Annotated in this window: 175 protein-coding genes and 1 tRNA gene (2 of these 176 running past the window's edge); 77 read left to right on the top strand and 99 right to left on the bottom strand. The window is 62.7% G+C overall.

Annotated elements, in window-relative coordinates; all coding sequences use genetic code 11:
- Positions 1-594: the 5' portion of a discoidin domain-containing protein gene (locus OJ996_RS13350; RefSeq protein WP_264514103.1), read on the bottom strand. 1,845 nt of this gene lie to the left of the window's left edge; only the first 594 of its 2,439 coding nucleotides appear in the window; its start codon is at positions 592-594; its stop codon lies beyond the left edge, outside the window.
- A 405-nt stretch (positions 595-999) separates the two neighbouring features.
- Between OJ996_RS13350 and OJ996_RS13345 the strand changes: the two genes are divergently transcribed.
- Genes OJ996_RS13345 through OJ996_RS13320 form a run of 6 tightly spaced genes read left to right on the top strand, consistent with a single transcriptional unit; the run spans position 1,000 to position 4,867 of the window.
- Positions 1,000-1,566 (top strand): DUF1579 domain-containing protein, encoded by a 567-nt coding sequence (locus tag OJ996_RS13345; RefSeq protein WP_264514102.1) that lies wholly within the window; start codon positions 1,000-1,002, stop codon positions 1,564-1,566.
- Between the two features lie 54 nt (positions 1,567-1,620).
- The gene (locus OJ996_RS13340; RefSeq protein WP_264514101.1) at positions 1,621-2,397 is read left to right on the top strand and encodes a DUF899 domain-containing protein; all 777 of its coding nucleotides are present in this window, start codon (positions 1,621-1,623) and stop codon (positions 2,395-2,397) included.
- Entirely contained in the window at positions 2,394-2,669 is a 276-nt protein-coding gene (locus OJ996_RS13335; protein ID WP_264514100.1) for a hypothetical protein, read from the top strand. The genes OJ996_RS13340 and OJ996_RS13335 overlap by 4 nt, the downstream gene beginning before the upstream one ends.
- Positions 2,666-3,109, top strand: coding sequence for a YybH family protein (locus tag OJ996_RS13330; protein ID WP_264514099.1), 444 nt, complete (start codon positions 2,666-2,668; stop codon positions 3,107-3,109). The genes OJ996_RS13335 and OJ996_RS13330 overlap by 4 nt, the downstream gene beginning before the upstream one ends.
- Before the next feature lie 35 nt (positions 3,110-3,144).
- Positions 3,145-3,549 (top strand): YciI family protein, encoded by a 405-nt coding sequence (locus tag OJ996_RS13325; RefSeq protein WP_264514098.1) that lies wholly within the window; start codon positions 3,145-3,147, stop codon positions 3,547-3,549.
- 4 nt (positions 3,550-3,553) lie between these two features.
- Positions 3,554-4,867 (top strand): RNA polymerase sigma factor, encoded by a 1,314-nt coding sequence (locus OJ996_RS13320; protein WP_264514097.1) that lies wholly within the window; start codon positions 3,554-3,556, stop codon positions 4,865-4,867.
- Here the strand turns inward: OJ996_RS13320 and OJ996_RS13315 are convergent, their stop codons facing one another.
- The 4 genes from OJ996_RS13315 to OJ996_RS13300 all read right to left on the bottom strand — a co-directional run bounded on the left by OJ996_RS13315 (position 4,868) and on the right by OJ996_RS13300 (position 15,880).
- Entirely contained in the window at positions 4,868-6,094 is a 1,227-nt protein-coding gene (locus OJ996_RS13315) for a peptidylprolyl isomerase (protein WP_264514096.1), read from the bottom strand.
- 27 nt (positions 6,095-6,121) lie between these two features.
- Positions 6,122-9,379, bottom strand: a complete 3,258-nt coding sequence (locus tag OJ996_RS13310; protein WP_264514095.1) for a hypothetical protein — start codon at positions 9,377-9,379, stop codon at positions 6,122-6,124.
- A 90-nt stretch (positions 9,380-9,469) separates the two neighbouring features.
- Positions 9,470-10,174 carry a hypothetical protein gene (locus OJ996_RS13305; RefSeq protein ID WP_264514094.1) on the bottom strand — a complete coding sequence of 235 codons (705 nt, stop codon included), beginning with the start codon at positions 10,172-10,174 and terminating at the stop codon, positions 9,470-9,472.
- 135 nt (positions 10,175-10,309) lie between these two features.
- Complete coding sequence (locus tag OJ996_RS13300; protein WP_264514093.1) at positions 10,310-15,880, bottom strand: beta strand repeat-containing protein; 5,571 nt, start codon at positions 15,878-15,880, stop codon at positions 10,310-10,312.
- A gap of 358 nt (positions 15,881-16,238) precedes the next feature.
- Between OJ996_RS13300 and OJ996_RS13295 the strand changes: the two genes are divergently transcribed.
- A complete protein-coding gene (locus OJ996_RS13295) occupies positions 16,239-18,074 on the top strand; it encodes a histidine kinase (RefSeq protein ID WP_264514092.1) in 1,836 nt (611 codons plus the stop codon).
- Positions 18,055-18,747 (top strand): LytR/AlgR family response regulator transcription factor, encoded by a 693-nt coding sequence (locus OJ996_RS13290; RefSeq protein WP_264514091.1) that lies wholly within the window; start codon positions 18,055-18,057, stop codon positions 18,745-18,747. The genes OJ996_RS13295 and OJ996_RS13290 overlap by 20 nt, the downstream gene beginning before the upstream one ends.
- A 63-nt stretch (positions 18,748-18,810) precedes the next feature.
- On the opposite strand, the gene OJ996_RS13285 is transcribed toward OJ996_RS13290, so the two are convergent.
- Positions 18,811-19,833, bottom strand: coding sequence for a glutamine synthetase beta-grasp domain-containing protein (locus OJ996_RS13285; RefSeq protein WP_264514090.1), 1,023 nt, complete (start codon positions 19,831-19,833; stop codon positions 18,811-18,813).
- A 244-nt stretch (positions 19,834-20,077) separates the two neighbouring features.
- On the opposite strand from OJ996_RS13285, the gene OJ996_RS13280 reads away from it, so the two are divergent.
- A complete protein-coding gene (locus tag OJ996_RS13280; protein ID WP_264514089.1) occupies positions 20,078-20,845 on the top strand; it encodes a PP2C family protein-serine/threonine phosphatase in 768 nt (255 codons plus the stop codon).
- 31 nt (positions 20,846-20,876) lie between these two features.
- Positions 20,877-21,542 (top strand): 4'-phosphopantetheinyl transferase family protein, encoded by a 666-nt coding sequence (locus OJ996_RS13275; RefSeq protein ID WP_264514088.1) that lies wholly within the window; start codon positions 20,877-20,879, stop codon positions 21,540-21,542.
- Between the two features lie 254 nt (positions 21,543-21,796).
- Here the strand turns inward: OJ996_RS13275 and OJ996_RS13270 are convergent, their stop codons facing one another.
- Positions 21,797-22,303, bottom strand: coding sequence for a hypothetical protein (locus tag OJ996_RS13270; RefSeq protein WP_264514087.1), 507 nt, complete (start codon positions 22,301-22,303; stop codon positions 21,797-21,799).
- 13 nt (positions 22,304-22,316) lie between these two features.
- Here OJ996_RS13270 and OJ996_RS13265 point away from each other — a divergent pair, with 13 nt between their 5' ends.
- Positions 22,317-23,162, top strand: coding sequence for a hypothetical protein (locus OJ996_RS13265; RefSeq protein WP_264514086.1), 846 nt, complete (start codon positions 22,317-22,319; stop codon positions 23,160-23,162).
- On the opposite strand, the gene OJ996_RS13260 is transcribed toward OJ996_RS13265, so the two are convergent.
- The 5 genes from OJ996_RS13260 to OJ996_RS13240 form a co-directional block, all read right to left on the bottom strand.
- Positions 23,119-23,724 carry a nucleotidyltransferase family protein gene (locus tag OJ996_RS13260; RefSeq protein WP_264514085.1) on the bottom strand — a complete coding sequence of 202 codons (606 nt, stop codon included), beginning with the start codon at positions 23,722-23,724 and terminating at the stop codon, positions 23,119-23,121. The genes OJ996_RS13265 and OJ996_RS13260 overlap by 44 nt on opposite strands.
- Complete coding sequence (locus OJ996_RS13255) at positions 23,721-24,668, bottom strand: XdhC family protein (protein ID WP_264514084.1); 948 nt, start codon at positions 24,666-24,668, stop codon at positions 23,721-23,723. The genes OJ996_RS13260 and OJ996_RS13255 overlap by 4 nt, the downstream gene beginning before the upstream one ends.
- 9 nt (positions 24,669-24,677) lie before the next feature.
- Positions 24,678-26,864: a xanthine dehydrogenase family protein molybdopterin-binding subunit gene (locus OJ996_RS13250; RefSeq protein ID WP_264514083.1), complete on the bottom strand. Its 2,187-nt coding sequence runs from the start codon at positions 26,862-26,864 to the stop codon at positions 24,678-24,680.
- Positions 26,861-27,319 carry a (2Fe-2S)-binding protein gene (locus OJ996_RS13245; RefSeq protein ID WP_264514082.1) on the bottom strand — a complete coding sequence of 153 codons (459 nt, stop codon included), beginning with the start codon at positions 27,317-27,319 and terminating at the stop codon, positions 26,861-26,863. The genes OJ996_RS13250 and OJ996_RS13245 overlap by 4 nt, the downstream gene beginning before the upstream one ends.
- A gap of 191 nt (positions 27,320-27,510) precedes the next feature.
- Complete coding sequence (locus tag OJ996_RS13240) at positions 27,511-27,849, bottom strand: ArsR/SmtB family transcription factor (RefSeq protein ID WP_264514081.1); 339 nt, start codon at positions 27,847-27,849, stop codon at positions 27,511-27,513.
- Between the two features lie 115 nt (positions 27,850-27,964).
- Here OJ996_RS13240 and OJ996_RS13235 point away from each other — a divergent pair, with 115 nt between their 5' ends.
- The 5 genes from OJ996_RS13235 to OJ996_RS13215 are packed head-to-tail and all read left to right on the top strand — an operon-like array spanning position 27,965 to position 33,058.
- The gene (locus tag OJ996_RS13235) at positions 27,965-28,996 is read left to right on the top strand and encodes an aldo/keto reductase (protein ID WP_264514080.1); all 1,032 of its coding nucleotides are present in this window, start codon (positions 27,965-27,967) and stop codon (positions 28,994-28,996) included.
- A gap of 21 nt (positions 28,997-29,017) precedes the next feature.
- Complete coding sequence (locus OJ996_RS13230) at positions 29,018-29,812, top strand: SDR family NAD(P)-dependent oxidoreductase (RefSeq protein ID WP_264514079.1); 795 nt, start codon at positions 29,018-29,020, stop codon at positions 29,810-29,812.
- Positions 29,813-29,851: 39 nt separating this feature from the next.
- On the top strand, positions 29,852-30,898 hold the full coding sequence (locus OJ996_RS13225) for an NAD(P)-dependent alcohol dehydrogenase (protein ID WP_264514078.1): 1,047 nt from the start codon (positions 29,852-29,854) through the stop codon (positions 30,896-30,898).
- Positions 30,899-30,917: 19 nt separating this feature from the next.
- Entirely contained in the window at positions 30,918-31,988 is a 1,071-nt protein-coding gene (locus tag OJ996_RS13220) for an alkene reductase (protein ID WP_264514077.1), read from the top strand.
- 47 nt (positions 31,989-32,035) lie between these two features.
- A complete protein-coding gene (locus tag OJ996_RS13215; protein WP_264514076.1) occupies positions 32,036-33,058 on the top strand; it encodes an LLM class flavin-dependent oxidoreductase in 1,023 nt (340 codons plus the stop codon).
- Here OJ996_RS13215 and OJ996_RS13210 read toward each other — a convergent pair.
- The 13 genes from OJ996_RS13210 to OJ996_RS13150 all read right to left on the bottom strand — a co-directional run bounded on the left by OJ996_RS13210 (position 33,039) and on the right by OJ996_RS13150 (position 60,321).
- On the bottom strand, positions 33,039-33,974 hold the full coding sequence (locus OJ996_RS13210) for a TraB/GumN family protein (RefSeq protein WP_264514074.1): 936 nt from the start codon (positions 33,972-33,974) through the stop codon (positions 33,039-33,041). The genes OJ996_RS13215 and OJ996_RS13210 overlap by 20 nt on opposite strands.
- Positions 33,975-34,037: 63 nt before the next feature.
- On the bottom strand, positions 34,038-34,565 hold the full coding sequence (locus tag OJ996_RS13205) for a phospholipase D-like domain-containing protein (protein WP_264514073.1): 528 nt from the start codon (positions 34,563-34,565) through the stop codon (positions 34,038-34,040).
- A 33-nt stretch (positions 34,566-34,598) separates the two neighbouring features.
- Positions 34,599-40,301, bottom strand: coding sequence for a lamin tail domain-containing protein (locus tag OJ996_RS13200; RefSeq protein WP_264514072.1), 5,703 nt, complete (start codon positions 40,299-40,301; stop codon positions 34,599-34,601).
- An 81-nt stretch (positions 40,302-40,382) separates the two neighbouring features.
- Positions 40,383-43,748 (bottom strand): cadherin-like domain-containing protein, encoded by a 3,366-nt coding sequence (locus tag OJ996_RS13195; protein ID WP_264514071.1) that lies wholly within the window; start codon positions 43,746-43,748, stop codon positions 40,383-40,385.
- A 274-nt stretch (positions 43,749-44,022) separates the two neighbouring features.
- Positions 44,023-46,401 carry a hypothetical protein gene (locus tag OJ996_RS13190; RefSeq protein WP_264514070.1) on the bottom strand — a complete coding sequence of 793 codons (2,379 nt, stop codon included), beginning with the start codon at positions 46,399-46,401 and terminating at the stop codon, positions 44,023-44,025.
- Between the two features lie 172 nt (positions 46,402-46,573).
- Complete coding sequence (locus OJ996_RS13185) at positions 46,574-47,962, bottom strand: DUF1501 domain-containing protein (RefSeq protein WP_264514069.1); 1,389 nt, start codon at positions 47,960-47,962, stop codon at positions 46,574-46,576.
- 61 nt (positions 47,963-48,023) lie between these two features.
- Positions 48,024-50,384, bottom strand: coding sequence for a DUF1549 domain-containing protein (locus OJ996_RS13180; protein ID WP_264514068.1), 2,361 nt, complete (start codon positions 50,382-50,384; stop codon positions 48,024-48,026).
- A gap of 98 nt (positions 50,385-50,482) precedes the next feature.
- Positions 50,483-54,082 (bottom strand): 3-keto-alpha-glucoside-1,2-lyase-like domain-containing protein, encoded by a 3,600-nt coding sequence (locus tag OJ996_RS13175; RefSeq protein ID WP_264514067.1) that lies wholly within the window; start codon positions 54,080-54,082, stop codon positions 50,483-50,485.
- A gap of 27 nt (positions 54,083-54,109) precedes the next feature.
- A complete protein-coding gene (locus OJ996_RS13170; protein WP_264514066.1) occupies positions 54,110-54,814 on the bottom strand; it encodes a hypothetical protein in 705 nt (234 codons plus the stop codon).
- A 12-nt stretch (positions 54,815-54,826) separates the two neighbouring features.
- Positions 54,827-58,216 carry a hypothetical protein gene (locus OJ996_RS13165; protein ID WP_264514065.1) on the bottom strand — a complete coding sequence of 1,130 codons (3,390 nt, stop codon included), beginning with the start codon at positions 58,214-58,216 and terminating at the stop codon, positions 54,827-54,829.
- A gap of 166 nt (positions 58,217-58,382) precedes the next feature.
- On the bottom strand, positions 58,383-58,835 hold the full coding sequence (locus tag OJ996_RS13160) for a helix-turn-helix domain-containing protein (protein WP_264514064.1): 453 nt from the start codon (positions 58,833-58,835) through the stop codon (positions 58,383-58,385).
- A gap of 248 nt (positions 58,836-59,083) precedes the next feature.
- Positions 59,084-59,497: a hypothetical protein gene (locus OJ996_RS13155; RefSeq protein ID WP_264514063.1), complete on the bottom strand. Its 414-nt coding sequence runs from the start codon at positions 59,495-59,497 to the stop codon at positions 59,084-59,086.
- Positions 59,498-59,499: 2 nt separating this feature from the next.
- Positions 59,500-60,321 carry a polyphosphate kinase 2 family protein gene (locus tag OJ996_RS13150; protein ID WP_264514062.1) on the bottom strand — a complete coding sequence of 274 codons (822 nt, stop codon included), beginning with the start codon at positions 60,319-60,321 and terminating at the stop codon, positions 59,500-59,502.
- Between the two features lie 113 nt (positions 60,322-60,434).
- On the opposite strand from OJ996_RS13150, the gene OJ996_RS13145 reads away from it, so the two are divergent.
- Positions 60,435-61,982, top strand: a complete 1,548-nt coding sequence (locus OJ996_RS13145; protein WP_264514061.1) for a Ppx/GppA phosphatase family protein — start codon at positions 60,435-60,437, stop codon at positions 61,980-61,982.
- 60 nt (positions 61,983-62,042) lie between these two features.
- Positions 62,043-64,136, top strand: coding sequence for a polyphosphate kinase 1 (gene ppk1, locus OJ996_RS13140; RefSeq protein ID WP_264514060.1), 2,094 nt, complete (start codon positions 62,043-62,045; stop codon positions 64,134-64,136).
- A 779-nt stretch (positions 64,137-64,915) separates the two neighbouring features.
- On the opposite strand, the gene OJ996_RS13135 is transcribed toward ppk1, so the two are convergent.
- From OJ996_RS13135 to OJ996_RS13125, 3 genes are all read right to left on the bottom strand, one after another.
- Complete coding sequence (locus tag OJ996_RS13135; protein WP_264514059.1) at positions 64,916-65,497, bottom strand: hypothetical protein; 582 nt, start codon at positions 65,495-65,497, stop codon at positions 64,916-64,918.
- Between the two features lie 609 nt (positions 65,498-66,106).
- The gene (locus tag OJ996_RS13130; RefSeq protein ID WP_264514058.1) at positions 66,107-67,621 is read right to left on the bottom strand and encodes a bifunctional metallophosphatase/5'-nucleotidase; all 1,515 of its coding nucleotides are present in this window, start codon (positions 67,619-67,621) and stop codon (positions 66,107-66,109) included.
- A 53-nt stretch (positions 67,622-67,674) separates the two neighbouring features.
- Entirely contained in the window at positions 67,675-68,793 is a 1,119-nt protein-coding gene (locus OJ996_RS13125) for a metal-dependent hydrolase (protein ID WP_264514057.1), read from the bottom strand.
- Between the two features lie 151 nt (positions 68,794-68,944).
- Here OJ996_RS13125 and rpmI point away from each other — a divergent pair, with 151 nt between their 5' ends.
- Together rpmI and rplT are read left to right on the top strand one after the other, a co-directional pair.
- Complete coding sequence (rpmI, locus tag OJ996_RS13120; protein WP_264514056.1) at positions 68,945-69,154, top strand: 50S ribosomal protein L35; 210 nt, start codon at positions 68,945-68,947, stop codon at positions 69,152-69,154.
- A 135-nt stretch (positions 69,155-69,289) separates the two neighbouring features.
- Positions 69,290-69,667 (top strand): 50S ribosomal protein L20, encoded by a 378-nt coding sequence (gene rplT / locus OJ996_RS13115; protein ID WP_264514055.1) that lies wholly within the window; start codon positions 69,290-69,292, stop codon positions 69,665-69,667.
- Between the two features lie 111 nt (positions 69,668-69,778).
- Here the strand turns inward: rplT and OJ996_RS13110 are convergent, their stop codons facing one another.
- The 11 genes from OJ996_RS13110 to OJ996_RS13060 form a co-directional block, all read right to left on the bottom strand.
- On the bottom strand, positions 69,779-70,921 hold the full coding sequence (locus OJ996_RS13110) for an FtsW/RodA/SpoVE family cell cycle protein (protein ID WP_264514054.1): 1,143 nt from the start codon (positions 70,919-70,921) through the stop codon (positions 69,779-69,781).
- Between the two features lie 8 nt (positions 70,922-70,929).
- A complete protein-coding gene (locus tag OJ996_RS13105; RefSeq protein ID WP_264514053.1) occupies positions 70,930-71,793 on the bottom strand; it encodes a LysM peptidoglycan-binding domain-containing protein in 864 nt (287 codons plus the stop codon).
- A 9-nt stretch (positions 71,794-71,802) separates the two neighbouring features.
- On the bottom strand, positions 71,803-73,104 hold the full coding sequence (gene murD / locus OJ996_RS13100) for a UDP-N-acetylmuramoyl-L-alanine--D-glutamate ligase (RefSeq protein WP_264514052.1): 1,302 nt from the start codon (positions 73,102-73,104) through the stop codon (positions 71,803-71,805).
- The gene (gene mraY / locus OJ996_RS13095; protein ID WP_264514051.1) at positions 73,104-74,333 is read right to left on the bottom strand and encodes a phospho-N-acetylmuramoyl-pentapeptide-transferase; all 1,230 of its coding nucleotides are present in this window, start codon (positions 74,331-74,333) and stop codon (positions 73,104-73,106) included. The genes murD and mraY overlap by 1 nt, the downstream gene beginning before the upstream one ends.
- A 4-nt stretch (positions 74,334-74,337) precedes the next feature.
- Positions 74,338-75,705: a UDP-N-acetylmuramoyl-tripeptide--D-alanyl-D-alanine ligase gene (locus OJ996_RS13090; protein ID WP_264514050.1), complete on the bottom strand. Its 1,368-nt coding sequence runs from the start codon at positions 75,703-75,705 to the stop codon at positions 74,338-74,340.
- Positions 75,702-77,198: a UDP-N-acetylmuramoyl-L-alanyl-D-glutamate--2,6-diaminopimelate ligase gene (locus tag OJ996_RS13085; protein ID WP_264514049.1), complete on the bottom strand. Its 1,497-nt coding sequence runs from the start codon at positions 77,196-77,198 to the stop codon at positions 75,702-75,704. The genes OJ996_RS13090 and OJ996_RS13085 overlap by 4 nt, the downstream gene beginning before the upstream one ends.
- Positions 77,195-79,171, bottom strand: coding sequence for a peptidoglycan D,D-transpeptidase FtsI family protein (locus OJ996_RS13080; protein WP_264514048.1), 1,977 nt, complete (start codon positions 79,169-79,171; stop codon positions 77,195-77,197). Before OJ996_RS13080 ends, OJ996_RS13085 begins: the two co-directional genes overlap by 4 nt.
- A 2-nt stretch (positions 79,172-79,173) precedes the next feature.
- Positions 79,174-79,512 carry a hypothetical protein gene (locus OJ996_RS13075; protein WP_264514047.1) on the bottom strand — a complete coding sequence of 113 codons (339 nt, stop codon included), beginning with the start codon at positions 79,510-79,512 and terminating at the stop codon, positions 79,174-79,176.
- Complete coding sequence (gene rsmH, locus OJ996_RS13070) at positions 79,509-80,426, bottom strand: 16S rRNA (cytosine(1402)-N(4))-methyltransferase RsmH (protein WP_264514046.1); 918 nt, start codon at positions 80,424-80,426, stop codon at positions 79,509-79,511. Before rsmH ends, OJ996_RS13075 begins: the two co-directional genes overlap by 4 nt.
- A gap of 746 nt (positions 80,427-81,172) precedes the next feature.
- Entirely contained in the window at positions 81,173-81,619 is a 447-nt protein-coding gene (locus OJ996_RS13065; RefSeq protein WP_264514045.1) for an MraZ N-terminal domain-containing protein, read from the bottom strand.
- Positions 81,620-81,904: 285 nt separating this feature from the next.
- Complete coding sequence (locus OJ996_RS13060; RefSeq protein WP_264514044.1) at positions 81,905-82,705, bottom strand: hypothetical protein; 801 nt, start codon at positions 82,703-82,705, stop codon at positions 81,905-81,907.
- Positions 82,706-82,758: 53 nt separating this feature from the next.
- On the opposite strand from OJ996_RS13060, the gene OJ996_RS13055 reads away from it, so the two are divergent.
- The 5 genes from OJ996_RS13055 (at position 82,759) to OJ996_RS13035 (ending at position 98,944) form a co-directional block, all read left to right on the top strand.
- Complete coding sequence (locus OJ996_RS13055; protein WP_264514043.1) at positions 82,759-83,055, top strand: hypothetical protein; 297 nt, start codon at positions 82,759-82,761, stop codon at positions 83,053-83,055.
- Positions 83,056-83,058: 3 nt separating this feature from the next.
- Positions 83,059-84,168: a vitamin K epoxide reductase family protein gene (locus OJ996_RS13050; RefSeq protein WP_264514042.1), complete on the top strand. Its 1,110-nt coding sequence runs from the start codon at positions 83,059-83,061 to the stop codon at positions 84,166-84,168.
- Positions 84,169-84,452: 284 nt separating this feature from the next.
- Entirely contained in the window at positions 84,453-89,621 is a 5,169-nt protein-coding gene (locus OJ996_RS13045) for a beta strand repeat-containing protein (RefSeq protein WP_264514041.1), read from the top strand.
- Between the two features lie 314 nt (positions 89,622-89,935).
- Positions 89,936-95,149: a beta strand repeat-containing protein gene (locus tag OJ996_RS13040; RefSeq protein WP_264514039.1), complete on the top strand. Its 5,214-nt coding sequence runs from the start codon at positions 89,936-89,938 to the stop codon at positions 95,147-95,149.
- Positions 95,150-95,821: 672 nt separating this feature from the next.
- Positions 95,822-98,944 (top strand): beta strand repeat-containing protein, encoded by a 3,123-nt coding sequence (locus OJ996_RS13035; RefSeq protein WP_264514038.1) that lies wholly within the window; start codon positions 95,822-95,824, stop codon positions 98,942-98,944.
- 62 nt (positions 98,945-99,006) lie between these two features.
- Here OJ996_RS13035 and OJ996_RS13030 read toward each other — a convergent pair whose 3' ends face one another.
- On the bottom strand, positions 99,007-99,396 hold the full coding sequence (locus OJ996_RS13030) for an RNA-binding S4 domain-containing protein (RefSeq protein WP_264514037.1): 390 nt from the start codon (positions 99,394-99,396) through the stop codon (positions 99,007-99,009).
- 100 nt (positions 99,397-99,496) lie between these two features.
- Here OJ996_RS13030 and OJ996_RS13025 point away from each other — a divergent pair, with 100 nt between their 5' ends.
- Positions 99,497-101,959: a U32 family peptidase gene (locus tag OJ996_RS13025; protein WP_264514036.1), complete on the top strand. Its 2,463-nt coding sequence runs from the start codon at positions 99,497-99,499 to the stop codon at positions 101,957-101,959.
- 1 nt (position 101,960) lies between these two features.
- Positions 101,961-102,320, top strand: coding sequence for an MmcQ/YjbR family DNA-binding protein (locus OJ996_RS13020; protein ID WP_264514035.1), 360 nt, complete (start codon positions 101,961-101,963; stop codon positions 102,318-102,320).
- Positions 102,321-102,553: 233 nt separating this feature from the next.
- Here OJ996_RS13020 and OJ996_RS13015 read toward each other — a convergent pair whose 3' ends face one another.
- From OJ996_RS13015 to OJ996_RS13005, 3 genes are all read right to left on the bottom strand, one after another.
- Positions 102,554-103,969 carry a retropepsin-like aspartic protease gene (locus OJ996_RS13015; protein WP_264514034.1) on the bottom strand — a complete coding sequence of 472 codons (1,416 nt, stop codon included), beginning with the start codon at positions 103,967-103,969 and terminating at the stop codon, positions 102,554-102,556.
- A gap of 8 nt (positions 103,970-103,977) precedes the next feature.
- Positions 103,978-105,228: a hypothetical protein gene (locus tag OJ996_RS13010; RefSeq protein ID WP_264514033.1), complete on the bottom strand. Its 1,251-nt coding sequence runs from the start codon at positions 105,226-105,228 to the stop codon at positions 103,978-103,980.
- 181 nt (positions 105,229-105,409) lie between these two features.
- Positions 105,410-106,195 (bottom strand): ABC transporter ATP-binding protein, encoded by a 786-nt coding sequence (locus tag OJ996_RS13005; protein ID WP_264514032.1) that lies wholly within the window; start codon positions 106,193-106,195, stop codon positions 105,410-105,412.
- 149 nt (positions 106,196-106,344) lie between these two features.
- On the opposite strand from OJ996_RS13005, the gene OJ996_RS13000 reads away from it, so the two are divergent.
- The 3 genes from OJ996_RS13000 to OJ996_RS12990 all read left to right on the top strand — a co-directional run bounded on the left by OJ996_RS13000 (position 106,345) and on the right by OJ996_RS12990 (position 111,698).
- Positions 106,345-108,894, top strand: coding sequence for a fibronectin type III domain-containing protein (locus OJ996_RS13000; RefSeq protein ID WP_264514031.1), 2,550 nt, complete (start codon positions 106,345-106,347; stop codon positions 108,892-108,894).
- A gap of 43 nt (positions 108,895-108,937) precedes the next feature.
- Positions 108,938-110,194: a hypothetical protein gene (locus OJ996_RS12995; protein ID WP_264514030.1), complete on the top strand. Its 1,257-nt coding sequence runs from the start codon at positions 108,938-108,940 to the stop codon at positions 110,192-110,194.
- Between the two features lie 127 nt (positions 110,195-110,321).
- Complete coding sequence (locus OJ996_RS12990) at positions 110,322-111,698, top strand: Gfo/Idh/MocA family protein (protein ID WP_264514029.1); 1,377 nt, start codon at positions 110,322-110,324, stop codon at positions 111,696-111,698.
- Positions 111,699-111,774: 76 nt separating this feature from the next.
- Here OJ996_RS12990 and OJ996_RS12985 read toward each other — a convergent pair whose 3' ends face one another.
- The 6 genes from OJ996_RS12985 to OJ996_RS12960 form a co-directional block, all read right to left on the bottom strand.
- A complete protein-coding gene (locus OJ996_RS12985; RefSeq protein WP_264514028.1) occupies positions 111,775-112,236 on the bottom strand; it encodes an anthrone oxygenase family protein in 462 nt (153 codons plus the stop codon).
- Positions 112,237-112,309: 73 nt separating this feature from the next.
- Complete coding sequence (locus OJ996_RS12980) at positions 112,310-112,750, bottom strand: VOC family protein (RefSeq protein ID WP_264514027.1); 441 nt, start codon at positions 112,748-112,750, stop codon at positions 112,310-112,312.
- A gap of 254 nt (positions 112,751-113,004) precedes the next feature.
- Positions 113,005-113,817, bottom strand: coding sequence for an AraC family transcriptional regulator (locus OJ996_RS12975; RefSeq protein ID WP_264514026.1), 813 nt, complete (start codon positions 113,815-113,817; stop codon positions 113,005-113,007).
- A gap of 60 nt (positions 113,818-113,877) precedes the next feature.
- Positions 113,878-114,267 carry a Rieske (2Fe-2S) protein gene (locus OJ996_RS12970; protein ID WP_264514025.1) on the bottom strand — a complete coding sequence of 130 codons (390 nt, stop codon included), beginning with the start codon at positions 114,265-114,267 and terminating at the stop codon, positions 113,878-113,880.
- 18 nt (positions 114,268-114,285) lie between these two features.
- On the bottom strand, positions 114,286-115,344 hold the full coding sequence (locus OJ996_RS12965) for an amidohydrolase family protein (protein ID WP_264514024.1): 1,059 nt from the start codon (positions 115,342-115,344) through the stop codon (positions 114,286-114,288).
- Positions 115,345-115,432: 88 nt separating this feature from the next.
- The gene (locus OJ996_RS12960) at positions 115,433-116,347 is read right to left on the bottom strand and encodes an outer membrane protein assembly factor BamB family protein (protein ID WP_264514023.1); all 915 of its coding nucleotides are present in this window, start codon (positions 116,345-116,347) and stop codon (positions 115,433-115,435) included.
- A gap of 214 nt (positions 116,348-116,561) precedes the next feature.
- Here OJ996_RS12960 and OJ996_RS12955 point away from each other — a divergent pair, with 214 nt between their 5' ends.
- The gene (locus OJ996_RS12955; RefSeq protein WP_264514022.1) at positions 116,562-117,038 is read left to right on the top strand and encodes an EF-hand domain-containing protein; all 477 of its coding nucleotides are present in this window, start codon (positions 116,562-116,564) and stop codon (positions 117,036-117,038) included.
- Between the two features lie 64 nt (positions 117,039-117,102).
- Complete coding sequence (locus OJ996_RS12950; RefSeq protein ID WP_264514021.1) at positions 117,103-117,798, top strand: EF-hand domain-containing protein; 696 nt, start codon at positions 117,103-117,105, stop codon at positions 117,796-117,798.
- A 13-nt stretch (positions 117,799-117,811) separates the two neighbouring features.
- Here OJ996_RS12950 and OJ996_RS12945 read toward each other — a convergent pair whose 3' ends face one another.
- On the bottom strand, positions 117,812-118,273 hold the full coding sequence (locus OJ996_RS12945; RefSeq protein ID WP_264514020.1) for an SRPBCC family protein: 462 nt from the start codon (positions 118,271-118,273) through the stop codon (positions 117,812-117,814).
- A gap of 121 nt (positions 118,274-118,394) precedes the next feature.
- Between OJ996_RS12945 and OJ996_RS12940 the strand changes: the two genes are divergently transcribed.
- Both OJ996_RS12940 and OJ996_RS12935 read left to right on the top strand, forming a co-directional pair.
- Positions 118,395-119,465 (top strand): pyridoxal-phosphate-dependent aminotransferase family protein, encoded by a 1,071-nt coding sequence (locus OJ996_RS12940; RefSeq protein ID WP_264514019.1) that lies wholly within the window; start codon positions 118,395-118,397, stop codon positions 119,463-119,465.
- 43 nt (positions 119,466-119,508) lie between these two features.
- A complete protein-coding gene (locus tag OJ996_RS12935) occupies positions 119,509-120,201 on the top strand; it encodes a 3-keto-disaccharide hydrolase (RefSeq protein ID WP_264514018.1) in 693 nt (230 codons plus the stop codon).
- Positions 120,202-120,282: 81 nt separating this feature from the next.
- On the opposite strand, the gene OJ996_RS12930 is transcribed toward OJ996_RS12935, so the two are convergent.
- The 3 genes from OJ996_RS12930 to OJ996_RS12920 all read right to left on the bottom strand — a co-directional run bounded on the left by OJ996_RS12930 (position 120,283) and on the right by OJ996_RS12920 (position 122,828).
- Complete coding sequence (locus OJ996_RS12930) at positions 120,283-120,939, bottom strand: hypothetical protein (RefSeq protein WP_264514017.1); 657 nt, start codon at positions 120,937-120,939, stop codon at positions 120,283-120,285.
- Positions 120,940-121,241: 302 nt separating this feature from the next.
- On the bottom strand, positions 121,242-122,027 hold the full coding sequence (locus tag OJ996_RS12925; RefSeq protein ID WP_264514016.1) for a hypothetical protein: 786 nt from the start codon (positions 122,025-122,027) through the stop codon (positions 121,242-121,244).
- Positions 122,028-122,054: 27 nt separating this feature from the next.
- Positions 122,055-122,828, bottom strand: coding sequence for a DUF1194 domain-containing protein (locus OJ996_RS12920; protein ID WP_264514015.1), 774 nt, complete (start codon positions 122,826-122,828; stop codon positions 122,055-122,057).
- A 326-nt stretch (positions 122,829-123,154) separates the two neighbouring features.
- Here OJ996_RS12920 and OJ996_RS12915 point away from each other — a divergent pair, with 326 nt between their 5' ends.
- Entirely contained in the window at positions 123,155-123,631 is a 477-nt protein-coding gene (locus OJ996_RS12915; RefSeq protein WP_264514014.1) for a hypothetical protein, read from the top strand.
- Here OJ996_RS12915 and OJ996_RS12910 read toward each other — a convergent pair.
- The 4 genes from OJ996_RS12910 to OJ996_RS12895 all read right to left on the bottom strand — a co-directional run bounded on the left by OJ996_RS12910 (position 123,594) and on the right by OJ996_RS12895 (position 127,540).
- Entirely contained in the window at positions 123,594-124,250 is a 657-nt protein-coding gene (locus OJ996_RS12910; RefSeq protein WP_264514013.1) for a DUF6962 family protein, read from the bottom strand. The genes OJ996_RS12915 and OJ996_RS12910 overlap by 38 nt on opposite strands.
- Positions 124,247-125,641, bottom strand: coding sequence for an FAD-binding oxidoreductase (locus OJ996_RS12905; RefSeq protein ID WP_264514012.1), 1,395 nt, complete (start codon positions 125,639-125,641; stop codon positions 124,247-124,249). The genes OJ996_RS12910 and OJ996_RS12905 overlap by 4 nt, the downstream gene beginning before the upstream one ends.
- Complete coding sequence (locus OJ996_RS12900; protein ID WP_264514011.1) at positions 125,641-126,534, bottom strand: class I SAM-dependent methyltransferase; 894 nt, start codon at positions 126,532-126,534, stop codon at positions 125,641-125,643. Before OJ996_RS12900 ends, OJ996_RS12905 begins: the two co-directional genes overlap by 1 nt.
- 214 nt (positions 126,535-126,748) lie before the next feature.
- A complete protein-coding gene (locus tag OJ996_RS12895) occupies positions 126,749-127,540 on the bottom strand; it encodes a hypothetical protein (protein ID WP_264514010.1) in 792 nt (263 codons plus the stop codon).
- A gap of 66 nt (positions 127,541-127,606) precedes the next feature.
- Here OJ996_RS12895 and OJ996_RS12890 point away from each other — a divergent pair, with 66 nt between their 5' ends.
- The 4 genes from OJ996_RS12890 (at position 127,607) to OJ996_RS12880 (ending at position 132,861) form a co-directional block, all read left to right on the top strand.
- Entirely contained in the window at positions 127,607-130,846 is a 3,240-nt protein-coding gene (locus tag OJ996_RS12890) for a S41 family peptidase (RefSeq protein WP_264514009.1), read from the top strand.
- 12 nt (positions 130,847-130,858) lie between these two features.
- Entirely contained in the window at positions 130,859-131,248 is a 390-nt protein-coding gene (locus tag OJ996_RS26570) for a DUF4279 domain-containing protein (RefSeq protein WP_425605562.1), read from the top strand.
- Positions 131,235-132,518, top strand: coding sequence for a hypothetical protein (locus OJ996_RS12885; protein WP_264514008.1), 1,284 nt, complete (start codon positions 131,235-131,237; stop codon positions 132,516-132,518). The genes OJ996_RS26570 and OJ996_RS12885 overlap by 14 nt, the downstream gene beginning before the upstream one ends.
- A gap of 61 nt (positions 132,519-132,579) precedes the next feature.
- On the top strand, positions 132,580-132,861 hold the full coding sequence (locus OJ996_RS12880) for a hypothetical protein (protein ID WP_264514007.1): 282 nt from the start codon (positions 132,580-132,582) through the stop codon (positions 132,859-132,861).
- A 455-nt stretch (positions 132,862-133,316) separates the two neighbouring features.
- On the opposite strand, the gene OJ996_RS12875 is transcribed toward OJ996_RS12880, so the two are convergent.
- From OJ996_RS12875 to OJ996_RS12865, 3 genes are all read right to left on the bottom strand, one after another.
- Complete coding sequence (locus OJ996_RS12875) at positions 133,317-134,606, bottom strand: aminopeptidase P N-terminal domain-containing protein (RefSeq protein ID WP_264514006.1); 1,290 nt, start codon at positions 134,604-134,606, stop codon at positions 133,317-133,319.
- A 185-nt stretch (positions 134,607-134,791) separates the two neighbouring features.
- Positions 134,792-135,646 (bottom strand): NAD(+)/NADH kinase, encoded by an 855-nt coding sequence (locus OJ996_RS12870; protein ID WP_264514005.1) that lies wholly within the window; start codon positions 135,644-135,646, stop codon positions 134,792-134,794.
- A 172-nt stretch (positions 135,647-135,818) separates the two neighbouring features.
- Complete coding sequence (locus OJ996_RS12865; RefSeq protein ID WP_264514004.1) at positions 135,819-136,547, bottom strand: TlyA family RNA methyltransferase; 729 nt, start codon at positions 136,545-136,547, stop codon at positions 135,819-135,821.
- 110 nt (positions 136,548-136,657) lie between these two features.
- Between OJ996_RS12865 and OJ996_RS12860 the strand changes: the two genes are divergently transcribed.
- Entirely contained in the window at positions 136,658-137,725 is a 1,068-nt protein-coding gene (locus OJ996_RS12860) for a 3-deoxy-7-phosphoheptulonate synthase (RefSeq protein ID WP_264514003.1), read from the top strand.
- Between the two features lie 87 nt (positions 137,726-137,812).
- Here OJ996_RS12860 and OJ996_RS12855 read toward each other — a convergent pair whose 3' ends face one another.
- On the bottom strand, positions 137,813-138,430 hold the full coding sequence (locus OJ996_RS12855; protein ID WP_264514001.1) for an OmpH/Skp family outer membrane protein: 618 nt from the start codon (positions 138,428-138,430) through the stop codon (positions 137,813-137,815).
- Positions 138,431-138,576: 146 nt separating this feature from the next.
- On the opposite strand from OJ996_RS12855, the gene OJ996_RS12850 reads away from it, so the two are divergent.
- A complete protein-coding gene (locus OJ996_RS12850; protein WP_264514000.1) occupies positions 138,577-139,842 on the top strand; it encodes a hypothetical protein in 1,266 nt (421 codons plus the stop codon).
- A gap of 3 nt (positions 139,843-139,845) precedes the next feature.
- On the opposite strand, the gene OJ996_RS12845 is transcribed toward OJ996_RS12850, so the two are convergent.
- On the bottom strand, positions 139,846-140,673 hold the full coding sequence (locus OJ996_RS12845) for a CHAD domain-containing protein (protein WP_264513999.1): 828 nt from the start codon (positions 140,671-140,673) through the stop codon (positions 139,846-139,848).
- Between the two features lie 67 nt (positions 140,674-140,740).
- Positions 140,741-141,322, bottom strand: coding sequence for a hypothetical protein (locus tag OJ996_RS12840; protein ID WP_264513998.1), 582 nt, complete (start codon positions 141,320-141,322; stop codon positions 140,741-140,743).
- A 166-nt stretch (positions 141,323-141,488) separates the two neighbouring features.
- Between OJ996_RS12840 and nagA the strand changes: the two genes are divergently transcribed.
- Positions 141,489-142,625: an N-acetylglucosamine-6-phosphate deacetylase gene (nagA, locus tag OJ996_RS12835; RefSeq protein ID WP_264513997.1), complete on the top strand. Its 1,137-nt coding sequence runs from the start codon at positions 141,489-141,491 to the stop codon at positions 142,623-142,625.
- An 11-nt stretch (positions 142,626-142,636) separates the two neighbouring features.
- On the opposite strand, the gene OJ996_RS12830 is transcribed toward nagA, so the two are convergent.
- From OJ996_RS12830 to OJ996_RS12820, 3 genes are read right to left on the bottom strand one after another with little or no spacing between them, the layout of a single operon-like run.
- Positions 142,637-144,100: a hypothetical protein gene (locus OJ996_RS12830; RefSeq protein ID WP_264513996.1), complete on the bottom strand. Its 1,464-nt coding sequence runs from the start codon at positions 144,098-144,100 to the stop codon at positions 142,637-142,639.
- On the bottom strand, positions 144,100-144,396 hold the full coding sequence (locus tag OJ996_RS12825) for a hypothetical protein (RefSeq protein ID WP_264513995.1): 297 nt from the start codon (positions 144,394-144,396) through the stop codon (positions 144,100-144,102). Before OJ996_RS12825 ends, OJ996_RS12830 begins: the two co-directional genes overlap by 1 nt.
- Positions 144,383-144,904 carry an RNA polymerase sigma factor gene (locus OJ996_RS12820; protein ID WP_264513994.1) on the bottom strand — a complete coding sequence of 174 codons (522 nt, stop codon included), beginning with the start codon at positions 144,902-144,904 and terminating at the stop codon, positions 144,383-144,385. The genes OJ996_RS12825 and OJ996_RS12820 overlap by 14 nt, the downstream gene beginning before the upstream one ends.
- A 160-nt stretch (positions 144,905-145,064) precedes the next feature.
- Between OJ996_RS12820 and OJ996_RS12815 the strand changes: the two genes are divergently transcribed.
- The 7 genes from OJ996_RS12815 to OJ996_RS12785 all read left to right on the top strand — a co-directional run bounded on the left by OJ996_RS12815 (position 145,065) and on the right by OJ996_RS12785 (position 154,264).
- Positions 145,065-146,042, top strand: coding sequence for an AAA family ATPase (locus OJ996_RS12815; protein ID WP_345783787.1), 978 nt, complete (start codon positions 145,065-145,067; stop codon positions 146,040-146,042).
- Positions 146,043-146,083: 41 nt separating this feature from the next.
- Positions 146,084-146,947, top strand: a complete 864-nt coding sequence (locus OJ996_RS12810) for a DUF58 domain-containing protein (RefSeq protein ID WP_264513991.1) — start codon at positions 146,084-146,086, stop codon at positions 146,945-146,947.
- A complete protein-coding gene (locus tag OJ996_RS12805) occupies positions 146,944-147,714 on the top strand; it encodes a hypothetical protein (RefSeq protein ID WP_264513990.1) in 771 nt (256 codons plus the stop codon). The genes OJ996_RS12810 and OJ996_RS12805 overlap by 4 nt, the downstream gene beginning before the upstream one ends.
- A 6-nt stretch (positions 147,715-147,720) precedes the next feature.
- Positions 147,721-148,635: a vWA domain-containing protein gene (locus OJ996_RS12800; RefSeq protein WP_264513989.1), complete on the top strand. Its 915-nt coding sequence runs from the start codon at positions 147,721-147,723 to the stop codon at positions 148,633-148,635.
- On the top strand, positions 148,629-149,651 hold the full coding sequence (locus OJ996_RS12795; RefSeq protein WP_264513988.1) for a vWA domain-containing protein: 1,023 nt from the start codon (positions 148,629-148,631) through the stop codon (positions 149,649-149,651). The genes OJ996_RS12800 and OJ996_RS12795 overlap by 7 nt, the downstream gene beginning before the upstream one ends.
- Before the next feature lie 34 nt (positions 149,652-149,685).
- Positions 149,686-150,393, top strand: a complete 708-nt coding sequence (locus tag OJ996_RS12790; RefSeq protein WP_264513987.1) for a tetratricopeptide repeat protein — start codon at positions 149,686-149,688, stop codon at positions 150,391-150,393.
- Positions 150,394-150,493: 100 nt separating this feature from the next.
- A complete protein-coding gene (locus OJ996_RS12785) occupies positions 150,494-154,264 on the top strand; it encodes a hypothetical protein (protein ID WP_264513985.1) in 3,771 nt (1,256 codons plus the stop codon).
- Positions 154,265-154,268: 4 nt separating this feature from the next.
- On the opposite strand, the gene OJ996_RS12780 is transcribed toward OJ996_RS12785, so the two are convergent.
- Positions 154,269-155,600, bottom strand: coding sequence for a dicarboxylate/amino acid:cation symporter (locus OJ996_RS12780; protein WP_264513984.1), 1,332 nt, complete (start codon positions 155,598-155,600; stop codon positions 154,269-154,271).
- A gap of 159 nt (positions 155,601-155,759) precedes the next feature.
- Between OJ996_RS12780 and dusB the strand changes: the two genes are divergently transcribed.
- Positions 155,760-156,755, top strand: coding sequence for a tRNA dihydrouridine synthase DusB (gene dusB, locus OJ996_RS12775; RefSeq protein WP_264513983.1), 996 nt, complete (start codon positions 155,760-155,762; stop codon positions 156,753-156,755).
- A gap of 52 nt (positions 156,756-156,807) precedes the next feature.
- The gene (locus tag OJ996_RS12770; protein WP_264513982.1) at positions 156,808-157,311 is read left to right on the top strand and encodes a phage regulatory CII family protein; all 504 of its coding nucleotides are present in this window, start codon (positions 156,808-156,810) and stop codon (positions 157,309-157,311) included.
- Between the two features lie 6 nt (positions 157,312-157,317).
- Here OJ996_RS12770 and queC read toward each other — a convergent pair whose 3' ends face one another.
- Both queC and queF read right to left on the bottom strand, forming a co-directional pair.
- Positions 157,318-158,001: a 7-cyano-7-deazaguanine synthase QueC gene (queC, locus tag OJ996_RS12765; protein WP_264513981.1), complete on the bottom strand. Its 684-nt coding sequence runs from the start codon at positions 157,999-158,001 to the stop codon at positions 157,318-157,320.
- Positions 158,001-158,405, bottom strand: coding sequence for a preQ(1) synthase (gene queF / locus OJ996_RS12760; RefSeq protein ID WP_264513980.1), 405 nt, complete (start codon positions 158,403-158,405; stop codon positions 158,001-158,003). Before queF ends, queC begins: the two co-directional genes overlap by 1 nt.
- 153 nt (positions 158,406-158,558) lie before the next feature.
- On the opposite strand from queF, the gene OJ996_RS12755 reads away from it, so the two are divergent.
- Together OJ996_RS12755 and OJ996_RS12750 are read left to right on the top strand one after the other, a co-directional pair.
- Positions 158,559-159,689, top strand: a complete 1,131-nt coding sequence (locus OJ996_RS12755; RefSeq protein WP_264513979.1) for a DUF6607 family protein — start codon at positions 158,559-158,561, stop codon at positions 159,687-159,689.
- 118 nt (positions 159,690-159,807) lie between these two features.
- Positions 159,808-160,947 carry an SGNH/GDSL hydrolase family protein gene (locus tag OJ996_RS12750; protein ID WP_264513978.1) on the top strand — a complete coding sequence of 380 codons (1,140 nt, stop codon included), beginning with the start codon at positions 159,808-159,810 and terminating at the stop codon, positions 160,945-160,947.
- Between the two features lie 253 nt (positions 160,948-161,200).
- On the opposite strand, the gene OJ996_RS12745 is transcribed toward OJ996_RS12750, so the two are convergent.
- Positions 161,201-161,292: transfer RNA gene (locus OJ996_RS12745), tRNA-Ser, on the bottom strand.
- Between the two features lie 69 nt (positions 161,293-161,361).
- Entirely contained in the window at positions 161,362-161,955 is a 594-nt protein-coding gene (locus OJ996_RS12740; protein ID WP_264513977.1) for a hypothetical protein, read from the bottom strand.
- Between the two features lie 136 nt (positions 161,956-162,091).
- On the opposite strand from OJ996_RS12740, the gene OJ996_RS12735 reads away from it, so the two are divergent.
- Positions 162,092-162,601, top strand: a complete 510-nt coding sequence (locus tag OJ996_RS12735; RefSeq protein WP_264513976.1) for a glycine cleavage system transcriptional repressor — start codon at positions 162,092-162,094, stop codon at positions 162,599-162,601.
- A gap of 5 nt (positions 162,602-162,606) precedes the next feature.
- On the opposite strand, the gene OJ996_RS12730 is transcribed toward OJ996_RS12735, so the two are convergent.
- The gene (locus tag OJ996_RS12730; protein ID WP_264513975.1) at positions 162,607-162,987 is read right to left on the bottom strand and encodes a response regulator; all 381 of its coding nucleotides are present in this window, start codon (positions 162,985-162,987) and stop codon (positions 162,607-162,609) included.
- Between the two features lie 110 nt (positions 162,988-163,097).
- Between OJ996_RS12730 and OJ996_RS12725 the strand changes: the two genes are divergently transcribed.
- From OJ996_RS12725 to OJ996_RS12710, 4 genes are all read left to right on the top strand, one after another.
- Complete coding sequence (locus OJ996_RS12725; protein WP_264513974.1) at positions 163,098-163,349, top strand: acyl carrier protein; 252 nt, start codon at positions 163,098-163,100, stop codon at positions 163,347-163,349.
- Positions 163,350-163,359: 10 nt separating this feature from the next.
- Positions 163,360-164,706, top strand: a complete 1,347-nt coding sequence (locus OJ996_RS12720) for a condensation domain-containing protein (RefSeq protein ID WP_264513973.1) — start codon at positions 163,360-163,362, stop codon at positions 164,704-164,706.
- Complete coding sequence (locus OJ996_RS12715; protein ID WP_264513972.1) at positions 164,703-166,139, top strand: class I adenylate-forming enzyme family protein; 1,437 nt, start codon at positions 164,703-164,705, stop codon at positions 166,137-166,139. The genes OJ996_RS12720 and OJ996_RS12715 overlap by 4 nt, the downstream gene beginning before the upstream one ends.
- A gap of 74 nt (positions 166,140-166,213) precedes the next feature.
- A complete protein-coding gene (locus OJ996_RS12710; RefSeq protein WP_264513971.1) occupies positions 166,214-167,512 on the top strand; it encodes an NAD(P)/FAD-dependent oxidoreductase in 1,299 nt (432 codons plus the stop codon).
- 14 nt (positions 167,513-167,526) lie between these two features.
- On the opposite strand, the gene OJ996_RS12705 is transcribed toward OJ996_RS12710, so the two are convergent.
- The 3 genes from OJ996_RS12705 to secG all read right to left on the bottom strand — a co-directional run bounded on the left by OJ996_RS12705 (position 167,527) and on the right by secG (position 170,294).
- On the bottom strand, positions 167,527-168,324 hold the full coding sequence (locus OJ996_RS12705; protein ID WP_264513970.1) for a glycerophosphodiester phosphodiesterase: 798 nt from the start codon (positions 168,322-168,324) through the stop codon (positions 167,527-167,529).
- 60 nt (positions 168,325-168,384) lie between these two features.
- The gene (locus OJ996_RS12700; protein WP_264513969.1) at positions 168,385-169,563 is read right to left on the bottom strand and encodes a rhomboid family intramembrane serine protease; all 1,179 of its coding nucleotides are present in this window, start codon (positions 169,561-169,563) and stop codon (positions 168,385-168,387) included.
- A 140-nt stretch (positions 169,564-169,703) separates the two neighbouring features.
- The gene (gene secG, locus OJ996_RS12695) at positions 169,704-170,294 is read right to left on the bottom strand and encodes a preprotein translocase subunit SecG (RefSeq protein WP_264513968.1); all 591 of its coding nucleotides are present in this window, start codon (positions 170,292-170,294) and stop codon (positions 169,704-169,706) included.
- Positions 170,295-170,366: 72 nt separating this feature from the next.
- Here secG and ruvA point away from each other — a divergent pair, with 72 nt between their 5' ends.
- The 11 genes from ruvA to OJ996_RS12640 all read left to right on the top strand — a co-directional run bounded on the left by ruvA (position 170,367) and on the right by OJ996_RS12640 (position 180,375).
- Positions 170,367-171,014 carry a Holliday junction branch migration protein RuvA gene (ruvA, locus tag OJ996_RS12690; protein WP_264513967.1) on the top strand — a complete coding sequence of 216 codons (648 nt, stop codon included), beginning with the start codon at positions 170,367-170,369 and terminating at the stop codon, positions 171,012-171,014.
- The gene (locus tag OJ996_RS12685; RefSeq protein ID WP_264513966.1) at positions 171,011-172,285 is read left to right on the top strand and encodes a hypothetical protein; all 1,275 of its coding nucleotides are present in this window, start codon (positions 171,011-171,013) and stop codon (positions 172,283-172,285) included. The genes ruvA and OJ996_RS12685 overlap by 4 nt, the downstream gene beginning before the upstream one ends.
- 47 nt (positions 172,286-172,332) lie before the next feature.
- The gene (locus tag OJ996_RS12680; protein ID WP_264513965.1) at positions 172,333-172,524 is read left to right on the top strand and encodes a DUF2283 domain-containing protein; all 192 of its coding nucleotides are present in this window, start codon (positions 172,333-172,335) and stop codon (positions 172,522-172,524) included.
- Between the two features lie 60 nt (positions 172,525-172,584).
- A complete protein-coding gene (locus tag OJ996_RS12675) occupies positions 172,585-175,341 on the top strand; it encodes a phosphoenolpyruvate carboxylase (RefSeq protein ID WP_264513964.1) in 2,757 nt (918 codons plus the stop codon).
- Between the two features lie 41 nt (positions 175,342-175,382).
- Complete coding sequence (locus tag OJ996_RS12670; RefSeq protein ID WP_264513963.1) at positions 175,383-175,814, top strand: hypothetical protein; 432 nt, start codon at positions 175,383-175,385, stop codon at positions 175,812-175,814.
- A 66-nt stretch (positions 175,815-175,880) separates the two neighbouring features.
- Entirely contained in the window at positions 175,881-177,440 is a 1,560-nt protein-coding gene (locus OJ996_RS12665; RefSeq protein WP_264513962.1) for a tetratricopeptide repeat protein, read from the top strand.
- A gap of 4 nt (positions 177,441-177,444) precedes the next feature.
- Positions 177,445-178,092: a phosphopantothenoylcysteine decarboxylase domain-containing protein gene (locus tag OJ996_RS12660; protein WP_264513961.1), complete on the top strand. Its 648-nt coding sequence runs from the start codon at positions 177,445-177,447 to the stop codon at positions 178,090-178,092.
- A gap of 67 nt (positions 178,093-178,159) precedes the next feature.
- Positions 178,160-178,906, top strand: coding sequence for an inositol monophosphatase family protein (locus OJ996_RS12655; RefSeq protein WP_264513960.1), 747 nt, complete (start codon positions 178,160-178,162; stop codon positions 178,904-178,906).
- 14 nt (positions 178,907-178,920) lie between these two features.
- Positions 178,921-179,391 (top strand): 2-C-methyl-D-erythritol 2,4-cyclodiphosphate synthase, encoded by a 471-nt coding sequence (gene ispF / locus OJ996_RS12650; protein ID WP_264513959.1) that lies wholly within the window; start codon positions 178,921-178,923, stop codon positions 179,389-179,391.
- Between the two features lie 45 nt (positions 179,392-179,436).
- Positions 179,437-179,703: a hypothetical protein gene (locus OJ996_RS12645; RefSeq protein ID WP_264513958.1), complete on the top strand. Its 267-nt coding sequence runs from the start codon at positions 179,437-179,439 to the stop codon at positions 179,701-179,703.
- Positions 179,704-179,796: 93 nt separating this feature from the next.
- The gene (locus tag OJ996_RS12640) at positions 179,797-180,375 is read left to right on the top strand and encodes an outer membrane protein (protein WP_264513957.1); all 579 of its coding nucleotides are present in this window, start codon (positions 179,797-179,799) and stop codon (positions 180,373-180,375) included.
- Between the two features lie 61 nt (positions 180,376-180,436).
- Here OJ996_RS12640 and OJ996_RS12635 read toward each other — a convergent pair whose 3' ends face one another.
- The 4 genes from OJ996_RS12635 to OJ996_RS12620 all read right to left on the bottom strand — a co-directional run bounded on the left by OJ996_RS12635 (position 180,437) and on the right by OJ996_RS12620 (position 185,195).
- Positions 180,437-181,174 (bottom strand): HAD-IB family hydrolase, encoded by a 738-nt coding sequence (locus OJ996_RS12635; RefSeq protein ID WP_264513956.1) that lies wholly within the window; start codon positions 181,172-181,174, stop codon positions 180,437-180,439.
- Positions 181,175-181,213: 39 nt separating this feature from the next.
- Positions 181,214-182,155: a DUF6807 domain-containing protein gene (locus tag OJ996_RS12630; RefSeq protein ID WP_264513955.1), complete on the bottom strand. Its 942-nt coding sequence runs from the start codon at positions 182,153-182,155 to the stop codon at positions 181,214-181,216.
- A 164-nt stretch (positions 182,156-182,319) separates the two neighbouring features.
- Complete coding sequence (locus tag OJ996_RS12625; RefSeq protein WP_264513954.1) at positions 182,320-183,624, bottom strand: DUF1501 domain-containing protein; 1,305 nt, start codon at positions 183,622-183,624, stop codon at positions 182,320-182,322.
- Between the two features lie 20 nt (positions 183,625-183,644).
- On the bottom strand, positions 183,645-185,195 hold the full coding sequence (locus OJ996_RS12620; protein WP_264513953.1) for a DUF1800 domain-containing protein: 1,551 nt from the start codon (positions 185,193-185,195) through the stop codon (positions 183,645-183,647).
- 120 nt (positions 185,196-185,315) lie between these two features.
- Between OJ996_RS12620 and OJ996_RS12615 the strand changes: the two genes are divergently transcribed.
- Positions 185,316-186,791 (top strand): sulfatase, encoded by a 1,476-nt coding sequence (locus OJ996_RS12615; RefSeq protein WP_264513952.1) that lies wholly within the window; start codon positions 185,316-185,318, stop codon positions 186,789-186,791.
- 9 nt (positions 186,792-186,800) lie between these two features.
- Here OJ996_RS12615 and OJ996_RS12610 read toward each other — a convergent pair whose 3' ends face one another.
- The 9 genes from OJ996_RS12610 to OJ996_RS12570 all read right to left on the bottom strand — a co-directional run bounded on the left by OJ996_RS12610 (position 186,801) and on the right by OJ996_RS12570 (position 208,917).
- Positions 186,801-187,964 (bottom strand): CPBP family intramembrane glutamic endopeptidase, encoded by a 1,164-nt coding sequence (locus OJ996_RS12610; protein WP_264513951.1) that lies wholly within the window; start codon positions 187,962-187,964, stop codon positions 186,801-186,803.
- A 245-nt stretch (positions 187,965-188,209) separates the two neighbouring features.
- Positions 188,210-188,662, bottom strand: a complete 453-nt coding sequence (locus OJ996_RS12605; RefSeq protein WP_264513950.1) for a SprT family zinc-dependent metalloprotease — start codon at positions 188,660-188,662, stop codon at positions 188,210-188,212.
- 213 nt (positions 188,663-188,875) lie between these two features.
- Positions 188,876-189,133 (bottom strand): DUF167 domain-containing protein, encoded by a 258-nt coding sequence (locus tag OJ996_RS12600; RefSeq protein WP_264513949.1) that lies wholly within the window; start codon positions 189,131-189,133, stop codon positions 188,876-188,878.
- A gap of 42 nt (positions 189,134-189,175) precedes the next feature.
- Positions 189,176-194,584 carry a LamG-like jellyroll fold domain-containing protein gene (locus OJ996_RS12595; RefSeq protein ID WP_264513948.1) on the bottom strand — a complete coding sequence of 1,803 codons (5,409 nt, stop codon included), beginning with the start codon at positions 194,582-194,584 and terminating at the stop codon, positions 189,176-189,178.
- Between the two features lie 42 nt (positions 194,585-194,626).
- Positions 194,627-195,325, bottom strand: a complete 699-nt coding sequence (locus OJ996_RS12590) for a hypothetical protein (RefSeq protein WP_264513947.1) — start codon at positions 195,323-195,325, stop codon at positions 194,627-194,629.
- A 62-nt stretch (positions 195,326-195,387) separates the two neighbouring features.
- The gene (locus OJ996_RS12585) at positions 195,388-196,125 is read right to left on the bottom strand and encodes a hypothetical protein (RefSeq protein ID WP_264513946.1); all 738 of its coding nucleotides are present in this window, start codon (positions 196,123-196,125) and stop codon (positions 195,388-195,390) included.
- Between the two features lie 16 nt (positions 196,126-196,141).
- Positions 196,142-199,711, bottom strand: coding sequence for a pilus assembly PilX family protein (locus OJ996_RS12580; protein ID WP_264513945.1), 3,570 nt, complete (start codon positions 199,709-199,711; stop codon positions 196,142-196,144).
- A 643-nt stretch (positions 199,712-200,354) separates the two neighbouring features.
- Positions 200,355-205,655, bottom strand: coding sequence for a beta strand repeat-containing protein (locus OJ996_RS12575; protein ID WP_264513944.1), 5,301 nt, complete (start codon positions 205,653-205,655; stop codon positions 200,355-200,357).
- Positions 205,656-206,145: 490 nt separating this feature from the next.
- Entirely contained in the window at positions 206,146-208,917 is a 2,772-nt protein-coding gene (locus OJ996_RS12570; RefSeq protein ID WP_264513943.1) for a LamG-like jellyroll fold domain-containing protein, read from the bottom strand.
- A 399-nt stretch (positions 208,918-209,316) separates the two neighbouring features.
- Here OJ996_RS12570 and OJ996_RS12565 point away from each other — a divergent pair, with 399 nt between their 5' ends.
- The 3 genes from OJ996_RS12565 (at position 209,317) to OJ996_RS12555 (ending at position 212,923) form a co-directional block, all read left to right on the top strand.
- Positions 209,317-211,749, top strand: a complete 2,433-nt coding sequence (locus tag OJ996_RS12565) for an MFS transporter (RefSeq protein WP_264513942.1) — start codon at positions 209,317-209,319, stop codon at positions 211,747-211,749.
- A gap of 158 nt (positions 211,750-211,907) precedes the next feature.
- Complete coding sequence (locus OJ996_RS12560; RefSeq protein WP_264513941.1) at positions 211,908-212,129, top strand: hypothetical protein; 222 nt, start codon at positions 211,908-211,910, stop codon at positions 212,127-212,129.
- 89 nt (positions 212,130-212,218) lie between these two features.
- Complete coding sequence (locus tag OJ996_RS12555; protein WP_264513940.1) at positions 212,219-212,923, top strand: hypothetical protein; 705 nt, start codon at positions 212,219-212,221, stop codon at positions 212,921-212,923.
- A gap of 80 nt (positions 212,924-213,003) precedes the next feature.
- Here the strand turns inward: OJ996_RS12555 and OJ996_RS12550 are convergent, their stop codons facing one another.
- Positions 213,004-214,137 carry a fibronectin type III domain-containing protein gene (locus tag OJ996_RS12550; RefSeq protein ID WP_264513939.1) on the bottom strand — a complete coding sequence of 378 codons (1,134 nt, stop codon included), beginning with the start codon at positions 214,135-214,137 and terminating at the stop codon, positions 213,004-213,006.
- Positions 214,138-214,344: 207 nt separating this feature from the next.
- Between OJ996_RS12550 and OJ996_RS12545 the strand changes: the two genes are divergently transcribed.
- Positions 214,345-215,721 carry a class II fumarate hydratase gene (locus tag OJ996_RS12545; protein ID WP_264513938.1) on the top strand — a complete coding sequence of 459 codons (1,377 nt, stop codon included), beginning with the start codon at positions 214,345-214,347 and terminating at the stop codon, positions 215,719-215,721.
- Here the strand turns inward: OJ996_RS12545 and OJ996_RS12540 are convergent.
- The 8 genes from OJ996_RS12540 to OJ996_RS12505 all read right to left on the bottom strand — a co-directional run bounded on the left by OJ996_RS12540 (position 215,718) and on the right by OJ996_RS12505 (position 224,833).
- The gene (locus OJ996_RS12540; protein ID WP_264513937.1) at positions 215,718-216,536 is read right to left on the bottom strand and encodes an SDR family NAD(P)-dependent oxidoreductase; all 819 of its coding nucleotides are present in this window, start codon (positions 216,534-216,536) and stop codon (positions 215,718-215,720) included. The genes OJ996_RS12545 and OJ996_RS12540 overlap by 4 nt on opposite strands.
- Positions 216,533-217,354 (bottom strand): SDR family NAD(P)-dependent oxidoreductase, encoded by an 822-nt coding sequence (locus OJ996_RS12535; RefSeq protein WP_264513936.1) that lies wholly within the window; start codon positions 217,352-217,354, stop codon positions 216,533-216,535. The genes OJ996_RS12540 and OJ996_RS12535 overlap by 4 nt, the downstream gene beginning before the upstream one ends.
- Complete coding sequence (locus OJ996_RS12530; protein ID WP_264513935.1) at positions 217,354-218,538, bottom strand: OmpP1/FadL family transporter; 1,185 nt, start codon at positions 218,536-218,538, stop codon at positions 217,354-217,356. Before OJ996_RS12530 ends, OJ996_RS12535 begins: the two co-directional genes overlap by 1 nt.
- A 95-nt stretch (positions 218,539-218,633) precedes the next feature.
- Positions 218,634-219,026 carry a helix-turn-helix domain-containing protein gene (locus OJ996_RS12525; RefSeq protein WP_264513934.1) on the bottom strand — a complete coding sequence of 131 codons (393 nt, stop codon included), beginning with the start codon at positions 219,024-219,026 and terminating at the stop codon, positions 218,634-218,636.
- A gap of 81 nt (positions 219,027-219,107) precedes the next feature.
- The gene (locus OJ996_RS12520) at positions 219,108-220,154 is read right to left on the bottom strand and encodes a response regulator (RefSeq protein ID WP_264513933.1); all 1,047 of its coding nucleotides are present in this window, start codon (positions 220,152-220,154) and stop codon (positions 219,108-219,110) included.
- The gene (locus tag OJ996_RS12515; RefSeq protein WP_264513932.1) at positions 220,151-222,889 is read right to left on the bottom strand and encodes an ATP-binding response regulator; all 2,739 of its coding nucleotides are present in this window, start codon (positions 222,887-222,889) and stop codon (positions 220,151-220,153) included. The genes OJ996_RS12520 and OJ996_RS12515 overlap by 4 nt, the downstream gene beginning before the upstream one ends.
- Positions 222,864-224,282: a class I SAM-dependent methyltransferase gene (locus tag OJ996_RS12510; RefSeq protein WP_264513931.1), complete on the bottom strand. Its 1,419-nt coding sequence runs from the start codon at positions 224,280-224,282 to the stop codon at positions 222,864-222,866. Before OJ996_RS12510 ends, OJ996_RS12515 begins: the two co-directional genes overlap by 26 nt.
- 86 nt (positions 224,283-224,368) lie before the next feature.
- Positions 224,369-224,833, bottom strand: a complete 465-nt coding sequence (locus tag OJ996_RS12505) for an NUDIX domain-containing protein (protein ID WP_264513930.1) — start codon at positions 224,831-224,833, stop codon at positions 224,369-224,371.
- Positions 224,834-224,938: 105 nt separating this feature from the next.
- On the opposite strand from OJ996_RS12505, the gene OJ996_RS12500 reads away from it, so the two are divergent.
- Positions 224,939-225,514: a hypothetical protein gene (locus OJ996_RS12500; RefSeq protein ID WP_264513929.1), complete on the top strand. Its 576-nt coding sequence runs from the start codon at positions 224,939-224,941 to the stop codon at positions 225,512-225,514.
- Positions 225,515-225,535: 21 nt separating this feature from the next.
- On the opposite strand, the gene OJ996_RS12495 is transcribed toward OJ996_RS12500, so the two are convergent.
- Entirely contained in the window at positions 225,536-227,080 is a 1,545-nt protein-coding gene (locus OJ996_RS12495) for a hypothetical protein (protein WP_264513928.1), read from the bottom strand.
- A 74-nt stretch (positions 227,081-227,154) separates the two neighbouring features.
- On the opposite strand from OJ996_RS12495, the gene sufT reads away from it, so the two are divergent.
- Positions 227,155-227,700 (top strand): putative Fe-S cluster assembly protein SufT, encoded by a 546-nt coding sequence (gene sufT / locus OJ996_RS12490; protein ID WP_264513927.1) that lies wholly within the window; start codon positions 227,155-227,157, stop codon positions 227,698-227,700.
- A gap of 62 nt (positions 227,701-227,762) precedes the next feature.
- Here the strand turns inward: sufT and OJ996_RS12485 are convergent, their stop codons facing one another.
- On the bottom strand, positions 227,763-228,911 hold the full coding sequence (locus OJ996_RS12485) for a M42 family metallopeptidase (RefSeq protein WP_264513926.1): 1,149 nt from the start codon (positions 228,909-228,911) through the stop codon (positions 227,763-227,765).
- A 58-nt stretch (positions 228,912-228,969) separates the two neighbouring features.
- Here OJ996_RS12485 and OJ996_RS12480 point away from each other — a divergent pair, with 58 nt between their 5' ends.
- On the top strand, positions 228,970-230,686 hold the 5' portion of the coding sequence (locus OJ996_RS12480; protein ID WP_264513925.1) for an ankyrin repeat domain-containing protein. The gene runs 1,367 nt beyond the window's last position; 1,717 of the gene's 3,084 nt are visible here — the first part of the coding sequence; it begins with the start codon at positions 228,970-228,972; the stop codon falls past the right edge of the window.

Below are 230,686 nucleotides of genomic sequence, written 5' to 3'. Positions count from 1 at the left end.
TTGTCCGCCATTCAGAACGATAGCCGCGGTTCCACCGGTATTGTCATTGGGCACCGTAAACCTGTTCACCAAGGGCGATACCGCCTGAGGAAGCCCGAAGCCCACCTGATAGGTATCGTTCTGGTTGATGATGGCAAAGTCGTTCCGCACATCGATGATCTCCCAGTTCGTCCCGTCGGCGCTGCCTTGGAAAGTCCACGACACGGGGCTGCGATTCCAGAACACGCTATCATTTGCGGACGCCCAGTTATAAGAATCGATTGTTACCGGTGAGCCGAAGTCGAAGGTAAGTTCTTCACCAGCATCAAAGGGGTTACCCTTGAACCATTTGGTTCCGAGTGCGCCGTCACCAACCTTGGCAGGGCCTTCGCCATCGGTTGGATTCTGCGCGCCCGAAGTGATTGTGACCGGAATCACCGCGGTTCCACTACCATTCCTATTGTTGGTATTCAGCATGTTACCGCCCAACGAGAAGGTGAATTCCGCGAGCTGCATGTTACCGCCATTGTTGACGATCTTGACGGGATCGAAACGGTAATACCGATAGGTTTTCTCCGCTGCCGAAGCGAAAGATAGCGTGGCAAGCGAGATCATGGCCGTCGCCACGATACGGGGGTTCCTGGCACCAGTACGTAGTACGGATGTTCTTGGGTTCATGGGTTCGTCTTGGTTTTTCCCTCCAAAGAGGGACGGGTTCATGGTCGGAGGACGGAGATAGTCCCGCCTCCGACAGAAGGTACGACTACAGGCGGGAGACCGTTTAGTCGTCGCGTGATTTCATGGAAAAATGACGCAGGATTCCGCTTCAAACCATTTCCGCATGCGACGCATGCACTCCGACAAATCGCTCCTGCAACACGGTCGAAACGAGCTGGAACAAGGAGTTAGGTGAAAATCGCGCGGGCTTCGAAAAAAATCGACGGACAATGTCCCGGGATGGCGGGACCGTTCGTCTTCATTGTGGACCCTCGCGAAACGAACACCAATCCAAGCACAACAATGAAAACTACCTCACTCCTCCGTCCGCTGTTTGCCGCCTTTGCCGTGGCGCTATTTGCACCCTCCCTCCAAGCCCAAGACATGCCGGAAATGCCGAAGCCCCAGAGCGAGCATGCCTGGCTGGAAAAATTCGCCGGCACTTGGCAAACCGAGATGCAGTGCTCCATGGGCCCCGACAAGGAGCCGATGACGAGCAAGGGCACCGAGACCGCCACCATGCTCGGCGGCTTCTGGCTGATCGTCGAAAACAAGGCCGAGATGATGGGCCAGCCCTTCAAGGGGGTGCTCACCCTTGGCTACGACCCGGCCAAGAAGAACTACATCGGCACTTGGACCGACTCCATGACCAGCACCCTGTGGAACTACACCGGGACGCTCAATGAGGCGGGCGACACGCTGACGCTGGAATCCGAAGGCCCTTGCCCGATGCAAGGTGGGAAAATCTGCAAGTTCAAGGAAGTCATGAAGTTGACCGGCAAGGACGAGAAGACTTTCACCAGCTCGATGCTCGGCGAAGATGGCAAGTGGACCCAGATGATGAGCGCGAAATCGAAGCGGGTGAAATAATCGTGTCCTGACCGCTCCTCCCCGTTCGTCGAAGTATTGAAACCTCAAAGAATCATGAGCACGCAATCTGCAACGATGGAAGGCCAAGTGGATCTCTCGGATCACCGGGTGGTAACGAGGGAGGAGTGGCTAGCCGCCCGCAAGGCACTGCTGAAGAAGGAGAAGGAACACTACCGGGAGCGTGACCGCTTAGCCGCCCAGCGCCGCGAACTCCCATGGGTGAAGGTCGAAAAGGAGTACGTCTTCGAAGCACCGGAAGGCAAAGTGACCCTCTCCGACCTCTTCCGCGGAAGAAGCCAATTGATCGTATATCACTTCATGTTTGGTCCCGGCTGGACGGAGGGCTGCGGCGGTTGCTCCTTCCTGAGCGACCACTTCGACTCCGCACGCCAGCACTTCGAGAACCGTGACCTGGTCCTGACAGTGGTATCCCGCGGCAAGCTGGAGGAGTTCATCCCCTTCAAGCAGCGCATGGGCTGGGAATTCCCTTGGGTTTCCTCGAACGGCAGCGACTTCAACTACGACTTCGGGGTGTCCTTCACCGAAGACCAGGTGCAAAAGGGCCAGGCCTTCTACAACTTCGCTCCCGAAACCGACACGGGGGAATCCCACGGGTTCAGCGTCTTTTACAAAAACGAGAAGGGTGAGATCTTCCACACCTATTCGTGCTACGCCCGCGGCGGGGAGGAGGCGCTCGGCACCTTCATGATGATGGACCTCACGCCCAAGGGCCGGAACGAGGAGAGCACCATGAACTGGGTGCAACTCCACGACGAGTATGAGAAGACGGAATCCGCAAGCTGCGGATGCTGCAAGGAGGGCGAGGCATGAAGGCGTGCTGCACGAAGCGCCGGGAGACCCCCGGTAAAAGCCGGAGCGTGGCGGCATGGGTGGTGCCGAGCGGCCTGCTGGTGCTGATGCCGAAGTGTCCGGTCTGCGTGGCTGGCTATGTGGCTGCCTTCACCGGGCTGGGACTATCCGTGCCTGTCGCCTCCGGCCTGCGCACGACTTTGATTGCCCTTTGCTGTCTCTCGCTCGCCTTTCTCGCGACGCGACTGCTGATCTCCAAACGCAAACCCACAACCCGACAGATCACCCCATGAACACTCTAGACAAAACCAACGAAGAACAGATCCGGGAGTTCACGCAGAAGTGGCTCCAAGCCGTGCACGTGAAAGATCTGGATGCCGTGATGGCCTGCTATGCGGAAGACGTGGTGGCCTACGATCTTTTCTGCACCGCGAAGGTCACCGGCCGGGAGCCCTACCGGAAGAACTTCGAGATGTGGTTCCAGTGCTGCGAGACCGGCCCCGCGAATTACGAAATCGTCGAACTCGATATCGTCGCCAGCGATGCGGTCGCCTTTGCCCGCGCGCTCAACCGCATGACCGGGCCGAACCCTGAAAGAAAAGTGGAGGAGTCCTGGATCCGCGTGACGGTGGGTTTCCAGAAGACCGGCGGCGAGTGGAAGGTGGTGCATGAGCACGTCTCCGTGCCGCTGGACATGGAAACCCAGAAAGGCCTCTTCCAATCCATGCCCTGATCGATCTAGATACCCTCCAACCTGAAGAACGCTCTATGAACAGCTACACGAATTCGAATGGCTACTTGCTGCTTTTCCGCGGCACCGACTGGCACCTGCAGATGTCTCCCGAAGAGATCCAGCAGGTGATGGGCGATTGGGGCTCTTGGTTCGACCGGCTTGGCAAGGAAGGCAAGCTGGCCGCGGCAAATCCGCTCGAGAACGAGGGTGTGGTGATCTCCGGCAAGGCCCGCACGGTTTCCGACGGTCCCTTCGCCGAGGCGAAGGAGTCGGTAGGCGGCTTCTTCTTGCTTAAGGTCGAGACCATGGAGGAAGCGCTGGCGATCGCGAAGGAATGCCCCGCACTTCCTTACGGCCTCACCGTGGAGGTACGCCCGGTGGCACCCGCCTGCCCGGCAGCCCGTATGGCCGACGAAGCAGGCCAACACGCCATGGCCTGATCCGGTGAGCGCGCCGCCTGTCCACAACCCGGAGGTCCCGAAGCTGACCGAGCACCTCTTCCGCCATGAGGCGGCCAAGCTGGTGTCCACGCTCACCGGGATCTTCGGCATTCATCGCCTCCAACTCGCCGAGGATGTGGTGCAGGAGGCGATGATCCGTGCGCTCCAGACCTGGCCCTACTACGGCGTGCCCGCGAATCCCGCGGCCTGGCTGATGCAAACGGCGAAGAACCGCGCGCTCGACCTGATCCGGCGTGAGAAGCTCTTCAACGAGAAGCAGCTGGAGATCGCGGCTTCGCTCGAAGCCTTGCCTGATGAGGGGGATACTCCCCGATTCGATGATGAGATCCGCGATGATCGTCTGCGGCTGATCTTTGCCTGCTGTCACCCGGCGATCTCGCTGGAAGACCAGACCGTGCTCGCGCTGAAGACGCTCTGCGCCTTCAGCGTCACGGAAATCGCCACGGCCTTCTTGAGCAGCGAGGGGGCGATCGCCAAGCGTCTCACCCGCGCCAAACAGCGCATCCAGGATCAGCGGATTCCCTTCGAGATCCCATCGGGCGCGGAACTGGAATCGCGGCTCGATGGCGTGCTGCAGGTGCTCTACCTGCTTTTCAACGAAGGATACAAAGCTTCGAGCGGGGAGCTGATCGTGAAGGAGGACTTGTGCCGTGAGGCGATCCGCCTCGGCGGTCTGCTGGCCGCGCATCCGGCGGCGGATCATCCCCGCACACATGCCTTGCTCGCGCTGATGTTGCTGGATGCCGCACGCATCCCCGCACGGCAGGATCGCGATGGCAACATCCTGCGCCTGATGGATCAGGATCGCGAATCCTGGGACCGCACCTTGATCGCCGCGGGCCTCTGGCATCTGTCGCAGTCATCGCGCGGCGAGGAGCTGAGCGAGTATCATCTGCAAGCGGGCATCGCGGCCTGTCACTGCACCGCGGCGGATTATCGAGCTACCGATTGGGCCCGCATCCTCAAGCACTACGACCGCTGGCAGGAAGTCAGCGATTCGCCCGTCGTCGCGCTCAATCGCGCGGTGGCGGTCGCGAACGTTCACGGCGCGGAAGCGGGGATGAAGGCCCTGCGCGAGATCGCCAAGCCTGAGCAGCTTGAGACCTACTATCTTTTCCATGCGGTGGTCGGGGATTTCGAGGAGCGCATGGAGCGACGCCAGGAAGCGGCGGCCAGCTTCAGCAAGGCCATCGAGCTCACCGGAGTGGCGGCGGAGAAGACCTTCCTCGATGAGCGGCGAAGGGCTTGTGAATCGAACGTGCCCTACCGCCCCGGCAAACACCGGCCGAAAGGCTGATCAGGGCCGCGTCAGCTCCAAGCTGCCTTGATCTTCGAAGATCAGGCTCTTTGTGGCAGTGAGCACCCGACTGAAGGAGCGGCCCGTCACTGCCGACGTGCCGATACTGTCGTAGCCTCCGCTCAAGTCGACATAAGAGGCTCCTCCCAAGCCCGGCGTCGCCACCAGCATCTTGAAGAAGTAGCCATCGAAACGCGGAGCGGGATTCATCTCCACCGAGAAGGTCCCCGTGAAATTAAAGAAGGGGAACTCGGGGTCGGGAGTATTCGAGTAGCTACCTCCGGTTCCCGAGGCGTTGAACTGATAGACAAGTTCTCCCAAGCCGGGAGAATTCGTAGTGATCGTCCGATTGGCGAAGTGAGAGGATCCCAAGGCGTCCGTGTATGTCGTCTGGGACAGGTGATAAAAACGACGGGGGTCAGCTGCATTGTCCAGCTTGTGCGTCGCCGCGGGGAGCGGCTCGTCCATCCCGGCGAAGCTCCGGTAGTGAGGGGCCCAGGAAATGAGATCGGTGCCGCTGTAGGCGCGGAGCACGGTCATCGGCGCGCGAGGGAAGAACAGGTTTGCCGCAAGGCCCGGCTGGATCGCGAGGGAGCCGGATACGGGTCCGACGACAGGAAGCGGGATGGCCGAAGCATCAAACGAAGCTGCAAGAGGGTCCGTGCCGCGAATCGTCACGGAAAGCAGGGATGTCTGTCCCGAGCCTGCGCTGAGGATCTGATCCACCACCGAGCGGCTCTGGACGGACGGAATACGGCCGAAGACGACATTCCGTTGATCAAGGACAGGCATCGCCAGATTGCCGGCGAGATGGAAACGGCTTCCGCCGCTGTTGGGACCTTCGCTGGCCATGGCCACCACGTACGCTTGGTGGGTCAGGCTCGGGTCGAATTCGTCCTTAATCGTGTAGCCCGGATCATCGCTCCCGCTGCCGTCCTTCGACCCGCATTCCACCAGCTTTTCTTCAGCGGTATTGGAGACGTAATGGAAAGGGAGCCCATTGAAGAATGGCCCCGTGTTCACCGCACCGCTCCGCGAATCCATCCAGGCCCGTGATCCCCGCGCCAGACTGATGAAGTTCGCCACCGCCTTCGGAGTCTTCGCATACTCCAACTCGATGGTGACGGTGCCGCGGGTGGTGACCAAGTCCGCCTCAAGCGCGGCATGGGCGGGAGAAAATGCGGCGACGGCAAGAGCCGCCAGGATCGGCAAACGGTGGGGGGCCATGGAGAAAGCGAGGAGGACGGCGTGATCTCAGAGCGGATCGCCCAAGGTCAGCCAGTTCGCGCTGAGGATATTGAAATCACCCGAGTTTACCACCCCGTTTCCGGTAATGTCTCCCAAGGGATTCGAAGTGCCGAAGGTGCCGGAAAGCACGTTGAAGTCGCCCGAGTTGATAACGTTGTTCCCGTTCAGATCTCCACCGATCAGGGCTTCCGAGCCTGTGAACGCGAGAGTGGCCATGCCTTCCGAGTTGAAGGTGACCGGAATTCTGCGCCGGAGATTCCAAGCCATCTTGGCGCTGAGATTGACGGTTCCCGCCGGAATCCCCTCGATCCATGCGGAGCCAAGGCCCGATGTGAAATTCAGCGGCAAGGTCCAAGTTGCAAGCGTCGTTCCCGAGGAGTTCGTCGCCACGAAGACCACGTCGCGGGTTACGGCAGTAGTCACCAAACCTTGGGGTGCCACGGTTACATTGACGCGGAACTTGGAGATCTCGATGGAGCCGATCGGCAACGTGGCCAGATTGCCCGAGCGGTCCATGACCAGCGCGTTCACATTGTAGACCCCGTCGCTTGTGGAGCTGTCCACCGTGAACTCAAAAACATAGCGGGTATAATCAACCCCGCCCAGGTTCACCGGAGAAGCGGAGGACAGACTACCTTGGTAGCTGGTGCTCAGTCCCACGAACTCAACGGCGACGTCCGAATCTTCAATGCCTGCAAGCTCATCGCGGGAATCGAAGGTCACGGTCACGAGGCCGGAGCGGGTGAACCACCCATCTTGCAGGAGGTCCACGGGAACAGAGGACTGAATCTGGGTGACGGTAGCTCCGCTCGCGAACTCGGGATCGGTTCCATCCACAACCAGCTCCGCGGAATTCGCGGTGAAAGGAGCATTGCGATAGTAGGCATTGCCACCGGAACTCGCGGTGATGCGGGTATCGACAAGCGGGGAATCTTCCGCGCTCTTCGCCCGGAAGAAGACCTTGCTCAGGCCTTCGAGCGTATTCGCCGTCATCTGGAGATCCGCGATCTTGCCATCGAGGAGAGTGCCATCGGGATCAGGATGGGAGAAGGAAAGCCCCACCGCGGTGTCGAGCTTGCCGACCACACCCAGATCATCATCGGAAGCAGCAAGAGCGTTCGGCCAGTCTGCGGAGGGAAGCAGTGCACCGAAGGAGAGGTAGTCCGTGCTGTATCCCAGGAGTGCTTCCACCGCCTGCGCCTTATCCACGAGATTCCCGACCGCCAGTGCCACATCCACGAGGTCACCCGGTTGAACGTAGAGATTGCCCGCGGCATCCAAGGTGCGGGTCGGATCCGCAGGAGGACCGAAGCCAAGTTCCAAGCCGTTCTGAATCGCAGCTTCGCTCGCCACATTCCCCCACCCCTCGACCATGGTCGTGACCACGGCACCGGGCAGGATATTGAGTGCCCCGGTGCCGCCATTGAAAACATTATGGTAGATGCTCCCGCCGTTCACGGTGCTGAAGGCCGTAAGCGAGGAACCGGTAAAGACGCAGTCGTGGATATCGAGGTCGCTACCCACCAAGGTCATGAAGGCATTGGTGACATCGCAGCGGACCATCTCAAAGGTGGCGCCGAGGTTTACCAAGATATTGAAAACGCCCGGGCTATCGAGGACGCAGCCATCCAGTTGGAGGCTGCCCGTCACGATCAGGGTAACGCCTGCCGCCAGATGGATATCGGTAACCAGCGCCAGCGTGCTACCGCTGAAGGTGGTGTTCGCATTGATGTCGAGCGAGCCGAGGCAATTGTAGAAGGTAAAAGAGCCCGAGATCGTGTGATACTCGCCGACCCCGAGAGGATCCAGGGACAGGTCGCCATTCACCACATTGATGCTGGCACCCGGAGCCATCGCGAGTTGCCCCACGTTCACGGCTCCGCCATTCACTTGGATGGATGCATCTCCCTGGAGATCCAAATCACCGACATCGACCTTGGCTCCAGAGCCGACGGTTAAGACGGCACCCGGAGCCAAGGTCAGCTCTACCCCGGAAATCGATTGCCCTTCGGAGAGATTCACACTCCCGGAGAGGGGTGCATCTCCATAGTCCAAGATCGTGAGATCCTCGTCCACGAACCATGGCTTGTAGGCCACGGTGCCGGGGCCGGCGAGTTCCCCGCCGCTTCCAGAAGCGGTCCCGCCCGGACCGTCCGCGGCATTCCAGTAGTTCATTGCTGCGGTGACGTCCTCTCCGGACTCCTTGCTGAAGATTCCGACGCTGCTGAGAAACTTGTTCCGGCGAATGACATCCCCGCCCTGTGTGCCCGGGGCCTGATCGTCCAGCACCAGATCACCGTGGCCGCTTGGTGCAAGCGAAGCGCCGTTCCCTTCGAAGACGTTTCCCTCCACGACGCAGGCACGCGCGCCTCGATCCGGATCGCTTGCGCCGCCGAAGCCGGTGAGGCGCAGCCCATAGCTCGAGTTGTTCTTCCAAAGATTGCCAGTGATCGAGCTATCGAGGGGACCTGCGGCCATGCCGGCATTGTTGGCCTCGAAAGTATTCCCCGATATCTCGACATTCTCCAGAGACATCGAGCCGGCACTCACACCGAGATCGAAGTTCGTGAAACGATTGCCGGAGATGCGTGCAGCACGCGCGAGACTCGGGCCGAGATTGCCGATGCCATCCACGAAAAGTCCGGTCCCGCTCACTGTGCCGCCACCGGCGAGATCATTCTCGATGAGGTGAAGGCCATCGAAGGAATCCGCGCCATCCAGAAAGATCACTTGAGAGGAGGCAGCAGATCCAAGCATGCGGTTGCGCGAGAGCGTCGCATTCAGCGAACTGCTGTTCAGCCAGATCGCGGTGCCAAGGGCTGAGCCTGCAACCCGGATATCGTTGTTAGAAACCGTGAGTGATTCCGGAGCGCCCCCTTCCAAGGAAATGACACCACTGGCCGCAGCGGGCGACGCCGAAAGAGAAAGCCCGTCCAAGGTGATGCCCGACGCACCCGGCGCAATCTGAATAGCAGGACCGGAAGCCGGAGCGATGATCGATTCGATAGCCGGGGATGGAGCGCCGCTCACCCGTCCCCTGGCGTCAACTCCCGAATGTGCGCCCCTCAGCACCAAAGGCCCCTTGTTCAGCACCACATTCTCGGTGTAGGTGCCCGGCTGGATCTGGATGACATCCCCGGGGGCTGCGGAGTCGACCGCCGACTGAATGCTGGCGTGGTCGCCTGAGGGACCCACCAGCAAGGTCTCCGCCGTTGCCAGCAGAGGGGCGAAGAGGAGGAGCTTCGAAAGGAAAAGGGGCTTCACGAGCGCAAGAGGGGGTGCCGGTGGGTGGGACCGGTGCGGGTTCGATTGCGATAAGGGGGGACTAGGACCAGAGCGCGGCCCGAAGACGGTTCAGCGTCTCCGACGACGCAAGCACCAAGCTGCGAGCGGGATCAAAGTCAGAATCGGGGCCGTCGGTTCCGGCACCAGCGTGTATTGGGTGTAGATCTCCACGCGATCGATCGCGGAGACCGCACCGTTCGGAGGAGTGAGCGCCACCGTGATCGCGCCGCTTTCATAGTCCTCCAAGGTTCCCGTCCAAGTGCGGTACTGCCAGGTGGCCCCGGTCATACCATAGGTGGAAAGGACACCTTGATTCTCCAGCACGAGGTCTCCCGGAGCCAAGCCATCGACCGAGGGGACCGGCGGCTGGGCAAGGGACACGAACACATGCGCGAAGATCATGATATCGATACGGTAAGACTGGCCCGGGGCCAGTGTTCCCGGGGCAACAGGTACGTTGAAACGCAGCGAGCCATCCGATCCCAGACCGACATCCCAAGATCCGTCACCATCGTGACCGGGATTGCTGAACTGGGCATTCGGATCCTCCCAGCCATTGCCAACCGCCCCTTGGTCCACCACGCCGGTCGCCGTCCCGTAAGGATTCGACGAGCTGTTGGGCCCGGGCGTCGTGCTTCCCGTGGTGAACTGGAAGACCTGCGACGTGGTATTCGGCTGGCCATGCCAGCTCGGAAGCGTGACCGCTCCAAACAGAGAGCCGACGGAGAGACCGAGCGTCGTGATCAGCAAAACGGGGAGGCATTTGCGATGCATCATATAACTTAACCTTTCGGCGCGATAAGATTATAAATTCTAACAATATCCATCAAGCCGGAAATCAACAGAACATGTTAAGGCGAACTTAAAGAGCCCCCGGCCCATCACTGGACCGGGGGCCGAGCAAGGAACTTACTGCGGGTCTCCCACGGTGTAGAAGTTGGTCTGCAGGATGTTGAAGTCACCGCTGTTGATCACTCCGTTGCCGTCGATATCCGCCGCACCCGATGCAGGCACCACGGACACCGTCTTGCCGAAGTGGAAGCGCAGCAGCGAGAAGTCCAGCGTGTTGATCACGTTGTCCCCGGTGATATCACCGGCCTTCAGGAGGTTCGCTCCGGAGAACGAGGTCGTGGAGACACCCGTCAGCGAGAAGCTGACCGGCAGCTTGCGACGCAAGTTCCATGCGGCCTTCGCGCTGATAGCGGTGGTGCCGGCGGGAACCGCCTCGAGGGCGACAGTGCCGATACCCGAGGTGTTGAAGCTTACGGCCTTGGTCCAGGTAGCGGTGCTACCGCCGGTGGCAACGAAGGTCACGTCACGCGTGGTCGGCCCCGGAAGAACTCCGGTGAAGCCTTCCAGTTGGACGGTGGCCAAGGTTTCGTTCGCCACTTGGAAGCTGCCGAGAGCTGCCGAGGGGGAAACATTACCGGAGCGATCGCGGACGGTGGCGGCGATGCCATAGACACCGGTCGTGGCGCTGGCCGGGACGGTCAGATTGACGGTGTAGGTGACGACACCGCTCAACTCGGAGGCGCTCACGGTGTAGTTCGAGGAATTCAGCACCGTCGTTCCATCGGTAGCCGTCAGCATCAGGTCGCTGGCTGCATCTGCTGCCTCCAAGCCGGACAGGCCGGAATCGGTGGCAGTGAAGGTCAGGATGACCGGAGTGCCATTGCGCAGCACGTAGTTCGTGGAGGGCAGGAGCACGTTGACCGAACCGGCGGAGGGCTGGATCTGGGTGCCGCTCACAGCCGGAACGGCGATGGCCGGATCCAGATCGTCGATCACCAGTTCGCCGGTGTTCGAAGTGAAGGGCGAGAGCAGCGAGAAGGTGCTCGGCGCCGTGAACTTGGTCAGGCGGGTATCCTTCAGGAGCTGACCATTGCCATCGAAGACACCGTTGGTCTGGACCCGGAAGAATCCGACCGTGGCACCGGGAGCCAAGGCGTTGAAGGTGACACTGGCGATCTTGGAATCGGCGGTCACGCTGGCATCGCCGAAGGTGAGCTCGAGGCCGAGCGCGCTATCAACAAGACCAAGACCCGGAGTTCCGGTGGGCTCGGTCTCCACGACCACATCCCAGTTTGCCTCGGGTGCGACCACGGTGGGCGATCCGGTCGGATCGAGCAGGCCGGAGTTGTAGCCGAGGAGAGCTTCCGCGGAAGTGATGCCGTCCGGATCGAGATCCGCAACGCTCATATCGATCACGACCTGGTCACCCGACTGGACGAAGAGGTTGCCTTGGGCATCGATCGTACGGCCGACCAGCGAGGGAACCGGAGTTGCGAACTCGAGGCTGAAGCGGTTCTTCGCATCGTCGATCGAAGTCACGTTGCCCCATCCATCGACATCCGCGAAGGGACCCGGAGAGTCCGTTGCTGTCGCGGCATCGAAGAGGTTGTGGTAGACGCTGGCGTCCGCACTGGCCTCGATGGCCGAGTTGGCGAAGCTGTTGTCATAGACCTTCGATTTCTTGTTTGCGGTGACGGAGGCGTTGACCGTGTTGATATCGATCACGGCATCGGTGACGATGCTGCGGGCGATCGTGAGCAGGCCGTTTGCAGCGGCTACGATGTTGTAGGAGCTGCCCGGGGTCTGGCTGTCGATGACGCAGCCATCGAGGACAAGCTCGCCACCACCGTTTACGGTGAGGGTCACGCCCGGAGCCACGTGGATGTCGGAGATGAGGGCCAGGGTCTGACCGATCTCGAAGGTGGTGTTCCCGTTGATGTCCCAAGAGCCGAAGCTGTTGAAGATGGTGAAGTTACCGGAGATCTTGGTATCCGTGCCGATCACCAGTTCGCCGCCATTCACAACCAAGGTCGCGCCGGGAGCGAGTTCCAGCTCACCCACGGTCAGACTGCCCGTCGAAGTGACGGTGATGGTCGTGCCGGTGGGTATGAAATAGCTCGGATAGCTGACCGGGCCCGTGATCGTCTCCGAGGAGGTGGTGCCATCCCAGAGCGAGGACTGGTTGCCTTGGAAGCCATAGGTGCCGCGACCGGTGATGGTTTCAACATCGGTATCGGTCCCGAGGCTGAGGTAGGGCTTGTAGTCGATATTCGCCGAACCGGGGCCTGCGATGTCGGGCTGACCGCCCGGTGCCGTGGCCGTGCCACCGAAGGCGACGGGAATCAACGAAGCGTAGCCGGGCTCCGCGCTGTTCGCGGTGGAGACCACCGGATTCGCACTACCGAACCAGTTCTTCTCGAAGTTCTTGGGGTTCGAACCGGCGGGCGGAAGCGTGCCTCCAGCCTGACGGTCGACGACTTGGCCATACCAGTTGCCGCTGATGTCGTTGTTCCTGAAGTTACAGGCGGCAGCGGTCTGAATCGGGTCATTGTCACCGCCGCTCGCATCGAGGAAGAGGATACCCACCGTCCGGTTCCCCGTGATGGCATTCTCTTCCACCGTCAGATTGTCCGTCTGGTTGCGGAAGATCAGGCCGGTGTGATTGTTCTGGATGACATTGTTACGGACGGTGTGGCCGTTGCTGTTGTTGATGTCGATGGCGCTCCGCATCCCGGTGATCTCGTTGTTGGAGATCGTATTGCCGGTGAAGCCTTGGCCTTGGATGGTCACACCGCCGGAGTTCAGGTTGGCGTTGTTCCAATCGGTGACATTGTTGCCCGCCCGGGTGATGGTAAAGCCATCAAGGGTAGCGTTCGAAGCAGCGATCGAAACGGTCGAAGAGCCCGTGCCACCGATCGGTCCTACCAGCGTGGTAGATCCGGCACCGGTGCCCTTCAGGGTCACTTCCTTGTTGAGCACCACATCCTCCGTGAAGCTACCGGGGCCGACCCGAACGGTATTGCCATTCGATGCCGCGCCGATGGCGCTGGCGATGGTCGTTCCGGAGACCACGATCTGCTCGCCGGCCACGAAGTCGACCACGCCATTACGGCTGCTGCGACCGCGGTGGAACATGCGGGCTTCCAGAGCGAACTTCTGGGCATCGGTCAGGGCCGTGGTGGCAACGCCACCGAAGGTATTCCCGGTAACGTCGACCCGGAAGGAAGCGGCCACATTGCTGTTGTTGATCAGCGAGGGGTTTGCTGCCGGGGAGAGGCTGTAGTTGTAGCCGAAGGAGTTTCCAGCGATGACGTGCGAGCCCAAGGTCGGGACGGTGCCACCGAAGCTCAGGTAGGTGCCGTCGTTCCGGAAGGTATTGCCCGTGACCGAAACCGCGGAATTGAAGTCATCCAGATTGATGGCAGAGCGGCAGTTCTCGATCGTGTTGTTGGTGATCGTGCCGCTGCCGTTCGAGTAGATGCCGCTGTTCCAGGTCTTATGGGTGCCGAAAAGACCGTTCGAAGCATCACCCGTGATGAGGTTTCCGCTAATCGTGATTGCCGTTCCGCTCGTGGTAACGATTGCTCGCGAACCGGCTCCGGTCGTTACCCCTTCCCGCTTGATGATGGAGTTCTGCAGGGTCGAGCCCGGGTAGAGCAGGACCGCATTGCTGGCGTCGTTGGTTTGGAAAACCTCAATGCCGTCCAAGGTGGCGGCAGCCGTCACCGTCAGCGTCGTATTGCTGAGACGTGACTCCGCGGAACGGGTGCCGGTGCCGATGACTCCTGCGTTGGGCCCCTTGATGGTGACCGCCTTGGAGATGGTCAGCGCGGATTCCGAATAGGTGCCCGCATCGACTTCGATCACATCGCCTGCATCCGTGGATGTCGCAGCGAGAGCCGCGCTGATGGTGGCGAAGTAGGTGTTGTCGGTGACGTTGTGGACCGGACCGTCGAGGGTGGTGAGCTCCTCGTCCGTGTAGTACGGGACAGTCGCGATATTGCCGGTGAAGTCGGAGGGGGAAGACGGCATCGACGCATCACCCCAGAAGTTGTGGGTGGCGCTCAGCGCGGAGGCGGAGACGTTCCAGACCTTGGTGCCAGCGAAGGCTCCGCTGAAAACATTGCCTGTCACCGTGCTGGTGGCGGCGGTATCCACGGAAGCGGTGCCGACGATCAGCGCGACATCCGCGGTGCCGCCGAAGGTATTGCCTTCCACGGTGGTGTTCGTGCCACGGACGCGCAGGAGCGATTGTCCCGGCTTGGTACCCGTGTTGCTGAGGAACTCGTTGTCCTCAACCGTCACGCCGTTGCCGTCGAGGTTCACCGCGAGGTTTCCGTTCACGGAATCCCCGGTGGTAGTGGTGACGATGTTACCGCTGAAGACGATGCCGGTGTGAGTAAAGGGCGAGGACCCGCTGCTCATGTAGATCGCGGGGCGTGGCCAGTTCGGCTCCGTAAACTGTCCGCCGGGGCCCGAGCCGGTGCCCGGAGGGTTGAAGGTGGCACCGTTAATGAGGTTGCCGGTGATGACGATGCCGGAGTTAACCGCGCCATACTCGGTGAGAATCGCACCGTCGCCGTTCGCGGTGATGGTGTTTCCCGTGATGGTTGCACCCGCATGCGTGCCTTGGAAGTAGAGGGCCGCCTTTTCGAGAGCGGGCGTACCATCGATGCCGATGATCTCCAGTCCTTGGATCACGGTGCCATCCGCTCCGGAGGCAATCAGAACCGTGCCGAGGGCTCCGCCGGGGGCAGAGGCTTCGATCCGGGGCCGGGTCGGCTGACCGGCCTTGGCTTTGATCGTGAGATTGTCCTTATTGACCAGCACGGTACCGTCGTAGGTGCCGGACTTGATCTCGATGACATTGCCGGCCACCGCGCCGTCGATCGCGGCTTGGACCGCAGCGTAGCCGTTGCCCGTGGTGCTGTTCACCACATTCGCGGTGGCGTAGGCGAGGTTGTCCCAGTAAGCGGCGTAGTCTTCGCTGCTGATCTGAGTGGGAGCCAAGGAAGGATCGTTGAAATTGTAGCCTTGGATCATCGCATCCTTGAAGCGGTTTGCGCCGGAAGGAGCGGCCACCGTGGCTACCACGGATCCATTGATCGTGTAGATGACAGAGCCGCCTTCCAAGGAGATGCCGAAGGTGTACCAAGTATCGCCGGTGACGGGGGCCGCAGTCGTGACCCAGCCGGTGGTGAGATCCCAGTAGCGGATGACCGGGGTGCCATCAACGTTCGCGACGCCGATGATCGGGTAGAAGGTGCCACCACCCGCGGCATCCACGCCAGTCACCCAGAGATCCGAGCGACGGCGTGCCGACGGCGCGACCCAATCGTTGGGCACATACACATCGGCCTTCACGGCATACGCGCCACCGGGGAGGTCGAGCTTGCGGCCGTGCGTATTGTAGAAAGTGGAATTATAGGGAGCACCGCGGCCGACGACGCCGTTGTCACCGTCGATGCTCAGGCGCAAGCGATCATTACCACCGAGAGAGAAGCGATCGAAACCAGCCGGGGCGTAGCGATCGGGATACCAAGCACCAGGTGTCTGGGACGCAGCCAACACGGGATCCGTGTCGAAGGTGATGGTGTCATCGTAGTCGATGGCGTGGCTTGCCGAGGTGATCCCGGCAACAAGTGCGGTCGCGAGAAGCGTCGACCTTGTAAATACAACTCGATTCATGGGTCTCTTGGGGAGGTTAGGGGGTGAAGGGCCCGAGATAGGCCGCTTGAGAGGGTGTTCACCTACCCAGTGCTCATGTATTCCCGAAGTTGAATCGCTGATATGGTCGGATTCCTTTGTGAGCGGTCTGGAAGGGGAATTGAGCGGTAATGATAGAACCCCCTAAAAATAGGGGGGGCAATCTGACTGAAAACTAAGATAGAGCGGCCGGATAAGAGTCGTAACGCGCGACCCTTTAAGATACCCTGGGGTAAGAAACGGGTAGCCTCTCCCATTCCGCGATTGTGCCATACGGAGCGAATTGACGACCGATGAAAAATCTTCATTGTTTGCGTGCTCCTACGGGTCTCCCCCCTTAATGCCCCCCTCGAAATCCATCGGCTGGAAAGCCGCGGCCCTAGCCGTGCTCTCGGTTGCACTCGCGTGCGAACTGGGCCTTTGGTTTCTGCAGTTATCCGGACAGCGGGTATCGCTGATCTGGCCCTCCGCAGGCATTTGCGTGGCGCTTATCTATTTCCATGGACCAAGGATCTGTCCTTGGCTGGCAGTGGGACATCTCTGGATCGGGGTGAGATTCGGATTCAACCCTGCCGTGGCCCTGACTCCGCTACTCTATGTCGGAGAAGCATGGCTGGCATGGCTTCTCTCCTTCAAAAGCCGTATCCTCCAGTCCGCCGACCGCGTATCCATCATTCGGACGCTATGGCAGATCCTGCCGGCACCGTGGCTGGCAGCGATCCCCGCCGCGATTCTGATGACCTTGGCCGCCACCTTCTCGGGACGTTTCGGCGAGGACGAGTTTGTCATGACGACAGCACGGGTCTCGGCGGCGCATGTCCACGGGATGGTCGCGCTGGCACCTCTCTTCATCCACCTGTTTGCGCGGGACTTCCAGTTGCTCTCGCCGGATGACCATTGGATCGGCTTCGCCGCGCTTACGACCGCCTTCGTGCTGATGGCGATGGCCTTCACGAATGTCTTCCGGGACGTGATGGGAATGACCTCCGCGGCCTACCTCCCCTTCCCCATGTTGATGGTCGCGGCGGTATCGCTGCGGCCGCCGGTGATCTCGCTCGCGCTGGCCCTCTGGTGTCTGGCCAGCACTACCATGACAAGCATGGGCATGGGGCCTTTCGGAGCCCTGCGGCAGGTGCAACCGCTCGAACTGGCCCTCTACAATCTGTTAGTCTGCTACACGACCTACCTGATCTCCGTGGGCACGACCCGCCTGATCCACCAGTTGGAACGCAGCCAACTCACCCTCGAAGTCGCGGGAGTGGAGACTTGGGAATGGAGCCACAAGAGCGGGTTCCGCTCGATGCGCGGGGAGAAGCTCAAGAGCGAGATCTTCCATGGAATGAGCAAGCCGCCGAGGACCGAGAATCTCACCCGGCTGGCAGGATCGGATGCGGCCACCAAGGGGCAGGTGCCGGACGAATGGAAGGAGCGGCTGGAAACCAGTGACGCGAAGGAACTGCTGCTTTCCACCGGCAAGGTCACCTCACGCGGACGAGACGGCAACGCCTTGGGCGCGATCGGATTGCTTCAGGACCTCTCCGCGGTCCGCAAGGCGGAGGATGCATTGATCGCGCTGGGACATCAGCGGGCGATCCTGAAGAGCCTGCAAACGCGGCTCAACCCGCACTTCCTTTTCAACGCGCTCAACGCGATCCGCGCGCTGGTTTATATCGATCCGAACCAAGCCTCGGATGCGATCAACACCCTCTCCCGGCTGCTGCGCAGCAACCTCCGCAATGTGGAGCGCCCGCTGATCCGGCTGGACGAGGAAATCCGGCTGGTGAGCGACCTTCTGTCGATCTCCAGCATTCGCTTCGGCGACCGGATGAGCACCCGGATCGAGATCCCGAAGTCCGCCTCCTCCGCCTTGGTCCCGCCGATGGCGATCTACAATCTGGCGGAGAATGCGATCGTCCACGGCATCGAGAAGAACGCCGGTAATGGGACCATCTCGATTAGCGCGCGGATCGAGGGCGAGCGACTACACGTGTGCATCACGAGTCCCGGACAACTCGGAACGAAGCCTTCTCCCGGAGTGGGCACCAAGGATGTCCTCCAACGCTTCGAGCTTCTCTACGCTGGCATGGCGGAATTCGAACTCAGCCAGGCTTCCGAGAACGAGGTACAGGCCCGCATCTCCCTTCCCTTCCAAGATCATGAATCTGCTGATTGTTGATGACGAGCCGCTGGCGCGGGCGGAACTGCTGAGACTTTGCGGAGAACTCCTGCCAGGTTTTCGCAGCACGGAGGCATCCAATCTGGCAGAGGCGAGATCCGCCCTGCTAAGGGAGAGCTTCGATGGAGTGCTGCTGGATATGGAGCTGGGAGGCTATAGCGGGCTCGATCTCATCCCGGACGCGAAGGCCAGCGGAACCCCCGTGGTGATCAGTACCGCACACGAACGGTTCGCGGTGGACGCCTACGATGCGGACGTGGTCGACTACCTGCTGAAGCCGGTCGAGGTGCCGCGTCTGTTCCGGGCGATCACCAAGCTCTCCAAAATGCAGAAGCAACAAGGCGACGAGCTGGTGCTGCTGAGCGACCAGTGCAACTGCTGGCCGGTGAAGCCTTCCTCCATCCTGCTGGTGGAGGCGGAGGGAAGCTACTGCAAGGTCCTCTTCACCGACCGCAAAGAGCTCACGGTAAGCCGGAGCCTGAAGGAGATGGAGCAGATGCTGGCGACCCATTCCTTTATCCGGGCGAACCGTGGCCAAATGGTGAACCTGAACCTGATCAAGGTGATCCACCGCCAGAGCAGCGGTCGGCTGGTCGCGGAGCTGGAGGGACACGAGGATATCGAATTCTCCCGTCGGCAGGCCCAGGCATTCCGCTCGAAGTTCTCGCTGTAGAAAGAAAAACAGCCGCCCGGTTTCCCGGACGGCTGCTTGAAGATTCGGCTATGGCTCCGGATCTCAGGGAAGCGGAACTTCCGAGATCGTCTTGAGCACGCGGCTCGCGATCTGGTACGGGTCGCCCTGCGAGTTCGGACGGCGGTCTTCAAGGTAGCCCTTGTAGCCGGCGTTGATGAAGCTGTGCGGGACACGCACCGAGGAACCGCGATCGGCGATGCCATAGGTGAACTTGTCGATCGACTGGGTCTCGTGGAGACCGGTGAGGCGCATGTGGTTGTCCGGACCGTAGACAGCGATGTGCTCGTCGAGGTTCTTGCCGAACTGGGCCATGAGCGCTTCGAAGTACTCCTTGCCGCCGGTTTCGCGCATGTACTTCGTGGAGAAGTTGCAGTGCATGCCGGAGCCGTTCCAATCGAGCTCGGAGCCGAGCGGCTTGCAGTGATAGTTCACGTCCACGCCGTAGCTTTCGCAGAGGCGGTTGAGGATGTAGCGGGCGACCCAGATCTGGTCGGCGCAGGTCTTCGAGCCCTTGCCGAAGATCTGGAATTCCCACTGGCCCTTGGCCACTTCGGCGTTGATGCCTTCGTGGTTGATGCCGGCCTCAAGGCAGAGCTCGAGGTGCTCCTCGACGATCTGGCGGGCAACGTCGCCGACGTTGCTGAAGCCGACGCCGCAGTAGTACGGGCCTTGCGGACCGGGGTAACCGTTCTTCGGGAAACCGAGGGGAGCGCCGTCTTCCCAGAGGAAGTACTCCTGCTCGAAGCCGAACCAGGTGTCCTCGTCGTCGAGGATGGTGGCGCGGTTGTTCGACGGGTGCGGGGTGACGCCGTCGGGCATCATGACTTCGCACATCACCAGGATGCCGTTGTTGCGGCTGCCATCGGGGTAGAGGGCGACCGGCTTCAGCACGCAATCCGAGCTACGGCCCTCGGCCTGCTGGGTGGAAGAACCGTCGAAGCCCCAGTTCGGAAGCTGCTCGAGGGTCGGGAAGGAGTCGAAATCCTTCAGTTGAGTCTTGCTACGGAGGTTCGGGACGGGGGTGTAGCCGTCGAGCCAGATGTACTCCAATTTGAACTTGGGCATCGTATTCTTAGGTTGTTGTTCGGATCGCGAGGATTCGTGCGGATGATCGAGGGGCGTGCAAGCCCCCAGTGCGTGCATATGCCAGCACCGCCCCCGTGAAAGCAGTAGACAGGCCAAGCTACAAGGACTGTCACGATTTTTTGTTTTTGCCGCCACCCCGGCGAACACTCAGATTCGCGCACGAAACGTGACCCAAGACGCGCCCGAAAATCCAGATTACCCGCTCCAAATCAATTGGTCCGGCATGACCCACGTGGGTCGTTTCCGGACCAACAACGAGGATGCTTTCCTTGCCTTGACCTTCGATGCGAGGGAGATCCGCTACCTCGGTAAAACCGGCGGCGGGAGTATGGGGGAATCCGACTTCGTCTTCGCGGTGAGCGACGGCATGGGCGGCGCAAAATCCGGGGAATTCGCGAGTAAGATCGCGGTGGAAAAGATCACGCGCCTCCTGCCGCCCAGCTTCGGAATGGCAGCCCAGCATTTGGAGGCGGGCTTCAGCGATGTATTGCGGGAACTCTTCGAGCGCATTCACCTTTCCATCAGTGACTTGGGACGCTACTATCCGGAGTGCCATGGCATGGGGGCCACGCTCAGCCTGTGCTGGTTCATGCCGGGCTGGATGTGCTTTTCCCACATCGGTGACAGCCGGATCTATTACCTGCCGAAGGAGGGGGAAATGCTCCAACTCACCCACGATCACTCGCACGTGGGCTGGCTGCGGAGATCCGGCAAGATCAACGAGCGCGAAGCGCGGGCCCATCCCGGCAAAAGTTCCCTCTCGCAGGCCTTGGGCGGAGGCAACCAGAAAATCGATCCCCACATCGGGCGTGTCAGTTGCCAGCCCGGCGACCGCTTCCTGATCTGCTCGGACGGTCTGGTGGACGGCCTTTGGGACAAGCGGCTCAACGAGCTGGCGCGAAAGGATTTGTGCGCGGAGAGCCTGGTGCTCGCCGCTGTGGCGGATTCCGGGCGCGACAATACCACTGCGGTCGTGATCGAAGTCGGTTGACCCGACCCCGGCCCCGGATCCTGATGGCAGCGTGAGCAACAAGTATCCCGCGCCGGGCTCGGTGATCGTGCATGTCGTGGACCCTGCCAAGGTTCGGGGCGCTCGCTTGAATCGCGCCGAGGAAGAACTGGCCGGGCGCTTCTGCTTCGAGAAAGACGCGGCGCGTTGGCGGGCGTGCCGGTCGGCACTCAGGATGATTTTGGGCGAGATCTTGGAAGGCCCTCCCGAGGAACTGGTTCTCGAAACCGGAGAATACGGAAAGCCCGCCCTGGCGAAGCCGCACCAAGGCCTGCATTTCAATCTCTCGCACTGCGATGATCTCGCTTTGATCGCACTCTCCATGGAGGGCGAAATCGGCGTGGATATCGAGCCCGCAGACCGGGGCACCAGCTTGCTGGGCTGCGAAGCGAGTTTTTGTCACCCCGAGGAGATTGCCGGGCTGCCGCTTGAGAAAGACCGGAGGGCGCTAGCCCTGATCGATCTATGGACGAGGAAGGAAGCGCTGCTGAAAGCGCTGGGAACCGGCATGTCACTCGCCCCGGAGACGGTTTCGCTCGCGGACCCTACGGCGCCTCATCCACGCCTGTTAGGCTTCGGGGTGAGGCGGCTACATCACCCCGCACTGGAACGTCACATCGCACACTTGGCGGCACCGCACGCCTGCACGGAGGCAGAGATCCGCATTTTCCAAGGCTGAGCATATTCGACAGAACGCCGGATCCATGGCAGAGAGGGGTTGCGCGATTCCTTGATGGCCGACGTGATCCAATTCCACTGCCCGATTTGCGGGATCGCCTTGAGCGTGCCGCTGTCGGCAGAGGCTTTCAGCGGGCCTTGCCCGAGATGCGCCTGTGAGATCGTCGGTCCCGATCTCATCCGGGGCTTGGCGGCGCGGCCCTTGAAGGACCTCACCACGGCGGAGCCGGCGGCCATTGCCCGGGCGGAGGCACACTACGCTGCCACGCGCGCGAGCGATCCCTTCAATCCTTTTGTCAGACCGGTCCCTGCCCCCGAGCCGGTCCTTGCCCCCGAGCCGGTCCCTGCCCCCGAGCCGGTCCTGCCACCCGAACCGGTCTTGCCTCCCGAACCGGTCCTGCCACCCGAACCGGTCCTGCCACCCGAACCGGTCCTGCCACCCGAACCGGTCCTGCCACCCGAACCGGTCTTGCCTCCCGAGCCGGTCTTGCCACCCGAACCGGTCCTGCCACCCGAACCGGTCCTGCCACCCGAGCCGGTCTTGCCACCCGAGCCTTTATTTCCCGTCAGGCCGCCTACCCCTTTCCCCGCGGAGGAGCCGGAACCGGCGTTCGTCGTTTCACCGCTCACGCCGCCGGCAGCGCGGGAACGACCAGCTCCCTTCTCGGAGCCTTTCCGTGCCCTGCCGCGGACACCGATCGAAGCCCCGCCGCTGGCGCCCCCGCCGGCGAGGAGGTCATCCGCCGTGTGGCTGCTTTCCATTTTGCTCGCGGCCTTGAGCGGATTGATCGGCGGCTACTTGCTCGGATGGTTTGTCGGACGCCAGGAGGCCGGAGAGCCGACGCCGGCCCCGGGCACTCTAACACTTCCGGAAGCGAAGAAATCTCCCGATGTCCCGCCGGCCTCACCGGAAGCGGAGAACTCATCCGAAGCGGTCCGCAAGCCAGAGCCACAGCCGCCCTCCGGGAACAATGCGGAAGCGCCCATCAAAATCATCGCCGCGCCTGAGGCTGCCCTGAAGGCCTTCCTCTCCGCGCCAACCTGGCAGGAGCGGGCGAAGCATTCCCTGCTCTCGGAAAACACGGCGAACCAGATGAAGTCCTACTATTCACAGATGCCGGACGGCGCGGTGAAGGTGATGCGGATAAAGCTGAATGACTCCCATGGAGAAGAAGGCGAGGAGCCGACATTCTATAGCTACTTGGTCTCCACTGAGACGCATGCGGAAGGTTTTCCGGTGGCAGTGGTCCGAACACAGGAAGGATGGCGTGTGGATTGGGGAAGCTTCGTGGAGTTTGAAGATGATCACTTCAGCCGCTTCGCAGGCGGGCGGGGTGGTGATACGGGCAAGTTCCACCTGCTCGTCCGTATGACGAACTTTGCGGCCCCCGCGATCAAAGGCTATTCCGGCTTCCGGATTGATCCGCCAATGCCTGGCAGGGACCGATATGCTTTCGCGCCCACGGATTCGGATCTGGAACGGATCCTACGCGCGGCCGCTACGCCAGGCCATCCGGCATCCGCGGTATTGGAGCTGAAGAGGCACTCCGTGGAAGGCGGCAAGAACTGGCTGGAGATCACATCGATCGTGGCTCCGAACTGGTGGCCCGAGAGCGAGTGAAACACTCCCATACCTCGGGGGTATCGACATCCCAAGCGGCGTCGGGAAAGGAAATCATGGCCGTGGCCTCGGGGTGGCGGGCCGCGATCGCCTTCGCCCCTTGATCCCCCTCCAACTTCATCAAGGCCGGGAAGTGCTCGCGGCGAAAAAATGCCGGGGGCCCGCTGGCGGCTCCGTGATCGCAGAGGATGATGGATGCATCGCTCCCCAGATAGCGGAGGAGAAGCGCGGCGGTGACAAGCGGCTGATCCGGCAGAAGGATGAAGATACCGGCGAGCTCCGGATCAAGTTCGAGAAGGCGGGTGACGCCTGCAGCAATGGAACTGCCCATGCCATCCTGCCAAGCGGAGTGGGTCAGGGTTTGGACACCGGCAGGGTACGGTGCCTCTAGTATTTGATCGGCATGCGCCCCCAGGATACGAAGCACCGGACGACACCCGGCCTCCAAGGCGGTGCCACAGGCACGGTCGATCAAGCTGCGCCCTTCCCACTGCAGGAGCTGCTTGGGGGAACCGAAGCGGCTGGCCCGACCAGCAGCGAGCACGAGGGCGGCGATCTTCACGCCGGGAGAGGCTCGGAATGAATCGTACCGCTACGATCCCGGAGAAAGCCACCGGAGGCCCCGGCAAGCACCGCCTGGATCTCCGCGACGATGGCGAGAGCGATGGTCGCCGGGTGGTGGCCGCCGAGATCGAGACCTACGGGGGCGTGGAAGCGATCCGTGATCGATGGATCCTCCAGAAGCCCAAGCGAGCCAAGCTCGGCGAGAAGGGTTTCGCGGCGACGGCGCGAGCCGAGAAGGCCAAGATAACCGTAGCCCGCCGGCAGGATCTCGCGCAGGAAGGCCAGATCGGTGGCGAGATGATGGGTCATCACCAGCACCGCGGTGAGCGGGTCGGGACGAAAACTGCGCGCGAAGTCCTCCGAAGCGAGCGAGACCACCGACTCGCCCGCAATGCTGGGCGTCTCCGGAAGCATGCGATCATCGCGGAGAACACGATGCCGTTCCCAGCCGAGGGAAGACGCGAAGGCGAGGACGGGATCGATGTCAGGAGTCCAGCCCACCACCACCAGGCGAGGCGGCGGCGCAACCTTCTCCAGCAGTTCGCCGGAGTCCGCCCTGCCATCGAAGCGAGTCCCGCAGGGCCCGGTCACCAAAGTCAGGGATCTGCGCTCGCGCAACGTGGACGCGATGCGGGCGGGAAGAGTTGGATCGATGGCCTCAATAAGGATGTGGAGCTTGCCCGGGCAGCCGAAATGCGGGCGCGTGTCGATCACGATGCGCTCCGGTGTCCCGTTCTCCAACACCCGGCGGGCCGTGCGGGCGATGCCCTCCTCGATACAACCGCCGCTGAGGGAGCCAGTGAAGGAGCCGTCCGCGGCGATGAGCATGCGGGCGCCGGGCTGACGATAGCTAGACCCTTCCCGCGCCACAAGAGTCGCCAAGGCCAGGCGGTCATTTTGATGACGTCGGGCGAAGTCGAAGAGGAAGGGCCAGTCGGACATGAGGCGAGATCAGCTCCAGCTTAGATCCTGTTTGGCCAAGGGCAAGGTACGGACGCGCTTGCCGGTCGCGGCGAAGATGGCGTTGGTGATCGCGGGCGCGGTGGGAGGGAGAGCCGGTTCACCGAGGCCTGTGGGCGGGAAGTCGGATTTGGCGAAATGAACTTCGACTCGTGGCGCATCCTTCATGGTAAGGAGGGGATACTCGTGGAAGTTGGTCTGCTGAACGGCTCCGTTCTCCACGAGGATCTCTTGGAACCATGCAGCGCTGAGGCCATCGATCATCGAGCCTTGGACCTGGTTCTCCGCACCGCTGAGGTTCATGATGGGACCGACATCGCAAGCTGCGGTGAGCTTGTTGACCTTGAGCACGCCCTCCTTGCTGACGGTGACATCGGCGACCACGGCGACATAGCCAAGATGGCTGAAGTGGAATGCGATTCCCCTGCCCCGCCCGGGTTCAAGCTTCTCGCCCCAGCCCGATTTCTCCGCGGCAAGCCGGAGGACGCCTTTCATGCGGGTGGCATTGTAGGGGACACCGCGGCCACCGCTGGCGGGCACTTCGCGATCCTCGCCCAAAAGCTCCAGGCGGAAGTCGAGCGGATCCTTCTTCGCGGCATGCGCCATCTCATCGATGAAGCCTTGGATCGCCCACGCGAGCGCGCAGGAACCGGGAGCGCGCCACCAACCGAGGGGCGTATTGCTGGAAAGAATGGTCCGCTCCAGAAGCAGGTTCGGAACGAAGCGACTGGGGAACTCGTCGCCACCCAGGTCGGCACCGTTGCCGGTGCGTTCGTCGCTATTGAGGCCGAAGGTCACGAAGTGATCGGCCCAAGTGGCGAGCTTTCCGGAATCATCGAGACGACCGCGGAAGTGATGCCAACCACCGGCACGATAGTAATCGTGCGCGAGATCCTGATCGCGGGTCCAAGTGACCTTTACCGGCGTGCCTTCTAGCTTCTGCGCGATGGCGGCGCACTCAATCATGAAGTCACCCATCAAGCGGCGGCCGAAGCCACCGCCGATGCGCGTCATGTGGATCGTCACCTTCTCCTTGGGGATGCCGAGCGCCTTCGCGATGCCATCGAAGCCGGGACCGGGATTCTGGGTCGGAGCCCAGACCTCCACGGCCCCGTCCTTGAAGACCGCGGTGCAGTTCTGAGGTTCCAGATTCGCGTGCGAGAGGTGCGGGTAATGGTAGCTGCCCGAGATGGTCTTTCCATCATCGGGGAACTCCGGACTGCCGCTGCGGCGAATTTCGTTCGCGGCCTTGCCTTCCTTCATCAGTTCCGCAGCTTTGGCAGCATGGGCCGCGAAGCTCTCCTTCGTATCTGAGTCCCAAGTCACTTTGAGCGCCTTCCGCGCCTGGAAGGTGGACCAGGTATCGATCCCAATGATGGCGATGCCGGGCAGCAGGCCGTAGTGGTCGGCAGTGCCCTCGATGACGAATGCATCCGTGATCCCCGGCAGCTTCTTGATCTCGTCGAGGTTCGCCTCCTTTACCTTGCCGGTGAAAACGGGGCAGCGGACATAGCAGGCGTACTTGAGACCGGGCTGCTTCTGATCGATGCCGAACAAGGGCTGGCCGGTGACGATCTTCGGATTGTCCACCCCGCCGATCCGCTTCCCCAGAAGTTTGAAATCCGCGACTTTCTTCAGCGGCACGGAGTTTTGATCAGGGATGGGAAGCTTCGAAGCCGCGGTGGCAAGCGCGCCATAGCCGAGCTTCTTGCCGCTGGACTTGTGCACCACTTCCCCGGCGATCGCCTCGCACTCGGAGGCTGGCACGCCCCACTCCTTGGCCGCGGCCTCGACCAGCATCACCCGGGCGATGGCACCCATTTTACGATGGGTATCGTAATTCGTGGGCGTGGACATGCTTCCTCCGGCAACCTGGCGTCCGTAGGACTTCTCGTTTACCGGCGCCTGCTCGACCGTTACCTTTTCCCAAGGGATTTCGAGTTCTTCCGCGATGATCATGGGCAGGGAGGTCTTGATCCCCTGCCCCACCTCCGGGTTCTTGGAGAAAATGGTCACCGCACCCTCCGGCGTGATGCGGACGTAAGCATTCGGCGAGAACGCTTCGGGCGAGGAATCGGCAGCCTGAGCTGAGAAGGAGCCGAGGAAGAATCCTCCGCCAGCCAGCGCGCTGATGCGGAAGAACCCGCGACGGTCGAGAGCGGGAAGGGCGGAGTTCATTGGGCGGCGGCGGTGTGAATGGCTTGGCGGATGCGGGTGTAGGTGGCGCAGCGGCAGAGGTTCCCGGACATCGCCGCATCGATCTCGGCATCAGTGGGCTTCGGTTTCTCGGCGAGCAGGGCGGTGGCACACATGATCTGCCCGGCCTGGCAATAGCCGCACTGCGCGACATCGTGATCGCACCAGGCCTTCTGAAGCGCGGTGAGCTTGCCGTCTTGGGCAAGGCCTTCGATCGTCGTGACCTTCTTGTCACCGACCTGCGAGACCGGCAGCACACAGGCACGGACCGCCTGTCCATCGACATGCACGGTACAGGCCCCGCAAAGCGCCATGCCGCAACCGAACTTGGTGCCGACCAGATCAAGATGGTCCCGGAGAACCCAGAGAAGCGGTGTGTCGTCGGCCGCCTCCGCCTGGCGGGTCTGACCGTTGACGTTGAGGGTGAAAGTTTTCATGGCGTACGAAATGAGAGAGTAACCATTTCCCGTGATGAGGCAGGAAAAAAATAACGGCGACGAAGAAGCCAAGGATTAGGAGCAGAAGACGCCTGCCTTCTTCCAGATTTCTTCCGTCTCTCGCGAGGCCATCTCACGAGCGCCATACGCTGGCCATCATTGAAGCGCCCGCCACGTCGCGGGAGTTGGCCTCAAGCGCCTTGGACGCTAGGCCTTTTCGCCGGCTTCTTGGACTTCTCGCGGAGAACGAGGCCGAGCAGCCCAGGGAAGCGCTTCTCAAGTTCTTCCTCCCGCACGGTATTGAGGCAGCGCGTGCCCTCGGTACGGGTGAGAACCAGCCCCGCCTCGCGGAGGACGGCGAAGTGGTGGGAAACGGTTGCCTTCGAGATATCGAGCGGGATGTCACCACAGGCGAGCTCGCCCGCATCCATGAGGGAGCGCAGGATCTCGATCCGGCACGGATCGGAAAGGGCCTGCATGACCGCCGGCAGGGAGACATCGCCGAGCGCGGGGTGGGTGTAGGGTTTCATTGCGCGGGAAGGTAGCACGGGTGTATTGTTCGACAATGATCGAATTATCGTTTGACGCCGCAGAAAGCGGCATTATCGATTGTTCGACGCTCATCGAACGAACCACTACCCCACCATGGAATACCGATATTTAGGAGGCTCCGGGCTGAAGGTCCCGGTTTTAACGCTCGGCACTGGCACCTTCGGCGGCAAGGGCCCGCTCTTCGAGGCCTGGGGCAACAGCGGCGTGGAAGAAGCCAAGCGCTTGGTCGACGTGAGCTTGGAAGCCGGGCTCACGATGTTCGATAGCGCGGACGTTTACTCTGCCGGACATGCCGAGGAAATCCTTGGGAAAGCCATCCAGGGCCGCCGTGACCAAGTGCTGATCTCGACCAAGGCCACCTTCCGCACCGGCGAGGGCCCGAACGACATCGGATCCTCCCGGCACCACCTGACCGAAGCCATCAACGCGAGCCTGAAGCGACTCGGAACGGATTACATCGATCTCTTCCAACTCCACGGCTTCGACGCCCAGACCCCGATCGAGGAGACGCTCTCCACATTGGATGACCTCATCCGCGCCGGAAAGATCCGCTACATCGGCGTGTCGAACTTCTCCGGCTGGCATCTGATGAAGTCCTTGGCCATCGCAGAGAAGTATGGCTGGGCGCGCTACGTGGCACACCAAGCTTACTACTCCTTGATCGGCCGCAGCTACGAATGGGAGCTGATGCCGCTGGGAATCGATCAGAAGATCGGCGCCGTCGTCTGGAGCCCGCTCGGCTGGGCGCGCCTGACCGGCAAGATCCGCCGCGGCACCCCGCTGCCGAAGGACAGCCGCCTGCAATCCCAGCTCAACGTGGACGTGGGCCCCCCAGTGGATGAAGAGTATCTCTACAGGGTCGTCGACGCGCTTGACGAAATCGCCGCCGAAACCGGCAAGACCATCCCGCAAATCGCGCTCAACTGGCTGCTGCAGCGCCCGACCGTCTCCACCATTGTCATCGGCGCACGCAACGAGGAGCAACTGAAGCAGAACCTCGGCGCGGTGGGCTGGAACCTTACAAAAGAGCAGGTGGCCAAACTCGACGCGGCGAGCGATACACCAAAGGCGTATCCCTATTTCCACCAAGCCAACTTCGAGCGGAATCCCTCCCCCGTCGCCTGAACCCCTCAACCTCCCACCACCATGGACCTTCAACTCACCGGCAAACTCGCCCTCGTCACCGGCTCGACCGCCGGCATCGGCCTCGCCATCGCCAAGACCCTCGCAGCGGAGGGTGCCCGCGTCATCATCAACGGCCGCACGCAGGCCCGTGTCGATGAAGCCATCGCCGCTATCCGGCAGGATGTGCCCGATGCATCCCTCGAAAGCTTCGCCGGCGATCTCGGCAAGGTGGAAGAGAGCGATCGGATCGCCACCGAATTCCCCGATGTGGAAGTCCTCGTCAACAATCTCGGCATCTTCGAGCCGAAGCCCTTTGAGGAAATCCCCGATGCCGATTGGTATCGCTTCTTCGAGACCAACTTCATGAGCGGCATGCGCCTGAGCCGCACCTACCTGGCGAAGATGAAGTCGCGCAACTGGGGCCGCATCATCTTCATCTCCAGCGAGTCCTCCTCCGACGTGCCGGCGGAAATGATCCACTACGGCGTGACGAAGACCATGCAGGTCTCGCTCGCCCGTGGCCTCGCCGGGCTCACCACCGGCACTGGCGTCACGGTGAATACCATCATGCCTGGTCCGACATGGTCGGAAGGTGTGGAGCAATTCGTGAAGGATCTCGCCCGCGACCAGAACAAGCCCTCAGAGCAAGTGGAGAAGGAGTTCTTCACCACCATGCGCCCCAATTCGCTGCTGCGTCGCTTCATCCAGACGGATGAGATCGCCTCCTTTGTCGCCTACGTCGCCAGCCCGCGCTCCGCGGCCACCAATGGTGCGGCCCTCCGCGCCGAGGGCGGTCTGCTTCACAGTCTCTTCTAGTCCAAAAACCACGCACCCGCCCCGTCTCCCCTACCCATCATGAGCACCAAAGCCTACGCGGCCCAGTCCGCCACCGCCGCCCTCGCCCCGTTCAGCATCGATCGCCGTGAGCCGGGCCCGACCGACATCCACATCGAGATCCTCTACTGCGGCGTCTGCCACTCCGACCTCCACCAGGCCCGCAACGAGTGGCACAACACGGTCTACCCCTGCGTTCCAGGCCACGAAATCGTCGGCCGCGTCACCAAGACCGGTGACAAGGTGAGCAAGTTCAAGATCGGTGATCTCGCCGCCGTCGGCTGCATGGTTGACTCCTGCCGCGAATGCGACAATTGCAAGGCAGGCTTGGAGCAATATTGCCTCAGCTTCCCCACCTTCACTTACAACGGCGAGGACAAGATCTCGGGCGGCATCACTTTCGGCGGTTACTCGGACGCCATCGTGGTCGATGAGGCCTTCAGTCTCCGAATCCCGGACGGACTTGATCCCGCTGCCGCCGCGCCACTGCTCTGCGCGGGGATCACCACCTACTCGCCCCTGCGCCACTGGAAGGTCGGCCCGGGCAAGAAGGTGGGCATCGTCGGGCTCGGCGGCCTCGGTCACATGGGGGTGAAGTTCGCCCACGCGATGGGCGCGCACACCGTGCTCTTCACGACCTCTCCCTCCAAGGTGGAGGACGGCCTGAAGCTGGGTGCGGACGAAGTCGTGATCTCGAAGGACGCGAACGCGATGCAAAAGCACGCCGCGAGTTTCGACTTTATCCTCGATGCCGTCTCCGCGGATCACGACATCAATGCCTATCTCTCGCTGCTCAAGCTGGACGGCAATTTGACGCTGGTCGGCGCGCCGGAGAATCCGCTGCCGGTGGCCGCCTTCAATCTCCTGCTGCCCCGCCGCAGCTTCTCCGGCTCCGCCATCGGCGGCATCGCGGAAACGCAGGAGATGCTCGACTTCTGTGCCAAGCAGGGGATCGCGAGCGAGATCGAAATGATCGACATCCAACAGGTCAACGAAGCCTACGACCGTCTGCTTAAGGGCGATGTGAAGTACCGCTTCGTCATCGACATGGCCTCTCTCAAGAACTGAACCGCAAAATACGAATCGCATGTCTCTGCTGCATCAACCCGTGAAGATCGGCGCCTGGGAGCTGCCGAACCGCATCGTCATGGCACCGCTCACGCGCTGCCGCTCCAGCGAAGGCCGCGTGCCGAACGCCCTGATGGCGGAGTACTATCGCCAGCGTGCTAGCGCCGGCCTGATCCTGTCCGAGGCCACCTCCATCTCGCCGATGGGCGTGGGCTATCCCGATACTCCCGGCCTCTGGTCGCAGGAGCAGGTGGAAGGGTGGAAGCTGGTGACGAAGGCCGTGCATGAAGCCGGTGGCCGGATCATCGCGCAGCTCTGGCACGTGGGCCGCATTTCCGACCCACACTATCTGGGTGGCGCACAGCCGGTTTCCTCCAGCGCCCTCGCACAACCGGGCCATGTGAGCCTGCTGCGCCCGCAGAAGCCCTACGAGGTGCCGCGCGCCTTGGAGCTCCAGGAGATCCCCGGGATCATCGAGGAATATCGCAAGGCGGCGCAGAACGCGCTGGAAGCGGGATTCGACGGCGTGGAGATCCATGGTGCGAACGGCTACCTGCCGCACCAGTTCCTCAACGACGAAACCAACAAGCGCACCGACTCTTACGGTGGCAGCATCGAGAACCGCGCGCGCTTCATGCTGGAAGCAGTGGATGCCGCAATCTCCGTGTGGGGGGCGGACCGTGTGGGTCTCCACCTCTCCCCCTCTCTGCCGGAGAATGGCAATGGCGATTCCGATCCCGCCGCCACCTACGGCCACGTGGCCCGCGAGTGCAGTGCCCGCGGCATCGCCTTCATCTTCGTCCGGGAGGCTCTGGATTCCCCGCGCTTCAGCAAGGGCATCCGCAAGGCCTTCACCGGCGCCTTCATCGCCAATCAGGAATTGAGCGGCGAGCAGGGCGAGGATCTCCTGAAGAAGGACGAAGCCGATGCGATCTCCTATGGCCGCCTCTACATCGCCAATCCGGATCTGCCGGAACGCCTTGAGGCAGGTGCGCCGCTGAACAAGCCGAACGCTGCCACCTTCTACGCACAAGGGGCGGAAGGATACACCGACTACCCGACCTTGGACGAGATCGCGCAGTTGGCTTGATCCCACCCGTTTGCGTTCCCGCCAACCTGCATTTCCTTACCACGACCATGAAGACTCTCCGCGACATCCGGCTCTCGGTTCTCGATCTATCACCGATCACCGAGGGTGGGACCGTGGCGGAGAGCTTCCGCAACAGCGTGGATCTGGCGCAGCACGTGGAGGCGCTGGGCTACACCCGCTTCTGGCTGGCGGAGCACCACAATATCCCGGGCATCGCCAGCGCGGCGACCTCTGTTCTCATCGGCCATGTCGCCGCGGCTACCAAGACGATCCGCGTGGGATCAGGCGGGATCATGCTGCCGAACCACGCGCCGCTGGTGATCGCCGAACAGTTCGGCACCTTGGAGGCGCTCTACCCCGGACGCATCGATCTCGGCTTGGGCCGCGCACCCGGAACCGATCAAACCACCTCGCGCGCCCTACGCCGCGATCCGAGCGCTGCGGATGATTTCCCGGCTCAAGTGCAGGAGCTCATCGCCCTGCTCGGCAGGCCCAATCCCGCACAGCGGGTGAAGGCAATTCCCGGAGCGAACTCGAACGTGCCGGTATGGCTGCTGGGCTCCAGCACCTTCAGCGCGCGGCTGGCTGGTTTTCTCGGCCTGCCCTTTGCCTTCGCCGCCCACTTCGCGCCGCGGCTTCTCTTCGAAGCGTTGGAGATCTACCGCGACAGCTTCCAGCCTACAGAGCGCTGGCCGGAACCCTACGCGATGGTCGGCGTGCCCGTGATCGCCGCGGAGACCGATGAGGAAGCGCGCTATCTCTCCACCTCAGCACAGCAGCAGATCCTCAATCTGATCCGGCATGCCCCCACGCCTGTGCCGCCACCCATCCCCACCATGGACGGACGCTGGAGTCCGGCGGAAAAGGCGGCCGTCCACGACTTCCTCGGCGCGGCCGTCATCGGCGGCCCGGATACAATCCGTGAGAAGCTGGAGAAACTGGTGGAAGCCACCCAAGCCGACGAACTGATTGTCCACTCGGGCTTCTACCGCCATGAGGACCGCAAGAAGAGCTACCAGATCGTCTCGGAGGTCTGGCGCTCGGAGGCGACTACTCTTCAATCCGCGTGACCTTGTAGCCCCTCCGTTCCAGCCGCGCCCGCACGCTTTCCTTCCCCGTATAGTGCGCGGCTCCGGCGGCAAAGAAGTGAACTTGGGCAGGAGACTTCTTCAGCGTGGCATCGATGTAGTCCGTCATGATCGCATCGCGATCGGTCAGGATGCTCTTGAGAAGCCGCTCGCCGAGCGCCTTGTCCTCACCGTGGAAGGTCTCTTCGATCGACTTCGTCGCCTGCGCATCAATCCGCTCGATATCCCCACTGATGTAGGCAGTCACCAGTTCGGCCATCGGATCCTTCCGCTCCACGCGATACTTCTTCATCATCGCCAGCGTATTCTTCAGGAGGGTCGTCTGCTCCTCCTCGGTCAACTCCTCGAAGCCGATCGCCTGCTCCTCGGGAGTCTGCATGCCCGAGGTCTTCTTTTTAGCCTTCTCCGCCCGATCCCATAGCGCCATGTCGAGCGGCTTCGCGCCATCGAGCATGTAGGGAAGCATGGGCAACATGTAGGCTACATACCAAGTCTTCACGGTCTGGAAGGGCGTGGAGTCCAGCTCATCGTTGATGTGCTTCAGTTCCTCCGCCACCCGCTTGGAGAGATCCGGCCCGATCGATTCCGCCAGTTCCTTGCCATCCGTGCGCGTGAGCATCCCGATCGACGCGGTCTGCGTGGCCGGGTCGAAGGGTGCCTCCGTGTGGAGCACCGTCGCTTGCTTGAAGGCCTTGTCCGCCGCCGGGTGGAGCTTGGCCGCGGCCGTTTTGCCAATGTGAATGGTACCGAACAGATAGGCGGGCTTCTCGACTCCGGGGCCCTCCACCTTCCATAGCAGCGGCTTCACCGGATGCTCCGGCTCCGCGTGCAGAGTAGCGGGAAGAAGGCAAGCCGCCACGACAAGGAAGACACGAAGGAGGGATGCGGCGCAGGCCATGGCACCAAGATGGCCCGGTTCCGGGGAAGGAGCGAGCCTTAGTTCCGGGCGGAAGTCCGGGTCTCAATCGCCGTCGAGCGGATCCGGACAGCGGTCGCGGAGACGGCAGCGCCCGCAGAACTCCCCGATGAAAAGCTCGTCAACCCAAGCCATCAGCTTGCCGAGGTCCGCCGGCTCGTCGGTGAGGAATCCAGCTTCGAAGTTCCGCTTGTCGCGGTGCTTCGCCCCCATCCCCGCACCGGTCAGATTCGGCGAGCCGACAAAGGCGCTCTTGCCATCCGCGATCACCGCCTTGGTGTGGACCCGGGGACAAAGGACACGCTCGAAAAGGTCGCTTTCGACAAGCACGGGATAGCGATCGAAATCCGCCCGAAAGCGAGGCCCCGGCTCCTTGGCATGAATCAGCCGCACGCCCACTCCCTGCTCCACCAGATCCGCCAGCACCTTGAGAAAAGGAACCGCCCGCTTCCCCGTGGGCACGTGGAGATCCTTGATATCCGCCGTGACGATCCAGAGGAAGCGGCGCGCCTGTGGCACCAGGTCCACAATCACCCGGTCGTAGATCTCCTCGTTCAGGATCAGCTCGCGCACGCGGACGAGTGAAACCTAGGAACCGGCAGGAGTCTATGGCGGGAAAGAGAAGCGGACGAAGAAACGCGTGGCGCTCACCGGAGGAACGATCCGGAAGGTCAGCATGTCCCGGGCCGGACTGCCCGGCAGGCGCTCGTTCGAGAGGAACTCATACCCGGCGGCAGTGGCCCAGGTGGAGAGATTCCCCGACGACTGGGGAACCACCGAGGCATTCTCCGCCGAGACCCTCCGCGTCACCGACATCTGGAAGGATCCGTCGGGATCGATCGCCACCAGAGGCGCCAGATCCGGCTCGGCGATTCCAGGATTGCCGCCGAGGAAGTACTCCAGCCGGTTGCTGATCCCGTCGCCATCGGTGTCTTCATTGTCCGGCAGATTGCCGTTCGCGGCTTTCCAAGAGACGTAGCTCTCGGTATCGGCGGCGCCAGGGGAGCCGCCCGCCACGGCACTGGCACGCCAGCTCATCGGGTCGCTGTGATTCGGGGCGGCCGAGGGATTGACCAAGACCAGCGAGTAGCCGTCCCCATCCGCCTCGACCGGCCACGGCGGAGCGGTGAGATAGGTGAAGCTGTGGAGGATGTTGCCGTTCGCGCGGCGCAGGATCAGTTGCTCCCCGGAGTTGTCCAAGCTGTTCGAGAAGGTGCCGCCGATCGGCTTACCGGCACCGAAGGCGGCATTGAAGGCCGCGATGTTCTTCACGAAGAGAATACGCCCGCCGGGAGGGAGCGTGGTACCACCGGGGAAAGAGCAGGTGATCCCCGTGTTGAAATTCACGTTGCTCAGGTCGAGCGTGAAGGTCGGCGAGACGTTCATGAGCTCCACATACTCGGTATCCTCCACGCTACCCGGCGGGTTGTAGTAGATCTCGGAAACCACGAGGGTGGTGGGCGATGGCACCTGGATGCCGCCGGTATTGTTCACCGTGATGCTGTCCGTGCCGACGACGTTGCCCGCAAAGTCGAGAGCCTCCAACGAGATGACGTTCGAGCCGAAGCTCAAGGGAACGGCGACCTGCCATGCCGAGGCCGATGTCCAGGTTACTTGAAGCGGCACCGTGGCTCCGGCGAGACGGATGTTCCGGACGTCAACCCAACCGGTCCCGGCCAAGTTCACCGGGCTGGTGGCGGTGGAGAAGTTTGCCCCGCCATTGGTCGTGATGGCGAAGCTGATGGGAGCGATCTCCTCATTGACCCGCGAGAGGATATAGTTCGAGCGGGTATTGATGTAGCTGAGGTGCGCGCCGAAGTTCTCACCCGGCAACAGGCTGCCGTAGTGATTCGTCCACGCCTGCATGTAGCTCTGATTGAAAACGCGGGTGCAGATGTCGTAGAGGTGGCCCAGGTAGAGGCGCTTGCGAAGCGGATCCGCCATGAGCTTCTGGAGCTCATTGTTCTGGAAAATATCCCGCGTCGAGCTGAAGGAGAAATCCATGTCGTGCGGGAAGTAGAGCACCCTGCCGTCCGGACGAGCGTAGAAGATTCCGTTGTGGTTCGAGTTATCGAAGAATGAATCTCCCGCGCCGGTGGCACAGGCGCAGGCCAGGGCGCGCAGCCATTGATCGACATCGATGATGTCGCCCAAGCCAGCCTCGAAAGCGGTGCCGGATTTTCCGAACTGCTGACACATCGCGATGATGCGCGAGTAGTCGTCCACGTCCTCGTTGTTCTCGAGCAGGAAGTTCCAGCGGTAGTTCTCCTTGCTGGCTCCGAGATTCACCAAATCCGTACCCACCACGCTATCCGGCTGAGGAAGCTTGAACCCATTGGCATCGGTAGTGAGCGGATAGTAGATCAGCTCATACTCGTAGCTTGTTCCGTCACTTCCGGAATCAAACTGCGAGTCGAGAAAGACGTCGCCATAGCGGGCCAACTGCATGATGGCGGAACTGGTGTGGGCGGGATTCGGCGCGATCACCTTGCAGAGATCGTTGTATTCCGCGGGTACACTACCGCTGGCATACATCATGTGGTCGAAAAGGATCTCCTGACACCCCGGCACCTGTCCTTCCGAGCGATCGATCGACACGGTGCGATGAACGCCCCGGAAAAGCTGGTCGCGGTTGAAGCCGAGATTGAATCCCACGCGCGATGCCTCCGGCCGCCCGCGCTGGCTGCTCTTCAGACGCACGCCGACATCATAGTACACCTCGTGCTCGTTGTAGATGACCGTGCATCCGAGGCGCTCGTTGCTCATCAGATTGTTGGTCTGATAGAGCAAGGCCTCGTCGTCCGGAGCCATGATGATGCGCAGGTTGTGCCTGCCATTGGTGGCGGCCAAACCGTCATCCACCTGATAGAGAGCGTGGGAATCTGCGCCATCGGCAGGGAAATAGGAAACCGCCGGAGTCAGGGCTCCATCGGTGGCTGCCACGTGGAAACGCACCACCGAAGCCGCCGCTTGCCCGGGGATGGAGGCCGTATAGGTCACCCCGTCGCTACCAAGGCTCATGGGAACCGGGACGCTCGTCCCGCCCTCCACGGAGTAGTGGAGCGTGAAGATGCCGAGCCCGTCGGGATCTTTCGCTCGTGCGCTCACGATGACGGCTTCACCGGGATCCGGTACCACCGGCGTGTGGGAGAAGCTGGTGAAGGTCGGACCCGCATTGGCAAGCGCCGTGGAGTTGATACTGCCGGGAGTTCCCGGGTTATCCGTTCGGTCCAGCACGGTGGTATTCGCCACGCGGTTGAAGTAGAGACGCGTGTTGAGGCGATTCGACCCGCCGAGCCAGCGGGCTCGGAACGAGACCTCGTAGACGCGTCCGTTCACGACCGAGCGCCCCGCGGCCAGGGTGGTTTCCACATGGTTGTGCATGTGCTCGGTCGCACCTTTGGCGCTGAGACGGAGCACCGTATTCCCGGTGCTGGAAGGGTCCGACACGAGCTGTGCGTGCCGGTGGTTGCCTAGGAAGCGCCAGCCACTCAGACCCGATTCGAAGTCGCCTCCGGAGATCATCGCGACCGGTGCCGTGTCCGGAGCTTCGGTGACCGTGATGTCATCGAGAAGGACATCGCCGCTATCCAGAAGGCCGAAGACGAACTCGCGCCACTGCCCGTCCGGACCCACGCTGCTGGCAGCGGCAGTCATCCGGTAGGTGTAGGTCTTCCAAGCCCGGCGAGCACTCTCATTGCTGGCCGCCCAAGCCTCGGGCAGCGAGTTGTCGGAGCGGGGATCCCTGAGCTCCAGGGTCGAACCTTCCGCATCCGCGGCACCCGGCCACCGACCGCCATCGATGTAGCCGACCTCATCGACCGGGTTGCCCAGGGCATCGACCAGCAGGACCCGCTCGCCGCTTCCCGCAAGACTGGAATCGTAGGGACCGACGACATTGATTCCCGGGAAGGCGCTCAACAGCGTGGCCGGTTCCTTGGCCACGACCAGATAGCCGCCCGCCGGGATGCTCGTGTTCCCGAAGACGTAGCTGATGCCCGACCCGAAGCTCCAGCCGTTCAGATTCACCGGCGTGACACCGCGGTTGTAGAGCTCCAGCCATTGCTTGTTCTCGCTCGCGGCCGTGAGGTCCGGTGGATTGTAGCAGATCTCGTTGATCACGATGTTCTGCTGCAGATTGAAGGCATTCGCCGATCCGGCAGTGGCGGACGAAGGGAAAAGCCAGCGTCCCGGCCAAAGCTCCGACAGACCGCGCAAGGAGGACTCCGCCCCCCGGACATCCGCGAGGGCTCCTCCCGGCGCGCGGAGGATCACCTTGTCCCCCGCTGCAGGACGGAAGCCGAGCTGGGTGTGCGTGTAGGATATCAAACCTCCGGCCGGAACCGTGGCGACCGGCAGGGGAAAGCTTCCGGAAACCGATCCGACGACCTCCAGGGAAAAGCCCGCCGTGGAGCTCGGGCCGGTCCCAGGATTCTTGATCTCCACGAAGAAAGGGGACGCCGTGGCTGCGGACATCTCGTTCAGCAACAAGGCCGGAGGTTGGTCCGGATCCAGCGGCGTCTCGCTTCCCTGCAGTGAAGCACTGAAGTAAGCGGTATCATCACCCGCGCCGGTATGAAGCGAGACGGCGAGAACGTTCGTGCCCGCGACCAAAGCGCTGGAAGGCACGGTTTGCAGACCGCTAGCCGAAGGAGCGCTCACATCCGACAAGGCCGGGGTGGCATGCCCCACGGCACCCGCGGGCATGTTTGCCCGGGAGATCTCCTGCCCATTCAGATAGAAGACCGCCCCGTCTGCCACCGCATGATCGAGCTTCAGCACGGTTCGCGAGGGGTCGCCATTGAAATTGAAACTACGCCGATAGTAGGACGTGGATGCCGTTTCCGAGATCGGAGTCGTTACGCTCGAATCCGGGAAGGCCGTGCTGAGGCCGTACTTCCTCTCCAGATAGGTGCCGACCCGCTGGAAATCCAATGCGGATAGTTCGTCGCGATAGATCAGCAGCTCGGCGATCTCCCCGTTGAATCCCGAGGTCGAGGAATTGCTGTGGCGGCCGATCACGATCGGCTGGGGGCTAAGTGCGCCACCGCTATCGCCCGTGCTCGCTTCCATGACCCCGTCCACCCAGACCTCGAACTGGCCCATGGAAAGATTCCGGCGCACCGCCACGATCTGGAACTGGGTCGAGGAGATCGGCGTGGTGGAGACGGTGCCTCCGAGGCCGCTCCCGTCATTGTAGCGCTTCTGGAAACCATAGCACCCGTTGACCGCTTTGAGAGAGTTCAGCGGCTCATCGAAATTGTTGCTATCCCGATCGAAGAGGTAGGCACCGGAGCCATCGTTCAGTCCCCCGCTCTGCGGAACTCCGGACGCCTTGCAGACAATGAAGTACACGAATCCCGAGGTGGAGGGGATCCCGGGATCCAAGGCAGCCCGGAATTCATCGTTGCCGTCGAAGCTGACCGCAGGCTCTCCGCTGGGAGTGGCGTTCGTTTCGAAGCGGGGATCGCTTCCCTCGGTGGTATCTTGAGCCGTGCCATCGCCGAGGGCGGTGTCGGGCCAGGTGGTGAACTCGGCGCCATCGGCCAGTCCTGTGAGGGCTCCGGCCCGGTAGCGGCTGGTAAGATCAGCCAAAACCGAGAGATCGGCCCCGACCGTTGGCGACCCGAAGGCAGGAGTTCCTTCCTGCCAGCCGCTGTCATTGTAGGCCGCCGTATTCCACGCGGCCGCAGGAGCACTACTAGCATCGTAGTAGCGCCAAGTGGAGCTAGCGCCAGCCAGTGAGTGGAGAATCGGCTGGTCGGGATTGGAGAAATTAAGGCCCGCAGGAGTTCCACCGACATTCAAGCTGGCCCGCCAGTTCGCGGGATTCTCCGCCGCGAGGCCCGGTGCCCGCTTCGCCAAGGTGGCACCGGCACCGTCGGCAGCCGCCGGCCAATCGCCGGTATCGCCAAACTCAAGGCGATCCATCAGGCGCCCGCTGGGGCTGAGGAGATCGATCGTCTCACCGGAGTTCGAGAGATTCCCGGTGAAGGGCCCCAGCACGCCGGGTATCCCCGTGAGCGATGCATGGCCCGGCAGCTTCGCAACCACCCGATACCCGCCGCCCGGGATGACCGTCCCCGCCGGGAAGACATAAGACACCCCGGCACCTAGGGACCACCCCGAGATGTCGACATTCACCGCCATCTGGTTGTGAAGCTCGATCCACTCGGCATCCTGCGTCAAAGGCGGATTGTAGTGGATCTCGTTGAATGTCACCACCGCGTCCGGCGTGTCGCCGAAGCAGGGCGAAACGAGGAGCGAAGCGAGGGCGCAAAGCCGGAGCGACAAGGGGCGGGTGCTCATGGGCGGATTCAAAATCGGCTCCGCAAGAGCCATCACAGGCGCTCGCGGAGCCGGGAACAATTCAGAACGTGAAGCTGCTCCTCACGGAGTCGATAGATAGGAGATGCGGTAGAAGGCCCTGCCTGCCGGAGGATCGGGATCGGTGATCTCCACAAGCCCGGCAGGGGAAGCGTTCACCGTGTCGACATCGATCCATCCGCCAAGGGTGGTGGACCGCTGCAGGGTATATTCGCCACCCGGAGTTCCGGTGAAGGAGGCGACGATATCGCCACCAACAAGGTTCAAGGCGAGGGCCACCGGAGGATCCACCGAGGGATTCCCCACCGTGATCGAGACGGTGCCCGGCGCAGAGACACCGCCCCACACCCCGTCGTTCACCGTGTAGGTGAAAGTGTCGATCCCGACGAAGCCCGCGGGAGGCGTGTAGGTCAGCAGGTCATCGTTCAGAACCACCGAGCCCCCCGCAGTCGTGGTCGCGGAGAAGCCTTGCAGGGCGAGGATATCGCCATCGGCATCGGTATCGTTCGGAAGCAGGTCGAACCCGGGAACGATCTCCAGCGGCGTGTCAGGATCCGCGGCGAGGGCATCGCTTACCACCACGGGCACCGCGTTGTTTACGGTCACGGTAGCGAAGTTGCTCTCCGCAAAGCCCGCACTGTTAGTAACGCGAACCTTGTAGTTACCGGCGGCTGAGAAGTCATCGACCGGGAGCGAGAGCACAGCGGTGGTTTCTCCCGCGATAAGCGTGGTGCCCTTATACCATTGATAAGTGAAGGGTGCGGAGCCACTGGCACCCACCGCGAGGACTGCGGAAGCACCGTGAACGCCGGTCACCGATGCCGGCTGGATCGCGATGTAGGGAGCAGTGCCCGGCGCGACATAGCCAATCGCGGCGAAGTCCTCGACGAACAGGCCGGTGTAACCCACCGAGAGATTCTCCACCACGAAGTCGATCGTGTTGTTACCGGTGGTGAGCAAGCCGGGGAAGGCGCTGTTGTTGATCGAGAAGGGAACAAGGGTCGCGAAGGTGTTGCCCGTGGTATTCGGGAAGCCCACCGAGGTGCCGTTCACACGGATCTCGACACCGTTGTTATCCGAGGACCATTTGCCCGTGATCTCCACGGTATCCGGATCGAAGGTGGTGAGATCCAGGGTGGTGCGATAGACATAGATCCCCGGAGCTTCCCCACCATCGGCGGTCGGAGCACCGGCAGCCCCCGTCGTGTTCTCGCGCGGCCCGATCCACTTCGCGGTTGCCGAATTGGCAATCCACGCGCCGGGATTGCCGGACTGGACGATCGCATCCTGAACGCCGGGAGCATCCGGATTCACGATGATCTTGAAAGTCGGATCAATCTGTCCGGCCAGGAGCGGCAGGCCATCGACGCCCATACCGGTGTTGACATACCCGGGCACCACGCCCTGCACCGTGAGCTCGGCGGTGTCGCTCGTGACGCTGCCGTCGCTATTGGTCACCACGACCGAGTAGAGACCGGAATCCGCGGAGGTGACATCGAACAACTCCAGCACGGGACTGGTCGCCCCCGGGATGTTCGCCGCGCCCTTCTTCCATTGATAGCTGAGGGTGGCGCTTCCGATCGCACCCACCCGGACCACAAAGTCGTCTCCGATACCGACGATACCACCCTCCGGCTGGAAGGTGATCTCCGGCTCCTTGTCGACGAAGGCATCGGCTTCACGATTACTGATCCCGTACTGGTGGATCGACTTCGTCGCGCCTGAAAGAACAGTTTGACCGTAAACCGAGATCGACGCGTTCCCGTTCGCGTCCGCCACATACTGCGTCTCGAAGCGCAGTCCTTGGTTATCTCCGAACTGATCCTGGTTCAGGACCGTCAGCGCACCGCCATTCGGCGCACTGAAGACCCCTTCGCGCAGGCCGTCATTCCAACCCACCGAGTAAATGGTGAACACGTAGCTCTTCCCGGGGGTAAGCCCCGTTAGATTGTGGACAGCCGGGAAGCCATTATAGATGAAATCCTTGGCCAAGGGAGAACCGAAGCCGGTGACCGCGTTCACGTCATTGGTATAAAGCGAGCTCAGGCCGGAGGAGCTGTAATCGAATCCCACCGGATTGATTCCCGCGATGCCGATGAAGTTGATGCCGTTGACATTGAAGTTACCGGCGGCACCGAAGCTGAAGGCATGGGTGTAGAAATGGTTCGGGCTGAGGCCCGAGGTTTCGTCATCGGTCCAAGGGCTCACCGTCCATTGCGTCGGAGCACTGGCGATGGCTTCGCGATTGCTGAAGCCGCTGGTGTGGAAGCTACCGGCAACCGTCGAGAGACGCGGGTAGGAGATCGTGACCGGCGTGCCCAGGGCATCCGTCGTATACTTGTAATTCACGATCATCCCCTTGCCCCGGCCTGCGGGAGCTACCGCGGCGCGCTGATTCAGGTTCACCGTGTATCTCTCACCACCGAGGCTGCTGCCGAAGGTGGTGGTGCGGTAGGTCGTGCCGCTGCCCGGCGTATCCCAACCGACACCATAGATGCTGAAGACATACTGGGTGTTCGGCTTCAGGTTCTGAAGCGTGATCGAAGGATCTCCGTCGAAACGGAAGCTCCCCGCCATGATCCCGCTGTTTCCCGTCACCTTGAGGTCGGCGGCAGGCATGGTCAGCGCCCCGGTCAAGCCGGTCATGGTAAAACGCCCCGGCACCGCGGCATTGGTTCCCAGGAAGGGCACGCCGTTGATGGTGACGCTCGCACCGTTGAAGTTATACGCGTGAGTGTAGGCATAGGACGAGTCGATCCCGGAAGTGGCATCATCATCCCAGTTCGAGATCGTGGACCACGCATTGGTAGAAGCCGCCACGGTCACATCATCGATGACAACCGTATGATCGCCGGCCGACTTGTTGTTCGTGAAGGTAAGGACCTGACTCGTCCCGGTAGCGACGAAATCATAGCCAACGTAGCGATACGGCTGAAGCGGTGTCTGCGAAGTGGGTTGGACGCGTTGGATCTCCGCGCCTACCGACGGTTCGGAGGTGTTGGTCGAGAAGACGAGATTCGGATAGTTACCCGCGGTCAGGGTGGTAGAGGTGGTGTTGCTGCGCGCATTCGCCCGTGCGGAGACATGATACTTGGTACCGGGCGTCAGCCCCGTCACGGTGGTTTCGAGGAAAGCCGTCCCCGAGGCCCCTGCCTGAATGAACGCCACCTTGGTTCCATTGGGAATCTGCCCGTTATCCGCGAAGGGCGACGCCGTGGGAGCGGGATTCAAACCCACGCGGTTGGTCGGGCTGCCCGTCCATCCGGTAATCGCCGTGTTCCCCGACACATAGCCCGGGGCAGCGGTGAAGGAGTTCGCTTCGAAGCTGCCGTTCGTCAGCGTTTGCCCGGAGACGGACAGGGAGGGCAGGAGCAATGCAGCCAGGATGGATCCCGGCACGGCACCCGCGAATATCGGGGATGATTTCATGTTGCTTGGGTTTGTGATGAAGCCGCGATCCCTCGGGGGAGACCGCGACTGGCGGGATTCCATTCGGCACAACGCGGGATAGGGTTAAGCGTCCTGCAGAACGACCGGGCCACGACCGGTATCAGCTTGCTTTTCTATTCCACCGCGAGCCCGTGGCGACGGAATTGGATTCCAACTGGATGCCAAAATCAGAGATGTCTCCGCCTTTTGCGCAAAAGGCTCCGCGACCTTGGTCGCGGAGCCCCGTGAATGCCGATGCGGCTCAACCGAAGAATCAGTCTTCGACCCGATAGAACTCCCGTGCCTCGCTCGCTTCAGCTGCCGGCACCGTGACTTGGCCCAAGCCCGAGCCATCCGTGGTCACCGTGAGCGGCGGGACAAGCGGAACGAACGTATCCGACAAGTTGGCCGACTTGGTCACCTGATATTCGGTGTTGGCAGCCCCGAGGAAGTTGATCTCCACCGCACCCGAACCTTGGCGTACCACCGATGTCACGGCGAGGACCGCCGGAGCTCCGGACAAGCCTTCATTCGTCAGCCCGTAGAGGTGGAAGGAGCCGCTCGCAACGATCGAACTGGCGTGAGGGCTGGCCTCGATTACCAGTTGGTTCGTCTCCGCTACGTAGTTGTAGACGAGGCAATAGGCGTGATCATCGTTGCCGGTGCTCAAGACGGTTCCGGGACGGTCCTCAAGCAGACCTTGGAAGGGCGTCACTTCGGTCGAGCCGTTGATAAACGTCAGGTCGTTCGGGCGACCGGTAGCTTCGGTATCCCACTTCCGGATGAAGAGCCGCAGTTGATAGCTCTCGCCCGGGATCAAGCCGCTCAGCGTGTAGGTTTGCACCACACCCGGGTCTCCGTTGTTCGCGTAAGTGAAGCCACCGAGCATGGTCAGCAGGCCTCCGCCGGTCACTTCACCCGCCACCGGGTTCCAGTCACCGTTGTTCACCGGAGCAATCGCGCCCGCGCCCCCGCTCGAAATGCTCCAGCTGAAGTTGGGCGGGAAATTGCCCATCGTCATCCCTTGCAATTCCACATCGTTGATCGTGGCCGCTCCACCACCGCTAATCTTGTGCGTGTAGTACTTCGAGACATCGATCCCCGTGCTCAGATCATCCGTCACCCGCACCACCGCAAATCCGGCAGGCAGGGCCGGACGCGAGCTGGCCATGCAAGGATCAGTACCTTGGTCCACTTCGAATCCATCGCGCGCGCCATCCAGATCGGTATCGGGGTCGATCGGATTGGAACCCGTATCCGTCGGGCTGGTGTAGGCCGTGAGGCTGGTTTCAACGAGATCGCTGAGGCCGTCCTTGTCCGTATCGGCCAAGGTCGGATTCGTGGGAGGACGCAGTCCGGCCCCGGCGATCTCTTCATTGTCCTTCAAGGTATCGCCATCGGTATCGGCAAGGACCGGATTGATATCCGGAAACGCGCCGTTGCTATACTCGAACTCCTCAAGGTCCGAAATGCCGTCGTTGTCGAAGTCGCCGCTACCCGCTCCGGGGCCAGGGCCCGTAGCCAGTCCGTTCAGATCGGTGAGATTGCCGGCAAACTCCAGCTCCCAGTCATCCACGAGCCCGTCGGCGTCGTCGTCATTGATCAAGGTCAGCACCAGTGCCACCTGCGCGGTTCCACCCGTGACGGTGCCCGTTCCTTGCACCCGGATGTTGTAGGTGGCGCCATTCGAATCGCCGGTGAAGTCGTATGCGCCCCGCTCGATACTCTGGCCATCGATCACGAACTTGCCGTTGTCGGCGTCTCCTTCTCCCGCCACGAAAGTGAAAGTCGAAGGCTCGTCACCTTTCGCAAAGGTCGTGCCGATCAAGTTGGACACCAATTCTCCCGGATCGAGGCCCGAGATGAACGATCCGCTCGCAAGCTGTACCGAATACTCCACCGGCACCGTCGACACCGTGTAATTGTCGATTAGTTGCCCGGCCTCGTTCGTGCCCAGTTCCATGAACAGGCCGCCGGCATTGTTCGCCCAGGTGAAGAGCTCGTACGGGCGCAACACTCCTTCGATCGTGCTGGTCGTGACCACGGTGCCGTTCACCGAGGCCCGCACCTTCACAGTGGAGGAATCATTGAAATCCGGAAACACATAATCGATCACCACGTGGCGGTTGGTCAGCACATTGGTGAAGCTCCCACCCGGCCCCTTGTTCGTGCCGTTGTCGAAGCGCTCGGTGGCGCCGTTATGGCGGAACAGGATACCGTAATCCGTTTCGGGATGGTTAACCCGCGGGTTGGGCTCTCCCGATCCAGAAGAAAAGCCGACATCGAATGAGATCCAGTTCGTGCTGGTGTTGTTGACCGGGATCCAGTCGAAGCTGACCCGGACTCCACCCGCAGTGGTGATCGGGGCCAAGGAAGCTCCGGTTGCCCAGTTGTACCAGCCACTGGAATTTTGGAAGCGCACGCGGCCGCCACCGGCGAAGCGGAGCTGGTTGTCTTGGATGTGCTGCTGCACTAAGGCCGAACGGACAAAGACCTCCTCCGAGAGCAGGCCTGTGCGACGGCCGGTCAATGCCGCAGCATCGAAGTTAGTCGTGTTCGCGACAGTGAAATTATCACTGAACAGGGTGGTTTGTGCAGACGCCACGGGCGTTGCCAGACTTGCCAATAGGATGGCCTGGAGACGGGATTTCATTGGGTTTGGGGTATCTTGGGCTCAGGATAACGGATGTTCTGGGTTCATCCGCACCGGGGGAGGATTCCTAGGAATCGATCAGCATCATCTGTGACACATTCGTCACGGCGACACCGCGAAATAAGGTTCCAAGATCGTGCCAATTTTCGGCCCTGCCGAAAGGAACCGAACCCTAGGCAAACATGGAATCGACGGAGCGCCCCTTGCCATCTTCCGTGGCATAGAAGGGACGCTTCTCGACATCGTAAACTGTCTTCGGGCTGATGCCCATGGCGGTAAAGATCGTAGCGTGAAGATCGGTGATGCTGACGGGATCCTTCACCGCGATCAGCGGGCGCTCGTCGGCGGTGGCACCGTGCACGTAACCCTTCTTCGTTCCGCCGCCGAACATGACTACCGAAGAGCCGCCGGTGAAATGGCGGTGCAGGCCGTAGTGGGTCATGTTCTCCAGCGTCTCGGACTTCACGCGCGCCTGGTCCTTCGCTTCGGATCCCGGTACGCCCTCGATCATCATGTCGCGGCTGAACTCGCTCGCGATAATGACAAGGGTGCGGTCGAGCATCCGCCGTTCTTCGAGATCGCGGATCAGTCGCGCGATCGGACGGTCGATCTCCTGCTTGAGCTTGGCGACCGTCTCATGACCGTTCTCATGCGTGTCCCAGTGAATGAACGGAATGTACTCCGTGGTCACCTCGATGAAGCGCGCACCGGACTCGGCGAGACGGCGGGCAAGCAGGCAGCCGCGGCCGAACCGGCCTTGGCCATATGCTTCCAGCACTTCCTTCGGCTCGCGGGTCAGGTCGAAGGCTTCCTTCTCCTTCGAGCCTAGCAGGCGATGCGCATTCTCCAGCGATCGGAGCATGGACTCCTGCTGGTAGTCGCTCATGAAGTCGCGGTCCGGATGGGCATCCACCAGCTTGCGGTAGAGCTTGTAGCGATTGCCGAATCGCCCCGGATCCATCCCCTCCGGCGGCCGCACGGAGCGCGCCGCTTCATCGGGATAAGGCAAATTGAAGGGCCCGAACTCCGCTCCGAAGAAACCGGCAGTGGTGAATGCCTTGAGCTCCTCGCTCTCGCCGATGCCCTCCAGGCGCTGGCCGATATTGATGAAAGCCGGCATCACCGGATTTCGCGGACCCAAGGTGCGCGCCATCCATGCCCCGATATGCGGCGCGGCCACGGTCTGGGGCGGGACATAGCCGGTATGCCAATGGTATTGGTGCCGCGAGTGCAGGATACTTCCCAGATCCGGTTGGACATGCGAACGGATCAGGGTGGCCCGGTCCATCAGCTTGGCGATCTCCTCCAGTCCTTCGCTGATCTTCACTCCATCCAGCGTGGTATCGATCGCGGGGAAGGTACTGAGGATCTTATCCACCGGCGCGCCCTTCCGGAAAGGGAGGTAGGCCTTGGGATCGAAGGTCTCCGGTGCCGCCATTCCTCCCGCCATCCATAGCAGGATGCAGCAGTCGGCCTTGGCTGCGGGGTGAACGATCTTCTCTTCCGACGCCAAGGCGCGCGCACCGCCCGACATCAGGGCCGCCAGGCTGGAAGCGGACATCGCTTTCAGGAACGCGCGGCGCCTGGCGCCTTCGGAGAGGAAAGGATCATTCATGACCGAATCAGCGGACAAATTGGAACTCGGGAAGCAGCAGCACCATCCAGAGCAGGTCTTCGATCGCTTGGCGGGACGGGCGGACACCCATGTCCTTCACCAGCACCTGCTTCTCCGGAGCCGTGGGCCGGCGACCCAAGGCACGCATGTAAACGGAATCGACCAGCTTCTCGGGCGGCATCGCCTTGCGATCCAGACCGTCCGCCCCCTGTTTGAGCAGGGCGGCAAGCACCTCACCATTGGCGAGGTCGATCGCTTCGAGCGTGGTGATATTGTCCGGGCGCATGCTCACGATCTGCTCGCGGTTGGGCCGTCCCAGCGCACGCATCAGGAGATCGGAGTTTACCAGCGAAGCACGGACCATCGGACTTCCGCTTTCGCCATCCAGACCGGCGGCAAGACCGGTGACGAAGCGATCCCACACTCCTGCCGAGGCAGCCTCGGCAGCCGGTTGCCAATCGCGCGGCGCCTTGCTGAAGCGGCCCTGCGAATCAGGCAGGCTGGAAGTCCACTTCCATGAGTCGCCCGTGGCGATCACGGTCTTGCTGCCATTCGCCAGCAACGCGTGGGCTTCGAAGATGAAGCCAGCGGGATTCGGACCTTCACCGCCGTTGCGAACGACGACGATCAGGGAGTTCCTGCCGCTGCGGAAATTAGTCAAATCCACACTCCGGGCCCGTGGTCCCTCCGGCGGATTCTTCTCGGAGGCCACCAGCTTCCCGTTCACGAAGATGTCCGCTTCGTTGTCGGCGATGAAGACGGCGCGCACGGAAATCGGATCCGCCGCCAGTAGAACTTCGGTGCCGAGCGAAATCATGTCGCCCGCAGGCATCGCGGAGGAAGCTGACGGCGTGGACCAGACCCACTTGGCATTCAGTTCCCCTCCCCCGCCCGGAACTTCACGCGGGATTCCCGGGACCGTCTTGTCAGGTGCGGTCCCCGTCAGCATCCAGACCGCATCCACGAATTGCTCGGCACTCATCCGCTTGGGCAGCGGGCCGCGGAAGACCGCCGGGTCGTCGCCTTGTGCTATGGTGATGCTCTGCGCCTGATAAGCTTGGGAGGAAACGATGACCGCGAGGGCCTTCTTGAGATCGTAGCCATCTTCGGCGAAACGCACGGCCAGATAGTCGAGCAGATCCTCGCTCCACGGCGGCGTGTCCATGGCATCCACCGGGTGCACGATGCCGCGCCCCATGAGCCGGTGCCACAGACGGTTCACGATCGTGCGCGTGAAGCGACCGTTGTCCGGATGCGTCATCAGGTTGGCGAGCTGCTTCAGCCGCTCGGGCTGCGGAGCATTCGCATCCACCTCGCCGAGTTCCGGGAAGATCCAGCCGGGCTTGGCCATGCGTCCGGTCGGCTTGTCGCAACGGGCAATCTCGATCGGTGCCTGGGAATAGATCGCGGCGAGACCGTAGGCCTCGTCCAGCTTCCAGCGGTCCACGAAGCTATCGTGGCAGGAAGCGCACTTCATGTTCAGACCTAGGAAAGTCTGGGAGATGGATTGCGAGAACTGGACCTCACGGGTTTGGCTCGCATTCACACTGCCACGCCATTGGATCCCGTCGATGAATCCGCGCGACTCGTCATTCGGCGGCGCCAGCAGCTCCCTCGCGAAGACGTCGTAGGGTTTGTTGGTGACGAGCGATTGGTAGAGCCACTTGGTGATCTGCTTGCGACCGCCATCGATGTAGCCGGTTCCCTGATAGTCGTTCCGCAGAAGATCGTTCCAAAAGCTGAGCCAATGTTCCGCGTAGTCCGTGTCGCGTGAAAGGATCTCGGTGATCGCGCGGTCGCGTTTGCCCGGCGACTTGTCCGCCACGAAGGCATCCACCTGCTCCGGCGCGGGCAGTAGCCCGGTGAGGTCCAGGGTCAACCGGCGGATGAATGCGGCATCGTCCAGAGCTCCGGGGCGGGTGATCTTGTTCTGCTGGAAATAGGCGTCGATGATCCGGTCGACGGGATGATTCCGTCCGCCGACGACCGGGGGCAGTTCCGGGCGGCGGGGCTTGAGCGGTGGCTCGTAGGCGTCTTTCCCGAAGGTGAAGCCCGGCTCCCATGCCAAGCCGCCGTCGATCCACTCGCGCAGGACATCGATCTGATCCTCCGGCACGCGCGCCCCCTTCGGCGGCATGCGGTCGCTCTTGTCGTCCGACTCGAGGACTTCAATGAAGAGGCTGTCCCCGGCCTTGCCCGGCTCGAGGACGGCTCCGTTCTCCGATCCCGCGAGCAAAGCCTCGCGGGTGTTCATCGAGAAGCCGCCCTTCTTCGCATCGCCCATGTGGCATTTGCCACAGTGCTCGCGCAGGACCGGGACCACTTGGTGGGCGAAGTCCACGGCCCCGGCGAGCGGGGCCGTAGCCATGAGGATGGAAAGGAGAGGCGTCCGGGCCCGGAGAACCCGGGGACGCGCTTCCGCCGCTCCTGTCACAACCGCTTTCATCGCATCAATCTGGCGCAGTCTTACTTACCCAGCAGGTAAGCCAGCAGGTCTTTCAATTCATCCGGGTTCAGCCGGTTCACCAACGCCGCCGGCATCGGCGAGATCGGGGAGGGCTTGATGTCCTTGATCTGGTTGCGCTCGATTTCCATCGTGGCGCTGAAGTCGAAGGGACTGGTGGCAACGATCCAGTGTTCATCCTTTTCCTCGATCAACTTGCCGACCACCTGTGAGCCGTCGTGCTTGATGATCGTGTCAAAGGCGTATTGGTCGGACACCACCTTGCTCGGTTCCAAGATCGCTTCCGCGAGATCGCGCACACTGAAGCGACCGCCCACCGCGGTGAGGTCCGGACCGGCGGAGCCACCCTCGCCACCAAAACGGTGACAGGCGGCGCAGAGCGAAGCCTGATACATCTTGCGGCCGTTCTCCTTGTCACGACCGGCCAAGCCTTCGTTCGCCAGCTTCTCGATCTCGTTGATCGTCCACTCGCGGCCCGGGCCCTTTACGGGTGGCAGATTGGCCAGCGGATGCGGGATCACCGCCGGAGACAGCTTCTCGATCCATGCACGCTCTTCCGAGGTGCTGGTGGCGAGCGCCTGGTTGCGGAGATCCTTGATGAATCCGGCATAGCTTTCACCACCGCTCTTCTCGAGCAGACGGTCGAACCATGCGAAGTAGCGCTTCCGCTCGTCCTCGGGCCAAGGGCCCTTCACCACACGCAGGCAGTTGATGTAATGGATGATCTGGGCGGGCGGCAAGTTGGAGACCATGCGCTCCACGGTGGCACCGTAGTTGGTGTTCCGCTTCGCGACAGCCAGCCAATCCGGAGCCGGGGCGGGACCGGTGGTATCCATCAGCGCCAGCGTGCGGCCGACGATGCCCGGTGCTTGGAGATAGCCGAGCATCCGGCACAGCTCGCGGTTCAACTCGGCATCATTCGCCGGGAAGGACGAATCGATCTTGCCCAGCACGGCGGAACGCTCCGGATCGGAGGGCTGACCGTGACGGGCAAAAACAAGGCCAACGGCGCGCAGCCAGTTGAGTTGCTGCTGCTTGTCGAGCTTGGCCCAGTCGAGCCCGCCCAAGGTATCCAGGATCAGCTTGCGCTGTGAGGAGGTTCCGGTGCGGGCGAGAGCCAGAGATCCTTGGATCACGCGCCACGGATCGCTCTCGCGGGCGAGTTCCTTGGCGATGACCGAGGCTCCCGCGGCTTCCACCGCGAGGCGGGATTCATAGCGGGTCAAGCGGTCCGGCGCGCCCATGCCTTCCCAAGCCCCGGCCTTGTCAGCCAGTTCAAGCGGCTTGGCTTCGAAGGTCACGGGAGCGGTGGACTCGCTGCCATCGTAGGTCACGCGCCAGAGCGAGGATGCCGTGCGGCGGCCGCCGGTCAGGAAATACATCGCGCCATCCTTGCCGATCACGCCATCCGTGACGGGCAAACCGCTGCCGGCCACGAAGTCTTCGCGCTCCGCCTTGTAGCCAGCACCGTCCGGCGTGAGGTGGATCGCGTGGATGGTGGCGTAAGTCCAGTCGAAGGCGTAGATGGCCTTCTGATACTTCTCAGGGAATTTCGCGCCCTTTCCGGAAAGAACTCCGGTCGGAGATCCCGGACCCATGTCGATCTGGGAGCTCATACTATCTTCATAGTAGTCGGGCCAGACACCGCTGCCGTTGCGCCAGCCGAACTCGGCACCCGGAACCACATGGCAGATCCGGGTCGGGCGATACCACGGCATGCCCAAGTCCCACTCCATGTCCGAATCGTAGGCGAAGAGATCGCCCTTCCAGTTGAAGCCGATGTCGTAGGCGTTCCGGAAGCCCATGGCGAAGAGCTGCCACTTCGAAGTTTCCAGGTTCATCCGGGCAACCCAGCCGCCGGGGGCCATGCGGTCATGCGCGTGGCCCTTCGCATCCGGACGGCGCGGCAGGAGTTGGTCTTCCTGCCAGACCTTCGCCGGCAGGGAGGAATCCATCTCGGGAAGATCGGTGAAGTTACCGGCGACGAAGTAGAGCCACTTGCCATCGGGCGAGGGCACCAGACCGTGCGGTCCGTGCTCGCCGCGACCGTTTACGGCCAGAAGCTGCTCGGCCTTGTCCGGCTCGCCGTCGCGGTCGGTATCGGTGACGCGATAGACACCGGCACTGTCGCCGCCTTCGTTCACCGTGACGTAGAGCACTCCGTTGTGCCAGAGCAGGCCATGCGCGCCGCTCAAGGGAATTGCGGTCGGGGTGACAACCGTGGACTCGTCCGGCCCGGACGGCGGCACCACGCGGTAGATCTTTCCATACTGGTCGGAGCATAGCAGGCGGCCTTTGTCATCCATGGTCATGGCGACCCATGAACCTTGCACGCCGGGAACCTTGTAGAGGCGCTCGACACGGAAACCATCGGCCAAGGTGAACTCCGAGCTCATGTCGGTTGCTCCACCGTTGTCGCTGCCTTCCGGCTCCATCACCGCACCCCAGGGCGGACCACCCATGGTGCCCACGCTGACGGCAGGTGTCCAATTGCGCGCCGTGAAGCGCTCCTCCTGCCAGCCGCGCGCACCTTCCAAGCTCGTCAGCCACTTGTCGTCGGACACCAGGAAGATCTTCCGGCCGTCCTTCAGCGTGGCGCTGAAACGCAGGGCCATGCCGGCACTGCCATCCTGATTGCGGCCTTCCACCGCGATCACATTCCTCGCGCCCGGGCGGATCAGCTTGGCCACATCGTGGCTCGCTGGCACGCCCCATTCGCTGGTCCAGCCCAGATCCTTGCCATTCACCCAGGTCCGCTGCCAGTTGTCGCAGCTCACCGTGACAGTGGCGGACACGATGTCGCGCGGTAGTTCAAACTCACGGCGGAAAAAGGCCTTCTGGTCGTTGCCCGGCTTGTCGCTTTGCCAGATCCACTTGACCGTCGGCTCCGGCGTCTTCGCGGCGGCAGCGGCCGTCTTCTTGCCGGGAGCGGCGGCACGGATGCGGATGTCCTTGAACTCCGCCTTCATCGCCGGTCCGGCGTGAAGCTGCAGCGCGATCACACCCTTCTTCGCGGCGCGGGCGGCATCGGTATCGTGAATCTCGGCGATCTGCTTGCCATTGACGAAGTGCTGCAGCGTATCACCCACCGCGATCACCTTGTAGGTGTTCCAATCGGAAAGCGTGGTCGCCGGACGTTGGAACTGGCCCACGACTTGCGGCGTCGCGGCGAGCTCGACCTTCTGCCCGCTCTCGCACGCGATCCCGCGACCTTGCTCTTCATAGAGCATGCCGAGGTACTTCGCATCGGGATGGAGATCCATCTGGTAGCCGCCGACCTTCCATTGCCCGGCATCCATCACCTTGCTGCGGTACTGGAGCCCGGAGTTGTTCTGTCCGGTCACGCGGGCCTTGTACTCGATCTCGAAGTCCGCGGGCTCGCCGCCCTTCCAGATCAGGAAAGTATTGGCACCCACCTTGCGGGCGCCGTCATCGGTTTCACCCACCAGCGTGTCGCCTTCGACGCGCCACAGCCGGGTATCACCTGACCAACCGGAGAGATCCTTGCCATTGAAAAGAGGTTTCCACTCCTGCGCACCGGCTACGGCCGCGCCGGAAACGAGGAGGAGAGAAGAGACGATAGGTGGAACGAGGGCGTGCATTTGATAGTGGCAACAGAACGAACAGCATTACGGATTCTTTCCCTCGGCTTGCTTCCCGTCGGAAGGATTGTCCGGAAAGGCGAAGATACGGGGAATGGGAACGCCGGGTTCGTTCACGACGAACAGAACGGTGCGGGCCCGCGGATCATGCTGCCAGCGGGTCTCGCAGATCGGTTGGGCGGTGTTGTTCGCACCGCGGTAGGAGAGCTTCACGTTGTAGTCCTCCGCAGCAGTCGCAGGCGGATCGATGGTCACTTTCGAGCGTGCCTTCACCGCCAGCTTCTGTGTTCCCACGTCACCACCGACATCGGTTGCGGTGAGGTTGTACCAAAGCATCTGCCCTGCTTTGAAACGATCGGCGCTGGCATCGATCACCTGCATGCGCACCGGCGTCACCTTGTTCGAGGGATCGGCAGTGACCAAGAGGTAGAAGGAACCGATGCCCTCTGCCACTGCGGCCGAGGGAGCTGCCGGATTGACCGGCTGGCCCTCCGCCGGAGGTGCCGTGAGCATGCGCAGTGTCAGCGCCCCCGCAGGCATCTCGTAGGGCGTCGAGAGATTCATGCGCGGCGTCTCCACCTGACGGGCGGTCTTGCCATCGTGGAGGTAGAGCGGTTCGGGAACGGTTCCCCGCTCGCCTAGCATTAGCAGGCGGCAAGTCCGCCGCGCGGTATCCTGGGCGTTGGATGCAAGAGGAAGGAGGCCGATCAAAAACAGAAGAATCACTCGCATGAAGGTAACATGTCAGATCTCCGACGGACTAAGCCAGCGGAAGCTTGTAATTTCGAACCGGCGGCCGAAGACCTTGTTCACCGGGGATGTCGGCAGCGTGGTGATGTCCGGATTGTCCAAGGGATCGACGAAATCCCGGGTCCGGCTCACCACCGCCTCGCACACGGCACGCGCCAGAACCCTGCCGTCTTCATCCCGCGCATCGCCGTGCGCACGGATCACGAAGGTATCGTCCCGCGCCGAGAGGATCGGCGCGATGGGACGGAGCAGGTCCGCCTGACGGATCCAACCGGGCAGGCCGAATGCACTCTCCCCTGCTGCCGCAGCCGGGAAACGGTATTCCGCTTCGGAAGCATTCGCGGGCAAGCTCGGTGCATCCTTCGACAAGCTCTGGATCGCCGAGTAAGGATTGCCCGCCCCGCTCTCCGCCATCCGGTTCAATGCGGTTTGCACCGCACCGGCCAACGCAAGATCGCCGGAGGAAAGCTGCCGGTTGATGAACTCGGAAAGCGAGAGGAAGGGGCCGCGGACGCGGACCTGATTCACAATCTCCTTCGCCAGATTCTCGATCTGGGCATCGCTCAGCACCCGGTAGCCGGTGAACTCGGAAGCACCTGCAAACGCTCCGGATGAACCCGGCTTGCCCGCCTCCACATCGCCCGCGATGCTGAAGCGGCTGACATTGTGATCGGTGTCTCCCGAGGTATCCACGCTCCATGCCGTGCCCGACTCCTGGATGTGCGCGACCTTCTGCTTCCGGGCATGGCCGAGAAGGGCCTGCCAAGCGACCACTGAAGTCGAGTTGACGTTGAACATCCCCTCCACCTCCAGGCGCGAAGCAATCGTCTTCCATGCATTCGAGCTTCTCACATGATCGTTGAAGAGCTCCGTGGCATTCGCGGTCTTGCCGGCGGCATAGAAGGCATCCTCCGCGATCGGCCGGTAAGCACGGTTGCCCAAGGGCAGCCCCTCGCTCACGAAGTCGGTATAGTTCTGCTGCATGCTCTTCCCGGAGGTCCCGTAAGCCGTGGGATTCGGGGCGATCGACGAAACAAACCAATCATCGAACAGGATGTGGTTCGCGCAGTAGGAATCATCGTGCTGCAAGTTGTCACCCAGGCTCGCGTTGGAAGGATCGACCACCGCACTGGCGGGTACCAGCGGCGAGGCATCGCTGTTCCCGATCAGGTTGAAGGCGAACGGCGGCACCGGATTCTCGTAGCGCATGTCCCAACCCTGCAACTCGCACAAGGACTGCACCGGACGCACCGGGATGTCTGCGATCACGCAGCGCGAAAGCCCGTCGCCTGCCAGGAAGCCGGTCACGATGTAGCCGCGCTGCGAGGTATTGCTCGCATTCGGCAAGTAGCTGTCACCACCCGCGGAGTGCTCCACGAAGCTATAGTCGAACGGCGAATTCACCGGATGGCGCGTGCCGAGATAGTGGCGACGGATCGTGTCTTCCACGATGTCCTTCGTACCCATCGCCGTGTAGTTCACCAGCGGACTCGACTGCACAAAACCCTTCGCCGGAATGTGCGTGCGGCTCGCCATGCGCGCACCGAAGATCGCGGACATGAAAGGCACCGGGTTGCTCGCCGCGGTGCTAAGGGAGCCCGAAGCCAGGTTCGGCAGCGCGGGATACACCACCGATGCCATCTGCGGCGTGTAGGTCATCCGGTAGGCCAAGTGCGGCGAGGTCGAACCGTTCACGAACATGTCCATGAAGATCCCCACCCCGAGCGAGATCCGCCCGTCCACGCTATCATCATAAGTCGTGTCGAACTTCGCGTCCGCCTTGATCGTCGATCCCGGCGAAACCGCGATCGGCTTCCCTGCACCGTCCACGAGAGGCACATAGTGCCCGCCCTTGTTGCCGCGATAGCCGGCCTGCAGCGGCAGCACCGCGTCCGCCGCCTGATACGAGTTGCTGCCCGGGCTGAAGATCCGGGTTTCCCCCGGCTTGAAGGAACCGGGCGATGCGATCTGGTAGCGCATCTGCGTCGCCGTGCTCATCGGCGGCTGATTGTTCGTGCTGCCCGCGAAAAGGCTGTTGTAAGTCGCGCCCGTCGTCCCGTTGACCGTGTAGCGCAGCGCCGCAGGGATCGGCTTGTTCAGGGTGAAGGTCACCGCCGGCCCTTGGACCTCGACGCTATACGGGTTCCACAGGGTGATTACCGGAGTCAGCAGCAGACGAGGCTGCACATAGCCGGCCGGAGGCGCCGGCGTCATCCCGGTCGGCGGGCCTGCGTAGTGGGAGAAGACCCACTGCACCCGTGCCACCACTGGCAGAACCCGTACCTTGTGGATGAAGTTGTAAGCATCCCCGTCGATCGCGAAGGAGCTCGCGGCGATACGGTTCCGCCCGCTCGATGTGGCAGTGATCCGCTTGTAAGCCGTGGCCCAATCCTTGAGATTCTCCCACGAGCTCACCGCCCCGTGGCGATAGATCGGGATCTGATTGCTACCCCGATAGCTGGACCAAGGATACAGCATCGACTTCGCCGGGTAGGCATTGCTGCCCGTCGGCTTCGTGAACATGATGTCCCGATCCGGCTTCTGACGGAAGAAGGGCAGGTTCGAGTTCGCCACCGAGCTCCAGTTCTCCGTCAGCAACGAGAAGTCCTTGCGCCAGCCGCCGGTCGCCGTGTTGGTCAGCAGGCCCACCGAGGAAGTGGACAGATCGTGGAAGAACTCCTTCGAGACCGCGAGGTCCTGCTTCTCCCCCACGAAGTCGCCCAGCTGATGCGTCACTACCTTGTTCGCGAGGGTCGGCTCGCTGATCAGGCTCTCCATCCGGAACATCTTGGGATCCGCAATCGAGTGCGACTTGGCCAGCGCCGACCAACCCGCCGCGCTGTCGTTCTCCGGCCGGAATGGCTTGGGCAGACGCGCCTTCTGGTTCTCGCCGCCAATCCACCATGCGATGGCACCGTCGTTCATGCCTTCGTCGATCTCCACCGGCTCCAGGTGAATCTCATAGTCCGAGCGCCCCGATCCGCTGCCCACGGTTTCCGGGCCGACCAGTGCCACACTACCCTTGCGCGCGGAGGTATCCGGCAGCGTCTCCTGGTTTCCGGAGATCATCCATGCTTGGAAACGGCCTTCCTTCGCCGACTCATAATTGCCCGGCGAGATCGGGCGTCCCTGGTTGTCATGGTCCGCACCCTCCCAGCTCTTCCAGACGCCGAGCACCGGCGGATTGCCATCGTCGAGGATGTCGGCACGTGCGGTCACGCGGGTGTCCAGCCCGGCCTGCCGCTGCAGATTCCCCAGCGCCAAGGCCAGCGACATCCGCGCATTCGCCCTCGCGCGGGCCGCTGCGTCATCGCGCGATCCGGTCCGCAGCGAGACCGACGAGAGCCCGAGCAGGCCCACGGAGAGCAACGTGATCAACACCATCAAGGACAGTGTGATGATCAAAGCGAAGCCACGTTGAAAGAGCCGGGCACCGCGCGGAAAACCCGACCGCGCGGCGCCCGCTCCTGCCCTGATGGCGGGGCGCGGAGAATGATTGGCTCGGCTAACTTGAGGATTCTTCATTGTTTGGGTTTGGGTGAAGAACCGCTCAGGCGCTACGAGCGCAGTTGCGTTGGAAGGAGTCCTTCCATTGCCCGGGCGTCAGCCCGAAGTGTTCTTTGAAAAGTCGGCAGAGATTCTTCGCATTGCGCAGTCCCGTCTCCATGGCCACGGGCTCCAGCTTGATGTCGTCCTCGCGCAGCATGTCCGCAGCCGCCTCGATCCGGCGGTTCAGCAGGTCACGCCCCACCGTGTTCCCCGTCACCGCGCGGTAGGCCCGGTGCAGCGAGCGCACGGACATCCCGCACTCGCGCGCCAGCGTTGTCACCGAGAGCGGACGGGAATACTCCTCGCGGATGGTCCGGATCACCTTGGCGATTCCCGGGAAATCTTCTTCATCCGCCAGCGGGCACATGGCGTCCGGCTCGATCGGCAGCACGGCATCCGGGCAGTCCGGGACCGATGCTTCGTGGTAGCACGTGTCGTATGTCTGGAGTTTCATGGGCTTTCTCCCCCGGTACTTTCCGGCGGATGCTGAACCCTTATCGAATCACGTGGGGAATGGATACCTATGTGTACCTATAGGAACCGATGAAAGCACTCAAAATGAGCGACTTACAGATCACCCCAATTTGGAAGATTTCGCGAAATATCGCGTCTCTTTGGGATTAAGAAAAAGCGGGTTTGGGTTAGATCCGCGATTTCCGGGTAACTTATACCGCCCGGAGCGCCCCTCCGACCTCCCTTATCTTACTCGTCCCCAGGCCCCAGGAAGATCTCCGGCTGCATCTCACCCTCGATCAATTTCCGGTTCCGGTAGAAGCGGACCATTTCCCCCTCTTCATCCACCACCGGGGAAAGCCCGCAGGTCAGGGAGGTGTATCGTACCGGCCCGATCGGGTGTTCCTCCGTCGTGAACCAGTCGTCGATTTTGCTCTCTTCCTTGAACTCTTCGAAGTCCTTGCCGGGAGCGATCCCGAGCAGCCCCAGCTCCTCCATCACCTTCGCCGGCCGCTTGCCCGAGTAGATCACCGCGTTGACCCGCTCGGACATCAGCGAGCGATACGGATCGAGCTGCTCGGGCTCCTTCTTCTCCTTCTCGCCCGTTCCGCAAGCGGAGAGAACCGCCACGCAGATCACCGGAGCTAACAGGTGTAGCCTCATTCTCAAACGATCTTCACGGAGGCGGGATCCCAGTCCGGCTTCGGGTAATCCATCCGCAGCCCCCGCAGCGTATCCACCATGATCCGCGCCACCACCAGGTTGCGGTACCACTTCCGGTCGCCCGGGATGATGTACCACGGCGCTTGGTCCGTGCTCGTCTTCTCGATCAGATCCTCATACGCCTTCTGGAATTCACTCCAGCGCGCGCGGTCGGACATGTCGTCCGGGTTGAGCTTCCAGTGCTTCGCCGGATTCGCCAGCCGGGATTCCAGCCGGCGCTTCTGCTCGTCCTTCGAGATCTGCAGGAACATCTTGATGATCGTCGTCCCCTCCTCCGCCAGCATCCGCTCGAAGTCCGTCACGTGCCGGTAACGCCGCTTCCACACCTCGTCGCCGAAGAGCTTCTTCACCCGCACCGCCAGGATGTCCTCGTAGTGGCTGCGGTTGAAGATCACGATCTGGCCGTTCCCCGGCACATGCGGATGCACCCGCCACAGGAAATCGTGGGCCAGCTCCTCCTCGCTCGGCTTCTTGAAGGCCTTCACGTTCACCCCCTGCGGATCCACCCGGGAGAAGACATGCTTCACGCACCCGTCCTTGCCGCCGGTGTCCATCGCCTGCAGCACGATCAGCACGCGGTGCTTGTTCTGCGCATAGAGCACCTTCTGCAGCGCCTGCAACTCGTCCCGCAGCTCGTCGAAAACCGTCTGGGACTCGATCTTGCCACCGCTGAAAAGCGAGCAATCGCCGGCATCCCACGCGGCGAGGTCCACCTTGTCTCCGGGTTTCACCCGGTACCGCTTGATGGATTCGCCGATTTTCATCGCGGCCCATGGTCATCCGCAGGCCCTCGTCATGGCAAGCATGGACTCCCGTGTTCTTTCACCGTCACACATTCGTCATTGAAAGGCCGCTGCTCCCGCGCTGTCTTTGGCCGATGTCTTCCGCCTCGACTGCCGACGCCACCGGATCGCTCGTCACCGCGATTCACGTCGGGGCCAGTTCCGTCTCTCTGCTCGTCGCGGAGGTCCTGCCGAATGGCTCCCACCGCGCCGTGGATTTCCTCGAGCAGCCCGCCCCCTTGGCCCGCGATGTCTTCCGCCACGGCAAGGTCAGCGCGGAGACCACCGAGCGCATCGTCTCCATCCTCGAGGACTATCAGGACGCCCTCGCCGAATACGGCGCGGATGGACATAACATTACCCGCGCCGTCGCCACCAATATCCTGATCGAGGCGACCAACTACGACGTCTTCCTCAACCGCATCCGCATCGCCTGCGGCCTCTCGATCAACCCGATCGATGACGGCGAGATGACCCGCCTGATCTATCTGAAGACCCGCCGCCGCCTGAAAGACACCCCGGCCATGAAGCGCCGCTGCACCTTGGTTGTCCACGTCGGCCCCGGGAATACCCGCGCCCTGCTCTTCCAGGAGGGTGCCATCACCCGCTACACCAGCTACCGTCTCGGCACCCACCGCACCCGCGAGGCCACCGATGGCACGCACGCGGAGGGCGCCGCCATGCTCCGCGTCATCCGCGAGCACACCAGCGGTAATCTCGCCCAGATGAAGTTCGACTATCATGACGTCGAACTCGATGCCCTGGTCGTGATCGGCTACGAGATCCAACAGATCGCCCGCTATCTCTCGAAGGGCGCCGGCGCCCACTCGCTCAAGTCGCTCAAGAAGACCACGCTGGAAGCCGCCCAGATGAGCGATCTCGATCTGGTCACCCGCTATCAGATCGATTACCAGACCGCGGAGGCCCTCCTCCCCGCGCTGGAGACGAATCTCGCCATCGCCGAGAACTTCGGCCTGAAGGAAGTCCACATCCCCTCCAGCGATTACGAGCAGGGCATCCTGCAGGACCTGCTCGTATCCGGCAGCCTCGTCGGCACCCTCGATCAGGAGGTGCTCCGCTCCGCCCGCATCCTCGCGCTCCGCTACCAATCGGATCCGCGCCACGGTGAGCACGTCGCGAAGATCTGCCAGCACCTCTTTTCCGAGCTGCAGCAGCTCCACGGCATGACCAAGCACGATGCCATGCTGCTGCAGGTCGCCGCCATCCTGCATGAGGTCGGCACCTTCGTCAGCCCGCGCGCCCACCACAAGCACTCGGAGTACATCATCCTGAATAGCGAGATCTTCGGGCTTGATCGCCAGGACATCACCATGGTCGCCATGATCTCGCGCTACCACCGCCACTCCGGCCCGCGCATCGATCACCCGAACTACCGCGATCTCGATACCGTGGACCGCATCCGCGTCTCGAAGCTCTCCGCCCTGCTCCGCGTGGCGGATGCCCTCGAGCGCACCCACGACCAGCGCGTCCACGAAATCGTCATCCGCCGTGACGATCGCCGCTTGCGCCTCGTCCTCCCCGGCGTGACGGATGCCGCCGTCGAACGCCTCGCCATGGCCTCGAAGGGCGACCTCTTCGAGCAAGTCTTCGGCCTCGAGGTCGTCATCGACGACGCCGGCTAAGTCCGTCTCCTCAAGCCCCTCGCTACTCGCTACTCGCTACCTGCTACTCCATCTTCTTCCATGCCTCTTCCCTTCATCAACCGCGAGCTGTCCTGGCTGGAGTTCAACCAGCGCGTGCTGAATGAAGCCCTGCGCGCGGATCTCCCCCTCCTGGAGCGGGTGAAGTTCCTCGCCATCACGGCATCGAATCTCGACGAGTTCTTCCAAGTCCGGGTCGGCAGCCTCATGCTGCTTTCCCGCAGCGGCCGCAAGGCAGCAGATCCCTCCGGCATGACGCCGAACCAGCAGCTCACCGCCATCCGCAAGCGCGTGCAGCAGATGGTGGAGAGCCAGTATGAACTCTTCCGGGACACCCTTGTCCCCGCCCTCAACTCCGCCGGCATCCGCTTCCTGAATACGAAGGGCCTGACCGCCACCCAGTCGGACCAAGTGGCCGCCGCCTTCCACGATGCCATCTCGCCGCTGCTCACCCCGCTCGGCGTGGTCCCGGGCGAGGACCCGCCCGCAGTTCCGGCCCTGCAACTGATCGTGGCCTGCCGCGTCTCCGATCCCGAGACCTCCACCGTCCGCCACGCCATGGTGCCGATCCCCGAGGGCATCCCGCGCCGCTTCCCGGTGAGCGATGTCGGCGATAGCTCGGCTTTCCTCCTCGTGGAGGACATCGTCGCCCTGCATGCCCACGAACTCTTCCCCGGTGAGGAAGTCGAGGCCACCGCCTGCTTCCGCGTCACCCGGAATGGCGATATCGCCGTGCAGGAAGAAGACGCCTCGGACCTTGCCGGCGAGATGGAAGAAGTCCTCGCCGCCCGCAAGCTCTCGGACACCGTCCGCTTGGAACTCCCCGTCAGTCTGCCCCGCGATCTCGCGAAGGTGATCCAGGAAGTTTGCCGCGCTTCCAGCAATGAGATCATGCGGATCAATGGCCCGCTCGCTCTCTCCCAGTTCATGGACCTCGCCTTCCTGCCCGGCATGGAGGCGTTGCGGGATGAGGACTGGCCCTCACAGCCCTCCCCGGACCTCGCTCCGGGCGAATCGATCTTCGAGGCCATCGGCCGCCGCGATCTGCTACTACATCACCCGTACGAAAGCTTCGAGCCGGTCATGCGCCTCGTGGAAGAAGCCGCGGATGACCCGCAGGTCGTGTCCATCAAGCAGGTCCTCTACCGCACCGCCCGCCAGTCCCGCATCATCGATGCCCTCATCCGCGCCGCGGAGAATGGCAAGACCGTCACCGTGCTCGTCGAGCTCAAGGCCCGCTTCGATGAAGCGCGCAATCTGCTCCGCGCGGAAGAACTCCAGCGCGCCGGTGCCCAGATCGTCTACGGCGTGAAGGGGCTCAAGACCCACGCCAAGATCTGCCTCGTTGTCCGCCGCGAGGATGGCCGCCTGCGCCGCTACGTCCACCTCGGCACCGGCAATTACAACGAGAGCACCGCCAAGCTCTACACCGATATCTCGCTGCTGAGCTGCCGCCCCGAGTACGGAGCCGATGCCTCGCTCTTCTTCAATGCCGTCACCGGTCGCTCGAAGCTCCTCCGCTTCCAGCGCCTCGTCCCCGCGCCCACCGCGATGAAGCCGCGCCTGCTCGACCTCATCGCCTCCGAGGCCGAGCGCGCCCGCCAGGGCGAGCCCGCCCGCATCCTCGCGAAGGTCAACTCGCTCCAGGACCCGGACATCATCGCCGCCCTCTATCAGGCCTCCAAGGCCGGCGTGGAGATCAACCTCAACGTCCGCGGCATCTGCTGCCTCAAGACCGGCGATGCCAAGCACTCGAAGCACATCCGCGTCGTCTCCATCATCGACCGCTTCCTCGAGCACGCCCGCATCTTCTACTTCCACCAGGGCGGCGACCCCGGCATCTTCATCGCCTCCGCCGACTGGATGGGCCGCAACCTCGACCGCCGCGTCGAGCTCATGATTCCCGTCGAGGACAGCCGCGCCCGCCGCCGCCTCCTCCGCATCCTCGAAGCCTTCTTCCAGGACAATGCCCAAGCCTCCAAGATCCTCCCCGACGGCTCCTCCGAACGCCTCAGGCCCGCCCAAGGCGAAAAGAAATTCCGCGCCCAGGAATTCTTCTTCAAGGAAGCCCGCAAAGCCGCCAAAGCCCGCGAGCACGAACGCGCCATGACCTTCGAGCCCCACGTCCCGAAGTAGCCTCCGGGAGCGCGGACTTTAGTCCGCTCGAACCGATCTCGCTGCCCCGCTCACCTCAGGCCTCTAGAGCCCCAAAGGGGCGGCAATGAGAAAGCCCAGGGTAAGGAGCAACGCGACGCAACCCTGGGTATACCGCCAAAAGTGATTGGTGCCCTGAAGGGGCACAAGGGGGCCGCCAAGTGATTCCGGTATCCCTACCGAAGGGCATCGACATTCTTTCCTCGCGTTTGGTCTCATACCAAATCTCCCGATAAAGGAGACCTCTTCAAAGAGGGCGGCAGGGACCACGGATTTACGGATTCAAAGGCCTCCTGGAGTCCTTGCGGAACAAGCACTTCCCCATCCCTGAATCCGTAGAAATCAGTCGTTGCTGCCGCTCCCTTCAAAGAGTCACCTTATCTCTTTGATTTGGTCTCAGAGCCCAATGCGTACCCGAACCTCCCTCCCCCGCTTCGCTCCGTGTCTCGCTCCGTGTCTCGCTTCGAAGTGAGCCCCCGGACACCCCCGGACCCTGCCTGAAGAATCAGGGCCTTAGACTTGCGGGCAAACGGCAAGCGCCTCGACTCCCCCGTGAACGGCAACGTCGTTCCCTCCTATAGCCCAAGGGTGACGCGACGCAGGAGCGGCTCCCTTGGGTTGGCATCGGAAACAAAACGAACATCAAAGAGCTTCCTTCGTGCTGGATCGCAAAGCCGCCAAAGCCCGCGAGCACCAATGAGCCATGGCTTCGATTCCCACGTGCCAAAGTGAATCCTAAAAAACTTTGCATTCGCTCGGCCTCAATTCGCTTTCTCGGAAGCTTCTTTATGCGTGATGTCCATAGTAGTCCTGAGCCAATAAGCGATCTCCATGATGCCTTCCTCGGGCAACACTTCGGTGCAAGGCCAATGTATATTCTCCTGTTCGATAGGATGAATTCTGATGAAGTGCGGACCCACGAATCTTTCCTTGATCTCGCTGATCAACTCAGCTTCTGAGGAGCTGAAAGCAAAAACCACAAGGTCCTCATGCGTGAAGGTTGTTTGCTGATAGAACGTGTGAGCCCCGGCTTGATTGATCCCTTGATTATGGTCGAGTGTAGCGGATGGGATCAGACATCCTCCCGTGTGAATGTGCCGAAGGGGCCGGAAATGGGGACTGGAATTTCTGCCGATGTAGATCGCCCAATTCGGCAGAGGCGCTTTTGATCTAAAGACTGCCTCGCGATCTTTTGGAGGAACTGCGGCAGTGAACGGGTCCAATTGCTCCGCCATTATGGTGGAATTCGTGAATTTCAAAGCAAGCCAGTGCTGAGATTCGCGGTCGAGAGTGATGGGCTCACTCCTCATTAATGACTCGATAAGCGGCTTGGTCTTTTCCACGATCCTGTTCATCCAGCCTCCATTGCATGTGCGGCACACGATGTGGAGACGCTGCTGAAGCATGTTGCCCTTCCTTACAATGTTCCGGCCCCGATCCGTGACCACGATGTGCTTTGCTTTGAAATCATGGGTCCATGATACAATCCCGTTGCCGTGAGATTGCGTGGGAGGGAGAGCCTTCTTCATCCAATTTGCCCAAACGTGCTCGTGATTCAGTCCGAGCTCGTTGCAAAAGATGCATCGTCCCTGGCGTTGGCGGGGCTTTCTCTTCACGTCGATACTATGTTCTTTTGGTGAAGAAATAGAAAGCCACGGCCACCAGGCGCGGACGGGGCGTGATGACGAGAGCAGATCAGACTCTAGGCGGCGATGTTCATGCTGGGCCTCTCCTTTGTTGTCCCTTATAGACGGAGAGACAAGGTGACCATGACGCTACGCAGTCTCTCATATCTCTCCCCGAGAACACACTAATTACGAAAGCGGTATCCCTTGCCAGAGGGTTCCGGAACTTCCTGCTCGCGACGATGCCGACCGGCGACCTCGTCAGGGATCTCATCGAGATCATGAACCACGACCCCTTCGAGGAATCACTCGACTGCTGACGATCCCTCAAATCTCCTTCTTCTCCAAAAGATAATCGATCAAGGCCTGCCTTGTCGCCACAGGCACCTCGCGGCGGCGGCTCTCCGGCTTCATCAGGATCTCGTTCAGGCGCAGCAGCCGCTGCCCGCCCGATTGCCCGTCGTAGCTGTTGAAGCCGATGCGGTATCTCCGCGCCGGATCGACCGGCTGGCCTTGGAAGAGGAACTTCTTCGTCTCGCCGGAAGGGCTGAGCTCGATCTCGAAGGGCCAGAGCAAACGCTGGCCGCGGTCTTCCGAAACGATCGTGACCAGTTCGGCAGGCGTGAGCTCCGCCACCACCATGCCGTTCTCGTAGGGCAGCAGCTCCCAGCAATCGGCCACCGTCTTCTCCCCCGGCAGGATCGGATCCTTGCCGAAGGTGCCGTGGAAGACCCCCTCCACCGGCGATCCGGCCTTCTCCAGCGCGGTCGCGAAGGCCTGGCAGAAGAGCGGTGCCACACCGGCCGCCGGGATCTCCGCCTTCACCGTGCAGACCTTCCGCTTCATGTCCTGGTCCGCCTTCGCCAGCTCCGGCTTGGCGATCTCCATCACCTCCTTGTCGAGCTCGAAGCGGGAATCCATCAGCACCGTGAAGGCACGCCGCTCGATCAGCTTGCGGCTCTCCTTGTCGAAGGTGAGATCCACCCGCCCGCAATGGATGCCGAAATAATTCGCCTGCGTGCAGAGCACCCGCCCGGACATCCACGAAGGCTGGTCCTGGTGCGTGTGCCCGGCGAGGAGCACATCGACTCCCTCCACTTCCGTGAGCATCTGCCTCACGGGATTCGCGAAGTCGTCCTGGAAGCGGAAGCCGAGATGCCCGAGCACCACGATCGCATCCGGCTTCTCGGCCTTGATCTCCTCGAGGCTCTGCCGCAGCGACTCGACCGGATTGAGCACCTCCACCCCGCCCAAGGTATCGGGTGTGAGCCAGTACGGCAGCCCCGGCGTGACGATGCCGACGAGACCGATCCGGAAACCGCCGACTTCCTTCACGATCCACGGCTTCACCTTTTCCCACGGCCCGGGCGCGCTGCCGGACAGATTGCCATCGATGCTGATATTACCCGTCAGCACCGGGCTCTTCGAAGCCACCAGCACCTCTTCCAGGTTCGGACGGCCCCAGTCGAAGTCGTGGTTGCCTAGCGCCCAGGCATCGTACTCAAGCTTGTTAAAGAGCTCGATCATGATCTTGCCGCCGGTATTCAGTCCGACCGGCGTGCCCTGATAGACATCCCCGATGTCCACCAGCAGCGAGTCCGGGAACTCCTTCCGCCAGCGCTTGATCTGGGTGGCGCAGCGCGCGAAGCCGCCGACATCGCCCAGCCCTTCGTAGGTATGCGTCGGCAGGATGTGCCCGTGCAGGTCGGTGGTGTGGAAGATCGAAACGGTCTTGCCCCGGCGCTCGGCGGCCGCGCGACCGGCCAAGGTCGCCCCGAAAAAGGCTCCCCCGGCGGCAAGGAATCGGCGGCGGGAAACGGGGGCGAAACAACTGTCCTTCATTTGCCCACAAGGGGCCATGAATCGCCGGGCGCATCAATCCCCAATCCCCGGCTTCAGCGCTCCCCGGAGAGATATTCCTGGATCACCCCCGGGTTCCCGATCAACCGCGGCATCGAGTTCCCGCCGGACGAATCCATCGCATCCGTCTCCCCGAAAATCCGCCGGAACATCCGCCGCAGCATCTCCGTCCCGCCGCGGGATTCCGGAGACTTCTGGTGCAGCCGGTCCTTCTCCGCCCCCGCTTCGAAGGTCCAGGCAAAGGTCGGCCGCAGTGCCACCCCCCGTTCGTCCCACACCCGTCCCTCGCCGAATCTCAAATCCGCCAGCCAGATCCCCCCCGGCGCCTCCCGCGCGATCCACCAGCCCTTCGAGAACTCCCGGATCGTCTTCACCTCCCGCTCCTCCGCATATTTCGCCATCGCGGCTTCCCCCTTCGGCACGATCACCCAGCGCACCGGCAGCTTCGGATCGTCGAACACCGAGCGATACCCGATCCAGATCTCCCCCTGCCGCTCCACCGCCACCCGCCACAGCAGGATATTGAACGCACTCGGCCCTTCCATCCGCCGCTGCCAGCTCACCCCCCGCCGCGCCAGATCCCCCTCCACCTGCTTGCTCACCACATGCTTCGCCCAGAAGCTCAGGCCCACATAAAAACAACTGATCCCCAAACACCACCACGCCGAGCGGATCCCCTTCCCCTTCTTCCAGTCCTTCGGCTGCACGAAAAGCCCGATCACGATCGCCACCAGCAGCGGCAGCGTGAAGATCGGATCGATGATGAACAGATTGTCCGTCGAAACCGGATAGCCCGAAAAGGGATCGAAGATCCGCGTCCCGTACACCGTGAAAACGTCGATCAGCACGTGAGTGCTCCACGCCAGGAAAACAAACAGCCCCGCCCGCTGCGGCGTCACCTTGTCCTTCTTCCAGCGCTTCGCCAGCGGCTTGGCCAGCCACCACGACACCAACACCATCAAGATCAACGAGTGGGAGATCCCCCGGTGCCAGCGCAACGTCCGCGCCGTATCCAGCAGCGGCGTGAAAATCACATCCAGATCCGGGATCGTCCCGAACAGCGCCCCCCAGCCCAGCGCCCGACGGCCGATCTGCCGCCCCAGCACCAGCTCCCCCACTACCGCCCCCAGTGCCGCCTGCGTGATCGAATCCACCCGCGCAGCAAACCGGGGACCCGCTCCGCCGGTCAAGCCCCGCCCTACTTTTACAGAATCCCCCGCCCCAACCCCCGAATTTTCAAATTTTGCCCGCAACAGGACGCTTTTGCCTTGCCAACCCGGGCCCTCCCCCTAGTTTCGCCGCCCCATGCCACGCGTCTCAGGAAAAGCAAAGACTCGAAAGGCTGTTGCCAAGCGTTTCAAGGTGACAGGAACCGGTAAGGTTCTGCGCCGGAAGCAAGGCGCCCGGCACTTGCTCCAGTGCAAGAACCGCAAGCGCAAACGGAATCTCACCCATTCCGCCCTTGTCTCCGACGCCGACATCAAGAACGTGAAGGAAAACCTTCCGTTCCATTAAGCGAAGCAACAATCCGCGCCCCCGTCCGCGCCTCGGACGGCCTCCATCTCAGCCTGACCCGTAAGGGTACTGCCGGACAAGCGAGACTGAGGGAGGTAACTAGAACCAACGGCCTGTCCGACCCAAAAAGAAAACATGCCACGCGCCACCAACAGCCCGGCTTCACGTGCCCGCCGCAAGCGGGTGCTGCTCCGCGCCAAAGGCTTCCGCGGTTTCCGCTCGAAGCTCTTCCGTTACGCCAAGGACGCCGTCCGCAAGGCGATGACCTATGAGTATCGTGACCGTAAGAAGCGCAAGGGCCAGTTCCGCCGCCTGTGGATCCAGCGTATCAGCGCTGCGACCCGCAACGAGGGCCTGACCTACTCCCGCTTCATCGAAGGTCTCAATGCTGCCGGCATCGAAGCCGACCGCAAGATCCTCGCCGATCTGGCAGTGAAGGACGCCGCCGCGTTCTCCGCCATCATCGCCCAGGCCAAGGCCGCTCTCGACAAGAAGTCGAAGGCTGCCGCCTGAGGATAGGCAAACGATCCTGAAAAGCCGTCCGGCCTCGTGCCGGGCGGCTTTTTTCGTTCCAAGAGGATCGCAAGAAAAACCGGAGCCGACCTTCTCAGCTCCGCACCCGGCTCACAGCTTCACCGCATACGACCTCATCCCTGCCACCGGCAGCTGTCGATACTCCGCCGGTCGCGAACGCCGGTGAATCCCGCACAACAGCCCGATCGCCCCCAGCGAGATCAGCAAGCTCGTGCCGCCGAAGCTCACAAACGGCAGCGGCAAGCCGTCATTCGGAAATGCCGCCGTCGTCACCGCGATGTTCACCATCGCCGGCACCACCACGATGCAAGTCAGCCCGATCGCCATGCAGCGGTCGAAAATGGTGGCGGCCTGCATCGCGATCGAACACCCGCACACCGCGATCACCACGTAGCAGAGCACCGTCCCCAGCGTGAAGGGCAGGCCTAGTTCCTCACCCACCACCGGGAAAATGAAGTCGCTGTAGGCGAAGGTCAGCGTGCCGAATTTCTCGCTGCCATTCCCCAGCCCCACGCCATCCGGGCCACCGTTGCCGAAGGCCAGCAGCGCACGCCATTGCTGCATGCCCTTGCCCAGCTGGTGCTGCTCCAGATCCAGCCAGGCCACGATCCGCGACCAACGGTTGTCGTTCGAGTGCACGAACCACACCGCCCCGCCGATCCCCGCCAGCGCCGTCGGCACCAGGTAGAAGAGCCGCGTCCCCACGCAAAAGAAAATCGCCCCCGCCGTCACCGACAGTGAAAGCGCCGAACCCACGTCCGTCTCGATCGCGATCAACCCGATCGGGATCGCGATGATCACACCCGGGATCACGAAGCCACGCCAGAAAGTCCCCGTCTCCGTCTGCCAGCGCGCAAACCATGCCGCCATCGCGATCACGATCACGATCTTCGCCAGCTCCGAGGGCTGGAACTGCCCCAGCAGCGGAATCTGGATCCAGCGGTTCGCACCGAACTCCGGCTTCGCGAAACCCGGGACGAAACAAAGGGCCAGCAGCACGCAAGTCGCCGCCAGGGCCACCGGCCACGCTTTCCTCATCCACATCGGGTTCACCCGCGATGCCACGCAGGCCCCGATCAAACCGACACCCACCATCACACCCTGCCGCACCAGCAGCTTGTATTCATACTCCACGTTCTTCACCCACGCACTCGTACTGGTCAGCATGACCAGACCGAGAACGACCAGTGCCGCGACGGCGGTGCAGAGAATGATAGAGGCGCTACGGTGCATGGGGGGTATCAGGGGAGGGTGAGCTGCATGCCCACCTTGAGCTTCTTCGGGTCGGAAATACGGTTGGCTTTCATGATCGCCGCCGGGGTCGTCTTGTTGGCGTTCGCGATCTTCCAGAAGGTATCGCCGGATTTCACGGTGTACTTCGTGGCGCTGCGTGCCGGAGGCGCTTCCTGCACCTCCGTATTCATCGTCGAGCGGGGCTCGAAGTTCGCGGCTTCGCTATTGCCCGTCGGGCGCGTCAGCGCAGGCTTCACCAGCACCGCTTGGCTCGCGGCGGCGGTCTCCACCATCGGCGGAGCCGTGCGCAGCGGATCGGCGTTCACCACTTCCGGCTCGTGCACCGCACTGCCATCTCCCAGGCGGCGCAGCTCGTCCGGCTCCACCGCCACGATGGTGCGTGCCGGCAGGCGCAGGATGCGGCTCGCGCGCAGCTCGATGTTGTCGTTCGCCTTGCGCAGATCTTCTTCCTTCACCCCGGCTGCAGCCGCGATGCTCGCGTAGGTATCACCCGCACGCACGATGTGGATGCCGTCATCCTCACCCACTTGCGGCAGCGGCGTGGACGAATCCGGCAGCGCCTTCGCCGGCTGGATCTCCGCCTTCGCCGCGGTCACGGCGGCTTCCTGCTCCGGCTCTTCGAACCAATGGCTGTGCGCGAAGATACCGGCGATCGCCACCACGTGGATCACGAGGATCACCACCAGTGCGCGGGCAATGCCCAGGTTCGGCACATCGCCATCCACTTCCGGCACCGGTGCGGCTGCGGTGGAGGCGCGGTGCTTCTTGCTGCGGACAATGTTCGCGAAGTAGGTGCGGAAGGCACCCTTCTTCACCGGGCGGCGCTTGACGGTCAGACTGGACAATTTCATGGGTGCGAATCAGCGAAGGTTGAGAACTAGTTCACGAAAGACATCTCCCCGTTGCTCATAGCCGGAGAATTGATCGAATGAGGAGGTACCCGGTGAAAGCAGGACGGTGCTACCCCGCGGAGCGAGCCGACGGGCGGCGGCCACCGCTTCCGCAAGAGTGACAGCACGCTCGACCGGCACCGCGGCGGAGAAGATCCCGGCCAGCGGCTCGCCGATCTGGCCGTAGGTCACCGCGGCCACCGCCTTCTTCTCCAGCAGCGGCACCACCGGTGCATAGTCCAGACCCTTCTCCTTGCCGCCCGCGATCAGGACCACAGGGCGGGTCTGCGAGCGCAGCGCGCTTTCCAGCGCATGCAGGTTGGTAGCCTTGGAATCGTTGAGATACTCCACCCCATCCAGCGTGCGCACCAGCTCGCAGCGGTGCAGTGGCGGAGCATAGCCGTTGAGCGCCTGGCGCGCCGCATCGAGCGAGATCCCGATGGCCTCGCAGGCGGCGATGGCCGCCATCGCGTTCTCCGCATTGTGCAGGCCCCGCATGCGCGTGGTCGATTCGAGATCGAAGACCGGCTCGCCCTTGCGGTAAAGCTGGCGGCCGTCGGAGAACCAATCTGCGGACGAATCCTCGGTCGAGAAGCTCACCCGCTTGGGCTTGATCGGCGGCAGTTTCTCACCTGTCCGCACCACCGCTGTCTCGGCTTCGCTCTGGTTCTCGAAAATCCGGAACTTCGCATCGAAGTAGGACTGCACCGTCGGGTAGCGGTCCATGTGATCGGGCGCGAAGTTCAGCCAGATCGAGACATCCGGGCGCAGCGTGCGGATCGTCTCGAGTTGGAAGGAGCTCAGCTCCAGCGCTACCGCCGTCGGCACCGGCTCGCGCAGCACCACCTCGCTAAAGGGCGTACCGTAGTTCCCGCAGGGCATCGAGTCGTAGCCGCCCGCCCGCAGGATGCGGTCGACCAGTTCCGTCGTCGTCGTCTTGCCGTTCGTACCGGTGATCCCGATGATACGACCCGTATAGTAGCGGGCCGCAAACTCGGTTTCCCCGATCACCTCGCTCGCCGATTCCGAATACGCCGCGACCAAGGGACCGAAAGTATCGATGCCCGGGCTCACCACCAGCAGATCGCAGGATGTCGCCCGGCCGGTTTCCTCCGTCGCATTCGGAGTCAGGCTCACGCCTTCCGGCATTCCATCAATCGACTTCGCATCGTGGACACGCACCTCCGCTCCCTCGCGCAGGGCCAGCGCCGCGGCAGCGCGACCGCTACGGCCGGCTCCGAGAATGACTACGGCTTTTCCTTTGAGGGACATCAGACGATCTTGAGAAGGGCCAGGCCGAAGAGGGCCAGCATGATGGACATGATCCAGAAGCGGATGATCACTTGGCTTTCGTGCCAGCCGCGCAGCTCGAAGTGATGGTGGATCGGCGCCATCGCGAAGATGCGCTTCTTCCGCAGCTTGAAGCTGCCCACCTGCAACATCACCGACATCGCCTCCATCACGAAGACACCGCCGATGATGACCAGCAGCAGTTCCTGCTTCACGCAGATCGCCGCCGTCCCCAGCGCGCCGCCGATGGCCAGCGAGCCGGTATCACCCATGAAGACTTTTGCCGGGTGGCAGTTGAACCACAGGAAGCCGAATCCCGCCCCGGCCAATGAGAGTAGCAGCACCGCGAGCTCACCCACATAGCGGTTGTAGGGGATCACCAGGTAATCGGTGGCCATGTAGAAATGGCCCGCCAGATAGGCCAGGATGCCGTAGGCCAGCGCCACCGTGATCGTGCAGCCCGTGGCCAGTCCATCCAGACCATCGGTCAGGTTCACCGCATTCGAGCACCCGATGATGACCGCGGCGAAGAAGGGGATGATCAGGATCCCCAGATCGATGATGCTGCTCTTGCCCCCCTCGGTCTTGTAGAGCGGGAAGCAGACCTCTCCGATCCCGAGGAAATCCTTGCCCAGGCTGAAGCCGGCCAGGTTCTTCTGGATTTCCTCCGGACTCGCGCCGAAGCCCGAGATCTCCTTCTTGAAATAGATGAAGCTCGCCGCAACCACCGCCACCACCAGCTGCCAGAAAAGCTTGGTCCGCGCGCTCACGCCGTCGGACTTCTTCTGCTTCACCTTCTTGTAGTCGTCGCAGAAGCCCAGCAAACCCAGCGCGGCCATCGTGCAGGAGCAGACGGCCACGAAGGGATTCAAGGGACGCGCACAGACGAAGACCGAGATCAGGACCGAACCGAGGATTAGCACGCCGCCCATCGTCGGCGTGCCCACCTTGCCGCCATGCAGTTCGGCCAGCTTGTGCACCTCGTCCGCCGTGCGGATCGGCTGGCCCACCTTCAGCGAGATCAGCCGGCGGATCACCCGCGGGCCCACGATGATGCTCAGCACGAAGGCCAGCAAGCAACCCAGCGCCGCACGGAAGGTGATGTAGCTGAGCAGGTTCAGGAAAGAGAAGGTATGAGCCCACTCTTGCACACCGGCCAGCTTCTCGGCCTCGAAGGCCGCTTTCCACCATTCGTAAATCGCGTACAGCATGAAATTAGTCTCGGGAAGGGAATGCCTGGTTCATCACGCGCTCGATGGCAGCACTCCGGCTCGCCTTGAAGAGAACGACATCACCCGGCTTGGCATGGCCGGCCAGCCAAGCAGCTGCCGCTTCACCATCGGCGAAGTGTTCGGCAGCACCCGCGCCTTCCGCGATGCCCTGCGAACCTTCACCCACCGTCACCACTTGCAGGCCTCGCTCGGCCGCCAGACGCCCCACCCGCAGATGGGCTTCCGGCGCATGCGGACCGAGCTCGCCCATCCGGCCGAGCACCGCGATGCGGCGGCCGCTTGCCTCGCTTAGAGGAGTCTCCGCCAGCGTGTCGATCGCCGCGGCCATGGACTCCGGGTTCGCATTGTAGGTGTCGTCGAAGATCGTGATCCCGCCCGAAACGAAGCGCCGCAGACGCCCGCTCGTCAGCACGGTGGAGGATAGCCCCGCGGCGATCTGCTCGCTGGACATGCCCAGGAACCAGCCCGCGCCCGCAGCCAGCAGGGCGTTCGTGATCATGTGCTTCCCGGTAACCGGCAGCTCCACCCGTGCCGGGGATTGGCCATCGATCACCAGCGTGAAGTGGCTGCGACCCTCGGCTTGGGAGACTTCTTCGGCACGGATCACACCGCGACCGTTCCCCACCGCGATCACCTTCGCCTTGGTACGACGCTTGAAGTAGTCGTGAAAATCACAGCCCGCGGGAATGAACAGCGCTCCATCCTCCGGCAGGGAGCGGGCCAGCGCCCCCTTCTCCTCCGCGATCGATTCGCGGCTTCCCATGTGTTCGATATGGGCGGTGCCGATGTTGGTGATGATCCCCAGCCTCGGCCGCGCGATCTCGCACAGCGGGGCGATCTCGCCCGGATGGTTCATGCCCATCTCGAAGACCGCCGCGGTATGCGTCGCCTCGAGCGAAAGCACGCTCAGAGGCACGCCGATGTGATTGTTCAGGTTGCCGCGGGTCGCACAGACCTCGAAGGCCTGTGCCAGCGCAGCGGCCGTGAAGTCCTTCGTGCTCGTCTTGCCATTGGAACCGGTGATCCCGATCACCGGGATCGCCAGTTGGCGGCGATACCAGGCTGCGAAGCGCTGTAGCGCCGCCAGGCTATCGCCCACGCGGACCACCGCGGCATTCGCGGGTGCTTCACCTTCCCAGCGCTCGACCACCACGATCGAAGCGCCGGCGGCGATTGCTTGCGCGGCGAAGTCGTTCGCATCGAAGCGTTCGCCACGCAGGGCGAAAAATACTGAGCCAGCCGGAATCGTGCGGGTGTCGGTCGAAACCGAATTCGCAAGCACGTCACCCCGTCCGGCGGCGAGCTCGCCTCCGGCATGTCGGGCTAGGGTGCTGGCGTCGATCGGGATCATCGCTTGCGGGGTTCTTCAGGACGTTCGGCAAGCGCGCGGCGCGCCTCGCGGCGGTCGTCGAAGTCGATCGTGCGGTCGGCGAATTGCTGGTAGGGCTCGTGACCCTTGCCCGCGATCAGGACGATGTCGCCCTTCCCCGCAGCGTGGATCGCGATGCGGATCGCCTCAGCGCGGTCCACCACCGAACGGTAGCGGGCGCTGCCCATCCCTGCCTCGATCTCCTTGAGGATCGCCTCGGGATCTTCGCTGCGCGGGTTGTCGGAAGTCAGGATGCAAGCATCGCTGTAGGTCGCGGCGGCGTGGCCCATCAGCGGGCGCTTGCCGCGGTCGCGGTCGCCACCGCAGCCGAAGACCGTGATCAGGCGGGAAGGATTCAATTCCTTCAGCGTGCGGCAGGCATTCTCCAGCGCGTCCGGGGTGTGGGCGTAGTCCACGAAGACGCTCACGCCATCGCGGGTCCCGCAGTGTTCCATCCGGCCCGGCACTTGCGGAGCCTCGGCCATCGCCGCCACCGCTTCGCGCAGCGGCACCTTCACCGCACTCGCCCCGGCCAATGCGGCCAGCGTGTTGTAAACGTTGAAGCGTCCGATCAACGGCGAGCGCACCAGATAGGATTTGCCCTTCGCCGTCAGTTCGAACTCCATCCCGCGGGCGCTCTGCTTGAAGTTGTTCGCGCGGAAGTCGCAGTGAACGTTGAAGCCGTAGCGGATCATCGGCAGCTTGTCGCCCAGCAGGGCCACCAGTTTCTCGCCGTAGCCGTCGTCCGTGTTGATCACCGCCACCGGCTTCTTGCCGAGCGGATCCGCGGCGAGCGATTCGAACCAGGAAAACTTCGTGGCCGCATAGGCATCCAGCGTGCCGTGGTAGTCCAGATGGTCCTGCGTGAGATTGCTGAAGATCGCGGCATCGAAGGCGATCCCGTGGACGCGCAGTTGATCGATGCCGTGCGAGGACACTTCCATGGCGGCACCGCGGCAACCGTGGTCCGCCATGCGGGCGAGGAAACCATTCAGCTCCACCGGGCCCGGCGTCGTGAAGTTCGCGGGCGTCGCTTCTTCACCGTCGTCCACCAGCACGGTGCCCAGCAGTCCGGCACGGTGCCAGCTGCGCTTCATCAGGTGATGGATCAGGAATGCGGTGGTGGTCTTGCCGTTGGTGCCGGTCACGCCGACCAGCTTGAGCTTCTTCGATGGCTCGCCGGCCACGGCCGCGGCGGCGACTGCCAGCGCGCGACGGGTATCGTTGACATGGACATACGCCACCTCCTCCGGATGCCCGGTCTCGGAAGCGGAATCGGCGACGATCGCCACCGCCCCGTTCTCCAAGGCTGTCGGGATGAACATGCGCCCGTCCCGGCTCTCGCCGCGCACGGCTACGAATACGGTCCCCGGTCCTACCAGGCGTGAGTCCGAGGTGACGGCGGAAACTTCGACGTCGAGATTGCCCGTGGCGAGCGGGCGGTCAAACAGGGCGATGAGGTCGCGTAGGATCACTGGTCTTTGGTTCCGGCAAGCTTGTCTTTTCCCTCACCCACCGGCTCGGTGGGCGTGAGGTTCATGTGCGCCGCCACACGGCGGCCGATATTGGCAAAAATCGGAGCGGCCACGAGACCGCCATAGGGGTTCCCCCCGGTGGTGAGCTTCGGATCATCGATCACCACCACGCACACGAAGGCAGGATCATTCGCGGGCATCATGCCAGCGAAGGAGGCCACGTAGTTGTGCATCTGGTATTTCCCGTCCTTGATCCGTCGCGCGGTGCCGGTCTTGCCGCACACCAGGTATCCTGGCACCCGGGCCAGCTTGGCGGTGCCGCCTTCGCCGGTCACTTTCTCCAGCGCCTTGCGCATCGCCTTCGCGGTTTCGGGACGCAGCACGGTTGCCGTGGTTTCCGGTTCGAACTTCTGCACCACGGTACCGTCGTTCGCAATGATCGAGCGGACGATCTGCGGCTTGCGCAGCTTGCCATCGCCCGCCACCACGCAGTAGGCGGATGCCACTTGCAGCGGCGTTACCGCCAGCGCATAGCCATAGGCGGCGCGGGAGAAGTCGGTCGGGTTGCCGGTATTCCGGATCACGCCGCGGCTCTCGCCGCTCAGCAGGATGCCGGTCTTCTTCCCGTATCCCCACTTGCCCATGTAGTCGTAGAAGCGGCCCATGCCGAGCTGCTGCGCCAGCTTGTAGGAGCCGATGTTGCTCGACTTCTGGAGGATGCCTTCGACCGTCAGATAGCCGTAAGGGTGGTCGCGGTCCTCCACCAGCACGGAGCCCTGCTTGTAGTAACCGTTGTGGCAGAAGATCGAAGTCTGCGGGGCCACCAGTTTTTCGTTCAGCGCCGCACCGGCAGCCACGATCTTGATGGTACTACCCGGCTCGTAGATCGCCTGCAGCGCGAAGTTCGAGCCCGCCACATCGAGGTTGTCGAGGCGGTTGAGATTGAAGTGGGGACGGCTCGCCATGCCGAGGATCTCGCCGGTGTCCGGGTCCATCACGATCGCGCAGCCGCGCTCGCTCTTGAACTGGGTCAAGCCCGCATCAAGCTCCTCCTCCACGATCGCCTGGATTCCCATGTCCAGCGTGAGCTGGATATTGAGCCCCGGACGCGGCGGCGTTACCGACTGGGATTCACCCGGGATCCGCATGCCGCTCGGATCGCGGCGCTCGATGCGCACGCCATCCCGCCCGGCCATGTATTCCTCCATGGACGATTCGATCCCGAATTTGCCGATCTGGCGGTACGAAGGCCGGCCCGTCGGGCCTTTCTCCTCCACCTCGCCGGTGTAACCCACGATGTGGGTCGCCATGTTCTCCGAAGTATACCAGCGGCGGTGCCCGTATCGCAGGAACACTCCTTCAAGCCAATGCTGGTCGATCGTCTCCTGGACCAACCGCGCCACGTCGTCCGGAAGATTCTTTGCAATGGCGAACTCGCCCTTGGTCTTCTTTCCGATACCCTCGATCAGCGCCTTGCGCAGATCCTCGCGACGCATCCCTAGCGGTCGCGCCAGCAGGCTTACGATTCGCGCCAGCGCTGCTTCCCGGATGGAATCCTTGATCGCTTGCGACTCTTCGTCATCGGCGGCAGCCAGGGTCCCGAGAATCTCGCTACGCTCGGCACTCACCCGTCGGCGGCGTTTCTCGCCATCCAGTTGGTCCCAGCCCGGCAGCTGGCTCACCCGCTCGAACGCAATCACGGTGGCCATCTCCTTGGGGCCGGTGAGATGCATGATGTCCGCATACACCGAGCCCACCGGCATGCTCTTCGCCAGCACCTCCTCGTTGCGGTCCACGATCTTCCCCCGCAAGCCGGGCAGCACCTCGGCCTGGTCGAATGGATTGCTCTTTCCGACCACCTGTTTGCGATCCCAGACCTGGATCTGGAACAGCCGCACCGAAAGCAAACTGAGCCCGGCCACAATGACCGAGCACAGCGCGAGGCAGCGGGATTGGAAAGCGCGTGTCTTCATGCCTAATCGCGGATCGCCGCGACCTCTTGTTCGCTCGCGGCTTTTTCAACCACTTCGATGTCGGAAGGCGTGGCATCCACCAAAGCGGAGCCGGAGAATTTCAGCCGCTCCCGCATCTCGTAGCGGTCCAGCAGCTTGTCCATCCGCACGTCCACCATGCGGATCTTCACCTGGGTTTGCTCCATCCGTTTCTCGGCCTCGTCGATCAGGCGCACCGTGCGCACCTGCTTGTTCTTGTAGACCGCGTGGAGAATGCCGCCGCCCACCATCACCAGTGCGGCGAGGAAGAGCGTGATGAAAACGGAGATGTGGGTCTTCGGTTCGGAGCGGAGTCGGTTCATCGGGGTGAGGAGCTGGGATCCAGAAGCTCGGCGACCCGCAGTTTGGCACTGCGGGCCCGGGTGTTGATTCGGAGTTCTTTCTCGCCGGCGGCGATGGCTTTTCTAACAGGCAGCCGGAAGCACCAGTCGGGATTCGGCCGCGGTTCCGGCCAGTCGGGCCGGTCGATGAAGGGCTTCGCGCGGTGCTGCATGAACTGCTTCACCATGCGGTCCTCCAGGCTATGGAAAGTGATGACCAGAAGCCGGCCGCCCGGCTTCAGGAGATGGATCGAATTCTCAAGCGCACGCTGCAGTGAACCGAGCTCGTCGTTCACCACCATGCGGATTGCTTGGAAGGTTTTGGTAGCAGGGTGGATCCGGCCGTGGCGCCCGATTTCCTTCTCGATGCACTCGGCCAGGTCCGTGGTGGTTTCGAAGTTGCGGTTGGCGCGGCGCTTCACGATCGCGGCGGCGATCCGGCGCGCCTGGGGTTCTTCGCCCAGCTCGCGGAAGATCTTCACCAGCTCCGCTTCCGCCCAAGTGTTCACCACGTGTGCGGCATCGAAGGGACAGGAAGGCCCCATCCTCATGTCCAGCGGTCCGGCGCCGCGGAACGAGAAACCCCGTTCCGCGGCGTCGAGTTGCCGGGAGGATACCCCGAGGTCCAAAAGCAGGCCATTGGCTCTGCTATCCCCCCGGACCTCGGGGATGTCCCGGAGATCTGCGAAGTTGCCCTGCCAGGTGCGGAAACGATCGCCATACTTCGCCAGCCGCTTGCTCGCGAAGGCCAGCGCCTCCGGATCGCGGTCGACGCCGAGCACCTGAGCGCCAGCCTTCAGGAAGGCCTCGCTATGCCCGCCGCCGCCGAGCGTGCCGTCGATGATGTGCATCCCCTCCCCGGCCTGCATCCACTCGTTCACTTCCTCGGGAAGCACGGAGAGATGGTAGGCGGAGGGTTCCGCCGCTTCGTTCTGGTCTTGGAAATCTACCAACGGCCGCCGCTCCGCCAACCAGCCAAGGAACGCGGAACGGACAGCCGTTTGGGAAATGGACGAAAAGGCGCGCTGTCCCGAGTACGCCGGTTCGTCCGCATGGAAAGTGTCGGGGGTTCGCGCAGACAACCAGCCAGAAGCTGCGCGAACCGCCGAGTTGAAAAGCGAAAGGGGTACTGTCCCGAGAAACCCCTTCCGCCCAGCCAGGAAAGTCTCCGGCCGCCGCTCCGCCAACCAGCCATGGAATGCGGAACGGACAGCCGTATGGAAGTGGACGGAAGAGCGCGCTGTCCCGAGTGCGCTGGTCCGTCCGCATGGAAATTGTTGCTGAAAGTCACCGGCGACCCGCGCGGACAACCAGCCAGAAGCCGCGCGGATCACCGGTTCAAGAAGCGAAAAGGGTCCTGTCCCGAGAAACCCTTTCCGCCCAGCCAGGAAAGTCTCCGGCCGCCGCCCTGCCAACCAGCCATGGAATGCAGGTCGGACGGCCGTATGGATAGGAACGAAGAGGCGCGCTGTCCCGAGTGCGCCGGTCCGTCCCGATGGGAAAATGAAGCCCAACCCCGGCACCCGGCTGCATCCCGCGATGGGTGTCGCGGGCCCGCCTTGTGCGGATGCCGGGGTTGGATGGGCGAACAGCATGTTGTCGCTTTGTCTTTGGGGTGGGTGAAAGTCGTGGGGAAACTGTCTTAGAGGACTCCGAGGTCGCCGTCGTCCATACCGAGCTCGATGTCCGTGATCCGGTCGAAGGTCTCCTGCGTGCAAAGCATGTAGAAGGGGCCGCGGCCGGCGAGGATCACCGGACCGTCCGCCTTCAGCCCGATCTTCTCGCTCCAGTCCTTCGGGACGGTGAGTTTGCCTTGGCTGCTGACGGTGGCCTTCTTCGACATCATCCGCAGATGACCGACGATCTGTTGCTTCTTGGCAGGGGTCAGATCGCTCTTCTCCACCGCCTCGAACTTCTTATCGAACTCCACTTCGCTGAAGACCTTGATCACCGGCAGCTCGTGTTCTTTCGAGAGCTGCAAGCGGATCGCCGTCTCCTCCGTCTCCGGGCGCCAATCGACTGGGATGGAAACCCGGAACTTGGGGTCCATCTTGTAGTCGAAGTGACTCTCGTGGAGGGCGGAGGACATTCAGGAAGCGAAAGTGTCGCTGAAGTGCCGCCAACTACACCAAAGTACACTCTGACCGTCAATTTAAAATCCAACAGCTCCGAATAAAATTTTAAAGTGCTTATTTTCAAAGATTTGGGCCATTTTAAAACGCACTTCAAAACACCCATTGCGGCGAAATTCTCAAAATTCCGACCACGAAGGTAGCCGAAATGCCCCTTGAAAATCAAGCAAAAGGGACCCGCCACGCAAAAAGTGGGTACGTGGTGTACTGGGAGCCAGCTTTGTGTGCTCCGGTGTACTGAGCTACTTCAACTGCACGCTCAGCCGCCCCTTCCCCTCCGGATCCTTCGCCGGATCATGCCTCCACCCCAGGGTAAAACCCTCGTATAAAGCACCCTCACCACGGTTCCAAAACTCGAATACCCCGCTCGTACCCGCCACCAGTTCGATCTTGTGACCCCCATATCCCGCCATTTCCACCCGCGCCTCCACGATCCCCGTCCCGTTCGTCTCCTTGCCTTCCGCATCCAGCGGCGTGTTCACATCCAGCTTCAGCTTCTTGCCATCCGCCCGCACCAGATCGATCCGATCCTTCTTGCTCTTCTCCAACCGCTTCTTCTCGTCCCGGTCGTACTGATAAACATTCGGAACTTGGGCCCGGATCACGAACCGCGGATTTTTCAGCGATCCCTTCTCCAAAAGCCGTCCCCCCGCCGCGATCTTCCCCCCGTCGATCTCGATATTCACCTCGAAGGTCGCTCCACCGGAACTCGTGCCGCGGTAGGTCACCTTCTTCGGATTCTCCGCCGCGGGCGTCACCGCCTCCCAGCCGGTCTCCGGAACAAACTTCCCCACCACCTTGCCATCGGGCAGCACCTCCTCAATCAGCGGCACCAGCTTGATCGAATAGCGGTCGTTGATGAAATCCCCGCCCTTCTTCGAAGGAGTGATCAGCGCCTCGCCGCCCCTCTTGACCACGAAGCGGAAGTCCCGGGTATCCAGACCGACATACTGCCCCAGATACGGCTTCGCGGTCAGTTGCGGTAGCTCTCCGGCCGAGAGGGACGAGGCGGTGAGAAGAAAAAGGAAGGTCCGGGCTTTCATGACAGGCTTGAAAAAAGGGGTTAAAGAGGCGATTTGCGAGGCGTTTCATTCCCATGGAAGCTGAAAATCTTGCCAAATCCGCCACCGAAGACAGCAACCCGCCTGCCGGGTTGCCGGAAGAATTGAGAGTCCTCTGGCTCGCACGGGCTGGCCGTTGGGATCAGGCGCACGATGCCTGCCAAGATCTCCCGGATCCCGCCGGAGCTTGGATCCACGCTTGGCTGCATCGCGAGGAAGGTGACCTCGGCAATGCCGCTTACTGGTATGCCCGCGCCCGCAAACCGGTGCCTCCGAAGGGACTTTCGCTGGCCGACGAGTGGATGGAGATCGCCAAGGCTCTTGCCCGATAGCCCATGATCCTGCTGCGGTTGCTCTTCTTGGCCGGGATCGCGCTGAGCGCCTGGCTCCTGACGCAAAAGGTCACGGGTGAGATCAGCTACCTCGCAGGCTGTGGTGCCGGATCCGCTTGTGCAAACGTTCTCGGCTCGAAGTGGTCGCAGTGGTTTCTGATCCCGGTCAGCGCCCTCTCTCTGCTACTCTACGCTGCCCTCCTTTTCTTCACCTTCAAGCCATCGAGAAGCGCGCTTCTGGGTTTGGGAACTGCTCTAGCAGCAGCCGCGCTCTGGTTCGGCATCGTGCAGGCGTTCATCCTACGCAGCTTCTGTCCTTGGTGCCTGTCGGCCCATGCGATCGGGCTCGGGTGTGCTCTTCTGATTTTCCGACTTCACCGCCGTGAGATTTCAGCAGGTCCGCTTGTAGCTGGCATCCTGGGCACCGTTATCCTTGCGGCAGGACAGGTGTTGGGACCTGCACCCAAAACCCATCAGGAATCCCAAGCCATCGTCGAATCTTCGGGGCCGGTTCATTCCCGGGGAGGAGGTCGCAAGGAAACCTTTTTGGGGAACAAGGAGTACAACGTTACGGGGCTGCCGCATGTGGGAAATCCCAACTCGCGGCGGGTGGTGGTGGATTACTTCGATTACACCTGCGATGCGTGCAGGAATCTCCATGTGTATCTAAACGAGTTCATGGTGAAGCATCCGGGGGAGCTGTGCGTGGTGGTGCTGCCCTGCCCGCTGGAGCGCCATTGCAATCCGGCCCTGCCGGAGAATGTCAGCGACCATCCGCGTGCCTGCGAGCTGGCGAGGCTGGCATTGGCGTGCTGGAGGGTGGCTCCGGAGAAGTTTTCCGCGGTGCATCAGTTGCTCTTCGAGAGACCGGCGATCGATCGGGGGGCGATCGAGAAGCTAGTGGGAACGCCATTGAAAGAGGATGCCTGGATCGACGAGATCCTAGCGGCAAACGTGGAAGATTACCGCAAGATCTGCGCGGCGAACCGGCATCTGGAAGCACCGCACGTATTGCCGAAGCTCTTGGTAAGAGGAACGAAGATGATGCACGGCAGCACGGGCAGCCGCGAGCAGTTCTTCCGCGCCTTGGAGCAGGAGTTCATGCTGAAGTGAGGCGGCTTGTTTCGACATTTTCGCCCCCCTACCCGTCCCGGTAGGCGGTTTTCGCCACTCCATGCAGATCAAGGGCGAACGACGACGACCAAGTAGCGCGAGCAAGACAGCCTCGTCTCCGAAGATCATTTATTGTCGCTATATTTCATTTTTCTTGCGGTATTTTGAGATCTAAGGGCCAATGTTAGCGCCTTAAACCTCCCGTTCCGGCGTTCCCAAGACGCCCGCGGACCCTCCCCGTAAACCCGATTCCGGAGGGTTGTGGTTTAAAACCCGAAAAACCCATGAAACCCAATTATCGGAACCGCTTTCTGGCGGCGCTGCATCGAACCTCCGTGTCGTCGAGCCTTGCGGCCGGCTTCATGAGCATCACGGTCCTTCCCTCCCAATCCGCCACCCTGACCTGGGACATTTCTCCGGGCGCGGTGGGCGTCGGCAACGGCAGCATCACGGGGGGCACGGGAACCTGGGACACGACTCCTTCGCTCGGTAACTGGACCGCCGACGGCGGCGCCAACAACGTGGCGTGGGTAAACAACGCCACGCCGGACGGAGCCATCTTCGGAGGAACCGGTGGCACGGTTACCCAGGCCGGGGTGTCGGTGAACAACATCACCTTCAACAGCACCGGCTACACCGTGACGGGAGGCACGCTGTCGATGGCAGGCACCGGTCCCAAGATCACCACCAATTCCGACGCCACGGTGTCCTCCGTACTCGCGGGAAGCACCGGCCTAACAAAGGACGGCAGCGGCGTTCTGAGCATTCCGACGAAGGCGACCTACACCGGCAGCACGATCGTGAACGCGGGCGTGCTGAATCTTTCCGGCGGGGGTGGGGCCAGCGGCACGATCCGCGAAACGGCGACGGTGAACAACGGTGCGATCCTGCGGATCAGCACCGGCGATGCCACGGGCTACGGCACCGCCACGGATCGCCTGGCCACTATCAATATCAACCAAGGGAGCACGCTCAACATCAACACCACCGCCAACCAGACCTTGGGCAATGCGGTGGTGAACCTGAGCGGCGGCGCAATCACCGGTGTGAGCGGGAGCAACCTGGACTTCTTCCAAACCACTTCCGGGCTCAACTCGCTGGCTTCACCGGTGACTTCCACCTCCAGCGGCACGCGTCTTTCGATCCGCCAGGCGGCAGGTCTCACGATCAACACGGCGGTCGGCAGCACGCCCTCGGGAATCGATCTGGACGTCAACTCCGTGATCGCAAGCAACGGCAGCTTCACCACCGCGCCGCTGGTGAAGGCCGGCAACGGGACGCTGCGCTTGAATGCAGCCAACACCCATACCGGCCCGACCAACATCAACGCCGGCACACTGATCCTGGGAGCAGCGGGCACGGCCGCGACTTCCGACTTCACGGTCAACAACGCCGGTTCGGTCCTGCGCCTCAACACCACGGGCAAGACTTTGAAATCGCTGACCCTGAACACGGGCAGCATCCTGGAAGCGGCGGCTAACAAGACGGCGACCACCACGATCACCAACGCGCTGACCAGCGCCGGAAGCGTGACGATCAAGCCGCTCTTCACCGACGTGCCCGGGACCGGCGAGGTCTACAACTTCGCCACCGCGACCACGGCGGCAAGCGGTGCGACCTACACCGTCAACACCACCGGCTTCGGCTCCACCCGCGTGAGTGCCACGGCGGCGATGAGCGGGAACATCCTGCAGCTCACGGTGGGCACGGGTGCCGCAAACCTGATCTGGAACAACGCCGCAGCCAGCGGTTTGTGGAACCTGAACGCTGCTGCCAACTTCAACAACGGCGGCAGCGCGGATGTCTTCAAGAGCTACGACGGCGTCACCTTCGACGGCACGGCACCCGGCACGGTTTCGCTGGTCGGCGCGCTGGCACCGGGCTTGGTCACCGTCAATAGCAACGCGGGAAGCGACTACACCTTCTCCGGCACCGGTTCGCTGGTGAGCGGTGCGCTGGTGAAGTCCGGAACCTCCACGCTAACGGTGGCCACCTCCAACAGCCACGGAGGAACGACGGTGAACGGCGGGGTGCTGAATGCGACCGCAGCGAACGCCACCGGCAACGGCGTAACAACCGTGGCGGGAGGCACCCTGAATGCCAATGCCGCGGAATCCGCCGCGGGCGGTGCGCTGACCTTGGCGGGCGGCACGCTTAACATCGGCCACGCCACGGCCTTGGGATCGGCACCGCTGACCTTCAACAGCGGTAGCTTCGATAACACCAGCGGTGCGGCGATCAGCCTCGGCAACCCGCAAACCTGGAACGGCAGCTTCGCCTTCGCAGGCACCCAAAACCTGACCACCACGAACGGGGTCACGATGACGGGTAACTCTCAGGTGGGGGTGAATGCCAACACCTGGACTTCGAACGGAATCATCGGCGGAGCCTTCAACCTCACCAAGAGCGGTGCAGGCACCCTGCAGCTGAATGCGGCGAACAGCTACAGCGGCACCACCATCGTCAACGGCGGACGCTTGTGGATCTCCAACACCCTGCGCAACAGCTCCGCGCTGACGGTCAACACCGGGGCCACGCTGGAACTGGGCGCCACGAACATCTTCGTGGGCGGTCACGGCAACGCCCTGCCGAACGCGAAGGTGATCACGGCCAACGGCGGAACGCTGCTGATGAATAACCTTACCGACTTCCGTTTCGGCAACGTAACGCTGACGAACGGTGCCACTTGGACCTCGAACCGCGCGCTGGCGAACTACGACGCCCTGCTCGCGAACACCGATACCGGAGCGGCCACCGTCACCGTGGGCGGAACGGGTGCATCGACGATGAACGGAAGCGGCGGCATCCACCTGCAAGGAGTCCAGAACTTCGCGGTGGCGGACACGACCAGCAACGCCGACACCGACCTGAACGTCAGCATGATCCTCGCCGGCCCCGGAACCACGGGCGGTGCGGACGGCGGCGTGAACAAGACCGGCGCGGGAACGATGGCGCTCAACGGCATCAATACCTATGTGGGTGCCACCACCGTGAACGGCGGCACGCTGCGGATCGGAGCGACCGGCTCCGCCACGCTGTCGGACTTCACGGTCAACGCTTCCACGCTGCAGATCGATCAAACCGAGAAGACCCTCAAGTCGCTGACGGTGACCGGCGGTTCCACGCTGACCTTCGCCGCGCGCAAGCAGGAGTCCACGCGGGTGACGAACGCACTGACCACGTCCGGCGCGATCACGCTGAAGCCGCTTTTCACCGATTCCCCGGTGACCGGAGATGTCTATGACCTGATCGCCGCGAACTCCTTCACCGACGGGGCGACCTACACGGTGGACATGAGCTCGCGTGGAGCCACCCGTGTGACTGCAACGGCGGCGGCGGATCTGGGCCAGTACCTGACGCTGACGATCGGCACGGGTGCGGCGGATCTCGTGTGGACGAACGCGGCGGCAAACGGGCTGTGGAACCACAACACGAGCGTGAACTTCGACAACGAAGGGACGCCGGATGTCTTCAAGACCTATGACGCGGTGACCTTCGGCAACACTGCGGCGGGCACAGTAAACCTGGTGGGCACGCTCTATCCGGGAACGGTGACGGTGGATAGTTCCGCCGGCAGCAACTACACCTTCTCCGGCAGCGGTTCGCTGGGCGGGGGCACGCTGGTGAAGGCGGGCGATTCGACCCTGACGCTCAACACGGTGAACTCGCACGGGGCAACCGCCCTGAACGCGGGCACCCTGAGCGTGGCCAATGCCGGGGCGATGGGGAGCGGGACGCTCACGATCACCGGTGGCATCTTCCAAAATGGCACCGGAGCCGCGCTGGCGCTGACGAACCCGCAGGCGTGGGACGGCATCGTGACCTACACGGGTCCGGCGCTGAGCTTCAGCGGCGCGGTGAGCATCGCGAACACCACCGAAGTGAACGTGGGTCCGAACGACCTCACGATCGGCGGGCCGGTGAGCGCGGCGAACGGCGCGGGCTTCGTGAAGAAAGGCAGCGGCACGATGACGCTGACGGGAGCCACGGCAGGCAACATCACCGGCGGCATGCAGGTGGACCAAGGCACGCTGCTGGTAAACGCCGGAACCGGAGCCACGACCGCGACGGTGGGCACCGCAGGCAGCCCGGCAACCATGATCCTGGACGGCAACCAAGTGGTGAACCGGCTGGGCAACCTGGCGACGGTGCTGGTGGGATCCAACGGCACGGTGACGGTCAATGGCGTAAACACGCTGCCCAATCATGCCAACTCCGTGAGCTTCACGGTGGAAGCGGGTGGTCTGCTCAACTTCACCAGCGGTGAAAGCGCGGCGACCGGTGTGGGTGTGGGAAGCCACCACCACATGGGCAATTTGAACCTGAACGGCGGCACGATGTCCCTGCCCTACTCCGGAGCGGGCGGTTCGTATAACAACGAGAGCGTGCAACTGAACGGCAATGTGACCGTGGGCGGCACGGTGCCCTCGACGATCGCCTTCGGGGCCGGTGCCACCGCCGCCACCAGCGGTGTGGCGCTGAGCGGCGGGCTGGCCACGCACACCTTCACGGTGGCAGACGTGACCGGAACCGCGGCGGCCGACCTGACGGTGAGCGCCGAGCTGGAAGACTCCGACACGGCCGGTGGTTCACTAATCAAGGACGGTCCGGGCACACTGGCCTTCACGGGCGGCTTCGCCCATAGCTACACGGGCAGCACGACGGTCACCGCAGGCACCCTGCTGGCCGACGGCTCGGTGGCCGGACCGCTGACCGTGGATGCCGGTGGAACCCTCGCGCCAGGACCAAGTACGGCCACCTTCGGGGCCGGGCCGACGACGATCAATGGCACCTATGCCTGCGAGGTAAGCGGCTCCAACAGCGACAAGCTGGCGGTGAACGGCGACCTGAACGTGAGCGCCGGAACCCTGGCGATCTCCGGAACGCTGACGCAGCCAGTGTATGTGATCGCGAGCTACACGGGGGCGACGCCCGCACCCTTCGCCAGCGTCACCGGGCTGCCTTCCGGGTATGCGCTGAACTACGCCTATAACAACGGCACGACGAGCACGAACGTGGCGATCGTCTCGAGCACGGGCACGCCCTACGGCAACTGGGAGACGGCGAACGGTATTTCGGGAGCCGGAGCGGAGGCTGACTCCGATGGCGACGGCATCCCGAACGGGATCGAGTTCGTGATCGGCGGCGATCCTTCCGGGCCGAACTCCAACTCGAACGCGCTGCTGCCGACGATCACGACGGACGCGACCTACCTGAACTTCTCCTTCCGCCGGACGGACGAGTCGCTGGGATCGAACCCGACAGTGCAATATGGCAACGACCTGACGGGCTGGACGAACGCGGTGAACGGTCAGCCGGGAGCAAACCCGGTGGTCATCACCGTGACGAACGACCAGCACGGAGCCGGAATCGACGGGGTAGTGGTGAGAATCCCGCGGGCTCTGGCGCTGCCGGAGACGAGCTTCTTCGCCCGTCTGAAGGTGACCCCCTGAGAAGCAACCAAATGATCCAAGCCGCCCGGGGAAACCCGGGTGGCTTTTTCGTTTACGGGCATCGAAGGAGACGAAAAATGACCACTACTTTAGAAAAAGAGATCAATCCATCATACAAGACCACGGCGCAATTCCTCTGTATTCAGTATTTACACGGTTAATTGACCGTATATCGCCGTCACCCAAGAACAGCTTTACATCAAACTGCACATTTTAATTTAAAAAGTGTCCTATATGAGCATTTTAGGAGTCGACTTCGATCTCACTCCAAAAAAATGTTCCAAACTCGATCTTCGATCCTTCGAGCCGCGCTGATGACAGCGACGGCCTCCATCCTCCCCTCGCCTGCGGCGAACCTCTATTGGGACACCAACGGCGCCACCGCGGCATCGGGCAATGCCGCAGCGGGCACCTGGGATAGCGGAACCAACTGGTCAACGGACGCGGGCGGCGCGATCGCCACGGTAGGCTGGACCGACGGCAGCTCGGCGGTGTTCTCCGCCGGCACGGACGGCACCACGACCAAGGCCGTGACGATCGGCGGCACGGTAGCCACGCCCTCGATCCTGCTGGAAGAGGTCGGACTGGTGAACCTGACCGGCGGCTCGATCAACATCAGCGGAGGATCGGTGTTCAACACCTCGGCCCTGGGTGCGGCGACGAACCGCTCGCTGACCTGGACTTCCACCGTGACCGGGACCGGCAACCTGACGCTGGCGGTAAACGGCGATACCAGCGCGGGCGGCGGCGGATCGAACACCGTGTTCGCTCTGACCGGAACGAACGATTTCACTGGCGACGTGACCATCACCTCCGGTGTGGTGACCGCGGGCTCCTCGCTGGGCAATGCCGCGAACAAGGTGATCCTGAACGGCGGCGGTCTGGTCGATAACAACACGAACATCGCCTTCGCACGGAACCTCGAGATCGGAACCAACGGCGGCACGATCCGGAACTACGGCGCTACCGCGAACTTCCGCCTGCAGGGTACGCTGAGCGGCAGCGGCACGCTGAGCCGCACGGACGGCGGGACCACGATCCTGACCGGCAGCGGCACGGGATTCACCGGTGCGCTAAACCTGCTGCGCGGCACGACGCAGATCGGCGACGGCACGCAGACTTCCAACCTGGTCGCGAACACCAGCGGAGTCACCCTGGGCGATGCATCCGGTGCAGGAACCATCCGCTACAATCTCGACAGCTCCTTCACGCTGGCAACACCGGTGACCTTCGCGAACTCCGGCTCGACCTTCGTGTGGCAGGGCAAGGACGCTGGCGACGTGCTGACGGTAAATTCCGCACTGGGGCCGAACGCGACGACCGGCTCGATCCGCGTGAACTCCGGGACGCTTTCGGCCGCAGCCGGCGCGAACATCAAGGCGCTGAACCTGCAGCTGGCCTGCACTCCGAGCAACAGCGCGACGGCAGAGCAAGGGGTGCTGGCAATCGGCAGCGGTGCCAGCCTGACGACACGCTTCTTCGACATCGGCCAAGGCACGAACAACTCGGGCAAGGTGGAACAAAGCGGCGGCACGGTGACGATCGAAGCCGGAGGCACCGGTTTCCGCCTGGGCCACTGGACGAACGGCGCTTCTCCGGGGAACGTGTATAACCTGACCGGCGGCACGCTGGACGCCTCCGTGACCACGGTGAACGTGGGCTGGGACGGCGCGGCGGTGATGACGGTGGGCGGCGGTGCCGGCACGGCGACGCTGAAGGCGGGTGCAGTCCAGCTCGATGCGAGCGGCAGCAGCCCGACCCTGAACAACACCCTGACGCTGGCGAACAACGGCTTGATCGAAGTCTCCGGGAACGTGGCGGGCGCGAGCGTGGACGACAAACTGATCCTGAGCGGCGGCACGATGCGTGCGACCGGCAACGGGACCTGGTCCGCGGCAGCGGAGACGCTGGCCGCGACGAGCTCGATCTACGATATTCCTAGTGGACGCACGGTGACCGCGAGCGGCGCGATCAGCGGAGCGGGCACGCTGAACGTGAACGTGGCCGCGAATTCCGCGCTGACCCTGAGCAGTGCGATCTCCGGCTCGACGGCGCTCAACCTGAGCATCCCGGCCGATGCCAGCGTCACCGCGAGCGGCGCCATCACCACCAGCGGCGACATCGCCGTGACCGGTGCGGGTACCCTGTCCGTGACCGGACAAGCCAACACCTTCACCGGCAGCTTCACGCAGACAGGCGGAAGGCTGATCGGCAACGGCAAGGTCACCGGCACACCGACGATCAACGCAACGATCTCTCCCGGCACGACGGCGACCCCGACCGGGATCCTAGACTTCGGCAACGCGGGAACGACCAGCACGCTGAACGGCACGATGATGCTCGACCTGAAGGCCGAAGGCGACCCGCTGACCTCCGACCTGATCTCGGTCTACGAGAACGTGGCCTTCGGTGCGAACGCGCTGATCCAACCGGTCTTCACGGCGACTCCGCTGGAAGCGTCCCACCTGCTGGTATCCTACTTCGGAACGCGGACGGGCACGCCGGTGCTGGATCCGAACCTGAAGGTCCGCGGGATGAGCTTCGCGCTGGACACCACGGTGGACAACGAAGTGCGCCTGAACGTGACGGGCACCGCGACCCCGGGCAACCTGACCTGGGCCGGCGATGGCACGGGCAACAACTGGAACGTGGACTCCGCCGCCACCTGGGGTGGAGCGCAGAAGTTCTTCCAGTATGATAGCGTGACCTTCGATGACTCCGGCAACAACGCCGCGAACATCAACATCAGCGGCACCTTCGCCACGGGTGCGATCACGGTGAGCGGCACGAAGGCTTACACCTTCGCGGGCAGCGGTTCGATCATCGGCTCGCCGACGCTGACGAAGGACAGCACCGGCGACCTGACGATCCTGAACGACAACAAGTTCGGCACGGTGAACCTGAACGCGGGCAAGCTGATCGTGGGGAACGGCGGCACGACCGGCTCGATCGGCGAGACCGGCCCGATCACGGTGGCAGCGGATACGACGCTGGAGTTCAACCGCTCCAACAACTTCACCTACAGCCGCCCGGCAAGTGCCGGCAGCACCGGCACGCTGGTGAAGAAGGGCACGGGGGTGATGACGCTCGGCTCCGGATCGAGCCTGCTGCCGACCAACCTGGTGATCGACGGCGGCACGGTGATCGCACAGGGCGGCGGCTTCAATGCCAACCGCATGGAGGGCGCGGGCCAAGTGACCGTGAACGCGGGAGCCACGCTGCTGATTCCGGGAGGATCGGCGCACGCCTTCGGAGGTAACAATGCCACCTTCACCGAGGCCTTCACGATCAACGGGGGTACGATGACGCTCAACCAAGAGCAGTACTTCAACAATCTGACCCTGAACGGCGCCACGGTGAACGGCACGTCGGACATCCGCTCCAGCGCCGCGAGCAACTGGCTGGTGACGGGCACCGCGCCGAGCACGATGACGGTGACGGTGACCAACCAGAACGCCACCAACTGGAACATCGAAGACGTAACGACGAGCGCCGCGGTGGACATGCTGGTGAGCAGCAACGTGACCGGCGGCGGTGCGACCAACAAGGCCGGCATCGGCACGCTGCGCTTCACCGGCGCGAACAGCTACACCGGCGCGACGAACATCAATGCAGGCACGCTGCAAGCCGGTTCCGACCGCGCGCTGGGCTTCGGCAACGCCCTGGGTGCCGCCAGCGTGGCAGGCACGACGGTGGCAGCCGGCGCAACGCTGGACATCGCGGGTGTGACGGTGAACGAGGTGGTGACACTGAACAACGGCGGCACGCTGACGAACAGCAACCTGACGACGACGGGCACGCTCTCCAACGGCTTGGCCGGGGTGCGTGTGGTGGACGCCGGCACCGGCTACACCGCCAACCCGACGATCGCCTTCGCAGGCGGCGGCGGCACGGGTGCGACCGCCACGGCGGTGCAGACCGGCGGTGCGCTGAGCTCGATCACGACCACGGCGGCGGGCACCGGCTACACCACGGCACCGACGGTGACCGTGACCGGCGCGGGCACGGGTGCGACGGCCTCGGCGACAATCTCGCAACTGGTGGTGACCGGTGCGGGCAACCAGATCGGCGGCGCAGGGAACCTTTCGATTCCGGCGATCATGGCCGGAGCGGGCAGCTACACCAAGGTGGGCGCCGGTTCGCTGACGATCCCGACCGGCGGCAGTACGCTGGCGGGTAACATCGCGATCGACGGCGGCACGGTGACCATGACGGCCTCCGGCAACGGCACGACCCTGACCTCCGGTCTGGGTGCGCTGAACGGAACGCGGATGATCACGCTGAATACCGGCGGCACGCTGGCCTTCGGCATCAACAACATCCTTGGCAACGGAGCGGTGGCCTTGGCCAACCTGCCTTCGATCACGGTGAACGCGGGTGCGACGCTGACCACGAACAACTACAACGTGACCGGTCCGCTGTTCCTGAACGGGGGCACGGTGACCGACTCGCGCACGACGGCGCCGGGCGGTTATCAAGGCTTGGAGATCAAGGGCACGGTGACGGCAGGGGGCACGACCCCATCGCTGATCACCGCAGCCGGAAACTTCGGCCATCACCTGGTGGGCACGATCGCCTTCGACGTGGCGGATGTGACGGGCACTGCGGCCGCCGACCTGACGGTGGCGACCCGCTTGCTGAACTCCTCCGCGGATAACGCGAGCGCCGTGGCGAACCTGACGAAGACCGGCAGCGGCACGCTGGTGCTGAATGCGGCGAACGGCTACACCGGCACCACCACGGTGACGGGCGGGACGCTCTCCGGCACGGGATCGGTGGCGGGTCCGCTGACGGTGGATGCCACTGGCACGATCGCCCCGGGTGCTTCCGCAGGCAACTTCGGCGCGGGCAGCACGACACTGGCAGGAACCTACGCCTGCGAGATCGACGGAGCCAACGAGGACACGCTGGTGGTGACCGGTGATCTGAACCTGACGGGTGGAACACTGAACGTGAGCGTGCTGAACGCTCCGGCGCTACCAAACCACGTGATCGCCAGCTACACGGGCACCCGCACCGGCAACTTCGCCACGGTGACAGGTCTGCCCTCCGGCTACTCGGTGGTCTATAACGACGCGGCGAAGCAGGTGCTGCTGAGCAACGGTGCCGGCGATGCCTTCGGCAGCTGGACCTCCGCGAACGGGATCTCCGGTGCGGGAGGCAACGTGGACTCCGACGGCGACGGCATCGTGAACGGCATCGAATTCGTGCTGGGTGGCGATCCCTCCGGCCCGAACTCGAACTCGGCCGCGCTGCTGCCGACAATCACGATGGATGCGACCTACATGAACTTCACCTTCCGCCGGACGGATGAGTCCCTGGCCTACAACCCGCGCGTGCAGTATGGCACGGGTCTGTCGGCATGGACCAATGCGGTGGCCGGGCAGCCGGTGGCGACGCCGGTGCTGATCGTGACGGACAATGACTTCTATGCTGCGGGGATCGACCGGGTGACGGTCCGGATCCCGAGGGCGCTGGCCGCGCCCGGCACCAAGCTCTTCGGTCGTTTGACCGTGGATATTCCCTGATACGATAACGTTTCAGGTTTGGGTTGATGGCCGCCCGGGTGGGGACCCGGGCGGCTCTTTTTTTTGGGGGGCGGATCGTGGGAGAAAGGTGGTTTGGGAACAGGAGGAAAGAGAGAGAAGGGAGGTAGGAGAGAGGCGTTTTACCGGGGAGGCGCAGAGGTCGCGGAGGGACGCAGAGGTTTAGGGGATGCGATTGCGGCGAGCGCGCCGACCTGAGGTCAATGCCGTTAAGGACTGGGGAGATCCCGTTTACTGCGGATTATACGGATTCAAGGGATTGGACGGATTCAAAGACAGGATCAGAGGGATTTCAAACGGGCATCTCTTCTCGTGAACCCAACACAGTTTCATCCGTGTAATCCGTACAATCCGTGGTCGATGTGCAGGAGCCTCGATGCAGGCTCCGATTCAAGAACGAGTCCTTAACGGCATTGGACCTGAGGTGGAGACGGGCATTCCATGATAGGCCGCAGCGCTCCGGTGCTTCTTGCGGCGGGCCGTGGCAGCAACCGAGGAGAGGGCGCGGCAGCCACGGGTCTACCCTGTTGGGGATTTGACGGTGGAGGGAAGATTCACGCAGTCTCGACAGACCGGACTTGGTAAGGACCAAGTATATCAAGGCCGGTTTTATGAACCCTCGCGCCCCCGACCTAGGCGCTACCCAAGCAACCCATGAACATCATGAACCCCTTCGTCAGGGCATCCCTGACGCGTGCCGCCGTGTTAACTGTGATCGCCACGGCACATGCCGCGGAACAGATCGTGGATACGGCGACGAGCAATATCAATGTCGCGACCGGCGATAGTGTTTGGTTCGACTCGACCAATACGAACGCAGCGATCGGCGTGACGACGATCAACAGTGCAACTCCGGCGACGGGACCGCTGCCGGGCTGGGCGCACACGCGCTGGAGCTTTCTGAAGTACGACGGCGCGAACGTGGTGGAGATCCCCAATGGGGAGAAGGTAGTGGGGACGGCAAACCTGGCGACCGTGACGCCGACATCCGTTTACTACGACAACAATGCGGCATCGGCCACCGCCGGGAATCTGACTCTCGGTCTTCTGGAGACGACGAGAGACTTCCAGATCCTGCCCGGATCGACGACGGATGTGACCCTCGGCGGCCTGCTGTATCACGGCAACAGCCACTGGGTGAAGCCGGGGACCGGGACGGGGACGGCAGCACTCACATCGTCCTCCGGACAACTGACGGTGGTGACCAACGGCGGTCAACCGGACTACCAGATCAACGGGGTGGTCATCAAAGACTTCGACGGGACGACTCCGCTGACACTGGTCAAGACCGGACCGGAGCCACTGGGACTGGCGGGGGTGGCGAACACTTACACGGGTGGCACTTGGATCAACAACGGCCGCCTGCGCGCGACGAATGCCGGTTCCTACGGTGCGGCGAGCGGATTAGTGCGCGTGAACGGCGCGAACTCGCAGGCTTGCTTGGCCGTGGCGGGGACTTTCGGGCAGTCCTTCCAGATCGAGGGTCTGGGTTGGAGCGAAGGCACGGAGAAGCGCGGCGCAATCCGTTTCGAAGGAGCGGCGACGGTGAGCGGCTCGGTGAGCCTGACGGGCGCCTCACGGATGGTGGTGAACAGCAACATCACGGGGACGATCAATGGAGCTCTGAACGGTAGCGCGCCGCTGGAGATCGGCTATGCGGATGGCACGGCCTTCACCGGCACGTTGAACCTGAACGGCTCCGGGACAGGGATGACGGGACCGGTGACAGTGACGCTGGGCCGCCTGAACGTAAACAACGGCCTGAACGCCCCGGTGACGGTGGCGGCAGGCGCAACGCTGGGCGGTGAGAGCACGATCGCGGGCAACGTGACGCTGGCGGACACCTCCAACATCGCGGTGAACGGCGCGACTGCGGGCGTGCTGGACGTGGCGGGCACGGTGGACATCTCCGCAGGTACGGTGAATCTCGTAGCAAGCGCCGCACCGGCCAGCCCGGCGACGAGCTTCACGGCCTTCACCTACGACACGCTGACGGGTCCGGCGACGAACCTGACGGTGAGCGGTCTGCGCGGCGGCACGGCGACTGACGACAGCGCGAACTCGCAGGTGCTGGTGAACTTCACGCCCAGTACCTTGACCTGGACCGGCGCGGCGAACGCGAACTGGACCCAGAATGCGGACCTGAACTTCGACAACGGCGCGGCAACGAGTTTCTTCAACGGCGACAAGGTGAGCTTCACCGAAGCCGCAGCGGTGAAGACGGTGACGCTGGTGGGAACACTCTACCCGGGCAGCATCACCTTCGATCACACCAGTGAATATACGGTGACCGGCGCGAACGCGGGGATCGCGGGTCCGACCGGGGTGACGAAGAACGGCAGCGGCACGCTGAACCTGGGCGGCCAGACGAACAGCTTCACCGGTCCGGTGCTGGTGAACGCGGGCCGGATCAAGTACACGAACTACTGGGAAGGTCTGGGCAATAGCTCGGGCGTGACGGTGGCAGCGGGTGCTCAGGTGGATCTGAACGGTGCCTTCCCGAACAACGTGGGGCGGACCTACGAGTGGACGATCGCGGGCAGCGGTCCGGATGGTGCCGGTGCGATCACGAACACGGGTGCGGGAGCACCGGGGGAGAACGCGGGCATCCGCGTGCTGACCCTGAGCGGCGATGCTGCGATCGGCGGCACGGGTGGACGTATTGACGTGGGCAACAGCGCCGGCACGGGCGTGCTGAACGGCAACGGCCACACGCTGACGAAGGTGGGCACGAACGGCATGGGCTTCCGGGCGAATGCGAGCGGCACGCCGGTGAACTTCGTGATCGCGAACGGTTTCGCCTGGGCGGAGAACACGGACAATGCCTGGGGTGCTGCGACCGGCTCGCTGCGGATCAAGAACGGTGCGCGCGCCGGAACTTACGGCACGCGTCAGATCGCCACGCCGGTCTTCTTGGAAGCAGGCTCCAAGCTTTACAATGAAGGCGGCGGCAAGGGCACCTGGATCGGCAACGTGACGCTGGAAGGCGATGCGACCGTGGAGTCCGGCAACGGCCTGATGGACCTGATGGGCACCGTGACGGGCACCGCTTCCCTGACCAAGACCGGTGCGCAGGCACTGTATCTGGCGGACGCGCAGTATACCGGCAACACCACGGTGAGCGCGGGCACGCTCTCGCTGGGAACTCCCACGCTCGCAGACGGCTCGACGGTTTCGATCGCGGGCACGGGTGCCGCGCTGCTGGACCTGCCGCACAATGAAGAGGACACGGTCTCGGTGCTGCTGATCAACGGCGTGCCGCAGGCGGCGGGGATCTACGGTTCCTCGGCCTCCGCGGCTCCGGTGCCGGATGACGTGCACTTCAGCGGCTCCGGCACGCTGAAGGTGACTTCGAGCGGAAACCCTTACCAGACTTGGGCCGCCTTGAACGGCATCCCGGGGGCTTCGGGTGCCGCGGACGCCGATGGCGACGGGATCTCGAACGCGATCGAATTCCTGATCGGCGGCGACCCGAGCGGTCCGGACTCCAACTCGGCGGCGCTGCTGCCGACGGTCGACAACAGCAATGCGAGCTACGTGGACTTCGTCTTCCGCCGGACAGACGAGGCAGCGGAGAGCGAGCACTTCGTGGAGTATGGCTCCGAACTGACGGGCTGGACGACGGCGGAGCCGGGTGAGCCGGTGACCACCCCGGTGATCATCACCGAGACGGACGACGGCTTTGGCGAAGGAATCGACCAAGTGACCGTGCGGATCCCACGGGCTCTGGCGGAGGATGCGCGTTTGTTCGTGCGCCTGCGCGTGAACATTCCCTGAGGACGGATTGATTCCCGTATTTGAGAGGCCGCCCGGAGCGATCCGGGCGGTCTTTTTCTTGCTTACTCGAAGAAGCCGCGGTGCTCGTCGATCTGGCGGCGGTTCTTCTTCGTCGGGCGGCCCTGATCGCCGATGAGGCGGTGGGCGCGGCCTTCGAGCCATTGCTTGCGGATCTCGAGGACTTCCGGCGCGGTGATTTCCTCGCAGGCGGCGCGGGCCTCGGGGGCACCGACGCGCTTGTCGATCAGGCCTAGGACGCGGACGGTTCGGGTGCCGGGGCCTTCGGGGAAAGGGAGCTCGAGGAGTTCGCCGCCGCGGAGTTCGGAGGATGACTTGAGGATGCGCTCGCCGGCCTTCACGCGGCCGGTTTCGCAGGCCTTCGCCGCGAGGCCGCGGGTCTTGAAGAGGCGCACGGCCCACATCCATTTGTCCACGCGCACGGGGTCACTCATGCGAGGGCGGCGGAGGGATTCATCGGGGAAATGGTGCGCCGGGGCCGGTCGGTGTCGAGCGGTTTTCGGGGCTAGCAGGGCTTTCCAAAGGGTGAAATCCATGGCATCGGTCCCCTCGCCCATGGATTCCTCCTACACGCCCGAACTGCTCAGCCCTGCCGGTAACTGGGACTGCGCACGCGCCGCCGTGGCCGCGGGAGCGGATGCGATCTTCTTCGGGATGCCGCGCTTCAACGCCCGGCTGCGGGCGGATAATTTCACGGAAGCGGACCTGCCGGAGCTGATGAGCTTCCTGCACAAGCACGGGGTGAAGGGCTTCGTGGCGATGAACACGCTGATCTTCACCGGCGAGCTAGAGGATGCGGAACGGCAACTGCGCATGATTGCGGAAGCCGGGGTGGACGCGCTGATCATCCAGGATCTGGGTCTGGCGAAGATGGCGCGGGAGATCGCGCCGGGCGTGGAGCTCCATGGCTCGACGCAGATGACGATCACCTCGCCGGAGGGGCTAAGTTTCCTCGAGTCGATCTTCCCGATGGAGCGGGCGGTGCTGGCCCGCGAGCTGGCGGTGAAGGAGATCGAGCGCTTCGGTAGCGTGCCCTCGACACCGCTGGAAGTCTTCGTGCACGGGGCACTGTGCGTGGCCTATTCCGGACAATGCCTGACCAGCGAATCGCTCGGTCAGAGATCGGCGAATCGCGGTGAGTGCGCGCAGGCCTGCCGGATGCCGTATGAGCTGGTGGTGGACGGGGTGACGCGCCGCGACATGGGCGAAGTGCGTTACCTGCTGAGCCCGCAGGATCTGGCGGCAGTGGAGATGATCCCCGATCTGGTGAAGGCGGGGGTGAAGTCCTTCAAGATCGAGGGTCGTCTGAAGACGCCGGAGTATGTGGCGGCGGTGACGCGGGTGTATCGCAAGGCGCTGGACGCGGCGATCGAGGAGCGGCGGGCGGAGATCACGACGCAGGACCGCTACGAGCTAGAGATGATGTTCTCCCGCGGGATGTCGACCGGCTGGCTGGCCGGAACGAATCACCCGTATCTGACCCACGGGCGCTACGGGAAGAAGCGCGGACCGCTGTTAGGAAAGATCAAGGCCTGCGGCGGGACATGGATCGAGCTGGAAGAGCGCACCGAGGTGCCGCTGAAGGCAGGCGATGGCGTGGTCTTCGATGCGGGTGAGAACCGTGATCTGGAGCAAGGTGCGCGGATCTGGAAGGTGGAGGGCGAGCGGATCGTCTTCCACCGCACTTACAGCGGGATCAATTTCTCGCGGATCAAGCCGGGCAACACGCTTTACAAGACTTCCGACGAGAAGCTGGAATCGGAGATCCGGCGCTTCTGGCAGAATGCGAAGCTGAACGAGGTCAAGGCGGGAGTGCGCTTCGCGGCGAGCGGCAAGCCGGGCGAGGTCCTGAGGATCACGGCGGAGTGCGGCGGGAGGAAGGCGGCGGCGGAATCCGCGATGCCGCTACAGGCGGCGGCGAAGCACGCGCTCTCCGAAGCGACCTTGGCGGAGCAGATGGGACGACTGGGTGATACCGGGTATGAGCTCGAGGGCGTGGAGTTCTCAGTGGAGGGCGAGTGCCACATCGGCCTTTCCGAACTGAACCGGATGCGGCGGGTGCTGGTGGAGGAACTGGGAGCGGCGGGCGGGACGACATCGCACGCGACGACCCGAGTGAGCTATCGCGATCTGATGCCGGAACGGGTGCGGGAAGAGCGGACGGCGGAGTTATCGGTGCTGTGCCGGACCCTCGAGCAAGTTCAGGCGGCGGTGGATCGCGAGGTGACGATGATCTACTGCGATTTCGAAGATCCGCGGCGCTACAAGGATGCGGTGGCGATGCGCGAGGGCAAGTCGAAAATCCTGCTAGCGACGCCGCGGATCGTGAAGCCGGGCGAGACCGGGTACCTGAAGATGATCGAGCGGATGGAGCCGGACGGGCTGCTGCTGCGGAACCTGGCCTCGCTGGAATACTACAAGCATCGTAGCGACCTGAAGCGGGTCGGCGACTTCTCGTTGAACGTGGCGAATCCGATCACGGCGCGGCTGCTGAAGGAGCATGCGACGCTGGATACCCTGACGATTTCCTACGACCTGAACATCGGGCAGGCGCTGGACCTGCTGGGCGGAGCACCGCCGGAGTGGTTCGAGCTGACGCTGCATCAGCACATGCCGATGTTTCATATGGAGCACTGCGTGTTCTGTACCTTCCTGAGCAAGGGGACAACCTACAAGGATTGCGGGAGGCCGTGTGAAACACATGTGGTGCACCTACGCGACCGGGTGGGCCAGATGCACCGGCTGATGGCGGACGTGGGCTGCCGGAACACGCTCTTCAACGGGCGCGCACAAACAGGCGCAAGATTCTTCGGGGACCTGCGGGCGACGGGACTGTCGAAGTTCCGGGTGGAGCTGTTAGACGAAGACGACCTGGGAGCGCTGCGGGCGATCGGGGCGTATCAGGATTTCCTCTCCGGCAGGACGGATGCGGAAACACTGCTGGCGAACGTGACAGCCTTCGAGAAGCTGGGAGTAACCGAGGGAACGCTGGTGTAGCATGGACCTGCCGGATGTCATCGAGCGCTTTCTCTCGAAGCCGGGAGCCGAGGAGACGACGCCCTTCGGCCCGGACGTTCTGGTCTACAAGGTGGGCGGGAAGGTGTTCGGGTTGACCGCGCCGGATGAGTTCCCGGCGAGTATCAATCTGAAGTGCGATCCGGAGCGGGCGGTTAGCTTGCGGGAGGAGCATGAGGCGATCAAGCCGGGCTATCACATGAACAAGAAGCACTGGAACACGGTGGTGCTGGATCGATCGGTGCCATCGAGACTGGTGGCGGAGATGATCGACCACTCCTACGAACTGGTGGTGGCGTCCTTGCCGAAGGCGGAGCGGGCGAAGTTGGGGGATGCAGGGTGAGTTGGAGACTCCTCGTGCTCCTTCAGAGCACCGATCCTTTCCATGGGTAACCCAGGGTTGCGGAGCTTCGCTTCTTACCCTGGGCTGTCTCCTTGCCGCCCCTTTGGGGCTTTTTGAGTCTTTGGATATGCCGGGCCGTGGGGTTGGCTCGGGCGGACTGAAGTTGTCCGACTAAAATTGGAGTAGTCAGTCGGACCTCTTCGCGACGCGAAGTTCGCGCTCCCGGGAGGCTTTCACTTCGCCGGCGCGACGGGGGCATTCGCCGGGCCCTTGCGCTGGATGAGGAAGACGCGGTTCTCACGGTAGGTGATGACGGCATCGAGCTCGCGCATGAAGTCGGCGCCGAAGAGGCCCACATAATCCATTTCGCCCTCGCGATCGCGGTTCAGGTCGCAGGAGAGGATCTTGCGGTTGGTCATCACGGCCTCGCCCATGGTGAGCTTGGGGATGAGGGTCTCGGCAGCGGGAGCCTTGCCGCCAATGCCGTAGACCCACTTGTCCATCTCACCGACCTGGCAACCATACTTGCGGGCGGCATCGACATGGAGGCAGGTGCCGTCCGCGCCGGTATCGATCATGTAGGTCACGTCGTTGTCGTTGAGGGTGCCATCGACAAAGATGTGGTTCCCGCGGCGCTCGTATTGGAAGGACTGGTACTGGCGGAGCTGGAGGAGCTCGTGGATGGTGAGACTGCCACAGTACTTCAGGAAGAGGGCACCGGCCTCGCTCCAGTTCGCGACGTACTCGGCATCGCCAGGAACGAGCTTGGATACTGGAATCTGCAGGGTTTTGCCACCGACGAGGGTGAGTGTGACGACCGTGGGAGTTTTGCTGGCGATGTTACCGCGATGGGTCTGATTGTCCTTGGTCTTGAAGATGCGGAAAGACATGGCCTCGTCCCCCTCGGTCGCATCGCTGGCACCGGCAACGGCCTCCTCGTCCGACTTGTCGGGGCGGAGGAAGATCCGGCGCTCGGGGTAGGAGATCACGGCATCGAGCTGGGACATGATGTCGGCACCGAGGATGGCGTCCTGACGGGCTTTCTGCCCCTGCGGCAGGCCGTTCGAAAGGTCGGTGGCGAGGATCTTGCGGCCTTTGAAAACGGCTTCGCCGAAGGAGATGTTCGGCACATCGCACCATGCGGCGGGGGCTTGGCCCGCGACACCGTAGATGACCTGGTCCATCGGGCCGACCTCACACTTCGCCAGCTTGGCGAAGTCGGTGTTGATCAGGCTGGTGCCGGCACCGGTATCGATGAGGAACTTGCCGGCGGTGCCATTGAGCTTCCCATTCATGAAGATGGAGTTGCTCTCGAAGGTGAAGGGGAAGGACTCGTAGCCGCGGAGTTCAAGGAGCTGGCGGATGGAGAGGCCGCGGCACTTCTGGAGGAAGATGGCCTTCTCCTTGTTCCAAGAGCTCACATACTCCCGGTCCATCGGGATGAGCTTGTCGAGCGGGACGGTGGTCCGCTTGCCGTTCTTCAGGAGCAGGATGACTTCGGTATCGCTCTTATCGACGACGACCGCCTGGATCGGCTTGCCATTGGGACCGGCGAAGTCGCGGTACTCGGCTTCGGAAGCATCCTGTGCCGGTGCGAGGGACGAGAAGAGGAGCAGCAGGGCTGCGGAAAGGGCGCGTGACGGTTTCATGTCTGGGATCACTTGAATTTTCCTTCGGTGACGAAGAGCTTCCAGTCGGCCTCGAGGGCCGCGACGGTTTCAAAGCCGAAGATCTTCGCGATCTCTTCCGGCACAGGGATCTGTTTTGAGGACTCGATGCGGCGCACCATGGAAGCGTAGCAGGCGAGACGGGCGGGAGTGCTCTCCATGTAAGCGGAGAAGGAATACATGAGCGCAAGCTGCTCCGGGGTGACGTCCTCGTTCTTGACCTTGAACATCGGCGCGACCTCGCACTTGATCTCGCCCTTCTTGACCAGACCGCGGAGGGTCTTCGCCCAATCCGAGGCATCGCCGAAACCCTTTTTCTCCTTCACCTCCGCTTCGCCCGTGCCGGCGGCGGAGAGGAGGCTGGTTTCGCTCTTACCCGTGAGGGAAATCTCCTTGTAGTACGAGTGGCCGGTGTTGACGGCGAAAAGACCTTCCACCCCGTAGGAGCTGATATTGCCCAGCTGGCGATCCAGCAAAACACCGGCCATGCTGAACACCAGGAAGGAGCCCATCGGTTTCTTGAAGAGCGTGTCTTCCTTCACATTGAAAACGCGCACGGCGGGAAAGACCTTGTGCTTGTCCGCCATTTCATCGGGCAAGGTGACCATGGTGCTGCCCACACGATCCCAAGCGGCCGAGACATTCGCGGCGCCCTCGGTATTGCCCTTCTCCTTGAGCAGGCCGGTCCACCATTTGCCGAGCGCCGTGTAGGCCTCGCGGTCTTCAACCAAGAGAATGAGCATCCGCTTGTCGCCCCAGTCGCGGCGGAAATTCATGTGCTGGAAGGCCATGCCGTGCCACATGCGCTCGGCGGTTTCCGCGATGGCCTGCGGACGGACCCCACCTGCGGTGGCGATGAGGAAGTGCTCGCTCTCCATCAGCTCGTAGGCGCTCTCGCTATCCGTGCCGAAGATGAGGTTGCTCTCCTTGAGCTTCTTGAAGGTGGAGGAGTCGATCTTCACCTGCTTCTCCGGCTCACCGATCTCGCCGGAGACGAGGATCTTGGCATCAGCGCCGACGTTCTCGACCATGAACTGGCGATCCGCGATGCTGAGGTCCGCCATGGGCAGGACAATCTGCTTGTTCCCCGCAGCGAGGAGGGTGGCATTGGTTTCGTCGAAGCGCAGAAGCTCCGCCTCAATGGTGCTGCCCTTGCGGGAAGTCCAGATGCGGGTTTCCGCGGCATCGAGCGCGGGCAGAAGGAGGAAAGCAAGAAGGCCCGAGGTAATTGTCCTTTTCACAACTATCCTTGCTAAGGCACTGGGCGAAGGGCTCCAGCTTAAAAAGGGAGAAAAGATGCACCAAGCGGCTAAACCGCGGAGGCAGGCAGGGGCATTTGATTGCTTGGCTTTTGAGCGGAACGGCGGAGGCCCCGATTCTCCGACCGTCCAAGCGGGCTGAAGATCCGCGGTCCCGGGAGAACTAAGCCGGTTTCACCGTACACCAACCGCCGCTCCAAGAGACGGCGAGAGGAAGACCGAAGAGTCCGCCGAGGGTGCGGGGGGAGAGCACCTTGCGCTTGGGGCCATCGGCGAGGACGGTGCCTCGCTCCAGCAGGATCGCGCGGTCAATCTCCGGCGGGATCTCGCCGGGATGGTGCGTGACGAGGACGAGCGTGTGGCCGGCGACCGCGAGCTCGCGCAGAGCCGAAACGAGGCTGAGGGATGCGGCGAAATCGAGAGCGGTAGAGGGCTCGTCCAGCACCAGCACCGAGGGGTCATGCACGAGCGCGCGGGCGATGAGGAAGCGGCGGCGCTCCCCCGACGACAGGGTGCCGAAGTCGCGCTGCGCGAGCGCAGTGATGCCAAGGCGGGCGATGGCTTGATCCGCGGCAGCCTTCTCCGCACGACTAAAGCGCATGTCCCGGGTGCGGCCGAAGGCGCCACGCAAGGATGAGAGGACGACATCGTAAGCGAGCTCCTCCGGATGAAAGCGGGCCACATCCTCCGGCATGACCACGCCGATGCGGTGGCGGAGTTCCTCCAAGGACCAGAGGTCTTCACCAAAGAGCCGGCAGATGGTGTCCGGATTTGCCTCCGGTCGAACCTCGCCGGTCAGGACCTTCAGAAGGGTGCTCTTGCCTGCACCATTCGGCCCGAGGATGGCGACGCTCTCGCCATGGCGGAGCGTGAGGGAGAAATTCTTCAGCGCCGGGGTATCGCCGCGCCAGACCGTGGCATTGCGGATCTCGAGGAAGGGCTCGTGCACGGGGGAGAAGTAGCAAGTGGCGAGTAGCAGGTAGCGAGGGAAAAGGCAGGAGGTGACGGGGATTTGTGAAGATCTCTTGAAGGGCCGCTTTGTCCTCGCGGGAATTGTCCGGCCGCTGCTAAGGGGAGATCTCCTCCGGCCTGCGTATCATGTTCCGTATCCCCCTTGTCCTTGTCTTCACGGCTGTTTTCACCCCCATCGCGGCAAACGCCGCAGCATGGCAATTCGCGAAGCCGAAGGTGCCTTTTAGCCAGACGCCGGGGGTGGTTTATGGGGCAGGACGCTGGGTGGGAGTGGGCCCTGCGGGAAAGATCATCACCTCCACCAACGGGATCGACTGGAGCACGGGGCCGATCCTCACCCGCGAGGACCTGCTGGACGTAAGTTATGCTGCCGGGCGCTTCGTGGCCTGCGGGGGAAACGGCACGCTGCTGACCTCGGTGGACGGGCTGAGTTGGGAACACCGCACGACCGGTAACGAGGCGGAGCTGCGCGACGTGATCCACGCCGGAGGGTTGTGGGTCTTCACCGGCAAGATTCTGAACGCCCAGGCCCCGCTGATTTTCAGCAGCAGCGACCTAAGCACCTGGAATATCTTCGATACCGAGGGCAAATACCAAACCGGCGGCTCCTCTGCGGAGGCATTCACGGTGATGCACGGCGGCGGAAAATTCCTGGTGCCGATGCCTAACAAGCAGTCTTTCGTTTCCACCAACGGGATCGATTGGACGCGCGAGCCGAACAACCTGAACTTCAGCTTCCCGAAGGCGAGCACCTACGACAGCGGGAAGTTCTACTGCATCGATTACTACGGACAGCTCGCCTCGTCCCCGGATGGTGCGAACTGGACCAACCTGCCCTTCCCGAACAACCCCTACAACGATGCCTCCGACCTCTTCGTGGAGGGGAACCGGATGATCATCACCACCGAACGGAGCTTCCACACCAGCACGAACGGCGGAGCGACCTGGACCCAGCGCTGGATCTTCTCCGATGCCAACGGCAGTCCGGAGTGCAGTGGCATCGCGAAGGGCAACGGTGCCTATCTGGTGATGGCCTACGACGGCTCCGCGATCCGCTCCACCGACTTCAACTGGCAAACCGAATATGCCGGAGCGAATGCGGACAACTTCGCCGATGTGGCGCACGGCGGTGGCAATTTCCTGGCGGTGGGAAGCTACGATGACAACAGCCCCTACGGGGTGATCTGGAGCTCCCCGGACGGAATCGCCTGGACCAAGCGGCGCCAAGAGGGCCCGGAACTTTTCGGCGCCTGCTACGGCAACGGCACCTGGGTCTGCGTGGGCGAGACGATCCTGAGCTCCACCAATCTGAGTGCCTGGACGACACGCACGAATCCCTCCACGCTCGAGCTGCGCGACGTGACCTTCGCCAACGGGCTCTTCGTCGCCGTGGGCGGTTACTACGATCAGTCGCTGGTGCTGACCTCCCCCGACGGCATCACATGGACACAGCGCAGCAACACCGCGCGCGGCCCGCTGACGAAAGTCATCCACGCGAACGGCCTCTTCGTAGCGGTGGCTTCGTGGAATTCGATCTACAAGGGCGACATCATCAGCTCACCCGACGGCATCAACTGGACCCGCTGCCCGCTGGACATCGATAGCAATCTGACCTGCATCGCCTACGGCAACTCGATGTTCGTGGCGGGAGGCGACTACGAGTATGCCTTGAAATCTACCAACGGTGTGGATTGGACGATTGTCGATGAGGGCCACCCGACCTCCTACTACGGTTGGTCCGACTTGATCTTCGACGGGACCCGCTTCATCGGCTGCTCGCCATGGATGACACGCAGCTCGGTCTACACGACGGACGGCGCAGAGTGGTCGAACGAGCTGATGGGATCGAAGCTCAAGGCGATGGTGGCGGCGGAGGGCAAGATCGTGGCAGTCGGCCCGGGCAATCACATCATCACACGCGCCATCGGGGCCTCACCCGCAGCTCCCGCGACCAGTGCGGATGGTCCGATCGTATCTTGGACGCCGGTAGCTGGCGCGGCAGGCTATCAGGTCTACAAGCGCTTGGCAGGAACGAAGCGCTGGGACGACGCCGCGATCACGCAACCCGCGGCGGCAAGCTCGGTGTTCGTTCGGAAGCTAAAGGCGAACACGGCGTATGACTTCGCGGTGCAGGCCATCATGCCACAGGGACTTTCCCAAGCCGGGATGAGCAGCGCGACCACCTTCGGCCCGCTGGACATGTGGATGCTGGACCGCTTCGGCACCCGCGCGAATAGCGGTGGCTCCGCGGACTCCGCGGATCCGGACGGCGATGGCCAAGCGAACCTGATGGAGTATTTCCGCGGCAGCGATCCGAAGAAATTCGAATCGCGCTTCTCGCCACCGCAAAGCGCGACCATCCAAAAGACCATCTACAACACCTACCAGGTGAGGCTCAGCTTCTCCTTCCCGCTGGACTCAGCGATGACGGATACAACCTGCTATCTGGAAGAATCCACCGACTTGGTGAATTGGACCCGCGTGGCGGAAAGCGTGGGCGGCCAGAGGATGACGGTGCTGGAGGGCGCGAGCGGATGGGCCACTTCGGACGCTTATGTGCACGGAAGCTCCGCCCCTAGGCGCTCGGTGCTGGCCGACAAGACCGCGACCTTGCCGCTGCCCAGCGGTGCCGGCAGGGTCTACGGGCGCCTCGGCGTCGAGCGGAGGCAGCCGTAAGCCGGATCTTGCGACACGGCTTGATCTATCCCAGCATCGCGACGTGACGCCTCCCCCGCTCCGTCCGCAGAACTCGCAGAGACGCCACCATCTGGTGGTGGCGATCACGGTCGCGACCGTGCCTGCGCTACTGCTGCTGGGGATTGTCGTGATCGGACAATTCCGCGGTGAACCGGCCCCGGCGAAATCGGTGAAGGAAGAGCACCGGGAGACGCTCGAGTCGGTGCCCGCGCGACCGCCGAAGCCGGAGACGGCCGATGAAGAGAAGAAGAGTGCCACGGATTCCCAACGCGAACTGCTGGAGAACATCTCCCGTGAGGAGGAGCGGATGGCGGCCCGGGTCAAGCGGGTGATGGACGAGCCGAAGCTCAGCACGCGGCAACGGCGGCACATTCTGAGCGAGATGGCGCACCGTGCGGGTCAGGCCGGCACGGATGAGAGCAGCGAGATGCTGGCGGCAGTGGATACGGTTCCGGCCGGGGAGTTGCGGATCGCGCTCTACTCCGGCGTGCTACAGGCCCGTTGTGACAAGAGCCCTCCGGATGCGCTGAAGCTCTGTGGCGTGCTGGAGGACCCGATGGACCAAGCAGCGGCGCGGGCCTTCGTGGCGAGGCACTGGGGCTACACGGATCTGCCCGCCGCGGTGCGTGCGGTGGAGGCAATGGACTTTCCCGAGCAACGGACGGCAGCGGCAACGGGCTTGCTCCAAGTTGTTTCGCAGCGGAGCGAAGAGGCCAAAGCGGAGTTGCGGCGCAAGGACCTGAACTTGGATGTCGCGCGCGTGCTGGCGATGGGTGTCGCGGAGATGTGGCAGGGCGGATTGGACGACCTGAAAAAGACGATCGCGACGAGTGGCAATCCGGAGGTGCTGACCGGCATCATGGCGGGGTATTCGGTGAAGCATCCGCAGGAGGGACTCGCTTATCTGAGCGCGAACCCGCAGGCGGAATTTCATGAGCCGGTGATCCGACACATGGGCATGCTGTTAGCCAGGGGCGGTGCGCAGGCGGCGCTGGAGACACGCCTGTCCGGGGCGAACTTCGCGCAACGCAAGCTGCTGGTGGATGCGATGTTCCACACATGGTTGCAGATGGATTTCAAGTCTGCGAGCAACTGGCTGAAGGAAAAAGAAGCGCTTCTGGGAGATCCCGGCCAAGCGGACGAGATGAAGTTTCTGCTCGTGATGCAGATGCTGCACCGCAGCGCGGAGGAGTCCGCGGAAGCATGGGCTCAGCGGATCAAGGATCCCGCGAAGCGGGCGGAGGCGCTCGAGGCAATCCGCGCCGGGGTGCCGAAGTAAGGAGCCGCGCGAAGATTTCATCCGAAAGACGGATGCGGGTCAGGCGGTATCCGCGAAACCGCCGCGCTCTCCTATTCGGGAGACGAGCGGTGGCAGACCATTCCAACCCGTTACCCCATATCCCGTTATGTCCACGCTTCACCGTCGCCAGTTCCTGCAGCGCACCGCTCTCGCCACCGGCGGACTCCTCGGTTTTCCGGCCATCGTGCGCGGCCAGAATCTGAATAGCAAAATCCAGGTGGCCTGCATCGGCGTGGGCGGCAAGGGCGATAGCGACACCGACAATGCGGCCAAATGCGGCGGCGTGATCGTGGGCCTCTGCGATGTGGACAAGCGCTTTCTGGACAAGAAGGCGGGCAAGTATCCGGACGCCAAGAAATTCGCCGACTACCGCGAGATGCTCAAGGAGCTGGGCGCGGGCGTGGATGCCGTGACGATCTCCGGCCCGGACCACATGCACGGCAGCGCCGCGATGCTGGCGATGGGCATGGGCAAGCACATCTACTGCCAGAAGCCGCTCACGCAGACGGTGTGGGAAGCGCGCGAGCTCAAGCGCATCGCCGCGGAGAAGAAGCTGGCCACGCAGATGGGCAACCAGGGCAGCGCTGGCGACGGCCTGCGCCGCGCGGTGGAAGTCATCCAGGGCGGCGTGATCGGCAAGCCGCTGGAACTGCACGTGTGGAGCAACCGCCCGGTGTGGCCGCAGGGCATGGATCGGCCGCAGGGCTCGAACCCGGTGCCGGATTACCTGAACTGGGATCTCTGGCTCGGGCCTGCGGCGAATCGCCCCTATGTGGATGGCGCCTATCATGACTTCAAGTGGCGCGGCTGGACCGAGTTCGGCACCGGCGCGCTGGGCGACATGGCCTGCCACACGGTGAACATGCCCTTCCGCGCGCTGAAGCTGGGTTACCCCACCGCGGTGGAGTGTGAGATGGCGTCGCGCATCTACGGTGAAAGCTATCCCCTCACCTCCCGGATCCGCTTCGAATTCCCCGAGCGCGAGGGCCTGCCACCGCTCAAGTTCTGGTGGTACGACGGTGCTCCAAATGCGGAGTTCAAGCCGCTGCGCCCCTATCCCAATATCGTGAAGGATGTGGTGGCAATGAACGGCAAGCTGCCTGACAGCGGCTGTCTGATCATCGGGGAGAATGGCGTGCTCTTCTCGCCGGATGATTACGGTGGTCAGTTCTTCATCCAGCTCAAGGGTGAGAAGACTTTCACCAAGGGCGACGACCATCCGGCCGCGAAGGCGATCCCGCAGAGCATCCCGCGCTCGCCGGGGCACGACCAGGAGTGGTTCGACATGATGAAGGGCGGCGCTCCGGCCTACTCGAATTTCGAGATCGCCGGTTATCTCACGGAAATCATCCTGCTCGGCTGCATCGCGCTGCGCGTGGGCGAAGGCGTGAAGATGGAATGGGACGGCCCGAACATCAAGAGCCCGAACTGCCCGCAGGCGGCGCAGTTTGTGAAGCGCGAGAACCGGCCGGGGTGGATCTGAGCGAAGCTTCTCGCTGATTGTTTGTGGCAAGTCCGGATCCCTTGCGGGGTCCGGATTTTTTCGTTGCTTGTCCCGATCAGGGAACTTTCCCAACGAGGAGCGCTGCGCAGGCTGCAAGCGCTGCCGCTGTCCTGAGGTGATTCCAGCGGGTCCACCTCTCGATATAGTGATCCCAGATCAGCACGGATGATTCCGCCTGCGGATCGATAGCGGCGAGTCGGTTGTTGAGCGGGACATTGCCGAACATGGTCACGCCGATGGTGCCGATGAGGTAGGTGAGGGCGGCGTAGCGGTGAATGCCTCCACCGGTGATGAGGACGGCGATGCAGAGCAGGCCGGTGCCGAAGAGAGCGCCGAGGAAGAGCGGGTTGATCACCACGATATTGATCGACTGCATGGCGGCGATGCCTTGCGGGGCGGGCAGGCGGGCGAGGGCCTTCATGATGAAGGTGGAGAAGGCGAAGAAGACGCCGCCGATGAGGCCGCAGCCGACAGCGGTGGCGGCGAGAAGGAGGCCGTGGGCCGTGAGCGCGGGCATGGTGGCGAGCGGTAGGCCGGGTGAGCGTCGCCCACCCGGCCAATGAAGCCGACTGAAGATCGGAGCAGCCGGTCTATTCTTTCGGCGGCATGCCGCTCATGACGAAAACTTCCCAGACGTGGCCATCCAGATCGGTGAAGCCATGCTGATACATGAAGCCGTGATCCTTCGGCTCGCTGTAGGTGGCACCGCCGGCGGCGACGGCACGGCTCACCACATCATCGACCTTCTCGCGCGATTCGAGCGAGAGGGCGACGAGGACTTCGCAGTGCTTGGCGCTTTCCTCGGCGGGGCGCGGGGCGAAGCCGTTGAAGTACGGGTGCGTGAGAAGCATCGAGTAGAGGTTCGGGCCGAGGATCAGGCAGGCGGCATTCGAGTCGGTGAAGTCGGGATTGAAGCTGAAGCCGAGGGCCTTGAAGAAGGCCATCGAGGCATCGAGGTTCTTCACCGGCAGGTTCACGAAGATCTGCGAGACGGTGGTGGCGGGCGCGGTATCGGTGGCGGAGGAGCTCATGTGGTTGTCTATCGTATCGGTGTGGTTCGTAGTAGAGACGAATGGAGGGAGTGGATCTGGACAGGTGCGGCGAAATTTCTTCCGCCGAGGATGCGAGATCCTGCCGCGGTGCGGCGGCGGGGTATTGAAGATTTTGGAAGGGCCGTGGATTGCGGGACCAGGATGGATGGGATGGATAAGATGAGATTCCTCCAAGAGAGATTTGATCCCATCCGCGTGATCCGCGGCAGCCCGTGTCATCGGCAATGCGCGAGCTACGCGCCGTAAACGTGGCCAGGCTGTGCGGGCGCGCCTTGGGCCCGGTAAGCAGCAGGAGTGAGGCCGGAGAATTCGCGGAAGTCGCGGATGAGGTGGGCCTGATCCGAGTAGCCGGCCTCCAGGGCGAGGGCGCTCCAGTCGATGGGGCGGGTATGCGCGATGCGGCCGAGGACGCTGTGGAAGCGGCGGATGCGGGCGAAGCCCTTGGGGCTCACCCCGACCTCACGGGTGAAGAGTTCGTTGAAGCGGCGCATGCTCAGCCCGGCCTCGGTCGCGAGGGGGGCGATGCGGGCGGAATCCGGATAGCGGCGCAATTGGCCCACCGCCCATTCGATGGCAGGGTGGGACTCGCGGCGACGGCCAGATCGCAGGAGTGAGTCGAGGAGTTGGAGACGGGCGACAGGCGTGGGTGCGGAAGCCAAGCGATCCAGCCAGGCGGTATCCCGGAGGGCTGGGATGGCGTCGAGCGGGACATGCTCGTCAGAGAACTCCGAGGCGGGGATGCCGAGGAAGCGCCATGCGCCACCGGGCTTGAAATGAACCCCGACCATGGACGTCAGCTGGCGGGTATCGACCACGAAGTAACTGCGCTGGACGCCGGAAATGATCGGGCCGAGGCGGTGGACGAGGATCGGGCGCTCGCGGTCGTAGCAGCGGACTTCACCATCGCCGAGGTTGATGACGATATCGGCAACGCCCTGCGGCAGGACGCGCTCGAAGTCGTGCGGCGAGGCGTGGCCGGCGAGGCACCAGAGGAGCTCGATATCGCGCGCAAGTTCCGGCGAGGGAGGCAATTCAAGATAAGCCATGGCTTCTCCTGGGGAGGATGATGCTCTCCTATCCGCCGCCTGCCAGCAGGAAGTTTCAGGCTAAACGCGCACCACCACCATCCCGACCTCGTCGACCCCGGCTTCGAAAGACTCCACGGCGGTTTCGTAGGTGGCGACGCGGACCTGGTTCGGACTGAACACGGAGCGGCCGGTGAGGATGTCGAACTCCCAGCCGTGCCAGGGGCAGCGGAGGATCTCCCCTTCCCTAACCCAACGGAACTCGCCGACGCCGGAAGGCTCGTTCATGCCGGTGACGACGCCGCGGCACAGCTCGGCCCCGGCGTGCGGGCAGTAATTACGAAGGGCGTAGTATTTGCCGTGGACATTGAAGACACCGATGGAGCGGCCGTCCTCCGTTTCGATGATCCGTCTCTCGCCGGGCGGGAACTCGGCGGCGGGGCAGATGGGGATGGAGCGTTTCTCGGGCATGCTGATAGTGCCGAGTGATCAGTGATCCAAGGGAAGACCGTAGAGCTCGGCGGCGTTTTGCCAGAAGATGCGGTCCTTGAGTTCGGGCGGGAGCTTGGGGAAGGCGCGGAGGGGCGAGTCGTTATCCCAATGCGGGTAGTCGCTGGAGAACATCAGGGTGCGCTCCGCATTCATCATGTGGAGGAGTTCGAGGAGTTGGTCGCGGGAAGGCGGTTCCTCGACCGGCTGGGAGGTGAAGCTGACGCGGTCCAGGACGTATTCGCTGGGTGCGCGATCCAGCCAGGGGACGGTGGAGCGCAGGCCCTTCCAGTTCTTGTCGAGGCGCCAGAGGAGATGCGGGACCCAACCGAAGCCGCCCTCGACGAGGACGAAGCGGAGTTCGGGGAATTGGCTCATGGCTCCGCGGGTGAGCAGGCTGGTGAGTTGGGCCATGAAGTTCTGCGGCAGGTTCGTGTGCCACTCCAGGTAGCTGGAAGGAAAGCCGGCGGTAAAGGCGCCGCAGACGCCCTTGCCCTCCGCACCGGGATGGATGGCGATAGGCAGGCCGGCTTCGCAGGCAGCCTCGTAGATGGGCCAGTAGATGCGATCGCCGAGGGGGATGCGCGTGGCGCTGGTCATGGCCACTTGCACGATACGCTCGGAGCCGGCCACCCGGCGGATCTCCGCGGCGGCGGCCTGCGGGTCGAGCGGGTTCACGATCATGCTGCCGAGGAAGCGCTTGTCGGCAGCGAGCCATTTCTCGCGCAGCCAGTCGTTGTGGGCACGGGCGATCTCGTTCGCGAAATGGGTATCCGGATGGACGCCGACGGTAAGGATCTTGGCCTCGATCAGGACGGCGTAGTCGATGCCATAGGCATCGAGGAGCTGCTCCTGCATCAGAGATGGCAGGGAGCCGGGTGGCTCGCCCTGCGGCCCCCTCGCATCGACACGGCGGACGCCGGTGGGATGAGGCAGGCCGGGGCCACCGGGGAGGACGAGGCCCTGGGTGCGGAAGTAGGCGGGCAGGCGGGAGACGATCTCGTCCGCCGTGAGCGGGACGCAGTGGACGTCGCAATCGATGAGGGTGAGCGGTTTCATCCCGGTAGTCCCGTTGAGGGATACGGTGGGGATGAGGGGAGGGCAATAGGGATCGCGGGGCGGAAGCGCCCTCCCCGACGCGGATTCCTCAAGGCTTCGTCACGAGCGTGTTCGACACGTCGTTGCCGAAGTCCTCGAAGCCGTCGAGTTGCCAGATGACCTTCTTGGTCTTCGGCTCCAGCTCGATCAGAATCGGCTGGCCGGGGCCGGCGTGGCAGTTGCCGATGATGTAGTTGCCATTCAGCAGCACCTGCAGGGTGGTGACCCAAGCAAGCGTGATGCCCGGCAGGTCGTTCTGCTCGATCTTCCAGACGATCTCCTTGGCCGGATTCACTTCGAGCACCGAGTGACCGTTGCCGGTGGCGATAAGGGTGTTGCCGTTCTTGAGGCGCAGGGCGCAGAAGACGGCGTTGCCGAATGCCTCGGGGCCGTGGCCGCCCTTGGCTTCCTTGCCGAACATGGGCACCGGGAAGTCCCAGACCAGCTTGCCCTCGGCATCATACTCGCGGACGGCACCGTCGCCCTCCTGGCAGACGAGGTAGTGGCCGTTGTCCAGCTTCCGGGCCAAGCGCGTATCGCGGTGGGCATCCGGGTGGTCGAGCTTCAGCTTGATCTCCTTAAGCAGTTTGCCCGAACGGTCGACCTCGATGATCCGGCCGATGCCGCTCTCCGCAATCATCAGGCTGCCATCGGCGAGGGGTTGGAAGGCGTGGACCTCCAGGCGCTTGCCCTCGTTTCCATTGCTCTTGGTGGAGTCATAGCTCCAGACCACCCTCTTCTCCTGCTGGTCGATGGCGACAACCTCGCGCATGTCCTTCTGGACATAGATCAGCCCGGCCTTGTCCTGATGGAGGTCGTGGATGCCGCCCCATGGCATCTCCCAAGCCACCTTGCCATCGCTCCAGAGGGCCAGCTTGCCTTTGCCCTGCAACAAGACATCCCGGGCGTGGAGGGGCAGGGCGGAGAGAAGGGTGAGGCAGGCGAGAGAAAGGCGGTGGTTCATGGGCTGGCGATTTACATGCGGGATGGGTTCCGCTTTTCAAACAAATAGCGGATTAAGGGCGATTGAATACGCGGTTGCGGATCCGCGTTTCACCCGCCGGTTCCGCGGAAGGACGGGGAAAACCCGGCCTAGCTGTTAGGCTGGTTGCCTTGACACCCTTCCGAAGAGGACTATTTTCGGACTCCTAAACATTTCTTAACTATCTCTCCGCCGCATGAACAAAGTCTTCTTCTCCGCCGTCGTGATTCTCGGCCTGAGCTCCCCTCTCGCCTCCGCCAAGTTCGGTCGCAAGCTGAACACCAAGTTCGACCGGGCCGATATCAACAGCGACAACATGCTGACCGAGATCGAGTTCCAAGGAACCCAGAACAAGGGCATGAGCGTCGCCTTCTGCCGCTTCCGCTTCCGTGCGACGGATACCAACAACGACACTTTCGTCAGCCGCGAAGAATTCATCGCCTCCCGCGGTGGCAATACCCAAGGCAAGCCCAACCGGGCGGATCTCTTCGTCTTGGCCGACCAGAACGACGACGACGTGCTGGATATCAGCGAATATGGCGACACCCTCGGCCCCCGCACCGCGGCAGCCCGGGTGCTGAAGAGCTTCGGCAAGCGCGACAAGGATAGCAGCGGCGGCCTGACCCCGCGTGAATTCGGCATCGGCAACGGCTTCCCATTCCCTTTCGGTTGAGACTGATTATCAACAGGGTCTAAATTCTTGACCCACTTCCGGGATGTGGGAGGGTCATGGTCCCATGAAGACCAGTTCACCATCCACCCGTATCGCGCTCTCCTGCGCCGGTCTCTTCCTCGCCCTTCCCGCCTTCGGCGGGGCGGTCGTGGGAACTCTGCAGGCTGAATTCAATGCTGCCGACGCCGACACCTCCGGGAGTCTGTCGGAGCTTGAATTCTCCACGGCTTACTCCGAGGGCCTGTCCAGAGGGCAGCTCAAGAAGCAGTTCAAGAGCGCCGACAGCGACAAGAGCAAGTCGATCTCGCTTTCCGAATACCTCGCCTTCCGCTCGGCGGCGATCCTGAAGGACAAGAATGCGGACCCGGCGCTTCGCTTTGAAGTCGCGGACCTGAACATCGACGGCTTCCTTTCGCTGGAAGAGTTTGTCGTGCTCGTGCCCGGCAAGCGTCCGCTGATCGAAGTTCGCAAGCGCCATCTGATGGCCGATGCCAGCGACGATGACCAAGTGACGCTGGAGGAATACACCGACTACGTCGAAAGCCCGCAGCCGGATACCTCCGGGATTCCCTTCCGGAAGTTCGACCTCGCCGATCTGGACAGCAACGACGAGCTGACGGTGGACGAATTTGCCGGTGCCTATCCCCCGGCCGTGAAGCCGCAAGTCATCGACAAGAAGTTCGACGGCCAGGACGACAACGGGGATGAGTTGCTGACCCGGGACGAATGGAACCCGGGTGGCGGCCCTGCTTCCTCCTGAGCCGGATCCGATTTCAGGAGCGGCGGCCAAACCGCCGCTCCATTTCTTCCCGGCGGAAGTCGAAGATCCGCTGCAATTTGCGGCGGGCGAAGAGGAGGTGGGCGATGCTTCCCAGCGGGCCGAGAGGCATGATGTAATGGACGAGGTCGTGGACCTTCACCCCGCCCTCGACCGCCTCGAAGGCGTGGAGGTGATGCCAGAACTTGTAGGGCCCGAAGCGCTGCTCATCGATGAAGGAACGCCCTTCGTCCACCCCTTTGATCTCCGTCACCCAAGGCACCCAAACCGCGGGCAGGATTTTCACGCGGTATTCGATGATCTGGCCTTCGTGCATCTTTTCCGCCGGGCAATGGACAATGCGGAAACCGAGGTCCGGCGGGGTGATGGAATCGAGGTTCCGCGGGGATGAGAAGAAATCCCAAGCCTCTTCGGGAGAAACGGGCAGGAATTGTTCGCGACTGAGAACGTGGAGCATAGGGAGATTTGCCGGGAGCTTAGATCCCGATCGGCTGACACGCTAGCGGCGGCTTGCGATTCGCGGAATGTGTCGCTCTTCGCACTTGGCGAAGCGGGGTCCCGGCCTACCGTTTGCGCCGATGTCCTCGCCCAAATTGTTCAGTCCCGGCCCGATCGACGTTTCGCCTGAAACTTTCGCCGCCATGTCGCGGACGATGATCGGTCACCGCGGCTCCGAGTTCGAAGCCCTCTACGCCTCGCTCCAACCCGGCCTGCAGGCCATCTTCGGTACCTCCCGCCCGGTCTTCCTTTCCACCTCCTCCGCCTGGGGCGTGATGGAGGGTGCGCTGCGCAATCTGGCCCGCAAGAAGGTGCTCTGCCTGTGCTGCGGCGCCTTCTCCGACAAGTGGCTGGATGTGGCCAAGAAGTGCGGCTACGAGGCCGACTCCGTGCAGGTGGAGTGGGGCCAGCAGATCGACCCCGAAGCAGTGCGCGCGAAGCTGAGCGAAGGCGGCTTCGACACGGTGACTTTGATCCACAGCGAGACTTCGACCGGCGTGCTCAACGATCTGGCGGCGATCTCGAAGGTGGTGAAGTCCTTCCCGGACACCATGCTGATCGTGGACACGGTTTCGTCTCTCTCCACGGTGCCGGTGGACATGGATGCGAACGGCATCGACGTGATGCTGGCCGGCGTCCAGAAGGCGCTGGCGCTGCCGCCGGGCCTAGCGGTCTTCGCCGTCTCTGAGGCCGGCATGGAGCGGGCCAAGGGCACGCCGAACCGGGGCTACTACTTCGACTTCGTGGAATTCGCGAAGAACGCGGCAGTGAACAACACGCCGTCCACACCGGCGATCTCGATCCTCTACGGGCTGCAGTACATCCTGGGCCTGATCGAGAAAGAGGGCATGGAAGCGCGCTTCGCCCGCCACGCGAAGACCAATGCGATGATCCACGCCTGGGGTGCCAAGCGAGGTTTCGAGCACTTCGCACCGGAGGGATTCCGCTCCACCGCGCTGACCTGCTTCAAGACTCCGGAAGGTTTCGATCTCTCCGGCTTCATCAAGGCGCTCAAGACGAAGCACAACTTCCTGATCAACGGCGGCTACGGCAAGATCAAGGGCACCACCTTCCGGATCTCCAACATGGGGAACGAGACGGAAGCCACGATGCAGGAGCTGATCGACGCAATGGAAGACGTGCTCGGCTAAACCGGACGCCTTTTGCGACCGTAACAGATACCCGTTGAAAACGATGAAATCCGTCCTCTTGTTTCTCGCCATGGCAGTGCCTGCCTTTTCCGCCCCGAACGAACTTTCTCCGGAAGAAAAGAAGGAAAACTTCAAGCTACTCTTCGACGGCAAGTCGCTGAAGGGCTGGCGCACCTACAAGCAGAAGGAGCCGAAGGAGCAATGGAAGATCGAGGACGATGCGATCACCCTCACCTCCGGCGGCGGTGGCGACCTGATCACGGACGATGAGTTCGAGGACTTCGATTTCCGCTGCGAGTGGAAGATCGCGGACCAAGGCAACTCCGGCATCATGTGGCACTCCACCGAGGAGCACCAGTATCCCTGGGTGAGCGGCCCGGAATACCAGATTCTCGATTCCTTCGACAAGGCGGGCCACAAGTATGCCCACGAAACGAAGAAGGGTAACATCGCCGGTTGCTTCTACGACATCTACCCGGGCAAGGTGGAATGGTCGAAGCCCGTCGGCGAGTGGAACGAAACCCGGATCGTGATCAAAGGCACGAAGGTGACCCTCTACCTGAACGGTAACGTGACCTCCGACGTGGACACGGCGAGCGACGAATTCAAGGCGGCGCTGGCGAAGTCCAAGTTCAACGGCTGGGAGCACTTCAACAAGGCGAAGAAGGGTCACATCGTCTTCCAAGACCACGGTGACAAGGTCGCCTTCCGCAACATCCGGATCAAGAAGCTGTAAGCTTTCCTGCCCCGCGCAGAGATTCATTTCAAGAAAAGGCCCGCTATGATGGCGGGCCTTTTTTCGTATCGCGACGAGTGGTCAATCCCGGAGGCTGAGTAGCTGAAGAATCAGCTCCGGCGATTCGGAGATGATCAGCTTGGAGCCGATGCAGAAGGAACCGATGCAGGCGAGGATGCCGACGATGGCCACCCAGTGGTTCCAGTCCTGCCGGACACGGGCTTTGGGAAGAATCGCACGGGAGACCATCGCGAAGAGGACCGCGACGAGCCCGACCAGCGGAGTGAAGGGAAGCACCTCAAGCTCCGCCTGATTGAGAAAGCGCGGTGCATAGAGCGGGCTCGCCGAAGCAGCCAAGGCGCTGGTGCCGAGCATGAGGAGGAAGAGCCCGGCGAAGGACAGCTTCGGCTTGGGGAGATTTCCCGCATCGCCCCGATTCACGAGAGCCAAGAGATCCTGGGCCGAGCGGATGCGGCGGCCAGCCTTCAGGAGACGGCCCTCGAAGACCCGGGAGGCGGGCGGGCGCTCGATGGAAAGCTGCCGCACGCGAAGGCGCGCATACTCCACCAAAGCGGTCTCACGGACGCCGCCGCTCCACGACAGGGCGGAGGACCAGAGGGCAGGCTCAAGCTCGTTGCGAAAGATCTCGAGACGCACGAACTCCACCAACTCGCGGTTGGCCTCCGTTTCAGGATCCGGTTTCGTAGCTGGCCGGAGAACGAGGGAGAAGAGTCTCATTCTTCCCCGCGATCAAGGAGTCCTTGGAGGGCGGAGACGCGGAGATCGAATCGATCCGGAAACGCCCGCAACGTGTCACCGGAGAAAGCCGCGGCAGGGCGGCGATTCTCACAGGGGGGATGAAACGAAGGGACGCGACGTGGGGTGGTCGCAGACTTCATGTATGGGGGGTGAAAGCGGATGAATCGAACCCCGCCGGAGGCCCGATGACAATCCATTATTCCTAACAGATGCCGTCTATCAGGAGTGGGCCTTGAGGCTGAATTGCTACCGCTCCCGATTATTTTTCCGATCCCTGCCTCTCAATCCTGGCCATCGGCGGACGCCCTGTTGAAAGCGGTGGCGTTGTGCACTGTCTTCGGAGTGACGAGGACCGGGGTGGCGCGATCCGGAGCCGACTGACGCACCGGGGCAGCCGGGGCCGAGTGGGAGAAGCGGGTCATTTCCTGGATCGCGGCGGGAGGCGTGCGAGCCACCAGCTTGGCACCCAGGTAGAGCGAACCGAAACAGGCCATGGCGCCAACGAAGGAGAGCCCGGTATTCCACCCGTGCATCACCCAGTTCTTGGGCATGAGGGCGCGGGCGAGGAGAGCAAAGCCGACGGCAGCGATCCCGGCAAAGGGGGCCGCAAACAACGCGGGCTTCTCGAAGCGATCCGCCATGAAGGGCTCCAGCAGACGGGCCAGGCAGGCCATCGATCCGGTGCAGCCGAGCATGAGGATCAGCAGCCAGATCACGGACAGCTTCGGCCGGATGAGATTGAGGCGCCCGCCACGATTCGAGCGATCGAGCAGATCCTGCACGGTTTTGATGCCGAGGCAGGTATTCAAGCGCCGGGCCTCGAAGGAACGGGACTTGGCCTGACGGGTGCGGCGCTCGTTCGCGAGCTTGCGGATGCGGATCCGGGCGTAAACCGCGAGAGCGTCCTGCTTCTTCCCGCCGCTGGCAGCGAGGGCGGTGGCCCAAGCTCCGGGTTCGAGTTGATCGCGCAGGATTTCCTGCCCGACCCGCTCGGCGATCTCGGGATCGAGTTGGGGCTCCGGGCTGACGAGCTTATGAACGGCAGCGGCGAGGGTGATGGTCTTCATACCAGGGAGGTTTTTCCGGGCAATCGATCAACGACGCCGGCGACCAAGAAGAAGAAGGCCCAACCCCGAGATCAGTGCCAAGGTACTGGAGGGCTCCGGCACCGAAGCAACGGCTCCCCCCTCCACCGTTTGCTGCATGTGACCCGCAAGGAAGTTATTCAAGGCGCTGCCGTTGCCGTTCACGGAAGCAGTGGAGCTGCTGCCATTCACGCCACCGGCTTCACCGCCGATGACATTCGAGGCGAAGTAGTTGGCGATGTTGTTGGCGTTGTTGCCGAGAGCGACGGAGTTGATGATGTCGACCCCGGAAGCCAGGGACTCATCCCGGGCGGCGCGGTCGCCGGCGGGATTCTGCAACAAGGAAAGGTTGGTGACCGCCACCTCGATGATCTGGGTCTCGCTTTCAAAGCCGTTCGCGCCGCGACCGGTTTCGGTGCCGAAGTGATTGGTGGCGTAGTCGAGACCTGCCGCGATGGAAGGCGAGCCCAGGGTGAAGGGACGGGTGAGGACCGTCACGAGATTGGCGAATTGCTGGGCCTCCGCCGCATTGCCGATCCGCATCCAAGGGATGCCAACGATCTGGGTGAAGGTATTGCCATAGAACACGAGGGAGACGGCGATCTGGCCGCGCTCACCGGATTCGATGGAGTTCAATACCTGGGAACTGGTCATGGCGGCCGCGTAGCCATCCATGAGGCGGTTGAACTGGGTATTGTTGATCCCCCCCTGACTTACGTCGACGAGGAGGAGGAGTTCGGTATCCACGGCTTCGGCGGCGGCTCGCGGCAAAAATCCGGCCATAGCGATGCCAAGAGACATCACGAGGATGAACGGAGTTCGGGGCGAAGAGCCGCGACTTGAGAAGGTCGCATTCTTCATGGGCAGTCTGGGGTGAGAGCGAGGTGAGAAAAACTTAAGCTTGCCAAACTGTCAATAATTTTTGAAATTTTAGCATGCTTAACCCAAAGGAAGTTTCAAAATCGCCGCTCTCCTCCCGTTTGGCATTGGGCTCCGCCCTGCTATTGGCCGGTTCCTTTGGCGTGACCGTGGCAGTGCTTGTGCCGCGTCACCAGCCCCTTCCAACAACCTCAGCTCTCCCTCAGGCGGAAGCCCCGGTGATTACAAAAGTGTCAAAGCCTGAAGCAACCCCTCTCCCCGAGACGGGCGATCTCATAAAATTCTGCTCCGCCAACGTGACCGGCAGCCGGACCTTCGTGGTCTTCAAACGCGGGACCTGCGTCATGGTGAACGAGCCTTGCGATGATCCCTTGGCCGCGGCTCGCAAAACCCTGAGCGCCTGCGCGGATCCGAACACGCCCTTCATTCCCGAGCCGACCGCGGAGGGCGAATTGATCGTGAGCTTCAAGGAGCCGGTGTTCCAGCGCTTCACCCGCAGCGAGCTTGCCGAGCTCGCGCCGACCATGGAGCGGCTGGCCCCTGCCCTGCTGAGCCCTGCGGAAAGCGCCGCCGTGGGTGGCAACTTCACGCCGCCGGATGTGGCGAAGGCAGGTCTGCTGGCCCGCCGCCGGATGCTGGAAGATGCGGCGGATGCCAAGGCGGTGAAGGTCATCCGGGCGAAGACCCGGCAGACGGCTGCGCGCTGAGATCGAAAGAAGTGCGGGTGCCGTTCAGGTCGGTGCCGGCCCTATAAAATGCGATCAGTGCGAGGGCTTGGACAAGGTGGAAAAGATCGTTGTGGTTGAAGAATTCTGTTAGACCGCGCTGGGATTGCTGGACGACGGCGGCCATGAAGGAAAGGCCGGTGCCAGCGAGCATGGCGCTGCGCCAGAGTCGGCGGGAGGCGAAGGAGGCGATGGTCCACGCGAGCATAGCCAAGCCGTAATCGGCGATGGCGACGAGGAAGGAGGGATTCCACGCGACGATCACGCTGGAAATCAACAGCTTGAGAATGAGGAACGTGCGCCAGGCATTCGAGTGGCTGAACTCGCGGAGCAGGCTCATCCCCATGGCGAAGCCGAGGCCGCAGATGATCCAGAGGACGCAACGCCACCAGAAGGCTTCCACCTGGGGAGGAAGTTCCGGAGCGAAGCCGTGGTAGAAGCCGCCGACCAAGGCGGAGAGTGCCATGGAGGACATGGCAGCGATCCACCAGCGTCGTGATGCGGTCGGCGGGTAGCCGCGATGCAGGCGAAGCGCGAGCCAGGCACCGAGGACGGCGAGCAGGAGATCGGTGAAGAAAGTGGCCGGCTCGTGAAGGGTCATGGGGCGGAAAAGAGATCGCGGTGATGCCGCCACCACTGGCTCTGGAAACGGCTCTCCGGATCGTAGCGATCCTTGGCGCGGAGGAAGTCCGGGAAGCCGGGATAGGCCTGGAGCAACTGCCCGCGGGTCGCCCAGCGGTGGTAGGTGAGGAAGTAGCTGCCGCCGAGCGAGAGCGCCAAATCGATCAGGGACTGAAAGGCGGCGGCGGAGCGGGCGATGCCCTGCTCGTGATGCTCGGTGTGGAGATTGAAGATCACGCAAGCGAAGTCCTGGCGGGCCCAAGGCAGGGCGCTTTCGGTATCGCGCTCGATGAGGCGGACGGTGCCGTAGATGACCGGGATGCCGCTGGGGCGGAGGAGATCCGCGGCGCGGGCCATGAAGGTGACCAAATACTCGCGGGGGACGTAGAGCTCCGAAATCATCTCAGTGGCGGGCGGGCTATCCAGCTTGGCATCGAGGCCGCAGTGATAGTCCTCCAGATAGACGCCGAGCTGATGGGTGTCCGAGCCATAGCGCGAGCCATGACTGGCGAGGTAGTGGCCGGAATAGACCTCGAAGACCTTCGCGCGATCGGTGTGGGCGAGATGGATCAGTTCTTCCCAATCCGCCGCGCTGAGTTCGCGGGCCGGAGGATGATCCTCATTCGCGACGGGATGGTAGGTGGCGAGGACGCCGCGGCGGAGGAAGTCCGGCGAGCATTCGTCGATGGAAAATTGGAAGTCGCCGTAGAGAGCCGCATCGGCGATACGTTCCTCTAGAGCCGGGATGAGGAGGTCGATGGTAGTGATTTCGACGCAACGCTCGACGGTGCAGCGCGGGGTGAGGCGGAGCTGGACGGAGGTGATGATGCCGAAGCAGCCGTAGCCACCGATGGCATGGCGGAAGAGCTCGGCATTCTCGACGCGACTGCAGCGGAGGATCTGCCCGGAGGTATCGACCAAAGTGAAGGCTTCCACATCCGAGATGATGGGAGCCATGCGCAGGCCGCGGCCGTGGATATTCGCGGCGAGGGCTCCGCCAAGGGTGAGGTCATCCGCGCCGGTCTGTTTCTGGCGGATGGTCCAGAGGGGATCGAGCCCCTGCTGGACCGCATGAAGCGCAGCGATAAGATCGGGCCAGATGATGCCTGCACCGGCTTCGACCAAGCCACGATCGCGATCGATCTCACCGACCGCGGTCAGGCTGCGACAGTCGAGGAGCAAGGTATCCTCCCCGAACTGCTGGCCGCCCATGGCATGGCGGGCGCCGCAGATCGAGACGGGCATGCCTGCGGTGGCGGCTTCTTGAACAAGGAGGGAGGCCTCTGCTGTGGATTGGGGCCGGGCAATGCGGGCCACGCGTACGGGATTGAGGCGCGAGTGGACATCATTGCAGAGGATGCCGCAGCTCATCAGCGGAGGGGGTGGCAAAGGCAGAGGGATTCGCCGCGGGCAAGGCGGACGAGCGCGGCACGACGGGGTGCGAGGACCTTCGCGCGGAGATCGCGGTGATTCGCCACGGTCTGGAGATCGAGCCCGGCAGTACGAAGGAATTCGGGAAGATCCTTGCGGCGGCAGCCCCAGTGGAAAGGTTCGCGGCGGAGATGGAGCCACCAGCCGATCAGCGGATTGCCGCCGCGGAAAGCGATCGAGCCGTTCTCCTCCGCCTCCATGAAACTGAAGATCACGCGCCCCTCACCGCCCGCGAGCTTGGCGGAGGAGCGGAGCAGTTCCTTCACGCGGCCGCCGTGGAAGTACATGGTGAGACCTTCCGCGATGACCACGGAGGGCTCGCCGCAGGAGAACTCCGCACAGGAGGATGCGACTTCGTGCGGCAGTTCGGAGGAGAGCTCCGCGGCGAGGAAGTGGAGATTTGTGGCGGGAGCGACTGACTCGCGCTTCGAGCGCTGGGTGGCGGGATGATCGATCTCATAGAAGACTACCTGCGGGAACTCCCGGTGGAGACGGACGGCCAGAGAATCGTAGCCCGCGCCGAGGACGACAACCTGGCGGATGCCATTGGCAATCGCGCCGCGGACCTCGCCTTCGATCCAGCGCTTGCGGGCGAGGTAGTGGGCGAAGATGCCACCGAGAAGGAAGCGCTCCGCTAGCATGAGGCTGCGGCGGGCCCAAGGGTGCTGCTCGGCGAAGGCGAACCAACCGCCATCGGCACGAGTGCCAAGCATGCGACGGGTGACCTCCTCCTCGCCCGGGGAGAGGAGCGGAGCGAGCTCGGGATCGCGGGCCGAAAGCAGGATGCTCCGGGCGATCAGGGTGGCGGTATCACTGGGAGAGTCGGAGCGCATGGCGGCAAGGAGCTTGAATGCTGGAAAACCAACATTTAAAGGGTCGCGAGGTCAACCTAAAATGCTGTTTTAGCAACACTTGAGATGAGATCACGGCGATTCATGGTGCCGGGGAGCATGCGCCGATCACCCGCTTTCCACAGAATCGGTAAAGCCGATGCAAACATCGGTTCTATCGATGATAGGTCCAGCCCGCCACCCAAGCAGGGCTGACTCAGAGTTCGTGGGGGATCACCCAAGCATCGAGCCACTCGACGCCTTCCAGTTTCCAGCCCCGATCAAGAAGCTTATCGCGCAGGGTCGGCAGGTGGCCGGAGCCGTAGAAGATGCACAGATTCCGCTTTCCGGCCGCGAGCTGGCGCTCGAGGACATCAAGGGCGATGCGCTCCCGCTCCACCACATCGACCTGATAGTCCGCCTTACCGCCGGGGAATTTCTGCGCGGAAGCATGAACGCTCACGGCGGAGGCGCGCTGAACTTTCGAGACGCCCCAGTCGATGATTCGAAGCCGCATCATCACCACGGCTTCGTTGCCGGGCTCACTCGTCCTGTCGCCGAGCCCGTGCTGCTTGCGGGCGGCAGCGTATGCGGCGTTGGTGAAGTCGGCATGGACGATATTGGGACGACCGTAATCGATCTCCTCGCCTTGGAAGGACATCCGGAAATCCTGGTGAACCAAACTCCTGAAGCCCTCGGATCCCGGGCTGCCCTTTTTCCTTTTGCCCGGATCGCCCACGCCCTCGACCAGCACCGCATCATAGTCACGAAAGCGGCGGTTGAGAGCCTGGTAGTAGGACTTGTCCCCGATATGCACCGCGCCGACGAGATCGACCCTGCGGCCCGCGTCATCGTTCAGAATATACACTGGTGTCTGCAGCTTCGCAGGTGGCCCCGGAAGATAGCGCGAGTTCTCCGAACGGTGCGACCGGTCGATGCTGGAGCAGGCGGGCAGCAGGATGGCGAGCGCCAGAGCGATCAAACCGGGGCGGAGGCGCTGGAAAATCATCATGGGAAGCGCTGATGGAGCGCTCCTACTATTGCGGTGGGGGGCGCTTTCTTGCAAGCGTGCGGCATGCTGAATCGCCGTGCTCTTCTTCTCCTGCTGGCTCTAACATCGGGTGCGCTGGCCGCGCCGGGATTCTACCGCCACCCGGCGATCCACGCGGAGACGGTGGTTTTCACTGCTGAGGGCGACTTGTGGAAGGTGCCTGCGGCGGGCGGTGCGGCGCAGCGGCTGAGCTCGCACCCCGGCGTGGAGTTCGCGGCGACGATTTCTCCCGAAGGCACGCAGGTGGCCTTTTCCGCACAATATGAGGGACCGCAGGAGGTCTATGTGATGCCGCTGGCCGGCGGCCTGCCAAAGCGGCTGACCTGGTATGGCGAGGGTGCCATTCCGGTGGGGTGGACCCGCGATGGCAAGGTGCTCTGCAGCACGCGCGCGCACTCGACGCTGCCGAACGAGCAGCTTGTGGCGATCGATCCGAGCAGCGGGGTGGAAACCCTGCTGCCACTGGCGCAGGCGAGCGAGGGCGCGACGGACGACACCGGCAAGCGGCTCTTCTTCACCCGCCTGCCCTTCCAAGGCAGCAGCACGAAACGCTACGAGGGCGGCACGGTTCAGAATCTCTGGCGCTACGATGAAGGCACGCCGGAGGCGCAGCCGCTGCTGGGCGACTATCGCGGCACCTCCAAGAACCCGATGTGGTGGGAGGGGCGCGTGTACTTCCTCTGCGACCAATCCGGCACGATGAACCTGTGGTCGATGACGCCGGAAGGCGCGGATCGCAAGCAGCTCACGAAGCACGACGGCTTCGACGTGCGGAACGGAGAGCTGAGCCAAGGCCGAGTGGTCTATCAGCAGGCGGGCTCGGTGCGAATCTACGACCTGAAGGACGGCAGCGACCGCGAGATCGCGATCACCCTGCCCTCGGACTTCGACCAGATGCGCGACCGCTGGGTGAAGAAGCCCTTCGACTATCTCACCAACTTCAGCGTCTCGCCGGATGGTGACCGGCTGGTGCTGACGGCACGCGGCAGCGTCTTCGTGGCGCCGACCAAACCGGGCGGTCGCCTGGTGGAGGTGCCGCGCAAGCCGGGCGTGCGCTATCGCGAAGCGCGCTTCCTGCCGGATGGCAAATCGCTGGTCGCGCAGACGGACGAGACCGGCGAGATCGAGATGGTGAAGCTGCCCGCGAACGGCGTGGGCGAGTCCGAACTGCTCACGCAGGACGGCACGATCTTCCGCTTCGCACCGATCCCCTCCCCCGATGGCAAGCGGGTGGCCTGGCAGGACAAGAATCTGGAGCTGTGGGTGCGAGATCTGGAGGCGAAGCAGACGGTAAAGATCAGCACCTCGCCGAGCCGCGGTTTCGATGACCTCGTGTGGTCGCCGGATAGCAAGTGGCTGGCCTTCGTGGAGCCGACCGCGAACACCTTCCGCAAGATCCGGCTCTATCACGTGACGGACGGCAAGATCATCGATGCCACCACCGAGCGCACCCTGAGCGGCTCGCCGGCATGGTCGGCGGATGGCAAGTGGCTCTACTTCCTGAGCGACCGCACACTGAAGTCGCTGGTCAAATCGCCGTGGGGACCGCGGCAGCCGGAGCCTTTCTTCACGGAGAGCACGCGGATCTACGCACTGGCGCTGCAGAAGAACGGGCGCTTCCCCTTCACCCCGCCGGACGAACTGACGGTGGATGAGAAGAAGCCGGAGACCAACGGCGAGAAGAAGGAGGAGCCGAAGCCACCGGTGACCGAGGTGAAGATCGAGGAGGAAGGCCTGGCGGATCGCCTCTACGAGGTGCCCGGGATCTCCGGCAATCTCTGGGAGCTGGTGGCGACGCCGAAGCACCTGCTCTTCATGATGCAGGCCCCGGGCCACGAGACGAAACCACGGCTGATGCGTCTGGATATCGGGCACGAGGATCCGAAGCCGAAGCTGCTAATGGATGATCCGAACGGCTGGGAGCTTTCGCTGGATGGCAAGAAGCTGGCGCTGCGCAAGGGCGAGAGCTTCCACGTGGTGGATGTGGCGGGCGAGGCCCCGGCGAAGCTGGAGAAGGCGGTGCCGCTGGGTGGCTGGACCTTCGAGCTCGATCCGCGCGAGGAGTGGCGGCAGATCTACCGCGAGTCTTGGCGGATGCTGCGCGACTTCTTCTACGACCCGAAGATGCACGGGCTGGATTGGGTGGCGGTGCGAGAGAAGTATGCGCCGCTGGTGGAGCGGGTGGCGGACCGTGCGGACCTGAGCGACATCATGCACGAGATGTCCAGCGAGCTGAGCGCGCTGCACATCTACGTGCGCTTCGGCGACCTGCGCGAGGGACCGGACTCGATCCAGCCCTCGCTGCTCGGCGGACGCTTCTCGCGCGATGCGGTCTCCGGCGGCTGGAAGGTGGAGGAGGTCTATGCGACCGATCCGGACTATCCCGGCGAGAAAAGCCCCCTCGCCCGCCCCGGGGTGGCGATCAAGAAGGGCGATGTGATCGTGGCGATCAACGGTCGCGACCTGCGACCGCTGGCGCATCCGCAGGAGCTGTTAGAGCAGAAGGCGGGGCAGCAGGTGCTGCTCGATGTGCTGGCGCAGGAAGGCGGGGTGCGTCGGAACGTGCTGGTGCGCCCGCTGGCTCCGGAGCAGGCGGCGGATCTGCGTTATTCCTCGTGGGAGTATAGCCGCCGCTTGGAAACGGAACGGCTGGGTCACGGGCGGATCGGTTATGTTCATCTGCGCGCGATGGGGCCGGAGAGCATCATTGAATGGGCGCGGGAATTCTATCCGGTGTTCGACCGTCAGGGTTTGATCATCGATGTGCGCCACAACCGCGGCGGGAACACGGATTCGTGGATCCTCGGGCGCTTGCTGCGGAAGGCGTGGTTCCATTGGTCGCCGCGGGCGGGACAGAGTTACTCGAACATGCAGTACGCTTTCCGCGGGCATGTGACGGTGCTGTGCAACGAGTGGACGGCGAGCGATGGCGAGGCGTTCTCGGAAGGCTTCCGCCGCCTCGGTATCGGCAAGGTCATCGGCACACGGACTTGGGGCGGGCAGATCTGGCTGAACACCCAGCGATGGCTGGTGGATAACGGCATGTGCACCGCGGCGGAAATCGGGGTGTATGGGCCGGAGGGTCAGTGGCTCATTGAAGGCACGGGCATTCAGCCGGATGAGGTGGTCGATAACACGCCGCGGGAGACTTTTGATGGGAAAGACGCGCAGCTAGAGGCGGCGGTGAAGCATTTGCAGGATTTGATCGCGAAGGATCCGCGGCCGGTGCCGGAAGCTCCGGAGCGGCCGGATAAGACGAAGTGACGAAGGAGTTACATGGCGGATTCCCTACAGATCCATTTCGAGTTCTTCGGTGACGGGCTCGATCCCGATGAGATCACCGCGTTTACAGGAGTTCTTCCGTCGAGCACTCGTCGGAAGAGCTCCCCCAACAACACGTCCAGTTGGTCGCTCTCGAGTGAGAATCCATCGACGGAGGGATCCTTTACCGAAGCAATCGAGGAGTTCATGCGGACCCTCTATCCGCATGTGGAGAAGTTCCGGCTCGTTTCGGAGCGGCCGGGGATCTCATGCGGGCTTGCGCTATGGTGGACTGTCGATTCCGATCAAGAGCCAAGGCCCGCGATGCGGCTTGGAGTCGAAGCGATTGCGTTTCTTGGCGCGGTGAAGGCGTCTCTCGACCTTGATGGCTATGAACGGTTATAAGAGCATTGCAGCAGCGACAGGAGTAGCCGCAATTCTAGGAGTGGCTGCCTATTTCTCCCTCAACAGGCAGGGCTCAGAATCTCCGAGCAAGGGCGGAGGAATATCCTCAGTCAGCCCAACAGAGAACGTAGTCCCGGCAAATCCCGCCCAAACTAAACGAACCCGCAAGCGGCTTGATAATCCGAGTCCCGCTGAAGCGGAGAAGGAACTACGGCGTCTAGCAGGCTCCGCCGCATACGACGGCGACTTCGATAATGTTCAGGTTCTCCATGAGATTCGGAGACTCAAGCGACTGGTCAACGCGTTGGACCTCGAGGCTGTCCGTAGGTTGCGAGAGGATTCCTCCCTACTTGAGAAGTCAGGAATGAAAGGAGAAGGCTTCTCGGAAGCGAAAGCCATTCTCTCCTTGCTGGACCGGCGGTATGGGCTGCTCGCTCCGGAGGAAGTATTAACCAAGGAGCTTTACCAAAGCTTCCAAAGCCAGACCGAGAAGTCTCGACGATACGGCGAGATGCTTGAGGGGGTTGCACAATCGGATCCCGTGGCCTCGCTCCGTTTTTGGAAAAAGCACTTGAAGGGCCGGTCCGGTGAGGAACAGGAGCTACTCTCGCCGGGGAATAACATCCTAACCCTGATCCGTGGAGCCACCGAAGGAGATTCAAGTGGCACGTGGGATATGATCCAGCAGTTGGAATGCGAGGTTCCACGTTCGCATCTGGAACTGAACTACTTCAGAGCCCTCCCTGCCGGAACGAATTGGGAGGAAGTCCGCGAGCATCTTGCTCAATCCGAGTCGGGGATTTTGAAGGACGGAACGCTATCACTCGCAGCAAGCGCTTTCGTATCGTCGTGGGCAAAGCATGATCCCACCGCTGCGATCTCATGGCTGGACCAGATCCACAAGTCGCTCCCGGGCTCAGAAATCAAAAGTGACTCCGGACATCCGAGTCTATCCAGCGGCTATGCCGCCGCTCTACATCCATGGATGATCGAAGATCCGGAAGCTTCCCTTCGTTGGCTCAAAGAATGGCAGCCAGCCCATTTCGGGAAGAGCGAGATCGTCCAAGAAATGATTCAAGAAGGAGTCGGCCCCTTGGAAAAGGATCTCCTCGCCATGATTGAAGATGCAAATGAGGTTCAAGAGATTGTCCTGTCGCTTGCGGAACGCGCACGTTACCGGGAAAGAATCGATCAGCTTCTCGAACTTGATGCAGTCTCGGAGCAGACGCGTGAACAACTGCGGTCAAGAAGGGAGCAGATTGCCCCGTAGGATGCTCACGTGTAGACAGCTTGAACCGGAACCACGGCTAACTTTGAAGAAGATCCTTCTCATGATCTCGATCGGCTGTCTGGCGACCGGATTCGTCGGTGCCATGAGCCTCTATATGGTGAGCCCCCCCGAGGCGAACTTGCTACGTCGATTGGTGAGCGAAGAGTCTACGGATCTCGATCGGAACGGTCCGCGATTTGCCGCGGAGTTGGCTCAGGCGGCGGACTATCAGTCCAGGGAGCTGGAGCGACTGCGGCGGGTCATCACACTTTCCTCGACCGCATCGATGGCGATGGGTTGGGCGGGGATCATTTGTTTCTTGGTGTCGCGCAAGAAGGGGTGACACGAGACGATGCTCTTTCGCCCCTGCCGGGGCTTGGGGTATTTGGCGGACTTTACCGGTGGCTTACGCGCACCGGCTAATATCTGTCGCCCCTGCCGGGGCTGGAGAGTGATTCGGACCTTGGCCCTAGAAGATGTTAGGGCGAGTCCGGATGTGGCTGGGTGAAGACGGAGCGCCAGAAGCCGGACCGCTCGGAGGGCGGGTCCCTGCCTTTTGAGATTCCTTGAGGGGCGGAGCGCGCCGTGCACGAGGCGTCCCTGTAGGACGCGACATGGCGGGGTGAAGGCTTGGAGCAAATAGAGTGCGACACATCGGGCCGAGCGCGTGCTATCAGCCCTGATGATGCATCAAGAGTCACAGGTGCTTCTGCGGGCCAGAGCTTGTCCGAGAAAGGAAGAAGGTTCGTCTCGGACCACTCCGCAAAGCCGGAGTTCCGCGCTCCCAGGGGATGAGCCTCACTTATTCATCAGCTCCTCGATCTCGTCGGCTTCGATGGGGATGTCGGCCATGAGGTCGAAGTTGCTCTTCGGTCCGATGACGACGTCGTTCTCGATGCGGATGCCAAGACCTTCCTCGCGGATGTAGATGCCGGGCTCGATGGTGAAGACCATGCCTTCGGCGAAGGGTTCGTGCGGCGGGGCGACGTCGTGGACATCAAGGCCCATGTGGTGGGAAGTACCATGCATGAAGTACTTCTTCACGAGGGCTTTGTCCGGGCCTTGCTCCTTGGCTTCCTTCGCGCTGATGAGGCCGAGGTTCACGAGCTCCGCTTCCATGAGCTCGATGACCTGCTTCTGATACTCCATCGGCGTGTTGCCGGGGCGGAGGATCTCGTTCGCGCCGCGGAAGACGCGGAGGACGGAATTGTACACGTCCCGCTGGCGCTCGGTGAAGCGCCCGTTGACGGGGATGGTGCGGGTGAGGTCGGAGGCCCAGCCGGCATACTCGGCGGCCACGTCTAACAAGAGCATGTCGCCGTCCTGGCAGACCTTGTCGTTGTCGATGTAGTGAAGGACGCAGGCGTTCTTCCCGCTGCCGATGATGGGGGTGTAGGCGAAACCGCGGGAGCCGCGGCGCACGAACTCGTGCAGGAGCTCGGCCTCGACCTCCCACTCGCCGACGCCGGGCTTCACAAAGCCGAGCAGGCGGCGGAAGCCAGCCTCGGTGATTTTGCAGGCCTTCTGGATGATATCGACTTCCACCGGGTCCTTCGTGATGCGGAGGCGGTGCATGAGCGGCGCGAGGCGCTCGTAGCGGTGCAGCGGGTAGCGGGCCTGGCACTTCTTGATGAAGCGGTCGTTCGCGGTCTCCGTGACGGTGGTGGCGCGAAGATGCTCGTTCGTGGCGAGGTAGATGTGATCGGCCTGCGGGACGAGGCGGTGGATCCAGGACTCGAAGGAGCTGAACCACTCGACGCGGTCGATGCCGGTGTTCGTCTTGGCCTGATCCTTGGTGAGCTTCTCGCCTTCCCAGATGGCGATGTGCTCGCTGGTCTCCTTCACGAAGAGGATCTCGCGCTCCTTCGGGTCCTTCGCGTCCGGCATGAGGACGAGGACGGTGTCTTCCTGATCGACGCCGGTGAGGTAGAAGAGGTCGGCGTTCTGCTTGAAGGGCATGGTCCCGTCCGCATTGGTCGGGAAGATGTCATTGGCGAGGACGATGACGATGCTGTTCGGCTGGAGCAGGGCGCGGAGCTTTTCCCGGTTGCGGACGAAGAGCTGCGGGTCGATCGGATCGTAACGCATGGGCAGCACTCCAGCGGATGCCCCGGCGGGCGGCAATGGGATTTCCGCGACGGGCGGAAAAGAGGGTGGATGCTGCGGAATCGGCGGCGGGGGCGGTCAAGCGAGCGGAGAGGTGGGAGCGAAGAGCCCAGAGCTAAAGAAGAGGACATTCTAGCTCCCTGCTCTCCGCTGACCGCTCCAAGCTCTCAACCGCCGCGCCAGTTGAGCTTTTGGCGGAGGGCGGCGTAGAAGGAGTGGCCTTGGAGGCGGAGGAGATTGAGGGCGTGGCCGGCCTTGCGGACCTGGATGCGGTCGCCGTGGTGGATGGTGACGATGTCGCGGCCATCGACGGTGAAGATCATGGGCGCTTCATCGGCATTCTCCGGGGTGAGCTCGACGAGGGCGTCATCCCCGATGATGAGGGAACGCTGGCTGAGGGTGTGCGGGCAGATGGGGGTGATGACGGTGGCTGCGGCACCGGGGCTGATGAGCGGCCCGCCGGCGGAGAGCGAGTAGGCCGTGGAGCCGGTGGGGGTGGCGACGATGAGGCCGTCCGCGCGGTAGTGGTTCAGAAGCTCGCCATCGACATAGGCAGAGAGGGAGACGAGGCGGCCGGTCTGACCGCGGGCGAGGACGACTTCATTCAGCGCGTGGTAGTGGCTCTGCGAGCCATCCGCCGCGATGACGGTGGCGGTGAGGAGGCTGCGGCGGCTGGTCTTGTAGCTGCCGCTGATGAGGGCCTCCGCGAAGGGCTCGATCTCGTCATCGGTGCAGCTGGTGAGGAAGCCGAGGGTGCCGATATTGATGCCGGCGATGGTTTTTTCGGTGGGGCCGAGCTTGGCGACGGCATTGAGCATGGTGCCATCCCCGCCGAGGACGGCGATGACCTCGCAGGCGGCGGCGAGGGCGGGGCCATCAAGGCCGCCGGGCTGGCCCATGAAGTCGGCGGATTCGTCATCGAGAAGGGTGGCGATGCCGCGTGCGGCAAGGACGGAGCTCAGGCGCTCGATGGTGGCGCGAGCCTCGGGCTTGCCGGTATTGGCGATGATGCCGACCTTCATGACCGCCCTTCTAACGGCGGAATCGGGTTCCGGCAAGAGGTGTCGATTCCAAGGGAGGGACAAAGGATGAGCTGGGGGGCTGAGGGCGCGGTTGCTGCTGGTTGCGGGGGCTGGTCGGTTTGGTGGGCGGTAAGGGTGGCTTCATCGGCACAGGGGACTGTGCGGACTACTTTTAGGCGAGCCAGGCGAGGAACTCGCGGTTGCCGTCGGTGCCGGTGATGGGGGAATCGATGAGGCCCTTCCACTCGCGGCCGAGTTCTTCCGTGATGAAGATGCGGATCTTCTCCACGGCGCGGTCGTGGAGGGCGGGGTCGCGGACGATGCCGCCCTTGCCGATGTCTTCCCGCTCCAGCTCGAACTGGGGCTTGATGAGGCAGACGATGGAGCCGCCCTCCTCCAGCACGCCGAAGGCAGCGGGGAGGATCTTGGTGAGGGAGATGAAGGAGAGGTCCATGACGATGAGGCGGACCTTCTCGCCGAGGGTGGAGACTTCCAGTCCGCGGGCGTTGAACTGCTCCTTCACGATGACGCGGGGGTCGGTGCGGAGCTTGTAGGCGAGCTGGTTGGTGCCGACGTCGATGGCGTGGACCTTGGCCGCGCCGTGCTGGAGGAGGCAGTCCGTGAAGCCGCCGGTGGAGGCGCCGATATCGAGGCAGGTCCAGCTCTGCGGGGAGATGCCGAAGGCGGCGAGGGCGCCCTCCATCTTCAGGCCGCCGCGGCCGACGTATTTCGGTTTCTCCTTGATATCCAGCGGGGCATCCTCCGGAAATTTGGTGCTAGGCTTGTCCACGAGCCGGTCGCCGCTGCGGACTTCCCCGGCCAAAATGAGGCGCTTGGCCTGCTCGCGGGACTCGCAGAGTCCGCGGGCGACGAGGAGGGCATCGGCTCGCTCTTTCTTCATCCGGCGGGAAGTAAGGATCCTCCTGCTCCCCCCGGGCAAGGCCGGAGTGGGTTAAATCCCTCGCTACTCGCTACTTGCTACTCGCTACTTCTTCCCCTATCCCCCCGCGCGTGACCCGCCACCGCACCGACGACCTGCGCATCTCCGGACTGAATCCCCTGATCTCCCCGGCGATCCTGAACTATTTCCTGCCGGTGAGCGAGGAAGCCTCCGAGCTGGTGGCCGCGGCGCGGGCCCAGTGCGATGCGATCCTGAAGGGTGAAGACGACCGCCTGCTGGTGATCGTGGGCCCCTGCTCGATCCACGATCCGGAAGCGGCGCTGGAATACGGCAAGCTGATCAAGGCGGAGGCCGAGCGGCTGAAGGAAGACCTCTTCGTGGTGATGCGGGTCTACTTCGAGAAGCCGCGCACGACGGTGGGCTGGAAGGGCCTGATCAACGATCCGAAGCTGGACGATTCCTTCGACATCAACCACGGCCTGCGGGTCGCGCGCGGGCTGCTGCTGGAACTGGCGAACATGGGCGTGCCGGCCGGGACGGAGTTCCTCGATACGATTTCCCCGCAGTACATTGCGGACCTTATCGCCTGGGGTGCCATCGGTGCCCGCACGACGGAGAGCCAGGTGCATCGTGAGCTGGCCTCCGGGCTGTCGATGCCGGTGGGCTTCAAGAACGGCACGGGCGGCTCGATCCAGATCGCACTGGATGCGATCCAGTCCTCCTCGCGACCGCACCATTTTCTGTCCGTTACGAAGCAGGGCGTGTCCGCGATCGTTTCGACGACGGGGAACGACAGCTGCCACATCATCCTGCGCGGCGGGAAGAGCGGGCCGAACTACGAGAAGGAGCCGGTGGCCGAGGTGGAGAAGATGCTGCGCGAGCAGAAGCTGCCGCCGCACGTGATGATCGACTGCTCCCACGGCAACTCGATGAAGGACTACCGCAACCAGCCGCTGGTGGCGAATGCCCTCTGCAAGCAGATCGAGGAAGGCTCCAAGACGGTGGTGGCGACCATGGTGGAATCCAACCTGGTGGAAGGAAACCAGAAGCTGGTGCCGGATCTGAGCAAGCTGACCCGCGGGCAGTCCGTGACGGACGCGTGCATCGGCTGGGACGACACGGTATCCGTGCTGGACCGCTTCGCCGAGGCGGTGCGGGCGCGGCGTGCGCTGGCCTGATCGGCGGGTGCGAACAAGCCGGAAAGGAAAAGCGCCCCATCCCGGAAGGATGCGGCGCTTTGAAATTTACGGGGATAAGGGCTGTGATTACTCGCCTTCCTTCTTTTCGGGCTCGGCGGCATCAGGTCCGGGAACGCCATCGTTGATCGACTTGAGCAGAACCTCGGTGATGTCGGTGGCGTCCTTGGTGTAGAGGAGGATCGGCACCTGCGAGGTGCTGACACCGGCCTTGTCGAGAACGTAGTCGTAGCCTTCGGATTCGGCGTGCTTCTGCACCTTGTCGCGGATTTCACCGAGGATGGTCTTCAGATCGACCATGATCTGCTCCTTCACGGCGCGGTCCTTGCGCTTCATGAAGTCTTCGAGTTCTGCCTGCAGGCTCTGGAGTTCCTGGCCCTTGAGCTGGCGGGAATTCATCAGCTCGCGGCGCTTGTTCTCCGCGATGGACGGATCGTCGATCTGCTTCTTCATGCCCTCCAGGCTCTTCGCAAGCTCCTGGAGATGTTTCATGCGCTCCTCACCGTCCGCCTTCACCCGGGCGATGTCCTTCTCCATCTTCGCCTTGGTGGTCTTGGTGCGGTTGTACTCTTGGGTGAGAGCCTGCATGTCCACGGTCGCGATCTTCAGGCGGGCCTCCTCTTGGGCGCGTGAGATTCCGCCGGAAAAAACGGCGAGGGCGAGCAAGGGGGCGATGAGTTGTTTCATGGATTCCGTGCGGACGATGCCGATGGGTAGCACCGGGACGGCGGATGGGAAATCCTTTTCGCGGGCATCCTGCCGGGGTAAATTCTCCGTAAAGCGGGCGGCCCGATCTTGCCCGGGCTTCCGAGATGCGATCATGGTGGGATGTTATGAAAACGTTTACCGCTCTACTCCTTTTGGCGGCGCAGGCCTCCGCCTACACTCTCCATGAATGGGGCACCTTCACCACCGTGTCCGGTTCGGACGGCGTGCTGCTGACCGGCTTGGAGCGGGAGGAATCCCCCCTCCCCCACTTCGCGCACTCCCATCTGGGCCTGGCGAACGGGAATGTCTCGATGGAAAACGGCTTTGGAAAAGGAATGAACCGCCCGGTCGCGGGGGTGACGGTGAAGATGGAGACCCCGGTGATTTACTTCCACTCCGACAAGGCCTTCGACGCCACGGTGAAGGTGGGTTTTGCGGGCGGGACGATCAGCCAGTGGTATCCCCAGCGCAGCGGCGGAGAGGTGCTGCCGGTGCCACCGCCCACAACGGAGGAGCTGACCTACGAACAGCGGCAGGAACGGATGCGGATCGATTTCTCCAAGGGCTGGAAGGGCTCGATCGAATGGAAGGCGCGGGTGCTTTCCCCGGCTGAATCGCGGGCGGCTATCCTCTTCAAACCGGGTGAAACCCAGCACTGGACCCAGCCGCGGGTGCCGGAAGCGAACGTGGTGCAGGTGGGCAAGGAGAAGGAAGGCTTCCTCTTCTACCGGGGAATCGGGAACTTCGACCCGGGCCTGAAGCTCACCGTGGGCGGCGATGATACCCTCAAGCTCTCGAACCAGACCGGCAGCGCGATCCCTTTCCTCTTCGTCTACGAGAAGCAACTCGGCTCCTACACCCGCTGGAAGACGCTGAAGAGCGGGCTGAAAGCCGATGAAACCGGCGAGGTGCAGCTGGAGGACTTCACCGTGCGCCACAGTAATCCCGAGCAACCGGATGCCGCAGAGTTGTTCGGCCACGGCGAGTTCAATGAGGAGGTCTATCGCGACATGGTGGCGGGGCTGACTGCCACCGGACTGCTGGAGAGCGAGGCGAAGGCGATGGTGGAAACGTGGTGGACCAGCTACTTCGGCGCCAATGGCCTGCGGGTCTTCTGGGTGGTGCCGGAGGCTAAGACCGCCGCGATCCTGCCGCTGGAAGTCTCCCCCGCCCCGGACAAGCAGGTGCGCGTGATCGTGGGCCGCAGCGAGGTCCTGCGCCCGGCCAAGGAGCAGGAGTATCTGGCCATGTCACGCAGCACGGAGGAGCAGAAGAAGCTCACTTGGCAGCATGTGACGGCCACTGATCGCTTCGGCATGGCTTACCAGAAGCGGGTGGCGGCACTGGCCGGAGCCGAGGCACCGAAGGCTACCGCTGCCGCGACACGTTAAGCGTCAGTCCTTCCCCTTACCCGTGAGGGCCGGGAGCAGGTCCTTGCGGATAAGGGAGATGGAGCGGCGGCGGATCTTTTCTTGCCGCTTGCGGAGGACCTTCCACGGGGTCTTCGCGGTGGCCGGAGAAAAGCCGCGGGACTCCAGCCAGACGGCCAGAACTTCGAGATCGTTCTCGTCGCCCAAATTCCCGGCAAGCTTCTCGGTTTCCTCTTGGGCGGGAACGGCGAGGGAAGCGGCGACGATCGAAAGGCCGCCGAGCCACGCCTTGGCGGCTTTGCGGCAATCGTGGAAATCCTCGTTGGTCACGCGATCAAGAGCCTTCTTCAGGCGGCGCTTGAGCCGGCGGCGGAGCAGGGCGGCGCCCTTCGCAGCCTTGACGGCGACCTCCGCGTCCGACTGGGATTCGATGCGGGCTTTCACCTGCTTCACGGCGGCAAGGGACCACTCGGTCACCCCCGCCGGCGGCTTGCGAATGGAGGCATCCGCCTCCAGATCAAGGAGATCGCGGATGGCGGTTTCCACGGCCCCGGAGGCAGTGGAGTCGACCCCGAGCGAGCGCCATGTTTTTGCCCGGACCATGGAATCCCGGGAACCGCCGAGCATGCGGCCTATCACCGCGATCCAGCGGATACAGGGCTTCGGCTCGCCAACCATGGCTAGGGCGCCGCGCAGGCGCTTGCCCAGCTTCCGCAGCTGATGGATCTCCTCCGCGACCTTGCCGTGGGAATCCACGAGCCCGTGGAGCCGCCTCTCCATTTCATCGCAGGCAGCCAACAAGGCTGCGCGGGCACCGGAGAATACGGCCTCGGAGTCGGAGGATGCGGACATGGGCGAAGAAGCCTAGCAGGCCCGCGCCGTCTGTCAGTCAATCTCCGGTGACGATTTTCGGGACCACTCAGAATGAGACACTTCCGAACCAGCGGGCGACATCCGCGGTTGCGTCGTCACCATGTTCGGCGACAAGGCGGTAGTAGCCCTTGCGGCCGTCCGAGGCCTTGAGTGAGAAGCCCTCCGTGCTGAAGTAGGCACCATCCGCGCCGCCAGAGGCGGACTCTTGGAACCAACGGACATTCTCCCCGAGGATCGTCACCTGACGCCACTCCTGCTCCTGCTCGTACCCGGTCAGGGTATCGCGGACCATCTTCTCGCCGCCGAATTTCGGCGGTTCGGAGAGCTTCGGCAGGGGTTTGACCATGCCGTGGATCATCAGACGGGTGAAGGGTTTCTTGGGGTCGGCATAGGTGAGCAGATATCCTCCCTCGCCGTCGCGGCGGATCTTGGGATTGCCCCAGACCTGCTCCAGCCCCTTGGCGCGAAGGACCGGCATCGTAACCCCGAGAAGGTCCGGACTATCCTGAAGCGTGCCGAAGCGGTCGCCGGTGGCCTTTTCCCATGCTTCGATGCGGCCCCCGCCGCAGCCGGTGAGCGCAAAGACGAAGGAGGTCAGGCCGAGAGGTTTCCAGAGCTTCCGAAGCATGCCACCACCCATAGCTGCAACCCGGCTCCTGCCAAGTCCGGGATCGCGGGTGCCATTTGGGGCCCAGATGACACGCAAACACTGCGCGTTTCCGCAAAAATCCCGGCTGGCCAAAAGATCCGCTGCGAAGCTAGAGGTTCTCACCCGTATCTCTCCCGTCTAACACATGCGCACGCTCATCCACAATGCCCGGGTGGTGTCTCCGGACCTCGATCTCCCCAATGCCGCCGTGCTGATCGAAGACGGTCGGATCGCCGCGATCATCGAGGGCAACAACCTGCCAACCGCGGATGAGAAGATCAACGCGCACTCACGGTTCCTGATGCCGGGTTTCATCGATATCCACAGCCACGGTGCCGATGGTGCCGACGTCTGCGATGATTCGCTGGAAGCACTCGAACACATCGGCAAGCGCAAGTTGCAGGAGGGGGTGACCACCTGGCTACCGACGACACTGACGCTGCCGAAGGAGCGGCTGAAGTCCGTGGCCGGGAAGATCGCGAAGTACGCGGCGGAAGCGAAGTTCACGCGCTGCCCCGGGATGCATGTGGAAGGCCCCTTCATCAACAAGGAGCGTGCCGGAGCGCAGAACCCGCAGTTCGTGCGCGCACCGGACTTCGCCGAGTTGGAAGACCTGCACGAGATCATGCCGGCTTCGATCCTCTCGCTCGCGCCGGAGATGAAGGGAGCGATCGAACTGATCAAGGGGAGCCGGGCGCTGGGGATCACCTGCTCCGCCGCGCATACCGCCGCGACCGCGGCTCAGATCTTCGCGGCCTGCGACGCGGGCCTCACCCATCTCACCCACTATGGCAATGCCATGACGCCGCTGCACCATCGCGAGATCGGCGTGGTGGGTGCGGGGATGGTGGATGAGCGGCTGATGATCGAATTGATCACGGATGGCATCCACCTCTCGCCGGACATGCTGCGACTGGTCTTCACTACCATCCCGATCGAGCGGCTGATGATGATCACCGATTCGATGGCGGCCTCCTGGATGGAAAATGGCGAGACCTCATTAGGCGGCTTGGCCGTGACGGTGGAAGATGGCGTGGCCCGTCTGAAGGAAGGCGGTGCACTGGCCGGATCCGCGCTCAAGATGAACGAAGGGCTGAGGAACTTGGCACACATCACCGGGCTGCCGCTCGCCGAGTTGACCAAGGTGTGCTCCTGGAACCAAGCGCGCTCGCTGGGCTGGGAAGGCTTTGGCAAGATCGTGCGCGGCTACCATGCGGATCTCGTGCTGCTGGACGATGACTTCAGCGTCTCGAAGACCTTCGTAGGCGGGGAGGAACGCTAAAAGCCGCGGTCTTACCAGACCCAATCGTCCTGCGTCTTGTCGCTCTTCATGGGAGCGGAGACGCCCCCGCCATCGATCCCGTCCGGACCGAGGGAGTAGAGACGAAAGGCATCGTCCTTCACGAAGTATCGGAACAGCACGCCATGGAAGGGGTCGGTCGCCACTTCGGAATCAATGGCGTCCAAGGATTCCGGGTAAATGCCGTGCTGGAGCTTGTATTTCTCCAAGGCACAAGCCGCGAGAGCCAAGCGGATCTCCACGGTGCCGTGAGCGGCGGCTTCCAATCCAAAGGCGCCAACCGGGAAGGATGATGCCAGTTTCCCCGGACCCCACCGCTGCTCCGCCTGACGACGGAGATCTTGCGCCGCGCTCCACCAATCCTTACCCAAACGGAGGGAGGAGATCGCTGAAGACGATTGCTGCGTGGTTTCCAAGATCACGGCTTCGCTGAGATCGAAGAATCCGTCCGGAAGCCAGTGGGGCCTGCTCTCCAGCAACCATTCTAACAGATCACCGCCTTCGTAGTCTTCAAGTATCGCCCGCGGGTCGCCCAGTTGACCCGGTTGAGGCGCGGACTTCAGGCGCTCCACCGCATGCACCATCAGAATTTCGCTCCTGATCGCGCGTTCCATGGTCCGCCGGATATCGAAGCGCCTGAGGGCCGCCTCGATCCGATCCAAGTCGGCAGCGGTCCAGCGATGCTCCCTGATGCCGCGCTCCAAAGGCATGAGAGCCGTGCGAATTCCCACTGCTTGCATCAGGCCGGACACGAACATCCCGCGAGAGCCCATCGCCTCGGAGAGGCGCAAGATCATCTCGATGCTCTCCGCAGCCTTGGCCGAATCACCGGTTTCCAGAGCCGCTTCCGCCCGCAAGGCTAGGCCTTGGCTTACCGATCGCAGCCTCATTCCGAATGCTTCGGAGAGACTTGGCAGCGTGGAGGCATCGCCGGAAAACGCAGCAGGCAGGAACGGTCGCCGTGCATAGGGCAAAGCAAACCCAGCCCGAAGCTCTTCAAGAACCGTGCCATGCCGGCGATCATACTCCGCCAGGAAGCTTTCCGCCGTTTTCCCGTAAGGACTGTCATCGGGAAAGCGGGAGAACTTCGCGGTTCTCGGGTTACCACGCCTCGACTTGAAAAAAACGGACCCAAAGACGGTATCCCCGAAAGATTCATAGATGCCGCGGGGGCTGGAGGGTGAAGCCGGGACATTCGGACGGAATTGTTCGTAGGCGTCCTCCCACTGTTTGAAGATACCCTGCCGCGCAAAATTCTGCTCGGGCGGAGGCATGTCCTTGGAGAAATCCTCCAGATTCAAAGACAGCCCAGCATGGGTCGCGGCCGCGACGGCGAGACGCTTGCGCGATGCTGCCCACCAGTTGAACCACATCCACGCCAGCACCAGCAGGGACAGGCAGCCGACCGACACCCGCACCGAGATGCGGAACCATTTCTTCGCCAAGAGTCGTTTCATCATATGTTCTCCGGTTGGTAGGCGAGAACATTGTCCCGGATCTCCGGCAGGTTCTGCGGCGGCAGCAGGACAGGAGGACCGGGAAGCTCCGTCTCCGGGGTGGAGAAGTAGATCGCGGCACTCGCGGCCCAACAGGCGGCAAGACCTAACAGGAAGGGTTTCGTGAACAGCGGAGGGACCGGCTTGGGCAACAGCAGTGCCTTCCATTCCGCGGGCGGACGACGCAGCTCCATGCCGAGGAGTTCACGTTCGAAATCGCTGTCGCCACCGCTGTTCATGGGATCAAAGCTCTTCATATACGGGACGCAGGAGTGCGCGGAGTTTGTCTAAGCCGTAGCGGTATCTGCTGGCGGCGGTGTTCGGCGGGATGCTGCAGATGCGGGCGATCTCATCGAAGGTGCGCTCTTCCCAGAGCTTCAAGACCACGACCTCGCGCTGTTCTTCTGGAAGACCGGTCAGGGCCTGTTCCAGTTGGAGACGGAAAGCTTCCCGATCCGGGTCCGGGCATCGCTCGAAGAGTTGTTCCGCGGCGGTCACGGTATGTCCGTGCCTGACCTTGTCGCGGCGCAGGCGGTCGAGCGCGCCATGCCGGACCATCCGCAGCAGATAGGCGCGTTCGTCCGAGATATTCGCATCCTTCAATCGTCCCTCGGCGAGTTTCAGAAACACGTCCTGCAGAACATCCCGAACCGAGCCTTCATCGCGCAGCAGGGCCAGCCCGAGACGGTACATGGCCGTCACATGCTCATCGTGGATCCGCTCCAGATCCGCTGCTGTCAGTCCGCGCTTCGCGCCGCCCATCATGACCCGGACGCATGGCGGGGGAAGATTTGTCTAAGTCCGCTCATTTTGTCGGAACATGGTATGGACTTCATCGAATCTTCATCCGGTTTTGCAGGGTTTTTACAGACAAAGACGTGCACATGCGGCACTGAGTTAAGACGTTATCGACCCGGTCTCACCTATGAGCAGCGTGCACACCCCCATCTCGGAAACAGCGGAGTATCTTCAAGCGATCCGGCAGCGCGTGGGCACCATCGTGGTGGGCCAGGACGTGGTGGTGGAGCGGATGCTTATCGCCCTGCTGACCAGCGGCCACCTTCTTCTGGAGGGCATGCCGGGACTTGCGAAGACCCTGCTGGTGAACACATTGGCGCGGGCGATGCACCTGAACTTCCGGCGCATCCAGTTCACGATTGATCTGCTGCCCTCGGACATCATCGGCTCCGAGATCCTGGACGAGCGCACGGGCTCCTTCCGCACCCACAAGGGCCCCGCTTTTACCAATCTCCTGCTCGCGGACGAAATCAACCGAGCCGCGCCCAAGGTGCAGGGCGCCCTGCTGGAAGCGATGCAGGAGCGCAAGGTTACGATTGGTGCCGAGTCCATGCCGCTGCCCACGCCTTTCCTCGTAATCGCGACGCAGAACCCGATCGAACAGAGCGGCACCTTCGAGCTGCCGGAAGCACAGCTCGACCGCTTCATGCTCTGCCACCGACTGGGCTACCCAACCGCGCTGGAGGAGGAGGAAATCCTGCGCCGCAACCTGAAGCTGGGCGTGAAGCGCGAAGGCGCGGGTGCGGTGGCGCGGACCGAATTCGACATGATCAAGGAGGAGGCAATCGGCAGCGAAGCCGACCTGATCGCCGCGATGGAAGCGGCAAACCATGTCCACGTGAGCGACGTTTTCCTCAAGCACGTGGTGGACGTGGTGGAGAGAACCCGCAAGCACCCCGAACTGGAGCTCGGGTGTTCGCCGCGCGCCGGGATCTCGCTGCTGAAAGGATCCCGCGCCCGGGCCCTGCTCCACGGTCGCGACTATGTGGTGCCGGAAGACCTCTTCGCCCTCGCGGAGGATGTGATGCTGCACCGCATCCGCCTGACCTACGAGGCGCTGGCCGAAGGCAAGACGGCGGCGGCGGTGCTGCGGGGTTATCCTTGAAGAATCGGTTTCCTAATCGGACCCAACCGTTCCCCCTACCCATGGAAACCACGCTTCACCACTGCGAGCCGCTGGATAGCCGGCAGTTCATGCTGGCGGTGAAGCGTCTCGCCGACAGCCTGAGCTACGGCACGGATCGCAGCCCTTTCTTGGGACAGGGGATCGAGTATGTGCAGTCGCGTCGCTACGAGCCCGGCGATCCGGTGAAGTCGATGGACTGGCGGATCACGGCACGAACCGGCAAGGCGCACGTGAAGCAATTCGAGACGCCGAAGCAAATGCCGGTGTGGCTGGTGGTGGATACCTCGGCCTCGATGGCGCTGGCCTCCCATCCACCAGGCAAATACGGGCTGGCCCTGCAGGTGGCGGGCGGGATCGCCCTCGCATCCTTGGACCGGGTGAGCCCGGTGGGGGTGATCGGTGCCGGTGGACGCGACCTCGTGGTGCAACCGAGCCTCTCCCGCGATGTGCTGCTGCAGTGGCTCCATGCGCTGCGCACCTATCGTTTTGACGAGCCGACGACCTTGGGCCAACGCCTGGTCGCCCTCGAACCTTCGCTCACGCAGCGCTCGCTGCTAATCGTGCTGAGTGACTTCCATGATCCGGATGCGCTAGGCGCGCTGAAGCTGGTGGGAGCACGGCATGATTGCATCTGCCTGATCTTCCGCGATCCGGCGGAGGACCAGCTCAAGGGAGCAGGTCTCTTCCGGGCCCGGGAGGTGGAGTCGGGACGTGAACTGGTGACCCACGGGAGAAAGCTTCTCTCTACCACCGACGCCTTGCTGGCCTCTCTGAAACAGGCCTCGCTCGACCACTTCCTGATCCGCCCGGGTGAACCCTTCCTCGGTCGTCTCCGCCATTTCCTCCGCGCCCGCGGGGGCGTCTCACGCCGCAACCGCCAATGATCCGACTCCTGCTGGGACTGCTGCTCGCTCTCGCCCCGCTTCACGCGGCGGAGGAATCCGTGCCGACCCAACGGGTAGGCCAGCCGCTGCGGATCGACGATATCTACATCCCCGGCGGCGAAGTGAAGGCGAAGCCGAGGCGGGATCGCAAGCAGCCGCTGGTTGTCCGGGTGATGGAAGTGAGGCCGGCCAAAGATGGCGGGCGCTACTTTTTCGAGGTCCAAGGTCTGGAAGCCGGGCGGCACAATCTGGCCGAGTATCTGGAAGCTCCGGAGGGAACGGTGATTCCCGAGATACCGCTGGAAACCACGGGCGAACTGGCCGCAGGACTCGTGCGGCCGCATGCCACGGAAAAAGGCGAGCTGCCGGTGCTGGGCGGCTATCGCACGAAGATGATCACGATCGCCTCTCTCTGGGGTGCGGGACTCATCGGGATCCTTCTATGGAGGAAGAAGAAGTCCGCGGCGACGGGCGAGGACTTCGCCAGCGGGCCCACCATGGCGGAGCGATTGCGCCCCTTGGTCGGCGCGGCCTCCAAGGGCGAACTTTCCACCGAGGAGCGGGCCAAGCTCGAGCGGCTGGTAATCGGCCACTGGCGCGAGAAGCGCAGCGACATCGCGGTGCTGCCACCCGCCGAGGCCATGGTGAAGCTCCGCACCGATCCCGAGGCCGCACCGCTGGTACTCGCACTGGAACGCTGGCTGCATGCTCCCACGGGTAGCACGCCGCCGAACGACATCGAACAGCTTCTCGCCCCCTACGCCTGAAACGAAATGACCTTTGCCCATCCATGGCTGCTTGCCTTGCTGCTGATCCCGGCGGTGCTGGCGGTATTCCTGTGGAAGCAGGGCGGACGGAAGGTGCCCCTGCCCTTCGACCACCAGCCGCTGAAGCGGGCCCGACTGCTGGGCTTCATGCTACGCTGCACGACGATTCTGCCGGTGCTTCTGCTGGCGGTGGCGATCGCGATCCTGGCGGGGCCGCGGCGCTTCGAGCAGCCACGGAGCGAGCGGGAGATGACGAACATCCTTTTCTGTTTGGATGTGTCCGGCTCGATGATGGCGCAGTTCGGTTCGACCACGCGCTACGATGCCGCGATGGAAGCGGTGAACGACTTCATCTCCTTCCGCAAGGGTGATGCCTTCGGCCTGATGGTCTTCGGCAGCAGCGTGCTCAACTGGGTGCCGCTGACCAACGATGTGTCCGCCTTCAAGTGCGCACCGCCCTTCCTGCGGCCGGAGAAGATCTACCACATCGGCGGCGGCACGATGATCGGCATGGCTCTGCGCGAAGCGGAGAAGAACCTGCTCTACAGTTCGACCGGTGACCGCATGATCGTGCTCTTCACCGACGGCGAAAGCTACGACCTGAGCGATGGCAAGGATGTCGAAATTGCGAACAGCCTGAAGGCCAACGGCATCAAAGTCTACGATGTCCACGTGGCGGAAGGCGGGGCACCGGAGTCGGTGGGCGTGATCGCCTCGATCACCGGTGGCGAGGTCTTCAATGCCGGTGACCCGGCCGCTCTCAAGGCGATCTTCGCGAGGATCGACGAGATGCAGAAGGCACCGCTGAAGCGCGTGACGCCGGATCCGATCGACTTCTTCGAGCCCTTCGCGATCGCCGGACTGAGCATCGGCGGGCTGTATCTGCTCACCCTCTTCGGACTGCGACACACGCCATGGTGACCACCCCGCTGCTACTGGCTCTCGCCGCGCTCGTGCTCGCCACGGGAGCGGAGTGGATTCACGCCGGGAGGGTCCGCAGCGTGGCCGCACTCGCCTTCGGTCCGGGGAGGAAAGCATCCCCGGTGGGGAGGCTGGCGCCTTTCATCCGAGTGCTCGCCTTGGCCATGCTGGTTTGGGGCGTGGCGACCCTGCTGCTTCTGGAACCGGTCGCGCACCGGTCCACAGTGAAGGAGGTGGAGGCAAAGGAGCGCCAGCATCTGCTGCTTGTTCTGGATGTCTCCCCCAGCATGCGTCTGCGCGATGCGGGAGCCGGAGGCAAGGAGAGCCGCATGGACCGTGCCCGCGCCATCCTCGAATCGATCATCGCCCGCACCGCCCATGACAAGCTCCACACCACCGTGGTGGCGGTTTACAACGGGGCCAAGCCGGTCGTGGAGGAGACCCGGGATCTGGAGATTATCCACAACATCATGGATAACCAGATGATGCATCAGGCCTTCGAATCAGGGAAAACCAAGCTGCTCGACGGACTGGCCGAGGCCGCGAACATCGCGAAGAAATGGCCTGCTGGATCCGCCACGCTGGTCCTGATCAGCGACGGTGATTCGGTGCCCGCTTCCGGCATGCCCAAGATGCCGCCATCGATCGGCGGCGTGCTGGTGGCCGGTGTCGGCGACCCATTGAAGGGTACGTTCATCGATGGCCACCACTCGCGGCAGGACGGCTCGACGCTCCGCCAGATCGCGACGCGGCTCGGCGGCGAATATCACGACGGCAATGCCAAGCTGGTGCCCACCGCGATGCTGCAGCGCCTCGGCACCCTGGCGGTAGACGGCAAGGCGCGGCTTCCCGGCCAGCGCGAACTGGCGATGGCACTGACCACCTTGGGGGCATCACTGCTCGCGGGCCTGCCGCTGCTGCTGCACTTCGCCGGGTCCACCTGGCAGCCCGGCCCCAAGCGCGCCGTTACAAAGAAGATTTCCCGGTCCCCACAACTCACCGCTTCCATTCACTGACAAATTTGTACAACTTCCGACTTAATCTACTGCCATGAAGATCCTTGTGCTCACCTTGTGGTGCCTCGTCCCGGTCGGCCTGCTGGCCTATCACTACGGACCGGGCCAGGAGCAAATGGTGCTCGATCAAAGCGCCGCGCTGCTTGATGGCGCGAAGTCCAAGGCCGCTTCCGGCGACCTCTCCGGAGCCATCGCCGGTTACGAAGAGACCTTGGCCAAACTGCCGAAGGACAAGCTGGCCGAAGCCCGTCGGATCCGCCTCGAGTTGGCGAAGGCGCGCATGGAGAACTCCGAGCTGCCCAAGGCACGTGAAGAGCTCGCCGCGCTGGCCGACGAGCTCGCGCAGGATCCGAATGCCCATGCCGGTCTGCGAGATGAAACGCTCTCCGCACTGGCCAGCTCGCGCTTCTACATGACCTACCTCATGAAGCTCGAGGGCCTGCCCGACAGTGAATGGGAGCCGGAAATCGAGGCGGCGCGGCAGGAGCAAAAGCTTCTGGTCCAGCGTGCCAGCGAAGCCGGTGACAGCGCTGCAGCGAAAAAGCACGGCGATGATCTGGAAGCCTCCATCAAGCTCGCCCGCATGGAGCCGGAAGAGCTCTACGGACAGGCGATTCCGAAGCAGTGCAACTGCTGCTCCGGCAAGTGTGCTTCGAACAAGCCCGGCACGAAGCCGAGCCAGAAGCCTAAGGATGGCCGCGGCGCCGGTGCCGGTGCTCCCGCAGATGGCGAAGGCTCCTGAAGCCACTCGTCCTGTCCGTAACCGCGGCTTCACTGCGGTTTGATATCCGGGTCATCCGACCCCTTCGTTTGTCGTGCCTTTTTACCCCTGATCTCCTGCCATGTACTCGCGTGCCAGCCTCTTCGCTCTCGCCGCATTCACCGTCCCGATCCACGCACAGATTGCCGTGGGCGGACTCACCATCGAAGGGGCCGAGCCCGCCGGAGAGGGTGCCGTGATGGTGATGCCAGCGGACGGCACACCGCCGATGATGGTGCAGCCCGGCGGTGAAGGATTACCGGGCGGAGGAGGAGGCGAGCTCAATTTCGAACGGCTGCGCGAACTCATCGAGGAAAGTAAAAAGCGTCCCGATCCCACTCCCGCCCAGATGATGGCCGGTGCGCTGCGGGAGCTGAGGTTCGACCGCAGCAATGCAGGAATCCTCGCGACACGATTGGAAGAAGCCCGCGACAAGGAGCCGCCTCCAGTGATCGAGCAGGCAGGCCCGATCACATCGGAACAGTTCATGGCGAGCTTCCAGTCCCGTGCCGCACGCTTCCGCCGCGATGTAGTGCTCGGCCGCTGGGATAAGGTGCAAGAGTTCTTCGCCACGCTCCCGCAGGGCAGCTCGGAAGAGGCCTATCAACAGTTGGTGGGCAAGCTTGCGGCGCCGGTGCAAATCGCGCCACCGCCGGAGCTGATCGCCCAAGGAGCCAAGCCCCACAATCAGAGCGCCTATCTGGCACCCGCGGATATCCTCGGTCTCGCTGCCGCATCACCGGTGGCACCGCAGAAGAAGCAGATCCAGCTGCTGGCCAAGCTGCTGCCCAAGAATCCGAGGCCGCCCAAGGAATTCTTCGAGACACTCAAGAGCGGCGTACGACACTTCGGCGGCAGCGATGCCGCAAACCGCAGACGTGCCGCGGAGTTCCTGATGGAGTCCGGATTCGTGAAGGATGCCGGGGAATTCCTCCCCGACCTCGCGGAGGCACGCGAGAAGAAGGACTTCTCCGCGCTCAACCTGATCGCAAGGCATCGCTCCGATCTATGGAGAAGAGACAAGGTGGCAGCAGGCAAGGACGCCCTCCCCTTGGCATGGGAGCTCTCCACTTCTTTCCTCACCGATACCGCGGCACCGCCGCAGGAGCGGGCCGAGGCTTTGTCCCGGGCCTTGTCCCTGATCCCGGAACTCGGTGGAGACACCGGCAAATCGTGGATCGAGAAGACCTTCAAGAACCCGCAAGGGGAAGGACTGGAACTGCTCGCATCGCTCGGCACGCTGACCGCCCAGAGCCAGGAAAATCCCGATCCCACGCTGCGCTTGGAACAACTGCGCCTCCAGCATGCCGCGGTGAAAACCTTGCTCGCCGCCAAGGATGTCGATCCGGCCTCATGGTCCGGAGTTTTCACGCTCTACGCGCGCCAATGGAACTACGAGGCCGGCGTGACGCAACAGAAGGACCAGAGCAATTCGCGGCGCATGGTCCAGCAATTCGATGAATGGGGTAACCTTTACTTCGCGCGCCCGAACACCGGCTATCAAGGCCCCGGCACACAACCGATCGGCTCCGGGGAGCTGTTAGAGTGTCGTCCCGACGGGGCTTGGCTCGATACCATCGAAGCATCCACCCGCAGCCAATGTCAGCTCGGCGCCGCCCGGCTGTTCCTGAAGGTGAAGGAGCAGACCAAGACGCTGCCGCTGGTGAAGTCGATCGCCGCAAGCGACCGCGATGAAGCGAAGTCGCTCGTGCGCGAGATGATCCGGGTGTGGATGGAGAATCACAATCCGAACGAAGAGCAGGACTATCGCTCCCGTTACTTTTACTTCTACGGCTTCAACAACCAGTCGGGATCGATTCCTCTGACGCGCTCGAAGCAGGAGCGCAACCTGGTCGAGCTGGCGGAGCTGGTGAGAGGTATCCGCGATCTGGATCTGGGTGAATCCTTCCATGCCGAATTGGCGGACGCCTTCATTTCCTGCCACAGCAAGGCCGAGGTATGGCGGGTGGAAGCAGTGGAGTCGGTCTTCGGCGCGACCGACGTGCTCGATTCCTCCACGCTCGCGACCTTGGTCGGCCGCATGCGCCTGAACCTTGCGGGCCTGTGGCCGAACCCGAAGCTACAGCAAGCCTACCAGACCAAGCGCAAGGACAAGGAGCTCCAGGAGCAGATCCTGATGGGCTATCAGGCCGCCCAAGGGGTGCTAAGCCGGGCGCTCGAGAAGAAGCCGGCACAGGCTTGGCGGCTGAACGAACAGCTCGCGGCCCTTGGCTTCGAGGAGAGCAATTATCGCAGCTCGCTGAATCCCGAGAACAACCATGCTCAGGTCAAGCGGACCTCGCTCGATGCCTTGGCCGAGGCAGCAAAGGGCTACACTGCGACCTTGCCTCTGGAAGATCCGACCAAGGAGAGTTCCGCGGTTTTCGAGACATGGTTCTATGCCGCGCTCGGGTCACCGACCTTGGAAGCCTTGAAGAGCCACCATGTCGGGATTCCCGACGAGTATCCCAAGATCAAGGCGGCCCTCGCCGCGCTGCCGGAAGAGTGTCGGGCGCGGCACCTGAAGGCCTTCGCCACCACGCTGAATACCCGCCTCGCGAACGTGGCACCGGACTTGAAGCTCCGCTATCTGGAAGGGGCAGCAGCCGTAGCTGGCGAGCAGGAAGCTTTGGCGGATGCCAACGACGTGCTGGCCTACTATCGCGATCTGAATACCGAAATCGAACTGCACGCCGAAGTGGATGGGGCCAGCGAGGTGGGCACCGGCTCGCCCTTCGGCCTGCGCGTGAATCTACGCCACACCCGCGAGATCGAGCGCGAGTCGGGCGGCTTCCAGAAATACCTGCAGAACCAGAACAACTCGATGTATGGCTTCAACTTCGGGCGCCCCCCGGAGGACTACCGCGATAAATTCGAAAAGGCCGCTCGCGCCGCGCTGGAGGAACACTTCGAGGTGGTTTCGCTGACCTTCCATTCGGACAAGGTGGAATCACGCACCGATCCCGAGTTCGGCTGGCGGCTCACTCCCTACGCTTACCTCCTGCTCAAGCCGAAGGGTCCGCAGATCGACAAGGTGCCACCCTTGAAGATGGACCTCGATTTCACGGACACGTCTGGCTACGTCGTCCTCCCCGTGACTTCGGCGGAGGTGCCGATCGATGCGGGCAAGACCTCGCCGCGCCCCTTCCGCGAACTCAAGGTGACCGAAACCTTGGACGAGCGCAGTCATAAGGAGAAGGGCAGCCTGTATCTGGAAGTGAAGGCCACGGCCCGCGGACTCACTCCTCCGCTGACGGAAATCTTCGATCTGAAGTTCGACGGCTTCGAGACGGGCGCGATCGAGGACCGCGGTCTGCGCGTGGTGGAACTGGATGCCGCCACGGACGATCTCGCCCCGGTCTCGGAGCACGAGTGGCGGGTGGAACTGAAACCGAAGGGTGGGGTACTTCCTGCATCGTTCCAATTTCCGGTGGTGAAGCCGGAGTTGGCCAAGGAGGATGGCTTGGTCCGCCAGCGCTATGTCGATGTCGATCTGGTGCCGGTGGATGCCAGCGTGCCCCTCGGAGGAGCCGTCAAGCGGACCACACCGTGGATCATTGGCAGTCTGGTCCTCCTCGCTGCGCTCGCCGGCGCTGTCATCGCGATCTTCCGCCGCAAGAAGGATGGTGATGACCATGGCCCCGCATTGATCCCGCTGCCTGCACACATCAATGCCGTGAGCGTGATCGGCTACCTGCGGCGCCTTCAGGAGCGAGAAGGGATCTCCCCCTCGGCCCGTGAGTCGATCGGCAAGGAGATCGCCATCCTCGAAACGCGTTACTTCGGTCGCGAGGATGTGCCGCAAGATCCGGTGGCGCTGGAAGAAGTCGCGAGACGTTGGCAGGCGGCTTGAGTGATCACTGGGTCGTGAGCCGCTCGCCTTCGCTGCGAGCCACCAGAGTCGCCACGCAGGTATCGCCGAAGACATTCACCGCGGTCCGGCTCATGTCGAGGAAGCGGTCGACGGCTAGCAGGACGCCTACCGCTGCCTCTGCCCCGGGCACATTGGAGTTCTTCAGGATGAGCAAGATCGCCACCAGGCTGGCGTGGGGGACCCCCGCAATGCCCACGCTGGTAAGCAGCGCGGCCACGACCACGAAGAACATCTCACCGAAGCCCATGGTCACTCCCATGACCTGCGCTACGAACATCACCGCCACACACTCGTAGAGTGCGGTGCCGTCGGTGTTGATCGAGGTGCCAATCGGCAACGTAAACGAGGTGACCCGGGAGGAAACCCCGACACGATCGCGCACGCACTCCATCGTCAGCGGCAGCGTGGCAGCGGATGAGGAAGTGGAGAAGGCCATGATCAGGGCCTCCTTCACCGCCCGGAAGTGCTTCATCGGATTGACCCGGGCGACGAAGAAGAGCACCAGCGGCATGGTCACCATCAGGTGCAGGCCGAGCGCGAGCAGCACGGTGACGACGTATTTTCCGAGGCTCGCGAACAAGCCGAATCCGGTCTGATAGACCACCGGGAGGATCAGCGCGTACACGCCGATCGGCGCGAAGATCATGATCCAGTGCACGATGATTCCCACCGCCTCCGAGGCCGCGATGAAGAACCCGCGCAGATAAGTCCCCTGCTCCATGGGCAGCTTGGTAACCGCCGCGGCGAAGATGAGGCTGAAGACCAGAACCCCGAGCACCGACTCATTCGCCGAGGCGGCGGCAAAGATGTTCTCCGGAAGCATCGAGCGGAAGATGCCCGAGATGCTGGCCCAAATCCCTTTCCCTTCCGGCACATTGCCCGAAGCGGCGGCCACCTTTGCCAGATCGCCGGAGCTCACGCCGGTGCTGTGCGCGAAGGCTTCCCGGATTTGGTCGTTCGGCGCACCATCCGGACCGAAGCCGGGCTGGATCGTCGTCACGAGGAAAAGCCCGAGCAGAATCGCCAGCAGGCCCGTGCCCATGTAAAAGCCCATGGTTTTCAGGCCGAGACGCCCGAAGCCATCCGCTTCCTTCAACCCCGCAATTCCGCCGACCACCGAAGTAACGATCAGAGGCACGATGATCATTTTCAACGCGCGCAGGAAGAGATCCCCGATCAGCTTGCAGAGTTCGATCGCGCCCTTGATGAAGTCCGGCTGCTCTCCCTCCGGGAAAATGCCGCGGAATGCCGCGGCCGTGAGAGTGGCCAACAGGAGGGCGGCGAGAATTTGCCAGTGAAGAGCGATTCGTTTCATGCAGGATCCGGATGCGAGGGCCTGCACCGGAGCACACCCTATACCGTTGGCTAGACAAGGGGCTCGAAACGTCTAGGGCAAGCTGCATCGCCCCTTGTGATTCCGGCGGGCGGGCATTTGCATTTGGAACTTCCCGGCGGGGGCCCTAAACTCCGCGCCGTGCTCCATTGGTTCCAAAACGGCGCGTTTCCTCTCTATCTGGCCCCCATGGCCGGGGTGACAGACGTGGTCTTCCGCCAGATCTGCAAGGAACTAGGTGCCGATGTGATGGTCACCGAATTCGTCTCGGCGGAGGGGATCATGCAGGCGGACGAGCGGACCCGGAAATACACCGAGTTCACCGAGGAGCAGCGGCCGGTGGGCGTGCAGCTCTTCGGCGGCGATGGCGAGCGCATGGGAGAAGCGGCCAAGAAGATCATCAATTGGAAGCGCCCGGACTTCATCGACATCAATTTCGGCTGCCCGGTGAACAAGGTGGTCTCGAAGAACGGCGGCTCTTCCCTGCTCAAGGACTGCCCCACCCTCGCCTCCGTGGCCTCCGGAGTGAAGAAAGGCGTCGCAGGAGAAGTTCCGGTCACCGCGAAAATGCGCATCGGCTGGGACGATAAGACCGTGAATGCGGTGGAGGTCTGTCGGATTCTGGAAGACTGCGGGATGGAAGCGATCGCCGTTCATGGCCGCACCCGCTCGCAGGGCTACTCCGGCGAGGCGAACTGGGAGGTGATCGACGCCTGTGCCCGGGCGGTGAAAATCCCGGTGATCGGAAACGGCGACATCGCCAGCGGCGAGGATCTGGCCCGGCGGAAGCGGGAAACCGCGGTGTCCGGCGTGATGATCGGTCGTGCCGCGATGCAGAATCCCTGGGTATTTCGCGAAGCCAAACATTTCATCCAGACCGGCGAGACCCTGCCCTCGGTTCCCTTGGAGGAACGCTGGGCCCTTGTTCTGCGTCATTGCAGGCTGGCCGTGAATAGCGCCCGCTACGGGGCGGAGCGCCATGCCATGATGTCGATGCGGGCGCGGCTAATGGCTTACTGCAAAGGATTTCCGGGTGCCAAGGAGTTACGCCAACGCCTCGCCCGGGTGGAGTCTGTAGGGGAGGTGGAGGACATCGCTGCCATGTCTCTCGCGGCGGCGGAGACGGTGGAGGTGTGAGTGATTACAATTTCGGGTTTGCTTGCAAAAAGACCCTGCTAGGGTCCGGCCCATGGAAAGCCATGAAGTCCTCCGCCGGGCATTTGCAAAGACCAGTCCCAAGGCTGTCGCCGCAGACCTGGGGATCTCGCTCTCATTGGTTTACAAATGGGCCGAGAAGCAGAGCGATGACGGGAGCGGTAGCCGCAATCCGCTGGATCGCCTGATGAAGATCGTGGAGCTCAGCGGCGACCTGGGCGTGATCGAATGGCTCTGCCAGCAGACCGGCGGCTACTTCGTGCGCAATCCGCAAAGCCACTGCGAGAAGGGCTACCAAGTCCTGCCGGCCACGAACGAAATCATCGGCCAGTTCTCCGTGCTCTTGCAGCAGATCTCCGCCGCCGCACTCGATCACTCGATCAGCGCGAAGGAAGCGAAGGAAATCCGCGAGTGCTGGGACAAGCTGAAGAGCTATGCCGAAGGCTTCGTGCGCTGCTGCGAGGAAGGAGACTACGACCAGATGCTCCACATCCCGAAGCCCTCGGAAGGACCGGCCCGCTACCCGGCGAAGAAGTAACTCCGCCTACTCGGGGGCAGCCGGAATCTCCGGCGTGGCGAGATAGATCGTGGGATCGGTGATGCCTGCGAGAATGAAGGCTTCCCGGCGCTCGACGCAGGTGCCGCAAGTCCCGCAGTGGATCTCTCCGCCTTTGTAGCAGGACCAGGTTTCGGAGAAATCGATCCCGAGCTCGATACCGCGTCGGGCGATGGCGGTCTTGTCCATCGCGATGAAGGGGCGCAGCAGCCGGATGCGAGCGTAGGTGCCCTCCTCCATCGCCATGGCCATGCCCTGCATGAAAGGCTCGCGGCAATCGGGATAGATCGCGTGATCGCCGGAATGTGCGGCGATGGCCAGAGCCTCTGCTTCCGCGCTCTCCGCGAAACCACAGGCCACGGCCAGCATGATGCCGTTGCGGAAGGGCACCACGGTCTTCTTCATGTTCTCCTCCGCGTAGTGGCCGTCGGGAATCTCGCCGCCGCTCTTCAACAGGTCGGAGGCGAAGCACTCGTTCATGAAGGTGAGATCGATGCTCCGGTGAGGCACTCCCGCGCGCTCTGCGTGCAGGCGGGCAAAAGGGATTTCCCGGGCGTTGTGCTTCGAGCCGTAGTCGAAGGACAGCGCAGCCACGACCTCATGCTCGCGCATGACCTCGTAGAATGCGGTCACGGAGTCCATGCCGCCGCTAAGCAGGACGACCGTCTTCATCACGCTTCCGGGTAACGGGCTTCCGCCGTGAGTTGGATGCCGCCACGCGGCGAGAATTTGCCGCTCACCACGATCTCGAGCGGCGACATCGCCGTGATCAGGTCATCGAGCACACGGTTCACGATCTCCTCGTTGAAAGCGGGCAGGTTACGGAAGGAGGCGAGGTAGAACTTCAGCGACTTGGTCTCCACACAGCGCTCGCCGGGGACGTAGCGGATCACGAGATGGGCGGTATCCGGCTGTCCCGTGACCGGGCAGAGCGAGGAGAACTCCGGGCAATCGAGAGTGATCCAGAAGCGACGGCCGGGGCGACAATTCGGAAAGGTCTCCAGCGTCGCTTCATCCGGGCTGGCCGGTAGACGGTTCTCGGAGTGGCCCAGCAGGGTCAGTTCGGTTGGCTTCACGGCGCGATGATGGCGTCCGCGCGGCCTCCTGTCGATGGCCGGATACGGGCTAGGCGGCCATCTTCCGTTGAAGAAGCCCGGGCTTGTTGTAATGGAGGGCTTGGACCAACGTAGAAACCGTTTCCTCCTCGCTTTGAAACCATTGCCATGATCATGAGACCTTTGCGAAGCCTCACCCTGTTTCTCGCCGTGGCGGGATTCCAGTCCCTCGCGGCCGAGGAGCCCGCGAAAAAAGAAGAAAAGCCGAAAGCGCCCGCCCCGACGAAGGGCCATGTGTTTGCCTGGCCCTTCATGGACTGGAAGGAGATGCAGCCGCGGGGAGGCATGACCCAGGGCTCGGAGGTCACGCTGCTCAAGGGTTCCAAAGACTCGTGGAAGCGGCTTCAGGAGAGCGGCCTGGCGAAGTTCGAGCAGGACCGTCGGGCGATTCTGGCCATGATCGGAAGCTACCGGGTGAGCTTCGATTTCACCGAGACCGTGGGCTTGGCGGAGGATTTCAAGCCGACCCGGCCCTACTTCTCCTGGGGCACCGAGCATGTGAGTTTGGTGGAGGACAAGGGCGAATTCATCAGCCTGCAGCACTCGCTGGTGATGTATTTCAAGGACGAGAAAGGTGAGACCCAAGGGCCGCACGTGATGAAGCACTGGCGGCAGGACTGGACCTGGCAGGACCCGGAAATGCAGGTCTACCAAGGCGATCTCACCTGGAAGAAAACGCCGACTCCCCAGCCCGAAGGCAAGTGGACCCAAGCGGTCTTCCAAGTCGATGATTCCCCGCGCTACGAAGTGGCCGGTGCATGGAACCACGAAGGTGGCCTTTCTATCTGGCGCAGCGAGAACTGCCCGCGTCCCCTGCCCCGCCGCGAGTTCACGATCCGCAAGGACTACAACGTCCTGGAGGGCATCCACGAGATCTCGATCACGCCGAACGGGTGGGTTCACATCCAGAACAACCGCAAGCTCCAGGTGAGCAAGGATGGCTCCAAGAAATACCTCGGGCAGGAACTCGGGGTGGATCGCTACGAGGAGATCACCGCACCCGATCTCGCGACCGGATTCAATGCCTACTGGGCCAAGACCAACGGCTACTGGAAGGATGTTCGCGATACCTGGGCCTCGATCCTCAAGGAGCGGGATAGCTTCTCGATGAAGGACACCTACGACGGGAAGCAGCTCTATGAAGCTCACTTCGGCTATGCCGCGAAGCTGGAGGAGGCGGAGAAGCCCGATCCGGAAGCGGATCTGAAGCATGCCAAGGAAACCATCGATAGCTTCCTGAACTGAGCCGAAATCCCCACTCACAGCCCGCAGGATCCTGCGGGCTGTTTTGTCGGAATATGCGTGAAACTCTTGTCACCCGCGGCGGGTTGAATGGAGCAGCACCCTGAACCCACTAACAGAAATGAGAACCTTCGGATGGAGCATCATCGCCATTTGCATCGCGAGCCTCGGCTTGCACGCCCAGGAGCCTGCAGCCCCGCGAAGGCAGGCGAATGCCGGGAAGCGATCAACTCCGGAGCCAGCGCTCTCTTGGCACGATGTGAAGGGATGGGGGCTCGAGGGCCGGGCCTTCGGTGAAATGGAGCGCAAGAACTGGTTCGATCGCCTGCCCGCAGCCGCGGAGGGAAAGGTGACGAAGGCGGTGTGGCAGCTCGGTCAGGACACCTCCGGCATGCTGGTCCGCTTCAAGACGGATGCCACGGTGATCTGGGCAAACTATCAACTCCGGAGACCGAATCTTGCTTTGCCGAATATCACCGCCATCGCGGCCAGCGGTCTGGACCTCTATGCGAAAGATCCCAAGGGCCAATGGCGCTGGGCCGGCGTGACACGCCCTAACAGCAAGCACGTGCGCCAAGAGATTATCAAGGGCATGAGCCCCGGCATGCGTGAGTACATGCTCTATCTCCCGATCAAGAACGGCATCGAGAAGCTGGAGATCGGGCTGCCTCCCGATGCCAAGTTCGAGCCCGTCGCGCCGCGGACCGAAAAGCCGATCGTGTTCTACGGCACCTCGATCACCCACGGTGCCAGTGCATCCCGCCCGGGCATGACCCACACCGCGATCCTGGGCCGGCGCCTTGACCGGCCGGTGATCAACCTCGGCTTCTCCGGCAACGGGCGGATGGATGCCGCGGTCGGCGATTTGCTCGTGAAGATCGATGCCGCCGTCTACGTGATCGACTGCCTGCCGAACATGAACGCCGATGCCGTTCGGAGAAAATGCATCCCGCTGGTGAAGCAACTGCGCGCGGCAAAGCCCGATGTGCCAATCCTTCTCGTCGAGGACCGGCGGAATACCAACTCATGGCTCCTGCCCGAGCGAAACAAGCATCACGACGCGAACCACCTCGCGCTTCGCGAATGCATGGAAAAGCTGAAGGCGGAGGGAATCACCGGCCTGCACTACCTCCCGGGCGATGCCCTGCTCGGGGATGACGGCGAGGCCGCCACGGACGGCTCCCACCCCAGCGATCTGGGCTTCGTGCGTCAGGCGGATCAGTTCGAGCCACTGCTCAAAGCTTGTCTCGCTCCGAAGTGAGCTTCCACCAAACGCAAAACGGCCCGCAGCATGACTGCGGGCCGTTTCATCAAAGGTGGCGGAGAGAGAGGGATTGACCTCCGGTCCATGCCATCATGCGGCTACGCCGTGGATCTGGCGTCGCGAGGCTCCTGCCCGCATTCAAACCCTTCTCGCTTTGCTCGAAAAGGTTCTCATTCCTCTCTCCCCCAGCGACCACGATCCGGTACAACAAAACGGCCCACAGCATCACTGCGGGCCGTTTCATCAAAGGTGGCGGAGAGAGAGGGATTCGAACCCTCGGTGAGTTTAACCCCACGTTCGATTTCGAGTCGAGTGCCTTAAACCGAGCTCAGCCATCTCTCCTTTAGCGGCTGGGGGCGGGAAAGTAACAAGGACTCCCGCCTTGTAAAGCCTCCGCTGCAAGGATTCGGCTCAATCGTCTTCCGGCTCGGCCTTGGCGGCGAGCGGAGCGGACTTTTCCGCGGGGCCTTCGGCAGGTGCCGCTACCGGCGCCGGAGCCACTTTCGGCATTACGAAGGCTTCAACCCGACTGCGGCGCATGGCCTCCCGGGTGATGAAATCGACCAATGTGCCGGAGAACAAAACGGTGCAAGCGGCGAAGGCCATGCCGATCACCCACCAGCGCTCGCTCACTTTCGAGCGGCCATACGAAGCCTCGCAATCCATCGGCAGCTCAAGTTTCGGCGGTGCCGCACGGCGAGCGGTAGGGGGCAAAATCTCGAAAGCAGGGTGAATCACGGGAGTCTCCACCGCCATGTCGGGAACCCTGAGTTCAACCGGATCCACGGACCTCGGAGCCGTGCGCGATGGAAAGGGAATATCGGCACGACCGGCAAAGCAGTCGAAGTCTTCAGCGGGAAGGCCCTCGACCGGCAAATCTCCTGCACCAAGAATCACTTTCCGAAGATCCGTCACTGTGACAAAATCCTCGAAAGGAACTGGGATCGTCGGGTCATCTCCGGTGGGGATAACCGGCAAGGGGCGCAGGGTGTCAGGAAGCGTCATGGCCGGGCCAACTCTTTGCGACCAGATGTATCCCCCGTGATCACGTAGGGTCAATAATCATTTTTTCTTAAATAACCGGACCTCCTTCCCAAAAAAGACCTGACGCAGGGAGCACGAGGCTGCTTGGATTGGATTCATGCACGCCTCTGTCGTCATGACCGTTCTCGCCGCCGACCGCCCGGGCCTTGTCCGGGCGCTTTCTGAAACCATCGCCGCGCATGGTGGGAGTTGGCAGGAGAGCCGGATGGCACGCTTGGCCGGACAATTCGCCGGGATCCTGCGGGTGGAATGCCCGGCCGGAGAGACCGAGGCGCTGCTGAAAGCCCTCGCCGGTCTCGAAAGCCAGGGGATCGCGGTGCAAGCGCGGCAGGAAGAAGCCGCTTCCCCCTCGGAGCGCGAGACCGTGGGAGTGGATATCGTAGGCAACGACCGACCCGGGATCATTCGGGAGCTCTCCGCCGCCATCGCATCGGCGGGCGGCAATGTGGAGGATCTTTCGACCTCTCTGGAGAGCGCACCGATGGCGGGCCACCCGATCTTCCACGCGAAGGGCCTCGTCTCCCTCCCCGCCGATCGCGACCCCGCGGTTTTGATCGCCGCGATCGAGAAGCTCGGACCTGACCTTTCGGTGACGATCGAGGGCTGAGTGGCTCAACGTTTCTTGTGGCCGTAGCGGGCGAAGAGCTCGTCCAGCCACTCGCGCTGGAGGGGCTTCGAGAAGAGGGTGACTGCACGCTTGGGGACCAAGCGGTTGATGACCTTCACCTCCTCCGCATCGAGACCGTCAATCAAGGCCACGATCGGCAAATCGTAGTGGGACTCGGCAAGCAGCAGCTTGTCGTAGAGGGCATCGCCGTCGATGTCCGGCAACTTCAGGTCAAGCAGGACCAGGGCGAAGTCGTAGCCGGAGGCTAGGGTCATGGCCTCCGAACCGCTGGAGGCGATGAGATGATAGTATCCGCCTTCGCGGAGGACGGAGGAAATCTCGCCCAGGAGTTTGCTGTCGTCGTTGATCACCAGAATGGGTTTCATCGCCGCGCATGTTAGGGGTGCGGTGGCTGGAAAAGAAGCGAATGCGGATTTGAAACCGCTCCGCATTTTCCACCTCCGATTCGCGGATTGAACCCCGCCGCCCACGACCTATGCTCCCGTCCCGAAGCATGGAAGACGACTTGATCGAACTGATCCGGACCGAGATTCTGGACACCCCGGAAACTCTGACGCCGCAGAGCGACCTCTTTGCCGCTGGCTTAGACTCGATGGGGATCATGCAGCTTCTTCTCGCGATCGAAGACCGCTTCGGCGTGGCGATCGATCCGGCGGACTTGTCGCGCGACAACTTCTCGAGCGTCGCGAAAATCGCAGCGTTGGTCGCGGAGAAACAAGGTCACTAAAGTATCCGCCGTGCCGACAGACGCCGCCATCCTCCCGCCGCTGCGCGCCACCCGTAGCGATGGCTTCCTGTTCGGACTGGAGAGCTTGATGCGACGGAGCGGTCAGGGTCGGCATCTGGCGGCCACGGTTTTGGATTTCGAGGGGAAGGCGGATCTCGAGGTGATCCGGAAGGCGGCGGAGCGACTCGGGCGGAAGTATCCGGTTTTGCATGCGAGGCTTTCACGCGGGGGAGATTTCATCGCGCGCTGGCGGCTGGATGAAGTGGCGGCCGGAGCGGTGCCGATGAAGACTTGGCGGCTTAGCGGAATCGCGGACGAAGGTGAGGAGATCGAATCGATCGATGCCTTGGTAGACCGCTGCATCAACGGCCGCGACATCGATATTCTGGAGAAGGGGCCGAACCTGATCCTGCACGTGGTTACAACGGGCAGGGAGAGCTGGAGCTTGGTGCTGGCGTGGAGCCACTCGCTGCACGATGCTGCGGGGATCGACAAGCTGCTGCACGAGCTCGCCACCGCGGAAATGGCAGGCGAGCCGCAATCGGGAGGCGAGGACAGCCTGCCGCCCGCGGTGCCGATGGGCGAGCTCTATAAGCAGGCCGAACCGATGATGAAGGAGATGCGGACTTTCCCCCAATGGGGAATCCGCTCGTTGCACCGGAAGGGCGTGAAGCCGGGCCGCTGCAGCTTCATCGTCCGGACATTCGACCATGAGGAGACCGCGACCGTCCGGGCGAAGATGGCGGCGACGGCGGGCGAGCTACTACTGCTTCCGTACTTCGCCTGCTGTGCGTCGCGCGCGGTGCGGTCGGTCATCGCAGCACGGCATCCCGACGAGCGGGTGGCGATCCTTCTCTCGCTGCCGGCGCAACGCCATAGCGACAGCTCCAAACGGCCGCTGTTCCAGAACCACATGACGGTGTTCACGCTGCTGCTGACGCCGGATGAACTGGAGGAGCTGAAGCCGGCGACGCGGGCACTCTACAAGAAGTATGCCGACTTCATGCGGCGGAAGCTGACGGGTGCGATGGACGCACTGATGCAGATGATGGAGCGCTGCCCTTCCCGCTTCTACAACCTGCCCGCCTTCCACTACCTGAAGGGCGAGATCTGCTCGCTGTTCCACTCGCACACCGGGACCTTCGCTCCGGGAATCGACGCCATGTTCGGCAGCCGGGTGCTGAACGGCTACCATGTGCCCTCCGTGTGCTCGCCACCGGGAATCGGCATCTTCTTTTCCGAGTATGGGGGACAGCTCACGATGACGGTTTCTTGGAAAGAGGGATGCCTTTCGGCACTGGAACTGGAACTCTTGAAACAGACCCTGAGCGAAGACCTGGGTGCCTCCGTGCCGTGAACCTGATCGAAGAAATCTCCCGCCGCCATGCGCCCGGAAAGATCGCCGTGATCCGCGGCGAGCGCCGGGTGAGCTACGGCGACTTGTTCCGTCATGCCCGGGAAATTGCCGGGCTGTTAGAGCCATATCTGCCGGCAGGACGAATCCCGCGGATCGGCTTGCAGTGTCCGAACGGGGTTTCCTACATCGTGCTTTCGATGGGGATCCTGCTCGCGGGGGGATGCCTGGTGCCGCTGGCGGAAGAACTAACCGATGCCGAGCGGGGAGAGGTGGCCTCGATCACCGCGCTCGACATGGTTCTGGCGGCCGATGTCCTGCCTTGGCACGGTGGCGGCGAGGTGCTGCTGAGTGCGGAGTCCGACAAGACTACTTGGAAGCTCCATCGCGGAGATGGCGGCATCCCGCAGTTCCCGGAAGTGGGCTTCCAGGCGCTCAATCCCGCCTTCATCCGTTTCAGCTCCGGCACCACCGGAACGAGCAAGGGCGTGGTGCTGTCCCATGAGACGCTGCTGGCACGAATCACGGCGGCGAACGAGGGCTTGAAGATCGGGGATGAGGACCGGGTGCTGTGGATGCTGCCGATGGCGCACCATTTCGCGGTGTCGATCGTGCTCTACCTCTACTTCGGCGCGACCACGGTTCTGGAACACTCTCCGCTGCGGGAAGACATCCTCGCGACGGCGGAGCGGGAGAGCGCGACGCTGATCTACGGATCGCCCTTCCACTTCGCGATGCTATCCGGGGACAAGAGCAGCTTTGCTTGGCCTACTCTGAGACTGGCCGTGGCGACGGCGGCAGCGCTGCCGGAGGCGACCGCCCGGGCTTTCGAGTCACGTTTCGCAAAGCCGCTGACCCAAGGCCTCGGAATTATCGAGGTCGGCCTCTCCGTGCTCAATCTGGATTCGGCGAGCGCCAAGCCGGAAGCGATCGGCAAACCGATGCCCGCGTACGAGGTGGCGCTGCTGGACGAAAACGGGACGCGAGTCCCGGATGGAGAGTCAGGCGAGTTTCACATCCGCGGCCCCGGCCTGCTGGATGCCTATCTGGTGCCTTGGGATCCCCAGCCACTGAAGGGGGATTGGTTCGGCAGCGGTGATCTGGTGCGGCGGGACGCGGACGGGGACCTATTCCTGATGGGTCGGAAGAAGTCGGTGATCAATGTCGCGGGAATGAAGGTGTTTCCCGAAGAAGTGGAGCGGGTGCTAAACGGACATCCCGCGGTGAAGCGCAGCCGGGTGCTCGGCCGCTCTCACCCGCAGATGGGCCAGGTGCCGATCGCCGAGATCATCCCGGTGAATGTGGAGGAGACACCCAAGGCGGTGGAACTCCAGCGTTTTTGCAAGGCCGTCCTCTCCGCCTACAAGGTGCCGATGCAGTTCAAGGTGGTGGAAAGCCTGCCGATGACCGCATCGGGAAAGCTAAGGCGGGATTGATCCCACCAAAGGTGGTAGCCGCCGTTTTTCCGCTTCGACGGGACGCGTCCACGGAGGCATAACGAGGGCGACAGATGACAATTCCCGATCTCGCGATCATCGGCGCCGGTCCGGCTGGTTCCACCCTGGCGGCCTTGCTGGCACAGAAGGGCTTCAAGGTGCTAGTCTTCGACGATGAGAAGCGCCCGGAGCTTCTGGTGGGTGAATCGCTGGTTCCGGCGACCGTGCCGGTGATGCGAAGGCTCGGAATCGAAGATCGGGTGGCGTCTTACTCCCAGCACAAGCCGGGCGTGAGCTTCATCCATCGCCACGGGACGCGGATCGATTTCAACTTCGGACCGATCGCGAAATGCCTGCCGACCTACGCCTACAACATCCCGCGCCCGCAGTTCGACAACACGCTGCGCGAGCGGGCCGAGGAGTTGGGAGTCCGCTTCGTGACACAGCGTGCCGCGGTGGAGAAAGGCGAGGGAGAACGGGAGATCCAGTTGACCGCGGAGACGCTGGAGAAGACGGGCCTAACAGAACACCCGAAGCTCCTGATCGACGCTACCGGCCGGACGCGATTGTTCGCGCGGACCTTGGGAATCGGAGGGAAAACCGGTGAGCGCAGCGACGTGGCTTACTTCGCGCATTTCGAGGATTTCGCACACGACTTCCCGCCCGCGGGACAGGTGGTCATCAGCATCCTGGACCATGGTTGGAGCTGGCGTATTCCCCTGCCCGGCCGCTTGTCGGTAGGGATCGTGGTGCACAAGGATGCGGCAAAGGGATGGGGCAACACTCCCGAAGAGCGTTTGGACTACGCCTTGAGCCATGAGCCGCTGCTTAAGGAGCACGCGAAGAACGCGCGGCGGGTAACGCCGGTGATGACTTACACGAACTACCAGCTCGTCTCGGATCGCGGGCACGGGCCGGGCTGGGCGGCCTGCGGTGATTCCTTCGGCTTCGTGGATCCGATGCTTTCGCCGGGGCTTTTCATGGCGCTGGAGTCAGCGCGCTTGTTTGAAGAACACGTTTTCTCGAAGGGTCCCAAGGTGATGGGACGACCGGAGGAGATGGCGGCGGGATTCGCGGCGGCAGAGGCGGAACTCCACGACTGGCACGCGAGCTGGCGTGAACTCATCCGCCACTTCTACGACGGCGGCATCTTTTCGCTCTACGAGACGGGAACGAAGTTCTCCGAGAAGTTCAAGGGCTGGCCGGGCATCGGCTTCATGGAGAGCCACATGACAAAGCACATCGCCTCGATGGCCTCCGGTGCCTTCACGCGGCGGAAGTACAGCCGCGGACTCGTGAAGTTCATGCGGCAGTATATGATGCACGACTGCCGTCCGCCGGAGGACTATGCGGTCCTGCCGGCGAAGGCGTGAGCGGCGCAGGCCGATTATCGAGCCAGCTCCTTGCGGAGGGGACCGGGACGATTGGTCGTGATGTGGTTCACGCCGAAGCCGATCATCTTCTTGGCAAGGGTCGCGTCATCCACCGTCCATGAGGTAAGCAAGAGGCCCTTCGACTTGATGCTGGCGAGCCACGGACCTTCAACAGGAGAAGCGGCCTTGAATTGGAGGCCTTGGGAGCCGCATTTGCCCAGTTGCTTTTCGTAGCTCTCACGCTTGGCGGGGTCCGCGAAGTCCTTGAGGTCGGTGATCCAGTGGGCCTGATAGGCGGGGAGTTCCTTGCGGGACTCGGAAATCACATCGGCATTGAAGGAGATGATGGTCACGCGCGCCGGATCCGCCTTCTTCTCGGCGAGGATCTTCTTGAGGGCGGGAACGATCTCAGGCCCGCACTTCACCTCCAGGAAGAAGCGCTTGCCGGCGGGAAGGACATCCAGCACCTCGGCCAGCAGGGGGATCCGCTCGCCCTTGTATTCGGGAGATTTCCACGAGCCCACATCGAGCTTCGAGAGTTCCTTCCATGGCGTTTCCGCAACGACCAAGGCGGTGCCTGCCGTGCGCTTGGTGTCCTTGTCATGGATGCAGACCACCTCACCATCCGAACTCAGGTAGAAGTCACCCTCGATACCATCCGCTCCCTCTTCCCATGCCAACTTGAAGGCGGAGAGGGTATTCTCCGGCGCGGCGTGCGAGGCACCACGGTGGGCGACGAGGAGCGGGAGATCGGCGGCGGTGGCCATGACGGAAAAGATCACCGAACAGGCGGTGGCAGACAGGATTTTCATCAGCCAAGGAAACGCGCAGGCGCGGGCGAAGCTATCGAGCGGACGCGTGTGACGCTATCTTCACAGCATTTTGACGCAGGCCATGACGGCCGAAGACACCAGGAGACCCATGGCGGCACCACCCGAGATCATGTCCACCATGGTAGTACGGGGACGATGCGGTGAGGCTGACTTCGGGAAGATCACCGCGGCATAGATCATGCCCGCTACCAGACCACCGGCGTGCGCGGCATTGTCGATGAAGTGGCTGAACGCGATGCCGATCCCGGCAGTGAGCAGGATCACCGCAACGAGACGGCGGTGCGAACTCTCCGGCACGAGGCGACGGTGCAGCCACTCGAAGACGAGCAGGAAGCCGAGCAGCCCCATGAGTCCGCCGGATGCTCCGACGGATTTCATTGCCGTGAATCGGGCCGAGGCCTCACCCCCAATCCAGGCCGAGAGCAGGAAGGTCATGGCCAGATGGGGCCAGCGGGCGAAGACCTCCACGCGCTTACCAAGATAGGCCAAGGCCGAGGCATTCATGGCCCAATGAACCCAGTGGCCGTGGAGAAAAGGTGCGGTAAAGAGCCGCCACCAATCTGAAGCGTGACCGTGGTTCTTGGTGAGACCAGCGAGGACGATGCTGATCCCGAAAGGCCCAGGATTCTGACGCTCAACGTAGATTTGGCAAAGCCCGACCAAGGCCATGAGGCCGAGGATCACATAGGTCATCGGCGCTTTCTGAATGGCCAGCCAAGTCTCGAAGCGGAGAACCCGGCCGTCATCGGTCATCTGCTCGACGGCCCAACGCTTGGCGCGGGAGAGGCGCTTCACGCCACGATACCAAGGCAGGATCCCGAGGATGAGGAAGAGGATCAGGGCGAGGCCTAAGGTGCCGCTGGCCATCAGGCGCTCGCCGCGGAAGTAATTGAACGCGGCGAATCCGGCGACGGCCGCCCCGAAAACGAGCATCTGGCGCTTCCCTTCCTCGATATCCCAGCGAGCCCAGCGGATGCGGGCCTCTCGCATGGCGGGGAACAGCTCCGGGACTTCTTCTGGAAGGACGAAACCCTTCGCTGCCGGGGTCCAAACCAGATCGACCCTCGCTCCGGCGTCGCTCACGATTGCCGCGGAGAGTTCCTCCAAACCCGAGCAGGGTACGCGCCGGCCGCGGCGGTCCACCCAGCCCCAGCCGGGTCCCGCCTCCGGAAACGCGTCCTCACGCTCCCAAACGGGAAGCTCGGCATCGGGAGTCATGCTGCGAGGAATCAAGCGAGAGGTGTGCCCTTGTCCAAGGGGTAATGCATAAACTTCTCCGGAGCCGTCCCTATCAGAAAGATAAAGGCGCGGGGCGATGACCGCCGCGCGCCTTTGAAATCAGGGGGACCGGATCCGGCTTACTGGCCTTCGGTCTTGGGCTCCTCGGTCTTGGGCTCCTCGGTCTTGGGCGCTTCAGCGGGCGGAGCGACTTCCGGAGCCTTTTCCTCGGCCTTCGGGGCTTCGGCAGGCGGAGCAGGAGTTTCAGTCGGCGGGGTAGCAGGTGCCGGGCTGCCTTCAGGAGTGGTAGTCGGCGTCTCGACCGGAGCAGGTGCCGGGGCCTCAGCAGGCTCGGTGGCGGCCTCCGGGTTGATCGAGGCGTCCGCAGGAGCATCCGAAGTCGCCGGAGCGATGGAAGCCGGAGGGGCGGGAGGCGCCACATCCGCCACGAAGGACTTCTGCAGCGAGGTCCGCTTCATGAAGAGGACAGACAGCGTGAGCGTGAGGATGAAGAAAAGGCTGGAGAGATAGACCGTGGCCTTTTGTAGCACGTTGGTGGTGCGAGCCCCGAAAAGCTGGTCGGTGGTGCCGGAACCGAATGCGGCGCCGAGGCCTTCATTCTTAGGACGCTGCATGAGGATGACCAAGCTCATCAGCAGGCAGACGATGACGAAAACCACCAGGAGCAGGTCGATGGTGATGGTGAGCCCGGTAACGGCGAGGCAAGTCATGGGGGCGGGACTATATGGGGCGGGGAAGGCATGTAAAGAGGGGTTTTCGCCCTGAAATCAGGCAGTTTCCGGATGACGAAACTTCCCACTTGGCAGTTTGCAAGCCCGGTCCAAGCTGGCCGCACGATGATCGCAAGGCTGCGCGGGACGGTGCTGGAGGCGTATCCGAATCGCCTCGTGGTGGACGCCGGAGGGGTGGGATACGAGGTTCATGTGCCGCTTTCGACCTTCGACAAGCTGCATGCGAGCGAGGGGGTGAAGGTGGATTTGCGGACGCACCTGCACATTCGGGAGACGGCGCACACGCTCTATGGCTTCGCCACGGAGGAGGAGCGGGACCTGTTCCTGCTGCTGATCGACCGGGTAAGCGGGATCGGCCCGGCGATCGCGATGGCGGTGCTGAGCGGAATGCCGACGGGCCGCTTCAAGGCCTGCGTGGTGGGCGGGGAAACCGCGGAACTTTCCAAGATCAAGGGTCTGGGCAAGAAGACTGCCGAGCGGATCGTGCTCGAACTCAAGGACAAGGTGGGGGTGGCGGATACCTGGCAGGAAGTCGCGAGCGGGCAGGTGGCCCCGGCGACGGCGGATGCCGAGCTGGCGCTGGTGGCGCTGGGCTACAAGCAGGTGGAAGCTCGCAAGGCTGTGCGCAAGGTGCTGGATGAACAGCCCGGGGCGACGGCAGAAGAACTGATCCGCGGCGCGCTGCGGTCCCTGCAATGAGCCTGACCCTGGAACAGATCAAGGCGGCGATGCCGGAAGGCGGCCTCTTCGACGGTGGCTGGCAGTATTCTCCGGAGCCGCTGAAGCTGAGTAAGGCGGAGGCCCGTTTCCTCGGCTCGCTGGGCCATCCGCTGGCGCAATTCCAACAGGCCAGCGACGAGCTCTACCGGCGTAGCGCTGCCGGGAAGATGCCAAAGTGGATCGCGGAAACCTTGGATACGGGCAAACCGACCTGGATGGTGGATCTACAGCGCTCGGCAGGCCTGCGAACCGCGATGCCCCGGGTGATCCGCCCGGACCTGATCATGACCGAGGGCGGCTTCGCGCTGACGGAGCTGGACTCGGTGCCGGGAGGAATCGGGATCACCGCATGGCTTTCCCGGCTCTATGCGGATGCCGGATTCCCGGTGCTCGGCGGTCGCGACGGGATGGTTTTCGGCTTCTCCTCGGTGCTGGCCGATGACGGAGCGATCCTCCTATCCGAAGAATCCGCCGACTACCGGCGCGAGATGGAGTGGCTGGCGAACGAAGCCGGCGGCGGACGGACCGTGGAATCCGCGGAAGAGTATGTGCCGGACGGCCGGGCGCTCTACCGCTTCTTCGAGTGGTTCGATTGGGAGTCGATCCCGATGGCGCGAACATTGGCGGAAGCTTCCGCGGAGGGTCTGCCGCTAACCTCGCCCTGCAAGCCGCATCTGGAAGACAAGCTATGGCTGGCCCTGCTGTGGACGCCGGCGCTCAAGCCGGTGTGGGAACAGACGCTGCGCGGCAGCCACCTGAAGCGGGTGAGGGAGATCGTACCGCGGGGCTGGGTGGTGGATCCCTCTCCCCTGCCCCCCCAAGCCGCGTTGCCGGGGCTGGAGGTGAATTCTTGGGACGAGGTGGCGAAGTTCAGCCAAAAGGAGCGGCGGCTGGTGCTCAAGATCAGCGGCTTCCATGAGAGTGCCTGGGGTTCCCGCGGGGTGCACATCGGCCACGATCTCTCGCAGGGCGAATGGAGCGAGCGGGTGCAGGGGGCGATGGCAGATTTCGGCGAGCAGCCGTGGATCATGCAGGAATTCCGGGAGGGCCGAATCATCGAGCACCCGGTGTTCCGCGAGGACGGAAGTATCGAGATGATGAAGGGACGGGTGCGGCTTTGCCCCTATTACTTCACGGACGATCAAGGACAGACCTCGCTGGCCGGGGCGCTGGCGACGCTGGCCCCGGCGGACAAGAAGAAGATCCACGGCATGCGGGACGCGGTGCTGCTGCCCTGCGTGGTGGAGTGATTCAAGCTCCCGTAGACTTCGGAAACCGCAAACCATAGGATCGCTCCGTGGCTGAGAAATTCGAGATGAGGCGGACCGATGACGTGGGTTACCTCCGCTTGCCCGACCATAAGGGCGGCCACGGCACCGTGGCGCGCACGGTGCGGCTGAGCGAGCTGATGCCGGAGGCGAAGGGGCCTGACGTCTATCTGGATTTCGATGCGGAAGGCACCCTGATCGGGATTGAAATCCTGACATAAACCGCTTCGCCCGAATCGCTCTTCCGCCCCGGCATCCGGCCTGCTTTAGTGGCCGCGCCGATGACCGAACTCCCACCCACCCGCGAGCAGCTGCGCCTCGAAGGCTTCGAGCTGATCGACGAAACCCTTTCATTTCTCGTCGCTTGCCTCGGTGACGCCCTTAAAAGCTTGGGAGAAGAATCGCTGATTCCCTACCTGCCGTGGTCCGGCACGGTGCCGGAGAATCACCCGCCGGATGGCACCCAGCAGCTCTACTCGATCGGCTTCCAGTTGCTGAACATGGTGGAAGAGCGGGTCGCCGCGGCGATCCGCCGGGAGCGCGAGAAGGTGATCGGTGCGGACTCGATTCGCGGGCTATGGCCGCGGGCGCTGCGGGACATGAGCGCGATGGGGCTGGGCCCGAAGGAAATTTTGGCGGTATTAGCGGACGTGGACGTGCAGCCGGTGCTGACGGCACACCCGACCGAGGCGAAGCGGGCCTCCGTGCGGGAGCGTCACCGGGCACTCTACGAGGAACTGGTCCGCAACGAATATCCGAAGTACACCGACCGCGAGCGCCGCCGGATCCGCGAACGGATTGTGACCGCGCTGGAGACGCTGTGGCGGACCGGTGAAATCCATCTGGTGCGGCCGGACATCTTCCGCGAGATGCGGGATGCGATCCACTACCTGCGCGACCTGTTCCCCTCCGCGCTGAACCGTCTGGACATGCACTTCACGGAGGCATGGCGCGAGTCGGGTTTCCCACTGGAGATGCTGCGGGCGGCGGGGAATATCCCTCGACTGTCCTTCGGCACTTGGATCGGCGGCGACCGCGATGGCCATCCACTGGTGACCTCCGAGGTCACGGCGAAGGGTCTGGAGATGATGCGCCGTGCTTCCTTCCAGTTGCTGAAGCGCGAGCTCGAACAGGTGGCGGGCCAGCTCACGCTTTCGCGCCAGCTCAACGATATCCCCGAAGCGCTGGAGCGCCGGATCGACGAGATCACTTTCTCGCTCGGTGATGAAGAGATCACCAGTGACCTGCACGACCGCCATCATGAAGAGCCCTGGCGCCACCTCGGCGGACTGATCGCGGCACGGCTGCAGCGCCAGATCGAAGGCAAGCCGGGCTACAAGTCGCCGAAGGAACTGGATGCGGATCTGGATCTGCTGGCGACAAGTATCCGCGAGGCAGGCTGCGGGCTGATTGATGAGCAATTGCTCCGTCCGCTCCGGCAGAAGCTGGAGATATTCGGCTTCCACCTAGCGATGCTGGATGTGCGGCAGAACTCGGAGTTCCACGACAAGGCGATCTCGTTGCTGCTGGGCGCGGCGGGGGTGGCCGATGGTGCGAACTACGCGGGCTGGAGCGAGGAGCAGCGGCTAGCCTTCCTGAATGAAGAGCTGAAATCGCCGCGGCCCTTCCTGCACGACACGGCACGGATCGGCGGCGAGGCGGATGCGGTGCTCGATTGCTACCGGGTGCTGGTGAAGCATCGCAAGGAGTGGGGCGATGCCGGGCTGGGCGCGCTGATCGTGTCGATGACGCGGCAGCTTTCGGATTTGTTAGGCGTGTTCCTGTTGGCGCGCGAGGCCGGCTTGATGGAGCACACGGAAGAGGGATCGTGGTGTGCGCTGGAAGTGGTGCCGCTCTTCGAAACGATGGACGATCTCGATCGCTCGCCGGGGATTCTCGGGGCCTTCCTGGATCACCCGCTGACGCAGCGTACGAACGAGAAGCGCATCGGGAGCGATGGCAAGCAGAGCCAGCAGGTGATGCTAGGCTACTCCGACTCTAACAAGGACTGCGGGATCCTCGCGGCGCAATGGGCGCTGCACCGCGCGCAGGAGAACTTGACGAAGACCGGCGACGAGCGCGGCGTGAAGCTGTGCTTCTTCCACGGCCGCGGCGGCACGATCTCGCGCGGGGCCGGTCCGACGCATTGGTTCATGGCCTCGCTGCCGCATGGCTCGATGAGCGGTGAATTCCGCATGACCGAGCAGGGCGAAACGATCGCGCAGAAGTACGCGAACCTGGCCAACGCGACTTACAATCTGGAGCTCTTGCTGGCAGGTGCCGCGATCACGACCGCGATGCACCGCTACACGACGCCGAAGGCGGATCCGGCCGAGCCTTTCCTCCCCTTCCTGGCAGAGAAGAGCCAAGAGGCTTATCAATCGCTGCTGAAAACCGAGGGCTTCATCGAGTTCTACCGTCAGGTGACACCAATCGATGCGCTTGAGAATTCGCGGATCGGTTCGCGGCCGGCACGCCGTAGCGGCAAGAAGGGCCACTCGATCGCCGACTTGCGCGCGATCCCGTGGGTGTTCTCGTGGACGCAGGCGCGATTCTATCTACCGGGATGGTTCGGCGTGGGATCGGCACTGGAGGCGCTGAAGTCGTCCGAGCCGGAGAAATTCGCGGCGTTGAAGGGCGTGCTGAAGCAGTCGACCTTCCTCGGCTATGTCTTCACGAATGTGGAGACGAACCTGGCCTCGGCCAATTTGGATCTGATGAACGAGTATGCGGCGCTGGTGGAAGACCCGGCGCTGCGGAAGAAGTTCATGGATATCATCGTGGCGGAATTCCACCGCACGCGTGATCTGCTGGAGGGTCTCTACGAGGGCAGCATGGACGACCGCCGCCCGCGGATGGCCAAGACGCTGGCGATCCGCGAGGCGCCGCTGAAGGTGCTGCACCGCCAGCAAATCGCGATCCTGCGCGACTGGCGCGAACTGGTGGCGACGGAGCGCGAGGCGGATGCGGAGTCGATGTTCCCGAAGATGCTGCTGTCGATCAACGCGATCGCTTCGGGGCTGCGGACGACGGGTTGAGAGTTGGCCATTTCCCCGGAGTGCTATAGGCTTTCGGGTTGATGAGCGAGCCACGGCATTCGAGGGGGACTCCTGAAGGACAGGAGCTCCGCCGACCCGTAATCCTGCCCATCTCGCCGGAAGATCGACCGAAGATTCCGGACGGGCCGCCTCAGCCGCCCGCGCCTTCTCCGGATGACATACCGCGTCCGGAGCCGCTGTTCACCACGCTGTCCTATGTCCTTGGTTTGTTGCCCATGGGGTGGGCTCTATGGCAGTCTTGGGCCGAGGCGAAAGTTCCAGGCAACGACTTTGCCACGCTGACAATCCCGGCGTTTCTGTTCTTGGGGCTGATCGGGGCCATTGCCTTCGGAATGGGTTTCGCCATAGCCGGTCATTGCCGGGGTGAGAGAAGGGCGCGGCACGCCCTGTGGATCGTGCCGCTGACCGCTGTGACGGCTCCGGTTCTTGCGATGATCGCCGCGATCATTTGAGGACGGGACGCATTAGGAGTCTGTTTTCCTTGTTGATCAGGCGATATCCGCCCGCACACTGGCGGCGTGACCACCAAAACCCTCCTGCTGTCCCTCGCCCTTTCCCTTGCGACCGCCACGGCGGCATCCGCTGCCACGTCCACGACTCCCCCCGTCGAGCTCACCAAGGAAGCCCCGGTGGCGGCGCCGCCGATTCCCGATGGTCCGGCGAAGCCAGCGATGGAGGCGTTCCGCGATGGCAAACACTTGGCTGCGGTGGAACTGGCGAAGCCGCTGGCGGAGCAAGGCAATGCGGACGCGCTGTTCCTGCTAGGCTTCGCGGCCGAGACGGGTCAGGGGCTGACGGCCTCGCGCGAGGCGGCTCTGGAATCCTACAAGAAGGCTGCCGAGGCGGGTCACAAGGACGCGAACTACCGCAGGGCTCTGATCCTGCTCAACTCGAAGGAGGAGAAGGACCGTCAGGAAGGACGGCAAGTGCTTGAGACCGCTGCGGGCACGGATCCCGCCAATGCGGGCCGGATTCTGGGCGAGGCTTGGCTGCGGGGCCTACTGAGCGAGAAACCGGATTTCGACAAAGCGGCCGAGTGGTGGAACAAGGCCTCAGAGGCGGGCGACACGCCGGCCATTCTGCTGCTGGCACGCCTCTATGAGGGTGCGCTGGGCTTCCCGGAGAAGAAGGATGCCGCCCGTGCCATGGAACTTTACAAGAAGGCGGCCTCGCTGGGTGACGAGAATGCGTTTATACCGCTGGGATCGCGCTTTCTGAACGGCGAGGAGAAATTCCGCGACGAGAAGGAAGGCCGCCAATGGCTGGCCAAGGCGATCGAGAAGAAGCAATTCGCCGCCTATCTGGCACTCGGCGACTTCGAGGAGAACGTGAAGAAGGACGAGAAGGCCGCCCTGACGACCTATCAGAAAGGCGCGGAGGAGAAACAGCCGGACTGCCTACTGCGCGTGGCCGCCTTCCACCTCGAAGGCCGCGGTGGTCTGGAGAAGAGCGAGGAGAAAGGCCGCGAGTGGCTGGGCAAGGCGGCAGAAGCCGGCAGTGCCATGGCGGCGCTGGAGATGGCCTCCCGTCTTTCCAACGATGCGAAGCCGGATCTGCTGGGTGCCTACAAGTATCTGGTCTCCGCCGCGAATGCCGGGCTGCCGGTGGCGCAAAACGAACTGGGGCTGCTCTACGTGAACGGCAACTTGGGTCTGAGCGATCCGACCGCGGGCGTGGCTTGGTTCACGCTGGCCGCGAAGTCGGGTCACGCTGCGGCCCAGAACAACCTCGGTGCGCTGTACGAGCGCGGGGTGGGCGTGCCGGTGAACTACAACAATGCCGGCCAGCTCTACTCTCTCGCCGCAAATCAGGGTCATGGCCCGGCGACGGCAGGCTTGGCCCGCCTCCATGCGGGTGGCTTGGGCACCGATCAGGATCTGCCCAAGGCATGGGCGCTGGCATCGCTGGCGGTGGAGCGCGGCGATGCCGAGGCCAAGACCTTGCTGGGCGACATCACCAGCAAGCTGAATGGCGACCAACTCGAGAAGGGCAAGAAGGAACTCGAAGAGCTGAAGAAGACGGGCGATACCAAGGCTGAAGCTCCGGCCCCGGCACCCGTGAAGGAAGAAGAGAAGTGATCCGATGCGCGTTCTCGTCACTGCAGGCCCGACCCGGGAGGCTCTGGATCCGGTACGCTACCTGACGAACCGGTCTTCCGGGAAGATGGGCTATGCGATGGCCGCCGCCTTTGCGGAGGCAGGGCACCGGGTGCTGCTGATCTCCGGGCCGACGCAACTCGATGTGCCGGACGGCGTGGACTTCCTGCCGATCGAAACGGCTCAGGAGATGTATGAGGCCGTGCAGCGGCACATCGGGCGGATGGATGCCGCGGTGTTTGCCGCCGCAGTGGCGGACTACCGTGCAGCCACGGTATCCGAACAGAAGATCAAGAAGGCGGGCGAGATACTTACGCTGGAGTTGGTGAAGACACCCGACACGCTGGGCTCCGTGCGCGGGGAATTCGGATTTACGGGAACCCTCGTAGGTTTCGCGGCTGAAACGCAGAATCTCGAAGTGAATGCCCGCGAGAAGTTGAAACGGAAAGGCTGTGATCTGGTGATCGCGAACGACGTTTCAAAGCCGGGAATCGGTTTCGATTCGGATCGGAACGAAGTGCTCATGGTCTTTCCGGAGCACACCGAGGCACTGCCGGAGGATGAGAAGCATCATCTGGCTCCCCGGCTGGTGAGGGAGATCGAGACTATTGCAGCTGCACGTCAAAGCTCCTGAAATCGGGAAAAGGACCGGACACTTTCTCCCCTTGGCAGAGCGGACCGGGGAAGTCACCCTCCCGCCCGTGACCGACCTCGAACTCACCGTCCACGCCGCGAAGGAAGCGGGCAAGCTGCTGAAGGCGAACTTCGGCTTGGAAGCCGCCGTCGATGAAGCGACGCACCACGACATCAAGCTGGCGCTGGACAAGGAGTCGCAGAAGCTGATCGAGGACATCCTGCTGGGAGCACGCCCGGGCGACGCGCTCTACGGAGAGGAAGGGCTCGGCGGCAATCAGGACAGCGAGCGCCAGTGGATCGTGGACCCGATCGACGGCACGGTGAATTTCTACTACGGCATCCCCCACTTCTGCGTCTCGATCGCGCTGCGCGTGGCGGGCGAGGTGGTGGTCGGCGTGATCCATGATCCGATCATCGGCGAAACCTGGACGGTCGAGAGAGGCGGCGTGCCGATGCTCGATGGCAAGCCGATTAAGGTGAGCGGTCGCGAGAAGCTCGCGGAGTGCGCGCTCTTCGTCGGCTGCGGCAAGGACGAGGAAGCCCTGAAGACCGGGCTGGAGCGCTTCCGCAAGGCCTCGCTCAAAGCGCGCAAGATGCGCATGATGGGCAGCGCCGCACTCGGTCTCGCCTACATCGCGAGCGGTCGTCTCGACGGTTACATCGAATCCCGCATCTCGCTCTGGGACATCGCCGCAGGCAAGCTGCTGGTGGAAGCCGCCGGCGGCAAGGTAACGCTGGAACCGGCGAAGGACGCGGATGCCTGGTCAATCGTGGCCACCAACGGCCTGATCCCGGTGGAAGAGATTCTCTAAACCAATCAAAGGCCATGGTAGGATTCGGCTACGACGTTCATCGTTTCAAAGAGGGTCGCCCCTTGATCCTCGGTGGTGTGGACATCCCACACACGCTCGGGCTCGACGGGCACTCCGATGCAGACGTGCTATCGCATGCGATCGCTGATGCGGTGCTGGGCGCGCTGGGCTTGGCGGACATCGGCCACTACTTCCCGCCGGGTGATCCGGCCTGCCTCAACATTTCCTCGCTGAAGATTCTGGAGAAAGCCGCGGCGCTATGCGCGGAGCAGGGCTACCGGCTGGTGAACATCGATAGCACGCTGGTGGCGGAAGCACCGAAGATCCTGCCGCATCGCGATGCGATGAAGGCGAACATCGGCGCGGCGCTGGGGCTGGATCCGGCACGCGTGGGCGTGAAGGCGACCACGAACGAGACCATGGGCTTCGTGGGAAGGCGCGAGGGAATCGCGGCGATGGCGGTGGCCCTGGTCGCTCCCCTCTGAACCGATCCGCCTTGCGAGAGAGGGCTGGCAGCGGTAGAAGCGGGCGTGTTTCCCGCGAAGCCGGACCGGCCCTACCTCGAGACTTGGCTGCGCCGCACGCGCAAGCAGCTCGCGGCAAGCGGTCGCTTGAGCGAGATCGCCCTGATTCTCTCGCGCGAAGACGGGAACACGGCGACCCACTGGAGCACCTACTTGCGCGAAGTGCTGGAGGAGGAAGTCACCCCATCGCTCGATCTGCTGACAAGAATCGATGCCATATTGGCGAAGCCGGTGAAGCGCGAGCAGACGCAGGACGAGCCCGATCTTTTCTAACAGAATCGCCTGTTTTACCGGCCAGTTGTTTGAATCGATTTTCGTTAGATTTTTGGTTGCGCGCGGGTGATTCGCATCAAGAGTCCCCGCGCTATGAAATCGATTGCAACCCTTGCTCTCGCCCTCGCGCTCGGCTCCCAAGCCTACGCGGGCGAGGTGACCTCGAACACCACTTCGTCTTACTCGGCCCCGGCGGAATCGTCCTCGCTGTGGAGCTGGTTTGTCGGTGGTTCGGCAGGCTACCTGCTCGATAACGAAGAAGAGTTCTACACGCTGCATGTCGGCGCGAAGATCGGCGAAAGCGGCCCTCTGACCCACTCGCTGTATCTCGAAGGCGGCTGGGCAGAGTTTGAAACTTTCCCCTTCGATACCGAGATCATCCCGGTGACGCTGAACTACAAGCTGGACTACGCCATCAACGACCGCCTCTCCATCTACGGTGGCGCGGGTGTGGGTGCCGCCTTCGTGGATACCGAAGTGGGCCCCTTCAGCGACGACTCCGTGGAGCTGACCGCACAGGTCTTCGCCGGCGTCGGCTACGATGTGACCTCGAACTTCCAACTCTTCGGCGGTGCCCGCTGGATCTGGGTGGATGATTCCGAGATCTTCAACGTGCCGGTCGAGGTCGGTGACGACGTGGGCCTGGAGCTTGGCGCACGCTTCAAGTTCTAATCGGTTCCCACCGGTTGTTTGCCATAGAGCCTCCCGGTTTGCGCCGGGGGGCTTTTTCGTATCAAAGTCCGGTGGCGCGGCGGAACATCTCCCATGCGTGCCCCCTGCGACCGCTCCACGGCTTGGCCGGACGAACGATCTCCCACCCTTCTAAGGTGCCCGTGGCGGTGAGCTTGGACGAGGGATTGACCAAAGTGTTCCCGAGACAACAGCGCAGCATAGGCAGATCCGCAGAGCTGTCCGAGTAACCATGGCTGAGCGGCCAGCGGCCCTCCGCCAGCGGCGGGCCAAGGATCTCCGAGATCCGTCGTACTTTCTCCGCCCCCTTGTGGTTCACGAGATCGGGCAGCAGCTTCATCCTGCGCGCATCTTCCACTGAAGTGCCTAGCGCGAGATCGAAGCCGAGAACGCGGGCGACCTCCCGCACGTAGAACTCGGGGCTGGCGGAAGCGAGGATGGTGAGATGGCCTTCATCCTTGTGGCGCTGGAGCTTCTCCAGCATCTCGGGATAGCAGCGACCGGGGAAGAACCCGGCGACGAAGTCACGGGTCCATGCGTCGAGCTTGTCCCGCTCGACGCCCCAGAGGTAGCTGAGGAAGACGCGCTTCATGCCCTCGTCGCCGAGGATCTTCGCGGCCGGAAGCATGGCGGCAAAGAAGAGGAGGTAAGCCCGACGCCAGCCTTCCCGGCGCAAAACGTGATCGCAGAAAAGCACTTGGGTGTCCCAAGCGATGAGGGTGCCATCGAGATCGAAGAGGGCGAGCCCCCGATCCTTCTTGGCATGCAACTTCGGTGTCACGGAACGAGCATTCCTCCGCGACCACGGATCGGGCAAGCCCTACTTGATGGCGGCATAGTCCTCCGCCCATTTCGCGGCGGCGGCGGGGTCGGCCTCGCCATCCGTAACGATGATTCGATAGCGGGCGATATAGGGCTTACCGGGCTCGATCTCCATCGCGCCGCCCTGCTGGGGTGCGTAGCAAAAGAAGGGCTCGGTGGGGTGAACGCGGATGGGCTGCGGGGCCCGGAAGTTCGAGGGGTGGCAGAGAATGGTGAGGCCGCAGGTCGAGCCATCGACGGTGCCACCCACCCAGCACCAGGGCTCGCGGGCACCATTCACTTTGAGGCGATCGGTAATCCCGGAGGCGGTGAGGAATTTGCAGTTGGCGGCTCCATCCCAAGCACGGTTGCCGCGGAAGCCCAAGCCACCGTAGTGATACTCGGGCAGCTTCAGCGGTGAGTCGGTGGCGCAGGTCTGGGTGATGACGAGGTCGATGATGTTGCGCTTGCCATCGCTTTCCGCGGAAAGATCCCAGGTTTCCAAGAGCGCGGCCTTCTCGGGCTTCGCGGTCATATCGACAAAGCGATGCTTGGCCTGGAAGCCGACCTTGCCGTCCTTGGCCCAAGTATCACCGAGCGAGACGAAGTCCACACGTCCCTTGCCATCGCCCATGTTCCAGAAGTCCGGCTGGCGACCTTCGAACTCGGTCTTGGTCCACGGGCTCCAGATGCCGTGGTGGTGGATGTGATTCGGCGGGAAGTCGTCGTTCACCCGCTTGCCCGCGGGTGAGAAGAGCGACTCGATGTAGCCGCCGCGGCGGAAGACCTCCTTGATGTCCTTGCGCGGAAGTTCTCCGGCTTCGGCTTGATAGCGGAGGATCTCACGCTTGCCGGAGCGGATGATCATCTGGCTGCCCTCCTTGGTAGCGGTGAGCCCCTCGGCGGCGTGGGCGTTGCAGATGGCGACGGTAGCGAGAAGGAGAGGGAGCAAGGGTTTCATGGTCGAATAGATACACGGTACCAGGCCATGGGTTTGCAAGGGAATGATCCTCTTTGCGAGGCGTGGCCACCGGGGGAACGAGGTCTATCGACACGGGGCTCCCCAGCGGGAGCGCCCCCAGCCGGAAGGACGAGAGTCCTTCCGCTACCGCTTGAGGGGATATCTCAGCCGATGATCGGCATGGTGGGGTAGTCGCCCTTGAGGATCGGCTTGGCGTTGGTCTTGAGCCAGCCTTGGATAACGGAGGCGTAGACGCCGCGGAAATCGACAGTGTGCTTGAGGTCGCCTTGGTCGAGGTCGGTGAGGCTGGGATACTTGCCATAGAGGCCGCCCTTCACACCCTCCCCGGCGAGGAAGAGGCAGGAAGCGCGGCCGTGGTCCGTGCCGGCACTGGCATTCTCTCCCACGCGGCGGCCGAATTCGGAGAAGGTCATAAGGACCACGCGCTCCGCATTCCCCTGTGCCTTGAGGTCGGCGAAGAAGGATTTCAGCGCGCGGTCGAGCTGGCCGAGCAGGCGATCGTGCGAGTTCACCTGCTGGTTGTGGGTGTCGAAGCCACCGTGACTGACGTAGTAGACTCGGGTGGGCATGCCGCCAGCGATCAGGCGCGAGACCATGTTCAGGCTGCGGGCGATGGGGGTGCCCTCGTAGTTCACCTTGGTCTTATGCTTCGCTGCGAGTTCGAGAATCTTGGCCGAGCTGACGCGTGCATCCATGGCCACGCGCTCGAGGAAGGCGAGATTACTCTCCCCTTGGATACCGCCGACCTTGCCTCCCGCGGGCATGTCGATCGAAGCTCCCTCAGCAGGCAGGTCGTCATCTTCCGGAGAGTTCAGCGAAGCGAAGAACTCCTCCGCTTGGGCCTTCTCGCCGCCGCCGTGGATCCAGCGGTAGAGCTCCGGCGAGCTGAGGCAAACGCCGGGGTTCTTGAGCGCGCCGAAAGATTCCGGCTGCGTCTTGTTCAGGCTGATGCCGACGGTCGGATCGGCTCCCGAGCAGGCGTTGTCGAAGTAGCGGCCGATCCAGCCCGTGTTCGAGCGGTTCTCGATGTCCGCCGTTTCCCAGATGGAAGTCGAGACGAAGTGGGAGCGGTTCGGATTCGGATAGCCGACACCCTGCACCACACCGAGATTGCCTTCCTTGAAGAGGCTACCGAGGTAGGGCATGGAGGAGTTCAGGCCGACGTAATCGTTCAGCGTGATGATCTCCTTCTCCCTCTTCGCCAGGCGCGGGCGGGCCTTGTGGTAGGCATCATCGGCAAAGGGAACCACCGTGTTCAGGCCGTCATTGCCGCCGGCGAGCTGAAGTACGACCAGAATCGTACCATCCTTGCCGGTAACCGGCTGGGTCGCCAGATCACGGGCACCCATGTGGAGATCGGCGAAGGTGCGCTCGACGAACATCGGCACCGTCCAGGAAGCCGACGCGCCCAGCACCGTGGAGCGGAGGAATTCACGTCTCGTTTTCATCAGAGGAAGAGTTTCTGGATTCAGGCGAGTTGATACTGCGGCGTGCTCAGGATCAGGTGGCAGAGTTCACCGGTCTCTTTGTTGGTGAAGACCGCACCCTTCTTGGAACGAGCGTATTCGACGAAGGCTTCGCGTTCCTTGGGGCCGAGCGGCGACTGGAAGAAGCGGAAGAGCAAGGAATCGATCAGCTTCTCCGGATCCTCACGCAGGGCACGCGGGGCGACCTTTTCATAATCCGGGCCGGCCCAGTTGCGTTCGGCGCGCTTCATCGCATTGCCGAGGCGTGCGGGCTTGCGTTCTTCCATCTCCATCATCATGCCGTCGCCATCGCCATCATTCCGGACGGGCTCGTTCTCTTGGGAACCTTTCGTAATGAAGCCCGCGACATTGTAGCGGGAAAGCAAGGTGTTCGTGTTGATCCAAGCCTTGCCCCAATCCCAGCCAGCGACATTCGGCGGCATGAAAAGCACTTGCCCGAGCTGCTGCTGGGCACTCAGCACGTAAGCTTCCGGAGCCTCGCGAAGCTCCAGCTCCTTGAACATCTGAACGAGGTACTGGATCGGCGACTTGATCTGATCCCGCATTACCTTCTCCGCGTAGAAGGACTTCGAGAGGAATATCTCGCGCAGGAGCGGCTCGATCTTGAAATCGGCATCCTTGAAAGACTTCGCGAGCGCATCAATGCCTTCCTTCGGCGGGTTCTCGGCCACGAAGTATTCCCAGAGCTTGGTCGGGATCAGGCGGGACGCGGCGCTTTGCTCGAAGATGAGATCCACGACGCCATCACCATCATACTTGCCCTTGCGGCTGAAGATGGTTTTCTCGCCATTGTCGGCCTGGCGCCTGTTGTGAGTCACCGCGCCGTTGCCACGGTTGATCTGATAGCCGGTGAAAGCGCGGGCAGCTTCCTTGATATCCTGTTCGGTGTAGTTCCCCTCACCCAGCGTGAAGAGTTCCATGACCTCGCGGGCGAAGTTCTCGTTCGGCTTGCCCTTCTTCGAGCTTTGAGTGTCCAAGTAGAGCATCATCGCGGCGTCCTTCACGATCTCATGGGTGAGATCTTTGAAGGAACCGGTGGCATAGCGACGGAAGAGTTCGTTCTGCTGGATCAGAAGCACCGGCAGCCGGACCTTCTGGAAAGAAGTCGCGAAGTGGTCGTGCCAGAAGAGCACCATCTTCTCGCGCAGGGGAGCCTTGGTCTTGAGCATGCGCTCGAACCACCAGCCCTGGGCTTCGGCCGAACGCTGGCGGGATTCGCGCTGGCGCTGCTGGTTGAATTGCCGGCGGGTGCGGTCCGCTTGCTCCGGCGTCATGTCGCGGGTGCGCTGGCGCATCTCGCGGACTTCCATGGCGCGCTCGCGCATTTCCTCGGCCGCGACTTCACGGCTGGCCCATTCGGGAAGCGGGAAGGCATCGAGCGCTTCATCCGGAGCGAGCAAGGCATCGACCGCCTTCTTGCGGCCGAGCGCGTGGAACACCTTGATTTCATCCGGTGATCCCCCGAAGCCGGCCCGGCGGAGCAGGTGAGCGGCTTCAAAGATGGTCCATTCGTCGGGTGCGGCCGGGAGCATGGCAGAGGAGTGGGTTGCGAGTAGGGAAACCTCGGCGCGCCTGCACGGTTGCGAAAGTTGTTTGCGGAAAGGCGAAATCTCCTTGCCGTGAATTGCCCGGAAAACGCGAATCCATTGGAAATGAAGGCACTTCTCACGCTGCTGGTGATCGGCATCAATTCTGCCATCTCGGCAGAACGACCGAATCTGCTGGTCTTCCTCGTCGATGACATGGGATGGCAGGACTGCTCTCTACCCTTTCATCGCGGTGCATCGGGTGAGGCACTCGCGACGGATCTCAACCGCCGCTATCGGACGCCCAATATGGAGGCGCTCGCCGCGCGCGGCATGATCTTCACCCGTGCCTATGCGCACCCGGTTTGCACGCCTTCGCGGGTCAGTATCATGACCGGCAAGAACGCGGCCCGCCACCAGGTGACCAACTGGACCAATCCGGCGGGCACCGAGAACAGCGACAAAGATGTGCTGCATCTCCGATCACCCGAGGGCTGGCGGCGAACCGGTATGGCTGCGGACGAGAAGCCGCTACCCGCATTGCTGAAGGCAGCCGGCTATCATACCATCCACTGCGGGAAGGCCCACTTCGGCAGCCGGGGTGCCTTCGCCCAAGATCCGAAGGCGATCGGCTTCGAGGTGAACATCGCGGGCAATGAGATCGGGCACCCGGCTTCCTACTTCGCCAAGGATAGCTTCGGGAAAAGATCGAACCACGTGACGGGTCTGGAGAAGTGGCATGGCAAGGATGAGTTCCTGACCGAGGTGCTCACGCGCGAGTTGTGCGGCGCGATCGAAACGGCGGCGAAGGGCGAGAAGCCGTTCTTCGCCTACATGGCCCACTATGCGGTTCACTCGCCCTTCCAGCAGGACCCGCGTTTCAGCGCGAACTATCCCGACCTTCCTCCGGCCCAGCGAGCTTACGCGACCCTGATCGAAGGGATGGACCGATCGTTGGGAGACATTCTGGCGAAGCTCGATCAACTCGGCATTGCGGAGAAGACCTTCGTGGTTTTCATCTCCGACAATGGCGGCGACGCGCCAATCCCGAACGACAACGCCAACCCGATCGTCTCCGGCAATGCACCGCTGCGCGGGAAGAAGGGGATGCGCTATGAAGGAGGCATCCGCATCCCGATGATCGCGGGATGGGCAAAGGCGGGAGACGGAGAAGTCCAAGCCGAGCTGCCAGTGACGCCGGGTTCGCGGACGGATGATCTCGTGTCCCTCGTCGATCTTTTCCCCACCCTGCTCGGATTGGCAGGGGCGAAGGACGTTCCTCTCTTCGACGGGCACGACCTCCGGCCTTATCTCAAAGGCGACACAAGCTATCATCGTCCGCAGTGGCTGGTGACGCACTATCCGCACGGTCACAACAACGACCACTTTTCGATCCTCCACGAGGGGAGCTGGAAATTCATCCGCAACTACGCGGACGGTTCCACCGAGCTGTATGATATCTCCAAGGACCTCGCGGAAAATCGGAACCTAACGAAGGCCCACCCGGAACGAGGCGCCGCGATGGAGAAGGTATTGGACGAGCATCTGCGGGCTTATGGAGCTCTGATGTCCCAACGCGTGGAGGCGGGAGCAGAGCGCTAGCGCCGACCTTCACCAATAGATCGCCTCCATCGAAGGCCAGCCGATGATGGTGCAATAAAGATTGAACAGCGCGTGCATCAGCATCGCCGCGGCCAAGGATCCGGTGAAACGATAGAGCAACGAGGCGACTACCCCGAAGAGGAAGGTGGCCACGGTGGAGTCCAGCGGATAACCGTGGATGAGGGTGAAGACGAGGTTCGCGATCACCAGCCCCCAGATCAGCCCGAGACGCTTGTTCACCGCATTGAACAGGAAGCCACGGTAGACGATTTCCTCGCTCACCGGAGCCAGGATGCAGGAGCTTAGAAGCGTGTAGCCGAGGCCGTCCCAGCCGAAACCCCAAGCATCGGTCGAGTAGGCGGAGAGGTCTTCAACATCCTGCGGGATCAGCAACCAGCATAGGGTTTCGACGCTCATCGTGATGCCGAGGGCGGCCCATACCGCGCCCATGTGGAAGCGCCGGTCGACGCCGAGAGCGCGGACGCTGGTGCTGAAGGAGCGGAAGAATACGAGGCACAGGAAGACTGCCGGTGCCAAGCGCCAGAAGATGTCTTGGCCGATGATGTCCCCGAGGTCGTAGTCCGGATTCAGTTCGATCGCCAAGCCCGTGAGCAAAAGCACGAGGAAGGCCACCAGATCGGCGAGCGGCAGGGTCGCGAGCACCGACCTTTCGTCGAGCCGGCGGAAGACGGCAGGCAATCGCTTGAAGTCTTTCAGCTTCACCCTGCTCTTCGCCAGCGCCACGAAACCGCCGAGCCCTGCGACGGCAAGACCGACAACCGCTACCATGACGGCCCAGCAAATCATCGCGCTTCGGTCCGCGCGCTCCGCAATCCGCGCTCTTATCCCCGACGCGGTCTCGCCCTCCCTGTCATCCGAAAGCTGGAGATAGAGTTCTTCCTCCCACCAATAGGTTTCGTCGTTGGCGAGGATCGTTTCACCGCAAGCTTCCACCGCCTCCGGATCGACCTCTTCAGCGCCGATGAATTGGCCGACCGCGAGATCCACCTCCGGGTAGTCGCTTTCTGGTCGCTCCAACTTGCGCGCCTTCTGATCCTCCCCGGCCATCTTCCAGAGGATCGCCGCTGCGTTGCGGGAGCGCCCATCTTCATCCTTGGCCAGGATCTCCGCCCAGTGCGCGTAGAGGTCGCTGCCCTCCCTGTCTCCGGCCACCTCCGCCGAGCCCCATGGAAAATCAGATCGGAGGTTTCGATCCGCAGATCGCTATCGGCAATCCGCCACAGCACCCAGGCCTCCGGCGGCGAGTCACGCAGATCCCGGAAGTTTTGGACCAGATAGACCGCCCACAAGCCGAGAAGCGGCCACAGGATCCATAGCGGCAGGCGTCTTTTCTTGCGCGGGGTGCCGCCAGACAGCGGCGGTGGCGCGGGTGCTTGGTCCATGAACGCCGGAATGGACTAGAGCTTCTGCTCCTGCAAGCGGAAGCGGGAGTCGAAGAGACCGCCGCTGTGCTTCCGGCAGCAGGCGTAGCAGGCTACCATGCGGTTGATCCGCTTCACGCGGCGGATGGTGGAATAGCACTCGGGGCAGATGTAGGCGAAGTTCCGCTTCATCCGCTTGCGCTTGAAGGGCAGGTTGTGAAAGGGCTGCTCGTTCGGGATACCGAGCTCGGCACAAGCCGCGCGCCATTCGACGCCGTGCACTTCGATCCGGCGGCGACCGGCGCGCTCATAGGCGACCAGATGCGCGAGCTCGTGGCGGAGCGTGCGCCACACTTCCTCCGGCGCCTGCTCCTTCAACTTCGGGTTGAGCTCGATCAGCCGGCTCGGCCACCAAGCGCGGCCCGCGGTGGTCTGCATGCGCGCATTCCATGTGACGCGCACGCGACGGGAAAGCTCCGGCAAGGCCATGCCCGCGGCGGTTTCGCGGCACCATTCGGTGAGGCCGCCATCGATCTTCGCAGCGGAAGTTCGCGAAGGGGACGGCGGGACTGCCCGGGATTTTCTACCCCAAGCAAACTCTATCTGACGGAACGACCACGCCATCCACCCGCCTCCTAGCAAGACTGCCGCCGACTGGCAATGCGCCAGCGAAAATTCCCTGCGGATTTTTTCATGCGACAGTTAGGGCAAGCGCAAGTCGGTGTTATCCGGCAAGACGAAGGTCTTGATCCGCGAGCTGTCGCCATGGTCCAAGCTCACCTTCGATTTCGGAATGCGGAGATATCCGGCGAGGAACTCGCGCAGCGCGGCATTCGCTTTTCCGTCCACCGGCGGTGCCGCGATCTTCACGCGCAGCACGCGCCCGACACGCGGGTCATCTTCCCATCCGACCACCTCGCTGGCCTTCGAATTCGGGACCGCCAGCACTCGCAAACGCATGCATGGAAGGATGCCCGGGGAGCGAGGCTTGGGAAGCGGCGTTTAGCGTTCCTCGATGAGGAGACGGAAGAAGTGCGCGGCATCCGCGGAGCTGCCTTGGATCGCATGCGGACCGGCGGGAAGGGAAACCCCATCGTTCCCCGGCACATCCCACAGCGACCAATCCTGGAGGTTCGCCGAGGATTGCACACGCACCGAGCGATTGGCAGGTAGGTCGAAGCCGATCGAAACCTGATCGCCGGACCGCGTCAGCACGGGTCGCAGGAAGCTCGCGCCGTTCGTCGGCGAGGTGCCGGCGAGGAATTCGTCGCGGTTCGCAACGCCGTCGCCATCCACATCCGCGTCAGGATCGCCCTGCGGTGAGGAGGATGAACCGAACTTCTCCAGACGCCACGCGGCGTAGGTTTGATTTTCCGGGAGGCTCTCAGCGATCCACGCGGAGAGCAGCCCGACGTTAACCTGATCGATCTCGTTGCTACCCAGCGGCGGCATCTTCGAGAAGCCATTGGTTACCGCCACCCGGTTCAGCACGATCGAGTGCAGGAGATCTCCCGGCACTACCAGCTTGTTGGCCGGATTGCCGTTGTTCGAGTTCGCTTCCCCGTTTACTAGACCGGTCTGCTCCAGTGTCAGCTGGTGGCGCCCGTCCCATGCGGTGGGTGCGGTTCCTTCCGCTCCGGCATGGCAGTAGGAGCAATTGACCGCGAGGTAGGACCGGACGCGGGCTTCCAGCGGATATTCGTCCTCATCCGGGCGCAGGTGGCGCGGCAGCAGGTTGGTGGACTGCGGAATATTCGAAAGGTATCCGGCCTCCGAGAGCAGGTCGATCTGGTTGCCACTGAAGCCCTGGATCTCCCGGCTCAAGTTGAGCTGCCGGGTGTTGAAGGAAAGCGCGTGCCCGGCCTGCGGCGAGTGGCAGGTCATGCACTGCGAACGGCTCGGAATCCGCCACTGCTGGAAGTAGGGCGCACCGTTCACGGTGAGATTCACCGGAAAGTCTTCGCCGCCGTCCGCCGCGAGCGTCGCGTCAGTCTGGGCTTCGTTCCAACGGTAGCTCACACCGTACATCCCGGTGGAGTTCTTCACCAGCAAGCGTGTTTCGATCCGCTTCTTCGGAGAGGACGGATTCCCGCGCTCGGTTTCGAGATCGAAGTGTTTGATCCAGATCTGCCCCTCCGGGAAGGTCCAGTTCCCGTCCCGCGACCATGTCATGCGCTTGCCCGCATCCGGAATCGTGAACCAGCGGCGCTTTACCGCATGATCGCTCCAGAAGGTCAGGTTCGGCTCGTAGGGCAGCACGCCGGGAGAGGGCGAGAGGTCCGTGAGATCGGCGAAGAGGGCGGTATCGCTCAGCTTGGCCGGGAAATTCCCATCCGCCGTGGCGGAGACGATCCGCATGATACGGCCACCGAAGTAGTCAGACACCAGCACGTCGCCATTCGAGGGGTCCGTGCCGAAATTCGAGAGGAATGCCTGGCCGCCGATTCGCTCCACGGTGACCGCCCCGCCCGGAACATCTCCCGCACGGCCGAGCGACCAGATGTGCCCGGAAACCTGATCCCCGAAGATGTATTTTCCGTAGAGCGAGGGTATCTTCGAGCCGCGATAGACCACGCCCCCGATCACAGAGTTCCCCTTGAAGTTCGAATCGCCCGCCATGCCGGTGTGGACGTATTCGTAGATCGGATCGATCGAACTGAATCCGGCGGGCTTGGTCGGGGGCACCGGGTTGGTGAAGGCGGTATCGTGCATGCCCTCGCGATAGACCCAGCCGTAGTTGCCACCCTTCGTGATGAGGTCCACCTCCTCGTACATCCCCTGCCCCACATCCCCGAGCCAGAGTTCATGGGTAAGCGGATCGAAAGAGAAGCGCCAGGGACTGCGCAGCCCGACCGCCCAAAACTCGGTGCGCACGGCGGCAGGATTCACCGGCAGCCCGTTGAAGCTGGTGGCTCCGATGAATGGATTGTCCGCCGGGATCGAATAGCGGGCGATGCCATTGTCCGTGGGGACGGAGACGTGGGGGTTCGGCTCGATCCCGGAAGCCTTGTCCACGTCGATCCGGAGCATCGCGGAGAAGATGTTCTTATCGATGTCCTGGCTATTTACATACTTGTCGTTCGCATTCGCCTCGTCACCCACCGAGTAATAGAGGAAGCCATCCGGACCGAAGTGCAGGTCACCGCCGTTGTGGTTGTCCTCGCGGTCGGCTTGCTCAATCAGGATCGACTCCGTGGAAGGATCGGCCACCGGGCTCGCCTGCCCGATCTGGTCCGGGGGCACGGTGAAACGCGAGAGCCGCTGGAACCATCCGCTCAATCCGGACTTCACCACGGAATAGGTCACGTAGAAGTAGCCGTTCTGCGCGTACTGCGGGTGGAAGGCCAGACCGAGCAGGCCGCACTCGCCATTCGGACCCGGCGTGATCGACTCGGCAGGCACGCGCGGCGGATTGGTGACCACGTTCACGATGTCCAGCACCTCTGACACGGTGGGAGTGGAAGCACCCACATCCGGAATCACGCGCAGCTTCCCGCCGAGCTCACAGACGAAGAGCCGTTGGGCATCACCCGGCGGGCTGGCGAAGCAGAGCGCCTTGTTGAAGGCCAGCCCCGGGAAAGCAGGCACCACCTGGATCGCTGTGACGGGAGCTTCCAGCGGGACATTCGGCGCCGCCGTCGCGATTCGCAGCTCGGAGGAAATTTGTACGGTGACCGCCGTAGCCGCCGAAGTCCCGCCCTCGCCCGAAACCCGGTAGCTGAAGGTTACCGGATTGCTCCCCGATCCCGGGTGCGTGTAGAGAATGCTCCCCTGCGCATCCACGGTAGCGGTTCCTAGCACGGGAGGCGTGACGATCTCGACCGAAGCCGGATTGATCGCGCCGCTGTCATTCGCCAGCACGGCGATCCGCACCTTCTGCCCGGCGTGGATGGTCGCGGTATCGGCGACGGCGACGGGAGCGGGAAACACCGCTGCCGCGCCATTCGAGTGGCTCGCCAACACCTCGCCTGCACTCAGGGCCTTGGAGTAGATCCGCAGCTCGTTCAGCGCGAAATTCGAATTCATATCCGCCGCCCAGAGCGAGCGGCCGATCCAGTTGTTCACGTCCGCCATGTCGGCCACGCGGTAGGGCAAGTCGATGCTCCCTTGCAGTTCGCCGTCACGATACCACTTCGCCTGACAGCCCGAGGCTCCGGAGGCACCCGCCCCATCCTGCACGCTCAGCACATAGTGATGCTCCGTGCCGACCGGGGTGCTGCCGGCCAAGCCGGTATCCTGAGTCACCACCGATCCTCCGGCCATCCGCGACTCCAGACGATGGTTGCCCAACTCGCCATTGATGTTCAGCGAGAGCAGCAGGTTGTCCGAGGCGGTGAATCCACCCGGTGCGGCCGGACCATCGATGATCTCCCCGGTGGCGGCACCGCTGCCGCTGGTGAGGCTGGAGTTCCCGAAATCGAAAATGCGCTGCCAGTTCTTCGAGGAAAGCGGCGTGAGCCAAGCTTCCATCGTGAAGGACTTCGCGGCGGAGAAGATCCCGTTCGGCAAATCCACATAGGCCGAGATGTTTGCCGCCGTCTGGTTTCCGTTGGTGGTGCCGGGCAGGACGATGGCAGTGCCATCGAGTGCCGCGCCATTCCCGCGCAGGGTAGCGAGCTCGCCGGTGGCGCTATCGGTAAATGGCGTGCCTGCCGGGACTGCACCGGCCGCTCCATTGAAGGACCAGCGGTGCCGCGGAGCCGGAGCAGGCACCGGCGGCTCGGGCTCACCGGAGTTCAGGTCCGGGCCTTCCGTGTAGCTAGCCAAGATCTCTCCCGGCGTGATCGCCCGGCGATAGATCCGCAGTTCGTTCAGAGCGAGATTCGAGCAGGAGTCGCCGGAGTAGTTCGAGCGCCCGATCCAGTTGTTTACGTCCTGCATCTCCGAGAGATGGAAATCGAGATCGAGCGTGTTCTGGAGCGCGCCATTCCGATACCAGCGGATCTGGCAGCCGTTGGCGCCGTAGGTTCCCACGCCATCCTGTAACACCAGTATATAGTGATACTGCGTGCCCGCCGTCGTCGCCGCCGTAGAGTCGGTGAAGATCGCCTCGCCATTGTCAATCTGTCCCTCCAAGCGGTGCGTGCCGAGGTTCCCCGCGACATTGAGCGAGAGCACGAAGTTATCGTAGCCGGCGAAAACCCCGGGGGCTCCGCTGCCGTCGATGATCTCCCCTGGCAGGGCTCCGCTCCCGCTGGTGACATTCGTGCGACCGAAGTCGAAGAGCCGCTGGTACGCCTTCGACGACAGGGGCGTGGCCCATGCTTCCAAGGTGATGCTCGGCTGGGCGGAGATGATTCCGTTCGGCAGATCGAGATAGGCCGAGATCGACGCCGCCGATTGATTGCCCGCCGTGCTTCCCGGCAGGCGCAAGGCGGTTCCCGTAAGTGCCGCTCCGTTCCCCCGCAAGGTCGCGGCCATTCCCCCCACGCTATCCGTGAAACTCAGGCCGCTATCGACCGTGGAGTCCGCTCCATCGTTGAAGACCCAGAGATGATCCGGCACGGGAGCGGGCTCCGGATCGGGAGGATCGACAAGGGCATCGGGACCCGCGACCAGATTCGCGGAGATCTCCGAAGTGCTCAGTACATGGTCGTAGATCCGGAGTTCGTCGAACTCCGCGTGAGCGTTCCGGTCACCCGTCCACATCGAGCGACCCAGCCAGTTGTTCACATCCTCGATATTCGAAAGATGGAAGCTCACGTCCCCGCTCGCGATCTGCGTGCCGTCCCGATACCATGTGATCCTTCCTCCCTCCGTGCCGAGATCCTCGAAGGTTAGCACATAGTGGTATGGGGTCCCTGCGGTGGTCGCGAGAGCGCTATCCATCGTCAGCTTGCTGCCGCCGTTGAGGAGCGCCTCCGCACGCTGCGCGTTCAGCGAATTGCCGATGCAGAAAGACAGGAAGAGATTGTCCGAGGCACTGGTTCCGCCCGGAGTCGTGCCGGTGATGTCGATAATCTCTCCCAGCGCTCCACCACCGGAGCCTGCACCCGTGACCCGCCCGAAATCGAAGATCCGCTGGTAGTCGCGGCCCGACAGAGGGGTGGCCCAGAGCTCCACCGAGAGATGCGTCTTGGACGAGATCAACCCGTTCGGCAGGTCCACATAGCCGGAGATGAAACCGGCCGAGCGATTTCCCGTGGTGGTGTCCCCGCCGTTAGGCCCCTCCAAGCGCACGCTGGTCCCGGTAAATTCCGCGAAGTTCCCCTGCACCGTGGCCACCGCGCCGGTGACACTGTCGCTCAGGACCGATCCATCGGTGGCACTCCCTGCCGGGTTGTTGAAGGACCAGCGGTTAACCAAGTCCGCCCGCGATGGCGATGCGCCACCGAGCAGCAGGAGGAGTGAACCGAAGGCGAGCCGAGGCCAAGCGCCGCCATAAGAATCGATTGAAAATGCGGACCGCATGAGTTTCCCGGGGAGGGTGAGAAGGGCTGATCCGAATGGACCTCAGGGTTTCACGACATCGCGGATGCCCACGAACTCGATCTGCTTCGTCACGGCATTCTCGGAGATCACCTGCAGGACCCGCTTGTCACCCGGGCTGGGCCAGATGCCGGAGCTCAATTGCTCCCAAGTTCCGTTCCGCTCGCAAAAAGCTTTCATCTTCGCGGAGCCCGCGTCGCCCACGGGTGGCTTGGCGATGATCTTGGTTTCGGCGGGCTTGAACTCGAACTTCTCGTCCTCCAACTCGATCCGCACGGGAACCGAGCTGAGGTTCACCACCTTGAAGGAACCTTCCGGGAAGGCTTTCGCGCTCGCATCGATCACCGTCACCTTGCTCTTCACCTTTCCCGGCGACTCAGGCACCACGAACAGGATCAGTGAAGCAGCCTTCACCGGCAGCTCGCACTCGCCTACCACATCTTCCTCACTCTTCACGCTCGCAGGCTCGGCTTTGGTGGTGAGCACCATCGCTCCGCCTTTCTTCGGAGCAAGCAGATCGAATTGATGATTGAGGAAAGTCTTCACCGCCACCTTGCCTGCGGTCGCGCTACCTGCCGCGTCGTGGACATAGACCTCCGCCGGCAACGAGCCGGCTTGGGAAACGATCGCACGCACCCGGCATTCGCCTTCCGCGGCCCAGGACATTTGCGCACAGGAGAAAATCGCCGCCGCAAGCAGCGGGACGGAAAGCAGGGTTTTCATGGGTTTTGAGGGTTTGAGAAAAGAAACGCCGCATTCCTTGGGAGAATGCGGCGTCTCGGAGATCAGTTGTCGACGGCGACGTCGCGTATGCCCGCCAGCTCGATCTGGCGTGTCTGGGGATTCTCGAAGATGATTTCGATCACCCGCTTGTCTCCGGGATGAGGCCAGACACCGGCACCGACGCGCTGCCACTCGGTGCCCTTGAGCGCGAAGGCCATCATCGCCGCGGAGTTGTTGGCACCCACCGGATGATCCTCGATCAGCTTCATCTCGCCGCTCTTGTACTCGTAGTTGTTCTTCTCCAGACGGATTCTCACCGTCGCCGGGCTCAGGTTCATCACCTTCACCGAACCGCGCGGGAAAGACCGCAGCGAATCATCCATCACCAGAACGCGATAGGCGGTATCGCCGGTGCGGCCGGTGCCGGGCAGGAAGATCAGAATGCCTTTGCGAAAGCCGGTGGGCAGCTTGGCCCGGGCCTTCACCTTCGCAGGGTCCTTCGCACTCGCCGGGGCCGCGTCATCGGTGAAGACGACTTCTCCCGTGATCGGGACTTGGGTGAACTCGTGGTTCAGGTAGGTCTTGATCTGGAATGCTACCCCCGGCAGCGGTGCCGCCGCGGTAGGATTGTGGGCATAGAGACCCGTAATCGGGCGATCCACCATGAAGGAGATGGCGCGGATCTTGATACCATCATCCTGAGCGGGTGCCGGTGCGGGCGCAGGAGCCGGCTCCTGCGCATGAGCGAGCGGCGCAACCAAGCCGAGCAGCGAAACGACGAGAAGTCTTCTGATATTCATGGGCTGATCGGGACAATCACACCTCCTCAGGAGAAAGCCAGCGGAAGGATGTGATATTGAAGCGGCGGCCAAAGCGCTCGTTCGCAGCACTCGAGAGGTTTTCCGGTTTCACTTCGGGAAGGTCCGAGGAATCCAGGTACTCCGGGGTGCGCTGCACGATGGCTTCGCACCAGGCCTTCGCCTGCACCTCGCCATCGGGGTTGCGGGATTCGCCATAAGCGCGGATCCGGAAGGTATCTCCGCGGACGGTGATGATCGGTGCGAGCGCCATGAGCACGTCGCCTTGGGTCAGCATCGAAGGAGCACCTTCGCCGGAGAAGCCGGTCTTGGACGAGTATCCGGAACGGGCTTCGGCCGTGGCCATGCCAGTCAAGGCGCTCGGATTGGAGGTACCGGTCAGCTTCTTCGAGTCCATGCTGTGGGCCAGATCGTTGATCCTGGAATCGCTGATGGCCTTCTGGATAATCCCTTCCATGGTGTGGAGGGAACTCACGCTTCCGAGACGGCGGTTCACGAACTCACCCATGGTAAGGGATGGAGCCTTGTCCTCGCTGCCACGGGCCCGGATGTTGGTCACGATACCGGTGGCGAGCTCGTTGATCTCATCGTCCGTGAGCGCACGGAAGCCTGCCCAGCGCACTTGGCCGGCCACGTCGATCCCGCCACCGCCGGCGGATTGTCCGTCCCCATAGATCGGCAAGCCGAAGCGGGAGAATCCGGTCTTATCCCGGGGCGAACGGTTGTCCATGTTCCAGCCGATCAACTGCTCGTCGCGAAGCGAGGTGAGCATCGCTTTCCAGGCTGCAATGGAGTCGGAGTTCACGTTGAAGGGTCCGCGGATGCCCAGCACGCTCGCCATGCGCTTGCTCAGCGTGGTGTCGTCGAGGCCATCGAGGGTGGCGGCCTGTTCCGACTTCGAGCCTTGGCCATTGGCCAGCGGCGTGAAGCGGGTGTTCAGCAGACGGGTGTTGCCCTCGAAGAACTCGGTCAGCAAGGTCTTGCGATCGCGACCGGGAAGCAGCGGGTTGTCCGAAAAGTTCGCGATGGTGGAGAAGAAGGTGCTATCCCACAGCGCATCATTCAGCAGGTAGCTGTGGTCGAGCATCATGCCGCTCGATCCGGTGGTGCCACCGGAAACGGAGCGTGTCACGCCACCCGAAGGAAGCAGCGGATGAGCGCGAGAATTGCCCAAGGCGTGAGTCACGCGCGGAAGAGCGGCGGAAGCGACCAGGTTGGCGGGAATCAGGTCACCGAGGCTGGCGGCAGGCAGCAAGGGCACGCGGAACATCGGGACGTTCGAAACCCCGCGGTTCGCCGTGGCGGTGGCACCGTAGTAGCCCTTGTTCGTGCTGGCATCGAACTCGATGCCAGGGGAACGGGTGAAGTCGGTAACCTCCTCGAAGCGCAGGTCATAGGAGTCCAGCGCATTGCCCACGCGATTGCTATTCTGCTCCACACCTTCCACCACCGGATGATTGTGCACCCAAGGAGTGGATTGGTCCCAGAGCGGGTCAGCCGTGGTCTTGGCCGACATGGTCAGGATCGCGAAGGGCGACTTGCCGCTCGGGGTGGTATCCCCCGGGCGTTGAAGGATATCACCCACGCGCCAGTTCCGGGAGATGACGGGATTGGCCGGCGTGACGCTCATCTCCGCTTCCGGATTGGTCATGCGGAAGCGATAGGTGCGAAGAAGGTCGCGGGTGACGTCCTGCACCGAGCCGGCAAGAAGATCGACGGTGAAGTCCGAGACCGTGGCCGTCGTCAGGGGACGACCAGGCTTCGCCTGTACCTCGAAGGTATCAGTCAGCTTGATCGACATCCAACCGTTCCCCTTCATGTCGGGATTCTCGAAGCTGTAGAGGGTGGCAGCCGGACGACGATTGTCGGAATAGGTCAAGTGGTCGGTCTGCAACCCTGCACGCGGGTCCCAACCGGGGACCGATTCGACCCCGAAAAGGTTCTTGGTGCGGTTGTCGACGTTACCGAAATCAAGGCCGGCATCCCAGTCGAAGAAAGAGCGCGGCGTATACTGGCCGGCGGTTTCCATGCCCCAAGTCCAGTTCTTCTCCACGTAAGGCGAGAAGACGCGCACCTCGCCGGGCATCATCGTGATCGCGCCACCGTAAGGCGTTACGCGGCCCGCATCGGTCAGCAGCAGGGTAAAGTAGCGCCGTGCGTTCTCGTTGAACTGGTTGGCGATCTGGAAGCGGGCGAGGCTATGGAACCTGTTGTTCGCAAAGTCATCGCGCAGCCAGGCACCGTTCTTCTTCATCCCGAAGAGCACGGGCGGATCCCAGACGCGGACGCGCAGCTTCTGGAGCGTGATCGCGACATCGTAGGGATTGTAGAGGGTCACCACCGGGTCGTAGGCGAGGTGAGGAGCACCATAGTTCTGGTTCCCCTGCGGCACGCCCTTGGTGTTGTACCAGTTCACCCGGTCGGTGATGTGGTTGTAGTGCGAGACCGCGGAGAACATGATCTGCAGCTTCGCGATCACCGGCATGAGGCGCTCGGTGGCAGGAGAAACCGTGAGGGCGCTGGCGGAGGGACGCAGATCCGTGGAGCTCAAGGTGAGCTTCGGCGTGCCGGAGCCGGCGGTGCGGCCCAGCTTGCGGTGAAGCTGGTAATGATTCTTGATGTAATCCCAGCGTGGGGCTCCGTCGTTCGCGTTGTTGTAGACGGTTACCGCGCCGTTGATGTTCGGCGAGGCGCTGCTCGATTCGAACACCGTGGTCAGGTCTGTCTTCAGACCGCCCTTGGCAACGTCGGAAAGCAGGCCGACCGAATAGGGCGTCACATCACCTTGATAGGCGAGGATCTGCTTACCCTCTTCCTTGCCAACCGCGACCACCGCGCTGTCCAAAGAAACGATCTTCGCCGGGTTCCCCAGCTTCTCAGGGTCCAAGGCTTCCAAAATGTTTTCGGGACGCGCACGAGCCGGAGCGATACGACGGGCGATGAGCTCGGCCTTGGTGGGGGTCTCGCCACCATCCTCGTTCTCTGGTTCGCGGAGCTGGATCGGGGCCTTCATGCTCTCGTCCATCACCGCCCAGGCGAAAGCACCGCGCTGGGTCTCGGAGAGTTCCATCGGAATCTTGTCCCCGCGAAGCCCGGCTCCAACGATGCTCTCGGAGTTTTCCGGCATGCCGACCGTCTCCGGGTTGATCAACCAGACCGGATCCTTGAAGGTGGCGCTCGTGACATCCTGGGCCGTGTTCTCACCGGTCATCGAGGCAAGCCAGCGGCGGAACTCCCCTTCCTTCTGGGAGTAGGTCGGACCCGAAGTGCCGGGCTGCCAGTGCCAACCCTTCCAAGTGCCCAAAAGATTGGGATCGGACTCGGAAACCCCGATCGAGCTGGCGCGGGCGGTCACCGCTTGGTCCGGACCCATCGAAGTTTGCAGTTCGCCGATGGCCATCATCAGGGCCATCCGGGCATTTGCCTCTGCCTCCGCGCGTGCCTGACCAGCACCCGAAGAACGAAGGGAAACCGCAGAAAGAGACATCAGCCCCACGGCAAGAACCGTCAGCAGCACCATGAGTGATAGGGAAATCACCAAGGCGAAGCCGCGCTGCCGTAATGGCACGCGAGTGCGGGTTGGATTGTTGGGTTTCATCACGAGAAGTCTGTACCTACTTTGAGAATACATCAAACAAGTTTTGCGTCAGCCATTCCGAACGCGTTTGAATTCACAAACAGCCAAGGCGCGGGTTTTCGGCGAGGCGCTCCGGGATTGGAAGCTGAATCTATCACGCCATTTGGGCATTGCTTGTATCCAAGTGGTTAAAATTTGTATCGAAGCGACGAGATAACATCCAAGGCTTCGATTCTTAGAGTGGCGCCAGGTTTGCGCTATTAGTGCTATTACGAAGCTTATCCGCTGTTTTCGAGGGATTGCAGACTTTTGCATCTTTTCACTCACGATGCGCGAATCCAGCGGATCTCAGGAGCTCGTCCCCAGTGCGCAAAAAACGGAACTTTTTAGCGTTTTAACGCATTTTTAGTGTCACTAATGATACGATTCTTTGGCGGTTTACGTGGTTTTTCGGATAGGGAGCTTTTCGGACATCTTGAGAAAGCAAGGCAAATCCACTTTCGCGTGTCTGAGATACTCACCGCTCCCAGCTTTTTTCGGAAACCGGTAGGACTTTGCACCAAGCGGACATCCCGAAAAAGGAACAGCCGGGGGCCCCGTAGCCCCCGGCTGTAGTCAAACACGCCTCAACCCATCAAGGCGTGGTAAGGTCAACCCGGTAGAAGGCTTTCCCGAGAGGGGCGCCGTTATCGGTGTAGCTGGCAGAAGTGCCGGTAGCAGTGATCACTCCGCCGATCGGCGACCAAGAGCCGAGCGTGGTGGAACGATAGACTTGGAAGGTCAGCCCGTTCTGTGCGGGCCAGGTCAGCGTGGTCCCGGTGCCGGGGTTCACGTTGCTCTGGGCCACGGCGAAACGTTGGCTGCCATTCACCGGGCTGAGCCCCAGAAGGAACTCGGTGCGGTTGTTGGTTCCGTCCGCGTCCGCATCACCCGTCCCGGTCTGGGAAGTGGTGTTGCCGAAGTTGGCAATCTCCCAAGCATCATCCAAGCCGTCTGCGTCGACATCGTTGGAGGACTGGCCGAAGCGCACGATGGTGAAGCTATCGAGCACAGCCGTCCGGTGGATACCCGTGCCGCCGCCATCGAGGACGAAGACGCCCGCCTGCAAGGTAGACAGCCCGTCGAGGAAGGTCGGCTGGGCACCGGGTGTGCAGGTCGAATCGTTGCAATACATCGCCCACACGCCACCGATGCGCTCGATCTCGACCGTGAGGTCGCGCCCCTCGGCGCCGGCAGTCCCGGCTGCACCGAAGGCTGCATTGGCATCGTTAGCGCCATTGGTATTCACCCCCAGAGACGAGCGGTTGCCACCGATCAGCGCCGCGCGGGTGACTGCCGTGCTGCTGGTCCCCACGTAAGCTCCGATCTGATCGAAGCCGGTGGCCGGCGGCATGTTGATGAAGTGCGCCCGGATCCTGAAGTCCTGCGTGCCGGTGAAACCGAGCGAGGACAGCGGGATACCGAGAGCTTCAAGCTCGGCCATGTTGACCTGCCCGTTGATGTCCGAAGTGGAGGAGGTCAGCGACAGCGTTCCTGCCGTAGTATTCAGATCCAGATTCGGATCCACCGTCGGGATCGCCGTGCCGGTGTTGGCCAGGCGTCCCGTGAAAGGAGTGGCTTGCGCATCCTTGTCCTGCGGGCCGCTGCCGGTGGCACTCATGCCGTGGAAGACATGCTGGTCGGCCTGACCGTCGCCATTGATGTCGGCAGGAGTCGAACTTGAATCGGTCGGATCGGAGGTGGCTTGATACTCGGCCAGATTGTTCGAGCCGTCCGAGTCGGAGTCGGTGGTTCCCCCTTGGGTGCCGATGTTGGTGGCGTCGAACCAGCTGACTTCCCAGCGATCCGGGAGACCGTCGTTGTCGGCGTCGCCATCGGCCACGCCGGGGAGAAGCGGATTGAGCGGATCGCCCTTTTGCGTGAACTCTTGCAGGGAGTTGAGCAGATCGCCGTCACCGTCCGTGGTGCCGTTGTCGTCCAGCCCGAGGAAGTAGTAGATCTCCCAAGGATCCGACATCCCGTCGCTGTCGCTATCCGGGAAGGAGGTGTAGAGCGTCGGGTTCGAGTTTGCGTCAAGTTCCTCGCTGTTGAAGGCGAAATCACCGTCCGGATCACCGCCACCGTTCTGGGAGAGATCGCCGAAGTAGCCGATCTCCCACGCATCGGGGAGGCCATCCGCATCGGAGTCGTTCGGACTGGAACCGGGGTCGGTCGGGTCGCTTCCAGCCTTCAATTCGTCGAGATTGCTGCTGAAGTCGCCGTCGAAGTCGCCCGCAGCCGTCTCAGCCAAGCCGGCGAAGTAATATTCTTCATACGCATCCGGCATCTGGTCCGAATCGGAATCGGGCTGGGCCGGATTGTCAGGACCCTGCTTGTGCAAACCCTCGAGGGCCCAAGCCGGCAAGGCACCATCCCAGAGGCGCACCTCGTCGTAGGTCGCGTTGGCGGTATTGTCCGGCCATGGCGAGAACCCGAGCGCATTGACGGTGTCGTTCATGAACGCGAGGCTGTTCGCGACCGTCTGGGTCCCGCGGGCCGCGCCGAGCTCGAGGTTTGATGCCCCGTCGTACTCGGGGGCCGAATACCACTTCACCACCGAGCTACCCGGAGTCGCCGCCGGTTCGATCGTCATCACGATGTGATACTTCGTGGCGAGCGCGTAGTTGTTGGTGTTGTCGACCAACAACCCGGCGGGATCGACCCATTGGATGCGGTCCGTCAAGGCTCCGGTGCCGACCGACCAGCTCATGTAGAGGTTCTCGGTGGTGCTGTTGTGGAAGTCCCAGATGCGCGAGAAATTCTGGATCGAGTGCACCGTCGCCCACGTTTCGATGGTGTAGGGGGTGTTGCGCGCCGGCAGCAACTGGCTGCCGAGCTTCACCCACTGCGAGTCCGCCTTCGCGCCACCTGCCAGGGTAACGCTGGTCGGATTCTGCGTCACCACGTTGGTGTTACTCGCGGTCCCGTTCTCGATCGTCGCATTGCTGCTGCCGACCGAGTCGCTCAGGTTACCGGTGAAGCTCCAGCGGTGGGCAGCCTTGGCCTTGACCGGCGAGAAGGAGGAATCGGTCGGGATCGAGCCATACTGATACTCCTCCAAGTCGGTGAATAGGTCGCTGTCCGTATCGACGGTGCCGTTCTTCGCGGTGATATTCGAGAAGTACAGGATCTCCCATCCATCTCCCATGCCGTCCGCATCGGTGTCGCTGAAACTGGCGGCACTGGCAGGGTTGGTTGAGTTCGTGAATTCCAACAGATTGGAATCGAAATCCCCGTCGAAATCGCCGGTTCCGGTTTGGGCGGCAATGGTGCCAAAGTGGGTGATTTCCCAATTGTCGCGGAGACCGTCGTTGTCGGTGTTGAGCGGGTCGGAGGAGGCATTGTTCGCGGCGGTGCCGGCGAGGAACTCCTCGTAGTTGGTGGCAAAGTCGCCGTCCAGATTGCCGGAGGCGCCGTTGACGCCGGTGGCGTCGTTCGGATTCAGGCCGTTCGCCGTCTCGTAAGCGTCCGACATGCCGTCGCCATCCGCATCGACCGAGGTCACCTGGACGGTGACGGCGGAGCCGGTGTTGGCGAAGGTGTAGCCGAAGCCCGCGCGCGGATTAAGGACGGAGAGCCCGGCGATGCCGCCGGTGAGGCTGCCGCTGTATTGGAACAGGGTGTAGGTGCCGGGAGTCGCGCCATTGGTGGTGCCGCTGTCGTAAAGATTGACTCCGACCGTTCCGAGCGTGAGGCCGCCCGCGGTATTCACCACGACCTTGTCGCTGCTGGTACCGCCGGCGGTTTCAAAGGTGGCGGTGGTCCCGTTGGCGAGGGACAAGGAGGAGACCGTCAGGGTGCCGACCGGGAGGGTGGGTTCCGCAACTACGATGCCTCCCGTACTCGCGACCGTGACCGCACTGGAGGCATAGCTGCCGCCGATCCCCAGCTTGGAACCAGTGACCGCGATCGGACCGGTGAAGGTATTCGCGCCAGCCAGAGTCGTGATGCCGCTGCCGGTGAAAGCGAGACCGCCGCTGCTATTCGCCACGAGGGTGGCCGCGCCGCCGATGGCCCCGGTGTTCCCCACGCCGCCACCGACCAAGGCGAAGGTCGGAGCGCTGGTGTAGTTGATCCCCGGATTGGTGATCTGGATGCCGGTCAGGTTACCGCTGGCATCGATCGTAGCCACCGCGGTCGCGCCGGTGCCACCGCCGCCGGTGACCGTGACCAAGGGCGTGTCGAAGTAGCCGCCGCCGCTCACGGTCAAGCCGGTGGCGCTCACGCCGTTTCCGACCGGTGCCTTCAGCGCCTCCGCGATCGTGATGTTGACGCCATTGTTATCGATGGTCCCGCCGCCGGAGAAGACGTAGGCATCCGTATTCGCGAGATCCGCGAAGAAGAGGGGGTTCGCGATGGCAGCCTTGAGAGTGCCGCCGTGGAAATTGAAGCGATAGACGGCTCCTGCGGTGGAAGCGCCCTTGGTCACGCCGAAGGCGCTGAGGGTGCCGCCGCGGAGGTTCAAGGTGCCACCGAGCGAGGAGGCATTGCCGCCGAACTGCATCGTGCCGCTGGCGGCTGCGCCATTGGTCGCGAGGCTCATCGCGGCGCTGCCGCTAAGGTTCAGGGTCGCATTGCCGTTCTCCCCGAGGAAGATCCCGGTATTGGCGCCCGCGGCGACGTTGAAGGTGCCGCCGCTGAGATTGACGAGACCGATGGAAGCATTGCCGCCTGCACCGAAGGTGCCGCGGTTTGCGGTCACCTGGATCGATCCAGCGGTCTGGTTGAGCACCGCGCGGTCGTTGTTCAGTCCGACGACCAGCCAGCTTCCGACGGAGAGGGCCCCGCCATTCTGGGTGTAGGCCGAAAAGGATCCGGTCTGAGCGCGGCCCACGTGGAATTCACTGGTGGCAGCGATCGAGCCCGAAGTCATCTTCAGGAAGCCCTGCGAGTTTGCGGCGGTCGCGATCGCCACGCTCGGGCTAGTGTTCTTGGAAGCATTCAGGGTGCCGCCTTCGATGAGCATCCGGCCGTTCTGGGCACCGACGGTGCCGACCGAAGTCGTACCGTTGCCGCCGCCAACGCCTGACTGGGTCGTGCCGGTGATCTTCACCAGACCGTTCTCCACCGCGAAGTTATCGCCGAGATTGTTGGTGCCGCTCAGGGTCAACATCCCCGCACCGCGCTTCACCAGACCGAGACGCACCGTGGCGCTCTGGTCCTTGATGCTGCCGGAGAATACATTGTCCGCCGCGTTGTTCAGGAAGAACCACTTCGAGTTCGGACCGCCGTTTTCCAGTGTCCCTGCACCAGTGAGACCGGCAGCCGTGATATCGCCGGACATCAGGAACTTGCCGGCTTGGATATCGAGGGTGCCACCGATGTTGGAGGTGTTCGCGACGTTGGTCATTGCGACATTCCCGGTCCCGGTCTTGGTCAGCCCGATGCCCGCGGCGGAGGTGAAGGGATTTCCGATCGAAAGCGCGGCCGTGGAGTTGTTAGACCAGGTCTGGCTGGCAGTGAGGGTAATGGGGACTCCCTGCCCCGCGGTGGCGGACCCGATGGTCGCGGCTCCTGCAGCGGCATCCATCTGGATTCCACCGGCACCCAGCGAGAGTGCGCGGTCCGTTCCGCCGCCCTGCAGCGTGGTCGTGCCGGTGTTGTTGAAGACGAGCGAATTGGCGGACTGGGCCGCATTCAGGTTTACCGTCACGGCACCGTCCACCGGATCGATATTGAAGATGGCGTCATCCGCAGCACCTGGGACGGCGGCGGGATCAGGGGTAGCGGCACCGGCCACGGTTGACCAGTTCGCGACGGCATCCCAACCCGCGTTCGTTCCGTCCCAATAGAGGGAGGCTGCATGAGCGGAAGGGAGGGTAGAGGCAATGATGCAACCGAGACCCAAGGCGGTCTCCAGAAGATTGCGACGAGTGTGGGGTAACGTGGGTTTCACTTCGACGATTCTCGGGTTTATTTCACCCCCCGGAACGGCAAGGAGAGATCCACCGGACATATATCAATCCGGCGCGGCTTGGGTTTCGGGAAGGCTTGGTCGACCGCAGGGCTTCAGGTGGGTTGCCCGGCTCCACGGGGTTAGGTGGCGCGAATGGGACGCTTGATCCTGCAATCTCCCTCAGACTAAACGATGCTCCTGCATCCGCTTGTATTTACACGGAAGCAATTGGTATGTTTCCGTCGCTTACAACGGTAAGCAACAAATCACCAAATACACCAAACACTGAAATACAATATGTTACAATAAATTCCATGAAGCCAATCCTGCAAAAATAAACGCGTTTAAGCTGATCCAATTTTCGATTTGATGATTTTTCTGTCAGACAAATGTCGCAATATTACACACCGATGCGCTCGCCTCCGAATAAAAGAAGAGGCCCTATCCGCCGGATGACGAATAGGGCCGCAGCTACTATCAATTATCTTTCTCAGGGCTGAGCCAGCGGCTTGGCCAAGGCCTGCAGGAAGCCCTTGCCGACGAGACCTTCCGAAGCGGTGAGGCGGAAGGTGTGGAGCTCATACGAAGGATCTGCCGAAGGAACCGAACCAACCCGAACCACGGCGCTGGTGAAGTTCTGCAGATCGAGCGAGCCACGAACCTCATAGATCACTCCGCCGACCGTCGCCGTCTGGACGCCACCTGCACCGGCCGCGAAGTTGGCACCGGTGCGGACGGGCACGGTGAGCGTGAGTTCACGCTGGCCGTTGGAGTTCGTATCGGAGAGCGCGCTCGTCACGCCGCCTTGATCGGAGCCGTTCTGCGGATCACCATTGAAGGCGAACTCGACGAGGTTGCTCACGCCGTCGTTATCCGCATCCGCGCTGCCGCTCTGGCCGGTGCCACCAAGCTTGGCGATCTCCCAACTATCGTCCATGCCGTCGCCATCGCCATCCGGATTGGAGCCGCCCATGCGGACCACGGTGAGACTTTCGACGACGGGGAACTTGTGCGCGTTCCCCGTGAAGAGGTCCGAACCATAGAAACCGACCGTGAGATCGGAGAGCGCGTTCAAGAAAGCCGGCTGTGCTCCGGGCGTGATGTTCACGCCATGAACCGACAGAGCCCAGACCCCGCCGATGCGGCTGAGTTCCACCGTCATCGGCTTACCCGCAGCGAGGGAAAGCTGCGCGCCCGGGAAGACAGCGTCGCTATCGTTGTTCCCGTTGGTATTCACGCCAAGCGCGCTTCCGGCATCGATGCGGCCGCCACGGACGAGCTGGGTCGAACTCGCACCGGCGAAGATGCCGAGCTGATCCGCGCCACCCATCGCAGGCGTGTTGATGAACTTCACCCTGACGCTGAAATCCTGGCTACCGCTGAAGCCGAGATCCGAGAGGCGGATACCCAGCGCCGCCATGTTCGACATGAAGGACTGGCCGTTGAAATCGGTGGTTTCGGTGCGGAAGGTGAAGGTCCCGGTGCCCGCGGTATTGATGTTGATATTCGGATCGTTCGGCAGGTAGGCCGGATTGGTGCCGGTGTTTGCCAAGCGGACCAAACCGGTGGGCTCGGCATCCACATCGGTGATGGTTCCCGTGGCGCCGAGTGCCTTGAAGTCCATGAAGCGGACCACATCGGCCAAGCCGTCGCCATTCACATCGGTGTGAGTGGATGCCGCCAGCGTGGGATTCGAGTTGGCCTGATACTCCTGCAGGTTGGTCGAGCCGTCCGAATCGAAGTCACCATTCGCGCCCTGCGCGACGATGCTGCCGAAGTGGGTACGTTCCCATGCATCGTCCAGACCATCGCCATCGGCATCACCCGTCGGGTTGAGTACCGAATCCGGATCACCGGGGTTGGTGTTGTCGAGATATTCTTGGAGATCGGAAACGCCGTCCTCGTCGAGATCACCGGTGCCATCGCGACCGGTTCCTAGCAGGAAGATGGTTTCCCATGCGTCCGGCATGCCATCCGCCGGCACTTCCGTTTCCGGGAAATCGAGGCGGTCGTTCGGATTCGTGCCAGCGGCGTATTCCTCGTCATTGGCGGTGTAGTCGTTGTCCGGATCGTCGAAGGCACCTTGGGCGAGGTTCTGGAAGTTCGCTTGCTCCCATGTATCCGGAAGCCCGTCGCCATCGACATCGCCCGGAATGGAGGCGGGGTTACGAGGATCCGAACCCGCGGTGTACTCCTGCAGGTTGTTGAAGCCGTCGCCATCCGGATTACCGGAAGCACCGTTGTCCGGATTGACCGAACCATTGTCGGCGGGATCGAGGTTGTTCTCGATCTCCCATGCGGTCGGCAGTCCGTCGCCGTCGCCATCGTTCGCGCTGAAGGCTGCGAGGAATTGGGAAGGCGGCAAGGCCACGTCGCTGATGCGCACTTCATCGATGCCGCCATCCCAGCGATCGCCATGGTCATTGTTCGGGTTGTCGCTGGTGCCGTAGCGGCCGCGTCCGACCGTCCAACCCCAAGGGTGGCCATTCGCATCGTTTCCGGGATTGATGAGGGCGCTGTTCGTGCTGCCGCTCAGGCTGGTCGAAGCGACTTCGGCGTAGCCGCCCGCGTTACCGGTTTTCTTGTAGAGCTTCAGCGTGGTGCCATCCGAGGTGGCGGCGAAGTGATACCAGGTGGCGGCGGCCAAGGTGGTGGTATCGACCGCTTCATGAGCAAGGCCGCTGGCATCCACGAAGGCGATGCGGAAGCGGTTGTTGCTCATCTTCTGGAAGTAGAGCGGGGCGTGCGCGGCCTCGCCCGTCTTCACATCATTGCCCTCGCGGCCGACCACGGTGCGGAAGCCATCGAGTACGTCAGTGTAGAAGGAAGCTTCGATGGTCCACGTGGGCGAGGTCCATGTATCAAGGTTGATGCCGGTGGGAGCAGTCTGCGTGGACCAAGTGAAACTGGCCGGGAAGTTGCCGGAGTTCTCGATGAACCAATTGTTCGTCTCTCCGGTCTGTGGAACCACGGTGAAGAGAGCGCCCGGAATCACCGGCCGGTGGATGTGGCCGGTCGGCCCATCATCCCAGGTGAAGATGCGGTTACCATTTCCCGAGAGATCAGGAATGGGGATGCCGACCGGCTGGATCGCCGTACGGCCATTGGTATCCTGCGCGAAGGCGCCGTCAGTGGGCAGGGTGGCGCCCTCTCCTTCGAATCGCCAGTAGGCGATGGTGTTTGCATCGACTTGCGCCGTGAGCACGGCGAACGGAATTAGCTGGACCCAAAGCGGGCCCGTTACGCGGGTCTTGGATTTCATAGGGTTCGTCGGGTTCCACCGGCGGGGGTCAACCACCGGGGCAGACGACGGCCGCCGGCGACGAGTCAGCCGCCCTCTTGGCGGGCATCTGCCTGACTCGCAACGAAGCGGAAGTTTCCGTCCTGCACCTTCAGCCTATCAACCCTGCTTCTAGTATCCTCCGCCCATGGATTGGTATGATTCCGCCGAAGGGAACCTACAACCAGCGCACCGAACCACTGCTAACTCCTTCAGATTTAAGTCCGTTACTTGAGACAACACTGGCATCAACCCCACGGATCAAATCGGTTTTATTTTCGCCACCCCTGAGGATCATGCAGATTCCCGACTGTCTGGTGATGAATCGGCTCTAGCAATTCCGGCTTTGCCAGTGGTCGGAGAATTCCTAGCTTCCGCGCGGTGGAAGGAACGCGCGACGACGATCAGCGGGAGCCGACGCGCCGGGAATGGACCGGCTATTGGAGCCTGATCGTGCAGCAGACCCAGAATGCCTTCAACGAGAAGGCGGCTCAGTTCCTTCTCATTCCTCTGGGCGGATGGCTGGCAGGCAAGGGCTCGATGATGGCCTTCGCCGCGGCGCTGATGCTGGCTCTCCCCTACATCCTCTTCGCCCCTACCGCGGGCTGGGTGAGCGATCGCTTCTCGAAGCGGAACGTATTGGTAGGCTGCGCGATCACCCAGTTGCTCTGTCTGGCGGCGCTGCTGCTGGCGATCATGCAGCGGCAATTCAACCTGGCGATGGGGTGCTTCTTTGCGCTCGCAACCCTGTCCGCCTTCTTCAGCCCGGCGAAGATGGGAATCGTGAAGGAGCTCGTCGGCTCGCGGCGGCTGGGATTCGCCTCCGGGGTGCAGCAGATGACGGCGATGCTCGCGGTGCTCAGCGGTCAAATCTTGGCGGGCTTCATCTTCGACCAGCGGCTGGCCAGCTCCGGCAACGGCTGGGATGCGGCACAGGGCCCGCTGATAGTGCTGACCCTGCTAGGCCTGCCTCCGCTACTCTTCGCGCTGATCATCCCGCGCACCCCGGTATGCTCGCAGGAGTGCTTCCGCCCCGCGATGGCGATCGGGCATTTCCACCAACTGGCGGACCTGTGGCGGAACCCGGTGCTGCGCCGGACCTCCTTCGGAATCGCCTTTTTCTGGGCCTTCGCCGGGTTCATCAACCTGTGGTCGATCACGGTGGCGAAGGAGATCACGGGCGGTGCGACGGGCTTCGGGAGCGTGGCCTCCAAGTTTATGATCGCGGCCACGCTGGGGATGGTAGTCGGCTTCGGCACCGCCTCGCTGCTGATGCGGCGGCGGATCGAGCTCGGCTGGGTGCCGGTGGCGGGAGTGGCGATGACGATTTCCACACTGCTGCTGGCGGTGCCGCACCCGGCAAGTACGGCATTTCTCGTACTTCTGGCGATCACCGCATTCTGCGCGGCGATTTTCCTGACGCCTCTGAATGCCTTCCTGCAGGATCAATGCCCGCCGGAGAAGAGGGGCGAGATCCTAGCCGCGGCGAACCTGCAGGACTGCCTGCTGGGCGCGGTGGTGGCCGGGGCGCTAATGCTGGTCTCCTACCTGCACGGGCTGCTGGGCGAGCCGTGGTGGCTGGGCACACACATGCAACTGGTGCCTGCCGCCATCGCCTGCGGCTGGATCACCATCCACATCGCGCGGCTGATCCCGGCGGATCTGGTGCGGGTGGTAGGACTGAGCATCCTGCGCTTCTTCTACAAGATCCGCACGAGCGGTGAATGCAACATCCCGGCGAAGGGCGGCGTGCTGCTGCTGCCGAACCACGTGACTTGGGCGGATGCCTTTTTCCTCACGGCGGCGTGCCCGCGGCCGGTGCGTTTCGTAATGGAGCAAGGCTTCATGGGTCAGACGGCGATCCGGGTCTTCTGCCAGCTCTTCGACACAGTGCCGATCTCATCAAGCAAGCCGCGCGAGGCGTTGAAAGCCTCCGCGGAGGCACTGAAGCGGGGAGACGTGGTCTGCCTCTTCCCCGAGGGGCAACTGACACGGACCGGCACGCTGCGCGAGCTGAAGCGGGGATTCGAGCTGATCGCCCGCCAAGGGGGATGCCCTTCGATTCCGGTGTGGTCGGACGGGGCCTGGGGCTCGATCTTCTCCTTCGAGGGAAACCGCTTCTTCAAGAAGATCCCGCACCGGCTGCGCTACGGGATCTCGGTGGCCTTCGGTAAGGCGATCGCGCCGGAGGATGCGGACATCGGGACCATCCGGCGCGGCATGACGGAGGCCTCCGCGCTAGCGCTGGGCGAGCGCAGCGCCGGCTCCACGGTGCGGGCGAACGGACTCCAACTGGCGGCAGTGAACGGGCTGCCGCGCGGGGGAGACTTCGGGATTCTGGAAGGCGATCCCCTGCCCGCTTCCCTGCCCGGGCTGGCGGAATACGAGCGGATCTTCGGGACGATCTCGCGGGAATCGCATGTGGTGGATGCTTCGGTGGATCGATTCTGGCTGGGTGGGGAGATGCTGCGGGAGAGGATCGTGAGATCGGAGCTGAAGGTGGGCGGAGTGTTTTTTGATTTCAGCAAAGGGGCGACCCGGGCGCTGGGGCGGGAGGGTTGGATTCACTGCCCCTGCCTGGCAATCGGCGGAGTGGTGGTGGCGATGTCGATGCCGGATCCGCCGCTCTCGCATGAAGGCGCGAAGCCACAGCCGGGCCGCAAAGATGGGGCACTGGGGATCGTGCTGCCGGGTTTCACGGTGGAGGAACGCGACGGGGAATGGCGGGTGGAAGGTCCTGCGGCACCGGAGGGACTCATGCTGCCCAAGGGTTACCGGGTGGATGAGGAGGGTTTCGTGGTTCTGGCAGGGTGAGGCCTTGAGGTCGGGATGCTTCTGCGATTTGCAATCCGGGTGGGTTCGGCGATTGGTGAATGCACGGTCCCCTGCCCTCCCCATCTGCCTCGATCCGCGCGGTTGAGGGGATCGGAAGCGTGAAGGAGATGGGAACACAAGTTGCTGCCATGATAACCATGATCACGAAATCCATCCTGAAGCTGGTCTCCGCCCTCGCCACGGTTTGTGCGCTCTCCATGTGCGGGACTGGGTATGATCGCGCGACCCTCGATACGCGGCCGAATGAAGGTGCGGTGGCGGCGGAGGCGGCGTCCCGCTCCGGCAGCTCGCCGGAGGGCGGGTCGTCCTCCCCCAGCATCGGGCGGGTGGCGCTGCCGCCTGAACAACCGCGGCGATAGGGCCCCCGCGATCACGTAGGCAGCGCGAGCTTGATGATCCGGAGATCTCAGGCACTGTCTCCGCTGCTGTCTCACCCCCATCCCCCCGTATGAAATTGAACCTGCTTGCCGCGGCAACGCTTGTGCTTGCCCCCGTGTCCGCATTGGCGGCCGCTCCTTCCCCTGTTGGAACTTGGGAAGTCAATCTGGCCGGTGCCGACCAAGGCATCGCCTATGTCACCTTCGAGGAAGATCGCGACTTCACCGCCTATGGTGTGAGCGCCAAATCGGCCGGGGTCTTCACCCTGTCCGGCACATGGGCCGTCGACGACAAGGGCGTGCTCACCGGCTCCTACACCGAGACGATCGACGGTCAGGACGTGACCGGAACGATCCAAGGCAAGGTCACGGCCAAGAAGGTCAGCGGGAAGATCACCGCCACCAATGGCAACTTCAGCTTCGCCGGCACGCCGGAGAAAGATACGCAGGATCTGAGCGGCACTTGGACCGGCATCGCGGTCCTGGGCAAGCTGCGTCTGCCGGAAATCTATCAGATCTCTGCGACGGAGACGCCGCATCTCTATCAGCTCTCCGGCTTCGGAGTCTCCCCGACCGGTGGCGAATTCGAGATCAACGGACTGGCGCTGGCCGGATCGAAGGGCAAGGTGCGGATCTTCGCGCTGAGCGAGTATCCATGGGCCGAAACCCCGGGTGCCACCACTCTCTCCGGCAAGGTGAACGCGGCCACGACGAAAGGCTCGTTGAAGGGTTTCGAATCCACCGGCCAAGTGATCAAGGTTTCACTGCGGCGCTAAGCCACCGCAGCGCTCTGCTAGATAAAGAAAAAGCCCGGCAGGATCTGCCGGGCTTTTCGTGTTTGAAGAGTTGGGATGACTCAAGGAGCGGCAACGGTTTCCGGCTCTGGATCTGGATCCGGGTCGGGAACGGTGTCGGGATCGAGATTCTCCGAATCGTAAGGAGAGCCGTTGCGAATGCCGAACTCGACTTCGCTGAGATCACCGCTGCCGTTCTTGTCCTTCTTGCCGAGTGCCTTTTCCAGCTTCACCGCATTGTTGCGGATGGGAGCCAGCTGGGTAAGGGCGAATTCCGTGTCGTCCAAGTAGCCATCCGGTTCTTCACCATCGAGAACGAAGTAGCGATCGGCGAGATAGAACTGCCGTGGCTTGGACGGGGCTGCGAACTTCTTGCCGCCAAAAGCCTTGGTGTACTCGGTTAGAGTGATGTCCTCGGAGTCATCCCCATCCATGTATTCGAAGCGGTGGAGAGCGGCGACGATGGACTTGCGCTTGGTGTTGGCGGCGAGGAACTCATCCAAGGTGATGGTGCGGCTCGCGTCGACATCGACCTTACGGAAGTCGCGGACCCAGTAGGCTTCGCGACCCGTGCCATCGCCGGTGCTGACCGTCAGGACATTGGACTTGGCGGATTCACCACCGGTGGAATTCGCGGTGACGTAGTAGGAGTAGGACGTGGAGATCTCCACATCAAGGTCGGTGTAGGTCGTGAGCGAGATCTCCTCTTCAAGGATCTCGTCGTCGCGGTAGAGATTGTAGCTGGTGGCACCGGTGACGCCGCTCCATTCCAAAGTGATGGCGGTGGAGGTGATTTTGGTGGCTTTAAGGCCGCCCGGCGCACCCGGGGTGGCAACCGGCGTGGCGGTGGCTGTGTTCGACGGCGTGGACAACTCTTCGGCGTCCTCGGCTCCGATGAAGGCCCTCACCACATAGGTGTAGGCGGTGCCAGCTTGCAGGGCCGGATCGTCGTCAATGTAGGAGGTAACCGCTCCGCCCAACTCGCCGAATTCCGTGATCTGCACGGGACTACCTGCGCCAGAGGAACGGTAAACGTAGTGCCCGGTGGGGGTGGGTGTGCCAGCGGAGGCAGTCCAAGTGAGACGAATGGTTTTCCCAGTACTGGCTGTCGCCGTGAGACCCGTGGGATTGGCCGGAGGTGCCGCCAAGCTCGTCGCTGCAGAGGCTAGAAGAATGAAGAAAGCGAACAAACGCATGGATTTCGGGGCGAGGATGGAATCGTAGAAAACGACAGGGAGGAACCTGTGGCCGGAGTGCCCTGCCATCAAGTCCCGTGTCGTTCCGCTGATGTGTGCCCTAGGAAAACCGCGGGAACGCGGATTTGTGTCTCACTTTTCTTCGCGGGGGCGTTTGAAATGGGATTCTCGCCGTGATTTTCGGGAGGACTCTGGCAGTTTGGGAGGATGAAGGAGACCCGCAGGGAGCGTGATTCGATGGGTGAGATGGAGGTGCCGGGGGATGCGCTCTACGGGGCATCGACGGCGCGGGCGGTGGAGAATTTCCCGATTTCCGGGACCCCGCTGCCGGCGGGATTCATCCGGGCCTACGGAATGATCAAGGCGGAGGCGGCACGAACGAACGGGGAGCTGGGACTGCTGAGTGCGGAAGTGGCGGGGGCGATCGCCGGGGCGGCGGAGGAGATCGCGGCGGGCGGGCACGCGAGGCATTTCCCGGTGGATATCTATCAGACGGGCTCGGGAACCTCGACGAACATGAACGTGAACGAGGTGATCGCGCACCTCTGCGGTCGGGACGGGATAAAGGTGCATCCAAACGATCAGGTGAATCTGGGGCAGTCCTCGAACGACACTTTTCCGACGGCGATCCATCTGGCGACGGCGCTGGCGCTGAAAGATGAGCTCATCCCGGCGCTGGATGCGCTGGCGGCGGCGCTGGAGGCGAAGGCGGGGGAATTCCACGGGGTGCTGAAGATCGGGCGGACGCACCTGATGGATGCGACTCCGGTGCGGCTGGGGCAGGAATTCGGGGGCTGGGCGAAGCAGGCCTGGCTGGCATCCTCCCGCGCTCACAAGGCGCTGAAGGCGCTGCACGATCTGCCGCTGGGAGGGACGGCGGTAGGGACCGGATTGAACGCGCACCCGGAATTTGCGGCGCGGACGATCGCGAGGCTGGCGGCGCGGACCGGACTGGAGCTGCGGGAGGCGGAGAATCATTTCGAGGCTCAGTCTGCGAAAGACGCCTGTGTGGAGGCGCACGGGCAGCTCGCAACGATCGCGGTATCACTGCACAAGATCGCGAGCGACTTGCGCCTGCTGGGCTCGGGGCCGCGCTGCGGGATCGGCGAGATCCGCCTGCCGGCGACGCAGCCGGGATCCTCAATCATGCCGGGGAAGGTGAATCCGGTGATCGCGGAAGCGGTGACGATGGTGGCGGCGCGCGTGGCAGGGAATCAGACGACCATGAGCTGGTGCGGAGCGGGCGGATTCCTCGAGCTGAACGTGTCGATGCCCTTGATCGCGGCCTGCCTGTTCGAGTCGATCGCGCTGCTGGCGAATGCAGCCGGGGCGCTGCGAAGCAAATGCGTGGACGGGATCGTGGCGAATGAGGAGCGCTGCCGGGAACTGATCGAGTATTCGCTGTCGATGGTAACCTCGCTGGTGCCGAAGATCGGCTACGACAAGGCGGCGGCGATCGCCAAGGAGTCGGTGGCGACGGGACGGACCGTGCGCGAGCTGTGCCTGGAACGGCTGGGCGAACTGGGGATTAACGCGGAAGAGCTGGACGTGGCGCTGGATCCCGCATCGATGGCCGGAGGCTAGGAGAACTTGCGCATGAGGCGCTTCTGAATCGGGCCCAAAGTGAAGGGGAGCCAGCGCGCCAGCCCGCAGAGGAGGCGGGCGTTTGCGGGGAAGACGACCCGGGATTTCCCGGAGGCGACGCCATCAAGATAAAGGCGGGCGGCGGTCTCCGGGGTCATCATGGGGGCGGGGAGGTCCTTGATGACCTCCTTCACGTTCGCTCCGACGACGTTCTTCTCGGTGAAGATGTTCGAGTTTACGTAGCCGGGGCAGACGACGGTGACCTTCACACCGTAGGCCTTCGCCTCCGCGGCGAGGGACTCGCTCATGGCGATGACGGCTTTCTTCGAGGCGGTGTAGGCGGCCGCGGTGGCGTAACCGGTGACCCCTGCGACGGAGCTGGTGGTGACGATCTGGCCGCGACCCTGCTTCACCATCACGGGATAGACGAGCATGGTGCCGTTGAGGACCCCCATCACATTGATATCCAAGAGCCACTTCCAGCGCTCGAAGGGCACCTTGTGTGCCTCGGCGAGGTGGCTCACCCCGGCGTTGTTGAAGAGATAGTCGATCGGGCCTGTGCCAGCACATTCTTCCACCCAACGCGCATAGTCTGCCCGATCGGTGACGTCGAGCTTGCGGGGCAGGAGCTTGCCGGAAGCGGGTGCTTCTGCGGCGAGACGTTCAAGGCCGGCGGCGTCCATATCCGCTCCGTGAACGGTGGCACCGCAAGCGAGCAGACGAAGGGTCAGAGCCCGCCCGATACCGGATGCGGCACCGGTGAGAAGGACGCTGCGGCCCTCGAAGGCACGGCGGGTGGATTCGGAGATGCTCATGCCGAGAGTTCGCGGAAGCGCTTCACCATACGGGCGTGGACGATGCCGAGCAGCCCCGGGAAGCGCGGGCCGACCCATGCGAGGAGGCGGGCGTAGGAGGGGAAAACGATCTCCTTCTTCCCGGCAGCGAGGGCCTTGAGAATCGCGGAAGCCGCCTCGGCGGACTCGATCATCCCGAAGCCCATCTCCTCGATCTGCTTGAGGGTATTATCGTAGTTCGAACGGCGGTAGATCGCGGACTGGTAGATACCGGTGCGGACGTAGCCGGGGCTGACCAGATGGACGGACACCCCGTGCTGGGGTGCCTCGTAGCGGAGCGTACGATAGAGGCCGAGCAGGCCTGCCTTCATGGTGGCGTAGGGCACCGAGGTGGGATAGCCGGCATACCCGGCCAAGGAGGACACGATGACCAGACGACCCCGGCGCGAAGCGACCATCTGGGCATAGATCGCCTGGACCCACTGGCAGTAGCTGAGGAGGTCGGTGCGGTAGATCTGATCCCAGTCCTCCGGCTGGATATCCTTCACCTCCCCGAAGATGGAAACGGCGGCAGCAAGGTAGACTTCATCCAGACGGACTTCCCGCAGGAAATCCGGGAGGAAGGTGGCGCTGCGCTCGATATCGGAGAGATCGAGGACCAGCACTTCGGCAGTCGCCCCCTTCGCCCGGACCTCGTCCGCGAGAGCTTGCAGCTTGTCCTCGCTCCGGGCGACGAGCCAGAGGCGCTTCCCCGGCGCGGCAAGCTGCCGCGCGAGGTCTGCGCCGATGCCGGAGCTCGCACCGGTGATGAGAATCTCCTTCACCGCCGGAGTGCTCATCAGAAGCGGTAGTTGGCCGAGAGGCTAACCGAGTGGTGGCGCCCCTCGTATTTGCCGTTCGCGCTCTGCCCGGCCGCAGTCGGCAGGGCACCGCGGACGTCGCGGTTCGAGTAGCCAAACTGGTAGGCGATGAACCAACCCCAGTCCTCACACTTGCGGCCGAAGCCGGCATTGAACCAATGGCGGTCGGCATCCGCGACGGAGGGGTTGAAGAAGGTGTCCGGCTGGGCATTGCTGTTGTAGTCGTAGCCGACTGCGAAGGCATAGCCGTTGTCCATGGTGTAGCTCACGCCCGCCTCGTAGATGAACATGGACTTCCAGTGGAAAGGCACGCCGATGGCACCGCCCGGGAGCGATGGGGAGCGGAGATAGAGGGAGTTGAGAGAATCCCAATCGAGCCACTCGATATTCGCTTCCACGTTCCAGCCGGGAGCCGGGCGATAGGAATAGCCGCCGGCGATGCGGAGCGGCGTGACGAAATCGATGTCGGCGGGACCGGCACCAAGGATATTCGAGTAAACCTTGCCGCTAAGATCCATGGAGGTGTCCGAAGCGACATTCAGGCCGAAGGCGTGCTGCTCATGCGGCTGCCAGCGGAGCGAAATCGCGCCGGAGTAGGAGGTGCCATCTCCTTCAAAGCGGAGGAAATCGAGCGGTGCAATACCGAGGCCCTGCTCAAGGGTCAGGTCGGCATAGTTACCGGAACCGGAAACCCCGATCGAAAGGGTATCGGTAATGTCATACGCGAGAGCGACCGTCGCGCTGATGTAGGCAAGGCGGGCCTCGGTGATGACCGTGCGGAAGGGCGAGCCTTGGCCCCACTCGGTGCCGAGTCCCCAAGGACTGTTGATGCCGAAGCCCCATGCGAGATCATCTTCGATCGGCTGTGCGTAGAAGATGCTGGGAACGTATTGCCATTCCGACTTCGCCTCGAAGTCCCCTCCCCCGTTGTTGAAGGTGTGGCCGAGATTGATGGCATAGACTCCGACCTGGGCTTCCGCCTGTTCAAGTTGGGTCAGGCCAGCGGCATTGTAGTGAACGGCGGCGGCACTGTCCGCCGTGGCCACCCAAGCGTTCCCCTTCGCGGTGGCGAAGGCGTCCTGATTCGGGAGATAATAACCGGCGGCACCCGCGGTGGCGGGGATCAGCGCAGCGGCCAAGACGGGAAAGGAGCGAGGTATCATCGGAAGGTTTTAGTAAAGCGGCGCTGATAGTTCATTTAAATGAATTTGTCAGTTGCAAAAACTCCTCCTTTCCCAAGGAGCTGGCGACAAGCGCGTCAGACAATCCCACCCTTGCGCAGGGCATCCTGCCGACGCTGGAAATCGGTGGGGCTGACCTCGTAGAAGGCTTGGAATTCGCGACTGAAATCCTTGGTGGAAGGAAAGCCGAGTTCTGCCGCCGCTTCCTTGATCGCATGCCCTTCCATGAGCAACTGGCGGGCTTGGACCATGCGTTCACGGCGCAGCCAGTCCTTCGGGCTGATGCCGAGACACTCGTTGAAGGTGCGGTGGAACTGGCGGTCGGACAGATTGAACAACGCGCAGAGGCGGCTGACCTTGAAGCCCGTCTCTCTTGCGAGCGGGGCGAGCGGGAGGGGTTCGGGTTCGCGGGGGCGCACGGCGACCACCCGGCCATTGCGGTAGGCAATCTGGAGTTCTGGACGCTTCATGTGGGTTCTGGATTAAGGCGACGGCAGGTCGCGGAAACTACTTGCCGCCGAAGGCCGGGAAACTACGTGAAATTACTTAGCCTAGAGAAGTCCCAAAGCAGAAGAAATGAGCAAATCGTCATCGAAAAGCCAGCGGGCGACATCGGAGCCGGGTGACAATTCTGCCGCAGCTCCCCCTTCACGCACTTGAATCGCGAGGCTATCCGAGCGGAGGCGTGTCAGCGAAGCGCCCAAATCATAGATTCCCATGAGTGCGGCGAGGACCGGGATGGCCTCTTCCCCGCCCTTGCCACTAACGCCGAGCAGACCGGCAAGGAGGCGCGGGAATGGATCGGCAGTGGAACCCAGGATGAAATTCGCGCCGTCCGGTGTGACATCCAGCGATTCACCTTCCGGGAGGGAGCGAACGAAAGCGCCGACCCGATCCGCGAGGGACGAGCCGGAGAAGCCGGCCTTGAGCGATTCCTCCAACATTCCGGCGAGCTTCTGCTCGGTCTCGTAAACCTTGCGCCAAGAATCCACCCCGGCATCCATGGTGCCGGCACGGTTGCTGGCGGCAGCGGTACCGAAAGCCCCCAAGCGAACGAAAGAGGCGACCGCTTCTGCGGCATGTTTACCGGGAAGACCGGCGGCGACCGGGGCCAGGGCGAAGGCGGCGAGACGGGAGGAGTAGATTACATTGGCGAGCGCCTGAAGCTTGGCTCCCATCAGCGAATTGCGCTCGCGTTTGACGATGAAGAACTCCATCGCGCGGCGCAGCGTGACCTCGAATTCGCTGACTTCCCACGGCTTGGTGATGTATCTGTAGATACCGCCCTTGTTGACCGATCCGATGGCGGCATCGAGATCCGAATAGGCGGTGGAGAGAATCTTCACCACGTCCGGGTACTGGTCGGAAATTTTCCCGAGGAAGCCGACACCGGTTTCGTTCGGCATGCGCTGGTCGGTCACGATGATACCGATTTCCGCGGCATGAGCCCGGAACACCGAAAGCGCTTCGACACCATCCGAGGCCTCAAGGATCCGGAACGTCTCGCCGTAGAGACGGCGGAAGTATTTGCGCGTCTTCTCTTCGTCGTCCACGAAGAGTACGGCATAGCGCTGATAGTCGTAGTTGAGGTCGCTCATGGTAAGGAATCGCTGGGATCGGAGTCTTTGGAGTCCTCCGCATCCCAGAGGGCGTCGGGGTCGGGAGGCGGGAAGAAGATGGTAAAACAAGTGAACTCACCGATGCGGGTGTCCACTTCAATATGCGCGCGATGGCGCCCGAGGATTTGATGAGTGATGCTTAGACCGAGACCCATGCCTTTTCCCACATCTTTCGAAGTGAAAAAAGGATCGTAAATCTTGTTGATGATTTCTTTCGGGATACCGGCCCCGTTGTCCCAGACAGTAACCTCCCAACCTCCCGCGGCGGAGCGCAGACCGATATCAATCTTGCCCGGCTCCCCTTCCTTCGCGGCGAGGCGCTCTTCGATGGCATCGACGGCATTCTGGAAGAGATTCACGAAGACCTGGACCAACTGGTTGCTGTTCCCCGTGATCAGGGCGCGGTCCGGTTTCTTGATATTGAAAGCAACCTTGCTCCCGAGCTGATGGCTGACCAAGCGGCGGGAACGCTCCACGACCTCGACAAGATCCGCCTCGCCGCCGATGCGATTGTCGTCGCGGGTGAACTGGCGGAGGTCGGCCACAATCTGGGCGACGCGCTCGACCCCTTCGCTGATATCCCCGATGATCTCCTCGTAGTCGGCATGGTCGTCCGCTGGCAGGGAGCGCTTGAAGGAATTCAGCGCATGGAGACCGGCACGAGCGTAGTTAAGGGGGTTGTTGATCTCGTGGATGATGCCGGCACTCATCTGGCCTAGGCCGGAAAGCTTTTCGTTCCGGACCAGAAGGACCTCGTTTTCCTTGAGCTTCTCCATCGCGGCGGAGAGTTCGCGGTTCAGCTCGCCCAGCTCGCTGCGAATGGCGGCCATGGCTAATTGATTGCGCAGGCGAAGGACGAGCTCCGTGCTGGAGAATGGCTTGGTGAGGAAATCACTGGCGCCCGCATCGAGCGCCTGGAGCTTGGTTTGCTCATCCGCACGGGCGGTGAGCATGATGATCGGCATCTCGCGGGTGGAGTGGTGCCCGCGGATCGCCTTGCAGACCTCCACGCCATCCATTTCCGGCATCATGTGGTCGATCAGGGCGAGCACGGGGACATGCTGCTTCGCGAGCGCGACCGCTTCGGCGCCATCGCGAGCCTCGACGACGTCCACATCTTCCAGTTGCATGACGAGATAGCGGCGCATGTCCGGTTCATCGTCGGCCACGAGCACGAGGGGACGTCCTGAAGAGGCCTTCCGGCCGATGCCGCGGGCCGCGATGGAAATGTCCCCTTGATCGGAAGGCCGGGCCACCGACAGGGCGGCACGACGGTGGAGTTCCTCGATGTGCTTGCCCGAATCAGGGCGATCCTCCTCCTCCTGCGCATCCGCAGGAGCGACGGAAGGTGCGGCTTCCACAGGGATATCCACCTTGAAGCGGGTGCCCACGCCGATGGTGCTATCCGCCTCGATCTTGCCCTGCATGGTATCGACCAAGCTGCGGACCAGGGCGAGACCGATGCCGGCGCCTTGGAATTTACGCGTGGAGGAGGAATCGACCTGCCAGAAGCGCTCGAAGATCCGCTTGAGACCCGCATCCGAAATGCCCACGCCCGTATCCGTCACCGCGAGCACCAAGCGACCATCGCCGATTTCCCCATCGACATCGATACGGCCACCCGCCGGGGTGAACTTGATCGCGTTGATGGTAAGGTTGAGCAGCACCTTCTCGATCTTGTCGCGATCGACCATGAGCGAGGCATCCGGGCCGGTGACCTTCCATTCCAAGGCGACCCCGTCCTGATCGGCGAGGTGGCGCATGGAATTCATCAGGCCGTCAAGGAGATCGCGGACATTGGTGGGCTGGAGCTTGAGGTCGGCATGGCCGGTATCGAAGCGCACCAGATCAAGAAGATCATCGATGAGCTTGAGCAGGCGCAGGCCGTTGTGCTCCGTCATCGCGAGCATGTCGCGGACATCCTGCTGCGGGGTGGTCCTGAATCGGTCCGCGAGGCGCTCGGTCAGGCCGATCATGACGGTGAGCGGCGTGCGGAGTTCGTGGCTGATATTGGCGAAGAAGCGGGTCTTGGCCTCATCCAGTTCGCTAAGCTGGCGGTTCGAGGCTTCCAACAATTCGCGGGCGTCCTCCACCTCCTTCCGCAGGGCGAACTCACGGAAGCGGAGGCGCTCGTAGAAATAGCTACCAGCCAGCACGAAGACGCCGGTGACAAAGAGGAAGTACGAATTGTTAAAGAAGAGCCGGTGGTCGCGGTGCTGGTCGGAAAGCATGACCGCGGCGAAGTAGGTGCCGATGCAGATCACGATCATCGCGACCGAATTCCAGAAGGACCAGCGCAGCAGCAGCGCCATGCCGAGGAACACGAGATTCAGGCCGGCATAGTACGGAGAGACACCCCCGCCGGTCTTCGCGATCATCCAGCAGATGCCGGCGGTGGGGAGGAAGGGGATGGCTTGGGCAATCCAATTGCGCGAGATCTCCCGGGAAAGCTGCCCGAGAGCCCAGAAAACGACGCAGAGAAGAAGCGTGACGATGCCGCGGATGAACAGGAAGTGCCATGCCTGCTCGGGATAAACCATCCAATCGAGGGTGGTGCCTGCGAGCATGAAGAGCGCGGCCAAGGACGCCGCGCGTCGGGCATTGTCCACCGACACGCCGTGCTCGTAGCGCTGGAAAGCGCTTTTCAGCTCGGCTTCGTCCGCGGGGGAGAATGGTTCTGTCGAGGCCTCAGCCATCAGCGAGCTCGATTTCAAGGAATAGGTTCACACCGGTCGAATCCGCTTTTACATCCACGCGTTTCACGGGGAGGCCCGCGGGCACGAGATCGAGCATCTCTTCCTTGCCGCGGTAAATGAGATTCCACTCCATGAGATATTCCATCCACGCCCGGCGCGGGTTGGAATCCGCCACGTTGGTCACCACCACGACCCCGCCGGGTTTGGCGATGGAGCAGAAGAACTCGACAAGGCGCTTGCCGACGCGCTGTGACAGGTAGTCGAAGAGACCGGCGCAGTAGACCACGTCGTAAGAAGAAAGCTCGGGATCGCCACCCGGCTGAACGGCCGCCTTGAGGATCTGGTGGACGGAGCGCGGGATGAAGCGGAGGCGGGTGTTACGGCCTTCCGACATGCGGACCTTGTCGAGGCGCTCGCGGGTGTAGTCAAGGGTCTCGGGATTGAAGTCGAGGAGGTCGAACTCCATCAGGTCGCTGGAATCGTGCTCGCGGAGGAAGCGCAGCACTTCTTCCGCCGGACCACATCCAAGGTTGAAGGCGCGGGCACGGCCGCGGCCGAAGCGGCGGTTCGACTCGCGGTCGAGCATATCGACCAGATAGTCGATACGATTGCGGTGAGCGACGACCGGCTCGGTATTGAGCATTGCATAGTTGAGGAGCTTGGCGAAGGAGGATGCCCCTTCGTAAGGATCTCTCAGCATCATGTTGACCATTTCATAGTCGCCCGCATAGCCGAGCGGCTTCGTATAAGTACGATAAAGGAAGGGTGAACAGAGGACGATCGGATGAAGTTCGCGCCGGATATAAGATTTATGTGAGGGCACCTCCTCCTCGCTGACCTGTCCGGCCACGGACTCGAAGTTCTCCATGGCGGGGATGACTTCCTCCACCACCTTCTGTTGGATATTCGAGAAGATCTCCCGCTCCAGATCGTCGCGGCGGCGTGTCGCGGTGGAACGGATGCCGACATCGATGCCACCCATCCAGTGCTGCACGCCCGTTAGAGCGCTGGCCATATCCGCCACGGCGACCTTGAAAGGATCTTGGACGTGGTTGGCGGCCTTCCATTCGGCCATGAAGGAGGAGAACTGGGCCCCGAGATCCGCCTCGCCGGTGACCCCGGACAGGAAGTCGACTTCCTGCCAGCCGTCTTCAAGGTTTGCCTCGCAGACCAGCACCAAGCCGGTATTGAGGAGGTTGCTGACCACGGCCTTGCCGCGATAGATCAGGCGACGATTCGCAAGGATGCGAAAATCGGACAGGACCTCCGAGAGCTGGAGGATGCTGTATGGATTGTAGACCTCGAAAACGACCGAGTAGCGGGTCAATCGGAGCAGGTTAGCCTGCACCTCCATTCCTTGGCTGTTACGGCACTTGATGACGCTCTGCGACTGGTCGGGAAGGATCTCCATCAGCGATTGTATTTCTTAGGAAGGCACGACACCCGAAATCGGACATGCGAGCAAGCTCTAGTCTCATTCCTGCAATTCTTGCAGGGTTAGAGCATGACTCCGAAAAAGTCTTTCATGACCTGCCGATACACATCCCTTTTAAATTCCGGAAGCCACTCCAGATCAAACTCCTCGGGCATAATCCAACGGTATGCTCCAAACTCGCGCGGCCGTTGGTCCACATTGATTGCAGGAGCACCGTCCTTGAGCAAGCAGTGATAGTAAGTCTGTTCCTGACCGTGGCAGCCATGCTTGCGCATCTTCTTCATGCGGACTTCCTCCGGATACAGATAGCGATAACCGGTGCGGAATCCCAGCAACTCGTAGTGCTGCGGCAGCAGGCCGATCTCCTCCCGCACTTCGCGGAACAAGGCCTCTTCGAGAGTCTCCCCGTCATCCACGCCACCCTGCGGAAATTGCCACGCGCCGGGGATGGACCACCTCTCGCAGACGAGCAATTGCCCCTGAGGCTTCACCATCAACGCGGCGACATTTGGCCGGAAACGAACCACGGGTGGATTTCTATGCAACCGGCGGAGGATTCTCAATCCTTAACTTTCCCGAAATAAGATGTGGGCACTGGCCAAATCCATGAGCCGCGTTCACACTCGCGGTATATGAAGAAACCCGCTTTCCTCCTCCTTTACGCTTTGTGCGTGCTGCTCCAGCCGCTGCCTCTGCAGGCCCAGCAAAACAACGAGGACGATGGGGATGGAACCGAGCAGGTGGATGAGGACAACGCGGGAGAGGATAGCTCGGCGGAAGAGTCCCAAGGACCGAAGCGCTTCTGGAGCGCCAGCTTGCAAGGCGGCGATTACTCGGTGGCTCTGGACAAGGTCAGCTCGGTGAGCATCCACGAGTATGTGCTGAACGCCAACCTGATCGTGACCGAGATGGTCATCGACACGGACGGACGCGCGCTGGCGCGCTTCTATCATGTGCGCTCGGTGGCGGAGGACACCGCATCCGGAGCGGGCGGGCGGCTGGTGGAGCGCGGCAAGGACCTGATCGACGGTGCCGGCCGACGGGCCAAAGTCGATTTCCACAATCTGCCTCAGAAGGACTATCCGACCACCAGCCACGCCGGGATGATCGAGTTCCGCCTGATGCGGCTCAACGATCTGAAGGCCCTGCACAAGAGCATCCAAGGCGCTTGGGAATCGAACACCGGAAAGAAGGTGACGATCAAGTGAGAGCGGGCAGGAGTCGCCACCTCACTCTTGCTTCTTCCGCGGCTCATCCTTGCCGCGCAGGACATCAAAGATTCCCTCAACCTCATCGACGACGCCCTTGGCCTCGTCGATGACGGCACGGCCCTGTTCAATGACAGCAGCGCCATTCTGGAGATGGGTTTCCAGATCCTGATCGATGACGTCCTTGGTGAACTTGAGGACTTTCTCGCCGGTTTCCGGCAGCACCTCGAACATCCGCAGGCCGGCGGCGGCCACCAAGCGGCGGCTGAGATCTTCCTTGGGGTCATCCAGAGTGCCGGTGATGCGGAGATCGGTCCAGAGGAGGCCACGTTCCCCCGGTGAGAACACGACCGTTTCCGCACCCGGGATGCGGGCGAGGACACCGGGGACGAGGCCGAGGCGGAAGCGACCGTCGAGCTGTTTGCGGGGGTCCATCCGGAGCCCGCCTTCAAGACGCATGAGTCCCTCGCTGGCGATGACGAGATTGCTGAGAACCAAGATCTCGTCCTCCCATGAGAAGTCGCTTTTCCCCTCCTCCAGAGCGATGCGGCGGAAGCGGGTGGTATCCGCATAGGCGGAAAGGGAATCCAGCAGCGGGAGCGCGGTGAGCACACCATTGGAAAGGCCGATTTCGCCATCGACCTTGGGTCCCGATTTGCGGCCCTCCGCGGTAAATTCGGCATCCACCTTGCCGCTCAACCTTTGCTTCCAGTTCTCGGGCAGGACTTCCGCGCAAAAGACATCGCGGAGATCACCGGTGAAGGTGTAGCCATCCCCTTTCACGGACATTTCACCCGCGAGATCGAGGCGACCGCTCTCGTAAACTTGGAAGTCGGCGCCGGTGAGATAGACGACATCGCCGCGATAATTCAGGCGGGCGCGGCCGAGATTCATGCGCGGAGCCCATTGCCAAGGCATCTTCACGACACCACCAGTCCCCTCGGCGCGATAGCTGTTCTTCCCGGCCTTGTCCGGCACGAGGCTCCACGAAGTGCCGGAAATGCCGACGGGACCGGAACGGGTGATGACCTTCACGGAGGAAGAGGAGAGTTCGAATTGCTTCAGCTCTACCTCGTGCGGGATGAGGGAGTCGTACCACTTCTTCTGCCTCGCCACGGGGCCGGGAGGGGCAGTGGCAGCCAGCGGGTCCTTCTTCACCCGGTCAGCGGCGGTGGTATCGATCTCGATATCGATGCGGCGGGCGCCGGCATCCTCGATCTGCCAGACGCCCTTCCACCAGCCGCCGAGGCCGACTTCGACGAGGAGATCCTCGGCATCGATCGATTTCACGAGGCCCTCGCTGGAGGCGGTGAAAGAGGAAGTGTCCATGCGGGTGCCAGACCAGCGGAAGGGGCCGAACTGGCTGGAGACATTGAGCGCCTCGTCGGTCTGACCCGCGAGCATGCGGCGGAAGGACTCGCCATGGAGCCAAGCGCGAAGCCATAGGTAGCTGCCGCCCATGGCGAGGACACCGAGGATGAGGCACACGACGAGCACTCGCCCCCACCAGCGTGGACGCAGCTTGCTGCCCGCGGCGGCGGCCCTTTTCCTCTGTCTCCGGCTCATGTTCGGAAGCTGGCCGGTTTAGCCCGGCGCGGCAAGCCGCTTGCACCGCCGGGAGCCGCCGCTACACTGCCCCCATGCACGAGGAAATCTCCCTGGCACGCGAAGTCGAAGCCATCCAGATCCCCAGCGGGGATGCGATCACCCTGCCCGCCGGGACTCCCGTATTCATCACCCAGCGGCTGGGCGGCACCTACACGGTGGCAACCTCTGCCGGTCTGGCGCGGATCTCCTCCAAGGATGCGGACGCCCTGGGCGTGGACCTGGAGAAGGAAAAGGAGAAGCACGCCGAGGCCGAGCGCCTGAAGGACGCGCCGCTGGAAGAGCAGGTCTGGGCGCAGCTTAAGAGCGTGTACGATCCGGAAATCCCGGTCGATATTGTGAACCTCGGCTTGGTCTACGACTGCGGGATCGAGGAGGAGAACGGCAAGAAGACCGTGGCGGTGAAGATGACCCTGACGGCTCCAGGCTGCGGCATGGGTCCGGTGATCGCGGCGGATGCGCAGGCCAAGATCATGACCATCGAGGGCATCGATGATGCCAAGGTGGAGCTGGTCTGGGATCCGGCCTGGAATCAGGACATGATCTCCGAGGAAGGGAAGATGAAGCTCGGGATGATCTGAGAGTGACGGATTCAGAGTTCCCGAACGACGGCTGAGGTCGTTCGGGAATTCCGGTCCAGATCTCAGAGGAAACGGGTGAGGCCCTTGACCGTGGAGTCATCGAGGCGGCGCGCCAGGGCGACGGCGAGCGATACCATGTGGAGGTAGTCGTTCAGATCGATGATCGAGTTGTGCGAGTGGATGTAGCGGGCCGGCACACCGAGCACAACGGAGGGGATCCCCTCCCCCGCAAGATGGAATGAGCCGGCATCCGTACCGCCGCTGCGTCGGACGGTGACTTGATGCGGGATGCCTTCTTCCTTCGCGGTGCGGATCGCTAGATCGGCAAGGCGCGGATTCATGATTGCGCTGGGATCGAAGAGGCGGATCTGCACGCCACCGCCGAGGCGGCCTTGGGATTCGGCACGAGAGAAGCCGGGAGTATCATCGGCAGGAGGGCCTTCGAGGATGATGGCGACATCCGGCTTGGCGAAGTTGGCGGCGGTCTTCGCCCCGCGAAGTCCGACCTCCTCCTGCACGGTGCCGGCGAGGATGATTTTGTTAGAGTGCAGGGTCCCGGCGAGTTGCTTGCCTGCCTGGATGGTGCCGGCCATGCCCACGCGGTTGTCGAAGGCTTTCGCCATGTACCAGTCCTCGCGTTGCATGGGAGTGAAGGGCGAGAGCGGTGCGATCGGATCGCCGAGCGAGATGCCGAATTCCTGTTCGACCTCGAGACGGGAAGTGGCGCCAACGTCGATGAACATCTGGTCGATGGTCATGACCTGGCGGCGCTGGGCTTCCGGCAGGAAGTGAGGAGGCTTGGAAGCGACGACGCCGGTGATCTTCTCCCCGGAGCGGGTGCGGATCTCGACGCGCTGGGAGAGCAGGCTGTGCTCCCACCAACCGCCGACGGCAAGGAACTGGATGAAGCCGTCGGGCGTGATGTTCTGTACTAGGAAGCCGACTTCATCCATGTGTCCGGCGATGATGACGCGGGGCCCCTCCCCTTCCAGCTCGCAGAAGACGCAGCCGGAGCGATCGGCGGAGAGCGTGCCACACTCCTCGAGTTCGTCCACGAAGATGGCGCGCACTTCGTCCTCATGACCCGGCACCGAGTGGGCCTCCGTCAGTTCCTGCAGCAGGGAGATCGCCTTTTCCTTCACGCCCGTGACGCTATCGACACCGGGCGGCGGCGCAATGCCGAAGGTCCGGGCCCGGAGACAGGCGGTCACCTTGCGTTCATGACCGTTCCATGACAAACCGGAGGACGGAACCTGCGAATGTCCCGCCATGACCCGATTCCCCACTCCTCGCCTTAGTCTGCTGATCGCCGCGATGACCATGCCGCTTCTCTCCCTCCGAGCCGAGGAGGGTGCCGCGCCGCGGGATCTTCTGAGAGACGGACTCTATGCGGAGGAAGTCAGCCGAAATGCCGAGGAGGCCGCGGCGAGCTACGAAAAGGTCCTGCGCCTGCATGAGGAGCAGCGGCCATTCGCCGCAACGGCGCTATTCCGATTGGCGGAGGTGCGGCGCAAGCAGGAGCGCAAGGACGAGGCGATCCGGCTGTATCAGCGGCTGATCCGGGAGTTTCCCCAGGCCGAGGCTGAGCTGAAGCTGGCACGCGGCCATCTATCGGCCCTAGGTGCGGAACCCTTGGAAGCGGATAAAGTGGCACCGGCCCCGACGATGCTCGCATCGCTACAGCAGCTCGCGAAGACCAGTCCGGATCGCCTGAATGATCCAGAGCTTTTCGTGGATGCGATTCGCAAGGGCGATGCCGAGAGCATCACGTATCTGCTGGAGACAGCAGGACCTCCGGACACCCTCGCGCTTCTGCCTATTGCAGTCGCGAGCGGATCCCTGGAGACGGTCAATCTGCTGATCAAGAAGGGCATCAAGCCTGACTCACCGGGTGAGAACGAGGCTTTGCTTAAAGCCGCAGCACTCGGCCATTTACACATCGCGAAGGCCCTGATCGCGGCTGGGGCGGACATCAACTGGTCCTCCGATCAGTCCGCACTGCCTTTCTATCGGGCGGCCGATCAGCCCGAACGGCCGATTGGCACCCCGCTGATGGAAGCGATTGCGGCGGGTCAAACCAAGACGGTGGATCTGCTTCTGGAAGCTAAGGCGGATGTGAAGGCCGCGGCGGCGGGAACGGGTTTCACGCCGCTGCACCTGGCGGCAGGATTGGGTGACGTAGCTTTGATCGAACGGCTTCTCCAGGCCGGGGCGGATCCCAATGCGCTCAGTCGCCTTGCGCCCACCGATTCATCTCCCTGGGGCACCGAGAAACCCATTTCGGCGCTCGATTTCGGATTCAGGAAAGGGGCGACGAAGGCGTGTGAATCCATCCGGAAAGCTGGAGGTAAGATCCAGGATCCCGAGCTTCTCGGGGAAGCGGTAAAGAATGCCGCCGACTCGTTCTCGCACGACGCCCTCAAACGGGTGGAGCTGATCCTCTCCCTAGGGGCAGATCCAAATGCCCAATATGAAGGCGGGCCGATTCTCTTCTATGCCAAAAGTCCGGTAGCGCAGCTACTTCTCGATGCCGGGGCGGATCCGAACGTGAGGAAAGGACGGGAAGCTCTCCTTCTCAAGGCCTGCCTCTCGCAAGAATGGGGCGTGGCGGAGAAGCTTTTGGAGAAGGGCGCCGATCCCGATCCCTCGCCGGGTGTTGGAGCTTCACCGCTCATCATCGCGGCATCCCAATCCTCGGGTTCGGGCCTCCTCAAGAAGCTGATAGAAAAAGGCGCAAAACCCGACGCAGGGTGGCTGAGCGAGAACTTCCGTGTCATCCTGAAGCCTGCTTCCGCTGAAGTGCAGTCGCTACCGACACCCGGAACTCCTCAGCCGATGGGAAGTCGCCGGGCATCCCTTCCCGCGAGGCCTGAGCTCTTCCGCCAGTTCGTGGCCCAAGCCATCGAGCATCGCGATGAGGTGCGGTGGGTTCATCACACCATAACCTACTCGGACATCGCGGTTCTCTGTCCTAAGACGCCTTCCG

The sequence above is a fragment of the Luteolibacter rhizosphaerae genome, from assembly GCF_025950095.1.
GTDB classification, from domain to species: Bacteria; Verrucomicrobiota; Verrucomicrobiia; order Verrucomicrobiales; family Akkermansiaceae; genus Haloferula; species Haloferula rhizosphaerae.
The sequence above is the reverse complement of the archived record's forward strand: the minus strand, read 5'-3'. Positions and strand labels throughout refer to the sequence as shown.

Coding starts and splice junctions, on each gene's coding strand:
- OJ996_RS13075 (WP_264514047.1), bottom strand. CDS start 79,512: ATGAACCGACTCCGCTCCGAACCGAAGACCCACATCTCCGTTTTCATC.
- OJ996_RS13245 (WP_264514082.1), bottom strand. CDS start 27,319: ATGAAAACTTTCACCCTCAACGTCAACGGTCAGACCCGCCAGGCGGAG.
- OJ996_RS13235 (WP_264514080.1), top strand. CDS start 27,965: ATGGAATACCGATATTTAGGAGGCTCCGGGCTGAAGGTCCCGGTTTTA.
- OJ996_RS12955 (WP_264514022.1), top strand. CDS start 116,562: ATGAACAAAGTCTTCTTCTCCGCCGTCGTGATTCTCGGCCTGAGCTCC.
- OJ996_RS12945 (WP_264514020.1), bottom strand. CDS start 118,273: ATGCTCCACGTTCTCAGTCGCGAACAATTCCTGCCCGTTTCTCCCGAA.
- OJ996_RS12985 (WP_264514028.1), bottom strand. CDS start 112,236: ATGCCCGCGCTCACGGCCCACGGCCTCCTTCTCGCCGCCACCGCTGTC.
- murD (WP_264514052.1), bottom strand. CDS start 73,104: ATGTCCCTCAAAGGAAAAGCCGTAGTCATTCTCGGAGCCGGCCGTAGC.
- OJ996_RS13090 (WP_264514050.1), bottom strand. CDS start 75,705: ATGATCCCGATCGACGCCAGCACCCTAGCCCGACATGCCGGAGGCGAG.
- OJ996_RS13015 (WP_264514034.1), bottom strand. CDS start 103,969: ATGAAACCGTCACGCGCCCTTTCCGCAGCCCTGCTGCTCCTCTTCTCG.
- OJ996_RS12790 (WP_264513987.1), top strand. CDS start 149,686: ATGAAGATCCTTGTGCTCACCTTGTGGTGCCTCGTCCCGGTCGGCCTG.
- OJ996_RS13185 (WP_264514069.1), bottom strand. CDS start 47,962: ATGTCCGCTTCCAGCCTGGCGGCCCTGATGTCGGGCGGTGCGCGCGCC.
- OJ996_RS12825 (WP_264513995.1), bottom strand. CDS start 144,396: ATGAAGAGCTTTGATCCCATGAACAGCGGTGGCGACAGCGATTTCGAA.
- OJ996_RS12905 (WP_264514012.1), bottom strand. CDS start 125,641: ATGAGCTGCGGCATCCTCTGCAATGATGTCCACTCGCGCCTCAATCCC.
- OJ996_RS12920 (WP_264514015.1), bottom strand. CDS start 122,828: ATGGCCGGATTTTTGCCGCGAGCCGCCGCCGAAGCCGTGGATACCGAA.
- OJ996_RS12525 (WP_264513934.1), bottom strand. CDS start 219,026: ATGAAGCGTCCAGAACTCCAGATTGCCTACCGCAATGGCCGGGTGGTC.
- OJ996_RS12725 (WP_264513974.1), top strand. CDS start 163,098: ATGCTCCCGTCCCGAAGCATGGAAGACGACTTGATCGAACTGATCCGG.
- rpmI (WP_264514056.1), top strand. CDS start 68,945: ATGCCACGCGTCTCAGGAAAAGCAAAGACTCGAAAGGCTGTTGCCAAG.
- OJ996_RS12545 (WP_264513938.1), top strand. CDS start 214,345: ATGAAGGAGACCCGCAGGGAGCGTGATTCGATGGGTGAGATGGAGGTG.
- OJ996_RS13105 (WP_264514053.1), bottom strand. CDS start 71,793: ATGAAATTGTCCAGTCTGACCGTCAAGCGCCGCCCGGTGAAGAAGGGT.
- OJ996_RS13055 (WP_264514043.1), top strand. CDS start 82,759: ATGGAAGCTGAAAATCTTGCCAAATCCGCCACCGAAGACAGCAACCCG.
- OJ996_RS12585 (WP_264513946.1), bottom strand. CDS start 196,125: ATGAATATCAGAAGACTTCTCGTCGTTTCGCTGCTCGGCTTGGTTGCG.
- sufT (WP_264513927.1), top strand. CDS start 227,155: ATGCACGAGGAAATCTCCCTGGCACGCGAAGTCGAAGCCATCCAGATC.
- OJ996_RS12705 (WP_264513970.1), bottom strand. CDS start 168,324: ATGAAAATCCTGTCTGCCACCGCCTGTTCGGTGATCTTTTCCGTCATG.
- OJ996_RS12615 (WP_264513952.1), top strand. CDS start 185,316: ATGAAGGCACTTCTCACGCTGCTGGTGATCGGCATCAATTCTGCCATC.
- OJ996_RS12960 (WP_264514023.1), bottom strand. CDS start 116,347: ATGAACCACCGCCTTTCTCTCGCCTGCCTCACCCTTCTCTCCGCCCTG.
- rplT (WP_264514055.1), top strand. CDS start 69,290: ATGCCACGCGCCACCAACAGCCCGGCTTCACGTGCCCGCCGCAAGCGG.
- OJ996_RS13050 (WP_264514042.1), top strand. CDS start 83,059: ATGATCCTGCTGCGGTTGCTCTTCTTGGCCGGGATCGCGCTGAGCGCC.
- OJ996_RS13345 (WP_264514102.1), top strand. CDS start 1,000: ATGAAAACTACCTCACTCCTCCGTCCGCTGTTTGCCGCCTTTGCCGTG.
- OJ996_RS12600 (WP_264513949.1), bottom strand. CDS start 189,133: ATGCGTTTGCGAGTGCTGGCGGTCCCGAATTCGAAGGCCAGCGAGGTG.
- OJ996_RS13035 (WP_264514038.1), top strand. CDS start 95,822: ATGAACATCATGAACCCCTTCGTCAGGGCATCCCTGACGCGTGCCGCC.
- OJ996_RS13195 (WP_264514071.1), bottom strand. CDS start 43,748: ATGAAATCATCCCCGATATTCGCGGGTGCCGTGCCGGGATCCATCCTG.
- OJ996_RS12930 (WP_264514017.1), bottom strand. CDS start 120,939: ATGAGACTCTTCTCCCTCGTTCTCCGGCCAGCTACGAAACCGGATCCT.
- OJ996_RS12865 (WP_264514004.1), bottom strand. CDS start 136,547: ATGAAGAAAGAGCGAGCCGATGCCCTCCTCGTCGCCCGCGGACTCTGC.
- OJ996_RS12830 (WP_264513996.1), bottom strand. CDS start 144,100: ATGAAACGACTCTTGGCGAAGAAATGGTTCCGCATCTCGGTGCGGGTG.
- OJ996_RS12810 (WP_264513991.1), top strand. CDS start 146,084: ATGGAAACCACGCTTCACCACTGCGAGCCGCTGGATAGCCGGCAGTTC.
- OJ996_RS12550 (WP_264513939.1), bottom strand. CDS start 214,137: ATGCGTTTGTTCGCTTTCTTCATTCTTCTAGCCTCTGCAGCGACGAGC.
- OJ996_RS12980 (WP_264514027.1), bottom strand. CDS start 112,750: ATGAGCTCCTCCGCCACCGATACCGCGCCCGCCACCACCGTCTCGCAG.
- OJ996_RS12670 (WP_264513963.1), top strand. CDS start 175,383: ATGAGCGAGCCACGGCATTCGAGGGGGACTCCTGAAGGACAGGAGCTC.
- OJ996_RS12500 (WP_264513929.1), top strand. CDS start 224,939: ATGAAGAAACCCGCTTTCCTCCTCCTTTACGCTTTGTGCGTGCTGCTC.
- OJ996_RS13080 (WP_264514048.1), bottom strand. CDS start 79,171: ATGAAGACACGCGCTTTCCAATCCCGCTGCCTCGCGCTGTGCTCGGTC.
- OJ996_RS13175 (WP_264514067.1), bottom strand. CDS start 54,082: ATGCACGCCCTCGTTCCACCTATCGTCTCTTCTCTCCTCCTCGTTTCC.
- OJ996_RS13315 (WP_264514096.1), bottom strand. CDS start 6,094: ATGGCCCCCCACCGTTTGCCGATCCTGGCGGCTCTTGCCGTCGCCGCA.
- OJ996_RS12740 (WP_264513977.1), bottom strand. CDS start 161,955: ATGACGCTTCCTGACACCCTGCGCCCCTTGCCGGTTATCCCCACCGGA.
- OJ996_RS12570 (WP_264513943.1), bottom strand. CDS start 208,917: ATGAAATCCAAGACCCGCGTAACGGGCCCGCTTTGGGTCCAGCTAATT.
- OJ996_RS13150 (WP_264514062.1), bottom strand. CDS start 60,321: ATGAAAATCGGCGAATCCATCAAGCGGTACCGGGTGAAACCCGGAGAC.
- OJ996_RS12675 (WP_264513964.1), top strand. CDS start 172,585: ATGACCGAACTCCCACCCACCCGCGAGCAGCTGCGCCTCGAAGGCTTC.
- OJ996_RS12605 (WP_264513950.1), bottom strand. CDS start 188,662: ATGGCCTTGCCGGAGCTTTCCCGTCGCGTGCGCGTCACATGGAATGCG.
- OJ996_RS12910 (WP_264514013.1), bottom strand. CDS start 124,250: ATGACCCTTCACGAGCCGGCCACTTTCTTCACCGATCTCCTGCTCGCC.
- OJ996_RS12710 (WP_264513971.1), top strand. CDS start 166,214: ATGACAATTCCCGATCTCGCGATCATCGGCGCCGGTCCGGCTGGTTCC.
- OJ996_RS12965 (WP_264514024.1), bottom strand. CDS start 115,344: ATGAAACCGCTCACCCTCATCGATTGCGACGTCCACTGCGTCCCGCTC.
- OJ996_RS12540 (WP_264513937.1), bottom strand. CDS start 216,536: ATGAGCATCTCCGAATCCACCCGCCGTGCCTTCGAGGGCCGCAGCGTC.
- OJ996_RS12975 (WP_264514026.1), bottom strand. CDS start 113,817: ATGGCTTATCTTGAATTGCCTCCCTCGCCGGAACTTGCGCGCGATATC.
- mraY (WP_264514051.1), bottom strand. CDS start 74,333: ATGCTGTACGCGATTTACGAATGGTGGAAAGCGGCCTTCGAGGCCGAG.
- OJ996_RS13215 (WP_264514076.1), top strand. CDS start 32,036: ATGAAGACTCTCCGCGACATCCGGCTCTCGGTTCTCGATCTATCACCG.
- OJ996_RS13145 (WP_264514061.1), top strand. CDS start 60,435: ATGTCTTCCGCCTCGACTGCCGACGCCACCGGATCGCTCGTCACCGCG.
- OJ996_RS13110 (WP_264514054.1), bottom strand. CDS start 70,921: ATGCACCGTAGCGCCTCTATCATTCTCTGCACCGCCGTCGCGGCACTG.
- OJ996_RS12855 (WP_264514001.1), bottom strand. CDS start 138,430: ATGAAACAACTCATCGCCCCCTTGCTCGCCCTCGCCGTTTTTTCCGGC.
- OJ996_RS12755 (WP_264513979.1), top strand. CDS start 158,559: ATGAGACCTTTGCGAAGCCTCACCCTGTTTCTCGCCGTGGCGGGATTC.
- OJ996_RS12850 (WP_264514000.1), top strand. CDS start 138,577: ATGAAAACGTTTACCGCTCTACTCCTTTTGGCGGCGCAGGCCTCCGCC.
- OJ996_RS13130 (WP_264514058.1), bottom strand. CDS start 67,621: ATGAAGGACAGTTGTTTCGCCCCCGTTTCCCGCCGCCGATTCCTTGCC.
- OJ996_RS13160 (WP_264514064.1), bottom strand. CDS start 58,835: ATGAAACTCCAGACATACGACACGTGCTACCACGAAGCATCGGTCCCG.
- OJ996_RS12925 (WP_264514016.1), bottom strand. CDS start 122,027: ATGAAGACCATCACCCTCGCCGCTGCCGTTCATAAGCTCGTCAGCCCG.
- OJ996_RS13270 (WP_264514087.1), bottom strand. CDS start 22,303: ATGGAAAGCAGCCACACGGCGGATGACCTCCTCGCCGGCGGGGGCGCC.
- OJ996_RS13000 (WP_264514031.1), top strand. CDS start 106,345: ATGTTCCGTATCCCCCTTGTCCTTGTCTTCACGGCTGTTTTCACCCCC.
- OJ996_RS12560 (WP_264513941.1), top strand. CDS start 211,908: ATGATCACGAAATCCATCCTGAAGCTGGTCTCCGCCCTCGCCACGGTT.
- OJ996_RS12950 (WP_264514021.1), top strand. CDS start 117,103: ATGAAGACCAGTTCACCATCCACCCGTATCGCGCTCTCCTGCGCCGGT.
- OJ996_RS12730 (WP_264513975.1), bottom strand. CDS start 162,987: ATGAAACCCATTCTGGTGATCAACGACGACAGCAAACTCCTGGGCGAG.
- OJ996_RS26570 (WP_425605562.1), top strand. CDS start 130,859: ATGGCGGATTCCCTACAGATCCATTTCGAGTTCTTCGGTGACGGGCTC.
- OJ996_RS12820 (WP_264513994.1), bottom strand. CDS start 144,904: ATGATGGGCGGCGCGAAGCGCGGACTGACAGCAGCGGATCTGGAGCGG.
- OJ996_RS12510 (WP_264513931.1), bottom strand. CDS start 224,282: ATGGAGATCCTTCCCGACCAGTCGCAGAGCGTCATCAAGTGCCGTAAC.
- OJ996_RS12890 (WP_264514009.1), top strand. CDS start 127,607: ATGCTGAATCGCCGTGCTCTTCTTCTCCTGCTGGCTCTAACATCGGGT.
- OJ996_RS13230 (WP_264514079.1), top strand. CDS start 29,018: ATGGACCTTCAACTCACCGGCAAACTCGCCCTCGTCACCGGCTCGACC.
- ispF (WP_264513959.1), top strand. CDS start 178,921: ATGGTAGGATTCGGCTACGACGTTCATCGTTTCAAAGAGGGTCGCCCC.
- OJ996_RS13030 (WP_264514037.1), bottom strand. CDS start 99,396: ATGAGTGACCCCGTGCGCGTGGACAAATGGATGTGGGCCGTGCGCCTC.
- OJ996_RS13325 (WP_264514098.1), top strand. CDS start 3,145: ATGAACAGCTACACGAATTCGAATGGCTACTTGCTGCTTTTCCGCGGC.
- OJ996_RS13210 (WP_264514074.1), bottom strand. CDS start 33,974: ATGGCCTGCGCCGCATCCCTCCTTCGTGTCTTCCTTGTCGTGGCGGCT.
- OJ996_RS13335 (WP_264514100.1), top strand. CDS start 2,394: ATGAAGGCGTGCTGCACGAAGCGCCGGGAGACCCCCGGTAAAAGCCGG.
- OJ996_RS12970 (WP_264514025.1), bottom strand. CDS start 114,267: ATGCCCGAGAAACGCTCCATCCCCATCTGCCCCGCCGCCGAGTTCCCG.
- secG (WP_264513968.1), bottom strand. CDS start 170,294: ATGACTTGCCTCGCCGTTACCGGGCTCACCATCACCATCGACCTGCTC.
- OJ996_RS12875 (WP_264514006.1), bottom strand. CDS start 134,606: ATGCGTTACGATCCGATCGACCCGCAGCTCTTCGTCCGCAACCGGGAA.
- OJ996_RS12520 (WP_264513933.1), bottom strand. CDS start 220,154: ATGAGCGACCTCAACTACGACTATCAGCGCTATGCCGTACTCTTCGTG.
- OJ996_RS13190 (WP_264514070.1), bottom strand. CDS start 46,401: ATGAAATCCCGTCTCCAGGCCATCCTATTGGCAAGTCTGGCAACGCCC.
- OJ996_RS12880 (WP_264514007.1), top strand. CDS start 132,580: ATGATCTCGATCGGCTGTCTGGCGACCGGATTCGTCGGTGCCATGAGC.
- OJ996_RS12595 (WP_264513948.1), bottom strand. CDS start 194,584: ATGCGGTCCGCATTTTCAATCGATTCTTATGGCGGCGCTTGGCCTCGG.
- OJ996_RS13040 (WP_264514039.1), top strand. CDS start 89,936: ATGACAGCGACGGCCTCCATCCTCCCCTCGCCTGCGGCGAACCTCTAT.
- OJ996_RS13165 (WP_264514065.1), bottom strand. CDS start 58,216: ATGGTGTTGATCACGTTGCTCTCCGTGGGCCTGCTCGGGCTCTCGTCG.
- OJ996_RS12900 (WP_264514011.1), bottom strand. CDS start 126,534: ATGCGCTCCGACTCTCCCAGTGATACCGCCACCCTGATCGCCCGGAGC.
- OJ996_RS12640 (WP_264513957.1), top strand. CDS start 179,797: ATGAAATCGATTGCAACCCTTGCTCTCGCCCTCGCGCTCGGCTCCCAA.
- OJ996_RS13155 (WP_264514063.1), bottom strand. CDS start 59,497: ATGAGGCTACACCTGTTAGCTCCGGTGATCTGCGTGGCGGTTCTCTCC.
- OJ996_RS13220 (WP_264514077.1), top strand. CDS start 30,918: ATGTCTCTGCTGCATCAACCCGTGAAGATCGGCGCCTGGGAGCTGCCG.
- OJ996_RS12780 (WP_264513984.1), bottom strand. CDS start 155,600: ATGAAACGAATCGCTCTTCACTGGCAAATTCTCGCCGCCCTCCTGTTG.
- OJ996_RS12620 (WP_264513953.1), bottom strand. CDS start 185,195: ATGCTCCCGGCCGCACCCGACGAATGGACCATCTTTGAAGCCGCTCAC.
- OJ996_RS13240 (WP_264514081.1), bottom strand. CDS start 27,849: ATGAAACCCTACACCCACCCCGCGCTCGGCGATGTCTCCCTGCCGGCG.
- OJ996_RS13020 (WP_264514035.1), top strand. CDS start 101,961: ATGGACCTGCCGGATGTCATCGAGCGCTTTCTCTCGAAGCCGGGAGCC.
- OJ996_RS13280 (WP_264514089.1), top strand. CDS start 20,078: ATGACCCACGTGGGTCGTTTCCGGACCAACAACGAGGATGCTTTCCTT.
- OJ996_RS12990 (WP_264514029.1), top strand. CDS start 110,322: ATGTCCACGCTTCACCGTCGCCAGTTCCTGCAGCGCACCGCTCTCGCC.
- OJ996_RS13025 (WP_264514036.1), top strand. CDS start 99,497: ATGGCATCGGTCCCCTCGCCCATGGATTCCTCCTACACGCCCGAACTG.
- OJ996_RS12785 (WP_264513985.1), top strand. CDS start 150,494: ATGTACTCGCGTGCCAGCCTCTTCGCTCTCGCCGCATTCACCGTCCCG.
- OJ996_RS12895 (WP_264514010.1), bottom strand. CDS start 127,540: ATGATTTTCCAGCGCCTCCGCCCCGGTTTGATCGCTCTGGCGCTCGCC.
- queC (WP_264513981.1), bottom strand. CDS start 158,001: ATGAAGACGGTCGTCCTGCTTAGCGGCGGCATGGACTCCGTGACCGCA.
- ruvA (WP_264513967.1), top strand. CDS start 170,367: ATGACGAAACTTCCCACTTGGCAGTTTGCAAGCCCGGTCCAAGCTGGC.
- OJ996_RS12660 (WP_264513961.1), top strand. CDS start 177,445: ATGCGCGTTCTCGTCACTGCAGGCCCGACCCGGGAGGCTCTGGATCCG.
- OJ996_RS12530 (WP_264513935.1), bottom strand. CDS start 218,538: ATGATACCTCGCTCCTTTCCCGTCTTGGCCGCTGCGCTGATCCCCGCC.
- OJ996_RS13305 (WP_264514094.1), bottom strand. CDS start 10,174: ATGCATCGCAAATGCCTCCCCGTTTTGCTGATCACGACGCTCGGTCTC.
- OJ996_RS12535 (WP_264513936.1), bottom strand. CDS start 217,354: ATGAGCACTCCGGCGGTGAAGGAGATTCTCATCACCGGTGCGAGCTCC.
- OJ996_RS12935 (WP_264514018.1), top strand. CDS start 119,509: ATGAAATCCGTCCTCTTGTTTCTCGCCATGGCAGTGCCTGCCTTTTCC.
- OJ996_RS13060 (WP_264514044.1), bottom strand. CDS start 82,705: ATGAAAGCCCGGACCTTCCTTTTTCTTCTCACCGCCTCGTCCCTCTCG.
- OJ996_RS13340 (WP_264514101.1), top strand. CDS start 1,621: ATGAGCACGCAATCTGCAACGATGGAAGGCCAAGTGGATCTCTCGGAT.
- OJ996_RS12625 (WP_264513954.1), bottom strand. CDS start 183,624: ATGAAAACGAGACGTGAATTCCTCCGCTCCACGGTGCTGGGCGCGTCG.
- OJ996_RS13180 (WP_264514068.1), bottom strand. CDS start 50,384: ATGGCTACGGCCCCGCTCGCCGGGGCCGTGGACTTCGCCCACCAAGTG.
- OJ996_RS12590 (WP_264513947.1), bottom strand. CDS start 195,325: ATGAAAACCCTGCTTTCCGTCCCGCTGCTTGCGGCGGCGATTTTCTCC.
- OJ996_RS12770 (WP_264513982.1), top strand. CDS start 156,808: ATGGAAAGCCATGAAGTCCTCCGCCGGGCATTTGCAAAGACCAGTCCC.
- OJ996_RS12555 (WP_264513940.1), top strand. CDS start 212,219: ATGAAATTGAACCTGCTTGCCGCGGCAACGCTTGTGCTTGCCCCCGTG.
- OJ996_RS12795 (WP_264513988.1), top strand. CDS start 148,629: ATGGTGACCACCCCGCTGCTACTGGCTCTCGCCGCGCTCGTGCTCGCC.
- OJ996_RS13255 (WP_264514084.1), bottom strand. CDS start 24,668: ATGTCCGACTGGCCCTTCCTCTTCGACTTCGCCCGACGTCATCAAAAT.
- OJ996_RS13170 (WP_264514066.1), bottom strand. CDS start 54,814: ATGCGAGTGATTCTTCTGTTTTTGATCGGCCTCCTTCCTCTTGCATCC.
- ppk1 (WP_264514060.1), top strand. CDS start 62,043: ATGCCTCTTCCCTTCATCAACCGCGAGCTGTCCTGGCTGGAGTTCAAC.
- OJ996_RS12495 (WP_264513928.1), bottom strand. CDS start 227,080: ATGAGCCGGAGACAGAGGAAAAGGGCCGCCGCCGCGGGCAGCAAGCTG.
- OJ996_RS12870 (WP_264514005.1), bottom strand. CDS start 135,646: ATGAAGGTCGGCATCATCGCCAATACCGGCAAGCCCGAGGCTCGCGCC.
- OJ996_RS13045 (WP_264514041.1), top strand. CDS start 84,453: ATGAAACCCAATTATCGGAACCGCTTTCTGGCGGCGCTGCATCGAACC.
- OJ996_RS12735 (WP_264513976.1), top strand. CDS start 162,092: ATGCACGCCTCTGTCGTCATGACCGTTCTCGCCGCCGACCGCCCGGGC.
- OJ996_RS12700 (WP_264513969.1), bottom strand. CDS start 169,563: ATGACTCCCGATGCCGAGCTTCCCGTTTGGGAGCGTGAGGACGCGTTT.
- OJ996_RS13300 (WP_264514093.1), bottom strand. CDS start 15,880: ATGAATCGAGTTGTATTTACAAGGTCGACGCTTCTCGCGACCGCACTT.
- OJ996_RS13295 (WP_264514092.1), top strand. CDS start 16,239: ATGCCCCCCTCGAAATCCATCGGCTGGAAAGCCGCGGCCCTAGCCGTG.
- OJ996_RS13290 (WP_264514091.1), top strand. CDS start 18,055: ATGAATCTGCTGATTGTTGATGACGAGCCGCTGGCGCGGGCGGAACTG.
- OJ996_RS13330 (WP_264514099.1), top strand. CDS start 2,666: ATGAACACTCTAGACAAAACCAACGAAGAACAGATCCGGGAGTTCACG.
- OJ996_RS12940 (WP_264514019.1), top strand. CDS start 118,395: ATGTCCTCGCCCAAATTGTTCAGTCCCGGCCCGATCGACGTTTCGCCT.
- OJ996_RS12840 (WP_264513998.1), bottom strand. CDS start 141,322: ATGCTTCGGAAGCTCTGGAAACCTCTCGGCCTGACCTCCTTCGTCTTT.
- OJ996_RS12800 (WP_264513989.1), top strand. CDS start 147,721: ATGACCTTTGCCCATCCATGGCTGCTTGCCTTGCTGCTGATCCCGGCG.
- OJ996_RS12685 (WP_264513966.1), top strand. CDS start 171,011: ATGAGCCTGACCCTGGAACAGATCAAGGCGGCGATGCCGGAAGGCGGC.
- OJ996_RS12630 (WP_264513955.1), bottom strand. CDS start 182,155: ATGAAACCCTTGCTCCCTCTCCTTCTCGCTACCGTCGCCATCTGCAAC.
- OJ996_RS12750 (WP_264513978.1), top strand. CDS start 159,808: ATGAGAACCTTCGGATGGAGCATCATCGCCATTTGCATCGCGAGCCTC.
- OJ996_RS13250 (WP_264514083.1), bottom strand. CDS start 26,864: ATGAACTCCGCCCTTCCCGCTCTCGACCGTCGCGGGTTCTTCCGCATC.
- nagA (WP_264513997.1), top strand. CDS start 141,489: ATGCGCACGCTCATCCACAATGCCCGGGTGGTGTCTCCGGACCTCGAT.
- OJ996_RS13225 (WP_264514078.1), top strand. CDS start 29,852: ATGAGCACCAAAGCCTACGCGGCCCAGTCCGCCACCGCCGCCCTCGCC.
- OJ996_RS12805 (WP_264513990.1), top strand. CDS start 146,944: ATGATCCGACTCCTGCTGGGACTGCTGCTCGCTCTCGCCCCGCTTCAC.
- OJ996_RS12845 (WP_264513999.1), bottom strand. CDS start 140,673: ATGTCCGCATCCTCCGACTCCGAGGCCGTATTCTCCGGTGCCCGCGCA.
- OJ996_RS13065 (WP_264514045.1), bottom strand. CDS start 81,619: ATGTCCTCCGCCCTCCACGAGAGTCACTTCGACTACAAGATGGACCCC.
- OJ996_RS12815 (WP_345783787.1), top strand. CDS start 145,065: ATGAGCAGCGTGCACACCCCCATCTCGGAAACAGCGGAGTATCTTCAA.
- OJ996_RS12885 (WP_264514008.1), top strand. CDS start 131,235: ATGAACGGTTATAAGAGCATTGCAGCAGCGACAGGAGTAGCCGCAATT.
- OJ996_RS13200 (WP_264514072.1), bottom strand. CDS start 40,301: ATGAGCACCCGCCCCTTGTCGCTCCGGCTTTGCGCCCTCGCTTCGCTC.
- OJ996_RS13285 (WP_264514090.1), bottom strand. CDS start 19,833: ATGCCCAAGTTCAAATTGGAGTACATCTGGCTCGACGGCTACACCCCC.